This is a genomic window from Streptomyces changanensis (assembly GCF_024600715.1).
Lineage (GTDB): Bacteria > Actinomycetota > Actinomycetes > Streptomycetales > Streptomycetaceae > Streptomyces > Streptomyces changanensis.
This window is the reverse complement of the sequence record NZ_CP102332.1, coordinates 1,719,353-1,944,082: the sequence shown is the minus strand read 5'-3', so window position 1 is coordinate 1,944,082 and position 224,730 is coordinate 1,719,353. Positions and strand designations below refer to the sequence as shown.

Sequence of the window (224,730 nt, the reverse complement as noted above, 5' to 3'; positions counted from 1 at the left end):
GTCTCGACGCGTGCCCACCCGCCGTCCGCCGTGCGCACCAGCGTCCCGTCGAGGGAGAGGGCGGCGGCGCCCGACGGGTTGCCGATCCGGATGTCCCGGTCGAGCGTGAACGGGTCGAAACCGGTCATCAGCACCCGCTTGACGCCCCGGCCGGCCGGGAAGCGGACGGCGTCCTGGCCCCGTGAGGCCGACTCCAGCCGGTCGACGAGCCGTTCGCGCGCCCCGGCCGGCAGGGCCGTGGCGGGCTCCCAGGCGCGCAGGGCGCGGGTCATGCCCAACCGTGCCCAGTACAGCGGCCGGTCGTCGTCCCGGGCGAGGTCGCCGCCCACCGGTCCGCGCCCCTGCGCCCGGTCGACGGCCCGCCGCCACAGCTCCGTCCCGTGCCGTACGGCGATCCGCTCGGCCTGCGCGTACGTCCGCGCGCCGCGCAGCGCGTCGGCGAACCGGGGCGCCGCGGTGTCGAACCCGGAGCGCCGCAGGATCTCCCGCGGCACGGGCCGGTCCAGTCGTGCCTCCTCGACGGTGGGCCCGGCCGGGGCCCCGTCCGCACGCCCCTCGACGTCGCCGCCCGCGATCCCGCCCGCGCCCCCGCCCCCGGAGGCGGGTACGGGGACCGAGGCGGAGGATGAGACGAAGGGGGAGGCGGAGGCGGGCGCGGCGCCGAGGGTGAGGGCGGAGGCGGCGGCCGTGAGGGCGAGACCGAGGGCGGTGGTGCGTATCCGTGACACGGGAGTCCTTCCGTCGGGTGGCCGCAGTATCGCCGCCGCCCGCACCGGGCGCCACCACGCGTCTACTTCACCTCCTCCCACCCCACCAGCACCATGAAGTCCCGGAACGCCGCCGCCATGTCCACCGACTCCGGGTCGAGCAGCCACTGGTACTGCAGTCCGTCCAGTACCGCCGTGAGCAGGGGCGCGGCCCGCTCCGGGGTGAGACCGCAGGGCAGCCGCTCACCGAACTCGGTCCGCAGCAACTCCGCCATGTCCGCCCGCACCGCGGTGTACCGCCGGACGAAGAAGGCTCGCGCCGGATGACTGTCCGTCACGCTCTCCCCGAGCAGCGCGGAGAAGGTCTGCACCATGCCCGGCCGCATCGCGTTGTACTCGACGAGGGTCGCCAGCAGGTCCAGCCGCCACCCGGACCGGCCGCTCGCGCCGCCGCCGCCGGTGTCCCAACGGTCGCGCTCCTCCAACACCGCGACCAGCAGCGCCTCCTTGCCGGGGAAGTGGTGGAGCAGCCCCTGCTGCGTGAGCCCCGCCCGTTCCGCGACGGCGGCCAGCGACGCCCCCCGGTAGCCGCGTTCGGCGATGACCTCGAAGGCCGCGCGCAGGATGGCCTCGCGACGCTCCTCGCTCCTGGGCCTGGCAGCCGTCATGTCCGCGCTCCTCCCGTCGGTCCCGCAGCAGGACGGTACGGTAACCGGCCACGCTGGTATCACGAAGGGGTAACGACACCTACTGCCCGTCAGGTGGCCGGGTCACCATGGGTGCCGGCGACGCGGGACGGACGGACCGGAAGGGGCCACCATGACGGCGGACGAAGCGGTGGAGGCGGCGCTCGGGGCGCTCGACCTGGACATGAAGGCGCGCCTCCTGGCGGGCCGGGACATGTGGAGCCTCCCGGCCGTCCCGTCCGTCGGCCTGGCGTCGTTGGTCATGTCCGACGGCCCCGTCGGCGTCCGCGGCGTGCGGTGGACCGCCGACGACCCGTCCGTCACCCTGCCGTCCCCCACCGCGCTCGCCGCCACGTGGGACCCCCGGCTCGCCCGCCGCGCCGGGCGTCTGCTCGCCCAGGAGGCCCGCCGCAAGGGCGTCCACGTCCTGCTCGCCCCGACGGTGAACCTCCACCGCTCCCCGCTCGGCGGCCGCCACTTCGAGGCGTACAGCGAGGACCCGTACCTCACCGGCGAGATCGGCACGGCCTACGTGCGCGGCGTCCAGGACGGCGGGGTCGCCGCCACCGTCAAGCACTTCGTCGCCAACGACGCCGAGACCGACCGCTTCACCGTCGACAACACCGTCCCGCCCCGGGCGCTGCGCGAGCTGTACCTCGCTCCCTTCGAGGCGATCGTCCGCGGCCCCCGCCCCTGGGCGGTGATGGCCGCGTACAACGCCGTCAACGGCGTCACCATGACCGAGCACCGGCACCTCCAGATCGACGTGCTGCGCGACGAGTGGGGCTTCGACGGCGTCACCGTCTCCGACTGGCTGGCCGCCCGCTCCACGACCGGCGCCCTGCGCGGCGGCCTCGACGTCGCCATGCCCGGCCCCCACACCGTCTACGGCGAGGCCCTCGCCGCCGCCGTCCGGTCCGGGGAGGTCGACGAGGAGCTGGTGGACCGGGCGGTGCGCCGCGTGCTCCGCCTCGCCGCCCGCGTCGGCGCGCTGGAGGGCGCCCCACCGGCCGTCGCCGCACCCCCGCGGCACGTCGACGGCGAGGCGCTCGCCCGCGAGATCGCCCACCGCTCGTTCGTCCTGCTGCGCAACGCCGGCGGCGCCCTGCCCCTCGACCCGGCGCGCACCCGCCGGATCGCGCTCGTCGGGGCCGCCGCCCGCGACGCCCGCGTCCTCGGCGGCGGCTCCGCGCACGTCTTCCCCGCCCGGACCGTCTCGCCGCTCGACGGCCTCGCGGCGGCCCTGCCCGAGGGCGTCGGGCTCACGTACGCCGTCGGCGCCGACCCCGCCGACGAACCCGCCCCCGCCGGGACCGGCTTCACCCTGCGCGCCGTCTGCCGCGACGCCTCCGGGGCGGTGCTCGCCGAGACGCCGCTGCCCTCCGGCCAGATCCAGTGGATCGCCACCGACCTGCCCGCCGGGGTCACCCACGAGACGCTCCACAGCGTCGAGATCACCGGCACGTTCACCCCCCGCGAGAGCGGCGCCCACGGCTTCGGCACCCGCGGCCTCGGCGGCCTCGCGCTGACCGTGGCCGGACGGACCCTCTACGACGGGGTGCAGGCGGCGGGCGACGAGAGCGACCCGTTCGAGGCGTTCGCCGGCACGCCCGCCGAACGCGGCACGGTCACCCTCACCGAGGGCGTCCCCGTCGAGGTGTCCCTGCGCCACACCACGGGCGGCGGCCCCGGGTCGCCGCTGCCCGCCGTCGTCTTCGCGCTGCTGCACCGCCCGCCGCGGCGCGACCCCGACGCGCTGATCGCCGAGGCCGTCGAGGCCGCCCGCGCCGCCGACACCGCCGTCGTGGTCGTCGCCACCACCGAACGCGTCGAGTCCGAGGGGTTCGACCGCGCCGACCTGCGGCTGCCGGGCCGGCAAGACGACCTGGTCCGGGCCGTCGCCGCCGCCAACCCCCGCACCGTCGTCGTGGTCAACGCCGGCGCGCCCGTGGAAACGCCCTGGCGGGAGGAGGTGGCGGCCGTGCTCCTCACGTGGTTCCCCGGCCAGGAGGGCGGCGCCGCCCTCGCCGACGTCCTCCTCGGCGCGCAGGAGCCGGGCGGCCGCCTCCCGACCACGTGGCCGGCCGCGCTCGCCGACGCGCCCGTCACCGACGTCACCCCCGTCGACGGCGAACTGCGCTACACCGAGGGCCCGTACATCGGGTACCGGGCCTGGGACCGGGCGGGCGGGCCCGCGCCCGCCTACCCCTTCGGCCACGGCCTCGGCTACACCACCTGGGAGTACGAGTCCCTGGACGTCACCCCCACCACCGCCCGGGTCCGCGTCCGCAACACCGGCTCACGCCCCGGCCGCGAGGTCGTCCAGCTGTACGTCGCCCCCCGCGCCGACCGCGTCGAGCGCCCCGAGCGCTGGCTGATCGGCTTCGCGACGGTCGAGGCCGCTCCAGGCGCCGCCGCGGAGGCGGAGATCCGGCTGGCGCCCCGCCTCTTCGACGTGTGGGACGAGGAGACGCGCGCGTGGACCGCCGTACCGGGCCGGTACGAGATCCGCGCGGGCCGCTCCCTCACCGACGTGCGCCTGAGCGTCTGCCTGGAACTCGACTGAGCCCCGGCCGCCGGGCTCAGCGCACCCCGAAGCCGTACCGCGTCCGAGACGCGTACACCTCGCCCGGCCGCAGCACCGTGCTCGGGAACTCCGGCCGGTTCGGCGAGTCCGGGAAGGCCTGCGTCTCCAGGGCGACCCCGTCCAGGTGGTCCGGGGCGTACACCTGGAGCCCGGGCTCCGTCGTCCACACCGTCACCACCCGCCCCGTGGCGGGCGCGTACAGCTCGGCCACCGGCCCGTCCGGCTCGCCCGGGCCGGCGGCGACGGCCCCGCCCACGGCCCCGCCCGCAGGTCCGCCCGCAGCTCCGCCCAGGACTCCGCCCACGGCCACGCTCCCCGCCGTGCCCACGGCCCGGTCCAAGGCGAAGTTGTCGTCGAGACCGGTGCCCACGGGCCGCGGCGTGCGGAAGTCCAGCCGGGTCCCCGCCACCGGGGCCAGCTCCCCGGTCGGCACGCCCGTCGCGTCCGACGGCGTGTGGTGCGCGGCGGCGACCCACAGCTCGTGCGCCCCGCCGAGGTTCCAGTACGTGTGGTTGGTGAGGTTGACCACCGTCGGGGCGTCGGTCACCGCCCGGTACGCGACGCACAGGGCGCCGTCGCCGTCCAGGGTGTACGTCGCCGAGACCTCCAGCCGGCCGGGGAAGCCCTCCTCGCCGTCCGGACTCACCCGGGACAGCCGCACCCCGCAGTCGACCTCCGCCGCCTCCCACACGTGCTTGTCGAAGCCCCGCTCGCCGCCGTGCAGACTGTGCGGGCCGCCGTTGCGCGCGAGCCGGTGGGTCCGCCCGTCCAGACGGAAGACGCCGTCCCGGATGCGGTTGGCGTACCGCCCCACGAGAGCGCCGAAGTAAGGCTCCGGCCGCTCCTCGTACCCGGCGACGCCGTCGAAGCCCAGCACCACGTCCGCGACGGTCCCGTCCCGGTCCGGCCGCTCCACCGACTGCACGATCCCGCCGTACGTCAGGACCCGCGCGCGCGTCCCGGCCCGCTCCAGCGTCCAACGGTGCACCGCCGCGCCGTCGGAGAGCCGGCCCCACTCCTCGACCTGTGTGATCACGTCGGCCGAGCCTACGCGGGCGGCTCCGCGGCCGTGACGGCGCGGTAGGCGATCTTCGCCAGCCGTCCCTGCCCGTCCCGGCTGGGGTGGAAGACGTCCCACGGGCTCAACTGACCGCTGCCGAAACGGTAGTCGAAGACGGCGCCGCCGTCGTGGCGGCAGCGCGCGTCACGGGCGCACACGTCACGCAGCACGCCGTTGTACGCCACCACCCGCTCGCGCACGGCCGCGCGCCGCGCCGTGGCCGCCGCGCCGAGGTCGTTCGCGTCGGCGAGCATCGACCCGCACACGCCCATCGGCCACACCTGCCGGCCCACCGGGTGGTCACGGCCCGTCGACCACAGCCGGTGCAGGTCCGGCACGCTCGCCACGTACAACTGCGCCTCGGGCGCCGTCCGCCGCAGCGCCGCCACCGCCGACTCGAACGACGCCCGGAAGTCGGCCACGGGCGTCATCAGGTCCACGGACGGGCGGCAGGCGTCGTTCGCCCCGACCATGACCGCGACCAGGCCCGGCTTCCGTGCCGCGGCCAGCGCCATCTGCGCGGGCAGCTCCGCGACGCGGGCGCCCGACCGGGCCAGGTTCCAGCTGCGCGAGGGCAGGGCGGACGCGCCCAGCAGCCGCAGCGCGAGGCTGTCGACGCCGGCGTCGGAGCCGGTGGCCCACGACACCTCCGGGCAGTCCGCCAGCACGCCGCACGCGTCGAAACCGCGCGTGATGGAGTCGCCGACCGCGGCGACCGACGCCGGCCGGGTGTTCCACAGGGGCGGCGTGGGGGAGGGGCTCGGCCGCGCCGCGGTGGCCCGCTGCCGCGCCCCGTCCGCCCCGCCACGGTCCGGGGAGGCGACACACCCGGACAGCGCCGCACCGCAGAACAGCGCCGCCGCGGCCACGACGGCGGCGGCTCGGCACCCCCCGGACGGGCGTACGCGGGCGCGGTCCTGGCGAGTGAAAGCTTCGTGTCGAGGGGCCACGGGACCGACCGTACGTCATCCCAAGAGACCCGGCGCACGGTAGCTTTTCCCCGTCGAACCAGACGCGCCTGGCCGACCGGCTCCGGTAAATTACATCACGTCACAAGCTGTCCCTTTTGTGGAGTTTCGCTCCCGATGCTGTTTACTGAGGCCGCTGGGAAAAGGCGAACCTCGTCCCACCCTGGAGGTCCCGGTGACGACACGTGGAGTCCTGTACGTCCACTCCGCGCCGCGCGCGCTCTGTCCGCACGTCGAATGGGCGGTCGCGGGAGTGCTCGGCGCGAGGGTCCAGCTCGACTGGATCCGGCAGCCGGCCTCACCGGGCACCTGGAGATCCGAGTTCTCCTGGCGTGGTGAACCGGGCACCGCCTCCAAACTCGCCTCCGCGCTCCGCGGCTGGCAGATGCTCCGCTTCGAGGTGACAGCCGAACCCTGCCCCACCGCCGAGGGCGAGCGCTACAGCGCCACGCCCGTCCTGGGCATCTTCCACGCCGTCATCGGCATCCACGGCGACATCATGATCCCCGAGGACCGGCTGCGCGCCGCCCTCGCCCGCTCCGCCCAGGGCGAGACGCTCCTGGAGGCGGAGATCGCCAAGCTTCTCGGCAAGCCGTGGGACGACGAGCTGGAGCCCTTCCGGTACGCCGGTGAGGGTGCCCCCGTCCGCTGGCTGCACCAGGTCGTCTGACCGCCCGCCGGGCGCCCACCATCGCCGGCGCCCGTCACCGCGCGCGTGCCTCACGGGCCGTCGGCGCACGGCACGGAGGAAGGCCCCCGCCCAGCAGGGCGGGGGCCTTCCTCACGTACGGGCCGGGGTGTCCCGGGCGCGGACTTCAGACCGTCCGGAAGGCGAGGACCACGTTGTGGCCGCCGAAGCCGAACGAGTTGTTGATCGCCGCGATCGTGCCCTCGGGCAGCGGACGGGGCTCGCCGCGCACGATGTCCGCGTCGACCTCCTCGTCCAGGTCCTCGACGTTGATGGTCGGCGGGGCCGTGCGGTGGTGCAGCGCCAGGACCGTCGCGACGGTCTCGATGCCGCCGGCACCGCCCAGCAGATGACCCGTCATGGACTTCGTCGCGGAGATCGCGACGTGCTCCAGGTCGTCACCGAGGATCTTGCGCAGCGCCTTCACCTCGGCGACGTCGCCCTGCGGCGTCGACGTGGCGTGGGCGTTCAGGTGCACGATCTCCGACGGCTTCAGGTCCGTCGAGTCCAGCAGGTTCTGCAGCGCGGCGGCGATGCCGCGGCCGGTGGGCTCCGGCTGCGCGATGTGGTGGCTGTCGGCGGACAGGCCCTGGCCCAGCGCCTCGCAGTACACGCGGGCGCCGCGCGCCGCGGCGTGCTCGGCCGACTCCAGGACGACCACGCCCGCGCCCTCGCCCAGCACGAAGCCGTCACGGCCCTTGTCGTACGGGCGGGAGGCCTTCTCGGGCTCGTCGTTGTTCTTGGACATCGCCATCATGTTGGCGAACGCCGCGATGGGCAGCGGGTGGATGGCCGCCTCGGTGCCACCGGCGACGACCACGTCGGCGCGGCCGGTGCGGATCATCTCGATGGCGTAACCGATGGCCTCGGCGCCCGACGCGCACGCCGACACCGGGGTGTGGACGCCCGCCTGGGCGTTCACCTCCAGGCCCACGTTCGCGGCGGGGCTGTTCGGCATGAGCATGGGCACCGTGTGCGGGGAGACCCGACGGGAGCCCTTCTCCTTCAGCACGTCGTACTGGTCGAGCAGGGTCGTCACGCCGCCGATGCCGGAGGCGATGACGGAACCGAGGCGCTCCGGACTGACCTTCTCGTCCTCACCGGCGGGGCCGGAGAAACCGGCGTCCGCCCACGCCTCGCGCGCCGCGATGACGGCGAACTGGGCCGAGCGGTCCAGCTTGCGGGCCAGCGGCCGCGGCAGGACGTCCAGCGGGTCCACGGCCACGCGGGCCGCGATCTGCACGGGCAGTTCGGCGAAGCGCTCGCCTTCGAGGGGCCGGACGCCGGAACGCCCGGCGACCAGACCCTCCCAGGTCGAGGCGGAGTCGCCACCCAGCGGTGTGGTTGCGCCGATACCGGTGACGACCACGGTGCGATTGGTCGGGCTCACAGGAATTCTTTCTCCACGTGTATGAGGTATGCGTGAATGCGGCGCCACCGCCGGGTGGCGATCCGATCAGGCCTGGTGCTTGAGGATGTAGTCGGCAGCGTCGCGGACCGTCTTGAGGCCCTTGACGTCGTCGTCCGGGATCTTCACGTCGAAGCGCTCCTCGGCGGCGACGACGACCTCGACCATGGACAGCGAGTCCACGTCCAGGTCGTCCGTGAAGGACTTGTCCAGCTCGACGTCCTCGGTGGGGATGCCGGCGATCTCGTTGACGATCTCGGCGAGACCCTCGACGATCTCTTCCAGGGTGGCGGCCATGTTGGCGCTCCTTCGGTGTGTAGCTCTGTGCTTCTCAGAGGATGTGACGGCGTCCGTACCGGTCGGAGGACCGGAACGTGTGCCTAGGGGAGGGTAACGACCGTCGCGGCGTAGACGAGCCCCGCCCCGAAGCCGATGACGAGCGCGGTGTCCCCGCTCTTCGCCTGCCCGGTCGCCAGGAGCCGCTCCATCGCGAGCGGGATCGAGGCGGCCGAGGTGTTGCCGGTGGTCTCCACGTCGCGGGCGACCGTGACGTGCTCCGGCAGTTTCAGCGTCTTCACCATCGAGTCGATGATCCGCATGTTGGCCTGGTGCGGGATGAAGACGTCCAGGTCGGCCGCGGAGATCCCGGCGGCGTCCAGCGCCTGCTGGGCGACCTTGGCCATCTCGAAGACGGCCCAGCGGAACACCGCCTGGCCCTCCTGCGTGATCGCCGGGAACTTCTCGACCGTGCCGTCACGGTAGTCCGTCCACGGCACCGTCTGCTTGATGGTCTCGGACTTGTCGCCCTCGGAACCCCAGACGGTGGGGCCGATCTCCGGCTGCTGCGCCGGGCCGACGACGACGGCGCCCGCGCCGTCACCGAACAGGAAGGCCGTCGCGCGGTCCTCCAGGTCGGTCAGGTCGCTCAGCCGCTCCACGCCGATGACGAGGACGTACTCGGCGGAACCCTCGACCACCATGCCCTTCGCGAGCGTCAGGCCGTAGCCGAAGCCGGCGCAGCCCGCCGAGATGTCGAACGCGGCCGGCTTGCTCGACGTGATCCGGTCCGCGATCTCGGTGGCGACCGCCGGGGTCTGCTTGAAGTGCGAGACGGTGGAGACGATGACCCCACCGATCTGTTCGGGGCTGATCCCGGCCTCCGCGATGGCCTTGCCCGCGGCCTCGACCGACATCGCGGTCACGGTCTCCTCGGGCGAGGCCCAGTGGCGGGTCGCGATGCCGGAGCGCGAGCGGATCCACTCGTCCGACGAGTCGATCTTCTCGAGGATCACCTCGTTCGGCACGACACGGGTGGGCCGGTAACCGCCGACACCCATGATGCGCGCGTACGGGGCGCCCTTGCTGGGCTTGATCTTCGCCATGCTCTACGGCTCCTTGCTCCGGTTCAGGAGGCGGCGCCGGCGTGCTCGGCGATGAGCGCGCGTGCCGCGTCGAGGTCGTCGGGGGTCTTGAGCGCGAGCGTCTTGACACCGGGGAGGGCGCGCTTGGCGATACCGGTCAGCGTGCCGCCCGGGCACACCTCGACCAGCGCCGTCGCACCCAGCCGCTGGAACGTTTCCATGCAGAGGTCCCAGCGGACCGGGTTCGCGACCTGACCCACGAGACGGGTGACGACGTCGGCACCCGAGGCGACGGTCCGCCCGTCCTTGTTGGAGACGTAGGCGACCTTCGGGTCCGCCGGGGACAGGCCGCGGGCGGCCTCCTCCAGCTTCGCCACGGCGGGCGCCATGTGGTGCGTGTGGAACGCGCCGGCGACCTGGAGCGGGACCACGCGGCGGACGCCCTCGGGCTTGTCCGCCTCCAGCGCGGCCAGCTGCTCCATGGTGCCGGCGGCGACGATCTGGCCGGCGCCGTTCACGTTCGCCGGGGTCAGACCGAGCTTCTCCAGGTGCGGGACGGTGACCTCCGGGTCGCCGCCGAGCAGGGCCGACATACCGGTCCGGGTGACGGCGGCGGCCTCGGCCATCGCCACACCGCGGGACCGGACGAGCCGCAGCGCCGCCGTGTCCTCGAGGACACCCGCGAACGCGGCGGCGGTGATCTCACCGACGCTGTGGCCCGCGACGGCGCCCGGCACGACCTCGCCGAGCGCGGCGGCGGACAGCAGTCCGGCGGCCACCAGCAGCGGCTGGGCGACCGCCGTGTCGCGGATCGCCTCCGCGTCGGCCTTCGTGCCGTAGTGGGCCAGGTCCAGTCCGATGGCCTCCGACCACGCGCCGACACGGTCGGCGGCGCCCGGAAGATCGAGCCAGGGAGTCAGGAAGCCGGGCGTCTGAGCGCCTTGGCCGGGAGCGACGAGTACGAGCACCCTCACACTCTCTCTTGTGGACGGTCCTCTACGCCCGTGGGGACTAGGACGAAGAACCGTCGGGTGAATTGTTGGTCCCCCACAAAAGCCTTAGGACTGGGTCTCGCTGTCCGCCAGACGCCCCAGGATCAGCGCGATCCGCAGCGTGAACGCCGACCGTACATCGGACGGTGACCACCCGGTGACATCGGTCACACGACGGAGCCGGTAGCGCACGGTATTCGGATGGACGAAGAGCATCCGGGCCGCCCCCTCCAGGCTGCTCGCCTGCTCCAGGTAGACGCTCAGGGTCTCCAGGAGCGCCGAGCCGGCCTCCTCCAGCGGCCTGTAGATCTCCTCCACCAGCTGCTCCCGGGCGGCCGGGTCCGAGGCGATGGCCCGCTCCGGCAGGAGGTCGTCGGCGAGGACCGGACGCGGCGCGTCCGGCCACGCCGAGCACGCCTTCAGCCCCGCGGCCGCCGCCTGCGCCGACCGCGTCGCCGCCAGCAGGTCCGGCACCACGGGCCCGGCCACGACGGGCCCCGCCGCGTACGGGCCGATCAGCGCCTTCGCGACGGCCAGCGGGTTGTCGCTGCCACCCGCGATGACCACCAGTCGATCGCCGAGCACACCGGTCAGCACCTGCAGCTTGGCGTGGCGGGCCGCGCGGCGGATCGCCTCCACCGTCAGCTCGCTGTCCCCGTCCGGCGCGGTGCCCAGGATCACGCACACGTGCTCCGGGGAGTTCCAGCCGAGCGCGGCGGCCCTGCTGACCGCGCCCTCGTCCGCCTCGCCGGACAGCACCGCGTTGACGACGAGGGACTCCAGGCGCGCGTCCCACGCGCCGCGCGCCTCGGCGGCCTGCGCGTAGACCTGCGCCGTCGCGAAGGCGATCTCCCGGGCGTAGACCAGCAGTGCCTCGCGCAGCACCGACTCGTCACCAGGGGCGGCGACCTCCTCGATCGCCGACTCCATCACCTCGATCGTGGTCCGCACCATCTCGACGGTCTGGCGGAGCGTGATCGCCCGGGTCAGCTCGCGGGGAGCCGTGCCGAACACGTCGGTGGAGATCGCCTGCGGGGTCTCGGGGTGCCGGAACCACTCGGTGAACGCCGCGATGCCGGCCTGCGCGACGAGGCCGATCCAGGAGCGGTTCTCCGGGGGCATCGCCCGGTACCAGGGCAGCGCCTCGTCCATACGGGCGATGGCGTTGGCGGCGAGCCGTCCGGAGGACTGTTCGAGGCGTTTCAGGGTCGCTGGGTGCGGGTGGGCGTCGTTCGCTGCTGGTTGGGGCACGGGACAAGACTGCCTTATCGGGACGGCGGCCCGTCCAGCCGGTCTACCGTTGGTCCCGTGATGTCCATACACAGGGCCGCCGACCGGTACCCCGGAGGCGACGCCGCCGCCGGGATCGAGACCCGGCACGCCTTCTCGTTCGGCCCGCACTACGACCCGGACAACCTGCGCTTCGGGGCGCTCATCGCCTGCAACGAGGAGCGCCTCGCGCCGGGCGCGGGTTTCGACGAGCACCCGCACAGCCACACCGAGATCGTCACCTGGGTCGTCGAGGGCGAGCTGACGCACCGCGACTCCGCCGGGCACGCCACCGTCGTACGGCCCGGCGACGTCCAGCACCTGAGCGCCGCGGCCGGCGTCCGGCACGTCGAGCGCAACGACGGCGCCGCACCGCTGACCTTCGTGCAGATGTGGCTGGCACCGCTGGAGCCCGGCGGCGAACCGTCGTACGGCATCGTGCGGCGCCTCGCCGACGCCACCCCGTACGCCCTGCCGGCCGCGGGCGCGGTGCTCCACGTGCGCCGCCCCGCCGCGGGGGAGCGCACCGCCGTCCCGGACGGCGACCTCGTGTACGTGCACGTGGTGCGCGGCCGGGTCCGGGTGGCCGGCGACGGCGCGGCCGAGGAGCTGGGCGCGGGTGACGCGGTCCGCATCACCGGGGCGCGTGGCGTGGAGCTGACGGGGGTGCCCGGGGCCACGGGGGCGACGGCGGCCGAGGTGCTGGTGTGGGAGATGCGGGAGACGCCCTACCCGGCGCGCTGACGAGGCGGGCCGGGCCGGCCAGGCCGAGGGCTGATGGCTGATGGGGTTGCTGGGGTTGATGGCTGCCGGCTGATGAGGTGGATCGTGCGGATCGGACCGGCCGGGCCACCCAGGGCTGGGAGTCGGCCGGGGCGGGGCGTTCAGGCCGCTGGCGGCTGGAGAGCCGAGGGCCGGCCGGGCCGTCCGGCGCCGGAACCTCCTGGGCCCGGCGCCACGCGGACGCCCGGTTCCTCGTGGGCCCCGGCGCTTCGTGGGCCCGGCGCCAGGGAGGTCCGGGCCCCGGGGTCGCCGAGGCAGGGCGGGATGAGACGCGGGAGACCTGGGAGGTTCATGGGGTCCGGGAGGTCCGGGAGACCACCCGGGAGACCTGGGAGGTTCATGGGGTCCGGGAGGCCGGGGAGACCTCCCGGGAGACCCGGGAGGCCCATGGGGTCCGGGAGGCCGGGGCTCGGGGGGCCGGGCTGTGGTCCGGGGAGACCCGGAGGCGCGGGGTGCTCAGGCGCGGGTGGTGCCACCGGAGCGCAGCTCGGCGAGGACCGCGTCGGTGAACGGCGGCCACGCCTCGACCGCCCACGGTCCGAAGTCGCGGTCGGTGAGCGCCACGCACGCCGCCCCGGCGTCCGGGTCCACCCACAGGAACGTCCCGGACTGCCCGAAGTGCCCGAACGTCCGCGGCGACGACGAACCACCCGTCCAGTGCGGCGTCTTGCCGTCCCGGATCTCGAAGCCGAGCCCCCAGTCGTTGGGCCGCTGATGGCCGTAACCGGGAAGGATGCCGGTCAGGCCCGGGTGTACGACCGTCATGGCCTCCAGCACCGTGCGAGGGTCCAACAGCCGCGGCGCCTGTAGTTCCGCCGCGAACCGCACGAGGTCGTCCACGATCGACACGCCGTCCTTCGCGGCCGACCCGTCCAGGGTCGTCGCCGCCATCCCGAGCGGCTCCAGCACCGCCTGGCGCAGGTACTCCCCGAACGGGATGTCGGTCGCCTTCGCCACATGGTCCGCCAGCACCTCGAAACCGGTGTTGGAGTAGATCCGGCGCGTGCCCGGGGCGGCCATGACCCGGTCCTCGTCGAAGGCGAGACCGGAGGTGTGCGCCAGCAGGTGCCGGATCGTCGAGCCGTCGGGCCCGGCGGCCTCGTCCAGCTCGACCGCCCCCTCCTCGTAGGCGACGAGCACCGCGTACGCCGCCAGCGGCTTGGTCACCGAGGCGAGCGGAAACCGGTGCGCCGTGGGGCCGTGCGCCCCCACCACGGTGCCGTCGGCACGGACGACTGCGGCGGCCGCGTTCGGCACGGGCCAGTTCTCGATCATCGCCAGGCTCTGCATGCGGACGAGATTACTTGCTCGCCGCGGCACTTGCTTCGAGTGCACTCCAAGGTCCTAGCGTGGGGGCATGACGGTGATCGAGAGCACTCCGCCGGCCACCCCCACCACCAGCGACGTCTGCACCGCCCCACCACCCGCGCATCCCCGCCCCGACGGTCAGGACCGCTACACCATCAGCGAGGTCGCGGCGTGGACCGGCCTCAGCGCGCACACCCTGCGCTGGTACGAGCGCATCGGGCTGATGCCCCACGTCGACCGGTCGGCCACCGGCCAGCGCCGCTTCACCAACCGGGACCTGGACTGGCTCGTCCTGGTCGGCAAGCTGCGGCTGACAGGCATGTCCGTTGCGGCGATGGTGCGCTACGCGGAACTGGTCCGCGCCGGCCAGCACACCTTCGACGAGCGGCGCGCCCTGCTGGAGGCTACCCGCCGCGACGTGCTGACCCGCATCGCGGAACTCCAGGAGACCCTCGCCGTACTCGACATGAAGATCGACATCTATGCGGGCGCCCGACCGGCGCCGGAAAGGGCAGCACGATGACCTCAGGACAGACGATCCCCCAGGTACGGCTCGGAGCGACGGGGCCGGTGGTCGGCGTCCAGGGCCTCGGGGCCATGGGCATGAGCGAGTTCTACGGCGACACCGACGAGGCCGCCGCCCGCGACACCCTCGACGCGGCCCTCGAAGCCGGCGTCACCCTCATCGACACCGCCGACATCTACGGTCGCGGCGCCAACGAGGAGTTCCTCGCCCCCTTCGTCGCCGCCCACCGCGACGAGATCACCCTCGCCACCAAGTTCGCCGTCGTCCGCACGGACGACCCCGCCCACCGCGGCCTGCGCAACGACCCCGCGTACATCAGGTCCGCCGTCGAGGGCAGCCTGCGCCGCCTCGGCGTCGACGTCATCGACCTCTACTACATGCACCGCCGAGACCCCTCCGTGCCCCTCGCCGAGTCCATCGGTGCCATGGCCGACCTCGTGCGGGAGGGCAAGGTGAAGCACCTGGGCCTCAGCGAGGTGACCGGTGAGGAACTGCGCGAGGCCCACGCCGTGCACCCGATCGCCGCCCTGCAGTCCGAGTGGTCGCTGTTCTCCCGCGACGTCGAGCAGAGCGCCGTCCCCGCCGCCGCCGAACTCGGCGTCGCCCTCGTCCCCTACTCGCCGCTCGGCCGCGGCTTCCTCACCGGTGCCTTCACCGACGCCTCCAAGGAACTCTCCGAAACCGACTACCGCTACGCACACCCCCGCTTCTCCGGCGACAACGCCCGCCGCAACGCCACCCTCCTCGAACCCATCCGCTCCATCGCAGCCGCCCACGGAGCCACCCCCGCCCAGGTGGCCCTGGCGTGGGTCCACCAGCGGGCGGCCGTACACGGCCTGGCCGTCATCCCCATCCCCGGCACCCGCAAGCGCAGCCGCCTGCTGGAGAACACCGCCGCCACCCACCTCGTCCTCACGGACTCGGAACTCGACCTGCTGGAGCCCATCGCCGACCAGGTCGCCGGCAGCCGCTACGCGGACATGTCCAGCACCTCAGCCGCCCGCGAGAAGTAACCCGCCGACCGGCCCCCGCCCCACCGGAGGCCGACCCCCGCCCCACCGGCCGCACCACCTTGTCGCCCCACCGGCCGGACCCACGGCACACGGCACCATCACCCGACCGAACCGCCCCGTGCCCCACCGGCCGGACCCGCCACACACGGCACTCGACCGAACCGCCCCGTGCCCTGGGGACTGTCGGGCCATGCCGCGCCGCCCGAGGCGGGTGGGCGACACCCGTCCCGCCGGGCCGGGTTCGCCCGCGGCGGGCCCGCCAGGCCGGCCCCGCGCCGGGCCCACCGCCGCCCGCCAGGGCGGGCCCGGCCCGGCGGGGGCTGGGTGGGGTCCGGTCGCTGACGTCGTCGCCGACGGCGGCGGGCCCGGCACCGGCTTTGGCCGCCACCCCGTGGGGCGGCTCACGTCAGGCCGAGGGCGAAGGCCGTGAAGCCGGCCGCCAGGACGCCCGCCGCCGCCCGTCCGGCGCGGGTGGCCCGGGTCCAGGGGGATTCGAAGACCCGCGCGTAACGGGCTATGAGGACCAGCAACACGGCGAACAGCGGCATCCACGCCAGCCGCGCGAACATCCAACCGACGGTGTCCGGCGCGGTCGTCAGACCGGGCACCGCCCCGGCGGTCAGCGAGGCGGGCACGGCCGCGGCCAGCATCGCCGTCTGGTGCCAGCAAAGGATGGTCATCGCCGACAGGTTGACCACCACCACCGGCGCCCACAGCGCCGGCCGGCGCAGCAGCGCCCCCAGGCGGTCCTTCAGGAGGATCGCGGCGCCGCTCTGGGCCGCCGCCAGGGCCACGACGAGGAGCGAGGGCGGGTGGGAGTTGGTGCGGTCCTGCCCGGGGACGCCGACCATCGACGCCGGATAGTGGAAGACGGCGATCAGGGTCGCGAACAGCGCAACTCCGCCCAAGAGCAGCACCCACGCCTCCCGCCGGCCGATCCGGTGCTCCGCCCAGGACACCCCGAGCTGGTAGGCGAACAGCCAGCCCGGCAGGAGGTTGACCAGGCTCAGCCACGAGGGCACGGCGTCCCCGTACGGGCCGTACCGGAGGAGGTCCACCACGGCCACCGAGGCGAGCAGCGGCGCGGCGGCCCACGGACCCATGCGGCGGGCGGCCCACACGCAACAGGGCGTGAGTGCCGTGACGGCCGTGTACACGCCCACGAACCACAGCGGCTGGATCACCAGCGTGGCCCCGGTGCGCAGGGTGTCACCGGGCACGCCCAGGGCCGAACCGGCCGCTATCAGCGCCGCCCAGACCGCGGTGACCCCCAGCACGGGCCGCCCGAGCCGGGCGATCCTGCCGCGCAGCCACGCGCCGGTGCCGCCCGGGCGACGACGGTAGGAGAGCACGGACGCGTAGCCACCGACGAGGAAGAAGATGCCGAGCATCTGCAGGACCCAACTGGCGGGTGCGAGGAAGCCGAACGTCGACAGGGGGCTGGCGTTGTGGATCCCCCCGTCGCCGTCGAGGGTGAAACCGCCGAGCAGCCAGTGCCCGGTCGGCACGGCGAGCAGGGCCAGGGCCCGCAGGCCGTCCACGGCGCGGTCGCGGTGGGCGGGCGTGCGGAGCTCGATGCGGTCGACGAGCTTCATGACGCCTCCCCCTGGGCGATGGTGGCGAACGCACGGAGCGAGCTGGTGCCGGGTGCGAAGTAGCCGCTGTGTCCCCGGGCGTCCTCGGCGGGTATCCGTCGGGCGCCGAACGGCTCCGAGGCCGGGTCGTCACCGTGGCCCAGGCCCAGGAACTCGACGTGCGGCACCTTGGAGATCCAGTCGGTGGGGTCCTTGGCGACCCACACCCGCGCCGACGTGCGCAGGTCCCGGACGTTGGCGGCGCGCATCCCGGGCGAACCGAACGCCACCAGGTCCTTCGCCTTCAGCCGCGGTGCGGCCAGCCCGCACACGACGGAGCCGTAGCTGTGGCAGAACAGGGAAGGCGCGGCGGTCCCCGTGGCGGCCAGCCCGTCGGTGAGGCGTGTCAGCCGCTCGGCGCCCGCCTCGGCGAGGGCGCCCGTCGCGGCGTCGAGGCCGACACCGACCGGTGTGGTGTAACCGGCCCAGGCGATGACAGCCGTCCGGCCACCCGTCGCGGCGCGCAGCTGGCGGGCCATCCCGGCGGGGGTGCCGTAGGGGTCGTGGGCCCAGTCGTAGGACCCGGCGTCGATGTCGGAGCCGGGGACCACGACCGCGACGCGGCTGCTGCGCTCCAGGTCTCCGAAGACTTCGGCGACCAGGCCCCGGCCACGGGGGTCGAAGGAGAGTATCCGCCGGTCCGCCAGGTGCGCGTAGCGCGCGTCACGGCTCACCGAGAGGGCGTTGGCCTCGTACCGCAGGGTCGGCGGGACGCCGTCGAGATTGCCCACCACACCCGGGTGGCGTCGTACCAAACGCTGCCGTTCCTCCTCACCGAGGCCGTGGAAGAACGCGGCCACCTCCGCCGGCGCGGCCTGCACCGGATCGGGGAGCGGGCGCCCGAGCGAGGTGTCGGCCCGCCATGCCGAAATGCCGGGCGGCGGACCGGTCATGGGCTGCTGCGCCGACCCGGACGCCCATCCCGCGGTCCCGGCGACGACGGTCGTCGCCAGTGCCGCGGCCACCAGGGTCCTCTTGTAACGACGCATGCCGCCCCCTCGTCCTCTGCTCGTCGGTGTGACGTGAGGAAGGTAGGAAGACGGCACCCGGTCGATCGTCACTCCGCGGAGCCAACTGCGCGGTCATACCGGGGTAGGGGGTGTCCTACGACGCGCCCGCCCCACCGGCGCGTGGCGTGCCGGGGCGGCGAACCGTGCATGCCTCGGCGCGTGGGACCGGCGTCGTCGGACGTACGGCGCCGTCGCCGACGTGGCGGCGCGAGGAGGGGACGCCCCGTCGGAACCCGACGAGGCGCCCCGGTGGGCGACTGCGCTAGGCCGCGTCCCCGGGAGTGACGAGCGCCGACTCGTACGCGAACACGACGGCCTGGGCGCGGTCGCGCAGCCCGAGCTTGGCCAGGACCCGGCCGATGTGTGTCTTCACCGTCTGCTCCGCGAGGACCAGATGCGCCGCGATCTCCTGGTTCGACAGGCCGCGCGCGACGAGTTCGAGGACTTCCGTCTCCCGCGGCGTCAGCCCGTTCAGCCTGACCGACCGCTCCTTGCGCGGAGCGGGACGCTGGGCGGCGAAGTCCTCGATCAGCCGCCGGGTCACCGACGGGGCCAGCAGCGCCTCACCGGCTGCCACGACCCGTACCGCGGAGATCAGGTCCGCCGGCGGCGCGTCCTTCAGCAGGAAGCCGGAGGCGCCGGCGCGCAGCGCCTCGTACACGTAGTCGTCCACGTCGAAGGTGGTCAGCATGAGGACCTTCGGCCGGTGCGTCACCCCGGGCGGCGGGTTGAGCAGTTCGCGCGCCGCGGCGAGTCCGTCCATCTCCGGCATCCGCACGTCCATGAGCACCACGTCCGGGTGTGTGGAGCGGCCCACCGCGACACCGGCCCGACCGTCGGGCGCCTCGCCCACCACGTCGATGTCGGGCTGCGCCGACAGCAGCGCGGCGAACCCCGCCCGCACCATGGCCTGGTCGTCGACGATGATCACGCGGATGGTCACGGAGGTCCCTTCTGGCCGTTCAGGGCAGCGGTGCGACGAGCGGCAGCCGTGCCGCCACCCGGAATCCGCCGTCCGGCAGCGGCCCGGTGTCGAGCCGCCCGCCGGTCAACCGTACGCGCTCCCGCATGCCGACCAGGCCGTGCCCCGTGCCGGACGTCTCGAGGGGGGAAACCGGCTCCGTGGGCGGGCCGTTGACCACCAGCACGATCAACCATTCCAGGTTCGGGGACCGGGAGATCGACACTCGGGTCCGCGCACCCGGCGCGTGCCGCACCACGTTCGCCAGCGCCTCCTGCACTATCCGGTACGCCGACAGGTCCACGGCCTGCGGGACGGGTCCCACATCCGCGGCCAGCGTCAGCTCCACGGGCAGCCCGGTGCGTATCGTCGCCTCGATCAGCTGCTGCACCCGGTCGATGCCCGGCTGCGGAGCCCGCTCGCCCTCGGCGTTCTCGCTGCGCAGCACCGCCAGCAGCCGCCGCATCTCGGTCAGGGACTCCCGTGCGGACGCCGCGATCGAGGAGAACTCCTCCCGCGCCGCGTCCGGCAGCCCCTGGATCCGGTAGGGCGCGGAGTCCGCCTGCACGGTGATCACGGACATGTGGTGGGCCACGACGTCGTGCAGTTCCCGGGCGATGCGCGTCCGCTCCTCCAGCAGCGTCCTGCGGGAACGCTCCGCCTCACTGATGGTCTCCTGCTCCTCGAGCCGCCGCTGCGCCACCCCGTGCTCGCGAAGCATGCCGGTGATGAGCAGGACGGCGCCGCTGAGGACGAACATGATCAGGTGGATGACGTCACCGCGGTTCTCGGTGAACAGGGCGAAGCCGAAGCCGACCGCACCCGTCACGAGCCACACCCCGACCAGGGTCCGCCGCTGTTCGCGCAGGCCCACGGCGAGCATCAGCGCGAGATAGCCGACGACGACCATCGGTGTCCACGGCCACGGGCGGTTCGGCGGGAGCTCCGCGTGGAGCGTCGCGACGGCGGCCACCACGTCGGCGGCGAAGACGATCCACCACGCCTGGAGGGGGCGGGAGACCGCCATGAGCAGCGGCGCCGTCTGCGCGGTGGCCAGCAGGCCGGCGATGCCGCCGTTCACGTCGTAGTCGTTGATGAGGACGACGACCGTCACAGGCAGCAGCGCCGCGACGAAGGCGAGGGCGACGACGTACGGGACGAGCCGCACCCAACGCGACGAGGCCTGCCCAAGCAGCGGCGCCCCCGGCTCCGTGGGCGTCGCCAGGGCGGCGCCGAGCGCCCGTGACACTTCCCGTGAGAAGTCCCGCGCGCGGACCAGGGCCGATACGGGGCCGCCGGACGGCGGCCCGGCCGCGCGCCCGACGTGGGCGGGCCGCGGGCCCTGCGGCGGCGAGGGGGGTGGGGTGGAGGCGCTCATGGTCCTGCCAGCCTAGGCAGGGGCCGTTCGGCGGGGCGTCATACCAGGGAGCCAGTTCACGACCTCATACCCCGGTATGACATCACCGCCGATCCACCCGCCCTCCGGCTACAGCTCCGCCAGCAGTTCGGCCTTCTTCGCCGAGAACTCCTCGTCCGTCACGAGGCCTGCCTGATGCAGCTCGCCGAGGTGTCTGATGCGGTCCGCGATGTCCGCCGGGTCGCGCCGCCCGCCCACACGGACCGGCACCGGTACCGCGCCGTTCGTGGTCCGCACGGCCTGGAGGACGGCGGCGGCGAACGGCAGCGACTCGTGCACCAGCCCATACCCGAGGCCGAAGACGACCGCTGCCGGGTCTTGGTCGGCCTGCGCGGGGCGCGGCTCGTCACCGCGCCGGACGAGCCGCAGGCAGCCGTCGAGCCCGTCCGGCGACCGCCACTCCACACCGCTGAGGTCGCTGACGGCGAACGTCTGGTCGCCCGCTTTCCACTTGGCGGTCGAGGCGCCCGTCCAGAACCATCGGAACGACACGTTCCGGCCATCGAAGGACGCCTTGCCGTCGTACGCCTTGAAGTGCAGGGGCGGCTCGGGGACGGTCACCAGGAACCGCTCGGCCGGCTCGTCCCGCTCGCGGCCGAGACGGGCGCGCAGCTCGTGCGCGTAGTACTCGGCGAGCGTCTCGCGGTCGGCGGGCAACACCAACCGATAGGGGTCGCAGCCCTCTTTGAGCTGGCCACCGGCCACTTCCATCAACGGATCGGCGCCCACGCGCGGCACGGCGTGGAGCATGACCGTGCCCCGCCTGCCCGGGGCGAGCGTCACCGACGCCAGCGCCTCGTGCGGGATGCGTCTTTCGCGCAGCGTCTGGAAGAGCTTCGGCGCGCGGATCCCCCGTTCGAAGCGGATGAGCACGGCGTCGGGTTCGAACTCCCAGGTGGCATGATTTCCGGCCAGCACATCACCCATGCGCCTCATCGTATGCGGCGTGCGCCCGCGCGTCGCCCCTGGAAGAGAAGCGGAAACGGACTACCGTGTCCGACTTCTACGCGGGTGGGAGTCAGGCGGCGCCGGAGGATTCACTGCGGCAGGCGTCGTCCGCGCCGGCGCAGCTGACGCTTTCGTACGCGCCGACCCCGATCCGCGCGAAGTTGCGCAGGCTCTCCGTACCGGGCAGGAAGTACCCGCCGTGTCCCGCGGCACCGGTGGCGGACAGCAGCCTCGCGCCGAACTCGGGGGCCACCGGGTCGGTGCCGTGCCCCAGCCCGCCGACGTCCAGGTAAGGCACGTCGGCGATCCAGTCGTCGGCGTCCCGCATGGCCCACACCCGGGCCCCGGTGTCGAGCGCGGCGGCGGTCTCGGCCCGCATGCCCGGGCTGCCGGCGACCGCGATGTCGGTCACCCGGCCGGGCAGCCGGCGCGCGGCGAGGCCGCACACCACCGAGCCGTAGCTGTGGCAGAACAGCGAGACCCGCGACGAGCCGGGCAGGGCCTCGGCGAGCGCCACGAGCCGCAGGGCGCCGCTCGCCGCGAGTCGGCCGGTCGCCGCGTCCACGCCGACACCGCTGGGGGCGGTGTAGTCGGCCCACGCGATGACGGCGGTGCGGACGCCGGGCGCCGCCTCGCGTTCGGCGGCGTGGAGCGACTCGGCCATGCCGTACGGAGCCGTGTACCTGCGGGCCGTCCTCTGATACGTCAGCAGATTGGTGTCCACGCCCGGGACGACGACGGAGATCCGCTGCGCGCGCACGAGGTCGCCGAAGACCTCCGCGACCCGGCCCTGTCCCGACGGGTCGAACGCGAGGACCTGCCTGTCCCGGGACAGCAGCGCCTCGAACCGGTGTGCCCTGCGGACGGCCTCGAGGTGCCCTTCGGTCGAGAGGCCCCGGTCACCGACGCGGACGCGCTCGGTGGCGAGGGCGTGGTGGAGCGTGATCCGGTTGGCCCGATAGCGCAGGGCCACCGGCGCTCCGTCGAGGTTCCCCACGATGAGCGGGTGGGCGTCGGCGAGTCGCGTCCGCTGCGCGGGGCGCAGTGCGGCGAAGAACGCCGCGACCGCCGCCGGCGGGGCGGTCGGCTCCGGCAGGGCCCGACCGTCGAGCCGGTCGGTGCGCCACGCTGCCGTCGCGGCGGCCCAGGTGTCTCGGGGCGCGCCGCGCGGGCGCTTGCCGCTGGTCCAGCCGGTCGTCGTGAGGAGGACGAAGACCACCGAGAGGGCGAGGACGGTGCGCCAGCCGGTGAGTCGGTGGAAGGCGAGAGGAGGAGTCACTACGAGACACCCTAGGAGACGAGCAGTGGGGCTCGGAACCCGAGTGACGCAGATCATGGTTCGAAGCGGCGTTTCGGGGAAGGGCTCGTCCTGTTGCTGGTCCGCGTCACGCGGCGGGGGTCGGCCGCTCCGGCGCGGTCACCCGGCGTCCGTCCCCTCCGTGCCGGTGCGCGCCGCCTGTGCGGCGGTTTCACGCCAGTCTCCGGCGAGCGCCGGACCGATGTGGTCGAGGTAGTCCGCGGTCAGGGCGCGCATCGCCTCCAAGGTGGTCTCCCGGCCTTGCACCCACAGCTGTCCCGTCACGCGCATGACGCCGCTGAAGGCGGCGACGGCGACGCGCGGACGGGGGTCGGTGTCGACGTCCAGCCCCTCCCGCTCCGCGATGAGCCGGGCGATGTACTCCTCCATCTCGAAGGAGCGCCGCAGGTGGACGGCGAGCAGCGGCGGCGTCGACTCGATCACCTGGAGCATGCGCAGGTACACCTCGACCGGGACGACCTCCGTGATCGCCTCGCCGATGGTGTCCCACGCCTCGAGGACGGAGTTGCGCAGGGCGTCGAACGGGCCCTCCGTCGCCGGGCGGTCGCGCAGTGCCGCGACGAAGTGCCGCTCCACCATCTGCTGGACGGCGAAGGCGGCGTCCTCCTTGCTGGCGAAGTACCGGAAGAAGGTCCGCTGCGAGACCTCGACGGCGTCGGCGATCTCGTCGACGGTCGTCTGCTCGTACCCCTGGGTGGTGAAGAGTTCCAGTGCGGTGCGCAGCAGGGCGGCGTGGGTGCGCTGCTTCTTCCGCTCGCGCAACCCCGTGGCGGAGCCCGTCCCGGTCGGCTGCTCAACCGTCACTTCATGGTCCTCGTTTCGCCTCTCTCGCAGCTCAGCCTATCTGTGAGCGACGTGACAGTTACCGTCGCGCCAATTGCTTTGTCAATTGTCAGCGACTGACATTAGCCTCGCGGTATGACTGGTCAGACCACCATCCAGAAGTCTCCGCAGAACCCGGAACCCGTGCCCGAACCGGCCAGGGGCCTGCGGGGCCACCCGTGGCTCACGCTGTTCAGTGTCGCCGTCGGTGTGATGATGGTCGCGCTCGACGGCACCATCGTGGCCATCGCCAATCCGGCGATCCAGCGGGACCTCGGCGCGACGCTCGCCGACGTCCAGTGGATCACCAACGGCTATCTGCTCGCCCTCGCCGTGGCCCTGATCACGGCCGGCAAGCTCGGCGACCGCTTCGGCCACCGCCAGACCTTCCTCATAGGCATCGCCGGTTTCGCGGCGTCGTCCGCCGCGATCGGCCTCTCGGACTCGATCGCCCTGGTCATCGGCTTCCGCGTGCTCCAGGGCCTCTTCGGCGCCCTGCTGATGCCCGCCGCCCTCGGTCTGCTCCGCGCCACCTTCCCGGCCGAGAAGCTCAACATGGCCATCGGCATCTGGGGCATGGTCATCGGAGCCTCCACGGCGGGCGGCCCGATCGTCGGCGGTCTCCTCGTCGAGCACGTCAGCTGGCAGTCGGTCTTCTTCATCAACGTGCCGGTCGGTGTGGTCGCACTCGTCCTCGGCTTCGTGATTTTGAAGGACCACCGGGCGGCGAACGCCCCGCGCTCCTTCGACGTCGTGGGCATCGTGCTGCTCTCCGCCGCCATGGCCGCCCTGATCTGGGGCATCATCAAGGCCGGTGAGAGCTGGGGCTGGGGCAGCGGCAAGACGTGGGGCTTCCTGCTCGGCGCGGTGGTCCTCTTCGGGCTCTTCGCCCTCTGGCAGCAGAAGGTGCGCGAGCCGCTCGTTCCCCTCGGCATGTTCCGCTCCGTCCCGCTCTCCGCGGGCGTCGTCCTCATGGTCCTCATGGCCTTCGCCTTCATGGGCGGCCTGTTCTTCGTGACGTTCTACCTCCAGGGCGTCAAGGGCCTCAGCCCGGTCGACAGCGGCCTGCGCCTGCTGCCGCTCACGGCGATGATGATCGTTTCCTCGCCGCTGGCGGGCGCCCTCATCACCAAGTTCGGGCCGCGCATCCCGCTGGTCGGGGGCATGGTCTTCACCGCGGCCTCCATGTTCGGCATGCTCACGCTCACCCCGGACACGGGCACCCTGTCCACGTCCCTGTGGTTCGCCCTGCTCGGCCTCGGCCTCGCCCCGGTCATGGTGGGCGCGACGGAGGTCATCGTGGGCAACGCCCCGATGGAGCTCTCCGGTGTGGCCGGCGGCCTCCAGCAGGCCGCCATGCAGGTCGGCGGTGCCCTCGGCACGGCGGTGCTCGGCGCCGTGATGTCCTCCAAGGTCAACGCCGAGTTCGGGGAGAACTGGAAGGAGGCCGGCATCCCGGTCCCGCCCGCGCCGCAGCTTGAGCAGGCCGCGGAGTTCGGCACCGTCCCGGCCGAGCTCGCCAAGGCGCCGGGGATGACCCCGGACGTGCTGGCCGCGATCACCAAGGTCATCCAGGACACGTTCATGTCCGGCATGGGGCTGGCCTTCACCGTCGCCGGGGTCGTGGCGTTCGTCGCGGCGTTCGTCGCGACGTTGACCAAGCGCGGCGTCAACGCGGACGCCGGCGGGGGCGGCGTCCACATCTGAGGCGACACCGCCGCGCACGCCCCTCGCGTCGTCGGGCGGCAAAGCGATACGTGACGGCGGTGAGGCGTCCTGGGCCCCGGCACATCCGTGCCGGGGCCCACCGCGTGCACCTTCGGCCGTTCCGTCTCCTTCCTCACCGACATCGCCCAAGCGGTGGGGACGGCGCGATCCCCCGTCCGGGTGAATCCGACCGTCAGCCCTTCCCTACCGCCGTCACGCAGAGTCAAGCTATGGCGAGACCGAACACGGAGCGTTACTCGTATGGGGGTAGATCCACATGCGTATGTCCTCTCGGCAGTCCTCTCGACCCTTCTTCACCGTCGCGGCACTCGGGGTGAGCGCGGTGACCATCGCCGCGCTCACCACGTGCGCGCCGCCGGCGGACGCCGCGCCTCCCGCCCTCGGGCCCTGCGACAGCGGGCAGCTGTGCCTGTGGCCCAAGGAGCAGTTCAAGGGCGCGCGGCAGACGCACGAGCTGGCCTCGACCGACGTCGAGAGCTGCGTCGCGCTGCCGGCGGGCACTTCCGCCGGGGCGCTGGCCAACCGCACGGGGCGGCCCGTCACGACGTACCAGTCGGCCACCTGCGCGGAGACGGGCGAATTCGAGACCTATCCCGGCAGCGGTACGTGGGTGCCGCGGTCGCCCTACCAGGTGCGGGCCTTCAAGATCTGGGAGAACTGACTTCGGCGTCCGGGGCGGTCCCGACTCCGGCGTCCGGGACCGGCTCCGGCATGGGACCCGGGCCGCATGGGGTCGGGGCGGGGCCCGGACCGTCACCGTCCGGCCCGCCGGACGGTGAAGCGGGCACACCGGTCGAGAGGCGGGCGACCTCGGCGCGGAGCTCGCGCACCTCCAGGGCCAGCACCTCCAGGAGGGCGTTCCTGCGGCGCTCCTCGGCGTCGTCCCGATCGAAGCGCGAGATGAACCAGGCGGCGATGTTCGCCGTGACCACACCCAGCAGCGCGATGCCCGACAGCATCAGCCCCACCGCCAGCAGCCGGCCGAGCCCGGTGGTCGGGGCGAGGTCGCCGTAGCCCACGGTCGTCATCGTGGTGAACGACCACCACACCGCGTCGCCCAACGTCCGGATGTTCCCACCCGGCGCGTCCCGCTCGACCTGGAGCACCGCGAGAGAGCCGAACATCAGCAATCCGGCGACGGAGCCCGCCACGTACGTCGTCAGCGTGACCTGCGAGGACATCCGGGCCCGCCGGCCCACCAGCAGGAGCGTCGAGACCAGCCGCAGCAGCCGCAGCGGCTGGAGCAGCGGAAGCGCCACCGCCAGGAGGTCCAGCCAGTGATTGCGCACGAAGAGCCAACGCGACCGAGCGAGCCGGAGCCGCACGACGTAGTCGACGGCGAACGCCGCCCACACCACCCACTCCACGCCCATGCACACCGCGTTGACCCACGGCCCCGCGTCCGTGGCGACGATCGACACCGCGTACGCGACACCGAAGGCCACCGCCAGGGCGAGCAGGGGTCCCTGTGTGCGCTGCTCCCACCGGACCTGCGCCGTCGCTTCCTTCATGCCGCGCATAGTAGGCGGCGGCCGGCGGCCCCGGCGTCGTCGCGCCCGGCCCACCGGCCGCCGTACCGTCCGTACCGCCTGCTAGGCGTCGCCGCCCTCCGGGCCCGGGTCGGCCGCCGACACGTCGAGCAGCTGGTAGCGGTCCACCGCCTGCTTCAGCGCCGAGCGGTCCACCTTGCCCTGCCGCGCCAGCTCCGTGAGCACCGCCAGCACGATCGACTGCGCGTCGATGTGGAAGTAGCGGCGGGCCGCGCCACGGGTGTCGGCGAACCCGAAGCCGTCCGCCCCGAGCGAGTTGTACGGGCCGGGCACCCACCGGGAGATCTGGTCGGGGACCGACCGCATCCAGTCCGAGACGGCCACGAACGGCCCCTCGGCGCCCGAGAGCTTCCGCGTCACGAACGGGACGCGGGCCTCCTCCTCCGGGTGCAGGAGGTTGTACTCCTCCGCCTCCACCGCGTCGCGGCGCAGCTCGTTCCACGACGTCGCCGACCACACGTCCGCCCGGACGTTCCACTCCTCGGCGAGGATGCGCTGCGCCTCCACGGCCCACGGCACCGCCACGCCGGACGCCATGATCTGCGCCGGGACGTCCCCGGACTCCCCGGCGCGGAACCGGTGGATGCCCTTGAGGATGCCCTCCACGTCCACGTCGGCCGGCTCCGCCGGGTGCTGAATCGGCTCGTTGTACACGGTCAGGTAGTAGAAGACGTCCTCGCCGTGCGGGTGCTCCTTCGACGAGCCGTACATCCGCCGCAGACCGTCCCGGACGATGTGGGCGATCTCGAAGCCGAACGCCGGGTCGTACGCGACGCACGCCGGGTTCGTCGAGGCCAGGAGCTGGGAGTGACCGTCCGCGTGCTGCAGGCCCTCACCGGTCAGCGTCGTGCGGCCGGCGGTCGCACCGAGGACGAAACCGCGCGCCAGCTGGTCGGCCATCTGCCAGAACTGGTCACCGGTCCGCTGGAAACCGAACATCGAGTAGAAGACGTAGACCGGGATGAGCGGCTCGCCGTGCGTCGCGTAGGCGGAGCCGGCGGCGATCAGCGAGGCGGTGCACCCCGCCTCGGAGATGCCGTCGTGCAGCATCTGACCGGTCGGCGACTCCTTGTACGCGAGCAGCAGCTCCCGGTCGACCGCCTCGTACTGCTGGCCCAGCGGGTTGTAGATCTTGGCGCTCGGGAAGAACGAGTCCATGCCGAAGGTGCGGTACTCGTCCGGCGCGATCAGCACGAACCGCTTGCCGATCTCCTTGTCCCGCATCAGGTCCTTCAGCAGCCGTACGAACGCCATCGTCGTGGCGATGGACTGCTGACCGGACCCCTTCTTCACCGCCGCGTACGTCTTGTCGTCCGGCAGCGCCAACGGCCGCGACCGCACGACACGGGTCGGGACGTACCCGCCCAGCGCCTTGCGGCGGTCGTGCATGTACTGGATCTCCTCCGAGTCGCGCCCCGGGTGGAAGTACGGTGGGAGGCCGGAGTCCAGCCGACTGTCCGGGATCGGCAGGTGCAGCCGGTCGCGGAAGCGCTTGAGGTCGTCCACCGTCAGTTTCTTCATCTGGTGGGTGGCGTTGCGGCCCTCGAAGTTGGGGCCGAGGGTCCAGCCCTTGACCGTCTGCGCCAGGATCACCGTCGGCTGGCCCTTGTGGGCCTTGGCCGCCGCGTACGCCGCGTAGATCTTCCGGTGGTCGTGGCCGCCGCGCCCCAGGTGCAGCAGCTGCTGGTCGCTCATCCCCTCGACCATCGCGCGCAGCCGGTGGTCGTCGCCGAAGAAGTGCTCCCGGATGTAGCCGCCGGTCTCGGTGGCGTACGTCTGGAACTGCCCGTCGGGCGTCGTGTTCATCTTGTTGACCAGGGTCCCGTCCCGGTCCTGCGCCAGCAGCGGGTCCCAGGAGCGGTCCCAGATCAGCTTGATCACGTTCCATCCGGCGCCGCGGAAGACCGACTCCAGCTCCTGGATGATCTTCCCGTTGCCGCGGACCGGGCCGTCCAGGCGCTGCAGGTTGCAGTTGACGACGAAGGTGAGGTTGTCCAGCCCCTCGCGGGCGGCGATGGTGAGCTGGCCCAGCGACTCCGGCTCGTCCATCTCGCCGTCGCCGAGGAACGCCCACACGTGCGACCGCGACGTGTCGGCGATACCGCGCGCCTCCATGTAGCGGTTCATCCGCGCCTGGTAGATCGCGCCCAGCGGGCCGAGGCCCATCGAGACGGTCGGGAACTCCCAGAAGTCCGGCATCAGCCGGGGGTGCGGATACGACGACAGGCCGTTCGGGTACTTCGACCGCTCCTGGCGGAAGCCGTCCAGCTGCGGCTCGCTCAACCGGTCCAGCAGGAACGCCCGGGCGTAGATGCCGGGCGAGGCGTGCCCCTGGAAGAAGATCTGGTCGCCGCCGTCGCCCTCGTCCTTGCCCCGGAAGAAGTGGTTGAAGCCCACGTCGTACAGGGAGGCCGACGAGGCGAAGGTGGCGATGTGCCCGCCGACACCGATGCCGGGGCGCTGCGCGCGGGAGACCATGACGGCCGCGTTCCAGCGCGTGGCGTTGAGGATCCGGCGTTCGATCTCCTCGTTGCCGGGGAAGAACGGCTCGTCCTTGGTGGCGATCGTGTTGACGTAGTCCGAGCTGCGCATCTCGGGCACGGCCACGCGCTTCTCGCGGGCGCGCTCGATGAGGCGGAGCATGAGGTAGCGAGCCCGCTCGCGCCCCCGCTCGTCGACGGCGGCGTCGAGGGAGTCGAGCCATTCCTGGGTCTCTTCCGGATCGAAGTCCGGGACCTGGCTGGGAAGGCCGCCAATGATGATCGGGTTGCGATCGGATCCGGAAGCCACGCTGTTCCTTCGCTGTTCGAGGTGGTCACGGGAGGTGCCGTGAGGACTGGATTGCGGTCGGGATGTCGGCTCTGCGGTCGGCGTCGCCACCATCGTGTACCCCGTGGGCGCGCGCGTCATCTCTACCCTGGGGTAACCCGCGCCCTCCGGCCGCCCGCGCGCGCAGCCGGGTGCCGGCGCCGGTCCCGGTGCGCGCCCCCGAGGGGCACCCGCGTCATACAACCCCCTAAAGTGGGTCAAGAGGTGTGGTGTGTGTCAGAAGGCGGAGAGGGTGGGTACCCGGAGTTGCGGCAAGACGGCCCCAAAAGTCACCGTTTCGGCGGTCTAGGTCGCCGGGTACTTGCGCGATCCGTCCAGCACGTGTGGACTACGCCCAATGCCACGCGCACGCGCGCGGCCCGAGTACTTTCTCACCCATGATCAGGAGGCAAGCCGTGAGCGCGACCGCGGACCACGCGGAGGAGCGGACCAACCCAGCCGCAAGGCTGGGGTTCGAGCCCGGACAGGTGGTCCAGGAGATCGGCTACGACGACGATGTCGAGCAGGAGCTCCGTGAGGACATCGAGGCTGTCATCGGCCAGGAACTCGTCGACGAGGACTACGACGACGTCGCAGACGCCGTGGTGCTGTGGTTCCGCGACGACGACGGCGACCTCACGGACGCGCTGGTCGACGCCATCGGCCTGATCGAGGAGGGCGGTCAGATCTGGCTGATGACGCCCAAGACCGGTCGTGACGGCTACATCGAGCCCAGCGACATCAACGAGGCCGCGCAGACCGCGGGCCTGTCGCAGACCCGGAGCATCAACGCGGGCAAGGACTGGGTCGGCACTCGCCTGGTCAGCCCGAAGGCGGCGAAGTCGAAGCGCTGACCGCCGGCTCCCACAGCCGAGGGGCCCCCGCCGAGCGATCGGTGGGGGCCTTGTTGCGTAGGGTGGGTCCCCAGCGATCCGCCCACCGAAGGGATGCGTTCACATGGCAATCGAGGTCGGCACGAAGGCCCCGGACTTCGAACTGAAGGACAACCACGGGCGCACCGTGCGTCTCGGCGACTTCCGCGGCGAGAAGAACGTCGTGCTCCTCTTCTACCCGTTCGCCTTCACCGGGGTCTGCACGGGGGAACTGTGCGCGCTCCGTGACCAGCTGCCGCGCTTCGTCAACGAGGACACCCAGCTGCTGGCCGTCTCCAACGACTCCATCCACACCCTGCGCGTCTTCGCCGAGCAGGAGGGCCTGGAGTACCCGCTGCTGTCGGACTTCTGGCCGCACGGCGAGGTCTCCCGGGCGTACGGCGTCTTCGACGAGGAGAAGGGCTGCGCGGTCCGCGGCACCTTCATCATCGACAAGGACGGCGTCGTGCGCTGGACCGTCGTCAACGGCCTGCCGGACGCGCGGGACATCGACGACTACGTCAAGGCCCTCGGCGAGCTCTGAGGTCGATGAGGCCCGAGGGGCACCGGGTGACCACCGTGTCGGCCGGGGCCCCCGCGGCCGCATGATCGTCCGTGGGCGCGCCCACCACCGCCGATTCGTCGGTCCAAAGGCCTGCTCACGGCGGGAACCGGTCACTAGGATCCACTCGTTGATCCGATGCCAACGCACGACGGGGGCGCTGCCCCTGGAAACCAATGGAGGGACTCGTGGGAGTCAGCCTCAGCAAGGGCGGGAACGTCTCGCTGACCAAGGCCGCGCCCAACCTGACCGCGGTCACGGTCGGCCTCGGCTGGGACGTCCGCACCACCACCGGTACGGACTTCGACCTGGACGCGAGCGCTCTGCTGCTGAACGACCAGGGCAAGGTCGGCACCGACGGCAACTTCGTCTTCTTCAACAACCTGAAGAGCCCGGACGGCTCCGTCGAGCACACCGGCGACAACCTCACGGGCGAGGGCGAGGGCGACGACGAGCAGATCAAGGTCAACCTCGCGTCGGTGCCCGCCGACGTGGACAAGATCGTCTTCCCGGTCTCGATCTACGACGCCGAGAACCGCCAGCAGTCCTTCGGTCAGGTGCGCAACGCCTTCATCCGCGTGGTGAACCAGGCGAACAACGACGAGCTGGCCCGTTACGACCTGAGCGAGGACGCCTCGACGGAGACCGCCATGGTCTTCGGCGAGCTGTACCGCCACGGCGCGGAGTGGAAGTTCCGCGCCATCGGCCAGGGCTACGCCTCGGGTCTGCGCGGCATCGCGCAGGACTTCGGCGTGAACGTCTGAGCCGTACCGGAGCTCCGTCCGGCGCCGCACCACCGGGTGCGGCGCCGGACCTGCCCCTGCACACACCGCACGGCACACGGGCACCGCGCGGCACACGACGCACCACACGCAGTACGTCACCGGGGAGGATCATCGTCATGGGCGTCACGCTCGCCAAGGGAGGCAACGTCTCCCTCTCCAAGGCCGCACCCAATCTGACGCAGGTGCTGGTCGGACTCGGCTGGGACGCGCGCTCCACCACGGGAGCGCCCTTCGACCTCGACGCCAGCGCGCTGCTCTGTCAGTCCGGCAGGGTCCTCGGCGACGAGTGGTTCATCTTCTACAACAACCTCGTCAGCCCCGAGGGATCCGTACAGCACACCGGCGACAACCTCACCGGTGAGGGCGACGGAGACGACGAGTCCCTCATCGTCGACCTCAGCCAGGTACCGCTCCACTGCGACAAGATCGTCTTTCCGGTCTCGATCCACGAGGCGGACAACCGCGGCCAGACGTTCGGACAGGTCAGCAATGCCTTCATCCGGGTTGTCAATCAGGCGGACGGCCAGGAGCTCGCGCGCTACGACCTCAGCGAGGACGCCTCCACGGAGACCGCGATGATCTTCGGCGAGCTCTACCGCTACGGCGGGGAATGGAAGTTCCGGGCCGTGGGTCAGGGGTATGCGTCCGGCCTCCGGGGCATCGCTCTAGACTTCGGGGTCAATGTTTCCTAAAGCTCGTCTCAGGGTTCGTTCACGACCCGGCGCATTCGGTGTGGAGGAGCCCCTCCCGCAGGGTTCGCCCGGGGGGACCCCCAACACGATTGGGTAGTCAGTGGTTCTGAAAACCTTCGGCTGGTCGTTCGCCGTCACGGCGCTCGGCCTCGCTTTCGCCGCCTGGCAGTGGGGGTGGGAGGCGTTCGGGATCGTACTGATCCTGTCCATCCTCGAGATCTCGCTGTCCTTCGACAACGCGGTCGTCAACGCCGGAATCCTCAAGAAGATGAACGCCTTCTGGCAGAAGATCTTCCTGACGATCGGCATCCTGATCGCGGTGTTCGGCATGCGGCTGGTCTTCCCGGTCGTCATCGTCGCGATCAGCGCCAAGGTCGGCCCGATCGAGGCCGTTCAGCTGGCACTCGACCAGCCGAAGCAGTATGAAGCCCTCGTCACCGACGCCCACGCGGCCATCGCCGCCTTCGGCGGCATGTTCCTGCTGATGATCTTCCTCGACTTCATCTTCGAGGAGCGCGAGCACAAGTGGCTGGCGTGGCTGGAGCGCCCGCTCGCCAAGCTCGGCAAGGTCGACATGCTGTCCGTCTGCATCGCGCTGATCGTCCTTCTGCTCACCGCCATCACTTTCGCCACCGAGGCCCACACCAGCACCGGGCACGTCGACAAGTCGGCCACGGTGCTGCTCTCCGGTGTCGCCGGTCTGATCACGTACCTGGTCGTCGGCGGCCTCTCCGGCTACTTCGAGGACAAGCTGGAGGAAGAGGAGGAGCGCGAGCACGAGGAGGAGGAGCAGGCCAAGCGTGCCGGCAAGCCGGTGTCCGCGGTCGGTCTCGCCGGCAAGGCGGCCTTCTTCCTCTTCCTGTACCTGGAGGTCCTCGACGCGTCGTTCTCCTTCGACGGTGTCATCGGCGCCTTCGCCATCACGAACCACATCTTCTGGATGGCGCTCGGCCTCGGCATCGGCGCCATGTACGTCCGGTCGCTCACCGTCTACCTGGTCCGCCAGGGCACGCTGGACGACTACGTCTACCTGGAGCACGGCGCGCACTACGCCATCGGTGCCCTCGCCGTGATCCTGCTGATCACCATCCAGCACGAGATCCACGAGCTCATCACGGGCTTCATCGGCATCTTCCTCATCGCCGCCTCCTTCCTCTCCTCCGTCCGCCGCAACAAGCGGCTCACGGACGCGGAGGGGTCCGGGGAGAAGCCCGGGGTCCCGTCCGGAGTGTGACGACCACTGCATGAGACCGGGGTGTGACCACCCCGGTGATGCGGAACGCTTCTCAGCGGGGCGGCCGGGTGCTCCCGGTCGCCCCGCGCGCGCATCCGAACACCGTGGGGGTGGGGCATGGCCTTCTGGGACAACCTGGTACCGAACAGGACGGCGCAGTTCGACTCGGGCAGCGCCGTCACCAACGCGATCGACCTCACGCGGCGCCGCCCGTCGGTCTCGCTCACCAAACAGGGCGCCGCTACCGGCAACCTCCGCGTCAACCTCTCCTGGAAGATGCGGACGTCCGATCTCGACGGCCGGTCCCGGCGGAGCGGCCGGCTGCTGCGGCACCCGCTGCGGTTCTTCCAGCCCGAGCCCGTCCAGGCCCACACGCAGGGCGTGGCCACCGTCGACCTCGACATCGGGTGCCTGTACGAGCTGAGCAACGGCGCCAGGGGCGTCGTCCAGCCCCTCGGCGGCTTCTTCGGCGACCTCAACGACCCGCCGTACGTGAAGCTGAGCGGCGACGACCGGTTCGGTTCACCGTCCGGCGAGACGATCTTCGTCAACCTCGATCACCGCGACGACATCAAGCGCCTGCTGTTCTTCGTCTACATCTACGACCAGACCCCCGCCTTCGACCGCACGCACGCCACCATGACGCTCTACCCGAGCAACGGCCCGAGGATCGAGATCGAGCTCGACGAGCGCGCCCCCGAGGCCCGCTCCTGCGCCGTCTTCCTGTTGGAGAACGTCAAGGGCGAGCTCGTGGTGCGCCGGGAGGTCAAGTTCGTCTACGGCTTCCAGGGCGAGCTGGACAGGATGTACGGCTGGGGCATGCAGTGGGGCCGCGGTTTCAAGGCGGGCAAGGCGTGACGCCCCCGCCCGACCGGCCGGGGCGCCCCGGCCGTCAGGGGCGCTGGAACTGCGGCCCCATGGGCGGCAGCCGGAATTCGGGGTCAGGGACGGGCGGCGCGGCCCCCGCGCCAGGGTGGGCCGCCGCGCCCGCCGGGTGCGGATAGCCGTACGCCGGCTGCCCCGCGCCGCCGGGCTGCGGGTACCCGTACGACGGCTGGGCCGCGTCGGGCCGCGGGTACCCGTAGGACGGCTGCGGGTAGCCGTACGCGGGCGGCACGGGGGGCGGCGGCGGGACGACGCCCAGCGCGGGCGCCCCCGTGGCACCGGGGAACCCGGGCACCGCACCGCCCGGGGCCGGCGCGGCGGACCCGGGGGTACCGGAGGGCCGCGGCTGGGCCGGCATGGCCTGGGTGGCGTCGTCGGGGTTCGCGCGCGGCGCCGGCGGGAGATCCGAGGCGTCCGACGCCGGGCCGGTCGCGTCCGACGCCGGGCCGGTCGGGTCCGACGGCAGGTCGGGCGACGGCCCGTCCGACGGGCCCCCGGCACCCTCTGCCGCGTCCGCGTCCGCTCCGTCGCCTTCCTCCTCCTCGACGGAGATGCCGAACGCCGTGGCCAGCCCGATCAGGCCCGTCGGGTAGCCCTGTCCGACCGCGCGGAACTTCCACCCCTCGCCGCGGCGATACACCTCGCCGCAGATGATGGCCGTCTCCTCGCCCGTCTCCGGCCGCACGCGGAACGACGCCAGCGCCTCGGCGCCTTCGCCCGCGGCCGCGTCGAAGAGGAGGATCCGCAGGTCGGGGACGTGCTCGAACGAGGCGCCGTCCGAGGACGCCGCGATCACCACCTGGTCCACCGACGGGTCGAGCGTCGCCAGGTCCGCCTCGACCGTGTCGGTGAGCCCGTCCTCCACCCGCTTCTTCGGCAGGCGCCGGACCAGCCCCGACGGGTGCCGCGGCTGGTTGTAGAAGACGAAGTCCTCGTCGGAACGCACCCGCCCGTCCGGGCCGAGCAGCAGGGCGGAGGCGTCCACGTCGGGGACCCCCTGGCCAGGGGTCCAGCACAGTACGGCCCGTACGGCCGCGGCGTCGAGCGGGACGTTCGAGCCCTTCGGCATCTCGTGCGTCATGCCCGTCATCCTGCCTGGCCACCCGCCCGGGGGACAACGCGGGGGCCGTCCCCGGCATGGCGCGCCCCGCGCCACGGCACGGAGGAACCCGGTCCGCCGCGGCACGGGCACGCACCGGGCCGCGGCAGGGAGCGGCACCCGGAGGGCACCGCGACGTCACCCGGCGTTCACATCGACAGGGAACCGGCGACACTTGTCCTTACGTACTATTACCGGCCACATGTCATCGGCGCCGCGGGGCAGAACACCACGGCAGAACTCCACGCACAACACCACGGCAGTACGGGGAAACCGCATGCGTCATTTCGGGCACATCTCGCCTGCTGCTCGGGCCGGGCTGTTCCACCGGGAGCCCTGCGCCTTCGACAGCGGGTCGCCCGCCCGTGTCCTGGCGGCCGCCCTCGGCGCCACCCTCTACAGCCCCGCCACCCGACCCACGCTCGCCGACGACGTGAAGAAGCAGGTCGGACGGGGTGTCGTGTCGATGGTGGTCTGTCTGGAGGACTCCATCGCCGACGCCGACGTCAAGCGAGCCGAGGAGAACCTCGTCCGCCAGTTCACCGACCTGGCCGCGAGGCCCGGCGAGCCGCCGCTGCTCTTCGTCCGCGTCCGCGAGCCCGAGCAGATACCGGACCTCGCCCGCCGGCTCGGACCGGCGGTACGGCTGCTGTCCGGATTCGTACTGCCGAAGTTCACCGAGAAGCGCGGCACGCCCTTCCTGGAGGCCATCGCGGCGACCGAGAAGGAGCCCGGCACGGCGGACGCCCTCGGCGGCCGCCCCCTGTACGCGATGCCGGTCCTGGAGTCCCCGGACCTCCTCCACCTGGAGACCCGTGCCGACACCCTCGCCGGGATAGCCCGCTCGGTCACCGCCTACCGGGACCGCGTCCTCGCGCTCCGGCTCGGCGTGACCGACTTCTGCTCCGCGTACGGGCTGCGCCGCACCCCCGACATGACCGCGTACGACGTGCAGGTCGTCGCGCACGTCATCGCTGACGTCGTCAACGTCCTGGGCCGCGCGGACGGCTCCGGCTTCACCATCACCGGACCGGTCTGGGAGTACTTCCGGCTCCAGGAGCGGATGTTCAAACCGATGCTGCGGCGCAGCCCCTTCACCGAGGGCCGCGCCGACGCCCTGCGCACGGAGCTCATCGAGCACGACCTGGACGGTCTGCTGCGGGAGATCGAGCTCGACCGGGCCAACGGTCTGCTCGGCAAGACCTGCATCCACCCCTCCCACGTGCAGCCGGTGCACGCCCTGTCCGTGGTGAGCCACGAGGAGTACAGCGATGCCCGGGACATTCTGCGCCCGGAGCGCACCGGCGGCGGGGTGATGCGTTCCGCGTACACGAACAAGATGAACGAGGTGAAGCCGCACCGCGCCTGGGCGGAGCGGACCCTCCGGCGCGCCGAGGTGTTCGGCGTGGCGAAGGCGGACGTGGGGTTCGTCGAACTGCTCGCCGCGGGCCTGGCGGTACCGTGAGCGGCGCGCCGCCCCGGCCGACCAGCGCCCCCGAACCGACCAGCGGCCCCGAACCGGCCAGCGCCCCCGAACCGGCCATCGGCCACCGGTACCCGACAGAGAAGAGGCACGTCATTCACAGCGCGGTGTGGACCGGGACATGGGTCGCCGAGAGGCTCGGGGTCGAGCTCTCCGCACGGCGGGGCGATGACGGGGAACTGCGCGGCCTGCTGGGGCTCGCCCTGCGGGACAACCCCAAGCGGGCGCACCTCCTCGTCTCCTCGGTCCTCGGCAAGCACGTGCCGCAGAGCCCGGCGGTGGTCCGGGGCACCGGCCACGAGCTGGGGCGCCGCGTCCGCGCGCTGCTGGGCGACGCGGAGGCGCGGCGGGCGGTCGTCGTCGGGTACGCGGAGACCGCGACCGGCCTCGGCCACTGTGTCGCCGACGGGCTGGCGCACGCCCCGTACCTGCACTCCACGCGCCGCCCCGTGCCGGGGGTGGTCCGGGCGGCCGGCTTCGAGGAGTCGCACTCCCACCACACCTCGCACCTCCTCCTCCCCGAGGACCCCGAGCTGCTCGCCGGGGCGGGGCCGCTGGTGCTGGTGGACGACGAGTTCTCGACCGGCAACACCGTGCTCAACACCGTGCGGGCGCTGCACGAGCGGTACCCGCGTGACCGGTACGTCATCGTGGCGCTCGTCGACATGCGGTCGGACGAGGACCAGGGCCGGCTGGCGGAGTTCGCCGAGGAGATCGGCGCCCGCGTCGACCTGGTCGCGCTCGCCGCGGGAACGGTACGGCTGCCCGACGGCGTCCTGGAGAAGGGCCGCGCCCTCGTGGCCGCCCACACGGTGCCCGCGCCCGTCGTCTCCGGCGACACGGGCGCCGTACGGCGGGTGGACCTCGGCTGGCCGGCCGGGCTCCCCGACGGCGGCCGCCACGGCTTCACCCCCGCGCACCGCGCCCGTCTCGACGCGGCGCTCCCGGCGATGGCGGCCCGCCTGGCCGCGGCCCTCGACCTGCCCACGGCGCCGGCGCCCGTATCCGTACCCGGCGCGGAGGCGCTCCGGTCGGTGTCCGGTGCGGACGCGCCCCCATCCGCGAGCCGTACCGACGCCCCGGCGCCCGGGTCGGTCGCTCCCGCGCGGTCCGGGGGACGCCGCCCCCGCGTCCTCGTCCTGGGCAGCGAGGAGCTCATGTACGCCCCCCTCGCCCTGGCCGCCGCGCTGGAAGAACTCGCCCCCCACGCCGACGTGCGGTTCTCGACGACCACCCGCTCGCCGGTCCTCGCGGTGGACGACCCCGGCTACGCCATCCGCACCCGCCTGGTCTTCCCCGCCCACGACGACCCCGCCGACGGGCCGGGCGACCGCTACGCCTACAACGTCGCGGGCGCCGGGTTCGACGCCGTCGCCCTCGTCGTCGACTCGACCGGCGACACCCCGCCGCTCCACGCCCCGGACGGCCTGCCGGCGCAGCTCGCCGCGCACGTTCCGCGCGTCGTGCTCGCCGCCGTCCCCTCCTACGTACCGGAAGGAGCGGGCATGCTGCCCGACCCCCTGCGCGGACCCGCGTTCTCCTCCTACGCCCCCGAGGAGGTGGGCTGGCTCCTCCAGGATCTGTCGGACGTCGAGCTGGAGGCGCCGACCGAGGAGCGCGAGGAGGCCATCCAGAGCGGCGGCGCCCACTACGCGGAGTCCCTGCCCGTCGAGTACCAGCCCAGCGACCGGTACCAGAAGCTGTTCCACACCGCCCTCGACGGCTCCGCCGCCCGGATCGCCCACGCGGTGGGCGTGGTCACCGAGACCGTGCTCGCCGAACGGTCCCCGCGCCCCGTGCTCGTCTCCCTCGCCCGGGCCGGCACCCCCGTCGGCGTGCTGATGCGCCGCTGGGCGCACCACCGCCACGGGCTGGACGTGCCGCACTACGCCGTGTCCATCGTCCGGGGCCGCGGCATCGACACCAACGCGCTGCGCTGGCTGCGCGCCCACCACGACCCGCGGGACGTCGTCTTCGTCGACGGCTGGACCGGCAAGGGGGCGATCACCCGCGAGCTGGCGGCGGCCCTCGCCGACTTCCCGGACTTCGACCCGGAGATCGCCGTCCTGGCCGACCCCGGCTCGTGCGTCCGCACCTACGGCACCCGCGAGGACTTCCTGATCCCCTCCGCCTGCCTCAACTCCACCGTCTCCGGCCTCGTCTCGCGCACCGTCCTGCGCGCCGACCTCGTCGGCCCGCACGACTACCACGGGGCGAAGTACTACCGGGAGCTGGCGGGCACGGACGTCTCCGTCGCGTTCCTCGACGCGGTCGCGGACCGCTTCGACGAGGTCGCCGGGGCCGTCGCCGCGGACGCCGCCCGGCTCCTCGCCGCCGACCGCACCCCCACCTGGGAGGGATGGGCGGCCGTCGAGCGGATCAGCGAGGAGTACGGCATCCACGACGTCAACCTCGTCAAGCCCGGCGTCGGCGAGACCACCCGGGTCCTGCTGCGCCGCGTCCCGTGGAAGGTCCTCGCCCGGCGCGGCGCCGGCCCCGACCTGGACCACGTACGGCTGCTCGCCGAGCAGCGCGGCGTACCAGTGGAGGAGGTGGACGGCCTGCCGTACACCTGCGTCGGGCTGATCCACCCGCAGTACACGCGGGGCGCGACCGGCGCCGACGGCCGGGCGGCGGTGACCACGCCGTGACCACCGCCCGGCCCACGCTGGTCGCCAGCGACCTCGACCGCACGCTGATCTACTCGACGGCGGCGCTCGCCCTCACCGCCCCGGACGCGGAGGCCCCCCGCCTGCTCTGCGTCGAGGTGTACCAGGGCAAGCCGCTGTCGTACGTCACCGAGACGGCCGCCGAGCTGCTGGGCGAACTCGCCCGCTCCGCCACCTTCATGCCGGTGACCACCCGCACCCGCGAGCAGTACCGGCGCATCCGGCTGCCCTGCCCGGCCCCTCGGTACGCGATCTGCGCGAACGGCGGCCACCTGCTCGTCGACGGCGAGTCCGACCCGGACTGGCGGGCGACCGTCGCGGCCCGCCTCGCCGACGAGTGCGCCTCCCTGGCGGAGGTGCGGGCGCACCTGCTCGCCGTCGCCGACCCCGCCTGGTTGCTCAAGGAGCGGGTCGCGGAGGACCTCTTCGCGTACCTCGTCGTGGAGCGCGCCCTGCTGCCGGACGGCTGGCTCGCGGAGCTGGCCGCGTGGGCGGAGGGCCGCGGCTGGACGGTCTCCCTGCAGGGCCGGAAGGTGTACGCGGTGCCGAAGCCGCTGACGAAGAGCGCGGCGGTACGGGAGGTGGCCCGCCGTACCGGGGCCGCCACGGTCCTCGCTGCGGGCGACTCGCTCCTCGACGCGGACCTGCTTCTCGCCGCCGACCGCGCGTGGCGGCCGAGCCACGGCGAGCTGGCGGACACCGGCTGGCGCGCCGGGAACGTCGAGGTTCTCGCCGACCGGGGCGTCGTGGCGGGGGAGGAGATCCTGCGCCGGTTCCTGGCGGCGGCCCGCCCGGTCCGCGCGGCGGCCTGACGAGGCCGGCCCCAGCGCCATCACCGTCCCGGGCCGGTACCACGGTGTGAGGGCCGGCGCTGCGGCGTGGGGCCGGTGGTCACGGCGTGGCGCGGGGCCCGCGCCACGGCGTAGGGCGGTCGGTTCCGGCGGGAGCCCCGCCGGAACCGGTGGCCGGTCAGCCGCAGCAGCCGCCTCCGCAACACCCGCCACCGCCGCCGCCTGCGGGGCGGGCGGGTGCGGACGCCGCCGTACCGCCGACCGCGACCGTCGACAGCAGCTTGACCGTGTCGTCGTGCCCGGCGGGGCAGTCGGCGGGGGCGGAGGACTCCGCCATGGGGCGGCTCAGTTCGAAGGTGTCGCCGCAGGTGCGGCAGCGGTACTCATAGCGAGGCATGCGCACAGGTTATCGGCCGGGCCCCGCTCCCTGGCACGGCCGCGCGGCGACCCGGTACGGCTCCGCCGCCTGCCGCCCGGGACGCGGGGTAGCCACGGGCGGTAACGGCCCCGAGCAGCCGGACCTGGCCACCGGGACCCGGCAGCCGGGCCGGGCAGGCGGGGGCATCCGGGCCGGGCAGCCGCAGCCGGTGGCCGGCAGCCGGGGCAGCGGGACCCGGCCGGCCGGACCGCGCGGCCGGAGCCGAGCCGGGAGGCAGACCAGGCTGCGGTCGGGCCCGGGTCAGGCCCCGGTCCCGCATCGGGTCGGGCATCGGGTCGGACCCGGGCCGGTCTCGGTCGGGCATCGGGTCAGGCTCGAGTGGGCCCCGGCCCGGCCCCGGTCGGCCCCGGTCCGGCCCCGGTCAGGCGCCGCCCGCGCCCCCGCCCCGCTCCTCGCGGATCCGTTCCACGACCCGCCCGGCCGCCGCCCGTACCGCGTCCGTCTCGATCAGGAAGTGCCAGTAGTCGGGGTGCCGCTCCTCCAACCCCTCGACGGCCCGCTCCAGACGGGCGACCGCGTCGTCGAGCGGCCCGGCGTGCCGGGGATCCGGCGTGTGGCGCCCCTCCATCGCGAGCCGCTGCGCGTCGCGGATCGCGAACCGGGTGCGCTCGATCTCCCGCTGCGGGTCCTTCGACACGGCGTCGAGCCGCCGCAGCCGGTCGCCGGCGGCGGACACGGCCTCGTCGGTGGCGTTGAGCAGGGCCCGCACCGTACCGAGCAGGGCCGTCGCGTCGGGCCAGCGCTGCTCCTCCCGCGCCCGCGCCGCCTCGGCGAGCTTCGCCTGCGCCCGCCCCGCGCTCTCGGCGGCCTGCGCGGGCACCGTCTGGAGGTCCTGCCAGCACGCCGCGCTGTAACGGCGGCGCAGCTCGCTCAGTACCGGCTCCACCGAGGTGGCCCGGTGCGCCAGGGCCTCCGCCCGCGTCCGCAGCGACACCAGGCGCCGGTCCGTCTCGGCGGCCCGCTCCGGCAGCCGCTCGACCTCCGCCCGTACCGCCTCCGCCTCGCGCAGCACCCGGTCGGCGCGCTCCAGGGTCTCCGCGACGCCGTGCCTGCCGGCGCCCTCGTTGAGCCGGGTCAGCTCGGGCGCGAGGGCGGCGAGCCGGGCCGCCGCGTCGTCGGCGCGCAGACCCCGGCCGCGTACGCCGTCAAGGGCGTCACCGGCGGCGCGCAGCGCGGCACGCGCCCGCTCGACCGCCGGGGCCAGCCGCGCCAGCTGCGTCTCGGCCGTGTCGAGGAGCGGCGCGAGCCCCTGCTCGAACCGCTCCAGCTCGCCCTTGACCCGGACCAGCTCCTCCTTGGCCCGCGTCAGGTCGGCGCGGGCCCGCACGGCGACGGAACCCTCCAGGTCGACCCGGTCCAGGTCATAGCCGTCGACGGCCTGGATGTACGCGTGGCTCACCTCGTCGATGCGCCGCCCGAGCGCGGCGAACTCGTCGGCGACCCGGCGCGCGGCGGGCGAGGCGTCCACCGCGGCGATCGTCTCGACGGAGATCCGCAGGCCCCGCTGCGCGGTGTCCAGCTCGTAGAACGCGGCCGCCGCGTCGTCCTTCGCGGCCTGCGCGTCGGCCCGCTGGCTCTCGGCGCGCCCACCGCCGAACCAGCGCCGCGTGCCGCCCGCGCCGCCCCCGCCACCCCCGGCGAAGCTCGCCGCCGAGGTGGCGACCAGCAGCGACAGGGGCAGCAACACGAGGGCGAGCACATCGTTCGCGTACCGCCGCGTGCCTGTCCCCGTCACATTCGCTCCCCGTACCGCGCGTGTCCGAACCGACCCGGTTCATTCTCCCACCAGGTACGACGAACGGGAGAGCGGATCAGTTCGCCGTGCGGACCGTCACGTCGCCGTTCTCGCTGAGCGCGGTGACGGCGCGGGGGCTCGCCGGGTCCCGGGGCACGTCGGCGCGGACGTCACCGTTGCCGCTGCCGGCGTCCACGGCGTACGCCCCGGAGCCCGCCGGCAGCTCGACGACGACCTCACCGTTCTCGCTGCGCCCCTCGACCCGGTCCGGCACGGCGCGCAGACCGAGGTGGACGTCGCCGTTCTCGCTGCGTGCGGTGACGGCCTTCGACGCGGCGCCCTCGACGCGGAGGGTGCCGTTGTCGGTGTGCAGATCGAGCGGCCCTCGGGCGTCCCGTACGGCCAGGTCGCCGTTGTCGGTGCGCAGGGTGAGCGCCGCGGTGAAGCCGTCGGCGGTGACGGTTCCGTTGTCCCCCCGGAGCGTCACGGCCACGCCGCGCGGCACCTTCACCTCGTGACGGGCCCCGCAGTTCTCGACGAGCGCCTCGCACCGGACGCGCAGGGTGAGCGTCCCGTCCTCCATGCGCCAGGTCGCGTCGGGCCCGTTCCCGGCCACGACCCACCCGTCGACCTGCCGCGCCACCTCGACGTCCGCCACGTCGGCCGGCACCAGCTCCACGTCGGAGTCCCCGGCGTCCACGGTCAGCGTCGACCCGTCGAACGGGAACACCTGCCGCTCCACCGGCGCCCCCGCCACGTCCACACCCCCGCACCCGGCGACCCCGACCGCGAGACACCCCACCAGCAACGCGTGGACGGTACGACGACGAACACGATGTGCGACCACGACGACTCCCCCGGAAACGAACACCGACAACGCCCTCACGGTACGACCGGCCCCCACCCGCCCACGATCCTGCAACCCACCGCCCGGGGGTGGGGCCAGCCCCCGCAACGGTTTGCGAACCCCACCGGTGCGCCATGTACGCTGTTGCCTCACTCCACGGGTGCGTAGCTCAGGGGTAGAGCGCTGCTCTTACAAAGCAGATGTCGGCGGTTCGAAACCGTCCGCGCCCACCAGCGAAAAGGCCCCCCAGCCGGGGGGCCTTCAGCGTTGAATGGGAGCGAAACGGGAGATCAACTTCCCGAAGGGGGTTCCTCCACCCGCGCCGCGAGTTCGATCCCGCGCCGCCACCGCGCTTCCAACGCGTCCAGGCGGTGCTTCCGCATCGCAGGCGTCACGTGCTCGTACGTGCCCTCAATGTCTCCCCGCACAGCCCAGCCCATAGTCTCGAACCTCAAGGCGCGGTCGACGCGGTCCTCCTTCATCCACGTGTCGTGCGTGTGCCGGGCGCCTCGCATGGTGAACCCAGGCAGGATCGGCTTCCACTCCTCCCGGCCGGCGAAGCCCCGCTTACGCGGGATCGCGTCCCGCCCGTCCGCCGCGGCCCGCAGCCCCTTGCCGAAGTTCCCCCGCCGCCACCACTCCCCGCTCGGCGTGGAGAACGGGTAGGGGTGCGGCCACGTCTCCAGGTGGGCCCGCCACAACTCGACGAGGAACCGCGGCAGGTCAACGTCGCGGGCGCTGGTGCGGTTCTTCGGCGGCCCGAGGTACAACCGCACCTGGTGCTTGGGCTCCTTGCGCCGGTTGGCCTTCCAGCCCTTCTCCCGGCACGCTTCCAGCCGGGCGTCCTCGGCGCGGTGCCACTCGGCCAGTTCCTCGGGGGACAGCTCGAACTCCACCTCGTGCAGGGCGCCCACCCTGGGGTCGATGCGCAGGCACCACCGTTCCCACGGTTCGCCGTCGAGGAGTTCCGTCTTCGGGATGAGTGCGAGCTTCCGATGCAGCCCTGCCAGCTCACCCCAGCGCAGGCCCAGGTAGCAGTCCGACAGGACCATCAACCCCTGCACGCCGCCGAGCCGCTTGTACAGGCGGTATGCCTGGTCCGGCTGCGCCCAGGCTTCCTCATCCTCGTCGTCGTGCTGGACCTGTCCCTGCCGCTGCGTCGCGTCATGCACGGCGCGGTCCGCCGACTGGCGCCGCCGACCGTACATCGGGTTCGCGAGGAGGTACTCCGCATCTGCCGCAGCGGTGAGGATCATGCTCAGCAGGGTGAGGGCATGGCCTACGGTCACTGGTGAGCAGGTCTGTTTGTTGCCCCAGGCGCGTGCGGTGAACACGTTGATCTCGCACAGGGGGGTGTCACCGAAGGCGGGCAGCAGATGCCGGGTGAGCAGACGTTTGCGCTTGATCACCGTGGACGGCGCAACCTTCTGCGCCTCCATGAAGATCGGCACGAAGTCCTTGAGCAGGGTACGGGCCTTGTCGGGGTCGCGCCAGCGGCCGGCCCGGATGGCGGCCTCCTGGTCCTCGCCCCACTCCTCAGCTGCCCTCTTCGTACGGAAGCCCGGCTCGCTGCCGAGGCTGCCGTCAGGCTTCTTGTAGCGGGCTCGCCACGGGTTCTTGCCCGTGCCGCGCTTCTCTGCGTATGCCATGGCACCTCCTGCGATCAGGTGCGGGGCTGGTGCGGCGGCTCGTCTCCGAGCAGCGCTTCGAGTTCGCTTTGCAGTGCCCGGGCGCTGTCAGGAGGGACCCCCTCTTGCAGCCACAGCACAGGCGTACCACCTGCTTGGACATCGAAAATCGCGGATGCCCCGCCAGGCAGGCCGGGCACTCTGATGACGCGGACCAGCATGCGGCCCCCTCAACCCCTACGCGGTTAGCCCCCCTCGCAGGTGAGTGATCACTCTGTCACATAGCGGCACGGTCGCGAAAGACTTCGGACAGCCTTCAACTATCGGGAATCAGCGCGAGTTGCCCTCGGGAGGCGCGGCGATGTCCCGCATGGCGCGCTGGATGCGGGTCCACTCCTCAACTTGCCGCTGAAGCTCTGCCGGGTCCATGTCGGCAGCAGGGGAGTCCCGCTTGAACACCACGACGAGCCGAGAGCCGGAGCCAGGGACGCCCAGGTCCACCACTTCGGTGTCGACGACCTCGCCGTCCGACAGCTCGCGCCGCACCCTCGACGGCATCCCTTCGGCGTACCGCTCCGCAGCCTCGTCGGCTCCGGTCAGGATGCGCGATGCCTCGCCGGGCTCCCATTGCAGAGCCCTCTCGATGGCTGCCATCGCGGCCGGCATGCGCGAGCGGACCCTGCCGGCCTCAAGTGCCTGCACCGTCTGCCTGGTGACGCCTGCGGCGTCGGCGAGGGCTTGCTGGGTGGTCATGCCCAGCTGTTCTCGCCTCGCCTTGATGGCGCGCCCGAGCCGCGCCCAGTCCCGATTCATGGGCAACATCATGCCGCACAGTTAGGCAACCCTGCGCGTCAGGTTCAAGCCTTTCACCTGCGTTTAAGGTTGCGCGCCGCATCCGCATGGTTGCCCGTCGCGCCGTTTCGCGCCGTTTCGCGCCCGCCAAGTCAAGCGCAAGTCGATTGAAAGCAGCTCGCGGCCAAGAGGTGCTTGCGGAATGTCAATCGAATGTCTAACGTGAGTCGGGATGAAGCCCAACGGAGTTGCGATCCGGGCTCTGAGAACGGCCAACCGCTGTGGCCTGCGCGAACTGGAAGAGAAGACGGGCCTCAGCAGGGGCTACCTCTCTCGACTCGAACGCGGAGAGCGCGGCGCATCGCCGGACACGGTGCTCCTCATCGCCCACGTTCTCGACGTACCGCCCGAAGCCATAACTAGGGAGGACCTGTGACGACCGCCGTCGCCGACATCAGGCAGACGATCGACCTGCCCCCGCTGCGGGACGACTACCTGTACACGGCCGAGGAGACGTCGCTCTACACCAACGTCTCCGCGAACTGGCTGAAGCGCGCGGCCGCCGCCGACCGCATCCAGAACACCTACGTCGGTCGGTTCCCGCGCTGGAGCGCCCAGAACATCCGCGACATCGTCGCCGGCGCCCCGCACCGGCCGCGCCGCCGTGAGCGGCAGACGCACAAGAACGCCGCCTGATCCACGAAAGCGGGGCCGCAGGACCGGGCCTGGTCCGTGCGACCCCTCCGGCAGTACCTCCACCACTCGAATCGAGGTAACCACCGTGAGCATCACCCTACCCACCAACTTCCCCAGCGGGGACCGGCGCCCGACGCGCGTCGCGTTCACCCCGCCCCGGCCCTCGACGGTGCCCGGCGTGCTGCTGGCCGCCGCGCGGGTCATCCAGGCGAACGGCCTGTGGCACGGGGACTACGTGCCGGACCCGTTCGACCGGGAGATCAGCGCCGACGAGGTGCCGCACACGCGGCGGCCGATGTCGGTCGTGGCGGCGCTGAAGTGCGCGGCGACCGGCAGCCCGCACGGCGAGTCCCAGCTCGCGGACATGGCGATCGGCTTCGTGGCCTTGTCCATCGACGGCGGCCCCGCGTGGGGCGACATCTTCTCGCTGGAGCGGCACGTCGAGGACTGGGGCGACGCCCCGGGCCGGTCGGCGGACGACGCGGTGGCGCTGCTGGAGACGCTGGCGACGGCCCCGGAGCGTGCCGCGTGAACGCCCGGCGCGTGACGGCGGCGGCCGGCGTGGTGCACGCGGCGATGCAGTCCCGGCAGACGGCGGCGGGGATCGCCGCGGCGCTGGAGGCGGCGTGTCTGCTCCAGTCGCCGGAGACCGCGGCGGAGCAGCGGGAGACCGCGGCCGCGCTGCGGGACACCCTCGGCGCACTGCTGGAGACGCAGGTGGAGCGGGACGCCCTGCGGGCGCGGGTCGCCGAGCTGGAGACGGAGCGGCACTCGACGAACGAGGCCCTGTCCGACGCGGCCGAGGCGCTGCGGGCGAACCGCGACCGGATCGCCGAGCTGGAGGCGTTGAAGCCCGCCCGGTTCCAGGACTGCCCGGTCTGCGGTGCGGGCTACGAGTACGGACAGCCCTGCTCCCAGTGCGAGTTCCGGAGCCGCATGGCCGCTGCCGAGGCCCTCGCGGAGCGGTCCACGCCGCCGGTCGGCGACCAGTCCGGGCCGGTGTGCCAGTGCCGCACGGACCGCGACGGGGACGGCACCGGCTGGATCCGCTACCAGGGGCGCGACGGCGAGTTCGTCGAGCTGCGCTGCCGCAACCACGCCGCCCCGGGGGTGTCCGCGTGACGTGGCCCTGGCTGTGCGCCCTCACCTCCGCCCTCGGCCTGGCCCTCGTGTGGCTGGCCCTCCTCCTCGACTCCACCAGGAGCACCCGATGACCGACCCCACCCGCGTCGTGATCGACGTCGACCGCGACGGCTGGACCAAGCGGCTCCAGCTCAACATCTCCCAGCTCGACCAGGACGGCCACGGCTGGGGCTACCGGCTCGCCGGCCCCAAGTACAACGGCTCCAGCCAGCGCCTGCTGCGCTGCGAGCTGACCGCCCGAGACGCGGCGGAGATCCGCAAGGCCCTCGACGAGGCGTTCCCCGAGGGCGGTGCATCCGATGTATGACTCGCGGTGCGACTGCACCCATGACGAGGGCGTGGTCCACGACCCGGCGTGTGCGATCCACGGGCTGATCCCCGCCGAGGCGGCGGACATCCCGGACGCGGTCGCGGCGGAGGACGGTTACCCGCGGATGCGGGCCGCGATCCTCCACCCCACGCACGCCGCGACCCGCCGGCACTTCGCCGCCCGGCCGCTGCCGACGCAGCAGAACCGGAGGGCGTCGTGAGTGCCGCCCGGCTCGCCGTGCTCCGTACGGCCGTCCGTGCCGAGGCCGGCGAGTGGACCACGCACGACGTGCAGCGCCTGTACCGGGCCTGCGGCATCGACGCCCCGTTCCGGGCGACCGCGCGCCGCGACCTCGCCCGCGAGGGGCTCCTCGCCCTCGACGACAGCAACAGCGACCGGCGGGTGTTCCGCGCCTGCGGCCGCGCCCGTACCGGAGGTGCCGCGTGACGAGGACCGAGCCTGCCGGGCCTCAGTGTCCGGCGGCCCTGTACAGCCCCAGCACCGACACCCTGCGGCGCTGCGTGCTCGGCCCGCACGACTGGCGGGGCTGGCACGAGACGGCGAGCGGCATCCAGTGGCGCGACACCGACGCCGAACCGAAGGAGGGTCCCGAGTGGACGCCGCCGTTCTGACCGACCAGCAGCCGGCCGGTTTCGCGCCGGGCATCTACCCGGACATGCCGGCCGAGGCGTACCACGCCGACCCCCGCAGCCTGTCCTCGACCGGCGCCCGCCGCATCCTGAGCAGCTGCCCGGCCGTGTTCCGGTACGAGCAGACCCACCCCCAGCCCAGGAAGCAGGCGTTCGACTTCGGGACGGCCGCTCACCGGCTGGTCCTCGGCGACGGCCCGGAGCTGGTCTGCATCGACGCGGACGACTGGCGGACCAAGGCGGCCCGTGAGGAGCGGGACGCCGTGTACGCCGCCGGTGGGGTGCCGCTGCTGCCCGCCGAGTACGACCAGGTCCACGCCATGGCGGACGCCCTGCGCCAGCACCGGCTCGCCGCCGCGTGCTTCGCGCCGGGCACCGGCCGCCCCGAGGTGTCCCTCTTCTGGCAGGACGCCCCGACCGGGGTGATGCGGCGGGCCCGGCTGGACTGGCTGCGGCACCCCAGCGGCGGCCGGCTCGTCATCCCGGACTACAAGACCGCCCGGGACGGCTCGCCTGAGGGCATCGCCCGCGCGGTCGCAGAGCACGGCTACCACCAGCAGGCCGCCTGGTACCTCGACGGGGTCCGTGCGCTGGAGCTGGACGAGGCGCCGGCGTGGCTGCTGGTCGTGCAGGAGAAGACGCCGCCGTACGTCGTGACGGTCGTCGAGCTGGACGCGATCTCGCTGCGGATCGGCGCCGCGAAGAACCGGCGGGCCCTGGAGCGGTACGCCCGCTGCGTCGAGACCGGGCAGTGGCCCGGCTACGCCGACGACTCCACCCCCCTCTACCTCTCCCTGCCCCCGTGGGCCCAGATCCGCGACACCGAGGAGTACCTGTGACCTACCAGGACATCGAGCGCATCACCCCGGCCCCCGCGCCGGCGCGCCTCGGCCAGGGGACTGCCGTCGAGCAGTCCCGCGCGGTCGCCGAGGTCCAGGCCGCCATCGTCGTGGCCCAGCAGTGCCCCCGCGACATCAGCGCCGCCATCGCCGAGATGCGCCAGTCGTGCGCCCAGCCGTACCTCGCGGAGCGGGCGTTCTTCCGCTTCCCCCGCGCCGGGCAGACCGTGTCCGGCCCGTCCGTCCACCTGGCCCGGGAGTTGGCCCGCTGCTGGGGCAACGTCCAGTACGGCCTGGCCGAGCTGCGCCGCGACGACGAGTACGGCGAGTCGGAGATGCAGGCGTTCGCGTGGGACGTGCAGAAGAACTCCCGCACCTCGTCGACCTTCATCGTGCCGCACAAGCGGGACCAGAAGGGCGGCCCGAAGCAGCTGACGGACATGCGGGACATCTACGAGAACAACGCCAACAACGGCGCCCGCCGCGTCCGTGAGGCGATCTTCGCGATCCTCCCGCCCTGGTTCGTCGAGGAGGCCAAGGAACTGTGCGCCCGCACCATGCGGGACGGGGGCGGCAAGCCGCTCAACATCCGCATCGCGGACGCGGTGAAGGCGTTCGAGGGGATGGGCGTCACGGCCGACCGGATCGAGACCAAGCTGGGCCGGCCGACGGGGAAGTGGACCGAGCACGACGTGGCCCAGCTCCAGGTCATCTACCGGTCGGTGCAGCAGGGCGAGGTCAGCGTCGACGACGAGTTCCCCGCCCCGCGGGTGACCGCCGACGAGATCACCGGCACGGGCCCGGCCGGGGGTGAGGCGTGATGCGTCTCCTCGCCCGCCGCCTCAGCCGCGCCCGCGACATCATCACCGCGCAGGCCGCCCGCATTCGTGAGCTGGAGACCCAGCTCGACGAAACCCAGGACCGCGCCCGCCAGTACGCGGCCGAGGCCGCCGACCTGCGTGCCAGCCGGACGGACGACGCGCTCACCACCGACCTCCGCCGCCGCCTGCGCCTGTCGGAGCGGGCCCGCGCCAGCCTCGACGCGCAGATCCTCACCCTCCAGGCCGCGGCCGAGGCGACCGCCCGCACCGAGTACGACCGGCGGTGGGCCGCGTGACCACCACCACCACCCAGACCCCCGCGGCCGGGCTGACCACCCGCCCGGCCGCGGCCGGGGCCACCTACACCATCACCCTCAAGGCCGGCCTCGAACTCCTCAACAGCAACCAGCGACTCCACCACGCCCCCAAGGGCCGCCGCACCCGCGCGATCCGAGAAGCCGCCATGGTGGCCGTCAGCGAGAACGAGGCCCTCATGGCCGCCCTCGCCGCAGCCAAGCCCGGCCCCCTCTTCCAGCGCGCCCACATCTTCGGCATCTACCACCCCGCGACCTCGGGTCGCTGTGACCCGGCGAACTGGTACCCGTCCTTCAAGGCCGCGGTCGACGGGCTGGTCGACGCTGGCCTCCTGGACGACGACGACCACACCCGGGTCATCGGGCCCGACATGCGGCTCGGCTGCAAGGTCAAGGGTGGGCGGATCGCCCTCGTGGTCCGCGGGCTGGAGGCGGGGCAGGACTGGCCCGGCTTCGGGGCGGTGGCGGCATGAGCCTGCACTGGGCCACCCACTGGAACTACGCCCCCGACAGCGCCCGCCGCCCGGCGGACTGGCGGGAGTCGGCCGCCTGCCGCGACGAGGACCCGGAGCTGTTCTTCCCGGTCGGCACGAGCGGCCCGGCCGTCGCGCAGGAGCAGGAGGCCGCCGCCATCTGTCGGCGCCACTGCCCGGTCGTCCAGATCTGTGGGCAGTGGGCCCTGGCCACCCGGCAGGAGCACGGAGTGTGGGGCGGCATGACGGAAGCGCAGCGGCGCTCCATCCTCCGTCACCGGCGGAGGAGGACGTCGTGAGCGCCCTGGACCGGGCCCGCCGGCTCCTCGACGAGCCGCCGCCCCCGCAGGTTCCCGGACAGCTCGCCGCGGACCTCCCGGCCCTGCCCCGGCCCCACCCGCCGCTGGTGTGCGACGTACCCCAGCCCCGCCACGACGGACGGGTCCGGCCGTACCCGTGCGGCCCCCGTTGCGACCACCACGCCCCCCGGCCGCGACCGGCGGGCTGACCGCCCGGCCCGGGGCCGCGCGCCCCGGGCCCCACCCCGCACCGACCGAACGACCGGAGAGAAGGCCGCGTGAGCACGGAAGCAGTCACCTGGGCCATGGACGACGCGCCCATGCTGCTCACCGACAAGGGCAAGCCGGACACCACCGCACGGAACGTCCTCCAGGTCCTCGGCGAGCACGCCCACAAGGACGGCGGCGGCGCCCACCCCTCCGTGCTGCGCATCCAGTACCGCACCGGGTTCGACCGGCGGACCGTCCAGCGCGCGCTGAAGCGGCTGGAGGCCGGCGGGCTGATCACCGCCAGTGGGCAGGTGAACGGCCGCACGGTGTGGCGGCTGAGCCTGCACCTGAAGCGGCCGGCCTCGGACTGGTCGGACCTGGAGCGCGGCGAGGAGGAAGAGCGGCGGGCAGCGGCGGAGCGTCAGCGTCGGTCCCGAGCGAAGCGTGTCACGGACTCTGCGTCCGTGACGGTCACGCACTCAGACGACGTGACACAGGCCGATGTCACGCACTCCAACGACGTGAGTCACGCACTCAAAGTGCGTGACGTCACGCACTCTGCGTCCGCACGTCACGCACTCAACGCCGCCCTAACCACCAATCAACCGTCAGAACAACCACCAGCAACACCTGTGGCTGAGGTAGGTGGGGATAGCTACCCCTCCCAGGAGCAGGCGCTTCTCGCCCCCATCGACACGGACGGCTTCGCCCTCACCGACTCGATGCGCCGCTGGGCCCTCCAGACCTTCGGCCCCCACCTGAACGTCGACTACGAGACCGACCAGTTCCTCGACCACTTCCGCGCCAACGGCGCCCGCCGCAACAACTGGGCCGCCGAGTGGCAGAAGTGGATCCGCCGCTCCGCAAAGTTCGCGTCCGAGCGCGCCACCCGCCCGCCGCTCCGCGCCGTCCCCGGCGGCCGCGCCAACCAGACCGCCACCCTCCTCGCCGACGCCCTCGCCCGGCGCGCCGCACGACAGGAGTCCCGATGACCCCCGAACAGACCGCAGCCCTCCTCGCCTACGCCGTACGCCTCGACCCCCGCCTCGCCATCACCGACGAGGACGCCGCCGACGAACGCCTCGACCAGTGGTGCGACCTCCTCGCCGACGTCCCCGCCACCGCCCCCCACCCCGACGGCCACAACTGGGACGCCGCCCAAGCCGTCCGCCACCACATCGCCAGCAGCCCCTACCGCATCCAGCCGTCCGACATCTCCCGCCCCTGGCACACCTTCAAGGCCGACATCATCGGCCGGCACACCGGCACCTTCGAACCGACCGACCACCCCGAGATCAACCCCGACGACCCCACGGGTGACGCGTACGTGGCCGCGCTGCGCGCCGAACGCCGCGCCGTCGCGACCGGCCGCCGCATGCCGACCTCGGCCCGCGCCATCGCCCCCGCGGTGTCGCAGGCTGACGTGTCCGCCATGCGCCAGCAGAAGGACCTCGCCCGGTTCATCAAGGACACCGGCCGCCAGGCCGCCGCCCGCTGCGCCGCCCGCCGCGCCGCCGTCCTGCGCCACCCCGACCTCACCGAGCGGCTCCACGACCTCCTCGGCCCGGGCGAGTGGAACGGCTACCTGGCGCCCGAGGAGTGGGGCGGCCGGACGAACGACTCGCCGATCCGCAGGAAGCTCGCCGAGATCGTCGCCGAGGCCGAGGCCCGTGCCGAGGGGAGGACTGCCGCATGAACCCCACCCCGCCCGCGGCGATGGCCGTCATCACCGCCGCCCTCGACGACTACCGCCTCACCACACCACCCACCCAGCAGACCCCCGACGGCGCCGCCCACCGCATCGCCGAATACCTCCGCTCCAGCGGCTACGCCATCACCCCCCAGCCCACCCAGCACCGCCACCGGCCCGCCGCCTGACCGCATCCGGTTCCACAGCGCCGCGCGCGCACGAAGGAGCACCAACCGATGTACCGACACGACACCGACGCGCTGACCGTCATGGACTGGTTCTGCGGGGCCGGCGGCAGCAGCCAGGGCGTCCACGCCGTCCCCGACGTGACGGTCGAGCGGGCCGCGAACCACTGGAAGCTCGCCATCGAGTCGCACGCCGCGAACTTCCCCACCACCAGCCACTACCAGGGCGACATCCGCAAGGCCCCCGTGTGGGACTGGCCCGTCACCGACATCTTCTGGGCCAGCCCCGAGTGCACGAACTGGTCCGTGGCCAAGGGCCGGAAGCGGGACTTCGTCAGCGCCATGCAGGGCAGCCTGCTCGACCTCCTGGCCGCGGTCGACGAGGACGACGAGCCGTCAGCCGAGGAGGAGTCCCGCGCGCTGATGGAGGAGGTGCCGCTGTACCTGCGCGGGGTGCAGGAGCGCGGCGGCCTGGTCAAGGCTGGCATCGTCGAGAACGTCACCGACGTGCGGGCCTGGGATCAGTGGGACCGGTGGCTGGGCGAGATCCACAAGCTCGGCTACCGCACCAGGGTGATCGCCCTGAACTCGATGCACGCCAACCCGCGCAGCCTGCACGCTGCGCCGCAGTCGCGCGACCGGCTGTACGTCGGTTACTGGCACGAGAGCCTGGGCCGCACCCCGGACTGGGACAAGTGGCTGCGGCCGCGCGCCTGGTGTTCGGGCTGCGACGCCTTCGTGCAGGCGGTGCAGGTGTTCAAGGACCCGCGCCGGGACATGGGCCGCTACCGGCAGCAGTACGTCTACCGCTGCCCGAGCACCACGTGCCGCAACCAGGTCGTCGAGCCGGAGGCGCTCCCGGCCGCCGCGGCGATCGACTGGTCCATCCCCGGCCAGCGCATCGGCGACCGGGCCAAGCCCCTGGCGGCGAAGACCCTCGCCCGGATCCAGGCCGGGCTGGAGAAGTTCGCCCGGCCGATCACGCTGGAGGCTGCGGGGCACACCTTCGAGCGGCGTCCGGGTGTCCGGACGTGGCCGGTGGACGCGCCGCTGACCGCGCAGACCACGACCATGACGAAGGCGCTGGCCGTGCCGCCGCTGCTGGTCCCCGTCGAGGGCCGGGACGGCAAGAGCGCCGCGCCCGCGCACGCCCCGCTGCGCGCCATGACGACCCGCAACGAGACCGGTCTGGCGTGGCTGCCGTTCATCGCCGAGCTCCGCGGCGGCGGGTCGGTGGCCCGGCCGGTGTCTGAGTCCCTGGCGACCGTCACCGCGTCCGGCAACCACCACGGGCTCGTCATGCCCGCGATGGTGATGCGGAACAACGGGTCGAGGGGCGACGGGGGCGAGCACTGCACCTCGCCGACGGAGCCGTTCCGGACGATGACGACCGCCGGCCACCAGTCGCTCCTGACCTGGGAGCACATGCTGGTCCCGTACTACGGCAACGGCGCCCCGCGGTCCGTGGCCGACCCGATCGGCGCGCTCACCACCCGCGACCGGTACGCCCTGGTGCGCGGAGAGGTCGACATCGACGACGTGCTGTTCCGCATGTTGGAGCCCCACGAGATCGGCCGGGCCATGTCCTTCTCGGACGACTACGTGGTGCTGGGCTCCAAGCGGGACAAGGTCCGCCAGTACGGCAACGCCGTCACCCCGAACGCCGCCGAGGTCCTCGTGTGCGCGCTCGTCGAGGCCATCACCGGCGAGGACATCGACCGGTACGCCGCTCGCCCTTCGGGCGCCGCCCTGGCCGCATGACGCACGTGAAGGGCCGCCCCGCGGCTATCGGGGCGGCCCGGCACCCATCCCACCACACCACCCCGAGGAGACACCCCGTGACCGACCTCGCCCGCATCCTCGACACCGGCCTCGGCTGGCTCTACGACACCGTGCAGCCCGACGACGCCCACCAGCAGCACCACGGCATCCAACTGCACCTGCCGGAGGCGAACCGCTGGTACGGCTTCTGCCCGTCCGGCGCGCAGCACCGCCCCGTCGTCTCCGTGGACGTCATCAACGTCGAGTGGGTCGACAACGGCCCCAACACCCAGCAGACGCCCGCCAACCCGCTGGAGCCCGGCGAACTGCCCGCCCTCGTCAAGGAGCTGTACCGCCGTGGTTTCGAGTCCACCGGTACCTGGAACGGCCACCCGGGCGTCTCGGGCAGCGTCGGTCTCGTCCGGCCTGCGCACCCGACGCTCGTCGCTGCGGTCGACCGATACCGCCACGGCTGCCCCCTCCACCCGAACCGCTCGGTGTTCTGCGACTGCGAGCAGTGGACCGCCGGGTTCGGCCGCGTCGTCCGCCCGGACCTCCGCCCCACCCCGGCCGTCGCCCGGTCCGCCGAGGACGCCCACTGATGGCCGCCCGCATCCAGCGCCGCCGCACCAAGGGCTGGCGCGCCCCCGCAGGCGCCGTGTACGTCGGCCGCGGCAGCCGCTGGGGTAACGCCTACATCCTCAAGAACACCCAGGTCCGCATCCCCGGCACCGACGGCAGTGAGTGGCAGCAGGAGGGGCGCAGCGGTAAGGCGTCCGGTCAGCGCCACGCCTACAAGCACCCGGACGGCAGCGTGACGTGGCACCTGGTCCAGGACGCCACACCGGAGCAGATCGTCGAGCTGTACCGCCGCTGGATCGAGCAGCAGCCCGACCTGGTCGCGGCCGCACGCCGCGAGCTGGCAGGCCGGGACCTCCTCTGCTGGTGCCCGCTCGACCAGCCGTGCCACGCGGACGTGCTCCTTGAACTCGCCAACTACGAGCCCCCGCAGTGACCGACGTCCTGCACTTCGTCGGCGGCTGGCTGGCCCTCTCGGCCGCCACCGCCGGCGCCTACACCGCCCTCCGCCGCATCCACGACTGGAGACACCGACCGTGAGCCCCTTCACCCGCCCCGTGCACGACGTCGTTCCCGACCTGATGACCATCTGCCCCGGGCAGACCTACCGCGCCGTAGAGCCCCTGGCCGAGGGCCGACGCATCCGCATCGACCGTTACACGCCCGGCCACGCCCACGCGTGGGTCGTCGACGCGCAGACCGGCACGCGCGGTCGCTGGATCCTCGTCAGCTCCCTGCACCAGACCGCCGTCACCCGCACCGGCCAGCCGCGCCGCACCGGATACGTCCTGGAGACCCTGTGACCGCCACCGAGCCGCCCCCCCGCCCCCGGCTGGACGAGATGACCGACGACATGCTCGACGCCCTGTACGCCCGGCTGGACGCCGCCTTCGAGCGCGCCGACCGCCTCGCCACCGACCTGACGGCCGAGTGGGACGTGAGCCGCCGCCTCCTCGAATCCCGACAGGAGATGGCCGCCGAGCGATACGCGTGGCAGGAACGCGGCGACCGCGCCGAGGCCCGCGCCGCCGAGCTGGAGGCCGCCCTCGACCGCGTGCGCGCCACCGTGACCGATCTGTGCGACGAGCCCCACCCCGACCACGACCACCTCTGCCCGGACGACGTCCGCCGCTACGTCCTCGACGCCATCGACGGGCCCGCCCGGCCCGCCCCCGGCCCGGAGCCGGCCGTGCACATCGGCGGCAGCGGCAACGCCGAGGACTGTCCCGCCTGTGACCTGGACCGCCTGCCGTACCCGTGGATCTGCCCCGGCCAGCCCGACCCGCAGTCCTGACCCCCGCCGCGGCGCCGCCCCCACCAGCGCCCCGGCCCCGCACCGCGCCACCGCACCACCGCAAGGGAGCCCCGCAGTGACCACCACCGCCACCACCGCGCAGCACCTCCGCACCATCGCCACCGGCTGGGCCGACCTCCGCGCCGCGCTCGCCACCACCCCCACCACCTGGCCCCCCACCGGCCTCCGCGACTACCTCACCGCGCTGGAGCTGCACGACACGACGGCCGGGCAGCTGCGGGCGCTGGAGCGCGACCCGGGCCAGATCGGCCACACCGCGGCCCCGCTGTCCATCCCGATTCTCGACACGATGCGCGCCGTGGAGGCCGCGCTCGTCGAGCTGGCCGACCAGGCGGCCGCGGCGCTTCAGCGGCCGCCGATGAGCCGAGCCCCGGAGACGTGGCCGATCGCCGAGCGCGAGCGCCGCAACCGGCTCGCCGCCGAGGACGCGGCGGACCCCCGCCGGTGGGGCGCCCCGGGACGGCGCCGCACGGCCCCCCACGCCGCGCTGTGGCTCCTCGCGGTGGTGGAGGGCCGCCCCGGGCCCTGGACGCCCCTGGACGCCGCCCAGCGGGCCTGGATCCACCGCATCGCCGCCGAGGCCGCCCGGCGGATCGAGACCGCCCTCGACCTCCACGACGCGACCGCGGCCCTCACCCGGCCCTGCACCACGTGCGGCGGGCAGATCATCGTCCACGGCGGAGCCGGCGCCCGCCCCCTCGCCCGCTGCCGCGGGTGCGGCGCCACCTGGCACGCCCCCGAGCACGCGGCCGCGTAGGTCAGGGCGGCGGGGACGGGCCCCACACGGTCGCGTCCCCGCCGCGCCACTCGATCAGCGGCGACACTGCGGCGTCCTCGGGATCCATGTCCAGGCCGGCCCGGCGCAGGAACTCCACCAGGTCGCCCAGCCCGTACGCGAGGCCGAGGATTTCCCCGTCCGCTCGTACCCGGCGCCCGCCGGACGGGGATGGCGGGTGGACGACCACGGGAGGGTGCTCCATCCCCCCAGCCTCACCCCGGGCCCGCCCGGCCGCACCCGGACAGCACGAGGCCCCCACCCGTCTGGGTGGGGGCCTGTTGTTGCGCGGGGCTACGGCCGCCACTCGTCCTGGTAGTCCGGGTGGTCGGCGTACGGCAGGGCCAGCAGGCGGAGGAGCGGGAGGGCTGTGGGTTCGAAATTCCAGTCCGTCAGCCCGAACGTCTCATCGTTTTCCTTGTCTCTCTGGGTCAGGGACGTCACGAACTCGTCGAGGATGCGCCGCTGGGCGTCTACCGCGGCGAGGACACGCTCCGGGTCGTGACGGGCCATATGGACAGCCGCGCCCTCGCTCCGCACCCCTCCCGCACCGAGGCCAGGACCCGCGACCTCCTCGCGACGGGTCGTGATCTCCCGCGTGTCGGTCGCCGAGTTGAACCGCTCGTGCGTGCTGAACCCGCCCAGCACCCGCCACGTCCCCTCGTCGTCCCCGGGAGCCGCCTTCCATGGCCCGGCAGGCGCAGCCTCAGCGACCGCACGGTCCTCGTCGAGGCGGGCGCGCAGGAATTCGATCAGGCCCACGGTCACTCCTCGCCACCCTTCTTCGGCGGCCGGTCGGTCCAGCGCCCAGAGCCCCGCTCGATGTCCTGCACCGTCCCCAGCGACACCCCCAGCTCGGCGGCGATCTTCCTGTACGGCACCTTCTGCGCCCGCAGGTCCAACACCGTCTGGCGGCGCATTTCGTAGAACTGCTTGCTCCGGGCCGTCTGCTCCTTCAGCACGAGCCCGATGGCCCGTGCTCTCGCGACCGGATCCGGCATCTCCGCGATGCCGTCCAGGGCTGCCTTCACGCGCCGCACCTCCTCTGGAGTCGTGTCCTCGGCCATCCCGTCCCTACCTGTTCGGGTGAGCCGCTTGCCATCACTGTATGGGCGCCCATACAGTGGCGACAAGCGATCCACGCTGCCAACGCAGAAGCCCCGGTCGGGCTCTCACACACCGACCGGGGCCAGCCAGACACCTGACGACACCAGGAGCTGACCATGCCCCAGCGTAGCCACGCCTCCCAGCCGGACGAAGCCCTCCAGCGCGTCCGCGACCTCCAGGCGCAGGCCGCCGCCGACTACCAGGCCGCCCAGTCGCCCGCCACCCAGGCCGCCGCCCGCGACCAGCACGCCCTCGCCATCAGCCACGCGCAGGAGTCCGCCGGCGCCAACACCCGCCGCTGACCCCGCCGACCGGCCGGGCCCGCACCCACCACGCCAGCGGGCCCGGCCCCACACCCCGGAGCAGCACCATGGCCAAGACGCGCCCCCGCGTCCCGTCCATCCCGCCCATCCTCATCGGCGCCAGCCTCCTCGCCGCGCTCTCCCTCATCTGGTCCGCCTACGCCATCACCGACCTCATGCACGCCGGCCGGTTCGGCCTCTCCGTCGCCATCGCCGGAGACATCGGCTGGCTCACCATCCTCTGGGCCGAGTACCGACGCATCACCATCGCCGGACGCACCTGGGCCGCCCCCGCCGCCGGTTGGGCCATCGCCTTCGGCGTCGCCGTACTCCTCGCCCTCCACGGCGCCGAGGAGGACAGCTCGGGCCAGACGTTCGCCGGGCCGTTCATCGTCCTCGTCGGCAAGGTCGTGTGGATGATCGCCCTCGCGTCCCTGCGCGACCCGGCCGCGCTCACCGCCGACCAGGAAGCCGCCATCCACGAGGTGATGCGCGACTCGGAGTTCACCGCCCGGCTCAACCAGGCCGAGCGGGACCGGATCGACCGCACCGCCGACGCCGAGATCGCCCGCATCCGCGCCGAAGCCCGCATCACCCTCGCCCGCGACGACGCCGACTTCGAGGTCGCCCTCGAACGCCTGGAGAAGCGCGCCCAGATCGAGCGCCGCTCACCCCTCGCGCTCACCACCGGCTCACCCTGGACCGCCCCGGCTCAGCCCCTTGAGCCCGCTGAGCCCCCGGCTCACCGCCCGGCCGAGCCCGTGGCTCACCTCGCCGAGCCTGAGCCCGCACACCGGCTCTCCTCACAGGTCAGCCCGCCTGAGCCCCAGGCTCAGCCCGCTCACCCCTTCGGGTTCAGCGCCCAGCTCAACCCCCAGTCGGCTCAGCGCGCCGCCAGCGTCGAGCGCGTGGCTGAGCTCCTGGCTCAGGACCCCGGGCTCACCTCCGGCCAGATCGCCGAAGCGCTGAGCGTGAGCCCCGCCACCGCGAAGCGGTACCTGCGCGAAGCCCGGCGGGGGACCGCCTGATGGGCGCCGCGCTCTTCCCCCTCTGCGCGGTCGCCGCCGCACTCGGCCTCTACGCCTGTCGCACCCGGCCCGCCGCGCCCGCGCTCCTCCCCACCGTCCTCGTCGTCCTCGCCGTGCTCGGCGCGGCCCTCTTCCACTGAGGCACCCCATGCCCTACATGGCCATCAATCTCGGCGGCGTCACCCTCGGCGTCGCCATCGTCCTCGCCTTCGTCATGCGCTGGATCATGAAGGAGAAGCGCCGCCTGGCGGCCCTCGTCCCCTTCGTCCTGTCCCTGCTGTACGGCATGCTCGCCGCCCTCGCCGCCCTCGGCTCCTGGTCGGTCCTCGGCGCCACCACCTGGGTCGCCCTCTGGGCCGGCAACGTCGCCGGATACACCGGCCTCGTCTGGGGAATCGGCGGCACCGCCCCCGACGTCACCCGCGCCCAGCAGATCGCCCTTACCCCCGGCGGATACGCCATCGTCGCCCTGTTCACCGTCGCCCTGTTCGCCCTGCTCTGGTGGGGCCCGCAGCAGCACAAGGGGAAGCTGCTGTTCGGCGCGCTCGCCGGGATCCTCGTCGCCCTGTCCGGCACCGTCGCCGGGATCGCCGCCGTACCGCTCGGCTCCGGCGTCAACATGGCCGGCGCCGCGTTCACCGGGATGTTCGGATGAGCGCCGAAGTCGCTGTCGAGACACCGGTGGAGGCGGAGGGGCCGGGGGAGTCCGGCGGGATGAGCGAGCGCACCGCCCGCTACATCCTGCTCGGCGTCGGCGCGCTGGCCGCGTGGGGGCTCGTCGTCGCGTTCCCGTGGGTCGCGTACGTCATCGTCGGCGCCGGGCTCACCATCGGCTGCCAGCGCTGCCAAGCATGGCGCGCCGCCCGCCGTGAGGCCGCCGACGAGGCGCCGCAGGCCGCCGAGCAGACCACCGACGTACCCGGCCCGGACGTCGCGGGCGCGCTCCGCGAACTCGCCAAAGAGGGCGGCAGCGGCGTGCTCCTCACCCGGCTCCGCGACTACCTCGACGCGACCGACACCAAGACCGTCAAGGCTCTCCTGGACGAGGCGTCCATCCCCACCCGGGCGGGTGTGCGCACCCCCCACGGCAGTGGCCCCGGCGTACACCGGGACGACATCCCGCCCGCTCTCCCCGCCGACGAGGGCGCCCAGGAGGGGCGTTGTTCGTGCAGGTCAGAAGCCAACGCCAACGCCAACAACGCGCCGGAGAGCGACCCCCGAGAGGGGATACGTGTAGAGCCCATCGGAGACACCGGACACCTCATCGTCCGCCACCCCGCCGACGCCACCCGACACCACGCCATCCGCCGCTGAACATGCGTCGGGGCGGTCGCCCGCTCGCCAGCTGACCGACCGCCCCACACCCCATCCCGAGAAGAGACAGGACGACCATCATGGCACTCCGCAAGACCATCCCCACGTCCGAGCTGCGCGACCGCCTGGCGCCCGAGAAGCGCGAGCAGCACGCCACCGACTACCACGGCAGCCGCGGCGGATGGCTCCGCCCGAAGGACAAGCCCGTCCCCGGCACGCCGAAGAAGAGCTGACCGCCTGCCACACCGAGACCGGCTCCGCCGCGCGTCCCCCGACGCGGCGGGGCCGCTCTGCTGCCGCCCGGGCCCGCGCTTGACGAGACGAGACGGACCGTCCTACAGTCGGAGGCGTCTCCGGCGTGCCCAGACACAGACACCACGAAGGCCCCGACCATCCACCGGTCGGGGCTTTGTCGTTCCCCAGACACACCCACACCCCCTACGGCACCATGGGCGCCACACCAGCACCCACCCCCGGGGGGACACCCATGCGCACCCGCACCACCGCCGCCGCGGCCGTCGCCGCGGCCCTCCTGCTCGCCACGCTCACCGCGTGCGGCAAGTCCGTCGCCGAGCAGCGCGCCGACTGCCGCGCCGCACTCACCAAGGGATCCACCAAGACCAACCGACCCGAAGCCTGCGCGGACCTCAGCCAGCAGGACTACGACCGACTCCTCCTCGACTGGGTCGTCGAGAGTGCGGTCAAGGACATGCCCCAGGAGAGCCAGGACCGCCTCGACTACCACGACGACGGCGAGCTGAACGGCAGCATCCTCGACTGACGGGAGGCGCCCACGTGGCCGGCAACCCCCGCAACGGGCGCCCCTACCGACGGCTCGTCGCCCAGATCAAAGCCATGGGCGCACCGTGCTGCTACTGCGGCCACGACATCGACCCCACCCTCGACCCGCGCCACCCGCTCTCGTTCACGCTGGAACACCTCATCCCCCTGTCCAAGGGCGGCAGCCTCCTCGACCCGGCCAACGCCCGCAGCGCGCACCGCCGGTGCAACAGCGCCCGCGGCAACCGGTCAGCCCCGGCGCAGCAGCGAGCTTCACGGAGGTGGTGACACGGTGCTTATCGTCGTCACCGGACCGCCAGCAGCAGGCAAGAGCAGCTACATCAAGGCCCACGCCAAGCCCTCCGATGTGGTCATCGACCTGGACCTCATGGCTCTGGCCATGGCCGGACCAGGCGCCGACCACCACGCACACGACCCGATCCTCCTGCGCATCGTGCACCGCGCCCGGCAGGCCGCCATCCACGAGGCGGAGAGACACCTCGACCACACCGACGTCTACCTCATCCACACCATGCCGAGCCCCAAGGCGCGAGCCAGATACAAGCGGCTCGGCGCACGGATAGTGACCGTCGACCCCGGCGAACAGATCGTGCGACGCAGAGTGAGGGACATGCGGCAGCCGGAGATGGAGGCCGTCGTCACCCGCTGGTACCGCGACTACCGCAAGGGCGGCTCTCGGGCAGTCACCGCCCAGGCGTCCCGGGCATGGTGACGCAGCGACACGCGGCGTGATGACGGCGGCTGAACAGCGGCTCAGCGTCACGCGAGTGCAGCTTGACCGGGGAGAGCGGGTCAAAAGTTCAGCGGGCAGACGGGCGACCCAAACGCCCTTGTCGCCCTGTTTTTTGCGCGACCGCTAATTCAGTTGATCAAGGACCGAGTGAATTAGCGGGCGTCACACAGAGTCACGTCACTCACTGTGATGGGGGTGGTGATCTTGACCGAGGACGCCATCCGCGAGGAGATCGAACAGCTCGCTGTCAAGTCCGTCGCTCCCGGGCTCGTCGCCCTCGCGCTCGCGCTCGCCTCCGCCATCGACGCGGCCGACGGCCCGAGCGCCGTGGCCGTCGCCGCGCGGGAGCTGCGCGCCACCATGTCCGAGCTGCGGAAGCTGGCCCCGCCCGCTGTGAAGGGGGATGCCCTCGATGAGCTTGCTTCCCGCAGAGCGGACCGACGCGGCGCCTGAGCACATCCCTGACGCCCGGGGCGTCCAGCGCCCCCGGGTCTTCACCGCCCCTCCGTACGTCTCCAGCTCCGGCCAGGAAGCCGTCGAGCTGGCGGCCGTGGCCGGGCTCATGCTGGACGAGTGGCAGCAGTTCGCTCTGCACGTCGGCTTGGGCGAGACGGAGACCGGCTCATGGTCGGCGTTCGAGGTCGCGGTCAACGTGGCCCGGCAGAACGGCAAGGGCGGCATCATCGAGGCCCGCGAGCTGGCCGGCCTGTTCCTGCTGGGTGAGCGGCTCATCCTGCACAGCGCGCACGAGTTCAAGACGGCGAAAGAGGCGTTCCTCCGGATCGTCTCGCTGATCACGAACACGGACAGCCTGCGCAAGCGGGTCAAGGCCGTACGGCAGACGACCGGCGAGGAAGCTGTCGAACTGCTCACCGGGCAACGGCTACGGTTCCTGGCCCGCAGTGGCGGCAGCGGCCGGGGCTTCACCGGCAACTGCAACATCCTCGACGAGGACATGATCCTCGGCGATGACGCCATGGGCGCACTCATGCCGACCATGGCGGCCGTCAAGGACCCCCAGGTCTGGTACCTGGGGAGCGCCGGGATCGGTGCCCCTTCTGTGCAGCTCGCCCGGCTGCGGCGCCGGGCACTGGCAGCGATGGAGTCGGGCGAACCTGACCCGTCACTGGCGTACCTGGAGTGGTCCATCGACCCTCACCTGACCGAGTGCTCGCCGAACTGCACCGCACACGATGACCCGCTGTCGCCGCTCTCAGTGGCCAAGGCCAACCCGGCGCTGGGGTACCGGCTGACGCTGGAGCACACCGAGCGTGAGCGGCTGACCATGTCGCCGGAGATCTTCGCGCGGGAGCGGCTCGGTGTGGGCGACTACCCGAGCGATGAGGGCGACAACTGGAGGGTGATCGGTGAGGACGCGTGGCGGGCCGTCGCGGACGGTAAGAGCACGATGGCGGACCCGGTGGCGTTCGCCGTCGATACGACCCCTGAGCGGTCGCACAGCGCCATCTGCGCGGCCGGCCGGTCAGGGGAGGCCACGCATGTGGAGGTCGTCGACCACCGGCCCGGGACCGGGTGGGTGGCGGGCCGGGTCGTCGAGCTGGTGTCGCGGTGGCGTCCGTGCGCGCTCGTCATCGACGAGGGCGGCCCGGCCGGGTCGCTGATCCCCGCGATCCGCAAGGCGCTCGCGGCCGGCGACCCGGAGCAGAACATCGAGGGCCTGCCGGACGACGAGCTGGACGAGCTGCTGCTCATCCCAAAGGTCAGGCAGGTCGCGCAGGCGTGCGGCCAGTTCTACGACGGGGTGGCCGAGCACGGGATCGTGCACCTGGATCAGGCGCCGCTGACGACCGCGCTGGCGGGCGCGGACAAGCGGCCGGTGGGTGACGGATGGGCGTGGGCGCGGCGGGGCGTCAGCGTCGACATCAGCCCTCTGGTGGGTGCGACGTTCGCAGCGTGGGGGCACGCCGAGCGGGCGCACGTGGAGCCGGAAGGGGCGCCGAACCTGTGGTGAACGCGGCGTTGTTTGTGCTGGAGCTGCTGTTCGTGGCGGCGGTGCTCGCCGGGGTGGGCATGTGGTCGGTGCCGGCGGCGCTGGTGCTGGGCGGGGTGCTGGGCGTGCTCGCGGTGGAGCGGGCGCAGGCGGGCCGGAAGGGGGCGACGCGATGAGCCTGTTCGGGCTGTTCGAGCGTCGGTCCTCCCCGGAGAATCCGGCGGTGCCTCTGACCAGCGCGTCTCTGCTGGACTGGATGGGCGGTACTGCGTCGGACTCGGGTGTCACCGTGTCGGAGGCGTCGAGCCTGCACATGCCGGCGGTGTGGCGGTCGGTGGCGCTGATCGCCGGGGTGTCGGCGGCGCTGCCGCTGCACACGTACCGGCGCGGCACGAAGGACCGGGCAGACGAGGCGCTGCTGGACGACCCCCATCCGGAGATGACGCCGCTGGAGCTGTGGCGGTTGGCGTTCGTGCACCGGGTGCTGTGGGGCAACGCGTACGTGCAGAAGATCCGCAACGGCGGCGGGCAGATCGTGCAGCTGTGGCCCATCACGCCGGACCGGGTGCAGGTCGGCAGGGTGCGGCCCACAGCTGACCTACCGACGGGGAAGGTCTTCCAGGTCGCGGACGACTGGGGCGCCCGTCACACGCTGACGACGCGGGACATCCTGCACATCCCCGGGCTGGGGTACGACGGTCTGACGGGCGTCTCCCCGGTGCGGCTGGCCGCGCAGGGCATCGGCCTGGCGCAGGCCGCCGAGGCGACCGCGGGGGCGCTGTTCGGCCGCGGCAACCTCATGGGCGGGGTGCTCCAGACCGAGCAGCGGCTCAACGCGACGCAGGCGGAGCAGCTGAAGGCCGCGTGGCAGGCGAAGGTCGGCGGCTTGGCGAACGCGCAGCAGGTGGCGGTGCTGGACTCCGGCGCGCAGTACAAGCCGGTGACGATGCCGAACACCGACGCCCAGTTCCTGGAGTCGCGACAGTTCCAGGTCGTCGAGGTGGCCCGGATGTTCGGCGTGCCGCCGTTCCTCCTCATGTCCACGGAGAAGTCGACCAGCTGGGGCACGGGTCTGGAGCAGCAGGCGCAGGGCTGGGTGACGTTCGACCTCGCCCCGACGTGGCTGGCGCCCACCGAGCAGCGCATCACCAAGGAGCTGCTGCCCGCCGACCGATACGCGAAGTACGCGGTGCAGGGCCTGCTGCGCGGGGACAGCTCGGGGCGGGCGACGTTCTACCGGGCGATGCGCGACATCGGCGCGTTCTCCGCGAACGACATCCGCGCGCTGGAAGACCTGCCGCCGATCCCGGGCGACGAGGGCAACGGCTACTTGCAGCCGACGTTCATGGCCCCGCTGGGGTCCGATCCGCTCGACACCGACGACCCGAGCCCTGGAGGCGATGAGGATGAGGACTGAGGAGCGGCGCGACCTCACCCTGGCCACGGCCGGGCTACAGGTCCGCGCAGGCGAGGGGGCGACGCCCGGGTTCGCCGGCCACGCCGCCGTGTTCAACTCCCGGACCGCGATCGGCAACCCCCTGACCTGGGGATTCTACGAGGAGATCGCGGTCGGCGCGTTCACGAAGACCATCGCCGAGGGCGACGCCCGGATGCTGGTGGACCACGACACCCGCATGGTGGTGTCGCGGGTCTCGGCCGGGACGCTCCGCCTCGCGCAGGATCAGGTCGGGCTCGCCGTCGACGCCGACCTGGACCCGGAGCTGTCGTACGTCCGGGACCTGGTGACCAACCTCCGCAACGGCAACATCACCGGCATGTCGTTCGGCTTCCGCGTCATCAAGGACGACTGGGAGCCCGTCGAGATCGAGACCGTGGACGGCGACACGGCCGAGGCGGAGCTGCGCATCATCCGCGAGGTCCAGCTCTACGAGGTGTCCGCGGTGACGTTCCCCGCGTACGAGGACACCGACGCCGGCCTACGTTCCGTCGGGGTGGCCCTGGCCGCCCGCGGAGACGCGGCCGCGTTCGACCGCCGGGCCCAGTACCGGCCCGAACTCTTGAACTTCCGCCGCGAGCCGGCCACGGCCACTCGCGGTACCGACGTGACCCAGCCGGGAGAGACCACTGGGGGCCGTCAGGCGATGCGTATGAAGGCGCTCGCCGCCCGCTACCGCCTGGCGCGGTAGCAGCTCTCACCCATCCCCCAGCCCCGCGCCGCACCCGGTGCCGGGGCTCGTTGTGCTGGAGGCACACATGCCCACCCTTCAGACCCTGCTGGACCAGCGCGCGAGCGCGTGGGCCAAGGCGCAGGAGTTTCAGAACCGCGCCGCCACCGAGGCGGACATGCCCGCCGAGGACCGGTCCGCGTGGGACGCGGCGCTCGCCGACGTCGAGCGACTGTCCGCGGACATCGAGCGCGAGGAGCGGCACGTCCGCCTCTCCGCCGTCGACTACTCCCAGGTCGTCACGGCGTCCGCCGACACCGAGGACGCCGAGGAGGCCCGCGCCCGCCACGGCGGCGAGGACGGCGTCAAGGCGTACGAGAGCGCGTACCGGTCGTGGCTGCGCGAGGGCACCAGCGACCTGACCAGCGAGGAGCGCAGCGTGCTGCGCACCGGCTGGGTCGACGGCCGCGAGCTGCGCGCCCAGGGCGTCGCGACCGGCGCGGCCGGCGGCTACCTCGTCCCGCCGGCGTTCCGAGCTCGGCTCGTCGAGGCGCAGAAGTTCTACGGGGCGATGCGCGATGTGGCGGAGGTCATCACCACGGAGACCGGCGCGACGCTGCCGTGGCCGACCGCCGACGACACGGCGAACGTCGGCGCGATCCTGTCGGAGAACACGCAGGTCACCGAGCAGGACGTGACGATCGGGCAGGCCGACATCGGCGCCTACACCTACACGTCCAAGCTCGTGCGCGTCTCGCTCCAGCTGCTCCAGGACAACGCGTTCGACCTGGAGTCGTGGCTGGCCCGGAAGCTGGGCGAGCGGATCGGCCGTATCCAGAACACCCACTTCACCACCGGCACCGGCACCAGCCAGCCGGAGGGCGTGCAGACCAACGCCACCGTCGGCAAGACCGGCACCACCGGCCAGACGACCAGCGTCACGTACGACGACCTGATCGACCTGATCCACAGCATTGACCCCGCCTACCGCAACAGCGGTCGGCAGCGGTTCATGTTCAACGACGCCACCCTGGCGGCGGTCCGCAAGCTCAAGGACAGCCAGGGCCGGCCGCTGTGGGAGCCGTCCATCCAGGTCGGCGTTCCGGACGGGATCCTCGGCTACAGCTACACCGTCAACCAGGACATGCCCGTCATGGCGGCCAACGCCAAGAGCATCCTGTTCGGTGACTTCTTCGCCGGCTACCTGATCCGCGATGTCCGCGACGTGCAGCTGCTGCGACTGTCCGAGCGCTACGCGGACTACCTCCAGGTTGGCTTCCTGGCCTTCAGCCGCGCCGACGGGACCCCGCAGGACACCGCCGCCTACAAGGCGTACCGCAACTCCGCCACCTGATCGAGCCGAGGGAGAGCATCACCATGGCGAACACGCCTACGCCCAGGAAGGACAGCGCCCCGGACACCGGGGTGCTCCAGGAGACGCCGACCCCCCAGGCGGCCGAGCACGGCGACCACGACCGGATCGTCATGGCCTCGCGCCGCCCGGACGGCACGCCGGACCAGCTCAACCCGGAGTTCATCGGCGACAAGGAGACCGCCGTCCAGGCGGCCCGCGAGCAACTCGCGGTGCAGGCCGCGTCCGCGGTGGACATCGCAGCGCGCGGGGTGACCGCGGGCCCGGCCGAGGACGGCACCGGCGGGTCGGAGCCGGACGCCGAGATCAAGGCGCTGAAGGAGGCGCAGGACAAGGCCGTCGAGACAGCCGAGGCCCGCGCCGAGCGCGAGGTGAACGAGCGGCACCAGGGCCTGGGTGACTGATGGCCCGGATCCGCATGCTCGTCAGCGTGGCGGGCGCGGGGTTCTCGTGGCAGCCCGGCCAGGTCGTCGACCTGCCGGGCGCCGAGGCCGCGAAGTGGGCCGACGGCGTGCGCGCCGTGCTGATCCGCGACGAGCCGATGGAGACCCCGGAGCGGGCGGCCGGCGCCGAGACGGCGGCCCGGCCGCGGACCCGCCGCACCACACGGAAGGGGTGAGCTGGGGTGCCGTTCGATCTCGGCGCGACCGTGCGCCTGACCGCAGAGTGCCGGGACCCGGACGGCGCCCTCGCCACCGCTACGACGGCCACCGTCACCGTGACCCTGCCGGACGGGTCGACGGCCACCCCGGCCGCCAGCCCGACCGGCACGGGCACGTACAGCGCCGACTACCCCACGGCCCAGGCCGGGCGGCACACGGTGCGCTGGGTGTTCACCGGCCCGGCGCACGCCTACACCGACGCGTTCGATGTGGCCCCTGCGGCGGCGGAGGGCCTGTTCTCCCTGGCCGAAGCGAAACGCCACCTGAACCTGACCAGCACGCGACAGGACGACGAGGTGCGGACCTGGGTGGCCACGGCCACCGAGGCGGTCGAATGGTTCGTCGGCCCGGTCATCCCCCGCACGGTCGTCGAGGACCACACGTTCCGGCGCTCGTCCATGCTGGTGCTGCGCCAGACACCCGTGCTGGAGGTGACAACGCTGGCGCCGGTCCTGTCAGGCGGCACGTCGTACCTGCCGGCCGACCTCGCCCTGGACGGGGCGAGCGGCGTGGTGCAGCTGTCGAGCGGCGGGACACTGGCGGGCCCGCTGCGCATCACGTACACGGCCGGGCGGCGCATCGTGCCGCCGTCCGTCCGCTCTGCGGCGCTCATCATCCTCCAGCACCTGTGGCGCACCCAGCAGGGCCCGGCGCGGCCGCAGGTCGGGACCGGGGACTTCGACGTCACCGAGCCGATCCCGGGCCTGGGCTACGCGATCCCCCACCGGGCCGCGCAACTGCTCAGCCCGCACCAGCTCCCGCCGGGGGTGGCGTGATGGCCACCTCCGCGGTCCCGGCCGCGATCGACGCGCTGCTGGCCATCCTGCGTGCGGCGCCGGCGCTCGCCGACGTAGACATCATCGACGGGCCGCCGACGGGCGACATGTCGGCGGCGGACATCGTGGCGGTCGGCTGGCAGCCGGATGGCGAGGACGCCGTCTCGCTGGTGCAGGAGTTCGCGTATGCGGGCGCCAGGAGGAGGGACGAGGAGTTCGTCATCTCCTGCTGGTTGGAGTCCTGGACCGGCGACAGTGACGTGGCGTCCCGGCGGACCCGGGCGTTCGAGTTGCTGGCCGTGGTGGAGGACGCGCTGCGCGCGTCCGACGCGGCCCCGGAGGCGCCGACGCTGGGCGGCGCCGTGCTGTGGGCCCACCTCACCGCAGGGACCCTGCGACAGGTCAACACCGACCAGGGCGTGAGGGTCGGCGTCGCGTTCAGCGTCGCCTGCCGCGCCCGCATCTGACCCACCCCACCTACGAAGGAGTTCAGCGATGGCGCGTGTGCGCTTCATCGGCCCGGAGCCGGTCACCGTGCCGGAGCTTGGGGGCCGCAGTGTTCAGCCGGACGAGGTCGTCGAGGTACCGGATCACCGGTACGACGGCTACGTCTGCCAGTCGTCCACCTGGGAGCCGGTGGACGAGCCGAGGGAGCCGGAGCCGCTGGTGCGGAAGGCCGTGGCGGCGCGGGCCGCGAAGGAGCGTGAGGTCTGATGGCGATCGGATCGGGCCTTGGTGCCCAGCTCGGCGTCGCGGCGGAGTCGACGTACGGCACGTTCGTGGCGCCCACGCAGTTCTTGGAGTTCACGAGCGAGTCCCTCGTCCTGTCCAAGACGACCGCCCAGTCCAGCGGCATCGCGGCGGGCCGGCTGCTGGCGCTGTCGTCGCGGCGGGTGGTGACGCAGCGGCAGGTGTCCGGGTCGCTGAACCTGGAGGTCACGAACCGCGGGATGGGGCTTCTGCTCCAGGCCCTGATGGGCACGACGGTGACACCGGTCCAGCAGGAGGCAACGACGGCATACCTCCAGACTCACACCCTCGCGGACACGGCGGGCAAGAGCCTGTCGATCCAGAAGGGCGTGCCGCTGACCACCGGGGTCGTCACGGACAAGTCGCTGGTCGGCTGCAAGGTGACCAGCGCCGAGTTCTCGTGCGAGGGCGGCGGGATGCTCACGTCGTCCTTCGAGTTCGACGGGCGGGACTGCAGCGAGGCGCAGACGCTGGCGACCGCGTCGTACCCGTCCATGTCCCCCTTCCACTTCGGGCAGATGGCGCTGAAGACCGGCGCGTACGGCGCGGAGACGGCGCTCGACGGGGTCCGCAAGGTCACGGTGAAGATCGAGCGCCCGCAAGCGGTCGACAGGTTCTACGCGAACCAGTCCGCCCTCAAGGCGGAGCCCATCTCGAACGACCTGGTGAAGATCACCGGGTCGCTGGAGATGGACTACGTCGCCACGACGATCGACGACCTGCACACCAGCGACGGGGCGACCAGCCTCGTCTGGGAGTTCGTCGGCCCGGTCATCGAGGGCGCCCACGCCGAGACGTTCCGGATCGCCCTCCCCGCGATCAAGGTGGACGACGCTCCCCCGCAGGTCGAGGGGTTCGAGGTCGTGCGGCCCACGTTCAATTTCACCGGCCTGTATGACGGGACGAACCTCCCGGCTATCACGTACATGTCCACCGACAGCAGCCTGTGAGGTGACCCCGTGGCGCAGTCCGTCCGTATCACCGGGACCGGGCAGCTCCTGGAGCTGTCCCGGCGTCTGAGGGCCGCGGGCGGGCCGCGCCTCCGGGCGAACATGACCCGTCGCATTCGACGGGCCGCCGAACCGCTGCGCGCGGACCTCCAGCAGACCATCCGGACGCTGCCGATCCAGGCGCCGCCGCGGCGGGCCGGGAGCCGGGGCGGGTCCTCCCCGACGTCGCGTCCGCTGCGGGCGACGATCGCGGACGCCATCCGGATCTCCGTCCGGACCGGTGGGAACCCGGGCGCGCGGGTGTGGGTCGACAAGGGCGCGCTGCCGCCCGACCTGCGGAACATGCCCACCGTCATCAACTCGGGCCGGATCCGGCACCCGGTGTTCGGCAACCGGCGGCGGTGGGTGACGCAGACCGCGTCGCCGCTGTGGTGGGACCGGACGGTCCGCACGCACATGCCCCGCATGACCGCCGAAGTCGCCCGCATCGTCGACGACGTCCGCAACCAGATCACCTAGGAGCCCACGTTGATCATCGTGTACACGCCGGAGAGCGGCGAGCCGGAGCACTACGACGTCCGGTCGCTGCGGGTGTCGGAGGCGTCCATCGCGTCCCGGACCGCCGACATGAAGTGGGGCGAGTTGCGGGCGGGGCTGGAGAACGAGGATCTGGAGGCGATGCGCTCCATCGTCTGGGTCATCAAGAAGCGCAGCACGCCGAGTCTGCGGTACGGGGAGTTCGACCCGGGCGTGGAGGAGATGGTCGTCCGCCTCGACCGGGACGAGGTCACCCGGTGGGTGGAGACGTCCGCGCAGATCGCGGCGGCGGAGCCGGACCTCACGGCGGAGACGCTCGCCCAGATCCTCAACCACATCCCCCCGACGGCGCTCGACCGTGAGCACGCCGACGAGCAGGTGGCCCGAGCCGTCGCCGAGTTCGAGGAGGGCCGCCCAAAAGGGGCGGTGGCCGAGTCGAGCCCGGACGAGAGCCTGACCCCGACCTCGTCCGAGTCCGAGCCGAGTACCTCGGGCTCTTCGCCCACGTCCTGAGCATGCCGCCCGACGTCGTAGACCGGCAACTGGTCGACGACTTCGAGGCGCTCGTCCTGTGGCTCGACCACTACCAGGCCCAGCAACAGGCAGCCGGAGGTGACTGACCATGGCGGACTCCCGGCTGAACTTCCTGCTGACCGGCCGCGACCAGCTGTCGCGGGTCCTGAACAGTGCGGGCGACGCCGCGCAGCGGCTCCAGCGGCGCCTGGCCGACGCCCAGTCGGGCGGCTCGGACTCCCTGAACCGCCTTTCGCGCGACGCCGATGGGCGCCTGCGCGACATGCAGGGCCGGTTCACCCGGGCCGAGGGTGCCATCTCCCGCAGCATGGAGGCGGTGCAGGGCGCGCTGATGTCGCTGGCGCCGGCGGCGATCCCTGCGGCGGCCGGGGTGGTCGGCGCGCTGGCGCCGGTGGTGGCGCAGACCGCGGCGGCGGGTGCGGCGGCTGCGGCTTACGCGGTGGCGCTGGGCCCGCAGGTCGCCGCGATGGGCGAGGCCGCCGAGGCGCAGCAGGCGTACCGGGACGCGGTCGCCGAGTCGGGCGCCACGTCGGCGGAGGCTGTCGAGGCGCAGGTCGCGTACACCCGGCAGCTCGCCAAGATGCCGCCTGCGACGCAGAAGGCGTCCGTCGCGCTGTCGCAGTTCAAGGACGAGTACAAGGCGTGGTCGGACGCGTCGGCCGAGGACACTGTCACCCCGATCACCAAGGGGTTCGCGGTCCTCGGGGCCGCGCTGCCGAAGCTCACGCCGGCCGTGCGCGGTGTGGGCGCTGAGCTGGACCGCGTGGTCACCCTGGCCGGCGGGGCGGTCAGCACGCCGGGGTTCGACCGGATGATGAACCGGTTCGGCGAGTTCTCCACCGGGACGATTCGGCGGGCGAACGACGCGCTGGTCACGTTCATGATGCGTCTGGAGTCGGGCGAGTACGACAACGGGTCGCTGGCCCAGTTCATGGACTACGCCCGCGCGCAGGGCCCCACGGTGGGGGCTGCGCTGCGCGGCGTCGTCGAGGCGCTGGGGAATCTCCTTCAGGCCGGCAGCGAGGTCGGCGTCGGACTGCTCCAGGTCGTCAACGTCCTCGCGTCGATCGTGTCCGCCGTGCCTCCGGGGGCTATCGCGGTGATCCTCCAGATCGCCATCGCCATCAAGGCGGTCAAGCTGGCGGCGGCCGGGCTGGCGGCGGTCCGCGGCGCGCTCGGGGGCGTGGCCGCGGCGACGCTGGCGATGCAGGGCGCCGCAGCCGGGGCGACCGGCGGGATGGCCGCGTTCACGGCGGCGATGGCCACCATGTCCCGGGGCGCGAAGCTCGCGGTGGCGGGGACGGGTATCGGGCTGCTGCTGATCCTGATGAGCGAGCTGTCGCAGATGGGGCAGCGGACCCCGGCGGACATCGACAAGATGACCGTCAGCCTGGCGGAGTTCGCCGACTCCGGCCGGCTTACGGGCGAGGCGGCCCGCGTGCTGGGCCGCGACTTCGCAGCGTTCGACGAGGCGCTGCGGGGGCTGGCCCGTCCGGACCAGTGGGACCAGTTCCGTCAGGGCCTCAACGAGATCGTCGGCATGGACAGCGCGCCCGTCCGCGAGTGGAAGGGCACGCTGGAGGACGTCGACAAGGCGCTCGCCAACATGGTCTCCAGCGGCCACGGCCAGACGGCCGCGGCGACGTTCGACCTGCTGGCGGCGCGGGCCCGGTCGCAGGGCCTGACGACGGGCGAGCTGAAGGGGCAGCTGGACGGGTACACGACCGCGCTGAAGGCGCAGGCGTTCGAGCAGCAGATCGCCGCTCAGTCGATGGGCCTGTTCGGGCAGCAGGCGCAGACGGTGAAGGCACAGTTGGACGCGCAGAAGGCCAGCGCGGACGGTTTGCGGCAGTCCCTGCACGCCCTGAACGACACTTACCTCCAGGCGCGCGGCGACGTGCGCGCGATGGAGGCCGCCATCGACGCGGCGTCCGAGGCGGTCAAGCGCAACGGGCGCACCCTGAGCGAGAACACCGAGGCCGGCCGTGAGAACAACGCGGCGCTGGACGCGATCGTCTCCACCACGATGCGTGCCGCGGAGTCGGCACGGGCCAACGGCGCGAGCTGGTCGACCGTCAACGGGATCTACGAGCGTGGCCGGGCGGCGCTGCTGAAGACCGGCGCGCAGATGGAGACCACCAAGGGTCACGCGGCCGCGCTCGCGGCGCAGATCCTGCGGACCCCGAACAAGACCGCCCTGCTCAAGGGCGATATGAGTGATCTCCAGGCCAAGCTCACGCACGCGAAGAACCAGCTGGCCCGTGTCCCGGACAGCAGGCGGGCGGAGATCCGGGCCCGGATCGGGCAGCTCCAGGCGGCCATCGCGCAGGCCCGCGGGTACATCGTCGGCATCGACGGGATGACGGCGCACACGTACATCTACACCAACCACATCGTCACCAAGTCGACCGGCGAGGCCCGGAAGCGACGGGGCCGGACACCTGGAGGGCTGGCCACAGGTGGCATCGTCCGCGGGCCGGGCACGGGCACGTCGGACAGCGTCCCCATGATGCTGAGCAACGGCGAGTACGTGATCCGGGCCGCCGCGGTGAACCGCCTCGGCGTCAGCACGCTCGACGCACTCAACCAGGGACGGAACGCTCTGGGATTCGGCGCGGGCCTCACCGGGGCGGGCGTGGACGCCGGGCGCGGCCTGGCTGCGGGGCTGGCCGGGTCCTCGGCGGGCGTGTTCTCGTCGGCCCGGCACATGGCGGCCGCGGTCGAGGCTGGCGTGCGGGCGGAGCTACAGATCGCGTCCCCGTCGAAGAAGATGCAGGCCCTCGCGCGGGAGATCGGCAACGGCCTGATCGTCGGCATGACCGGGTCGCGGGAGAAGATCGCAGCCATGGCCAAGCGGCTCAGCGCGGCGATCACTGCCGCGTGGGCCGGGTCGCGGTCGAAGGTCGATGACCGGCTGCTGGCCATGGTCGCCAAGAACACCACGCGCCTTCAGACCCTGTCCGACCAGCGGATCGCCATCGTCAAGAAGATCGCCGAGGCGAAGGAGTACGCCAACCGGCTCGCCGACTCGGCGCGCGCCGGGGCGGGGCTTCAGCAGCTCGGCATGGACGAGGGGGAGGTGAGCGCGGAGGGCATCCGCGTGGGGCTCATCGCGAAGCTCGACCGGATCCAGAAGTTCGCCAAGCGCGTGGCCGAGTTGGGCCGCCGCGGCCTGCACAAGGGACTGCTGCGGCAGATCCTCGACATGGGCCCGGAGGCAGGGTACGAGTACGCCACCGCGCTCGCCTCGGCGGACGCCGCGACGTGGTCGCAGATCCAGGTGGCGCAGTCGCAGATCGACAAGGCGGCCAGCGGAATGGCGCTCACGGGCGCCGACGCGATGTACGACGCGGGGCGGCAGGCCGGGCGGGGGTTCCTCACCGGGCTGGCCGCGCAGCAGAAGGACATCGAGAACCTGATGCTGAGCATCGCGAAGGGGATGCAGGCCGCCATCAAGAAGGCGCTCGGCATTCGCTCGCCGTCGCGGGTGATGGCGGAGCTGGGCCGGTACTCCACGGAGGGTCTCGCCCTCGGCATGCGGGAGCAGATCCCGGTGCTGGACCGGGCGGTCGCGCAGGTGGCCGGGCGGGTGTCGGCGACGCAGCCGGTCCTCGGCCGGCCGGCGGTCGCCGCGGGTGGCGGCGCGCGGGAGATCCGTGCGGAGATCCACATCCATGGGGCGATGGACCCGGTCGCGGTCGGCCGGGAGGTGCAGCGGGTCCTGCTGACGCTGAAGCGCACGCAGGGGGTGCACATCGATTTGGGGGTGGCGTGATGACGCATCTGGTGGTGGAGGTGGGGTGGGGGTCGACGGTCTCCACCCCGGAGGGCAGCATCACCTGGACGGACATCACCAGCTACGTGGACGTGGCCGAGTCCGGCGTGTCGATCACGCGCGGCTCGTCGGACGAGGTCGCCGACATCCAGCCCAGCACCTGCACGCTCCTGCTGAACAACCAAGACGGGAGGTTCAGCCCCGGGCTGGCGTCCAGCCCGTACTACCCGTACGTGCGGAAGGGCACCCCCATCCGGGTGCGGGTCCTCACCGGCGGGATCGTCCTGCACACGCGGTTCTACGGCACGGTCAACGAGTGGCCCACCAGGTGGCGCGGCCTGTACGCGCGGGCGTACATCACCTGCACGGACATCCTGCGCACCCTCGGTCGACAGCCGGAGCTGCGCTCGTGTCTCGGCGAGGAGATCCTGCTCCTCAACCCGTCGGTGTACTACCCGCTGACGGAGCCGTCCGGGTCGGTGTCCGCGGGCGACCTGTCCGGCACCGGGGCGGGGGCGCTGGCGGTGCAGCAGGTGAGCACCGGCGGCACGGTGGCGTTCGGGGCGACGGAGGGCCCGGCGGCCACAGGGGAATCGATGGTGCAGCTGACCCCGGTCGGCACCAGCCAGGGAAAATTTCTCCAGGCGAACCTGGGCCCGGACTACGAGGCGCGATCGACGAACCGCTACAACCACATGGAGGCGTGGTTCCAGACATCGACTGCGGGCCGCGTCCTCTTCGCGCTGTCCTCGACGGACGGGCAGAACATCATCGTGTTCGCCCTGTCCGGGACCGGCACCCTCCAGGTCGAATCGACGAGCACGGGCGCGGCGCTTGCCACCGCCGCGGTCACCACCGGCAATCTCGCGGACGGCGCCTGGCACCACCTGGTCTACGACGAGCACGACAAGAAGATCTACGTGGACGGGGCGGTGGCGACATCCGGCACCGTGTCGACCATGTGGCGGCTGCGCACCCTGCGCGTGGGCGGCTACGCCGGCACGCGCCTGTGGTCGGGCAGCATCGCCCACCTCGCCCTGTACACGGTCGGCGCGGGTACCTACGGCACGACCCTGTCGCCGCACTACACCGCGGGCATGACCGCGTTCGCGGGTGAGGCGGCGGATCTGCGGATCAAGCGGCTCGCCCGGTACGCCGACCTGGCGTCGGTCACGGTGGAGGGTGTCACGCACGACTCCATGGCCGGGCAGGGCCCGGCTGGGGCAACGGCGCTTGCGCGGATGAAGGAGGTCGAGCAGACCGAGTCGGGACGGCTCTTCGCGGCGCGTGACACGTTCGGGCTCGTCTACCAGTCGCGTGACGTCCGGTACAACCCGGCGCCGTCCAGCGAGGCGTTCACCGTGGCGTACGCGGACACCGAGACGCCGGACGTGGAGATCCGCGACGACGACCAGAAGATGGTCAACACCGTCATCGCGTCCCGTCCGGGCGGGGCGACGCAGCGCGTCCTCAACGCGGCCTCCCGCGCGGCCTACGGGGTGTACCAGCAGGATCTGACCCTGCTGAAAACCTCGGACGGCAGCGTCATCGACGCGGCGCAGTGGCTCGTGTCCCGGTACGCCGACCCGCCGCCGGAGCTGCGCGAGGTGCCCATCGAGGCGTACACCCTGCCGAACTACACGGCCATCCTCAGTGCGGACATCTCCGACACCTTCTCGGTGACCGGCATGCCGGACCAGAGCTACGCGGCGACGATGCGGGTCACCGTCGAGGGCTACACCGAGATCATCCGGCACAACAGCCACCGCATCCAGTTCCACGTCAGCCGCAGCGACACCGACTCGGTATGGGTCCTCGGTGACGCCACATACAGCGTGCTCGGCTCGACGACCCGCCTCGCCTACTGACAGGAGCAGCCGATGCCGATCCTCAGGGCTGAGGAGTTCTACGCCCCCGCCCACCCGCTGGCGCCGGACGCCTGGGCGTCCCGGCCGCCGGCGGAGCGGGTGTTCGCGTGGGTGGAGATGCGGCTGTCCCGCCGCGTCGTCCCGCCGGAGGGCGTCATCCTCGGCGTCCGCGGTTACGCGCGGATCAACCACGGCCGCTGGATCGCCGACTGTCTGTCCTGCGGCTCGGCGCAGGTCGTCTCTCCTGACGACCCGCGTATCGCGTGCACGGAGTGCGGCTACGGCTGGGTGCCCCTCGTCTTCCCGGACGAGGTGGCCGTGGTCGAGGAGTCCCTCGCCGAGGCCTTGCCGGTGGAGCAGAACTGGTGGCACCCGGACGACCCCACGGCCCCGCCCCCGCCTGCCGAGCCTGAGCCCGAGGAGGCGTAGCCCATGGCGAATCTCGCTACCCCGCGGACGTGGGTGGTCGGTGAGACCGTGTCCGCCGCGATGATGAACGCGGAGATCCGCGACCAGATGAACGTGCTGATCGGCCGGGAGACGAAGACCGGGCATATCACGGTCAGCTTCACCGGCGTCGACTCGTACACCGCCCCGGCAGTGACCTTCTCCGGGGCCGCGTTCTCGACGACACCGATCGTGACGGTCACCATCCCGACCACCTCGGGCGCAACGTCCCGCTGGCAGGCCCGCGGAGCGAACCCCACCACGACCGGGTTCACCCCATTCTTCCAGTCCGGTGCTGCGGGCGCCACGGCCACCTGGTCGAACGTCACCTGCGGATGGACTGCGATCGTCTCCTGACCCGCCCCCACCTCTCCGCCCCGTACCGTCCGGCCGGGGCGTTTCTCATGCCCTGGAGGCTCTGTGTCCGACCCCGTACCGCTGACCGCGACGGGCCGCCCGATGATCGTGTACACCCCGCACCAGGACGACGAGACGTTGTGGGGCGGGATCGTCATCGCGCACCATGTCCTTGCCGGCAGGCAGGTGCACCTGGTGCTCGGCTCGGACGGGGCGACGTCCCGGATGCGCCACGCGCTGAACGGTGAGGCGGACAACGGGTGGTGGCTGTCGTACCACTACCCGGAGCGGGAGGGCATACCGGCGCCCCTGTCCGAGCAGCAGTTCGCCGAGGCGCGCGACCGGGAGCTGCTCCAGGCGGCGCGGCAGCTCGGCGTACCCCGGGACCGGGTCCACCTGCGGGTCGCGGAGCGCGGCCCGGCCCTGACGGTCGCCGACGCCGAGCGGCTGATCCTCGCCTACGAGGCGCAGTACCCGGGCGCCGGGCACTGGACGACGCACTGGACGGACCCGGACGCCACCCACGCAGCGCTGGGGACCGCCCTGCGGAACCTGCGCCTCGCCGGACATGTCACTGACGCCCGGTGGCTGGTGCGCCGCTCGCAGATCACCACGGTCGCCGGGGCGGTGCGGTACGACGCCGGGACCTATACGGCGACCGCGACGGACATGGCCCGGGCGGCGGCCCGCTGCTACGCCGCATGGTGCCCGCCCGAGAGCTACGCGATCGGCGCGCACTCGGTGCCGGCGGACGTCCAGGCGGTCATCGACGGCCACCCGAACTACATCGTGAAGAACCCCTGATCGGAGGCCCGCATGGCTTGGTACCCGGGCGCGTCCCGGATGGAGTTGCAGCCGGAGTCGGACGCGCAGCCGGCGATCCGGCCGACGCAGTTCATCCTGCACAGCATCGCCGCGCCGTGGACGGCTCGGCGGACGTATGAGTTCTGGCGGGACAGTTCCAGCTTGGAGAGTCATTTCGGGCTGGGTTTCGAGGGTGACCTCGCGCAGTACATCGGCACCGAGACCCGCGCCGACGCGAACTACCAGGCCAACCGGCGGCCGGACGGCACCGGGGCGGTGTCCATCGAGACGGCGTCGAACCTCAAGCACACCGACCCGTGGACGGATCGGCAGATGGAGCAGCTGGTCCGGCTCGGTGTGTGGCTGCACCAGCGGCACGGGATCCCGCTCAGGGTCTGCCGGACCGCGGCTGACCCCGGGTTCGGCTACCACTCCCTGCACGCGGCGTGGTCGGTGGGCGGCACCGCCTGCCCCGGCGCCGCGCGCATCCGGCAGTTCCGCACGGAGCTGTTCCCCGAGATCGAGCGCCGCGCCGGCGCGACCCCCGCCGAGGAGGACGACATGACCCCTGAGCAGGCCCGCATGCTCGCCGAGCTGCACCGGGACCGGAAGGTCGCGCCGTGGCAGTACGCCGGGCAGCTGGAGCGCGGTGACGCGTGGCAGGTGCTGCGGGACGCCGCGACCGGGGCCGCCGCGGCGGTCGCCGGGGTGCAGGAGCTGAAGGCCCGCATCGCCGAGGTCGGCGCGCCGGCGCTGACGGACGCCCACGTCGCGGCGCTGGCCGACAAGGTGGCCAGTTCGCCGTCCCTCGCCAATCGAATCGCCGAGCTGGTCGCGGAGAAGCTCGCCGCGCGCCTCGCCGAGTAGAAGGAGACCATCATGGCTGCACCCATCGAGAAGAAGGTCACCGCCGCCACCGCCGGGGCGTACGTCGCCAGCACCGGCCTGCTGGCCGCGCTGACCGCCGTCCAGGACAACCCCGGCCTGGTGGGCTGGCTGCCGGACGCCCTGGAGCCGTTCGTCCTCGCGCTCGTCCCGGCCACGCTCACGTTCGTCGGCGGCTGGGCGGCGCGCCACACCCCGCGCGGGCACACCACCCAGTAGCAACGGAGGAGCCCCGCATGCCCGACGAGCCGAGCGTGGGCGAGCTCGGGCGGACCGTGGAGGCCCTGCGCCACGAGATACAGGCCCTGGGCCAAGGCATCAACTCGCGACTCGACCGGGTGGTGTCGACCGAGGTCTACAGCCTCCAGTCTGCGTACACCGACCAGCGCATCACCGCACTGTCCCAGGAGCTACAGAAGGCCAGGGACGCGCATGACGCGCTGGATGCCGGCTTCGAGCAATACCAGCGAGACGAGCGCGACCGTCGCGAGCGGGAGCGGCAAGCCAGGCTCTACCAGCTGATCGTTCCAATGCTGCTGGCTTTGATGTCCACGGCAGTCGCGATATGGGCGGTGGTGTCATGACCGGGTCTCGGGCCAGGCGGCGCGCGCTGCGGCTGCCGAGGGCGGAGTGGCTCGCAGGCGTCACCGCGCTGGCCGCCGTGGCCTTCCTGGTCTGGCTGGCTGTGCAGGTGGTCACCCTCAGCCACGAGCTGCGGGCCGCGAATGGGGCGCGGGACGCCCTCGCGCGTCAGGTGCAGGATCTCGGCGGGACGCCGGTGGCCGGCGCGCCTGGGTCCCGCGGGGACATCGGCCCGTCGGGGCCGCCGGGCCCTCGCGGTGATCCGGGGCCAACCGGGCCTGCGGGCCAGGCCGGGCGTCCGGGACCGACCGGGGCGCCGGGGCCGTCGGGCGACCGGGGGCCGGTGGGCGCCGCCGGCACGGATGGGATCGGCCTGCCTGGCGCGCCCGGAGCCGAGGGCCGGCCGGGGCCGGCCGGCCCCCAGGGTGAGCCGGGGCCGCAGGGCGAGCCTGGCCCCGCTGGCCCTCGTGGTGAGCCGGGGCCGTCGGGGCCGGCGGGCGAGGACGGGCAGACCTGTCCCGACGGCTACTCTCTCCAGCCGCCCGGAGGTGACCCTGATGCCCTGATCTGCCGCCGCGACGGGGCACCGCCACCCGACGACTCCGGCAGCACCCCGCCGGTGGTGTTGACCGAGCGCCGCCGCACGTGAACGAAGCCCCCTTTCCTCCCCATACCGGGGAGGAAAGGGGGCGGCTTCGTCGTGTCCGGGTTCAGTCGGCGTCCGGGCCGGGCCAGTCCGGGTCTTCCTCGGCGGTCGGCAGCGTGCTGCTGCCCTCCGCCCAGTGGTTCACCCAGTTGCACACCCCGCACGCGTACCGGCCGTTCAGCCCGGCCACCTGCGTTCCGCAGCGGCGGCACGGCGTCGTCGTGATCTCGGGTGTCGGCAGCACGGGCCCGCTACTCGTCATGTGTCGAGCGTAGCCCGGCGGGCGGCGGTGCTGTGGATTGCCATCCGCACAGCTGGCTGCACACCCAGCCCGAGCCCTGCTGTAACGCGGCCGCCCCGCATCGCTGACAGGTCATAGTGCCCCCTCCCTCTCGGCCGGGGTGATGGCTACCCACCGGGCCCGCGCCCGATGCCGAGCCGGTCAGTCGTGCCGTATGCCGATCTCGTAGGCGATCTCCCACCGCACGTCGGCGACGGTGATGTCCGCAGTCTCGACGGGCCGCCCGTCGATGTCGTAGTACGTCCGCTCGATGTGCGTCACCAGGTCACCGACGCTGATGCCCAGTAGCATCGCCACGTCGTGTGTCGCGCGGGCCGGGCGCGGCACCTCGACCGCGGTCTCGATGATGACGCCGATGGACCGCATGCGCTCGACGACGCCGGCCCCGGCGTGCGGGCCCATCTCGGGCAGGACGATCGGCGTGCCGTCCGTGATGGCCATCGGCTCCCAGGACTCGGAGAGCTGGACGGGCTGCCCGTCGGCGAGGAACTCGTACCGGGTGTGCACGCAGGGGTCGCCGGGCTGGATGGCGAGCCGGTCGGCGATGTGGTCGGGCGCCGGGACGCGGGCGGTGCTGTGCGACTCCCACGTGCCGGCGCGGCCCTGCTCGCGCATGTCGGCGCGGAACGGGCTGCCGCCGCGGCGTTCGCGGTGTCGGGAGCGGACCATGCGGAGGCGCTCGCGCGGCCGGCGGACGTAGGTGCCGGATCCGGCGCGGCCTTCGAGGAGGCCCTCGATGATGAGGCGCTCCATGGCGCGCTGGGCGACGTTCACGCCGACGCCGTACTCGGCGGCGAGCCGGGCGCGGGACGGGAGCTTGTCACCTACGGACCATTCGCCGCTGGTGATGCGGGCGCGCAGGGCGTCGGCCACCTGGAGGTAGGTCGTTTCGCGTGGCATATGCGCAGCTCCGGGGGTCGTTCGCCGACATTGACAAGCTAATGCATCAGGTCGAAGCTGAATACTCAGCATCACGAGCTGTAACCTGGCGCACACAGGGGAGAGCTGTGCCCACCACCGAGACGCAGACGGCCGCCATCGTCGGCATGCTCACCGCCGCCACCGGCACCGAGCCCACCGTCGACCGCACACCGGACTGCATCCGCATCGAGGCACCCCTCCCGGACGACCTCGGCGCCGCCCAGCGGCAGGCCGTCCTCTTGGCCCTCGCCGAGTGCGACAGGTACGGCCACATCCGCACCGCCGACGGCGCCACCGTGTGGGCCGAGCTGGACAAGGAGGAGTGAATGGACCGCGACGAAGGCCAGTCCTCGTACTGCCGGGAGGGCGGGCACGAGTTCTGCCACCCGCAGGACGTGTACGTGCAGCTGCCCGGACGGCCGCGGTACGGCCCGGTGCTCACCCTCACGTGCACCTGCTGCTGCCACCGGGGCGAGCCCGGCCGAGTGCGGGGCGAGGGCTGGTGACCGGGCCTGAGCCGCGGATCTGCGCGCACTGCCACCGGATCATCGACGGGCCTGCGGACGTGTTCGTCCCGGACGCTCCGACCGGTGTCCAGCCGGCGCTGCATTTCCACCCGGGCTGCTACTCCCGGGACAGCTGGTGGGCGCCCGCGCGGGCCCGGTACCGGCGCTGAGACCGCCCCGGCCGGAGCCTCCCCCCGCGGGCCCCGGCCGGGGCTCACCCGGCCTGCGGATCTTCAACGGTGACGAGGTCGCTCACGTCGACACCGAGGGCGTGAGCGAGCAGGACGAGGTCGAGGTACCGGGGGTCTCGGGTGCCGGACTCCCACCTCATGATGCTGCGCCGGTCGACGTAGGCGGCTGCGGCGAGGGTGTCCTGCGACATGCCGGAGGCGCGGCGGAGGGCGGCGATCCGGCGGCCCAGTAGAGCGCGGCGGGCGAGGGCCCATTCGGGGTAGGGGTGGCGTCGGGTTGGCACTCGATTGACGCTGTGGCCGTGTCGATCATGTGTCAGTACCCAAACGGTCACATAATGAGGGGAGTGGGCCGGTGGCTACAGAGAGGGTCTGGCATATGCCAGACAGTTGCCTGTACTGTCCACAGGTCGAACGGATGTTCACTCGAAGGGGTGAGCCCCGGGGTGCCGGCGCTGAGCGCGGGCATGCGGGCAGCCCCACCATCAGACGTGCCGGGGGTCGGAGCGGCTAGCCCCCCTCGCTGGCCCCGGCACAGGCGCCCCCAGGGTTCAACCCTGGGGGCGCTACATTGCCCGTGACCTGCACTTACAGGAGGGTCCAGCGGGAGCGAAGTGGGAGTCAGTCCCGCGCAGCGGGCGGTCCTGGGTAAGCGTGAATCGACCTGAAGAGGCGTGAGCGGTTAGCCTGCATCGCAGGTCAGGGCACACTCACGCGTCTTACCTGCAACCCTCCAAGTCGAGAGGCTGCTCTTACAAAGCAGATGTCGGCGGTTCGAAACCGTCCGCGCCCACCACCACGAAGGCCCCCGGCCGATGACGGCCGGGGGCCTTCGTCATGCCGGTCGGCATGGCGAAGCGGCCGCTCGGCGGCCCGAGGACGACCGACGGGGACCGCTCGTCTCGTGCCGGGGCGACGCTCCGATCAGTACGGACCCAGACGGCGGTCGGGCGCCCGGGGGGCCGACCGGCAGGCCGTCGGGTCGTTCGACTCCTTGGAGGTGGACGGTGTCTGGATCGACCGGCAGCGTCCTGCTCGGCAGGCTCCGCGCGGTCTGGCCCTCTCGTCCCGGGGGGTATCGAGGAGCCTTCCCCGGGGGTGGGCGGGGTGGTCGGTCTGTGCCGTGGGGGTGGGCCCTCGGTGAGGAGCCGGGTGGGTGGGCAGGCTGCCGCGGCCCGTGGTCGAGCCGCACGCGGGGGTGCAGTCGTGGCACGATGCCTGGTATGCGGGGGTCAGGGGGCATACGTGGGAGGGGAGTTGGCGTGGGGGATGTGCCGGTGCCGTTGACGGGCGCCGAGGTCGACGCCGCGCTGCGGGAGGTGCCGGGGTGGCGGCGGGTGGGCCACGAGATCAGCCGGTCGTACGCCGTTCGGTACCACGGCGGTGTGGCGATGATCGTGCACGTGGCGGACGTCGAGCGGGCGGTCGGGCACCACGCCGACATCGACCTGCGGTGGGGGCGCGTCCGGTTCGGGATCACCACCCACGACGCCGGGCACCGGCTCACCGCGGCCGACTTCGACCTCGCCGCGCGGATCGACGCGGTCGCCCGGGCTCACGGCGCGGAACCCCTGGACGTCTGAGCCCGGGGCGGGGAGTGACGAGGGGCCCTCGCGGGACGCGGGACGCGGGTCGTGGGACGCCGGTCTTGGTCGTCGTCGCGGTTGCGGGGGTATGGGCGGGCGCTGATAGTGGGAAGGCGGCCGCGCCCTCATACGCGGCTCCTCGGCGGGCCGTTCGTGCGGCGCCGGGGTGTGGACCCGGCTGCCGGACGGTCGGCCACAGCGACAGGAGTCCTGGGCGAGGAGCCACTTCGCCGATCGGCGGAGCCGGGGCGGCGGTGCCGCTTCGCCACTCCACCGCTCCACATCCGCCGTAGGGCGGTACCGCCGGTGTCGCCGTCCCCACGGACGGGAACGACGGCCGCGTCAGCGCCCTGTCGGCACCCCAGCAGGATCCGAGAGGAGCACTCTCATGCGCATGTACACCCGGGCCCGCCGCCTCCTGACCGTTCCCATGGGTCTCGCGGTCGCGGGCGTCCTCGTCCTCCCCGCCCCCGTGGTCGCGCAGCCGGCCCCGGACAGCGCCGCACGGCTCGCGGGGAGCGGCGCCGTCCAGATGATCGACGTGCAGACGCGCAAGTGCGCCACCGTCGCCGGCGGCACGTCGACCGAGAACAACGTCCAGCTCGTGCAGTTCACCTGCGACACCCACCCCTCCCGACGCTGGCGCGTCGTCAACTGGAACGGCAGCTCCTACCAGGTCGTGAACGCGGGCACCCGCAAGTGCGCCACCGTCGCCGGCGGCACGTCGACCGACAACAACGTCCGGCTGGTGCAGTTCAGTTGTGACGACCACCCTTCCCGCCGCTGGACCCTCCGCATCGCGGGCTGACCCCCGGGTCCCCGCCGGGCACACCACGGACCCCCGGCCGTACGACACCGACGGCCGGGGGTCCGGCACTGGTCCGCTTCCGTGGCCCCGCGCACGTGGCAGGAGCCGCGCGGGGCGAAGGCGTGGCGCCCGGAGCCGCCGCCCGTCCGGAGCGGTACGGCCCCGACGTACGCGCGTGGGCTCAGGCCGTCGGCGGGAGGGCGGTGGCCGCCGCGCGGTGGTACGTGCGGCCGTCGCGCGTGCGGGACAGGTGACCCGCGACGACGAGGTAGCGGCGGAGCGCCGAGCAGTCGTCGTGGACCGTGCGCAGCGCCTCGTTCACCTCCGGCTCGCTGTACGGGCGGCCCTCCTCGAAGAGGGTTTCGGTGAGGTGGGCGAGCAGTTGTTCGCGGCGGGCCGGCCGGCGGGGGATGGCGGTGAGGCGGCCCGATCCGTCGAAGAGGGCGGACACGCTGAGCGACGAGGTCGTATGCGCGGACATGGCCGCAGCCTCGCGGCGGGTGCGCCCGCCCCGCAACGGGTTTACCGGCCCGCGGCGGCCGCGGACCGCCGCGGGTTCACAGCTTCCAGAACGGCCCCGACACCGCGCGGTGCAGCAGCCGTACGGGGCGGCTGTCGCGGGTCCTCGCGCGGACCATGAAGCGCAGGTGGCGGCCGGCCCCGACGTCCGCCGTGCACGCGAACTGGTGCCCGCCCGGACCGTATCCGCGGACCGGCAGGTGCAAGGAGCGGTCGCCGCCGTTCTTGTCGGTCGTGTAGAAGCAGCCCTCCACGACCGTGTCGGGCGCCGTGGCGTCGTCGAGGACGAGGTGCACGACGGTGTGCTGCCGGACCGGGCCGACGAGCAGGACGGCGGTGCGGAAGGAGAGCCCGGTCCAGTTCCCGGACGTGAGCTCCATGTCGGTGGCGTTCGACTCGTGCAGCATCTCCGGCACGGGATCCTCCTCGGGCGGTAAGGGTGAAGGCGACTGGCCGTTGGCGCGGTTGACGATCCCGGGGAAGACGACCTTGCGGAACTGGTTCACGCGGGCGTCGCCCGGGCAGGACGTCCCGCCCGACGACCACGCGGAGTGCAGCCGGTGGTAGCCGTAGCCGGGGTCGCTGTGGGAGCGGCAGATCCGCAGGGGCACGCCGTGCCGCTGGTGCAGCCACACCCCGAGCCGGATCAGCTGTTCGATCTGCCGGTCCGTCCACGGGTCGGTGTGCTTCAGGTTCGACGCCGTCTCGATGGAGACCGCGCCCGTGCCGTCCGGGCGGCGGTTCGCGGCGTAGTTGGAGTCGGCGCGGGTCTCGGTGCCGATGTACTGGGCCAGATCGCCCTCGTAGCCGAGCCCGAAGTGCGACTCGAGGTTCGTCGAGTCGCGCCAGTACTCGTACATGCGGCGGGCCGTCCACGGGGCCGCGACGCTGTGGAGGATGAACTGGGTCGGCCGGATGGCGGGTTGTCCGTCCGACTCGGGCTGTAGTTCCATACGCGTAGCCCCTGGATACCAGGCCATCCGTTCCTCCTTGGGGCGTGCGGTGGTGCTCGTGGCGGGGGGCGGGGCCCTTGCAGCGGGCGCCTGACTGTGAGTTGCCCTGCATGGGCGGTCGTCACGCGGCCCGGCGAGGAATTGCCACGGAGGAGTACGGCGCGGGGGGAACGACTGTTCACCGGTGGGCGGCGCGGCTGATCACCGGTGCGGGGTACGGGCATTCACCCGATGGCGGGCGCGGCGGATCACCGGTGCGTGGCGCGGCCCCCGGCCGGGGGGTGGTTCGGCGTCCGGCCGGGGGTGGTGCGGCGGCCCGGCCCCGGTGGTGCGACGGGCCCGCCGGGGTGGTGCGACGGGCCCGCCGAGGTGGCGCGGCGGTACTCCGGGGCGAGGGGCGGGCCGTGGTTCAGCGGGACCAGCGCGGTCTCGTGCGCGTACCCGCACCCGCACCCGCCCAGCACGGTCGGCGCCCCGCGGGGACATGCCGCAGGGCGCACGGTGGCCCGCGGGCTTTCGGCGGCCCGCCGGGCGCGCCGGGAGGGTGCCCGGCGGTCGTGACGGACGGATCCCGTGGCACGCACCGCACCGCACAGCCCAGCGCGCACGCGCGCGGCCGGCGGGACGCGGACGGGGAGAACCGCCGAGCGGGGCCTTCTCCTCGGTGGTGTGTCAGGGCCTGCGGTACGGCGACGCCGCCCTCGCCGGGGCGGCGCGCGAGGGGCGAAGGGACAGGCCGCGGCGGGTGGTGCGGTGGGTGACCGTGCGCTGCCGGCCCCGGTTCACCCGCGACCCGGTCGTCGCCCGGTGGGTGCCGCCTGAGAGGGCGCCGCCCGCCGGCGCCTCCGCGACGCACCGCGCCCGGTGGCACGGCGGACGGTCGGCGCGCCCGCCCGGACCCGCACGCCGCGGAGACGGTGGAGGTCCGTCCGGCTCACCACCGCCGTACCGCCCTCTGGCGCGACTGGCCCGTGGGGGAGGAGCGGCGGGGCGGAATGACCGGCGCGGGCGTGCCGGGTCGGGGGATACGCCCGTGCCCCGGCAAGGCGGCGCGCGGTGCGCCGCCGCGCCGTGCCGTGCGCCCGGCACCGGACCTGGGGCCCGCCCCCGTGATCACCGTCGCTCCGGAGCGCACCAGGTCACGCCCGGTGCGCCTTCCCCGGCCCGTCGCAACGGGCGGACCCTGCTGGCGGGTACGAGGGGGGACGAGGAGAGGCGGTACGGCATGGCGCGGACACAGGACAGGTGCGGGGCCGTCACCAAGCAGGGGTGGCGCTGCCGGCGGCTGGCGATGATCGGGGCCGCCCGGTGCCATCTGCACCGGGCGGACTGGGCGACGTACGCCATGGACCGGCTGCGGCAGGCTACTGAGCGGGCGGTGCGGCCGGGTGTCGGGCAGGCCACCGAGCGGGCGGTGCGGCCGGGCGTCGGGCAGGCCGCGGCGCGGGACTCCGGGCAGGTCGTCAGGCCGCGTGTCGAGCCGTCCGCCCAGCCCGCCACCGGAGCGGCCGCCGTGCGGACCGCCCACCCGGCCGAGGGGCAGGCCGCCCGCCAGGCCGCCCGCCCCGCCGCCGGGCCGTCCGCCGCGGAGGGCCGGGAGCGGCGCGCTGGTGCGGGGGCGAGCCCGCGAACCTAGACTGACGGGTGCCCGGAACACCCGGTTACGCCCCTTTGTGGGGCGGGAGGGAGGTACGCGATGTCGAAGCGAGGCAACAAGCGGCGCGCCCGCAAGGGCAAGAAGGCCAACCACGGCAAGCGTCCCAACACCTGAGCGGCTCCGCCCGGCGGCGTCAGACCGCCGGGCGTGCGGCCTCCACCGCGTCCAGGGCCGGACCCCACGCACACCGGTCCGGCCACTCGGGGCCGGGCACGTCCGTCGTGGGGCCGCCCTCGCCGTGGAGGACCACCACCCCCGCCGACCGCAGCGTCTCCAGCGCTCTGTCGAAGCGGGGGTGCCGTGCGTGCGCGGCGCTCACGCACGGTACGGCCACGGTCGGCAGGCCCCGGCCGGCGCACTCGGCGGCCACGCCGACCGCGAGCGTGCCGGTCAGGCCGAGCGCCCAGGCGTTGACGCTGTGGAAGGTCGCCGGGGCGAAGAGCAGCGCGTCCGCCGCGGGCCAGACCCCCGGTTCGCCGGGTCGGGGGTACGCGGCGCGCACCGGGTGGCCGGTGAGCGCGGCCAGGCCGTCCAGGCTCGGCTCCAGCCAGTCCGCGGCGGTGGGGGTCAGTCCGAGGCAGACGTCCCAGCCGCGCGCCTGGGCGTCCTCGATCACGCCCGCCACGTCGAACACGGGCAGGGCGGCGGAGCAGAACAGGTAGAGGGTCCTCGTCGTGATCATGGAGTTCATCTGATCACATGCCGGACGGGTGCATCCTGGAGTCGGGACCCCTTCCGGCCGCCTGGCCGCCCGACCGTCCCGCAGTCCGACCGCCTGACCGCCGACGGCCCCGCAGCCCGACGGCCCGACGGCCCGGCGGCTCGACCGCCCGCCCGCACCGCCCGCCCACTCACCGCCCGCCCGCTCCGAGGACCGAGGACCGGTATGTGCCGCAGCATCAAGACCCTCCGCCCGCCCGTGCTGCCCGAGGAGGCCACGGAGGACGACATCCACGCCGCCGCGCTCCAGTACGTGCGCAAGGTCTCCGGGTTCCGCGCGCCCGCCGCGCACAACCGGGAGGTGTTCGACCGGGCCGTCGCCGAGGTGGCCGGGGCGACGCGGCGGCTGCTCGACGACCTGGAGGTCCGGGGCGCCGCCCCTAGGAAGCCGGAGCCGGAGCCGGCACAGGCGTCGGGCGGCGCATGACGTACGCGGCGAGGCTGCCCGCCAGGAACAGCGCGACGACGGAGACCGCCGCGCTGAACCACGTCGCGCCCAGCCACTGGCCGCCGAAGTAACCGAGGCCGACGCTGTACGAGGCCCAGGCCACCCCGGCCAGGATCGACCACGGCACGAACTCGCGCGCCCTGCGCCGGGCCGCGCCCGCGCCGAGCGACACCACCGACCGTCCCGCGGGGGCGAACCGGGCGATGACGACGAGGGCGCCGCCGCCGCGGCCGAGGGCCGTGCCGAGACGTTCCTGCGCGGTCGTCAGCCGACGGGAGCGGGCGATGGCCCGGTCCAGGCGGGGGCCGCCGCGCCAGGCGAGGCGGTACGCGGCCAGGTCGCCGAGGACGGAGGCGGTGGCCGCGCACAGGGCGAGGGCGACGAGCGAGACGCCCCCGGGCGCTGCCGTCGCCGTGGCCGCGGTCGCCGCGGTCGCCGCCGTGATCACCAGGACGCCGCTGGGCAGGAGCGGGACGAACACGTCCAGCAGCACCGAGGCGGCCACCGCGGCATAGATCCACGGGCTCGCCGCCAGCCACCCCACGCTCTCCAGCACCTTTTCTCCCCGCTTCACCCCTGAGAACCGGAACAGCGTACGCCTCACGGCTCCCCCTGACGCACCGGAGGGCACGGGGTGGTGGCCCCGTGCCCTGCGCCGCCGCCCGGGTGGGGGCGGGTGTCCGGACGCGCGTCAGGCGGCGACCGTCGCGCGGGTCCGCCCGGCCTCCTGCTCGCGGGAGCGGAACAGGGCGTCCAGCGCCAGGGCGCCGGGGCCGGTGAAGACCAGCAGCAGCAGCGCCCAGCAGAACAGGGCCGCCGTCTCGCCGCCGTTCTGCAGCGGGAACAGCGCCGACGGCTGGTGCATCTTGAAGTACGCGTAGGCCATCGCGCCGGAGGAGACGAAGGCGGCGGTGCGGGTGCCCAGGCCCACCAGGATCAGCGCGCCGCCGACCAGCTCGATGACGGCCGCGTACCAGAACGGCCAGGTGCCGGACGGGACCGTGGCGCCGCTGCCGTTCGCCCCGCCGAGGACGCCGAAGAGCTTGGCGGCGCCGTGGCACAGGAAGAGCAGGCCGACGACGATCCGGAACAGTCCGAGCGCGTACGGCTGGGACTGCTGGAGGCGGCTGGTGATTCCGGACATGGGGGGCTCCTTCGGCGGGGGACGTGACCGACGAGCCACCACGTTAGGCGCGCCTAAGCAGTACTTGCAAGTTCAACATTCGGTCGTCTCCGGGACCGGGGCGGGAGCGCGGGCGCCGTCCGGGTCGCCGCGCGCAGGGCACCACGGGCCACCGCGTCCGCGTCCGACAGGGTCACCGAGTCCACGCCCGGCCGGGCGCCCGCGGCCGTCACCCAGTGCACGCCCTCCGTCGGCACCCCCAGCGCGAACCGCCGCGGGTGCGGGACGCCCCGGGCGTCGACCAGGTGGTACGGGCGCCCGGTCACGTCCAGCCCGCCGGTGTCGTAGCCGTCGACGACGTGGGTGCGGCAGCCGCCGCTCGCCAGCAGGTGCGCGAGGAGCGCGTCGTCCGCGCGCCGCAGGTCGGGGTGGGGCAGCCGCGCCTCGATCAGCGTCGTCGCCGCGACCGCCGAGCCCGGCACCCGGGGCGACACCCCGACGAAGGCGCCCGGCTCGGCGCGGACCTCCATGCCCGGGCCCACCACGTCCAGGACGCCCGCCTCGACCAGCGCGGCCATCTCCTCGACGCGGCGCCGGGGAGGGCCGATCGAGAGGAACGCGTTCAGCGGCGTGTACCGGCGGTCCAGGTGGTCGCGGCGGGACCCGCCCGACAGCCCGGCGTGGTCCACGACCGCCCGTACCTCGTTGCGGATGTCGCGCAGCACGTCCAGCGCGGCCTTCACGGGACCCGAGACGTTGCCGAGCGCCGCTTCCGCCGCGTCCGCGCGCAGCCGCTCCAGCAGCCAGGCCCGGTGGGCGGCCGGGGAGCGGAACGTTTCTCCCGCCGCCGGGTCCGCGACCCGCTCCCAGCACCAGCGGTCGGCGGGGTCGACGCCGTACGCGTCCAGGACGGCGTCGCGGGCGGCGCCGTCGCGGAAGGCGAGGAAACGGGAGCGGAAGCGGGACGTGTCCCGCTCGCCCCGCCGGCGCAGCAGGGCCTCGTAGTAGACGGTCTCCACCTCCAGCTCGACCAGTGGCCGGATCTCGCCGTCGAAGTCCGGTGGATCGCCGCCCTCGGCGCGCTTGCGGAACGCCTCGACGACGTCCGGGGTGAGCAGGAGCGGCCGGTGCCGCCGGGAGGCGCCCTTCTCGTTGTCCCCGCGCGCCTGGTACGGCACGCCGCGCCGGGACCCGGCGTACAGGCGCGGCTCGCGGCCGGAGGGGCGGTACGCCAGGGTCCCCGCGCCGTCGCGGACGAACCGGCCGCCGCGTCCCTCGGTGAGCAGCGCCATGTGGTCGAAGAAGGTGAGGCCGAGGCCGCGCAGGAGGACCGGTTCGCCGGGCGCGAGGGGGGAGAGGTCGAGGTCGGCCGGGTTGGCGGGCGGGAGGTGGCGCAGGCCGTGCCGGGCGGCGTGCGCGGCGAGCCGGGTCCGCTCCGCGTCGGGGGTCTCCGGCAGGTGCCCCTGGGCGAGGACCACGGCGCCCAGGCCGGTCAGCACGGTGCCGTCGTCGAGGGTCAGCCGCTGCCGCGGGGCGTCCTCCCCGCCCGCGCCGGGAGCGGGCGCCTCGTCCTCCAGGCGGACCGCGCGGGCCCGGTGGACGTGGACGGTCGTCCCCGGCGGCGCCCCGCGCAGGGTCCGGGCGAAGGCCCACGCCAGGTACCGGCCGTACAGCGCCCGGGGCGGGTAGTCGTCGGGGCCCAGGGGGTGGCCGTGGGCGACCGCCCACGCGTGGAGGCTCGGGCCGGGGCGTACCGGGCCCTCGCAGCTGACGCTGTCGTCGGTGAAGACCGTCACCTGGCAGGCGACCGTGTTCATCAGCAACGCGCCCGCCTGGTCGGTCCGCCACACGCGGCCCGGGCCGGCGGGTGAGGGGTCGACGACGTGGACGACCGGAGCGGCCCCCGGGGCCAGTTCCGGAACGGAGGCGCAGAGCCTCTCCAGGACCGACGTGCCGCGGGGACCGGCACCGACGAGGGCTATGGCAGGGGGGACGGAGGACAAGACGAAGACTCCCGGAGGGTGGGGCGGGAAGCGGATCGTGCGGGCCATCATGCACCTCCGGCGACCCCGCCCGAACCTCCGGGGTGAACGTTACCTTCCGTGAATCCGTGCGGACGCGACCCGTTCACCGGGCCGTTCGTCCACCCACGCCCGCTCGTGCACGGTCGTCAGGCCGCCGCCACGACGGGCGCGTTCCAGGCGCAACCGCGCGCTCCGCCCGTGCAGGGTCAGCGTCATCAGCTGGTTGCCGAACCACGGCCCGCCCGTCCTGGCCCAGCCGGTCTCCGCCGCGCCCACCCGGCCGTGCCGGGCCAGCGCCCGCCCCAGCCACCGGCCCGCCCGGCTCCAACCGAAGCGGAATCCGAGCCGCAGGACGTACGGGATGCGCTGGTGGACCGGCGAACAGGTCAGTTGCAGCACCCGCGCGCCGTCACCCGCGGCCGGCTCCCGCTCGGGCTCCGCCACGTACGCGTGGTGCACGTCCCCCGAGAGCACGGCCACCGTCGCCGGGGCGTCCGGGCCCAGCGCCGCGTCCGCGAGCAGCCGCGACAGCCACGCGAACGACGCGGGGAACGCCGCCCAGTGCTCCAGATCCGAGTGGCGGCGCGCCGACTCGCCCACGCGCGCCCAGCGTTCGCCGCGCTCGCCCCGGCACAGCGCGGCGTTCCACCGCTCGGCGTCGTGCACGAGCGGCGGCAGCAGCCACGGCAGCGCGCTGCCGACCAGTACGTGGTCGCGGTCCTCCCGGCCGGCCAGCACCTGCTCGTGGACCCAACGGGCGTCCTCCTCGCCGAGGATGGCCCGCTTCTGCTCGTCCAGCACCCGGCCCGCGCGCGTGTCCACCATCACCACCCGCGTGCGCCCCAGGTCGCGCCGGTAGCTCCAGCGGATCCGGGCCGGGTCGACGTCCGCCTCCTCGGCGAAGCGGCGCAGCGCCGCCGTCCCGTCACCGGCCGCGCACACCTGCGCGTAGAGCCGGTCGTCGGCCAGCTCCGCGGGGGAGAGGTTGCCCAGGTGCTGGTGGACCCAGTACGCCATCAGACCGCTCGTCAGGCGCTCCCGCCACCACGGGGTGCGGCGCATCTCCGACAGCCAGGAGGCGCTGGTGTTCCAGTCGTCGATCACGTCGTGGTCATCGAAGATCATCATGCTGGGCACGGTGGACAGCAGCCAGCGCACCTGCGGGTCGAGCCAGGACTCCCGGTAGAGGCGGGTGTACTCCTCGTAGTCGGCGACCTGCGCCCCCGGGGGCTCGGAGAGGTCGCGGCGGGCCGCCAGCCACCGCCGGGTGTCCTGCGACGGCCGGTCCGCGTACACCTGGTCGCCCAGCAGGAGCAGCACGTCGGGGCGGTCCGCCGCGGGGTCGGCGGTGAGCCGCGCGGCGAGCGCCCCGAGGGCGTCGGGCCCGGCGGGCCGTCTGCCGGCCGCCCCCGTCGCCGCCCAGCGGCACGAGCCGAAGGTGACGCGCAGCGGCTGGTGGGCGATGCCCGGCCCGGCGTCGGCGCCCGGGGTGCCGGGGACGGAGAGGGTGCTCGGCGGGAGGGGCGAGCCGGGGTGCGGCCAGACGCGGTGGCCGTCGAGCAGCACCTCGTACGCCGTGGTCGTGCCGGGCGCCAGGCCGGTGACCGGGACGAGCGCGTAGTGGTGGCCGGCGACCTGGAAGGTGCGGGCGCGGCCGCCCGCGCCGTCCGCGCAGCGCACCTCGGCGGTGCGAGGCCGGTCCGCCTCGATCCAGATCGTCGCGGTCGGCGCGTACGGCTCCCCGTCGGCCGCACCGGCGCCGTCCGGCCACTCCACGTACCTCAGCAGCGGTCCCAGCCGCAGTCCGGCCCCCATGGCCCGGCCCCCCTCCGTCACCCCGCCCGTACGGTACGGGACCCGTACGGTACGGGCCCGGGGCGCGGCGGGCCATCCGCGGTGGTGGGGGCGGGGGTTGGGGGCGTCGCGCCGTGTCAGGCGGCGTCGAGGTGTCCGCTCTTGACGCCCGCCACGAACGAGGCGAACGCACCGGTCGAGACGTCCAGGACCGGTCCGCTCGGGTCCTTGGAGTCACGGACGGGAACGACGCCGCGCGAGCGGGCGAGGTTGGCGGCGACCTCTATGCAGTTGCCGCCGTTGTTGCTGTACGAGGACGTGAACCACTGCGGGTGCTCGGTCGTCACGGGGTGCCCTTTCGCTGTGTCGCGCCGTGTCAGGCGGCGTCGAGGTGCCCGCTCTTGACGCCCGCCACGAACGAGGCGAACGCACCGGTGGAGACGTCCAGGACCGGTCCGCTCGGGTCCTTGGAGTCACGGACGGGGACGACGCCGCGCGAGCGGGCGAGGTTGGCGGCGACCTCGACGCACTGGCCGCCGTTGCCGCTGTAGGAGGACTTGTACCAACGAGGGGGTTCGGTCGTCGTCACGGAATGCCCTTTCGTACCTCACGGATCATGGCCACTGAGTCCGCTTGTGAGAGTGCTTCGGCCTGTAGCTGATGGTAGGCGGTGAGCATGGGCAGCACCCCAGTGCTTTCCCGCTCCAAGTGACCTCGCTGCGAGGACTCCGCGTACGACATGAGTGATCTGTCCGCCATGGTCAACACGGTGATGGGCAGACTGAACGGCCGCCGTTCCCCCATCGTGAACGGGGCGACCTGAAGCACTGTGTTCGGGAGCTCGGCGAATTGGAGAAGGCGGGCGCACTGGGCATCCATCACGGACGGTGGGCCCATCGGTCGATGGAGGCAACTCTCGTCCAGGACAGTGAAGATCAAGGGTGCGGGCGTGCGGTTGAGGCTGGCCTGTCGCTGCGCCACCAGCGCAACGCGTTCATCCGCCTGGTCTTGCGTGATCGCCGCGCGTCGGACGGCGTCCGCTTCCAGAGTCGCCGCGTAGTCCGGAGTCTGGAGCAAGCCAGGTATGACGCCTACTTCGTAGAGCCGGATCTCCACCGCTCGGGCCTCGTGGCCCAAGTACTCCGGGAACCCCTCCAGCAGCGCCCCGTGCCGCAGTTCACGCCACTCACGTTCGAACGAATCGGCGGTACCGGTGGTGCCGAAGGCCAGGTCCAAGGCCCGCGAGAACGGCAGAGTTGGCGGCTTGCGTGCAGTTTCCACTGCAGAAATATGCTTACTGGAATATGCCGTTCGTGCGGCTAAGTCCTCTTGGCTCCATACCCGGTCCTCGCGCGAGCTGCGCACACGGGCGCCGTATGCCGCTCCTGGGCTGCTTTCCGGGTGCAGTTGCTTGCGGTTGACCACAACTCTCCCTTCTGGCGTGACACGTTGAAGAGTCCCTGATCCTAGGTCACGCTGAGCCGCCCTGGTAGTGGAACGACTACGGAGAGGAGTGGCAGTGTCCGAAGGTTCCGAAGGTGGCGTGACCGCGGAGGGCCGCGAAGCGCCATACGCCCCGACCCCCGGCACGCTCGTGGTGGACACCGGCCGGGCCGACCGGCTGGGCGAGTTCCGGGGGGTCGCCGGCCCGTACTGGTCGCTGCGTCCGGTCGGGGGCGGGCCCGAGTGGGAGGCCGAGCCCGGGGCCGTCCGTCGGGCGACCCGCGCGGAGCGGCTGCACGCGGAACTCGAACGGTGGAACGCCCGGAGCCGGGGTGAGCGGCTGTGACGCGGACGTACCGGCTCGTGCGCCACCGGCTCGCGCCGCACCGGGACGAGGGCGCCCCACCGCTCACCCACCGGTTCCGCTGCACGGCGCTCGACGGCGACGGTACGAAGTGCGGCGCGGAGTCGGCCGCGTTCGGGAACGCCGGCGACGCTCAGCCGTGGACGTTCTCACATCTGCGCGACCACCCCGGCCACACCACGTTCCTCGAAGTGATCGAACGCCCGTGGGTGCTGCTGCGTGAGGGGCGGCCGTGAACGGCGGGACCGTCCCGGCGGGCTACCGGTCCGAAGTGCTCGCCGAGGGGCCCGTGTACGGCACGGGCCGGGTGGTGCGGTACGTCCTCGGCGCCTTCCGCACCATTTCCCCGGTCCTGGCGCTGCGATGGCTCCGCGGTGAGGCCCTGCGCATCGCGGACCGGCTCGACCCCGACCCGTACCGCTCGGCTTGGGTGCGCCCTGCCGTGCGCGTGGTGAGCGTGCCCGTGCCGGATTGCCCCGCGCGACTCCGGGCGTGGGCCACCGCCCCTGACCGGCAGCGCGCGGCGCGCGAGCACATCAAGAACGGGCATCCGCTGTCCGTCGAGGTCCCGGATGTGGACTGCGCGTACATCCTGTCGGCCTGGCCGGTCCGGCTGTCCGCCGACGAGTCGGCCGGGACGGCGCCCGAGCCCGCACCCCACCGAACCGGCGGGCCCCCGTGCCCCCTGCCGTGCTCGGGGGAAGGCGCGCGGAGGTAGCGCCGCCCCGCGCGGAGCGGCCTGCGCGACGACCGGGGCGAGCCCCGTCGGGAGCCGGGCGGCCGCACGCGCGCCGCGTTCGCCGGTGACGTTCCGCCAGCGCCTCCCGGCGCCTCGCCGGTCCCGGCTGCCCCCGGCCCCTGATCGCCGCCCCCACCACATAGGACCCCGGACCGGACAGCGCGGGGCCCGTGACTCGCTCTGTGGTGGGGGCGGGTTCCCATCCCGGGTGGTTGCCGGCCCCCGGGGCCGCGGGATCGCCGACGGCTGGCCCGTGACACGCCCGGCGCGGCGAGCGCCCCGCCCGGCGGGTCACCCGCCGTACCGGTACGGCACCCCGGCCGGGGCGGGAGCCGTACCGGTGCGGGGCGCATGACGGCAGCAGGGGGCGGGCCGAGGGCCGGGGTCGCGTGGTCAGCAGGCGTTGAGGGTGGACTGCAGGGCGGTCTTCTCCGCCGTGTCCACCGACAGGCCCCAGTGGTGCTTCACGTGCACCCACATGCGGGCGTACGTGCAGCGGTACGTCGTGCGCGAGGGCATCCACTCGGCGGGGTCCTGGTCGCCCTTGGCCTGGTTGACGTTGTCCGTGACGGCGATGAGCTGGGGGCGCGTCAGGTCGTTGGCGAAGGCCCGGCGGTCGGACGTGGTCCACGCGTTCGCACCCGAGCGCCACGCCTCGGCGAGCGGGACGACGTGGTCGATGTCCAGGTCGGAGGCGACGGTCCAGGTGGCGCCGTCGTACTCCGAGTACCAGCGCCCGGCGACGGCCGCGCAGCCGGCGTCCTGCTCGACACCGGTGCCGTCGCGGTGGAGGACGACCTCGCGGGTGTTGCAGGTGCCGTACTGGGTGATCCAGTGCGGGAAGGCCTCCCGGCTGTAGCCGGAGGAGGAACCTTCCGCCCGGACCGCGAGCTGGCCCAGGTACGTGCGGGCGGTGGAGGCGCTGACCGGGGTGGGCGGGGCCGCCTGGGCGGTGGGCGCGGTGACCAGCAGGCCGGTGGCGGCCAGGGCGGCGGCGAGCGTGGCGACGGCGGCGCGGCGGAGGGGTTGACGCGCGTAGACACGGGACATGCGTACTCCCAGCGGGGGTGAGGGCTCGACCGGGCCGCCCGGGAGGGCGGCTCGGCCATCGTGGTGGCGCCGGGTGTCGCGGGGGTGGGCGCCAGGTAACAGCGTGACGACATGCACACGTCACGACAAGGTCCTTGTCGACTTGATGACAACCCGCCAGGCGGGGGTGCGCGCCCTAGGGTTGGGGTGTGCTGCTGACCGTCGACCTCGCTTTCGGCGCCGTCCTCGCCGTCCTGCTCGGCGTCGCGGTGACCGTCGTCGCCGTCGCCCGTCTGCGCCCGCCCCGGGAGGTCGCCGTCGCGGGGGTGCGCGCCGCCGTGCAGCTGGCCGCCGTGTCGCTGGTCATCGGCTGGGTGGTCCGCGCCGTACCGCTCCTCCTGCTCTTCCTCCTCGTCATGTACGGGGTCGCCGTACGGACCGCCGGCCGGCGCCTCACCGCCAACCGCACGTGGCGCTGGGCCGCCCTGCCCATCGCCGCCGGGGTGGCGCCGGTCGTGGCGGCGCTGGTCCTCACCGGACTGGTGCCGGTCAGGGGGATCACGCTGGTCCCCGTCACCGGGATCCTCGTCGGCGGGGCGCTCACCGCGACCGTCCTCGGCGGGCGGCGCGCCCTGGACGACCTGGCCGCCCGCCACGGCGAGGTGGAGGCGGGGCTCGCGCTCGGCCTGGCGCCCCGCGACGCCCGGCTGGAGGTCGCGCGGGCGGGCGCCGCCGACGCGCTGCTGCCGGGGCTGGACCAGACCCGGACGGTGGGGCTCGTCACGCTGCCGGGCGCCTTCGTCGGCATGCTGCTGAGCGGGGCGTCACCCCTCCAGGCGGGCGCGGTCCAGCTGTTCGTGCTGGTCGCGCTGATGGCGGTGCAGGCCGTGGCGGTGGCCGTGGTGCTGGAACTCGTGGCGCGCGGCCGACTGCACCGGGCGGAGGAGACCACCGCCGGTTGAGGGAGGGGCGTCCGCGGGGGAGGTCGACGGTCGAGGGGGAAGGGCGTTCGCGGGAGGGGCCGACGGGTCGGAGGGGCGGGGTGTCCGCGGGAGAGGTCGACGGGCGAGGGGCGGGGTGGCCGCGGGGCCGGCCGGCCGAGGTGGCGGGCGAGGCGGGGCGGGCGCGGGCGCACGGGCGGCTGGGGGAGTCGGGTGGCCGGGGGCTGGCCCGGTGCGGGCGGGCGGGGCCTGGGCGGCTGGGGGCGCCGATCCGGGTCGCGTACCCTGGACGGAGCAGAAGGGGAGTAGCTCTTCGCCGGACCGTCGACATACTGCTGGGCCTCGTGCCCGGCCGGCGCCCGGAGGCGGACCTCGCGAGAGGCGCCGCCAGCGAGACCTTCGGCACCAGCGGAGTCATGTATCCATGGCCCCGTCGTGCCGAAGCGAGCCCGAAATCGCGCCAGCGACGGTCTCTCGGTACGGCGGAGCCCGACCGATTGAGGAACCCAGCCCGTGCTCAGCCTGACGATCATGACGATCACCTTCGGTGTCGTCTTCCTCGCCGAACTCCCCGACAAGACCGCGCTCGCCGGTCTGATGCTCGGCACCCGCTACCGCGCGTCCTACGTCTTCGCGGGCGTCGCCGCCGCCTTCGCCGTCCACGTGGCCCTCGCCGTCGCCGCGGGCAGCGTCCTCACGCTCCTCCCGCACCGGCTGGTGCAGGCGTTCGTCGGCGTGCTGTTCCTGGCGGGCGCGGCGGTGCTGCTGCTGAAGAAGGGCGACGACGAGGAGGAGGAGCTCAAGGCCCCCGCCGACCAGTCCTTCTGGAAGGTCTCCGGCGCGGGCTTCATGTTGATCCTCGTCGCCGAGTTCGGCGACCTGACGCAGATCATGACCGCGAACCTCGCCGCCCGCTACGACGACCCGCTCTCCGTCGGCCTCGGCGCGGTCCTCGCCCTGTGGGCGGTCGCCGCCCTGGGCATCCTGGGCGGCCGGACCCTCATGAAGTACGTTCCGCTGCGGCTGATCACCAAGGTGGCCGCCGGTCTGATGCTGGCGCTCGCGGGCTTCAGCTTCTACGAGGCGCTGGTCGGCTGACGCGGCCCGGCGGCCGGTGCCCCCCGGGGCGTCAGGCCGCCGGGGCGGTGACGTGGAGGTGGAGCACGCCGTCGGCGCCCGCCTCCACGCGCAGCCGCGTCAGGTCCGCCACGTGCACGTCCGGTGCGAACGCCGCGGCGCGCGGGCCGACGCCCACGACGCGCATGCCCGCCGCCCGGCCGGCGGCGACACCCGCCTCCGAGTCCTCGAACACCACGCACTCCGCCGGGGCGAAGCCCAGCTCCGCCGCGCCCTTCAGGAAGCCCTCCGGGTCGGGCTTGCTGGCGCTGACGCACTCGGCGGTCACCCGCACTTCCGGCATGCGCAGCCCGGCCGCGCCCATCCGCGCCCGCGCCAACGGGGCGTCGGCGGAGGTGACCAGGGCGTGCGGGAGGGCGGCGATCGACGCGAGGAAGTCCGGGGCGCCGGGTATCGGGGCGACGCCGTCGAGGTCGGCCGTCTCCTCGGCGAGCAGTTCGCGGTTCTCCGCGTGGTTGAGGTCCATGGGCCGGTCGGGCAGCAGGACGGCCATCGTGGCGTACCCCTGGCGGCCGTGCACGACCTTCAGCGCCTCCTGCGGGTCCAGCCCGTGCCGGAGCGCCCAGCGTCGCCAGACGCGCTCCACCACCGCGTCGGAGTTGACGAGCGTGCCGTCCATGTCGAGCAGCAGGGCCCGGGCGGTGAGGACGTCGGTCGTGGGGGTGGCCGTCATGGGGGGGGGTCTCCAGGGCGCGAGGGTGTACGCAGTGGGCCCGCCCGCCGGTCAGGGAGTACGGGCGGGACCACTTTGTTCCTGCACCATACAAAACGAGGGGCGTCCGGCGCCACCCCGGCCCCCTTCCCGCACTCGTGCGGGGGTGCGGGAAGGGGGCCGGGGTGCCGGGCGAAGGGGGGCGCGGGATCGGGGCGCGGGGCGGCGGCCGGCGGCGGGTCGCGCGCCAGGGGCGACGGGGCGACGGTGCGGTGGGGCGACGGTGCGGCGGTGTGCGGCGAGGCGGGCGGGCTGCCCGAACGGGCGGGGTGGCCCGGTCAGTGTCCCGAGGTCTCGGCTTCCAGGGCGGTGCGCGTGTCCGCGCCGTAGACGCCGCTCGGGTCGGTCGTGATGCCGCGACCGGACTGGTAGGCGGCGACCGCGCGCTCGACGTCCTTGTCGTAGCGGCCGTGCGGGGGGCCGTCGTACAGGCCCACCTGGCGCAGCCGGTGCTGGAGGTCGGAGACGGCCCGGCCACGGTCGCCGCGGCTGAGGACGGGCCCGCCGGTCGCCTGGGACGCGGAGGCGCCGGGCGAGGGCGGTGGCCGCTCGTCCACCGGCGCCGAGTGCCCCGGGGACGCGGCGGCCGCGGCGGGGGCGGCGGTCGCGTCCGGCGCCGTCGCCTCTCCGGAGCCCCCCGGGGCGCCGGAGCCGGACGGGCGCCCCGGCGCCGACGGCGGGGGCGCCGACGGCTCGGACGTCGACGGCCGCGCGCTCCCTGACGGCGCGCCGCTCGCCTCCGGCGTCGGCGTCCCGGTGACGGCCTCGGGCCACGGCGGCACGCTGGGCCGCGGGTCGGGCGCCACCCGGTCGGCCGAACCGTCCCCGTCGAACAGGCCGCCCGCGAAGGCCGCCACCCCCACCACCGCGACGACGGCCGCCAGCACCCCGGCGACCGGTCCCGGCGTACGGGAGCCCCGCCGTCCGCGCGCCTCCGCGCGCCGCCGCGCCCGCCCCGGGCCGGTCGGGCCGGCCACGTGCGGCGGGGTGACGTCGACGAGCCCGGCGTCGTGCACGGCCCCGGCACCGTCCGGGAGGGCGGCGTGCGGAGCGGTGGCGGGGGTGTGAGCGGTGGCGTCGGCGTGGCCCTGGGCCTGGGGGAGGGGCCCGGGGTGGGTCTGGGCCTGCGCCTGGGGGAGGGGCCCGGGGTGGGACCCGGGGTGGGGCCCGGCGTCCGGGTGCTCCCCGTACCCGCCGTGTCCGTCGTACCCGATCGGCCCCGTGGGCCCGCCGTGGTCCACGTACCCGGTGTCGCGGCCCGCGCCCCACGGAGCCGTACCGCCGCCCACGCCCGGGCCCGGTCCGGACCCGGGGCCGCCCGGGCCCGGGCCCGTACCCGCGGCGGACCCGACGTCCGCACCCGCACCGGCACCGGCACCCGCAACCGCGTCCGCGTCCGCGTCCGCGTCCGGGCCGGGCGCGGGGGAGGGGCGGAGCTGCACGTACGGCCGTATCCGCAGCGGTTCGAACGCGCCCGGCGCGGGGCCCGGGCCGTGGGCGGTGGCGCAGGCGCAGCCCGCCGTCCGCGCCGCCGCGGGCGCACCGCACCCAGGACAGACCTCTCCGGCCACTGCGGGTTCCTCCCCTGACGGTGCTGCTGGCTGAAACACGACCCCCGTGAACGCAGCGATTATGCAGGTACGACGTGACGTTCCCAACAGTCCGCGTCCCGCTCGGCAGGCCATAACCGGCCAGACCGCCCACGATGGATGGGGAGACAGCGAGGGAGGCGCCCATGACGCGGCCAGTCGGCACCCCGGCCACCAGCCCGGCCCCCGGCGCGGGCTACGACCGGCGGACGGTCCTGGTGCCCATCGGGGCCCTGCTCCTCGGCATGCTGCTCGCCGCGCTCGACCAGACCATCGTGTCGACGGCCCTGCCGACGATCGTCAGCGAGCTCGGCGGCATGGACCACCTCTCCTGGGTCGTCACCGCCTACATGCTCGCGGCCACCGCGGCCACCCCCCTGTGGGGCAAGCTGGGCGACCAGTACGGCCGCAAGCGGCTCTTCCAGACCGCGATCGTGATCTTCCTGCTGGGCTCGGTGCTCTGCGGCATCGCGCAGGACATGCCGCAGCTCATCGCCTACCGCGCCGTGCAGGGCCTGGGCGGCGGCGGTCTGATGGTGCTGTCCATGGCGATCGTCGGCGACCTCGTCGCCCCTCGCGACCGCGGCAGGTACCAGGGGGTCTTCGGCGCCGTCTTCGGCACGACCAGCGTCCTCGGCCCGCTCCTCGGCGGTGTCTTCACCGAGCACCTCTCCTGGCGCTGGGTCTTCTACATCAACGTGCCCGTCGGCGTCGTCGCGCTCTTCGTGATCGCGGCGGCCCTGCACATCCCGGCCCGCCGCACCCCCCACACCATCGACTACCTCGGCACCTTCCTCATCGCCTCCGTCGCCACCTGCCTCGTGCTCGTCGCCTCCCTCGGCGGCACCACCTGGCCCTGGGGCTCCGCCCGCGTCATCGGCCTCGCGGTGCTGGGCGTCGTCCTGCTCGTGGCGTTCGTGTTCGCCGAGCGGCGCGCGGCCGAGCCGGTGCTGCCGCTGAAGCTGTTCCGCATCCGCACCTTCACCCTCGTCTCCGTCATCAGCTTCGTCATCGGCTTCGCGATGTTCGGCGCCATGACGTACCTGCCGACGTTCCTCCAGGTCGTCCAGCGCGTCAGCCCCACCATGTCCGGCGTGCACATGCTGCCCATGGTGCTCGGCATGCTCCTCACCTCCACCGCGTCCGGCCAGCTCGTCAGCCGCACGGGCCGCTGGAAGGTCTTCCCGGTCGTGGGAACCGCCCTGACGACCGTGGGCCTGCTGCTGCTGCACCGGATGGAGCAGACGAGCCCCGTGTGGGAGATGAGCCTGTACTTCTTCGTCTTCGGCGCCGGCCTCGGCCTGGTCATGCAGGTCCTGGTCCTCGTCGCGCAGAACTCCGTCGGTTACGAGGACCTCGGCGTCGCCACCTCCGGCGCCACCTTCTTCCGCTCCATCGGCGCGTCCTTCGGTGTCGCCGTCTTCGGCACGATCTTCACGAGCCGCCTCACCGGCAAGCTCACCGACGCCCTCGCCGGGCAGGACGTCCCGCCGGGCGTCGACGCGCGGGCCATCTCCGCGGACCCGCGCGCCATCGCCGAGCTGCCGCCCGCCCTGCGCCCGGCCGCGCTCGACGCGTACGCGACCTCCATCACGGACGTCTTCCTCTACGCGTCGCCCGTCGTCCTGCTGGCCTTCGTGATCGCCTGGTTCCTGCGCGAGGACCGGCTGCGCGGCTCGGTCACCGCGCCCGACCCCAGCGAGACGCTCGCCTCGAACCCGGTCCACCGCTCCTCGTACGACGAGTGCGCCCGCGCCCTGTCCGTGCTCGGCTCCCGCGAGGGCCGCAGGGCCGTCTACGTCCGGATCACCGAGCGGGCGGGGCTCGACCTGCTGCCCGCCGCCAGCTGGCTGCTGCTGCGCATCCGGCGCCACGGGACGGTCGAGCCCGCGCGGCTCGCCGAGGTCACCCCCGTGCCCATCCGGATCATCACGGAGGCGTCCCGGCAGGTGGAGGAGCGGGGGCTGGCCCGGCGCGAGGGCCTGCAGCTGTTCCTCACCGAGCGGGGCCTGGAGGTGGCGACCCGGCTCGCGCACGCCCGTGAGGAGTCCCTCGCCGAGCTGCTCGGCGACTGGTGGGGGCCCGACCGGCCGACCGACCTGATCAAGCTGGTGGAGGAGCTGACCGCCGAACTGAACGGCTCGACCCGGGAGCACCCCAGGGGCGAGCCGCCACCCGACCACCGCCTGTAGGGGCGGCGGGGCGTCAGGGCCGCTCCAGCTCCTTGCCGTACCAGACGTCCATGTACGGGCCCTCGCAGTAGGCGGGTATCTCCGCGTAGCCGTGCCGGGCGTACAGGGCGCGGGCCTCCACCAGGTCCAGGCGGGTGTTCAGGACCATGCGCCGGGCGCCGAGGTCCAGGGCCGCCGCCTCCAGCGCCGCCAGCAGCAGTCCGGCGCCGCCGGTGCCGCGGAAGGCGGGGCGCACGAAGACGCGGGTCAGCTCCGCCCGCTCGGCGTCCAGCATCAGCACGCCGCCGCAGGCCGCCGGCTTCCCCCCGTACCGGCCCACCAGGAACGCTCCGGTCGGTGCTGCCAGGGCCTCCACGCCGTCGCCGGCCAGTCCCTCGTCCACCTCCGCGGCGGTGGCGGGGCGCCGCCAGTACCGGCTGGCGACCTCGTCGTAGTAGTCGCGGCGCAGCGCCTCGGCGTCGGGCGTGGCGTGGTGCTCGGGGCGTATCTCCCAGCCGGCGCCGCGGTCGACGCCGCGGTCGGTGCGGGTCGTCGTCACGGCCTCAGGACACCACCCGGGCGACGAGCATGCCGTCGTACCCCTTGGTGCCGACGGTCTGGAAGGCCGTGGCGTCCAGCCGCGGGTCGCGCGCGACCAGGTCGAACATGTCGCGCGTGCCGCGCGTGGCCTCGTCGGCCGTGCCGGTGTCGAGGACGGTGCCGCCGCGCACCACGTTGTCGACGACGATCACGCTGCCCGGCCGGGTCAGCCGCAGCGCCCACTCCACGTAGTGCGGGTTGTTCTTCTTGTCCGCGTCGACGAAGACCAGGTCGAAGGGGCCCGCCCCCTCCGCCTCCAGCTCCGGCAGGGTGTCGAGGGCCGCGCCCGTGCGGACCTCCGCCACCGCGTCGAGACCCGCGCGGGCCAGGTTGCGCCGGGCGACCTCGGCGTGCGCGGGGGAGTACTCCAGCGTGACGAGCCGGCCGCCCTCGGGCAGCGCCCGGGCCAGCCAGATGGAGCTGTACCCGCCGAGGGTGCCGATCTCGAGGATCGTCCGGGCGCCCTGGATCCGGGCGAGGAGGTGCAGCAGCTTGCCCTGGTTGGCCGCCACGGCGATCTGCGGCAGGCCGGCCTCGTCGCTCGCGGCGAGGGCGGCGGTCAGGGCCTCGTCGGCGGGGCAGAGCAGGTCGGTGACGTACGCGTCGACGGCGTTCCAGCGGTCCTGGTCGTGCGGTTCCTGAGTCATGGTCAGGAAACTAACCGACGACCGCCGCCGCCGGGGCGGCGGCCCGCCTCCCGCTTCCGGACCGCGCCCGCACGCCGCGCACGCCGCGAGCCCGCGCACGCCGCGAGCCCCCGCGCACGCCAGGAGCCCGCGCGCGCCGCAGGCCCCCGGCGAACGGAGTCGCCGGGGGCCTGCGTCAAGCGGGTGCCGGTGGGGCGCCGCCGGAGCGGCCGCCGATCAGTACCAGTGGTTGTCCTGCCAGAACTTCCACGCGCCACAGGGGCTGCCGTAGCGGTCGTTCATGTAGTCCAGGCCCCACTCGATCTGGGTGGCCGGGTTGGTCTTCCAGTCCGAGCCGGCCGACGACATCTTCGACGCGGGCAGGGCCTGGACCAGGCCGTAGGCGCCGGACGAGGCGTTGGTGGCGGTGTGGTCCCAGCCGGACTCGTGCTGGACGATCTTGCTGAAGCACTGGTACTGGCCGGCCGGGACCATCTTCTTGGCGATCGTCTGCGCGGAGTTCGGCGCGGCCGACGCCGGGGCCGTCACCGCCATCACGGCGCCCGACGCGCCCAGCAGCACGGCTGCGGTGGCGACGGCGGACTTGCTGCGGGCGGTGGCACGGCTGGAGATGGAGCGGAACACGTGGATGACCTCACGTCGGGGACGGGACTGTCGCAGGCATGCCGGAACCAAGGTCCCGGTGCGCCCGGGGTCTCGGGGAGGCTCGCCATGAGGCACTTCGGCAGGACCGCGAGGCGGTCGCGCTGCCGTCGGTGCCCGGCGACGTCATCCACGAAAGCAGGCCGGGAGGGGCCTGGCAACGCCCCCCGTGTACGAGGCGGGGCCGGAGACGGCCCCCGCGCCCCCGGCCGGCGCCGGGGCGATCAGTGCAGGTCGCCGCGGGAAGACCGGCCCTCCGCCGACCCCTCCCCGAGCCCACTAAGGGGGGTCGTATGTGACGTGGGTCCTGTGGGTGGCCTCACCCGGAACGACCCCGGATGGGGCTTTTCGTCACCTTCGAATGTGACCTGGGCCTCGAAAGCGGCCCGTCGAGTCGCACGCCGGAGCGCCTTCAGGACCGTGGAACCGATGGTCACCGTCAGGACCACGGTCAGCGCCGCGCGCCCCAAATCCCACCCCATCGACGTCGCCAGGCAGTACGCCCCGAACCGCACCAGGTTCACCTGCAGCGGCTCACCGGGGTGGAAGGCGATCCCGCTGGAACCGGCCGGCAGGGCCAGCACCCACCCCTGGAGGTTCATGGCCGTCCCGTACGCGAAGGCGGCCGTCGCGCCGTACGCCGCCAGCAGCCCCAGCTCCCCGCGCCCGCGCAGCCCGTCGCGCCCCGGCAGCAGCCCGGCGCCCATGGTGAACCACGCCATCGACAGCATCTGGTACGGCATCCAGGGCCCGACCCCGCCGGTGAGCAGCGCCGACGCGAACATCGTCACCGCGCCCAGCACGAAGCCGAACCCCGGCCCCAGCACTCGGCCGCTCAGGACCATCAGGAAGAACATCGGTTCCAGGCCCGCCGTGCCCGCGCCCAGCGGCCGCAGCGCCGCTCCCACCGCCGCCAGCACGCCGAGCATGGCCACCGCCTTGGCGTCCATGCCCGAGTCGGCGATCGTCGCCACGACCACCCCGACGAGCAGCGGCAGCAGCACCGCGAACAGCCACGGCGCGACCCCGGCGTGCGCCGCCGCCAGGCCCGACGCGTCGTCCGCCAGCAGCGGCCAGCCGAACGCGGCCACCCCGACCGCGCTGACCAGCACCAGCGCGGCCACCGAGCGCGGACCGAGCCGCACGGGCCGGGCCGTCACAGCGCCGCCTCCACCTGGGCGACGGTCAGCCACGGCAGCGGCGCCAGCACCTTCGCGACCTGCGGGGCGAACGCCGGCGACGACACGACGACCTCGTGCGTCGGCCCGTCCGCGACGACCTCCCCGTCGGCGAGGATCACCACCCGGTGCGCCAGCTCGGCCGCCAGCTCCACGTCGTGCGTGGCCAGCACGATCGCGTGGCCCCGCGCCGCCAGTCCGCGCAGCACCTCCACCAGGCGGGCCTTCGCGGCGTAGTCCAGGCCCCGGGTCGGCTCGTCGAGCAGCAGCACCCGGGGCCGGCCGGTCAGCACCACCGCCAGCGCCAGGGCCAGCCGCTGCCCCTCGGAGAGGTCCCGGGGGTGCGTGCCGTCCGGCACGCCGGGCAGCAGCGCGGCCACCAACTCCCGGCAGGCGCCGGGAGCGGCCCCCGCGTCGGTGTCCGCGGCCGCGCACTCGGCGGCCACCGTGTCCGCGTACAGCAGGTCGCGCGGCTCCTGCGGGACCAGGCCGACCTCCCGCACCAGCTCGCCCGGCGCGGTACGGCCCGGGACCAGGCCGCCCACGACGACCCGGCCGGACGCGGGCGCCACCATCCCCACCAGAGCGCCCAGCAGCGTCGACTTCCCCGCGCCGTTGCGGCCCATGAGCGCCACGGTCTCGCCCGGCCGCACCTGGAGGTCCACGCCCCGCAGGGCCTCCACCCGCCCCCGGCGCACGGCGAGCCCCCGCACGTCGACCACGGCGACGGAGGCGTCGCCACCGACGGCCCCCGCCGAGACCGCGGTGGTCCCCGACCCGGCGGTCCCCGCCCCGGGGGCCTGCACCGCCGCGGCCGTCCCGACGGCCGGCCCGCGGCCCGCGCCCCGGCGCCGGAACGGCCGGCGCGAACGCCACCCCTCCGGTACCGGTACGGCGGCGGCGGACGCGGCCACGCCGGGCGCGGACACGGGCGCCGACACGGGCCCGGCCACGGAGGAGGGGGCGGGCGCGGCCACGGACGGGGGGACGGGCGCGGGCGTGGCGCCCGCCAGGCGTGCCCGCAGCGGAGCCGCCCGCCGGCGCGCGTCGCGCACGGTGAGGGCCGGCGGGTTCCAGCCCGCCAGCCGCGACAGGCCGACCACCGGCGGGTGCACGGGGGAGACCCGCATCACCTCGGCCGGCGGGCCGACCAGGACGGGGGTGCCGGGCCCGCGCAGCAGCGCCACCCGGTCCGCGTACTGCACCACCCGCTCCAGCCGGTGCTCCGCCATCAGGACCGTCGTCCCCAGGTCGTGCACCAGGCGCTGGAGCACCGCGAGGACCTCCTCCGCGGCGGCCGGGTCGAGCGCCGACGTCGGCTCGTCCAGGACGAGGACCTTCGGGTGCGTGGTGAGGACGGAGCCGATGGCGACGCGCTGCCGCTGCCCGCCCGACAGGGACGCGATCGGCCGGTCCCGCAGGTCCGCCAGGCCCAACAGGTCGAGCGTCTCCTCGACCCGGCGCCGCATCACCTCCGGCGGCAGGCCCAGCGACTCCATGCCGTACGCGAGCTCGTCCTCGACCACGTCCGTGACGAAGTGCGCCGACGGGTCCTGCCCGACCGTGCCCACCACGTCGGCCAGTTCGCGCGGCCGGTGCGTGCGCGTGTCCCGCCCGTCGACCGTGACCCGCCCGCGCAGCGTGCCGCCCGTGAAGTGCGGCACGAGCCCCGACACGGCGCCCAGCAGGGTCGACTTGCCGGTCCCCGACGGGCCGACCAGCAGCACCAGCTCGCCCTCGGGGACCGTCAGGTCCACGTCGCGCACGGCGGGCGCGGCGGCGTCCTCGTAGGTCACCGTGACGTTCTCGAAGCGGATCACCAGGACTCCTCAGCGGTCTTTCGGGACGGGCGCGACGAACGCGGGCAGCAGGCCCACCAGCACGGACAGCGCGGGCCACAGCGGCAGTCCGGGCGCCACCAGCGGCGTGACCCCCGGCCGCAGCGCCTCCGCGTCCGGCCCGGCCGCCGCCACCGCCACGAGCACGGCCACCGCGGCGCCCGACGCGGCCACCAGCCACGTCCGCACGCCCCACCGGTCGGGCCGGTACCGGGTGCGGGGCGTGCGCCGCCCGCCCAGCCACAGCCCCGCCAGCGCGGCTGCCGCACCGGCCGCCAGCAGCGGCACGCCGTACCCGGCGCCCTCCACCGCGAGCAGCCCGTACGTGCCGGCGCACACCCCGAGCAGTCCGCCCAGCGTCAGCACGGTCGTCGTGTGCCGCACCGCCGCCGGGACCGCCGCCGTGCGCCCGTACCCCCGCGCGTCCATCGACGCCGCCACCGCCACCGACCGCTCCAGCGCGCCCTCCAGCACGGGCAGCCCGATCGCCAGCACCGCCCGGACCCCGCCGGCCGGCCGGCCCCGCAGGCGCCGGGCGGTCCGCAGCCGCGCCACGTCGGCCACCAGGTTCGGCGCGAACGTCATGGCGACGACCACGGCCACCCCGGCCTCGTACAGCGCGCCCGGCAGCGACTTGAGCAGCCGCGCGGGGCTGGCGAGGGCGTTCGCGGCGCCCACGCACACCAGCATCGCGGCCAGCTTCGCCCCGTCGTACACGGCGAACACCAGCTGCTCGGCGGTGACGCGGCCGCCGATCCGCACGCCCTGCGCCCACCGCGGCAACGGCACCTCGGGCAGCGTGAGCAGCACGTGCGTGCCGGGGATGGGGGAGCCGAGCGCCACGGAGAACACGACGCGGATGACGATCACCGCCAACCCCAGCTTGAGGAAGGCGCCGTAGGAGCGGGCCCAGGGCGCGTCCGTGCGGCGCGCGGCCACCACGTACCCGGCGACCGCCACGAGCAGCCCCAGCAGCAACGGGTTGGTGGTGCGGGACGCGGCGGTGGCGAGGCCGAGCGCCCACAGCCACCAGGCGCCCGCGTGGACGGCGTTGGAGCGGTGCGCCTCGGGAGCGCGCAGCCTCATGGGCGCCCGCGGCGACGGGCGCGTACGAGGGCGGCCGTGCCGAGCGCGACGACGGCGGCCGCCCCGGCGAGGAGGCCCACCGACGGGCCCCCGCGCCCGTTCCCGTCCTCCCCCTCGGCGGCGGTCCGCCCGGCGGGGGAGGGGGCGGTGGTGCCCGGTGCCCGGGACGGCGCGGGCGTCGCGGGCTGCGCCACCTGCTCGCCGCAGCCCTGCCGCGGGTAGCCGGCGATGGCGCACAGCAGTGCCTGCCCGTTGTAGCGCAGCGGCGCCGCGACGGCCGCGAGGGCCTCCGCGCCGGTCGCGTCGGGCCGTACCCGCGCGCACGCGGTGCGTGCCGCTGGCGGGGACTCGCCGCGCGGCGCGTCGGCGGCGGTGCCGAAGTCGACGACGACCGCGACGCGCTTGCTGCCCTCGGCGGCGGGCGTGCCCGCGCAGACCGTCGCGAAGTCGGGCGCGCGACGGGGCCGGTCGGCGTCCTGGCTGTCGGTGCTCACGGCGAAGCGGTACCCCTGGACGGCGCCGTCGGCCGGGCGGGTGGTGGCCGGCCCCTGGGTGGCGTACGCCCACGAGCCGCCCGTGCCGCCCTCCCAGAACGACCAGTAGCGGTACCCCGCGGCCTGGGCCGTGCCGGCCGCGCCGAGCACCGCCGGCACGGCGAGGAGCGCGGCGGCGGCGGACGCGGCGAGCGGTCGGCGCGCGCGGCCCGGGAGCGTACGGGTCACGGCTTGCGCTTCCCGCCGCGGCCGCTGAGCAGGAAGCCGACGCCGATGCCGGCGACGAGGAAGACCGCGACGAGCAGCCAGAAGGGGAAGCCGGACTCCTCTTCCCTCTTCGCCGTCTCCTCCTTCTCGGCCTCGCCCCGCTCGCGGGTGTCGGGCGTCGACGCGGGCTTCGGCCCGGTGGCGTTGAGCTGCGCGACGAGGTCGGCGCCGCCGAAGGCGCGCGGGTCGGCGCCCGCCGTGTGCGCGGCCAGGACGAGCTGCGCGTACGCGGCCGGTCCGCCCTCCTTCGCCCAGGCGGCGGAGTTCCCCTCCAGCCACGTGACGGCGCGCGTGGCCGCCTCGCGGTGGCCCGCGGCGGCCAGGGAGAGGGCGGCGTCGGCGGTGTTGCCCACGTCGGGCTGGGCGGCGGTCGTGGTGGCGCCGGGCATCGGCGGCAGGTCGAGGTGGCCGCTCTTCGCGACGGCGGCGGCCAGGTGCGCGGCGCCGTTGCGGGCGGCCCGCTCGGCGGTCGGCTTCGCGGCGTCCACGCAGGTGGGCTCCTGGTCCGGGGTGACGCCCCGCACGAGGGCGTGCTTGCCGAGGCCGGCGAGGACCGCGGCGGCGGTCGCGTCGTCGTTGGCGCGGAGCGTGCCGTCCTTCTCGGGCTGGTAGGCGAAGGCGCCGCCGCCGGGCTTCGCCGAGCAGGGCAGCGCGAAGGTGAGCAGCGCGTCGTACGGGCTCTTCCCGCCGGCCGCCCGCACCGAGCCGGGCTTCTCGCCCACGGCGGCGAGCGCGCTGACGACGAGCGCGGTGGAGTTGGCGTCGCTGGGGGAGCCGGGGTTGTAGCCCCAGCCGCCGTCGTGGTTCTGCACGAGCTTCAGCCACGCCGTGGCGTCCTCGCGGGCCCGCCGCGTCCGGTCCTCGTGGCTGTCGACACCCTTCAGCGCCTGGAGGGCGACGGCGGTGGCGTTGGTGTCCAGGGGCTTCCCGGCCGGGCAGTCCCCGGCGGTGTCGGCGCGGAAGGAGGGGAAACCGCCGTTGTCGCACTGCTGTCCGAGCAGCCAGGCGACGGCCTGTTCGGCGGGCTCGACACCGGTCGCCTGCTGGGCCATGAAGGCCAGCGACTGCCGCCACACGCCGTCGTACGTGGGGTCCTTGGCGCCGTACAGGCCGGCCGGGACGGCGGGGGTCGAGGGGGACGGCGCGGGCGACGGCGCGGCGTGCGCGGCGGGGGCGACCGCTCCGGCGCCACCCGCCAGCAGGACGGCGGTGGCGGCGAGCGCCGTGGCGCCGCGGCGAACGGTGGTCATGGCGGGGTGCCTCTCCTCCGGGGGCCGGGCGCCGGGGCACTCGGGCACCGGGCTCGGCTCCGTACTTCCTCGACGGTGCCGGTCACCGGGCGGGTCCCGGGACGCGAGCCGGTCACGACCCGGTACCGAGCCGGCTCGGCGGAGCGGCTCGCCGTGCGGGCCCCCCGTTCGGCGGAGCCGGGAGCACGGAGGAGGGACGTCGCCGGAATTGCACCGGCTTCCCCCCGTACGGGCATGAAGCGACGGCCACACTTTACCCGTGGGTCACCTGGCGCCCCCGGGCCCACCCGGTGCCGCGGCGCCCCGGGCCGTGTCCGCCCTGTCCGTGGTGTCCGTCATGGCCGGGGCCCGCCGTACCCGGCGCGCCCGACCGCCCCGCTCCGTCGTACCCGTCACCCGCCGGATCCGCCGCTGCCGCGCCGTCGCGTCCCGGGCGCGCGGGCCCTGCGGTCGGGCGCCGTCCCGCTGCGCCGTGCCCACCCGTCCCGCCCCTGGCGGGACGCGTGCCCACGGCAGGGGTGGCGGCTGCCCCGGCTGGGCGGGGTATCCCGGCGGGGCGACCGGACGGTCAGGCGGCCAAGCGACCCGGCCCCGTGACCGGCGGCCAGGCGACCGGGCGGTCAAGCGGTCGGGTGACCGGGCCGTCAGGTGAGCGGTGGTCAGGCGGTCAGGCGGTCTGGCGACCGGGCGGTCAGGCGATCAGGCGGCAGGCCGTTTCGATGTCCGTCCGGACCTGGGCGATCGACGCCCGTCCGGAGAGCCAGGTGATCAGGGCCGAGTGCCAGGTGTGTTCGATGACGCGCACGGCCGCCAGCTGCTCCGGCGTCGGACGCTCCTGCCCCATGGCGTCCAGGATGATCGCCGTGGTCTGCCGGGAGACGGCCTCGACCTCCGCGCTCACCCCCCGGTCGGCGAAGATCAGCGCCCGCACCATGGCGTCGGCGAGCTGCGGCTCGCGCTGGAGGGAGCGGAACGCCCGCATCAGCGTCTCCGCCACGCGCTCGGCCGCGGTGTCCCCGGCCGGTGGGCGCCGGCGGAGCGTCGAGTGCAGGCCGTCGAGCTGGTCCTGCATCGTCGCCACCAGGAGGTGGACCTTGGACGGGAAGTACCGGTACAGCGTGCCCAGCGCGACCTCCGCCGCCTCCGCGACCTCCCGCATCTGCACCGCGTCGAAGCCGCCCCGGCCCGCCAGTCGCGCGCTGGCCTGGAGGATGCGGCGGCGGCGCGCCTCCTGCCGCGCGGTCAGGTGTGGCGGTGCCTGCCTGCCTTCCGCTGTCATGGGTCCCCGTCGCTCCGTGCCGTGCCGTGCCGTCGGACGTGTCCGCGCCGTCGTGTTCCGTGCGGTGGTGCGCGCCAGTATGGCCGGGCCCCGGTGGTGGCGCGAATCACCTGTTCCGGCCCTCACAGTGCCGCTACCTGCCGGTAGATTCGATGCTCCTCCGAGCGATCTGGAACGCCCGACTCTGAAACTTGTTCTAGATTAGCGCGACCGGTTACGCTCCGCCGAAACGCAGGGATGGAAGGGGCCGCGAGTGACCGCTGAGGCCATAGCGTCAGGCCCGCGTGCGGGCGCAGCCGCCGACGGAGACCACCCGCTGCGCATCGCCCTCCTCACGTACAAGGGGAACCCGTTCTGCGGCGGCCAGGGCGTCTACGTCCGCCACCTCTCGCGCGAGCTCGCCCGGCTGGGCCACCGCGTCGAGGTGATCGGCTCCCAGCCCTACCCGGTCCTCGACGCCGTCGGCGAGGGCGTCACCCTCACCGAGCTGCCGAGCCTCGACCTCTACCGCCAGCCGGACCCCTTCCGCACGCCCGCGCGCGGGGAGTTCCGCGACTGGATCGACGCGCTGGAGGTCGCCACCATGTGGACGGGCGGCTTCCCCGAGCCGCTCACGTTCTCCCTGCGCGCCCGCCGCCTGCTCGCCGCCCGCCGCGGCGACTTCGACGTCGTCCACGACAACCAGACCCTCGGCTACGGCCTCCTGGCCCCGCTAGGCGCCCCGCTCGTCACGACGATCCACCACCCGATCACCGTCGACCGGCGCCTGGAGCTGGCCGCCGCCCCGAACGCCAAGCGCCGTCTGTCCGTGCGCCGCTGGTACGCCTTCACCCGCATGCAGAAGCGCGTCGCCCGGCGGCTGCCGTCCGTCCTCACCGTCTCCGGCTCCTCCCGCCGGGAGATCGTCGACGACCTCGGCGTGCGCCCCGAGCGGATCCACGTCGTCCACATCGGCGCCGACACCTCCCTGTGGTCCCCCGACCCGTCGGTCGCCGAGGTGCCCGGCAGGATCGTCACCACCTCCAGCGCCGACGTGCCGCTCAAGGGGCTCGTGCACCTCGTCGAGGCGCTCGCCAAGCTGCGCACCGAGGTCCCCGAAGCGCACCTCGTCGTCGTCGGCCGCCGCGCAGAGGACGGCCCGGTCGCCCGGGCCATCGAGCGGTACGGACTGGACGGCGCCGTCCGCTTCGTCAAGGGCGTCAGCGACACCGAGCTCGTCGACCTCGTGCGCAGCGCCCAGGTCGCCTGCGTTCCCTCCCTCTACGAGGGGTTCTCCCTGCCCGCCGCCGAGGCCATGGCCACCGGCACACCGCTCGTCGCCACGACCGGCGGCGCCATCCCGGAGGTCGCGGGCCCGGACGGCGAGACCTGCCTGGCCGTCCCGCCCGGCGACGCCGGCGCCCTCGCCGCGGCCCTCGGCCGCCTGCTCGGACCCGGCGGCGCCGCATTGCGCGCCCGTCTCGGGGCGGCCGGCCGCGCCCGGGTCCTGGACCGCTTCACCTGGGCCCGCGCCGCCCAGGGCACGGTGGAGCGCTACCGCGAGGCCGTCGCCGCGCACGGAGCGCGCCGATGACGACCACCCCCCTCGCACCCCCGTCCCCCCTCACGGACCGTGAAAGCAGGCCCCGCACGTGCTGACCGTCGACTTCACCCGCTTCCCGCTCGCCCCCGGCGACCGCGTGCTCGACCTGGGCTGCGGCGCGGGACGGCACGCCTTCGAGTGCTACCGGCGCGGGGCCCGGGTCGTCGCCCTCGACCGGAACGCCGAGGAGATCCGCGAGGTCGCCAAGTGGTTCGCCGCCATGGAGGAGGCCGGCGAGGCCCCGGCCGGGGCGACGGCCACCGCCATGGAGGGCGACGCCCTCAACCTGCCCTTCCCCGACGCGTCGTTCGACGTCGTCATCATCTCCGAGGTGATGGAGCACATCCCCGACGACAAGGGCGTCCTCGCCGAGATGGTCCGCGTCCTCAAGCCGGGCGGCCGCATCGCCGTCACCGTGCCCCGCTACGGCCCCGAGAAGGTCTGCTGGGCGCTGTCCGACGCGTACCACGAGGTCGAGGGCGGCCACATCCGGATCTACAAGGCCGACGAGCTCCTCGGCCGGATCCGCGAGGCCGGCCTGCGCCCCTACGGCAGCCACCACGCGCACGCCCTGCACTCCCCGTACTGGTGGCTGAAGTGCGCGTTCGGCGTCGACAACGACAAGGCGCTGCCCGTCCGCGCGTACCACAAGCTGCTGGTCTGGGACATCATGAAGAAGCCCCTGGCCACGCGGCTCGCCGAGCGGGCACTCAACCCCGTCCTCGGCAAGAGCTTCGTGGTGTACGCGACGAAGCCCCACCTCCCGGCGGGCACCGCGCTGTGACGTCGCCCGAGCGGACCGAACTCCTCACCCTGCCCGGGGTGCTGACGGCCGAACAGGCCGCCGAGACCGTCGCGGGCATCCTCGCCGCGCAGCGCGACAGCGGCGCCATCCCCTGGTTCCGGGGCCACCACCTCGACCCGTGGGACCACACCGAGGCCGCCATGGCCCTGGACGCCGCCGGCGAGCACGACGCCGCCGCCCGCGCCTACGCGTGGCTGGCCCGCCACCAGAACGCCGACGGCTCCTGGTACGCGGCCTACCACGACGGCGAGGCGGACCGGCCGACGGACCCGGCCCGCGAGACCAACTTCTGCGCCTACATCGCCGTCGGCGTCTGGCACCACTACCTGAGCACCGGCGACGAGGCGTTCCTCGACCGCATGTGGCCCGCCGTGTACGCCGCCGTCGAGTTCGTCCTGCGGCTCCAGCAGCCGGGCGGGCAGATCGGCTGGAAGCGGGAGGCCGACGGCACCCCGGTGACGGACGCCCTGCTCACGGGCAGCTCCTCCATCCACCAGGCGCTGCGCTGCGCGCTCGCCATCGCCGAGACGCGCGAGGAGCCGCAACCGGACTGGGAGCTGGCGACGGGCGCCCTGGCGCACGCCGTGGCCCACCACCCCGAGCGCTTCCTCGACAAGGGCCGCTACTCGATGGACTGGTACTACCCGGTGCTCGGCGGGGCCGTGACCGGCGCCGCGGCCCGGGAGCGCATCGACGCCCGCTGGGACGACTTCGTCGTGCCGGGCCTCGGCGTGCGGTGCGTCGTCCCCAACCCGTGGGTGACGGGCGGCGAGAGCTGCGAACTGGCCCTGGCGCTGTGGGCGATCGGCGAGTCCGACCGGGCCGTGGACGTGCTCCGCTCCATCGGCCACCTGCGCGCCGAGGGCGGCATGTACTGGACCGGGTACGTCTTCGAGGGCGAGCGGGCGTTCTGGCCCGAGGAGCTGACGACCTGGACGGCCGGGTCGCTGCTGCTGGCCGTGGCGGCGCTCGGCGGCGACGAGGCCACGACGGCGGTGTTCGGCGGCGAGCGGCTGCCGCGCGGCCTGGCCCCCGACTGCTGCTGAACCCGGGCCGGCCCCGGACGTGACGACGGGGGCCGCCCCGCCTCCGGCGCACCGGCGGCCGGCCCCGGACGTGACGAGGGCCCGTCCCCGGCACCTCGGTGCGGGGACGGGCCCTGGCGTCGTACGGGGCGGGGGTCAGCCGCGCTGGATGCCCGTGGTGTCCTGCAGGACGCCACGGCGGCCGTCCTGCGTCTGCGCCACCAGGGCGGCGCCGCGCTGCTCGACCGCCAGGTACCAGGTGCCCGGCGCCAGTTCGGCGATCGGCGTCGGGGAGCCGTCCTCGGCGTACAGCGGACGCGCGACGGGCACGGCGAACCAGAACGGGGCGAAGTCCCCGGCCGGCGCGGCCTGCTGCGCGGCGGCGGGCGCGGCGGACTGCTGGTCCGGCTGGTGCGGGGCGTCCGGCTGGCCGGGCTGGCCCGGCTGCGGGGCAGCGCCCGGGTAGCCGTAGCCACCGGTGCCGCCCTGCGGCGCGCCGTACGGCTGGCCGGCGCCCGGGTAGCCGTAGCCGGCGCCGCCCGTCACGCCCGGCTGGGCGCCGTACGGCTGCGGGGCCTGCGGCCGCGGGGCGCCCATCAGCGGCGCCTTGAGCACGCCGACGAGCGGCGAGGCCACGGCGCCGGCGGCGAGCACGATCGTCGCCAGCAGGCCCAGGATCATCCCGGCGCCCGCGGAGCTCATGTCGATGATGGTCCAGAACGCCGTCCACAGCGCGAAGACGGCCAGGGCGACACCGAACTGCCCGAGGTCCAGACCGGCCACCTTGCGGCCCGGCAGGGCCCGCGCGACGACGATCAGGGCCGCGGCGATGACGCCGGCGAGGAACATGCTCATCAGCAGGCCGAGCGTGTCCCAGGCGTTGGTCTCGTAGCGCCCGCAGTCGACTCCGGTAGGACAGTCGATGCTGGCCAGGTTGAGGAACGAGGCGATGAACAGCACCACCGCTGCTCCGATCACCACGCCATCGCCTCGAGTGAGGGAGCGGATGTTCACGTGAGAAGTCCTTCGTCGGTTCGTGTCGTCGTCAGGGGTGGCGCGAAGCACGCGGGGGCGGCCCCATCGTACGGACGAATGTATCGTCCGCCCGACCTACCCGAGCAGGTAGGTGCTGATGCCGTCCGCGATTCCCTGGGCGGCTTTCTGCCGCCACGTCGCATCGGCGAGCAATGCGGCGTCGTCCGGGTCACGCATGTTGCCGCATTCGACGAACACCTTGGGCACGGTTGACAGATTCAGTCCGCCGAGGTCGTCGCGGACGTCCAATCCCGTGCCCCCGCCGAGGTAGTTGGCCGGGGCGGATCCGGTCGCCCGGGCGAACGCGGCCTGGATGCGCTCGCCGAGCGTACGCGACGGGCCGACGATCGGCGCCGTGTCGGCCGCACCCGCCTTGACCAGGGCGGGGAGGATCACGTGGTGGCCGCGGTTGCCGGCCGCCGAACCGTCGGCGTGCACGGAGACGACGGCGTCGGCCCCCTCGCCGCCGCCCGCCGCGTTGCCGATCCGGGCGCGCTCGTCGACGCACGGCCCGAAGGGCCGGTCGGCGTCGTGGGTGAATTCGACGGTGGCGCCCTTCCCTTGGAGGACGACGCGCAGACGACGTGAGACATCGAGGGTGAATGCGGCCTCGGTGTAACCGGCGTTGGTGGAGGTGCCGGTGGTGTCGCATTCCTTGCGGTGGGTCCCGACATCCACCGTTTCATTGATCTCTGCGGTGTGCTGAAAATTCCCCGGATTGTGACCTGGGTCGATCACCACGACCTTGCCGGCGAGCGGCGCCGCGCCGGACCGGGCCGACGTGGACGGCCCCGGTCCGGTCGCGGCGGGCGTCCCCGGCGCGGCGGGGGCGGGCGAGGCGCCCCGGCCCCGGCCGCCACCCGGCCCGCCGTCCGCCGGGCCGCCGGAGAACATCCCGGTGAGCGGCCCGGCGAGCGCGGCGGCCGCGGCGAGGGGGACGGCGGCCAGGAGGACGGCCTTGGTCAGGCGGCGGCGCTTGCGCGTGTCATCGTCGTACACGCGGGCGAGCCTAAGCGGTGGCGGCAGTTCCGGCCCGGTCCCCTGCGGCCGTTCGGCGCAGTACCCGCAGCGAGTCCGTCACCGACACCTCGGTGAAGCGGCCGGACTCCAGCGCCCGCAGGTAGATCCGGTACGGGGCCTGGCCGCCGTCCGCCGGGTCGGGGAACACGTCGTGGATGACGAGCAGCCCGCCCTCGGCGACCTTCGGCGCCCACCCCTCGTAGTCGGCGGTCGCGTGCTCGTCGGTGTGGCCGCCGTCGACGAATACCAGCCCGACCTCCCCGGCCCACACCCGGGCGACCTGCGGCGACCGTCCCACGACGGCCACCACGTGCTCCTCCAGGCCCGCCGCGTGCAGCGTCCGCCGGAAGGTCGGCAGCGTGTCCATCAGCCCGACCTCGGGGTCCACGACGGTCGGGTCGTGGTACTCCCACCCGGGCTGCTGCTCCTCGCTGCCCCGGTGGTGGTCGACGGTGACGGCGACGGTCCCGGCCCCGCGGGCCGCCTCGGCCAGCAGCAGGGTCGAGCGCCCGCAGTAGGTGCCGACCTCCAGCAGCGGCAGCCCCAGCCGGCCGGCCTCGACGGCCGCCGCGTACAGGGCGAGGCCCTCGCGGACGGGCATGAACCCCTTCGCGGCCTCGAACGCGGCGAGCGTGCGCGGCGTGGGCCGCGGGGTGGGAGCGACGCTCATGGGCGGGGCCTTTCAGGTGGTGCGTACGGACGGGGCCCATCGTGCCCCACGCCCGGCGGCGCCCCGACGCCGCCCCGGGCCACGGCGGGGGCGCGCGGCAGGGGAACGGCGCGCTGTCCGGATCATGCTTGACTGCTCACCCGCGCCCCATGCGCCCGCGGGTGAGGACATCGACGGAGGAGCAAGCATGCTGAAGCGAATACGGCTCGCCATGGCGGCGCTGCTCGCCGCCGCCGGCGCCGTCGTGGCGCCTGCCGCGTCGTCGGCCGCCGACACGGCGGTGCCGGCGTCGTCGGCCGCCGACACGGCGGTGCCGGCGTCGTCCGCCGGGCAGAGGTGGGCGCTGAAGGTCAACGGTCACTACGTGACCGTGTCCGCCGGGCCGGACGGTGACACGAAGCTCAGGGCCAATCCGCGGGCCACCACGGCCAGGGGGTGGGAGCTGTTCACCCTGCACACCGACTACGTCGAGGACGTGAAGAAGTACGGGACCACGGTCAGCTTCCGCTCCGAGGCCACGGGCGGCTACGTCACGACGGAGAGCGCTGCCGGCGGATCCGCGCTGCGCGCCCGCGGGACGACCACCGGTTCCTGGGAGCGCTTCAGGCTGAAGCCCCTGGCCGGAGGCACCTTCGGCCTGTTGGCCCACAACGACCGGTACGTGGCGGCGGAACTCGGCAGCTACCCCGACCACGGGCTGCTGCGCGCGCGTACGTCCGTCTCCCACCCCGACGAACTCGGTTCCTGGGAACGCTTCACCCTGGAGAAGGTCGGCCCGCAGGGCGCCCACAGCGCGAACATGCCCGCGCCCACCACCCGAGCCCCCAAGGCGCGCGACGTCGTCTCGTGGAACATCTGCGCCAACAGCAACCCCAGCCTCGAATGCGCTCTCAGGTACGCCCGGCCCGCGATCGTCGCGGACCGGGTCTCGGCCGCTCTCCACGCCGCCATGGGCAGCAGGCGGCCTGACGCCGTCTTCTTCCAGGAGATCTGCGAGAAGTCCGCCGAACCCCTGGAGCTGAAGCTCGAGGGCTGGGCCGGCCCCCTGCACGTCCGGTTCATGCCGACGTACTACCAGGTGGCCACCGCGACCGACGGCACGGTCGTCCAGGCGCAGAAGAACTGCTCGGACGGCACCGACTCCGCCGACCGGGGGGCCTTCGGCATCGCCCTCGCCGTGCCCGAAGGCAACACCTGGTACCAGGGCACCGTCCTGCCGTCACCGACCGGCACGGAGCAGCGCCCCATGCTCTGCGCCGTCGTTCCGGCCGAGGGTTCCGCTTACTGCAACGCCCACTTCAGCACCGGTCGCCACATCGACTCCAACGGCGACCCGCAGGGTGACGACATCGATCCCGAGCACCCCTTCCGTCCCCTGCAGGCAGCGACGATGCGTGAGAACGTCGACGCGTTCACCGCCGGCGGTTACGCCGTCTACCACGGCGGCGACCTCAACACCACCACGCGGGACGTCGTCCACCTCAGCAGCCTCTACACCGGGCGGCAGGAGTGCGGGCAGCCGACTCCGACCTCACCGCGCGCCGGTGAGGCCACGGCCGGCGGCAGCAAGATCGACTATCTGTTCGGCCCCCAGGGTGCCTCGTACGCCTGCCGTGTCGTCGACGGCGGACTGTCCGACCACAGGATGATCAACCTGACGACCTCCTGAACCGCCTCCGGTGCCGGGCCCGGACGGGACCGGAGGCGGACAGGCGGCGGATCACGTGCCGGGTCCCCGGGCCCGTACCCCGAAGTCGGGATGTACGGGGCGCTGCCCAGCTGCGACCATGACACCCATGGCCCAGCCCCGCACGGACACCGACGCCACCTCCACCGCCGCCGATCCCGCCCCGCTCCCCGCCCGCCCCTGGGCGGTGATCCTCGCCGCCTGCGCCGGGACGTTCCTCGTCGTCCTCGACGTGTCCGTCGTCAACGTCGCCCTGCCCTCGATGCGCGCGGACCTCGGCCTGTCGGCGCCCGCCCTGCAGTGGGTGGTGAACGCCTACGCCATCGCCTTCTCCGGCTTCATGCTGCTCGGTGGGCGGGCCTCCGACCTGTTCGGGCGGAAGCGTATGTTCCTGTTGGGCCTGGGCGTGTTCACGATCGCGTCGGTGGCGGGCGGCCTCGCGCAGGAGGGCTGGCAGCTGCTCGCCGCGCGGGCGGCCCAGGGGCTGGGCGCGGCGGTGCTGTCGCCGGCGACGCTGACCATCGTGACGAGCGCCGTGCCGGAGGGCCCGGCGCGGACGCGGGCCATCGGCACCTGGGCGGCGGTCGGCGCGGGCGGCGGCGCGGCCGGCGGTCTCGTCGGCGGGCTCCTCACCGACCTGCTCGACTGGCGCTGGGTCCTGCTGATCAACGTGCCCGTCGGCGCCCTCGTCCTCGTCGCGGGCGCCGTGTGGATCCGGGAGGCCCGTACAGGCGCGGGGCGCCGCCTGGACCTGCCGGGCGCGCTCCTCGCCACCGGCGGGCTCGCGGCCTTCGCGTACGGCGTCGTGCAGACCGAGCAGGCCGGCTGGACCACGCCGCGGACGCTGCTGCCGCTGCTCGGCGGCCTGGCGCTGCTCGGCGCGTTCCTGGTGGTGGAGGACCGGACGGCGGAACCGCTCGTCCCGCTGGGGGTGTTCCGGGTGAGGGCGGTGTCGGCGGCGAACGCCGCGCTGTTCGTGGTCGGCTCCGCGACGTTCTCGTCCTGGTTCTTCATGACGGTCTACGCCCAGAACGTCCTCGGCTACGACCCCCTCCACGCGGGCCTCGCGCTCATGCCCAGTTCCCTCGGTGTGGTCCTCGGCTCGAAGGTGGCGCCCCGTCTCATGCCGCTGTTCGGCGCGCGCCGGCTCGCCGTGGGCGGCGCGCTGACCACGGCGGCGGGCTTCGCCTGGCAGTCGCTGCTGGACGTCGACGGGCCGTACCTGACGACCATCATGGGGCCGGGCGTGACGATGATGGTCGGCGTGGGGCTCGTCCTCACCCCGCTGGCCGCGATGGCCACCTCCGGTGCCGCCCCCGGCGACGCCGGGCTCGTCTCGGGCCTGGTGAACACCTCCCGCACGATGGGCGGCGCGGTCGGCCTCGCCGTCCTGTCCACGGTCGCCGCCGCCGGCGCCGCCGGGTCAGCCACCCCGGAGGCCCTCACCGCCGGCTACGCCCTCGCCTTCCGCACCGGAGCCGGGATCCTCCTCGTGGCCGCCGCCCTGATGCTCCTGTGGCTCCCGCGCCCCGCGGTTCCCCTCCCCACGCAGAGCCGCACCCCGGCCGCCGTCCAGGCCCCCGGCCCGGCCCCCGTCCCGGTCCAGGCGCAGCCGCCGACCCGGGCCAGGGGCGCGAAGCGGACCCGGTGACGGTCCCGGCCGGGGCCGTCGGGCTGACCTCGCGACGGCTCGGCCGGCCCGGTCGAAAACGGCGTTGCGGACCGCCCGCCGGCCGTGCGAGGCTCGGTGCCGCGGCCCCGCACGGGGGCCGACCCGACTCCCACCCCGAGGGATTGAAGCCCATGATTGCGGCGTCCACCAGCGGCCGCCGTCGGCGCTGACCGTTCGACACGGCGGCCCCACGTCCGCGGTGCCCGCGCCCCGGCGGCGCGCACCGCTCGCTCCCGCGCGCCCGCCCCCGCCCGCGTGCCGTCCGGTGACGGCGCACGGACCCCGGGCGGCGTGCTTCCCGAGACACCCAACGTGAGGTCACACCACCGTGGACAACCACGTCCAGAGCTTCGCCGTAGCCAACCTCCGCCGCCGGCCCGTGGTCGTCGAGACCGGGGGCTTCGTCATCGGCGTCGATCCCACCAGCACCAGCCCGTACCTCAACTACGCCACGCCCCTGCCCGGCTCGCGGCCGACCGCCGAGGACGTCGCCGCGCTGATCGGGGCGTTTTGCGAGCGGGGGCTCAAGCCCCGCCTGGAGTTCGCGCCCGACGCCGCCCCCGAGGTGGAACCGGCCCTGCGCGCCGCGGGGTTCACCACCGAGGCGTCGCACACCTACCTCGTCTGCACACCGGACACCTTCGCCCCGCCCGTCTCCGCCGTCCCGGTGGAGACTCCGGCCACGGACGAGGAGTACGCGGCGGTCGACGCGGCGCTCTGCGAGGCGTACGACCACGCCTTCCCCGCCTCTCCGGAGGGCGCGGCCCGGCTGCGCCGCATCCAGGAGCGGGGCGGCGCCGTCCGCTTCGTCCGCGCGCCCGACGGCGGTTGCGCGGCCGCCGCCACCTGCTCGGCCCCGGCCGAGGGCACCGCCGAGGCGGCCGGCGTGGGCACCCGCCCCGCGTTCCGCGGCCGCGGCCACGCCGGCGCGGTCACCGCCGGCGTCACCGGGGCGCTGTTCGAGCGGGGCGCCGCCTCGGTGTGGCTGGAGTACGGGGGCGAGGGCTCCCGGCGCGTGTACGAGCGCCTGGGCTTCCGCCCCCGGGGCACCCGCCTCTACCTCGCCCTGGAGGACTGACCCACCGCCGGGAGGCCCCGCGCGCACCCCGCGCGGGGCCCTCCGGCCCGGGGCCGCGCGGCCTCCTTCCCACGGGGGGCGCCGGACGCTATACAGGAGACCGCCATCCGGCCGCCGGATCGTCGGGCCGCCGCACCCCGCGACCGCCGGCCCCGCGACCGCCGTACCGGGCGACCGCCGTACCCGGCGGCGGCGCCACCGCCGTACCGCCGTGCCGCCGGGCGATCCCGCCACCGCCGGACCGCCGGGCGACCGTCCCACCGCAGAGCCGCCGCACAGTCGTGTCACCGGGAACGGAGCGCCCCGCATGCCCATCGACGTCCGGCGGGCCCTCACCGCCGCGCCCCGCTCGGCCGCCGTCACCTGGGACGCCACGGACGTCCAGCTCTACCACCTCGGCATCGGCGCCGGCGTCCCCGCCACCGACCCCGCCGAACTGCGCTACACCCTCGAATCCCGGCTGCACGCGCTGCCCGCCTTCGCCACCGTCGCCGGGGCGCGGTCGGGCGTCATCTCCGCGCTCTCCGCGCCGGGTGTCGACGTCGACCTCGCCGCCGTCCTCCACGGCGGGCAGCGCCTCGACCTGCACCGGCCCGTCCCGGTGAGCGGCCGCGCCGTCACCACGTCCCGGGTGACCGCCGTGTATGACAAGGGCCGGGCCGCCCTGGTCGTCCTGCGGTCCGAGACCGCCGACGGCGACGGGCCGCTGTGGACGAGCGAGGCGGAGGTGTACGTCCGCGGCGAGGGCGGGTTCGGCGGTGAACGCGGCCCCGCCCGCCCGACCGCGGCACCGGACCGCGCGCCCGACCGGACCGTGGAGCGGCCCGTACGGGAGGACCAGGCGCTCCTGTACCGGCTCTCCGGCGACCGCAACCCGCTGCACGCCGACCCGGAGTTCGCCCGGCGCGCCGGCTTCGACCGGCCCGTCCTGCACGGGTTGTGCACCTACGGCATGACGCTGAAGGCGGTCGTCGACACGGTGCTCGGCGGGGACGTCACCCGCGTCCGCGCCTACCACGCCCGCTTCACCGGCGTCGTGTACCCCGGGGAGACCCTGCGCGTCCGGATCTGGGACGCCACCGACCGCCCGGACCGCGCCGCCACCGACCGCCCGGACCGCACCGGCACCGGCACCGGCACCGGGGCCGGGATCCGGGTCGCCGTGACCGTCGCCGAGCGCGGCGACGCGCCCGTCCTGTCCGGCACGGTGGGGGAGCCGGACGGACCGGCCACGACGTGACGAGGGCCGCCCCGGACACCCGGGACGGCCCCACATGTGCGGCCGACGACATTCCGCCGGCCACCAAGACACGAACCTAGGCCGCGGTGGCTCCGCGGCCGGACTCCCTGCGGTGGCGGCCGTGCGGCTGCGCCGTCGTGTCCTCCGACGGCGCGGGGCCCCCGCGGTGCTTTCCGGAGCCGCCGGCGTCCCCGTGCGGTCGCAGCGCGTGGGTCGTGTCGGTGCTGGCTTCAGACATGTGGTGAAGTCACCCCGTAATGATCGCTGTTGACATGCGGCCCGTGAGTCTAACCGGGCTCCGCGCGCCCGGAGAGAGGTGCCTGCTGCAGCGGCACCGGCCTGCACACCACAGGAGTCCCGGAGCGGCCGGACGGTTCCCCACCTGCGGGTTCCGCTTGTGCGGGGGGCGTGTCGGCAACCGGTACGAGCGCCTCCGCCGCGCCCTCGACGCGGGCCAGGCCGCACGGCGCCGACGCGTGCGCGTACGGCAGCAGCAGCACCCCGTCCCGCGTCCACAGCCCCGCCCCGGCCAGCCAGCCGTCGGGCGCCGGCAGGTGCAGCAGCCGACGTGCCGCCGGCCGCCACACCCCCACCCAGCTGCCCGCCGCCGCGTCGACCCGGAACGCCACCGCGCAGGTCTCCGGCGTGAGCACCTGCCCCGGCTGCACCGCGAACGGGGTCAGTGCGCCGTCCGCCGACCGCAGGCACTCGGGGAAGCGCACCGGCCGCGCACTGCCCAGCACCCCCCACCCCAGCCGCTCACGGCCCGGTGACGGGGCGTCCGAACCGATCAGCAGCAGTCCGCTGTCCAGGTCGGCGAGGAGCAGCCGGTCGCGGCTGTCCTGCGCGATCTGGAGCAGCGGGGTGACCTCGCCGCGGCGCGCCAGGTCGACGGCGACGGTCTTGACCGGCCCGCCGTCCGCCTCCCGGTCCAGCGCCAGCAGCCGGCCCTGCCGGTCCAGCCACACCCCGCCCGAGCAGCGCCCCCGGACCTCCGCGACGTGCTCGGGGCCGCCCGAGCCGCCCGCCACCCGCCAGACGGCCGTCGAGCGCGCGCCGACCGCCAGGGCGTACGCGCCCGTCCCGTCGGGGGCGGGCGGCAGCAGCCGCACCGACTCCGCCTCGACCTCGCCGAGCGGGAGCTCGCCCGTCGCCGGGCCCGTGGGGTAGAGGAGTGAGAAGGTGTGCCGTCCGGCGACGCGGCGCGCGATGAGCACCCGGCCGTCCACGAGCGGCAGAAGTTGGGCGTCGGGGTCCTCGGGTTGGCCGAGGGGCAGGGGGACGGCGTACGGCTCCGGTCCGTCGAGGGTCCAGCGCTCGGGGAACAGCGCCTCGCCCCGGCCGGCGAGCCGGGCCGCGTAGGAGCCGTCCGCCGCGACCGCGAACCGGGTCCCGCCGGCCGCGGCGCCGTCCTGCGCGGCGGTTTCGATGGCACAGGCAGTCATGGCTCGTCACCTCCGGCCCCGAAGCTAGTTTTCGTACTCCCTGCCGAACCGTGCGAACCCGCCCGCTTCACACATAAGGGTGGCAGTCGAGGGGTTCGCCTGAGCGGGAGGGCGCCGATGTGCTCACCGTCGCCGCTGGTGGGCGGCGCGGCGGTACCGAGCGGAACGGGCAAGTCCGGTCCAGGGGCGCCACCCGGGCCCCGGGGAGCACGGGGCGCCCCGTGCGAACGGCACCGGACCCTCACCCGAACGGCCGTAGCCGTACCCCGGGGCCGCGGCGGGCCGGTGGGGGCGGCCAGGACCGTGCCCGGGGCGTCGCGCGGGCCGGCGGGGGCGGCCGGGGCGGTGCCTCCGCCGGTCGCGCTGGGCCGGCCGGGGTGGCCGGGGCGGTGCCCGCGGGGCCCGTGTGGGGAGGGGATCCGTCCCTCCTGGCCTTGCGGGTAGCCTTGCCTCGTGCCACGTCTCACCGAAGTCCTCGCCGAGCTCGACGCCCTCTGGCCCCCCGAGCGGGCCGAACAGTGGGACGCCGTCGGCACCGTCTGCGGCGACCCGGACGCCGAGGTCGACCGCGTCCTCTTCGCCGTGGACCCCGTCCAGGAGGTCGCCGACGAGGCCATCGCCCTCGGCGCGCAGCTCCTGGTCACCCACCACCCGCTCTACCTGCGCGGCACCACGACCGTCGCGGCCTCCCACTTCAAGGGCCGCGTCGTGCACACCCTCATCAAGCACGACGTCGCCCTGCACGTGGCGCACACCAACGCCGACACCGCCGACCCCGGCGTCTCCGACGCCCTCGCCGGCGCCCTCGACCTGCGGGTCGTCGGCCCCCTCGTACCGGAGAACGGCCTCGGCCGGATCTGCGAGCTCGACCCCCCGGAGACCCTGCGCGCGTTCGCGGCCCGCGCCGCCAGGCGGCTGCCCGCCACCGCGCAGGGCATCCGCGTCGCGGGCGACCTCGACGCGCCCGTGCGCCGGGTCGCCGTCAGCGGCGGCTCCGGCGACAGCCTGTTCGACGCCGTGCGCGCGGCGGGCGTCGACGCCTTCCTCACCGCCGACCTGCGCCACCACCCGGCGTCGGAGGCCACCCAGCACACCCCGCTCGGCCTCGTCGACGCGGCCCACTGGGCCACCGAGTGGCCCTGGTGCGAACTGGCCGCCGCCCAGCTCGACGAGATCTCCGACCGCCGCGGCTGGAACCTGCGGGTGCACGTCTCCAAGACGGTCACCGACCCGTGGGCCGCCCACCACACGTCCCCCGTCGCTCATCACACCTCCCCAGGAGCCCCCAACTGAACGCCGCGCCCGCCGACCAGATCCGCCTCCTCGACGTCCAGGCCCTCGACACGCGCCTGTCGCAGCTCGCCCACAAGCGCAGGACCCTGCCCGAGCACGCCGAGATCGAGGCGCTGACCAAGGACCTCACCCAGCTGCGCGACCTGCTCGTCGCCGCGCAGACGGAGGAGGGCGACTGCGCGCGCGAGCAGACGAAGGCCGAGCAGGACGTGGACCAGGTCCGCCAGCGCTCCGCCCGCGACCAGCAGCGCCTCGACTCGGGCGCCGTCTCCTCCCCGAAGGACCTGGAGAGCCTCCAGCGGGAGATCGTCTCCCTCGCCAAGCGCCAGGGCGACCTGGAGGACGTGGTCCTGGAGGTCATGGAGCGCCGCGAGTCCGCGCAGGCGCGTGTCGAGGAGCTGACCGCGCGCGCCGCCGCCGTCCAGACCAAGGTCGACGACGCCACCGGCCGCCGTGACCGCGCCCAGCAGGAGCTGGACGCCGAGACCGCCTCCGTCACCAAGGAGCGCGAGCTGGTCGCCGGCTCGGTGCCGGCGGACCTGATGAAGCTGTACGAGAAGATCCGCGGGCAGCAGGGCGGTGTCGGCGCGGCCCGCCTGTACCAGCGCCGCTGCGAGGGCTGCCACATCGAGCTGAACATCACCGAGGTGAACGAGGTCCGCGCCGCCGCGGCCGACTCGGTCCTGCGGTGCGAGAACTGCCGACGCATCCTGATCCGCACCTCGGAGTCCGGGCTGTAATGAGCGGTGGGGAGCGGCTGTCCGAGCTGATCGTCGAGGCCGACGGCGGCTCCCGGGGCAACCCCGGCCCGGCCGGGTACGGCGCGGTCGTCCTCGACCCGGTGTCGGGGGAGGCGCTCGCCGAGGCGGCGGAGTTCATCGGCGTGGCCACGAACAACGTCGCCGAGTACAAGGGCCTGCTGGCCGGGTTGCGCGCCGCGCGCGAGCTCGCGCCGGACGCGTCGGTCCGGGTGCGGATGGACTCCAAGCTGGTCGTCGAGCAGATGTCCGGCCGCTGGAGGATCAAGCACCCGGACATGAAGCCGCTCGCCGCGGAGGCCGCGCGGATCTACCCGCCCGGGCAGGTCACGTACGAGTGGATCCCGCGCGAGCGCAACAAGCACGCCGACCGGCTCGCCAACGAGGCCATGGACGCGGGCCGCGCGGGACGGCAGTGGCAGCCGTCCGCGTCGCGCGCCGCGCTGGACGCCGGCGCGGCACGCGTGGTCGGCGACGCGACGGCGGGCGCGGCGAAGGCCCGCGCGGCGCTCGCGCACGCCACGGCACCACCGGTGGGCGGCCCCGTGACCGGCCCGGGCACCGGCCCCTCCGGTACGGGGGCCTTGTCCGGCCCCGCGGCCTCGTCCGCCCCTACGGCCCCGGGGGGCGCCACGGCCCCGGCCGGTCCCGTGGCTCCGGCGGGCTCCGCGGTCTCGGCCGCCCCGGCGGCCCCCGCCGGGGCGGAGCCCGCGCCCGCCACGGCCGAGCCCGTGCCCGCCGCCGGGGCGTCGCCCGCGACGCCGCCCGTCGGCTGGGCCGCGCCCGCCGACCTCGGGGCGCCCGCCACCTTCGTCCTGCTGCGGCACGGCGAGACGGCGCTCACCCCGCAGAAGCGGTTCTCCGGCAGCGGCGGCACCGACCCGGAACTGTCCCCGGCCGGGCTGCACCAGGCGCGGGCCGTCGCCGCGGCGCTCGCCGCGCGCGGCACCGTCCAGGAGATCGTCTCGTCGCCGCTGCTGCGCTGCCGCCAGACCGCCGCGACCGTCGCGGAGAGCCTCGGGCTCGACGTGCGCGTCGACGACGGCTTGCGCGAGACGGACTTCGGGGCGTGGGAGGGCCTGACGTTCGCCGAGGTGCGCGAGCGGTACCCGGACGACCTCGACGCCTGGCTGGCCTCGCCGAAGGCCGCGCCCACGGGCGGTGGCGAGTCGTTCGCGGCGGTCGCGCGCCGGGTCGCCGCCACCCGCGACCGGCTGACGGAGCGCCACGCGGGGCGCACGCTCCTGCTCGTCACGCACGTGACGCCGATCAAGACCCTCGTCCGCCTCGCCCTGGGCGCCCCGCCCGAGGCGCTGTTCCGGATGGAGCTGTCCGCCGCGTCCGTCTCGGCCGTCGCCTACTACCGCGACGGCAACGCCTCGGTCCGACTGCTCAACGACACGTCCCACCTGCGCTGACCCACCCGGAGAACCGCATCCGGCGTTCGCCCCGCGCCATCGGGCCACGCCCCGGGAGCAGCGACCCGCCCGCGCCCCCGGGCGCGGCGTCTCACCGCCCCCGCCCTACCGGGTCGCGCCGCCGGGCGCCGCGCCCGGCCCCGCCGCGAGGGCCGCCGCCCCGCGTGCCAGGGACTCGACCCGCGCCCAGTCCCCGGCCGCGAGCGCGGCGGGTGGTGCCACCCAGGTACCGCCCACGCAGGGAACGTTCGGCAGCGCCAGGTAGCCGCGCGCCGACCCCGCCGTGATCCCTCCCGTCGGGCAGAACCGCGCCGTCGGCAGCGGTCCGGCCAGCGCGGCCAGGTACGCGCTGCCGCCCGCCGCCTCGGCAGGGAAGAACTTCATGTCGCGCACGCCGCGCTCCAGCAGGGCCACGACCTCCGAGACGGTCGAGACCCCCGGCAGGTACGGCACCCCCGACGCCTCCATCGCGGCGAGCAGCCCGCCCGTCCAGCCGGGGCTCACGAGGAACCGCGCGCCCGCGGCGACCGCCTCCTCGACGGCGCGTGGCGACACCACCGTGCCCGCGCCGACCAGTGCCCCCGGCACCTCGGCGGTGATCGCCCGGATCGCGTCGAGCGCCGCGGGCGTCCGCAGGGTCACCTCGACCGCCGGCAGACCACCCGCCACCAGGGCGCGTGCCAGGGGGACCGCCCCGGCGGCGTCCTCGACGACCACCACGGGCAGCACGGGCCCGCCCAGCGCGGGCAGCAGTTCCGGCGTCATCACGCCCGGCATCCTGCCCGCGCCCGCCCCACCCCGCAACGAACGTTGCACGCCGTGCAACAGGCGGCACGAGCGGCACGACCGGCACAGCATCACGGGCGCCACGACCGGCACAGCACCACGGGCGGCACGACCGGCACAGCACCACGGGCGCCACGACCGGCACAGCACCACGAGCGGCACGACCGGCACAGCACCACGAGCGGCACGGCCAGCACAGCACCACGAGCGGCACGACCGGCACAGCACCACGGGCGGCACGGCCAGCACAGCGGCACAGGCGGCGCAGGCGGCCGGCAGCAGCGCAGCCGCCGGGGGCGCGGCTCAGTGCACCTCGTCCACCAGCACGTCCAGCGACCACGCCTTCCCGGCCCTCTCCGGCGCGGCGCACTCCACGACGTACCCGAGGTCGCGCAGCGCCTCCAGCAGCTCGGCCGGCCCCGCCGGCGCGGCGCCCGCCTCCAGCAGGCTCCGCACGATCCGGCCCTTGGTCGCCTTGTTGAAGTGGCTGACCACCTTCCGGGTCGGCGCGTGCAGCACCCGCACCGTCGCCGTGCGCCCCGCGACCTCGCCCTTCGGCCGCCACGCCGCCGCGTACGCCGCCGACCGCAGGTCCAGCACCAGCCCGTCCCCGGCCGCCGCCGGCATGACCGCCGCCATCGGGCCGCGCCAGTACGCACCCAGCGCGCCGAGTCCCGGCAGGCGCACACCCATGGAGCAGCGGTACGACGGGATCCGGTCGTCGACCCGTACCGCGCCCCACAGGCCCGAGAAGACGAGCAGCGACGACCGGGCCCGCTTCCGCGCGGCCGCGTCCAGCGTCGCGAGGCCCAGCGCGTCGTACAGGACGCCCGTGTAGACCTCGCCCGCCGGACGGGCACCGGCCTGGAGCAGCCCGGCGTTCTTGACGACCTCGCCCCGCAGCCCCTCGCTCAGCCCCAGCACCTCACGCGCCTTCTCCTCGTCCGCCGCGCACAGCTCGACCAGCTCCGCGAGCACGGCCGCCCGCGCTCCGGCCAGCCCCGGCAGCGACAGCGACTCCGGCCGCAGCGGCGCGCCGCGCCCCGAGGCGGCCTTGCCCTCCGACGGCGGCAACAGCACGAGCACGGTGGTTCTCCTCACGTACGGGTGGACCGGGGGTGCGGCCCCGGCCGCCCAGCGTACAAAGTGCCGCACCCGGCCGGGCGCCCTACGCTCGGCGTATGCCCCGCCGCCAGGTGCACGTGACCGGCACCGCCGAGGCCGCGCCCCTGCGGGCGGCCCTCGGCGCGCTGCGCACCGCCCTCGGCGTCCCGAGCGGTTTCCCGCCGGACGTCCTCGCCGAGGCGGAGGCCGCCGCCCGCTCCCCGCACCCGCCGGGACGCCCGCCGGACGGCCGCGCCGACGCCACCGGCCTGCCGCTGTTCACCGTCGACCCGCCGGGCTCCACCGACCTGGACCAGGCCATGCACCTGGAGCGCCGGCCCGGCGGCGGCTACCGCGTCCACTACGCCATCGCCGACGTCGCCGCGTTCGTCACCCCGGGCGGGGCCGTCGACGCGGAGGCGCACCGCCGCGTGCAGACCCTGTACTTCCCCGACGGCCGCGTCCCCCTGCACCCGCCCGTCCTCTCCGAAGGCGCCGCCAGCCTCCTGCCCGACCGGACGGTGCCCGCGCTGCTGTGGCGCATCGACCTGGACGCGCACGGCCGGAACGTCGCCACCGACGTGCGCCGCGCCCTCGTCCGCAGCCGCGCCCGCCTCGACTACGCGACGGTCCAGCGGCTGATCGACACCGGCACCGCCGAGGAGCCCCTCGCGCTGCTGCGCGAGGTCGGCCGCCTCCGGGAGGAGCAGGAGGTGGCACGCGGCGGCGTCTCCCTGCCCGTCCCCGAACAGGAGGTCAGCGAGAGCGACGGCGGATACCTCCTGGAGTACCGCCCCCCGCGCCCCGCCGACGCCTGGAACGCCCAGATCTCCCTCCTCACCGGTATGGCCGCCGCCGACCTGATGACCGCGGCGGGCACCGGCGTCCTGCGCACCCTGCCCGCGCCCTCCACCGACGGGGCGGTGGCCCGGCTGCGCCGCTCCGCCGAGGCCCTCGGCGTCCCCTGGCCGCACCACGTGTCGTACGCCGCGCTCGTCCGCGGCCTGGACCCGGCCGAGCCCCGGAACGCCGCGTTCCTCCAGGACTGCACCACCCTGCTGCGCGGCGCCGCGTACACCGTCTTCACCGACGGGCGGGTGCCGTCGCCGGCGGTGCACGCCGCCGTCGCCGACGAGTACACCCACTGCACCGCCCCGCTGCGCCGCCTCGTCGACCGGTACGCCGGGGAGCTGTGCGTCGCGGCGGTCGCGGGCCGGGAGCCGCCCGAGTGGGTGCGGGCCGCGCTGCCGGCGCTCCCGGACCGGATGGCGGAGGGCGCCCGCCTCGCCAACCGGGTCGAGCGGGAGTCCGTGGACGTGGTCGAGGCCGCCCTCCTCATGGACCGGGTGGGCGAGGTGTTCACCGGGACGGTCGTCGACGTCCGCGACGGCGACCCGAGGACGGGCACCGTCCACCTGGGCGCGCCGGCGGTCGTGGCCCGCCTGGAGAGCCCGGACGCGCCGCTGCCGCTGGGGGAGCGGATCGAGGTCCGCCTCACGCGGGCGTACCCGGGGCGGGAGAAGGCGCTGTTCGTGCCCGCGTGAGCGCCGCCAGCAGGGCGCGCGGCTCGTCGGCGTGGCACCGCACCACCCGTACCTCCCGCCGCCGGCCCAGCAGGCCGACGGCCGTCACGGGCGAGGACAGCTCCAGCGTGAGCGACGTCTGCCCCCCGACGACGAGGTCCAGCTCCCCGTCGGCACGCGGGTGCGTGAACACCGGCTCGTACCGGACCGAGGCCACCGTGTCGAGCGGCACCGCGAGGTCCACGTGGCACCCCTGCCGCAGCCGCAGCACCCGACCGTCCAGCAGGTGCGGCCGGGTGACCGCCGCCGCGTGGAGACCCAGTACGAAGAGCACCGTGTACACGTCCAGCACCAAGAACACCTCGTGCACCACGGGTACGTCCCGCAGCAGCCAGGACATGCCGACCGTCTCGACGACGCAGACGAACGCGAACCCGTACATCAGCGGTGCCTGGTCCCGCGCGTGCCCGAACCCCTCGACCCCCGCCCGCACCCCGTGGCGCCCGCGCCGCACCCACCGCACGAGGGAGGCCAGCAGCCCCAGCTCGTGCCCGATCAGCCGGACGGCCGGCTCCGGGACGACCTCGTACAGCGCCGCACGCGCGGCCAGCCCCCGGCGCCGGGCCCGCCGGTACAACACCGCGCCCAGCAGCAGCGCCACGACCGCGAGCACCTCCACGGCGTGCAGCACGACCGCCGGTACTCGCACCCCGGCCGCCAGACAGCAGACGAGCACCAGCTCACCGGGGAGCACCGCCCAGCCCAGGCCCCGCACCAGCCGTCTCACCGCTCGCCCCCGCACCGCTCGCCCCCGGTCGCCCGCTCCACCGCGAGGCGCATCGCCCGGCGGACCACCTCGACCTGGGCCGGCGAGAACTCCGCGAACAGCGCCCCCTCGAAGACCCCCGCCCCCGCCTCCGGACCCAGGTCGCCGACCGCCGCCGCCACCTCGTCCGGCAGCAGCTCGGTGAGGAGCCGCGCGACCGCGGGCACCCGCGGGTCCCCGGCCCCCGCACCGGCCAGCTCGTCCAGCCGCGCGTACAGCTCGTACGCCCGCCGCATCGCCTCCGGCTCCGCCACCGCCTCCCGCATGGCTGCCATCAACCGCGCCCCCTCCTCACCGGTGGCCATGGTGTCCATCAGCGTGAACAGCTCCCGGTCCACGCGGGCCATCCGCGGCTCCGGCCCCGGCAGCCCCGCGCTGGTCCGGGCCATGTCGGCGAAGAGCGCGGCCAGCTCGGGCGACACCGGCCCCTCGGCGGGCAGCCGCCCCTCGCGGGCCTGCGCCAGCAGGACGGCCAGCCGCCCCCGACGCTCCCGCACCTCCGCCTCCTGCCGAGCCAGGTCCGCGTCGAGCTCCTCCAGTACCTCGGCCAGCTCCCGCCCCGAGTCGTCGGCGAGCACGTCGCGCACCTCGTCCAGGGACAGCCCCAGCTCCGCCAGCCGCCGCACCCGCGCCAGCAGCACGGCGTCCCGCAGCGTGTACGCGCGGTACCCGTTGGCCCGCCGCGGCGGCTCGGGCAGCAGCCCGATCCGGTGGTAGTGGCGCACGGCCCGCGTGCTCACGCCGACGAGCCCGGCGATCTCTCCGATCCTCATGCGCCCAGTACAGACGTTGACGCCGCGACAAGGTCAAGCGACACCGCCGCGGCGGGTACCATGGTCGGCACGGCAGACGAGCCGGGCGGGCGGCCGCGTGGGGATCGAAGGATCCCCCCGAGGAACGTCCGGGCTCCACAGGGCAGGGTGGTGGGTAACGCCCACCCGGGGTGACCCGCGGGACAGTGCCACAGAAAGCAGACCGCCGGGGGCCTCGGCCCTCGGTAAGGGTGAAACGGTGGTGTAAGAGACCACCAGTGCCCAGGGTGACCTGGGCAGCTCGGTAAACCCCACCCGGAGCAAGGTCAAGAGGGGACACCCCGGTGTCCCTGCGCGGACGTTCGAGGGCTGCCCGCCCGAGTCCGCGGGTAGACCGCACGAGGCCGGCGGCAACGCCGGCCCTAGATGGATGGCCGTCACCCCGACGACCGCGAGGTCCCGGGGAACAGAACCCGGCGTACAGCCCGACTCGTCTGCCCCTTTGGTTTCCTGCTCAGCGAAGACGCAGGTCAGCGCCTCCGTGAGGTTCGCGGCGAAACCGTAGGCCCCACACGTGCGTGGTACGCCGCTGGGTCGCACGCGATGCGACCGTCACCCGGCGCCTCGCACAAGGAGCGTCCCCGTGCGCTTGCCGGCCGGCGGTGCGATGACTTCGGCCGTCACGTTCGTGAACCCCGCCCGGCCGGCTTCCCGGCGTACCGCCCGACTCGTCCGCCCCTCCCTGTTTCCGCGGTCAGCGGCCATGCTGCGAAGCCAGACACGACCTCGGGGTCGAATCCGGGGCGAGACCACCGGCCTCCGAGTACTGTGCCGCCACGAGGACCTGGCCCGCTCCAGTGCGGAAGTAGAGGACCGAGCGGCCTGCGCGCCGCCGCTGGGCCAGGTGGGCTTCCCGGAGGATTCGCAGATGCCGGCCCACCGAACCCAGAGGCAAACCAGTGAGCGCCACCAGCTGGGTGGTGGTCTTCGGGGTGTCGAGCAGGGTGAGTAATTCGGCCCGGCCGGAGCCGAGCAGCGCGGTCAGGGCCTTCGGCGCTCGGCGGCGCTCGTCGTCGGTCAGAACCCCTGAACAGGGATAGACGACCGCGTATCGTCGGACAGGGTACGAGTTCCGGCCGCCAGTGGGAGGGACATCCCAACAAACCCAGGTCTGGCTGAGGGTGACCGGGACGAACATCAGCTGCACCCCGGAGAGCTCAATCGGCGGGCTGTCGCAGACGGTGATCTGCAGGCGGTCGTCCCCGAGCGGTCCACGGAGGACTACCTCGCCCTGTCCTGACGCCTCCGACAGGCCGCTCCCTCCCGGCGGTTCCGCCGGGGTGTCCTCCCCGGTGTGCGTCGCGCCCTCGAGGCCTCGACCGCCTTCCCCGTGTCGCCCATGGGGGTGAGGCTCCCCCGTGGCACCCGGCGGAATGCGGCGGCCGGGGTGTATCCGGTGGGGCGCACATCCGTTTTCGTCCCACCGGAGGTCCCGTGCCCATCCCCGTCGACAAGCTCACCGACCCGGCCGTCCGCGCCTTCGTCACCGCGCTCAACTCCCATGACCGGGCGGCCTTCCGCGCCGCGCTCACCGCGGACGCCACGATGGCCGACGACGGGGCGGACCGGGACCTGGAGGAGTGGACGGACCGGGAGATCTTCGCCACGCGCGGGCACCTGGACGTCGAGGCGCAGAAGGGTGGCGGGCGGGACCTGGTCGCCCGCTACCGCAACGACACCTGGGGTGAGATGCGCACCCAGTGGCACTTCGTCGTCGAGGACGGGAAGGTCGCCCGGTTCGAGACCGGCCAGGCGTGACCGTCGGCCGTACCGGGAGGCGGGGCGGGGAGGCGGGGGAGCGGAGCCGGGGACCAGCCCGTGCCCGGGCCGCCCACGTACGGGGCCTCACCCGTGCTCGGGGCCCCGCCCACGTGCGGGGTCCGGCCCGTGCTCGGGGCTCGGCTCACGTGCGGGCTCCGGCCGCGGGCCCGGGGTCAGATGCGGGTGCCCGTGCCCGAGACCCGTACCCGGCGGTCGCCGGCGCGCAGCTCGACCGTCAACTCGCCCGGCCTGCCCAGGTCCTCGCCCTGGTGCAGGGTGAGGACCGCCGCCTCCGGTACGAGGCCCAGCTCGCGGGCGTACGCGCCGAAGGCGGCCGCCGCCGCGCCCGTCGCCGGGTCCTCGACGACGCCGCCCACCGGGAACGGGTCGCGCACGTGGAACACCGTCGGCGACTCCCGCCACACCAACTGCACGGTCGTCAGGTCCAGCCGCAGCATCAGCGCGGCGAGCCGGTCGAAGTCGTACGCCAGGCGCGCCAGCCGCTCGCGGGTGGCCGCCGCCAGGACCAGGTGCCGGGCGCCCGCGAAGGCGACGCGCGGCGGCAGGGCGGGGTCCAGGTCCCCGGCCGGCCAGTCCAGCGCCGCCAGCGCCTCCGTGACGTCCTCGGCGGCCACGTCCTCGACGCGCGGTTCCACACTGGTGAGGGTGGCGCGCAGCGCGCCGTCCCGCTCGGTCACCGTGACGGGCACCGGCCCGACCGGCGTGGCGAACACCAGGGCGCCCGGCCCGATCCGCTCGCCCAGCGCGACGGCCGCCGCCACGGTGGCGTGCCCGCAGAACGGCACCTCGGCGCGCGGGCTGAAGTAGCGGATGGTGAACGCCCGTCCCGGCTCGCCGGGCAGCCCCTCGGGGGGCGGGGTGAGGAAGGCGCTCTCGCTGTACCCGAGCCGGGCGGCCACGGCGAGCATCGCGGCGTCGTCGAGCCCCGAGGCGTCCAGGACGACCCCGGCGGGGTTGCCGCCCCCGGGGTCGGCGGAGAACGCGGTGTAGTGCAGGACCTCGGGGGATGCCGAGGATGCCGGGGATGCCGTGGGTGTCGTGCCTTCGCTGGTCGTCATGCCGGTACCAACCGGCGTACGCCCGCTCGTTGTTCCCGTACCGGCCCGCCGCCGGGGCGCCTGCGTACCGGCCCGCCGTCCCCGCCCGGTCCGGCGGCGGTGGCGGGTCAGCCCCGGCCGAGGTACGGCATCGCGGTCGCCATGACCGTCACGAACGGGATGTTCGCCTCGAGCGGCAGCGACGCCATGTGGACCACGGTCCGCGCCACGTCCGCCGCGTCCATCACGGGCTCGGCGGCCGTCGTGCCGTCGGCCTGGAGGATGCCCGCCTCCATACGGCGGGTCATGTCGGTCGCGGCGTTACCGATGTCGATCTGCCCGCACGCGATCCGGTACGGGCGGCCGTCCAGCGCCAGCGACCTCGTCAGCCCCGTGACGGCGTGCTTCGTCGCCGTGTACGCCACCGAGTGCGGGCGCGGCACGTGCGCCGAGACGGAGCCGTTGTTGATGATGCGGCCGCCCTGCGGGGACTGCTCCCGCATCTGCCGGTATGCCGCCTGGGCGCACAGGAACGCGCCGGTGAGGTTCACGTCCACCACCTGCCGCCAGGTCGCCGCGTCCAGCTCCTCGACGGGCGTGCCACCCCCGGCGAACGTACCGGCGTTGTTGAACAGCAGGTCGACCCGGCCGAACCGCTCGCGCACCGCCGCGAACAGCGCCGCCACCCCGTCCGGTGACGTGACGTCCGTGGGCACGCACAGGGCCCCGCCGCCCGCCAGCTCCGCCGTCTCCGCCAGGGGCCCGGGCCGCCGCCCGGCCAGGGCGAGCGACCAGCCGTCCTGCGCCAGGGCCACCGCCACGCTCCGGCCGATGCCCGAGCCGGCCCCGGTCACCACCGCGATCCTCCGCTCAGCGTCCATGGGGGCGCAGCGTACGGCAGTGTCCGGCACCCGGACCTCATATGACCGCCATGTGGATGTTGTGTCCCGGACAATCGGAGGGGGTGCACTGGGGCGATGACGTCCGACGACACCCTGTTCCGCGCGGCCGCCCGACACCTCGGTCGGCGGGGCTTCCTCACCGGCACGGGCGCCGCCGCCGCGCTCGCCTTCGCCGTCGGCCTCCCCGCCGCCGGCGCCGCCCAGGCCGCCGAACTCGACGCCCGGAAGATCACCGAGGACCCGTTCACGCTCGGCGTCGCCTCGGGTGACCCGCTGCCGGACGCCGCCCTGCTGTGGACCCGCCTCGCGCCCCGCCCGTACGAGCCCGGCGGCGGGCTGCCCGCCGCGCGGGTGGCCGTCCGGTGGGAGCTCGCCCACGACGAGCGCTTCACCCGCGTCGTCCGGCGCGGCCTCGCCACCGCCCACCCCGAGCTGAACCACACCGTCCACGTCGAGGTGCCGCACCTCGAACCGGGCCGCGCCTACCACTACCGCTTCCGCGCCGGCGGCTGGACCAGCCCGCCCGGCCGCACCCGCACCGCCCCCCACCCCGGCGCCCGGCCCGCCTCGCTGCGCGTCGCCGCCGTCTCCTGCCAGGCGTACCACGACGGGTACTTCACCGCGTACCGCCACCTCGCCGACGAGCCGGACCTGGCCGCCGTCGTCCACCTCGGCGACTACCTCTACGAGTACGCGGTCGACGCCACCGGCGGCGCCCGCGCCTACACCGACCGCCGCCTGCCGGCCCACTTCGCCCGCGAGACGGTCACCCTGGAGGACTACCGGCTGCGCTACGCCCTGTACAAGACCGACCCGGACCTGCGGGCCGCGCACGCCGCGCACCCCTTCGTCGTCACGTGGGACGACCACGAGACGGAGAACAACTACGCCGGCGACCGCCCCGAGAACGACGTGCCGCCCGAGGAGTTCCTGCTGCGCCGCGCCGCCGCGTACCGCGCGTACTGGGAGAACCAGCCGCTGCGCCGGCCCCAGCGGCCGTCCGGCCCGGGCATGCGCCTGCACCGCAGGCTGCGCTTCGGGCGGCTGGCGCAGTTCGACGTGCTCGACACCCGGCAGTACCGCTCCGACCAGGCGTACGGCGACGGCTGGCGCGTCCCGGGGCCCGAGTCGGAGGACCCCTCGCGCACCATGCTCGGGGCCGAGCAGGAGCGCTGGCTGCTCGACGGGTGGCGGACCTCGGACGCCCTGTGGAACGTGGTGCCGCAGCAGGTCGTCCTGGCGCGGCGGCGGAACGTGCCGGGCCCCGGATACAAGCTCTCCATGGACGCCTGGGACGGCTACCCGGCGGCCCGCCGCCGCTTCCTCGACGGCGCGCGCACGGCCGGCGCCGACAACCTCGTCGTCCTCACCGGGGACGTCCACGTCGGGTACGCCCTGGACCTGAAGGCCGACTTCGACGACCCCTCCTCGCGCACCGTCGGCACCGAACTGGTCGCCACCTCGATCACGAGCGGCCGGGACGGCACCGCGCGTCCCGCGAACTGGGGCGACCTCACGGCGGCCAACCCGCACCTGCGGTTCTACGACGGCCGGCGCGGCTATCTGCGCGTCACCTTCGACGAGCGGCTGGCCCGCGCCGACTTCCGGACGGTGAGCGCCGTCACCACACCCGGCGCGCCCGTCACGACGGCCGCGTCGTTCGTGACGGAGGCGGGCGCGCCCGGCCTGCGGCCCGCGTAGGGCAGCGGTGCGGTGCGGGCGTCGCGCGCGGGCGGTACGGGCGTTGCGCGCGGGCGGTACGGGCGTCCCGCGCGGGCGGTACGGCGTCGCGCGCGGGCGGTACGGCGTCGCGCGCGGGCGGTACGGGCGTCCCGGGCGGGCGCACCGGACGGGCGGGCGGCCACCCGCCCCGTGCTCCGTGCCGCGCGGCTACTCGCCGGGGTAGCGGACGCCGACGCGTTCCCGTACCGCGTCGAGCGTCCGCATCACCGCGAGCGTGCCGTCCAGCGGCACCAGCGGCGACTCGGTCGCGCCGGCCCGCAGGCAGCGCATCACCTCCGCCGCCTGGTGACGCATCGAGTCCCGCCGCCCCGCCGCCCGGAACTCCTCCGGCTCCCGGCCGTCGCGCAGCAGCGTGAACGCCTCCGGGTGGAAGAAGCCGCGCGGGAACTCGATCCGGCCCGCCGTCCCCGTCACCGACGCCGTCTGCGGAGTGTCCGCCACGACGGAGCACGACAGCAGCGCCGTCGCCCCGGAGTCCCAGCCCAGCAGCACGCCCGTGTTCAGGTCGACGCCCTCCGGGGAGAGCAGCGCCTGCGCCGCCACCCGGTCCGGCTCGCCGAGCAGCAGCTGCGCGAAGGCCACCGGGTAGACGCCCAGGTCCAGCAGCGCCCCGCCGCCCGCGGCCGGGTCGCGCAACCGGTGCCCCGGGTCGTCGGGGCCGACCAGGCCGAAGTCCGCGTGGACCGTGCGCACCTCGCCGATCGCCCCGTCCCGCACCAGCTCCACCAGCCGCCGCACGAGGGGGTTGTAGTACGTCCACATGGCCTCCATCAGGAACACCCGGCGCCGCCGCGCGAGGGCCACCAGCTCGGCGCCCTCGCGGGCGTTCAGCGTGAACGGCTTCTCGCAGAGCACCGCCCGGCCCGCCTCCAGGCACAGCCCCGCCGCTGCCCGGTGCGCGGCGTGCGGTGTCGCCACGTACACGACGTCGACGTCCTCGTCCGCCGCGAGCGCCGCCCACGACCCGTGGGCACGGGGTATCCCGAACCGCTCGGCGAAGGCGTCCGCCGAGGCGGTCGACCGGGACGCCACGGCGACGACCTCCGCCTCGTCGCCCATCTCCAGCAGGTCGCGGGTGAACCTCGCCGCGATCCCGCCCGTCGCCAGCACACCCCAGCGCACTTTCCCCGACGCTCGCGGCACTCCCGGCCCCCATCTCGATTGAGGTTTAAACCACTGTGATCGAGCTGAGAGCATAGGGGGCGCCCCCCAGGACAGGAGATGAGATGCCGGAGCCCGGCCCGAGCACCCGAGGACACATACCGACCACCCACCCCACCGGCACCGAGGCCCTGACCGGCGCCGGAGCGGAGACCCCGACCGGCACGGGGAGGACCCCGGCCGGCGCCGAGAAGCCCCCGGCCGGAGCCCAGGCCGCTCCCGCCGGCACCGCGGCCCGCCGCGTGGGACTCCTCGTCACCCTCGTACTCGGCGGGCTGACCGCGCTGCCGCCGCTGTCCATGGACATGTACCTCCCGGCCCTGCCGCAGGTCACCGGATCCCTGAGGTCGCCCGCCGCCACCGTCCAGCTCACCCTCACCGCCTGTCTCGCCGGCATGGCGCTGGGCCAGCTGGTCGTCGGGCCGATGAGCGACCGGTGGGGGCGCCGCCGGCCGCTCCTGGTCGGCATGGTGGTGTACGTCCTCGCCACCGCCGCCTGCGCCCTCGCGCCGAACGTCGCCCTGCTCGTCTCCTTCCGCCTCGCCCAGGGGCTCGCCGGCGCGGCCGGCATCGTCATCGCCCGCGCCGTGGTCCGCGACCTGTACGACGGCGTGGAGATGGCCCGCTTCTTCTCCACGCTCATGCTGATCTCCGGCGTCGCCCCGGTCATCGCCCCGCTCATCGGCGGCCAGATCCTGCGGATCACCGACTGGCGCGGCGTCTTCCACGTGCTGACCGTCGTCGGCCTGCTGCTCACCCTCGTCGTGTGGCGGTGGCTGCACGAGACGCTGCCGCCCGAGCGGCGGCACGGTGGCGGCGTCGGCTCCGCGCTGCGCACCATGCGCGGGCTCCTCGCCGACCGGGTCTTCACCGGCTACATGCTCTCCGGCGGTCTCGCCTTCGCCGCGCTCTTCGCGTACATCTCCGCCTCGCCGTTCGTCGTGCAGGAGATCTACGGCGCGTCGCCCCAGACGTTCAGCCTCCTCTTCGGCCTCAACTCGATCGGCCTGGTCGCCGTCGGCCAGATCAACGGCAAGCTGCTCGTCGGCCGGGTCAGTCTCGACAAGGCGCTCGGCGCCGGCCTCGCCGTGATCACCCTCGCCGCCCTCGCCCTGCTGCTGATGACCAGTGGCGTCTTCGGCAGGCCCGGGCTGGTGCCGATCGCGGCGGGCCTCTTCGTGCTCATGTCCGCGATGGGCCTGGCGATGCCGAACACCAACGCCCAGGCGCTGATGCGCACCCCGCACGCCGCCGGCTCGGCGTCGGCGCTGCTGGGGACGTGCTCGTTCCTCATCGGCGCGGTCGCGTCGCCGCTCGTCGGCATCGCGGGCGAGCACACGGCCGTCCCGATGGCCGTGGTGCAGCTGGTGTGCGCGCTCGGCGCGCTCGCCTGCTTCCTCGGGCTGTGCCGCCCGTGGCAGACCGCCCGCACCCGATGACCCGTACCGCACCCGGCCGGGGCCGGGCGGCCGGGCCCGGCGTGCGACCTCCGGGTCCTGGTGACCACCGGATACGGCGTGCCCACCGCGCCGGGCCCGGTCGCCCCACCCGGGTACGGCCACGGCCCCGGGTGCGCCCCGGGCACCGGGTACGCCACGGCCTGGGCGTGACCACTGGGTCCGGCGTGAGCACCGGATACGGCGTCGCGCCGGGCCCGGTCGCCCCACCCGGGTACGGCCACGGCCCCGGGTGCGCCCCGGGCACCGGGTACGGACTCCGCGCCGGGCATGCCCCCCGGGGGCCGCGCCCCGCGACCGGTGACCATGGTCCGTGGACCGGCGGGTGTCGTGGCCGGTCACGGGCGCGGCAGCCCATGACCGGTGGCCCGCAGCTCCACGACGGGCTTGCTCCTGGCGGGCGACCGGTGAGGTGTTCACAACCGCTGACCGCTGACCGCTGACCGCTGACCCGTGGCCGGCGGCCGGTGACCGGCGACCTGGACTGGCCGGGTGGCCGGTGGCCGGTGGCAGTCCGCCCGTGGCGGTGGCCGGTGGCCGCACCGGGCCGGACCGTCCCGCCCGGCGCGCCTACGATGGGTCGGTGAACGCCTCCCCCCGCACCCCGGACGCCCTGCGCGCCGCCCTCGCCGGGCTGCTCGACGGGCTGCCGCCGACCAAGGCGGCCCAGGCCGTCGACCGGCTCATCGCCAACTACCGCGGCACGACCCCCACCGACGCGCCCGTCCTGCGGGACCGCGCGGATGTCGCCGCGTACGCCGCGTACCGGATGCCCGCCACGTTCGAGGCCGTCCGCTCCGCGCTCGCCGCGCTGCGCGACGCCGCCCCCGACTGGACGCCCGCCACGCACACCGACGTCGGTGGCGGTACCGGCGCGGCCGCCTGGGCCGTCGCCGAGGCGTGGGAGGAGACGGGCGACGACCGCGCCCCGCGCACCACGGTGCTCGACTGGGCGGAGCCCGCCCTCGGGCTCGGCCGCGAACTGGCCGACGCGTCCGGGCTGCCCGCGCTGCGCGCCGCAGAATGGCGCCGGGCGAGGATCGGTTCGGCCCTGCGGCTGGACGCCGCGGACCTCGTCACCGTCTCGTACGTGCTCAAGGAGCTCACCCCCGCCGACCGCGACGCCCTCGTCGACGAGGCCGCCAGGACCGCCAGCGCCGTGGTGGTCGTCGAGCCGGGGACGCCCGACGGGTACGAGCGGATCATCGCCGCCCGCGACCGGCTCGTCGCCGCCGGGCTGCGGGTGGCGGCGCCCTGCCCCCACAGCGGGGCCTGCCCGATCGAGCCGGGCAGCGACTGGTGCCACTTCTCCGCCCGCGTCAGCCGCTCGTCGCTGCACCGCCAGGTGAAGGGCGGCTCCCTGGCGTACGAGGACGAGAAGTTCGCCTACGTGGCGGCGACGCGGTTCCCGGCCGAGCCGGTGGCCGCCCGTGTGGTCCGCAGGCCGCAGATCCGCAAGGGGCAGGTCCTGCTCGACCTGTGCACCACCGACGAGGGGCTGCGCCGCGACACCGTGACCAAGCGGCACGGCACGCGGTACAAGGAGGCCAGGGACGTGGAGTGGGGCGACGCCTGGCCACCCGCCTGACGGGTGACGGGCACCTGCCGACCGGGTGGGTCGGGCGGCGCGCCCGCTGTCCCGGTCCGCCCCGGGAGGCTGGGGTGGGGAACATGACACGCCTCGTTGGACGCGGACTGGCGGCGCCGCTCGTGGCAGCCGCCCTCCTGACCGCCCCCGCCACCGCCCACGCCACCGCGCCCGCGCCGAAGGAGGCGACCCGGACCATCGAATGGGTCGCCGTCCTCAAGAGCCACACCAAGCCCGCGAGGGTGCGCGAGGGCGCCGACTGGACCACCTACGCCCACCTCCACCTGAAGGCCCGCGACGGCCGGCCCGGCAAGAAGATCGGCGACACCACCGCCCACTGCGCCGCGATCCTGGTGAACCAGCGCGGCCACGTCACACAGTGCTCGCGCGTGCTGCGCACGGACGCCGGGCACCTCAGCCTCACCGAGACGATGGACCGCTACGGCAAGGGCCCGCACTCCGCGCCCGCGGCCGTCACCGGCGGCACCGGCGCCTACGCGGACGCGGAGGGCGAGGCCACCGTCGTCCTGCACGGTGACATCGCCACGTTCCGCATCGTCCTCGACGACTGAGAGGCCCGGACACCCCGGGCACCCCGGACACCCCGGGCACCCCGGTTGTCCAGGGCCCCCGGACGTCTCGGGCCCCCGATGTCTGGACGCCCGGACGCCCGGACGCCCCGGACACCCGGACGCCTCGGGCGGTCCCGGGGCGGTGGTGGCGCACCGCCCCGGGACCGGCCGCGATCCGCGTCCCGCGCCCCGCGACGCGCGGACGGCGGTCCGCGGCGCGCCGTCCGGCGGGTCAGGCGGCGCCGGGCGGCGTCCCCCGCAGCTCCTGCGTGCAGCACTTCACGCTGCCGCCGCCCTTCAGCAGTTCGCCCAGGTCCATCCCGACCGGCTCGAAACCGCGCCGCCGCAGCTGCTCGAAGAGCCCCACGGCCGCCTGCGGCAGCACCACGTGCCGGCCGTCGCTCACGGCGTTCAGCCCCAGCGCCGCCGCGTCCGCCTCCTCGGCGATCAGCGCGTCGGGGAAGAGCCGCGCCAGGACCGCGCGGCTGCCGGGGGAGAAGGCGCCCGGGTAGTACATGATCTCGTCGGCCGCGTCGTCCAGGACGCACAGGGCCGTGTCCAGGTGGTAGTAGCGCGGGTCCACCAGGTCCAGGCCGATCACCGGCCGGCCGAAGAACTCCTGCGCCTCGTCACCCGCGAGGGAGGTCGAGCGGAAGCCCCGCCCGGCCAGCAGGTACGAGGCCGTGACCGCGAAGTCCCCCTCGCCCTCGTTGACGTGCTCGGGCTCGTGGACGTCCGTGAAGCCGTGGGCGCGGAACCAGTCACGGTGGGCCTGCGCCTCGGCCGTCCGCTCGGGGTAGAGGAAGCGCGCCCCCAGCACCCGCCCGTCGACGACGGTGGCGCCGTTCGCGGCGAACACCATGTCGGGCAGGTCCGGGCGCGGCTCCAGCAGGTCGACGGTGTGACCGAGGGCGCGGTAGCGGTCCCGCAGGTCCTCCCACTGGGCCAGGGCGAGCGGCAGGTCGACCGGTTTCGCCGGGTCCATCCACGGGTTGATGGAGTACGTCACCTTGAAGTGCGCGGGTGGGCACATGAGGTAACGGCGAGGTGATGCGTCACGAGGCAAAGAAGGCTCCTCACGAACGGCCGGCGCACGCGGTGTGCGCGCACCGCCATGGTGCGCCGTCCGGAGCCTCCCGCGCATCGGACCGTACGGGTGGTTGCCCGGAAAAGCCTCCGTCCCGCGGGACGGACCGGGCCGCTCCGCGCCGTTGGTACATTCCTGCCATGGCCGAGACCACGGCGGCGTCCGGGAGGACGCCCGACTCCACGCGCCGCAGCGAGCGCTCCCGCCGCGCCATCTTCGACGCGGCCCTCGCCCTCGTCGGCGAGGTGGGTTTCGCCCGGACGACCGTCGAGGGCATCGCCGCCCGCGCCGGGGTCGGCAAGCAGACCATCTACCGCTGGTGGCCCTCCAAGGCCGCCGTCCTGCTCGACGCCTACCTGGACCTGGCGGCCGGGGCGGCCGAGGACGGCGAGGCCGCCCTGCCGGACACCGGCGACCTCGCGGCGGACCTCCGCACGGTCCTGCGCGCCACGGTCGACGAGCTGAACGACCCCCGCTACGAAGCCCCGACCCGCGCCCTCACCGCCGAGGGCGTCGTCGACCCGGTCCTCGGCGCCCGGTTCGTCGAGCGGCTGCTCGAACCGCAGCTGGAGCTGTACGCGCGGCGGCTGCGCGCCGCCCAGGACGCCGGGGACGTGCGCCCCGACGTGGACCCGCGCGTCGCCCTGGAGCTCTTCGTCGGCCCGCTGACCCACCGCTGGCTGCTGCGCACCCGGCCCCTCACCCACGCCTACGCCGACGAGCTCGTCGGTTACGCCCTCCACGGCATCGCCGCACGCCCCTGAGCGCCCCCACCCGACGCGTGGACCTCCTCACGGTGAACGCCGGACGAACGGCGGGCATACCCCGACAAAACCCGGCAACCCGAATGGTCCGGCGGTCCTTCCGCCCACGGTGCCCGCCCCAGGTTGGGAGGACCTGTCACCTGCGGCGCGCGATGGTGGGACCATGGCAGGGACCACAGGGGCTCGTATCAGGTGTGAGGGGATAGATGGGCGACGGTATCGGCCGCTACCGCGGCACGGAGAGCAAAATCGCGCAGTGGCTGCGCCGCCGCCCGAGGAAGCCCGCTGCCGACGTCCCGAGCCGGGAGGAACTCCTCCAGGCCTCGGCGGCCGCCGGACTGCCGCTCGCCCCCGCCGCGCATCCGGTCGGCTACCGCTGTTCCTGTGAGCGCATCGGCTGTCCGACGCCCGCCCGCCATCCCCTCTCCTTCGCCTGGCAGACGCAGTCGACCACCGACCCCGCGCAGATCGAACGGTGGGCGGAGGGCCAGCCGCAGGCCAACTTCATCACCGCGACCGGCATGGTCCACGACGTCCTCGACGTTCCGCTGGAGGCCGGTCGCGCCGCGTTGGAGCGGCTCCTCGCGGAGGGCGTCGAGGTGGGCCCCGTGGCGGAGTCCGGGGACGCGCTGGGCGGCGGCCGGGCGCTCTTCTTCACGGCCACGCGCGGCACGCCCGAGGACGAGGACGAGTGGTGGCCGTGCGAGCTGGACTGCCACCCCGAGACCATGGACGAGCACCCCGGCCTGCGCTGGCACTGCCGCGGCAGCTACGTCCTCGTCCCGCCGGCCCGGCTGCCCGGTGACCGTGCCGTGCAGTGGGTCCGCGGGCCCGAGCACCCGCTGCCGGACCCGCTGACGCTGCTGGAGGCGCTCACCGACGCCTGCGCCCGCCACGCCGACCGGTACGACGAACACAGCGAGCACCACGCGGTGGCCTGGCCGCTGACCCGCTGACCCGCTGGGGCCGTCACCCACCGGCCCGCCGCCCGCCGGCCCCTGCCGAGGGGCGCGCGACCGACTGCTCCGCTGACCGCCGAGACCGCGGCGGGCTGATCCGCCCAGGCGGCGCCCTGGCACCCCGGCGGCCCGGCGGCCCGGCGGCCCGGCGGTCCGCCGGTCCGGCGAGGTTCGCCCCGGCCGGTGGTGCGCGGGGCCGGGCGGGTGCGGGGCGGGGTCAGGAACCCTTCAGGGCCGTGACGCCCTGCATGCGGTTGACCACCCGTACTCGGTCGCCCTCGGCCCCGGCCGGCGCGACCCGCGCCGTGAGGCCCGCCACCCACTCCTTGGTCAGGGTGTTGCGCACGTCCCCGCTGAGCAGCGGCTTCTCCGCCGGGGTCACCTTCGGCCGGTACCCCTGCGCGGCCGTGCGCCGCTCGAAGAAGCGGGACGAGAAGAAGACCAGGGCCCCGCCGTCCTCGGTGACGAGGCCCACCGGCGCGAACGGGCCCGAGTCCAGGGCCTGGTCGGCGAACTGCAGCGCCAGCCCCGGCCGGTTGGCGATCCTCGTCCGGTTCTCCCGCAGCCCGGACGTGTGCGGGCCCGCGGCGAACACCTTCGGCTCCCCGGTCTTCAGGTACGCCGCGTACTCCCGGCTCAGGTCGGCGGGGGCCGCCGCGAGGGAGGCGCCGTCGGCCGGCGCGGCCTCGGCCCAGCCGTCCGCGTCCCGGCGGAAGGCGGGGACGTCGCCGGGGGCGAGGACGGCCAGGTGCGCCGCCTCCCACATCCGGTCGGAGCCCTCGCGCACGAACAGCAGCACCCAGCGGTTGTCGCCGGCGCCCCGGTCGGTGTCCAGGTTGGAGTCCGCGTCCGCGACGAACCAGCGCGGCCAGCCGGCCTTCTTCGGGATGGCCCACCGGACGTCGGACAGCTCCAGCGGCCTGTGGTCCGGGTTGCCGTCCGGGTGCGTCACCGAACGGGCCTTCAGTCCGGCCTGGTTTATCGCCCCGAGCGAGCCGGTCACCCGGTGCGCGTCGAGGGACGGGTCGTACGCCCAGTCCGCGGCGTTGTACGCGGTGGTGAACTCCGCGAGCGCCCGTTCCGCCTCATCCGTCGTGGCCGTCGGTACCACCGCCCGCTCGCCGTGCACCGTCACGCACCCGCTCGCCGCCAGGGTCAGCGCCGCCACCGCCGCCACCGCGGCGAGCCGCCTGCGGCCCCGCGCCCGGCCCAGCCCCTCCACCAGCCCTCGCATCGGTTCTCTTCTGCTCCTCGACCCCGACCGGCAACGACCGACCGAACCCTACCGGGGCCGGTGCGAGGACGAACGCCGGGACCAGGAAGAGCACCCACACCGCGACCTGGAGCACGGACGGGTCCGGCCGCACCCCGAACGCACCCTCCAACAGCGCCCCCGGCCAGCGCTCCGGCGACACGGCGCCGCCCAGGTCGAACGCCCGGCCCGCCCAGCCGCCGCCCGGCGCCACCACGTCCTCCCACTCCCGCACGCCCTGCGCCAGTACCCCGGCCGCCACCACCAGCAGCGCACCGCCCGCCCAGGCGGCCGAACGGCGCGGCGACAGGCGCCGTACGCCGGCGTGGACCGCCCAGCCCAGCAGTGCCGCGACCGCGAGGCCCAGCAGCACCATCCCCAGCGGGCCCGCCGACCCGGCTCCGTCACGGGCGGCCGACACCGTCGCCCACACGAACACGGCCGTCGCCAGGCCCTCCCGCGCCACCACGAGGAAGGCCGTGGCCGCCGCGAACCCGGGGCGCACCCCACTCGGCCGCAGCACCGCCAGGGCGACGCACACGGCGGCCGCGACGGACGGGACGCCGCCGAGGACCCGCCACGCCGTGGGCGTCAACTCCCGCGGACCGAACTCCAGCACGGCGCCCAAGGCCAGGACCGCGCCCGCCCCGGCGACCGCCCCGCGCCACAGCGCCCGCGACCGGTCGCCCCGCCCGTCGCGTACGAGCCAGACGGCGAGCAGGCCGAGGAGGAGGGCGGTCTCCAAGCCGCCGCGCAGCCCTGCCAGATGGGAGCCGAGCACAGGAGGCGCCTTTCGGGTCGTCGGCCGGCCACCGCGGTCACGCGGTCCGGTGGTCGTCGGTGGGGCGGTCGGGGTGGTCGTCGGTCGGGCGGTCGTCGGTCGGTGGGCAGCCGTCGGCCGGTCACCGTGGTCACGCGATCCGGCGGTCGGGCGGTCGGCGGGGCCGTCGGGCGGTCGGGCGTCGTGCTGCCCGGCAGGCGGGGCGGCCGACCGCCCGACCGCCCGGTCATCGGCCGCCGGCCGGAGCCCGCGCGCGTCCCGGATGGCGTACGGGCCGAACACCCGTCACCCGCACGCCCCCGCGCGGTGGTTCGCGATGCGGGCGGTGTGCCGGAGCGGGCGGCGGTCCGTCCGCACACGGTAGCGAGCGGCCGCCGCCCCGCCGCCCGGCGGGGTCCCGGGGCCGGCGTCCCGGGTACCGGCCGGGAGCCCGGGTGCCGTGTTTGAATGCCCCGGTGAACACGGCACACGACGTCCTGGCGGTCTTCTGCGGCCCCGACGGGCGGCACGGCAACCGGCTCGGCGTCGTACGGGAGGGCCGCGACCACCCCGACGCGGGGTCCCGGCAGGCCCTCGCCAAGGAACTGGGCCACCCCGGCACGGTCTTCGTCGACGACCCGGAGCGGGGCGTCCTCGACATCCACGCGCCCGGCGCCCGGCTGCCCTTCGACGCCCATCCGGTCCTCGGCGCCGCCTGGCTGCTGGACCTGGAGGTGCTCGACCTGCCCGTCGGCGAGGTGTGGGCCCGCCACGACGGGGAGTTCACCTGGATCGAGGCCCGTCCCGAGTGGGCGCCGCCCTGCGCGCTCGTCCGGTACGCGTCGGCGGCGGAGGTCGACGCGCTCGACGTGCCGCCGCCGGGGGCGCCCGGGGGCGCCGGAGTCCTCCCGGGCGGGCCCGGGGAGACGGTCTACGCCTGGGCGTGGGAGGAGGAGGCCGCGGGCCGCGTGCGCGCCCGCGCCTTCCCCGGGCGCGGCGAGGGCGCGGGCGAGGACGGGGCGACGGGCGCGGGGGCGCTGCGCCTCACCGCCCTGCTCGGCCGCGCCCTCAACATCGTCCAGGGCGCGGGCTCGCAGATCCTGACCGCCCCGGGCCCCGACGGCGTGGTCGAACTGGGCGGCCGGGTCCGCCGGATCGGCGCGTGAGCACCGCGCTCACGCGCTGAGCGGGAACTCCCCGGCCAGCTCGCGGAAGACGGCGGTGTTGTGGGCGAAGGCCCGCTTGCACTCGTCCACGATCCGCTGGCGCTCCAGGTCGTCGGCGTTCACCCGGTCCAGCAGGTCGCGGTAGTCGCGCTTGAAGGCCGCGGGGTTGCCGATGCCCTCGAAGACATAGAAGCGGACGCCGTCGCCCTTGCGCGCGAAGCCCCAGGCGCGCTCCGCCCGGTCGCGGATGACCTGCCCGCCGGAGAGGTCCCCCAGGTAGCGCGTGTAGTGGTGGGCGACGTACCCCGCGGGCCAGGTGCGGGCGCACTCCTCGACGCGGGCGGCGTACGCGGCGGTGGCCGGCAGGGCCGAGACGCGGTCCCGCCAGCCGGGGCCGAGGAGGTGGGCGAGGTCCCGCTCCAGCGCCGGCGCCCGGAACAGCTCGCGCCGTACGAACGGGCCGGCGACCGGGTCGTCCGCGAGGCGGTCCGCGCCCTCCTCCAGCGCCCGGTACACGAACCAGAGCTGCTCGGTGTAGCGGGCGAAGGCGTCCACCCCCAGGCGGCCGCCGAGCATGTCGCCCATGAAGGAGGAGGTCTCCGCCTCCGTGTGCGCCGCGTGGGACGCGGTGCGGATCAGGGTCGAGAACGGGGTGGCGGGTGCGGTGGCGCTGGCGTCCAAGGCGGGCCTCCGGGACCGAGGGGTGCGTCGGCGTGACGGACGAGCGGGGTGGCGACCACCGGACGCGCGCCGTGCGCGCGGCCCGCCGCCACCGCCCCGATCCTCCTGCTCAGGGCTTACCCGAGTCAACGCTTTCCGACGTCCTGTCGGTAAAACGGTACCCCTCTACGGCGTCAGGGCAACGTGAGGATGTCGGCCCCGGTGTCCGTCACCACGAGCGTGTGCTCGAACTGCGCGGTCCGCTTGCGGTCCTTCGTCACGACGGTCCAGCCGTCGTCCCACATGTCGTACTCGTGGGTGCCGAGGGTGAGCATCGGCTCGATCGTGAAGGTCATGCCCGGCTGCATCACGGTCGTCGCGTGCGGCGAGTCGTAGTGCGGGACGATGAGGCCGGAGTGGAACGAGGTGCTGATGCCGTGCCCGGTGAAGTCCCGCACGACGCCGTAGCCGAAGCGCTTGGCGTACGACTCGATGACCCGGCCGATGACGTTGATCTGCCGGCCCGGCCGGACCGCCTTGATCGCGCGGTTCAGCGACTCGCGGGTCCGCTCGACGAGCAGCCGCGACTCCTCGTCGACGTCCCCGCAGAGGTAGGTGGCGTTGTTGTCGCCGTGGACGCCGTGGATGTACGCGGTGACGTCGAGGTTCACGATGTCGCCGTCGCGCAGGACGGTCGAGTCGGGGATGCCGTGGCAGATGACCTCGTTGATCGAGGCGCACAGGGACTTGGGGAAGCCCCGGTAGCCGAGGGTCGACGGGTAGGCGCCGTGGTCGCACATGTACTCGTGCGCGACGCGGTCGAGCTCGTCGGTGGTGACGCCCGGCGCGATGTGCTTCGCGGCCTCCTCCATCGCGCGCGCGGCGAGGGAGCCGGCGAGGCGCATCCGCTCGATGGTGTCGGAGTCCTGGACCTCGGGACCGTCGTACGGCGCCGGCGCCGGCTTCCCGACGTACTCGGGGCGGCGGATGGATCCGGGGACGGAACGGATGGGGGAGAGCTCCCCTGGGGCGAGCAGCGACTGGCCAGACATGCCAGCGAGTCTAACCAGGGCCCGCGGGGGCACCATGGCGACAGAGGAAGGAGCGGGACATGGCCCTGTTCAAGAAGCGCACGGCGGGCAAGCCGGGCGAGTGGTACTACTGCCTCCAGCACGGCAAGGTCGAGGAGGGCCCCGAGTGCCCGGCGAAGGACCGGTTCGGTCCGTACCCGAGCCGGCAGGAGGCCGACCACGCGATGGAGACCGCCCGTGAGCGCAACCTCCAGTGGGAGAACGACCCCCGCTGGCACGACGGCGGTACGGGGGCGTCCACCCCGGACCGGGAGGGCTGACCGTCCGGCGCGCCGCACGGAAGGCCCGGCCGTCCGCCGTGGCGCGCCCGTCCGCCGTGGCGCGTCCGTCAGCCGCCCGTCGGCGGGACCCGGCGCGGGGCCGCCCGGCGGGGGAGACGGGCCGACTACGCGGCGGCCTCGCGGCGGCGGCGGGCGTCCTCGTCGGTCGTCGCGTCGTACGTGACCAGCTTCGGCAGCGCCGCCGCCAGCAGCGCCACCGCCGCCACGCACGCCACGCCGCCGCCCCAGACGGCGGGCCGCGTCCCGGTCCACCCGGCCATCGCCCCCGCCCGGACCTGGCCCAGCTGCGGGCCCACGCTGTACGACAGCACCTCGATGCCCGCCAGCCGCCCCCGCAGCTCGTCCGGGATCGTCTGGTTCCAGATCGTCGACCGACCCAGACCGCTCAGCATGTCGCCCGCGCCCGCGAACGCCAGCGCCAGCAGGACCAGCCACACGTTCTCCAGCCACCCCGCGGCGGCCACGGCCAGCCCCCACCCGCCGGCGCCCACCACCACCATCAGCCCGTGCCGCCGCACCCGCGACGTCCACCCGCTCGTCAGGCTGAGCAGCACCGACCCGACCGACCCCGCCGCGTACATCAGCCCCAGCGACCACTCCGCGTCCAGCTCGTCCGCGAGGAACGGGAACAGCGTGTGCGGGAAGGCGAGCAGCATCGCGGCCAGGTCGACGGCGTACGTGCCGAGCAGCACCGGCCGCGACCAGGCGTACCGCGCCCCCTCCGCGATCCCCCGCAGGGACGGCTTCGCCGAGCCCCGCGCGGGCGGGGCGGGCGACAGGCGCAGGCACAGCAGCACCGAGACGGCGAAGCAGCACACGGTCGTGGCGTACGCCGCCCCGTGACCCGCGTACGCCACGACGAGCCCGGCGAGGGCCGGGCCGGCGATGGCGCCGAGCTGCCAGCGCAGCGCGTTCAGCGCGGCGGACGCGGGGAGCTGGTCGTGCGGCACGATCCTCGCGATGAGCGAGTCCAGCGCGGGCCGCTGCAGCCCGGCCATGGCGGAGACGCCCGCCGCGACCACGTACAGCGGACACAGCATCGGCCGGGGCGCGAGCGCGTTGAGCAGCAGCACCAGGGCCAGCAGACCGAGGACCGCCTCGGTCGCCAGGATCACCCGGCGCCGGTCCACCGCGTCCGCCAGCGCGCCTCCGTACAGACCGCACACCACCAGCGGAACCAGCTCGACCGCGCCCATCGCGCCGACCGCCAGCGGCGAGTCCGTGAGGTCCTTGATCTGCAACGGCAGCGCGACCATCGCGGTGAAGCTGCCGAAGTACGCGACGAGGCCCTGCACCCACAGGAGGCGGAAGTCCCGGGAGGAGCGCCACGGGGACAGGTCGGGCAGCACGGCGGACAGCTTCGAGGTCACGGGGCGCCATGCTGCGCCCCGCTCACTGCCGCCTGCAAGCTGTTTTCACCAGCGCTCGGGCGGCGGGGACGTCAGGTGGTCGGCGAGGCGGGAGAGCCGGTCGCGGAACCGGGTGCGCCGGCCCCGGGGCGCGGGCAGGCCGTTCTCGCCGGCCGCCGCGCTCACCAGGTGCTGCACCGTGTCCAGGTCCACCCCGCCCGAGCGCTCCGGGTCGACCGTGAGGCACTCGTGCGCCAGACCCTGCACCTCCGGGACCCCGCCGTCCAGGGACAGCACGGTCGCGCCCGCCCGCCGCGCGTCGTGGACCCGCTCCAGCAGGGCGTCGTCCGGCCGGTCCGGCGCCACGAGCAGCAGCGTCGCCCCCCGGCCCGCCGCCTCCAGCCGCCCCGGCCCGACCGACAGGTGCGCCGGGTCGGCCGGGCCCACCCGGTGCCGCACGAGGGTGGGCGCCAGCTCCGGGCGTCCCGACCACATCGCCTCGTCCACCAGGTGCGCGGCCAGGTGCCACGGCTCGTACGCGGCCGTGCCCACCAGCAGCAGTCCGCCGCCCTGCGGCACGACCGACGACCGCAGCGCCCCGGCGAACCCGCGCGCCGCGGCCGGCCACGCGGTCCCGGCCAGCACTTCGCGGAGCAGGGCGACCCGTACGGCATCCATGGCGCCGCATCCTGCCCCGGCGGACGGCCCGGCGCGCGGCCACCGCGGACCTGTCACCCGTACGGGCGCGGTGGCACGTAGTGTCACCTCCATGACTGAGACGGAGACCAAGAAGGCCCGCGACCCCTGGGAGCTGCCCGACGTGTCGGGCCTCGTCGTCGGCGTCCTCGGCGGCACCGGCGACCAGGGCCGCGGCCTCGCCTACCGGCTGGCCCGCGCCGGGCAGAAGGTGATCCTCGGCTCGCGCGCCGCCGACCGCGCCCGCGAGGCCGCCGCCGCGCTCGGCCTCGGCGTCGAGGGCGCCGACAACGCCGAGTGCGCCCGCCGCAGCGACGTCGTGATCGTCGCGGTGCCGTGGGACGGCCACGCGGCGACCCTGCGCGAGCTGCGCGAGGAGCTGCGCGGCAAGCTCGTCGTCGACTGCGTCAACCCGCTCGGCTTCGACAAGCAGGGCGCCTACGCCCTCACACCCGCGGAGGGCAGCGCCGCCCAGCAGGCCGCGGAGCTGCTGCCGGAGTCGCGCGTGACGGCGGCGTTCCAACACCTGTCGGCCGTGCTGCTGCGCGACGAGACGATCGAGGAGATCGACACCGACGTGATGGTCCTCGGCGACAAGCGCGCCGACACCGACCTCGTGCAGGCGCTCGCCGCCCGCATCCCCGGCATGCGGGGTGTCTACGCCGGCCGGCTGCGCAACGCCCACCAGGTGGAGTCGCTCGTCGCGAACCTGATCTCCGTCAACCGCCGCTACAAGGCCCACGCGGGGCTGCGCGTCACCGACGTCGACGGCGCGGGCGCGCCCGGCGCCTGAGCCACGCACGACACGGCCGCCCGGGGCGCCCCGTCGCGGGCCGCGCCGTCGTGGGGCTCGCGCCGGTCGGCTCGCGGCCGGCGCGGGACGCGGCCGCCGCTCCGCGCCCGGTCGGCCTGCGGCCGGTCGACCGCCGCCGGCCGGGCGTTCGTCGGCGGGGCCGCGTGGGGCCGCCGCGTGCCGGCCGCGTGTGCCGACCGTCCGGGCGTCGGCGCCCGGCCGGCCGGCGGGCCGCCGTCCGGTCGCGTGCCGGGTGTCCGTGCGCCCGCGCGGAGGGCACCGGCGGGGATGGGGGACACTGGTCGGGCACCGTTCACCCCCCCACCGGACAGGAGCCGACCCCCATGCCCCGCCTCGCCCTCTACACGCTCGTCGTGTGCGTCCTCGCCGCCGCGGCCGCCGTGGTCTCGTTCGTCCAGGGCAGCTGGCTCGGCATCGTGTGGGTGCTGCTGGCCGGCGTCTCCTCCAACATGAGCTGGTACTACTGGCGCCGCTCCCGCCAGGTCACCGGCTGACCCCCGGCACGGCCCCGCAGACCGCGCCCGGCTCCTGCCAGAAGCGGTAGAGGTCCAGCCCGCACCACGTCTCCTGCGCGCCCACGCCGAGCGCGCCGAGCACCCCGTGGACGAGGCCGAAGAACGCCTGGTTCACCTCCGGCGAGAACAACAGCACGAACACCGCGAGCAGCCCGTACGGCGCGAACGGCTCGACCGCCCGCCGCGCCCGTTCCGACAGCCACGGCTCCAGCACCCCGTACCCGTCCAGGCCCGGTACCGGCAGGAGGTTCAAGGCCGCCGCCGTCACCTGGAGCAGCGCGACGAACGCGAGGGCGGCGCGGAAGGGGCCCGGGACCCCGTCGAGGGCGCCCAGCCAGAACGGCGCGGTGCACACGGCCGCGAACAGGACGTTCGCCAGTGGCCCCGCCGCCGACACGAGACTGTGCCGGATCCGCCCGGGGATGCGGTGGCGTTCGACGTAGACGGCGCCACCCGGCAGGCCGATGCCGCCCATCACCAGGAACAGCACCGGCAGCAGCACGCTGAGCACCGGGTGCGCGTACCGCAGCGGGTCGAGCGTCAGGTAGCCCTTGGCCGCGACGGACGCGTCCCCCGCGTGCAGCGCGGTCCGGGCGTGCGCGTACTCGTGGAGGCAGAGGGAGACCACCCACGCGCCGGTGACGGCGAGGAACACGGCCACGCCCCGCCCCACGCCCCCGGACGCGGGCCCGGCCTCCGACCACACCACCCAGCCGGCGGCGGCCGTCACGCCGGCGACGGCGAGGAACACGGGGCTGACGGCGCGGTCGCCACCGCGGCGGCGCTGGACGGCGGTTGCCATGCGGACCCTCCTCGGCCGGGGCGTCGACCGTACCCCGCGTCGCGCAGAATGGGCCCGTGCAGATCTCCGTACTCGGCCCGACGCAGGTCCACCGCGCGGACGGTACCCCCGTCCCGGTCGGCGGGGCACGGCTGCGCGCGCTGCTCACCGTCCTCGCGCTGCGCCCCGGGCGGGCCGTGCCGGTCGGGCTGCTCGTCGACGAGGTCTGGCACGGCGACGAGCAGCCCGCCGACGCCGTGGCCGCCCTGCAGGCGCTGGTCGGCCGACTGCGCCGGGCCCTCGGCGCCGGCGCGGTGGTGTCGGCGTCCGGCGGGTACCGGCTGGACGCCGCCGCGGACGACGTGGACGCGCACCGGTTCGAGCGGCTCGTCGCGGACGGCGTCCGCTTCCTGGACGCCGGCGACCCGGCCGAGGCGTTGCACGCGCTGGACGAGGCGCTCGGCCTGTGGCGGGACCCGGTCCTGGCGGACCTGCCCGGCCGGGCGGGGGAGACGGCGCGCTGGGCCGCCCGGCGCGGCACCGCCGTCCGCAGCCGCCTCACGGCACTGGCGGCCCTGGGCCGCGCCGAGGAGGCGCTGCCGGAACTGGCCGCCCTGTGCGCCGCCGCCCCGCTCGACGAGCCCCTGCACGCGCTGCGCATCCGCACACTGCGGGACACGGGTCGTCCGGCCGCGGCCCTCGCCGCGTACGAGGCGGTCCGCCGTGACCTGGCCGGCCGCCTGGGCACCGACCCGGGCCCGGAGCTGCGCGCCCTCCACGCGGAACTGCTGGCCCCGGCCCCAGGCCTGGCCCCGGCCCCAGGCCTGGCCCCGGCCCCAGGCCTGGCCCCGGGCCTGGCCCCGGCGCCAGGCCCGGCGGCCTCGGTTTCGGCCCCGGGGATGGCAGCGGGCCCGGCGGCCCCGGCTTGGGCCTCGGCCCGTGGCCCGGCCCCGGGCCTCCCGTCGGGCCCTGGGCCGACCCCCGCGGCGGGTCCGCGCCCGGCCCCCGCCCCGGGTGTGGCCGGGGTACCCGGACTGAGCGGCGCGCCCGAGGAGGACGGTGTGCCCGGTGGGCCGGGCGCGGCGCCCGGAGCGTCCGGCGGGAGGGGCGAGCGCGGTGCGCCCGGGGCCGCCCGGCCGGTGCCCGGCCCGGACGCGCCGGCGCCCCCGGCGGGGCCGGACGTCTTCGACGTGTCCGCCGAGGGGCCGCCCGGCGCGGCGCCGCACGGCCCGGTTGCGCGCGCCGCGGGGGCGGCCCCCGTGGACCCGACCACCGAACGGTCGCCCGGCGCGAGGCCGCCCGGCACGGGGACGTACGGCACGGGAGCGTACGGCGCCGAGCTGCACCCCGCGGGGACGGCCGACGAGGACGCGTCCCCCTCGGCGACGCCCGGTGCGGCGACGGCAGGCGCGGCCATGCCCGGTGCGGCGGCGCCCGGTGCGGCGACGCCCCGCCCGGACGCCGCCTGTCCGGCGGCGGCGCCCGTCGCCACCCGCCCCGAGCCCCGCCACGCCCCCGACCCCGAGCCCCGCGACCACCCGGGCGCCGAGCCCGGCCGCGGCCCGGTTCCCGGGCCCCCGCCCGGGAACCTGCGGGCGCGGCTGACCAGCTTCGTCGGGCGGGACGAGGACATCGGCGCCCTCCTCGGGGACCTCGACCGGGCGCGGCTCGTGACGCTGCTCGGGCCCGGCGGAGCCGGCAAGACCCGGCTGTCCCAGGAGGCCGCCGAGCGCGGCGCCGACCGGTGGCCCGACGGGGTGTGGGTGGCCGAACTGGCCCCGGTCGCCGACCCCGACGCCGTACCCGAGGCCGTGCTGACCGCGCTCGGCGCGCGGGAGACCGTGCTGCGCGGCGCGGGGGCGGAGGAACTGCGCGCCGCCGAACCCCGAGGCAACGACCCCCTCGTCCGGCTCGCCGAGCACTGCGGCTCACGCCGCCTGCTGCTCCTGCTCGACAACTGCGAGCACGTGGTCGGCGCCGCCGCCCGCCTCGCGCACCACCTGCTGGAGCGCTGCCCCGGCCTGACCGTCCTCGCCACCAGCCGCGAGCCCCTCGCCGTCGGCGGGGAGGTCGTGCGCCCGGTCGAGCCGCTGCCCGCCCCCGCGGCCCTGCGCCTGCTCGGCGAGCGCGGGGCCGCCGCCCGGCCGGGGTTCGCCACCGGGAGCGACCCCGAGGCGTGCGCCGAGATCTGCCGGCGCCTGGACGGCCTGCCGCTCGCCATCGAACTGGCCGCCGCCCGCCTCCGCGTCCTGACGCCGCGCCAGATCGCGGACCGGCTCGACGACCGCTTCCGCCTCCTCACCGGCGGCAGCCGCACCGTCCTGCCCCGCCAGCAGACGCTGCGGGCCGTCGTCGACTGGTCCTGGGACCTGCTGGACGGACCCGAGCGCGCCGTGCTGCGCCGCCTGGCCGTCTTCTCCGGCGGCTGTGCCCTCGACGCCGCCGAGGCGGTGTGCGCCGCCCCCAACACCCTCGACCTGCTCGGCTCCCTCGTCGACAAGTCCCTCGTCGTCGCCTCGCCGGGCGACGACGGCGAGATGCGCTACCGCCTCCTGGAGACCGTCGCCGAGTACGCCGCCGAGCGCCTCGACGAGGCCGCCGAGCGCCCCGCCACCGAACGCCGCCACCTCGTCCACTACCGCGAACTCGCCCGCACCACCGATCCGTTGCTGCGCGGCGCGGGTCAGCGTGCCGCCCTGGCCCGGCTCCAGCGCGAGTACGGCAACCTCCGCGCCGCCCTGCGCCGCGCCGTCGCCGCCCGCGACGAGCAGGAGAGCCTCTGCCTCGTGCTGTCCCTCGCCTGGTACTGGCAGATGCGCGACCTGCGCTCCGACGCCCGGCAGTGGTCCGAGGCCGCGGCCGCGCTCGGCCCCGACCCGTTCGCCCCGCCCGTCGCCCCCGTCCCGCCGATCGCCGAGCGCTGCACCGACGCGCCACCCCCCATGGGCCGCGAACTCCTCACGGAGGCGCGCCGGCAGGTCCGGCTCGTGCAGATGGTCAACATGGACCACGAGCAGGGCGCCTGGGCCACCACCGGCCGCGCCCTGCTGGAGCGGGCCGCGCGGGCGTACCGACCGGGGCTGCCCCAGGGGTGCCGGATGCCCGGCTTCCTGTGGATCCTCGCCGTCCTCCTCTCGGGCGACGGCTCCCGGCTGCACGCGCTCCTCGACTCGACCGTCGACACCGCCCGCGCCCTCGGTTACGACTGGGACCTCGCCCACGCCCTGCAGTGGCGCGCCAACGTCCTCGCCAACCGCAGCTCCCTGGCGGCCGAGGCGTGCCGGGACGCCGACGAGGCGCTGGAGATCTTCCTCCGCCTCGGCGACTCCTGGGGCGCCGCCGAGGCGCTCGCCGCCCGCGGCGAGGCCCGCGAGAACCGCGGCGAGTCCGCGGGCGCCGCCGCCGACTACCAGGCCGCCGTCGGCCACGCCGAACGGCTCGCGGCCCAGGCTCAGGTGCTGCTGCTGCGCACCCGGTACGCCGCCGTCCTCCCCGAACTGGGCCGTGCCGAGGAGTCGGAGGCCATCCTGCGCGACGTCCTCGCCACGGGGCGGGGCGCCGGCCGGGAGGCGGGCCCCGCGGCCCGGCTCCACCTCTCCGTGCACCTCGGCCGCACCGGCCGCACGGCCGAGGCGCGCGAGCTGCTCGGCGCCCTGCGCGAGGAGTTCGGCACGCCGACGCTCTCGCTCTTCGACGGCTTCACCCTCGGCTGCCTCGCCTGGCTGGACACGCTGGAGGGCCGGCACGCCGAGGCGCTGGACCTCGCCGCGCGGGCGCTGCGCAGAAGCCGCGAGCCGCTGACCATGATGGTCGCGCCGCAGATGGCCGCGGGCCACCTGGTCACCGCCGCGCGGGCGCTCGCGGGCCTGGGCGGCGGCCGCGCCCGTACGGCGGCGGTCCTGCTCGGAGCCCACCCGGGTCTGCTGCCGCGGGGCCACGTGGCGTCGTCGATGGAGCGCGACGCCCTGGCCGCGGCCGAGGCCGCCGCCCGCGCGGTCCTCGGCGGGGCCGCCTTCGACGCCGCGTACGCCGAGGGCGGCGGCCTCGGCTTCGACGAGGCCGCCGCCCTGCTCGAAGGGGCGTGACGCGCTCACGTGTGCCGGCGGAACCGCGCGACCGCCAGCGGGGCCGTGACCAGCGTGATGGCCGCCGCCCAGCCGAGGGTCATCCACACCGCTCCGGCGACCGGGCCGCCGTTCACGAGGTTCCGCGCCGCGTCGGCCAGGGCGGAGAGCGGGTTGTAGTCGGTGAAGGCGCGCAGCCAGTCGGGCATCGACTCCGGCGGCGCGAAGATCGACGACCCGAACTGCAGCGGCATCAGCACGAGCATGGCCACTCCCTGGACCGTCTGGGCGGTCTGGAGGCTCAGCCCCAGGAGGATGAAGATCCACATGAGGGAGGTGCCGAAGAGCACCGACAGGCCCACCGCCGCCAGCAGGTGCAGCGGCGAGGTCGCGACCTCGAAGCCCAGCACGAACCCCATGGCGAGCAGGATCGCGGTGGCGACCACCATCCGGCCTGCCTCCACGATGATCCTCGCGACGAGGACGGACGACCGGGCGATCGGCATGGTCCGGAACCGGTCCATGACGCCCTTCTTGACGTCGTCGTTGATGCCGGTGCCCATGCCCATGGCGATGTTGAGGCCCATCATCGCCATCAGGCCGGGGATCAGGTAGTTCACGTAGTCCTGCTGGTTGCCCTTGCCGGAGATCGCGCCGCCGAAGACGTGCACGAACAGCAGCGTGAGGACGACCGGCATGAGCAGGACGTCGAACATCGCCTCCGGGTTCTGCTTGATCTGCAGGACGTTGCGGCGGGTCAGCGCGCCGATGTGCCGCAGGTGGGCGCGTGCCCCGATGCGGCCCTCGCCGGTGGGCCGCGCCGGGGCGGAGCGGCGCGGCGGCGCGGGGGCGGCCTGCGTCGCCGCTGGCGCGGGCGTCGCGGGCGTCGTGGACGGTGTCGGTGTCGCGGTGTTCGTGCCGGTGCTCATGCGGCCACCTCCTGGGGGCGCTCGTCGGACTGCGGGGTGGCGCGTTCGCCGGTGATCGCGAGGAACACCTCGTCCAGGCTGGGCAGGTGCGTCCCGATGTGGGCGATGCCGTGGCCGCCCGCGGCCAGCAGCCCGACCACGGCGGTGAGTTGACCGTCGCTGAGGACGGGCACGTACAGCCGGCCCTCGTCGTGGACGACCGTGGCGCCCGCGGGGCCGGCCAGACCCGACTCGGCGAGCGACCGCGCCATGGCGGGCAGGTCGCCCGGGTCGACGGGCCGGACCTGGAGGGTGCGACCGCCGACCTTCGCCTTCAGCTCGTCCACGCCGCCCCGGGCGATCACCCGGCCGCGGTCGACGACCGTCAGCTCGCTCGCCAGCTGCTCGGCCTCCTCCATGTACTGGGTGGTGAGCAGCACGGTGCTGCCCTCCTCGACCATGCGCCGCACCTCGTCCCAGACCTCGTTGCGGGTGCGCGGGTCGAGGCCGGTGGTCGGCTCGTCCAGGTAGAGCACCGCGGGCCGGCCGATCATGGAGGCGGCCAGGTCAAGGCGGCGCCGCATGCCGCCCGAGTACTGCGCGGCGGGCCGGCGGGCCGCTTCGGTGAGCGAGAACCGCTCCAGCATCTCGTCGGCGCGCGCCCGGGCGTCCCGGCGGGACAGGTCGAGCAGTCGGCCGATCATGTAGAGGTTCTCCCAGCCGGAGAGCTTCTCGTCCACGGAGGCGTACTGGCCGGTCAGCCCGATGGCGCGGCGCAGTGCCCGCGGCTGGCGCAGCACGTCGCAGCCGGCGACGGTCGCGGTGCCGGCGTCGGGGACGACCAGGGTGGACAGGCAGCGGACGAGTGTGGTCTTGCCGGCGCCGTTGGGCCCCAGCACGCCGAGGACGGTGCCCTCGCGCACGTCGAGGTCCACCCCGTCCAGCGCCTTCGTCGCGCCGTAGTGCTTGACGAGGCCGCGTACCTCGACGGCGTTGGTGTCGGATCGTGTCATGCCCCCAGGGGACCAGGGCGCGCCGACAGGCCCCCGACAGATCACCGACAGACCACCGACAGCCCCCGGCAGCCACCGACAGGCCCACCGACGGGCCGCCGAGAGGTGCCCGGTAGACCCACCGGCGGGCCGCCGAGAGGCCACCCGCGGGCCACCGGGCGGGCCACCGGGCGGGCCACCGGGCGGGCCACCGAACGGACCGCCCGCGGGACGCCGACGGCGGGGCGGACCGGGCCCGGACGCCCGACAGCCCGCCGATGGGGGAAGTCGGCGGGCTGTCGTCCGTACCGCGGTGGCCGGAGGGGAACGGTTCCCCTGGAGGAACGGTTCCGCTAGTGGAAGCTGTGCTCCTCGGCGGGGAACGCCCCGCCGGCGACGTCGTCCGCGAACGCCTGCGCCGCGTCGCCCAGCGTGCGGCGCAGGTCGGCGTACTGCTTGGTGAACCGCGGCACCTTGCCGCCGGTCAGTCCGGCCATGTCCGTCCAGACCAGCACCTGCGCGTCGGTGCCCGCGCCGGCGCCGATGCCGATGGTCGGGACGTGCAGCGACCGCGTGACCTCCGCGGCCAGCTCCGCCGGCACCAGTTCCAGCACCACGGCGAACGCCCCCGCGTCCTGGGCGGCCTTGGCGTCCCGCAGCAGGCGGTGCGCGTCCTCGTCGGCGCGGCCCTGCACGCGGTACCCCATGGTGTTCACGGACTGCGGGGTCAGGCCCAGGTGCGACATCACGGGGATGCCGGCCTGCACCAGCGTCTCCGTCTGCGGCAGCGACCGTTCGCCGCCCTCCAGCTTCACCGCGCCCACGCCGGCCTCCTTGACCAGCCGCGTCGCCGACCGCAGGGCCTGTACCGGACCCTCCTGGTACGAGCCGAACGGCAGGTCGCCCACGATGAGCGCGCGCCGTGTGCCGCGTACGACGGCAGCCGACAGGATGGCCATCTCGTCCAGCGTGACCGGCACGGTCGTGTCGTAGCCGAGGTGGCAGTTGCCCATCGAGTCGCCGACCAGCAGGACCGGGATGCCGGCCTCGTCGAAGACGGACGCGGTCATCGCGTCGTACGCCGTGAGCATGGGCCACTTCTCGCCGCGCTGCTTGGCGGCGGCGATGTCGTGGACGGTGACGCGGCGCGTGCCCGTGCCGCCGTACAGCGCCTTGGGGTGCTTGCCCCCGGCGTCCCCGCCACTGTCCCCGGACGGTTTCGGGGCAGGCTGAAGCGTCATGTGGATCGGCTCCTTCGTCATCTCGAGGCGCCCTGACGGCGTCCCCGGACCACGTCCATGGTGGCACTTCGTGCCGCACCGGGGGAAGTGGGGGGAGTAATACGAGACGGCGACGTATCGGAATCCGGCCTACGGTGGATCCATGGACCGGCCCCCGCGCCCCCCGCGCGACCCCCGCCCCCTCCACCCGGCCGTCCCGGCGGACGTCCACCGCCGCCGCTGGGTGATCCTCGCGGTGCTCATGCTCAGCCTCCTCTTCGTCGTGCTGGACAACTCGATCCTCAACGTCGCCGTCAAGACCATCGCGAGCCCGCCGCCCACCGGGCTGGGCGCCACCCAGAGCCAGCTGGAGTGGGCGATCAACGCCTACGCGCTGGTCTTCGCCGGGCTGCTGTTCACCGCGGGCCTCGTGGGCGACCGACTCGGCCGCCGCCGGACGCTGCTGTTCGGCACCGTCGTCTTCGGCGTCTCCTCGGCGCTGGCCGCCCTCGCCGACTCGCCCGTCGAGCTGGTGGCCTACCGCGCGGTGATGGGCTTCGGCGCGGCCTTCGTCATGCCGGCCACGCTCGCCATCCTCATGAACGTCTTCGAACGGGACGAGCAGCCGAAGGCCATCGGCGTGTGGGTCGGCGCGGTCGGCGTGGCCATCGCCGTCGGGCCGGTCACCGGCGGACTGCTCCTGGAGCACTTCTGGTGGGGCTCGATCTTCCTGGTCAACGTGCCCGTGGTGATCGTCTCGCTGATCGCCGTCGCCGCCGTGGTGCCGGAGTCGCGCGACCCCGCGCCCGGCCGGACGGACCCCGGCGGGGTGGTGCTGTCGATCGTCGGCCTGGTGCTGCTGGTGTTCGGCATCATCCGCGGCGGTGAGCTGGCCGACCTGACCGACTGGACGGTGGTGCTGCCCGTCGCGGGCGGGGCCCTCGTCCTCGCCGCGTTCGTCGCGCACGAGCGGCGCACCGCCCACCCGGCGCTGGACATGACGTACTTCCGGCAGCCGGTCTTCTCGGCGGCCGTCGGCGGGATCGCGCTCGTGTTCTTCGCCCTGATGGGCGTCACCTTCGTCTCCGTCTTCTACCTGCAGAGCGTGCGCGGCTTCAGCCCGCTCCAGGCCGGGCTGCTCCTGCTGCCCCTCGCCGTGACGCAGCTGCTGTTCGCCCCGCGCTCCCGGCTGGCGGTGCGGCGCTTCGGGGCGCGTGCGGTGTGCGCGTCCGGGCTGCTGCTCGTCGCCGCCTGCCTGGCCGCGTTCGCCGGCTTCGACACCGGTACGCCGGTGTGGGTCGTCGAACTCGTCCTCTTCGCGCAGGGCGCGGGCATGGCGCACGTCATGCCGCCCGTGACGGTGGCCGTCATGCAGGCCCTGCCCCGTGAGAAGGCCGGGTCCGGCTCGGCGGTCAACAACACCTTCCGGCAGATCGGCGGGGCCCTCGGCGTCGCCGTGCTGGGCTCGCTGCTGTCCGGGGTGTACCGGGACGGCATCGAGGGGCACCTCGCCCCCCTGCCGGCGGCCGACCGCGCCGGCGCGGGCGAGTCCGTCGAGGCGACCCTGGCCGCCGCCCGGCAGCTCGGCGCGGCGGGGGAGGCGCTCGTGGAGCCCGCGCAGACGGCGTTCCTGCACGCCATGCACGTCACCTCCCTGTGCGCGGCCGCCGTCGCCGTCCTCGGCGCCTGCGTGGTGGGCGCCTTCCTGCCCGGCCGGGGCGCGGCGCCCGGCGACCACGGGCGCGTGACGGGGGGCGGCGCACGGGAATCCGTCCCCCGCTGACGCGGCCCGGCGGTCGGGGCGGGCGCCCGCCCCGACCACCGGCGCCACCCCGACCCGTCCGTACGTCCGTCCAGGCTGGAGGCGACACCCGTGCCCCCGCGACCACCCCGGCGTCCGCGCGCCCCCCACGACGCCGACGCGCCCACCGCGGCCCCGGCCCCGGCCCCGGCCCCGGCCCCACCGGCCCCGACCGGGCCGGGCCCGGCCCCGGTCGACGCGCCCGCCCCGGCGGCTCCGGCCTCACCCGCCCCCGCCGCACCCGTCACCCCCGCCGCACTCGCCACTCCGGCGGCGCCGGCCGCCCCGGCGTCCGCCGCCCCGCCCGTCCGGCGGGGGCGGCCGCGGAGCGAGGCGGCGGCGCGGGCCATCCTCGACGCCGCCGTACGGCTGCTGGAGGACGGCGTCCCGCTCGCCGAGCTGTCCATGGAGCGGATCGCCCGCACCGCCGGCGTCGGCAAGGCCACCGTCTACCGCCGCTGGCCGGGCAAGGAGGAACTGCTCGTCGACCTCATCCGGTCCGCCGAGCCCACGCAGCCCGAGCTGCCCGGGACCTCCGTGCGCGACGACCTCGTCGCGCTCCTGGAAGCGGTGCGCCGGCGCGGCGCCGCCAAACGCTCCTCCGCCGTCCTGCACACCGTCTTCGCCCAGCTCCGCGGCTACCCCCGGCTCTGGGACGCCTATCGCCGGGCCGTGCTCCAACCGCACCGCCGCGCCACTCTCGACGTACTGCGGCGGGGCGTCGGGACCGGCGAGATCCGCCCCGACGCGGACGTCGAGCTGCTCGGCGACCTGTTCGTGGGCCCCGTCCTGCTCCGCGCCTTCGTCGCCCCGGACACCCCGCTCGACGAGGACCTGCCCGCCCGGGTCGTCGACGCCGTCCTCGCCGGCGCGGCGGCGGACCCGCCCGCCACGGGCCCGTGAGGACCACCCCGCCGGCCGGTGGCACCACCCGCGGACCCGCGCGTACCGCCCCGTACCCCCGGCCGGCCCGCACCGGCCCCGGGTCGGAAGTGTGCGCGTTTCGTCACAACCGGCGCATCGACCGCAACCCCAGGAACCCCACACGGTGGCGGGTTCGTCCCTGACTCAGTACGGCCGTTCCGTGATCGCCTAGGGTCGTGGTCCGGTACGGCGGAACCAGCAGCACGTGAGGACGAGGGAATGGCGCAGGCGGACGACATGACGGAGACGGGGAACGGCACCGCGGAAGAGCGGCGCGCCGGATCCCGGGTCCGCTCGGTGGTCGACCGCTGGCGGCGCGACCCGGGGATCTGGCGGCGCGGCACGGTGGTCTCGGTGTCGGCGCTGCTGCTCGCGCTCCTGATGGTGCTGCACCGCCACATCCCCAACGACATCGGCAACACGGGCAGCCTCATCGAGACGTTCCTGCCCTGGTTCGGCCTCTTCGTCCCGGTCCTCGCGGGCCTGGCCCTGCTGCGCCGCTCCGCCACCGCCCTCATCGCGGTCCTCGTCCCGGCGATCGTGTGGGCGAACCTCTTCGGCGGCCTCGTCACCGACAAGAACGGCCCCGGCGGGGACCTCACGGTCGTCACCCACAATGTCAACGCCGACAACCCCGACCCCGAGGGCACGGCCCGCGCCGTCGCCGGGTCCGGGGCGGACGTGCTGGCCCTGGTGGAGCTCAAGCCCGGCATGGTCCCGGTGTACGAGGCGGCGCTCGCCGACGCCTACCCGCACCACTCCGTGCGCGGCACGGTCGGTGTGTGGAGCCGGTACCCCCTGGGCGACAGCCGGCCGGTCGACATCCGCATGGGCTGGACCCGCGCGATGCGCACCACCGTCGCCGCCCCGGACGGACCGGTCGCCGTGTACGTCGCCCACCTGCCGTCCGTGCGGGTCAAGCTGAAGGCCGGCTTCACCGCCAACCAGCGCGACCGCAGCGCCGACCAGCTCGGCCAGGCCATCGCCCAGGAGCCCGAGCGCCGCGTCATCCTCCTCGGCGACCTCAACGGCACCATGAACGACCGCTCGCTCAACGCGGTCACCTCGCAGCTGCGCTCCACCCAGGGGGCGGCCGGCGACGGCATGGGCTTCAGCTGGCCGGCGGCGTTCCCGATGGCCCGCATCGACCAGATCCTCGTCCGCGGCGTCGAACCGGTCGCCTCCTGGTCCCTGCCCCGCACGGACAGCGACCACCTGCCCATCGCCGCCCGGGTCACCTTCTGACGCCCGGGCGTGGGGAGCGCGGCACGCGGGGAGCGGCGGAGCGCCCCCGGCCCGGGGACGGCGGTGGCCCCCGGCCGGCGGACGGCGGCGGCTCCCGGCGCGGGGACGGCGGCGGACCCCCTCCCTCGAACCCGGCGGGCACCCCCCTTGCGGGGCGTGCGGGCCGCGCCGATCATGGATCCATGACGCCGCCGCGCCCCCGCCGGACCGCCCGGCTCCGGTGCGTGGCCGTCCTCCTCGTCCTCGGGGCCCTGACCTACAGCGCCTGGCTCGCCGAACTTCCGCTGCACACGGGCCTGGACCCGGTGCAGTCGTACGTCAGCGAACTCGCCGCCACCGACCAGCCCCTGGGCACCGTCTTCCGCACCACCGACCTGGTCGCCGGCGTGCTGCTGCTCGCCGCCGCGCTGCTGGCCCTGACGGCGGTCGAGCGCCGCTTCTGGGCGGTGGCAGGCTGGGCGGCCCTCGCGGTGTTCGGGGCCGCCACCGCCGCCGACTCGCGGCTGCCGCTCAGCTGCGCGCCCACTGTCGACGCCGCGTGCGTCGCCCGCGAGGACGCCGGCCTGGTCCCGGCCACGCACACCGCGCACGCCGTGAGTTCCACGCTCGCCATGGCCGGCGCCGTCACGGCGGTCGTCGCGCTCACCGTCGCGGCCCGCCGCTACGGCTGGTGGCCGCTCCTCGCCCGTACCGGCCCGCTCCTCGTCCCCCTCGTACTCGCCGCGACGGCCTGGACGCTCGCGGCGGTCGCGGCGTTCGAGGCCGAGCGGGGCCACTGGGCGCTGGGCGCCGGCCAGCGGCTGCAGCTGCTGCTGCTCGCCGTCTGGCTGCTCCTGCTGGCCCGGGCCCTGCCGTGGCGGCCCACCGCCGACCGGGAGCGGCCCGGCCGGGCGGAGGGGGCCGGCGACCGGGAGCGGCCCGGGCAGGCGGACGGGGCCGGCGGGGCCCGACCCACCCACCGGGACGAGGTGGCGGAGCGAGGGCGGCGGGTCGAGCCCCCCGAGCGGCGGGCGGAGCGCGCGGGATGAGCGGAGCCCCGCCGGGGAGCCGCTTCGTCCGCGTCGGCGGAGTGCCCCACCACGTGACCGTCACCGGCAGCGGACCGGTGTGCGTGCTGAGCGCCGGGCTCGCGCTGTGCTGGTTCGACTGGGACCCGGTGGTGCCGCTGCTCGCCCCGCACCGCACGGTCGTCCGGTTCGACCGGCCGGGGCACGGGCTGAGCGGCCCCGCCGCGGCGGCCCCCACCGCTCGCGGCGAGGCCGCGCGGATCGCCGCCCTCCTGGACGCGCTCGGCCTGGCCGGGGAGCCCGCCACCGTCGTCGGCCACTCCCTCGCCGGCTTCCACACCGAGGCGTTCGCCCGGCTGCACCCGGCGCGGACGGCGGGGCTGGTCCTGGTCGACTCGTCCGTCGAGGAGGCCCCCCGACCCCCGCGCGCCCCGGCGCTGCGCACCGCCGCGGCGCTCGCCGCCGGTACGGCCCTGGCCGCCGTGGGCGTACCGGCCGCGCTCGGCCCGGCCGCCCGCCGCGCGGCGGTCCGCCTCTCCCGCGCCGGCCACGCGCCGGACCCGGCACCCGCCGAGCCGGTACGCCGCTGCTACCGCACCCGCCGGGTGCTGCGCGGCGCGCTGCTGGAGAACGCGCACTACACGGCGGTCGCCGCCGAACTGGCGGCGGTGCGCGCGCGGTGCCCGCTGCCCGCCGCGCTGCCCGTCGCGGTACTCGCCGCGCCCGGTTCGCCGCGGGCGGACGACCGCTGGACGGCCCGTCAGCGCGGCCTCGCCCGCGCCCTGGACACCCGCCTCACCGTCGTCCGGGACGCGGGCCACCTGATGATGCTGGACCGCCCCGACGCGGTCGCCGCGGCGGTCCTGCACCGCTGAGGGTCGCGTCCCGCCGAGCCGTCGTCCCGTACCGCCGAGCCGTCCCGTACCGCCGCGGCGCGAGCGGGGGCACCTCGGAGGAGGCGGCGCGGCCGGCCGCGGCCGCCCTGCGGGTGCGCGCCCGCCCCGCCCCACCGCCCTGAGCGCGGGCGGTGGGGCGGGGCGAGCGGGCTCGGGGTCAGGCGCGGGCGTACACGCCCTGGGCGAACTCCGCGACCTTGTCGTCGGGCAGGTGCCGGGCGAGGTCCGCCTCGCTGATGATGCCGACGAGCCGCTTGTTCTCGATGACCGGCAGCCGCTTGATCCGGTGGCCCTGCATCTCGCGCAGCACCTCGTCCACGTCCGCCCGCGCGTCGATCCAGCGCGGCGTGCCCTCCGCGACGTCGCCGCACGTGACACGCGACGGGTCGTGGCCCGCCGCCACGCACTTGAGGACGATGTCGCGGTCCGTGACGATGCCGCAGAGCCGCTCGTTCTCGTCCGCGATGGGCAGCGCGCCGACGTCGTGCTCGCGCATCAGCTGCGCGGCGCGGTCGAGGGTCTCGTGGGAGGGGATCCAGTGGGCCCCGGGGTGCATGATGTCTCGGGCGGTGGTCATGAGGGTGCGTACCTCCGTGGAACGGCGTGCGTCGTCTCCCCGAGCACCTCCATTCTGGACGCGGCCCCCCGGCCCCGCGACCGGGCGCGGGCCGCACGGGGCCTCACTCGCCGCGCGTCACCCGCAGCGCGAGCAGCGCCACGTCGTCGGCGACCCGGCCCGTGTACGACGACAGGTCGCGCCACACCGCGCGCACCAGTGCCACCGGGTCGAGGTCCGGCACGATCCGTTCCGCCAGCGGGTAGAACACCCCGTCCGCGTCCCGCGCCTCCGTCACCCCGTCCGTGTGCGCGAGCAGCACGCACGACGGGTCCAGCGGTACCGTCGCCGTCCCCGGCGCCCGGAAGTCGGCCAGGCCCAGGCCGAGCGGCGGGCCCGACTCCATCGCCACCTCCCGCACGCCGCCCTCCGTCACCAGCAGCGGCGGCGGATGGCCGCAGCTCAGCACCCGCGCCGCGACCTCCCCGCCCTCCCCGTCCCCGCCGGGGCAGCCGCCGTCGCCCGGCAGCTCGACCAGGACGGCCGTCGCGAACAGCTCCGACTTCTCCTGCCGCGCCGAGTCCACCACCAGCCGGCGGTCCAGCCGGGCGGCCACCCCCGACAGCTCCGGCTCGTCCAGCACCGCCTCGCGGAAGGTGCCGAGCAGCGCCGCGACCGTGGCGACCGCCGACAACCCGTGCCCCTGCACGTCCGCCACCACCGCCCGCACCCCGTACGGCCCGCTCTGCACGTCGTACAGGTCGCCGCCCACCAGCGCGGTGCGCTCCGCGGCCCGGTACAGCGCACCGCACCGCACCCGCCCGACCCGTGGCGGCAGCGGCGGAAGCACCGCGAACTGCGCGGCCTCCGCGACCGTCCGCACCGACACCAGCTGCGCGTCGCGCCGGGCCCGCACCCACGCCAGGAACGCGCTCACCGCCCCGATCAGCGCGAACGCCAGCACGTCACCGCTCGTCACGTGCGCGGCCCGCACCTCCGGCACCAACAGCAGCCCCGTCATCACCGCCGACACCAGGGACGTCCCCCACACCCCGTACACCAGCGACGTCAGCGGCGCCACGACGGCGAAGGCGAACCCCATCTGCACCGTCTCCGGCGTGGCCAGCTGGGCCAACAGCACCGCCGCCAGCAGCAGCCACGGCATCAGGCGCAGCCAGCCGGGAGGCCGGGCGCCGGGCAGTACGGCAGCGGCACGGTCCATGGCCCCAGTCTGCGCGCACCCGCCGCCACCCGCCTCCACGCCACCTGACGTTACGCACGCCACACCGGGCCAGGCACTATGGGTTCGCAACGCGCACGAAACCGTGTGGTGGCATGCTGGCCCTGATCAGCGAGGATGGGTGTGGAAATGGACAAGCAGCAGGAATTCGTGCTCCGAACGCTCGAGGAGCGCGACATCCGCTTCGTGCGCCTGTGGTTCACCGACGTGCTCGGCTTCCTCAAGTCGGTCGCGGTGGCCCCCGCCGAACTGGAGCAGGCCTTCGACGAGGGCATCGGCTTCGACGGATCCGCCATCGAGGGCTTCGCGCGCGTCTACGAGTCCGACATGATCGCCAAGCCGGACCCGGGCACCTTCCAGATCCTGCCGTGGCGGGCCGAGGCCCCCGGCACGGCCCGGATGTTCTGCGACATCCTCATGCCCGACGGCTCCCCGTCGTTCGCCGACCCCCGCTACGTCCTCAAGCGCATCCTCGCCAAGACCTCCGACCTGGGCTTCACCTTCTACACCCACCCGGAGATCGAGTTCTTCCTGCTGAAGGACAAGCCCGTCGACGGCACCCGCCCGACCCCCGCCGACAGCTCCGGCTACTTCGACCACACCCCGCAGAACGTCGGCATGGACTTCCGCCGCCAGGCCATCACCATGCTGGAGTCGATGGGCATCTCGGTGGAGTTCTCCCACCACGAGGGCGCCCCCGGCCAGCAGGAGATCGACCTGCGCTACGCCGACGCCCTGTCCACCGCCGACAACATCATGACGTTCCGCCTGGTCATGAAGCAGGTGGCGCTGGAGCAGGGCGTGCAGGCGACGTTCATGCCCAAGCCGTTCTCGGAGTACCCCGGCTCCGGCATGCACACCCACCTCTCCCTCTTCGAGGGCGACCGCAACGCCTTCTACGAGTCCGGCGCCGAGTACCAGCTCTCCAAGGTCGGCCGCTCCTTCATCGCCGGCCTGCTGCGCCACGCGGCGGAGATCTCCGCCGTCACCAACCAGTGGGTCAACTCCTACAAGCGCATCTGGGGCGGCTCCACCCGCACCGCCGGCTCCGGCGGCGAGGCGCCCTCGTACATCTGCTGGGGCCACAACAACCGCTCCGCGCTGATCCGCGTCCCCATGTACAAGCCCGGAAAGACCGGCTCCTCCCGGGTGGAGGTCCGCTCGATCGACTCCGGCGCCAACCCGTACCTCACCTACGCCGTCCTCCTCGCCGCGGGCCTGAAGGGCATCGAGGAGGGCTACGAGCTCCCGGCCGGCGCCGACGACGACGTGTGGGCCCTGTCCGACGCCGAACGCCGCGCGATGGGCATCGAACCCCTCCCGCAGAACCTCGGCGAGGCCATCTCCCTGATGGAGCGCAGCGAACTGGTCGCGGAGACCCTCGGCGAGCACGTCTTCGACTTCTTCCTGCGCAACAAGAAGCAGGAGTGGGAGGAGTACCGCTCCGAGGTCACCGCCTTCGAGCTCCGCAAGAACCTGCCGGTGCTGTAAGCGGACGGTACGCGCCTCCGTCCCGGTACGCGCCCCGTCCGGTACGCGCCCCGTCCGGTACGCGCCCCGCCCGGTACGCGCCGCCGTCCGGTGCGGGCGCGTACCGGACGGACGGCCCCGGCGGTTACCGGTCGGCGAGTTCCGAGGGGACCTCCTGGACCGCCCAGCCGTTGCCGTCCGGGTCGTGGAAGAAGAGCCACGCGTTCCACGTGCCGCCCTTGCCCTCCGACCAGCCGCCCGGGCCCAGGTGTTGTACGGCGCTGACCTCTACGCCCCGGGACACGAGCTGTTCGCGGGCCGCCTCGATGTCGACCACGCACAGCTGCAGGCCGTGCACCGTGCCCGGGGCCGGGCGGTGCTGCTCGGGGGCCGGGGGCATGCCGCTGTGGAGGGCGATCGAGCAGCGTGAGCCCGGCGGGGTCAGCTGGATGACGCGCACCCCCGGGGCGACCTCCGTGTCCACGTCGACGTGGAAGCCGCACCGGTCGGCGTAGAACTCCTTGGCCCGGTCGAGGTCCGAGACGGGCAGGTTGACCACTTCCAATGTCCAGTTCATGGACCGATTCTGGTCGGCCCGCCCGTGGCCGTCCACAGCAGCCGGCCGTCGAGCCCCACGACCGCCACCCCGTCGGCCACCCCCGCCGGGGCGCCGGCGAAGAGCGGCCCCGCAGTGCGCCACGCCCCGCCCCGGGCGTTCGGGGCCGTGGCCAGGCCGCCCGCGCGGCCGCGTGCGGCGAGCCGCCCGCCCTCGGCGCTGACCGCCCCGTACCCGCCGGAGCCCGGTACGTCCCGGACCGCCGACGGCCGGCCGGAGCCCGCCGCGAAGCGGGCCACGCGCACGTCGCCGGAGTCGGGCCTGCGGAACCACAGCCCCACCCCCTCGCCGTCCGGCGCGGCGCCCAGCGCGACCGTCGTCGCCGGCAGCCCCGTCGCCACCGGCCCGGTGGGCGTCCCGCCCAGGGCGCCCCGCGTCCAGGCCAGCACCGAGTCGGCCGTGGCGGCGAAGACGTACCCGCGGCCGGCGGCGTCCGCCACCGCCACGGGGTCGCCGTGCACCCCGCTCCCGCCGGCGACCGCCCACCCCGACCAGTCGCCGCCCGCCGTACCGGAGGTCACCGCCAGCCGGTGGCGCGCGTCCCGCACGAACACCGACAGGGCGCCGGCGCGGTCCACGAGCACGGCCGGGCGGCTGATGTCGGACGTGCCCGCCGCGTCGTCGGGCTCGGGCGTGCCCAGCGACCGCCACGGCCCGAACGGCCCGCCCGGCGCGCCCTGGACGACGTACCCGACCTCACGGCGGTACGGGTCGAGCCGGGTGCGCGTGCCGAAGGCGGCGACGCGGCCGTCGGGCAGCGCCACCGTCGTCACGGACCCGTCGAGCCCGCCGTCCGGCAGCAGCAGGGGCCCCGTCCAGGCGGCGCCGACGGGCTTGCGCCACACCGCCAGCCGCCCGTCCAGCACGCCGAACGCGTACAGCGTGCCGTCGCCGCCGCGCCGCAGCCAGGAGGTGGACTCGCCGCGCGTGTACCGGATCGACTGCGCCCAGTCGCGCCCGGCCGGCCGGGCCGCCACCTTGCGGTCGCCGCACCCCGCCGGGTCCCCGCAGTGGTCCTCCAGGTCCAGCCAGGCGTAGGTCTCCAGCGACCGCAGCTTCTCCCGCGCCGTCGCCGGGTCGAGGCTGTGCGGCAGACCGCCCGTCGCGTACCCCAGGTACGTCTGCACGCCGGTCGCCGGATGCCCCGGCGTGCGCGCGTACCGCTCCAGCGCTGCCTGGGCGAACCGCGCGCCGTACATGTGGTCCTGGTGGTCGGAGAGCGCGCCGTCCCCGTCCCGGACGCCCGGCGTCGGGTCCAGGGTCCGTACGAACGTCGGCCGGAACCGCTCCAGCAGCCCCGCCACCGTCGCGACGACCTCGTCCTTCGTGTACGCGAAGCCGTCACGCACCGGCGAACCGGCCGCGAGCTGCGACCCGAGCTCCGGTACGCGCCCGTCCCACAGTCCGCGCAGGCTCTCCGGGCGGTCGCCCGCGACGCTGCCCGCCTCACGCAGCTGCACCCACACCAGGCTGACGCCCGGCCGCGCGCGCAGCGTGTCCAGCTCGGCGCGGGCCCCGCCCGCGGTGGTGATCGAGGTGCGGTCCCAGGGGCTGGTGCGGTTGCCGGTGGCCATCTCCGCGTACGCCGCGCGGATGCCGTTCTGCCGGGCCTCCGCGTACGCCGCCTTGTCGGCGGGCGGCTGCGGGTCCTGGCGACGGGCGTTGCGGCCGTCGGACTCGCCGGCGGTCAGGTACACGGAGGTGAGGCTGCGGCTGGCGGCGATGGTGCGGGCGGTGTCGGGGTTCATGAAGAACAGGTCGTCGTCGGGGTGGGACACGATCTGCATCACCGCGCCGCCGTCCGTCCGGACCGGCTTGACCGCCACCTCCTCCGGTACGCCCCGGCTCGGGACGTCCGACGCGGTCGAGGCGCCGCCCGCCAGCAGCAGCGCCCCGGACGTGACCCCGGCCAGGACGGCCAGGGAGCCGGCGGCCAGGGCGGCCCGGCGGGGGAGGAGGCGGACGGGACGCGACACGCTGGTGCCTTTCGGGAGGTCGAGGAGGGAACCGGGGGAGAAGAGGGGGAATGCGGGCAAGCGGTTCATCCCGGCCGGTGTGCGCTGCCTCACGCCCGCGCCCACCGGCCACGGCCCCCGGCGGGCGCTCCCGGGCGCCCCCTGCGGCCCGCCGTCCCCGGCGGTCCCCCTCGCGGACCGCCGCCCGCCGCCCTCACCGCCCGCGACCCCCGCGGCCCGCGGCTCACGGACCGGGGCCCACCGCCCCGCCGCCCACCACCCCGGCCCACCGCCCCGCTCCGCCGCTCACGACCTCGGCCCGCCGCCCCGCGTCCCGCCCCCACCACCCCGGCGTACCGCCGTCCACGTAGCGCGCGTGACGTGGGCCGATAGGCTCGACCGGAGCGTGGTGCGAGCGGAGGGAGTGGCCGACATGACGACGGCGCCGGGGCGTAGGAGCAGTACCTTCACGCGGCTGCTGCGGCACGGCTTCATCGACGCGTCCGCCGCCGAGCGGCTGCTCGACGTGCCGGCCCTGGCCCCGGTCCGCTCCGACCCGGTCCTCCTGGACGCCCTCGGCGCGACCGCCGACCCCGACCTGGCCCTGCGCGGGCTGGTCCGGCTCGCCGAGGCGCAGCCGGGCGGGGCGCAGGAGCTGCTGTCCACACTGGTCGCCGCGAAGCCGCTGCGGGACCGGCTGCTCCGGGTGCTCGGCGCATCCGAGGCGCTCGGCGACCACCTGGCGCGCCACCCCCTGGACTGGCGGGCCCTCGTCACGTACGAGCCGGCCGACCTCCACCCGGGCGTCGCCGAGTTCGAGCGGGACCTGGCGGACGCCACCGACCCGGTGTCGCTGCGCGTCGCGTACCGACGCTGCCTGCTGGCCATAGCGGCACGTGACGTGTGCGGCACCACGGACGTCGCCGAGACCGCCGCCGAGCTGGCCGACCTGGCGACGGCGACCCTCCGCGCGGCGCTGGGCATCGCGCGGGCGGCGGCGCCCGACGACGCCGCGCGGTGCCGCCTCGCCGTCATCGCCATGGGCAAGTGCGGCGGCCACGAGCTGAACTACGTCTCCGACGTGGACGTGATCTTCGTGGGGGAGGCCGCCGAGGGCGGCGACGAGCGGGAGGCGCTCCAGGCGGCCACGCGCCTCGCCTCCCACCTGATGCGGATCTGCTCGGAGACCACCGTCGAGGGCGCGATCTGGCCCGTCGACGCCAACCTCCGACCCGAGGGCCGCAACGGCCCCCTCGTGCGGACGCTCTCCAGCCACGTCGCCTACTACCAGCGGTGGGCGAAGACGTGGGAGTTCCAGGCGCTGCTCAAGGCCCGCCCGGTCGCCGGCGACGCGGAGCTGGGCGCCGCCTACCTGGAGGCGCTGTCACCGATGGTGTGGCAGGCCGCCGAGCGGGAGAACTTCGTCGCCGACGTGCAGAAGATGCGCCGCCGCGTCGTGGACAACATCCCGCCGGCCCAGATCGACCGCGAGCTGAAGCTCGGGCCGGGCGGCCTGCGCGACGTCGAGTTCGCCGTGCAGCTCCTCCAGCTCGTCCACGGCCGCAGCGACGCCACGCTCCGCAGCGGCAAGACCCTCGACGCGCTCGCGGCCCTTGCCGCCGGCGGGTACGTGGGACGGGTGGACGCCGCGCAGCTCGACGACGCGTACCGCTTCCTGCGCACCATGGAGCACCGCATCCAGCTGTACCGGCTGCGCCGCACGCACCTGGTGCCGGAGGGCGACGAGGACTTGCGCCGGCTGGGCCGCTCACTGGGCCTGCGCACGGACCCGATCGCGGAGCTGAACCGCGAGTGGCGGCGGCACGCGTCCGTCGTGCGCCGCCTGCACGAGAAGCTGTTCTACCGGCCGCTGCTGGACGCCGTCGCGCAGCTCGCCCCGGGGGAGATCCGGCTGCGCCCCGAGGCGGCGGGCGAACGCCTGGAGGCGCTCGGCTACGCCGACCCGGCGGCCGCCCTGCGCCACCTGGAGGCCCTGTCGTCCGGCGTGACCCGCAAGGCCGCCATCCAGCGCACCCTGCTGCCCGTCCTCCTCGGCTGGTTCGCCGACTCGGCCGACCCCGACGCGGGCCTCCTCGGCTTCCGCAAGGTGTCGGACGCGCTCGGCAAGACCCCCTGGTACCTGCGGCTGCTGCGGGACGAGGGAGCGGCGGCGGAGAACCTGGCCCGTGTCCTGTCCGCCGGCCGCCTCGCCCCTGACCTGCTGCTGCGCGCGCCGGAAGCGGTGGCGATCCTGGGCGCCCCCGAGGGGCTGGAACCGCGCGGCCGCGGCCACCTGGAGCCGGAGGTCCTCGCGGCGGTCGGTCGGGCGGACGGCGCCGAGCAGGCCGTCGCGGCCGCCCGCGGGGTGCGCCGCAGGGAGCTGTTCCGTACCGCAGCCGCCGACATCGTCGCCTCGTACGGCACCGAGGAGGTCCCGGCCGACGCGGACGCCGGCGCGCTGGTCGACCGGGTCGGGCAGGCCCTCACCGACCTCACCGCCGTGACCATCGCGGGCGCGGTGCGCGCCGCCGTGCGCGCCGAGTGGGGCGACGAGCTGCCGACGCGTTTCGCGGTGATCGGCATGGGCCGGTTCGGCGGCCACGAGCTGGGCTACGGCTCCGACGCCGACGTGCTGTTCGTGCACGAGCCGCGCGAGGGCGTCGACGAGCAGGAGGCGGCCCGCGCCGCGAACCGGGTCGTCGCCGAGATGCGCCGGCTGCTGCAACTGCCCACCGCCGACCCGCCCCTGCTCATCGACGCGGACCTGCGGCCGGAGGGCCGCAGCGGGCCGATGGTGCGCACCCTGAAGTCCTACGAGGCGTACTACCGGCGCTGGTCGCTGGGGTGGGAGAGCCAGGCGCTGCTGCGGGCCGAGCCGATGGCCGGCGACGCCGACCTGGGGCGCCGCTTCGTCGAGCTCGTCGATCCGCTGAGGTACCCGGCGAAGGGCCTGGACGAGGCGGCGGTACGGGAGATCCGCCGGCTGAAGGCGCGGATGGAGAACGAGCGCCTGCCCCGGGGCGCCGACCGCACCCTCCACACCAAGCTGGGCCGCGGCGGCCTGTCGGACGTGGAGTGGACGGTGCAGCTGCTGCAGATGCGGCACGCCCACGAGGTCCCCGGCCTGCGCACGACCCGGACGCGCCCCGCGCTCGCCGCGGCCCGCGAGGCGGGGCTGATCAGCGAGCGGTACGCGGCGACGCTGGAGGAGGCGTGGGTGCTGGCGACCCGCGTGCGCAACGGCGTGATGCTGGTGCGCGGCCGGGCCGGCGACACCTTCCCCTCGGACGCGCGGGAGCTGGGGGCCGTCGCCCGGTACCTGGGCTACGGACCGGGGCACGTCGGCGAGATGGTCGACGACTACCGGCGGACGACGCGCCGGGCCCGGGCCGTGGTGGACGAGTTGTTCTACGGGGCGTGAGCCGCGCCGACGGCCGGGGCGGGCCCCGGGTCCACGACGGTCGCTCCCGGGGCCGTGGCCGCCCCCGCGGCGGCGTCGGGAGCCACGGCGGCGTCCGGGGCCGCCACGGCGCCGAGAGCGGTCACGGGGACGCCCGCGGCGTGGACCCCCACGGTCGGCTCGGACACGACGGGCCCGGACACGACGGGCTCGGCCGCGACCGGCCCGGACGCGGCCGGCTCGGGTACGCCGTCGGCCGGGGCGGGCACACCGGCTCCGCGCCCGGGGCGGGGGCCGGCGTACCGGGGCAGCCGGTGCGGCAGCGCCCCGTACCAGGCGGAGACCACGGCCAGGCCGAAGCCGACGCACAGCAGGCCGCCCACGGCGTCCATCCAGAAGTGGTTGGCGGTCGCGACGATGACGACGAGCGTGGCCGTCGGGTACAGCAGGCCCAGGATCCGCGCCCAGGGCGCCTTGGCGAGGGCGAAGATCGCCAGCCCGCACCAGAGGGACCAGCCGATGTGCATCGACGGCATCGCCGCGTACTGGTTCGACATGTTCTTCAGGTCACCCGAGGCCATCGAGCCCCAGGTGTGGTGGACGAGCACCGTGTCGATGAAGTTCTCGCCCTCCATCAGCCGCGGCGGCGCGAGCGGGTACAGGTAGTAACCGAGCAGGGCGACGGCGGTGGTGGAGAACAGCACCATGCGGATCGCCGCGTAACGGCCCGGGTGCCGGCGGTAGAGCCAGACCAGCACACCGATGGTCACGGCGAAGTGGAGCGTCGCGTAGTAGTAGTTCATCGAGACGATCAGCCAGTCGACCGAGTCCGCCGCGTGGTTGACCGTCTTCTCGAAGGCCAGGCCCAGGCTGTGCTCGACGCGCCAGATCCAGTCGGCGTTGCGCAGGGCCTGCGCTTTCTGCTCCGGTACCGCGTTGCGAATGAGCGAGTACACACCGTAACTGACCGCGATGAGCAGGATTTCGAACCAGATGCGAGGGTGCCGCGGGGACCGCAGCCGCTGCCACGCGGCCCGGCCCTCCGCCGAACGGCCTGGCATCGTGGTCAAAGTCCTGTCAGTCATGGGCCATGAGTCTGCCAGAAAGGTCCTTCAGGTCGATCATCCTTCAATCGGATTCTCGACGCCATCCGTCCGTCTTTCGGAGGACCTCTGGCCCTGGGGGCCGGAGGCCGTGGATCCCCGCACGACCAGTTCCGGCATGAAGACGAACTCGCTGTGCGGCGCCGGCGTCCCGCCGACCTCCTCCAGCAGCGCCCGCACCGCCGCCTGTCCCATCGCCTGCACCGGCTGGCGGATGGTGGTCAGGGGCGGGTCGGTGAAGGCTATGAGCGGGGAGTCGTCGAAGCCGACGACGGAGACGTCCCGGGGGACGTGCAGGCCCCGCCCGCGCGCGGCGCGGATGGCGCCCAGCGCCATCATGTCGCTGGCGCAGACCACGGCCGTGCAGCCCCGCTCGATGAGGGCGCCGGCCGCCGCCTGTCCGCCTTCGAGCGTGTACAGGGAGTGCTGCACCAGCTCCTCGGCCTGCTCGGCGGAGAGGCCGAGCCGTTCGCGCAGCCCGTCGCGGAAGCCCTCGATCTTGCGGAGCACGGGGACGAACCGCTTCGGGCCGACGGCCAGACCGATCCTGGTGTGCCCGAGGGAGACGAGGTGCGTGACGGCCAGCTTCATCGCGGCGCGGTCGTCGGGCGAGACGAACGGCGCCTGGATCTGCGGCGAGAAGCCGTTGATCAGCACGAACGGGACGCCCTTGCCGCGCAGCTGGTCGTAGCGCTGGGTGTCGGCGGTGGTGTCGGCGTGCAGGCCGGAGACGAAGATGATCCCGGCGACGCCCCGCTCGACGAGCATCTCGGTCAGCTCGTCCTCGGTGGAGCCGCCGGGTGTCTGCGTGGCCAGGACGGGGGTGTACCCCTGCCGGGTCAGGGCCTGCCCGATGACCTGGGCCAGCGCCGGGAAGATCGGGTTGTCCAGCTCCGGCGTGATCAATCCGACCAGCCCCGCGCTGCGCTGCCGCAGTCGCACCGGGCGTTCGTAGCCGAGGACGTCCAGGGCGGCCAGGACGGACTGGCGGGTGGCCGCGGCCACACCGGGCTTGCCGTTGAGCACGCGGCTGACTGTGGCTTCGCTGACCCCCGCCTGGGCTGCGATGTCGGCTAGCCGCGCGGTCATGTGCTGCGACTGTACCGGGCGCACGTCAGATTGCCCACCACGAGCAGGAGTCGGGAGCGACCACGACGGCCGCCTCCCCGGCCGTGGTCCCGGCCTCTCCGGCGCCCGCCCCCGCCTCCCCGGCCGCGGTCCCGCCGGGCGCCCCCGGGCCCGTCGCGGCGGGGGCGCTGGAGAGCAGCAGCCGGCCCTCCGGCCCGCCGGGGCGGGGGATCTCCACCGCGCGGTCCGTGGTGTTGGCGACGCACACCACCCCGCCGCCGTCCGCCGCGCGGCGCCGGAACGCCAGCAACCCCGGCGGCACGGGCAGCCAGTCGAGTCCGCCGTCGTCACCGCCCGCGCCGAGCGCCGGGTGCGCGCGGCGCGTGGCGAGGGCGGCGCGGTACAGCTCCAGCGTCGACGCCGGGTCGCCGGTCTGCGCCTCGACCGACAGCCCGCCCCACTCCGCGGGCTGCGGCAGCCAGCTGCCGCCGGGGCCGAAGCCGTACGACGGACCGCGCGCGCTCCAGGGGATCGGCACCCGGCAGCCGTCGCGCAGGCCGTCCTGGCCCTCGGTGCGGTGGAACGCCGGGTCCTGGCGCACCTCGTCGGGCAGGTCCGTCACCTCGGGCAGACCCAGCTCCTCACCCTGGTACAGGTAGGCGGAGCCGGGCAGCGCCAGCATGAGCAGCGCCGCCGCGCGGGCCCGGCGCAGGCTGCCGTAGCGGGTGGTGTGGCGGACGACGTCGTGGTTGGAGAGGACCCATGTCGTGGGGGCGCCGACCGACGTGGTCGCCCGGAGCGAGTCCTCGATCACGCGCCGCAGTGCCCCGGCGTCCCAGGGGGCCTGGAGGTACGCGAAGTTGAACGCCTGGTGCAGCTCGTCGGGGCGCACGTACAGGGCGAGCCGCTCCGCCGAGGGCGCCCACGCCTCGGCGACCGCGATGCGCCGGCCGTCGTAGGAGTCGAGGAGGCGCCGCCAGCCGCGGTGGATCTCGTGCACGCCGTCCTGGTCGAAGAAGGGCAGCCGCTGCGAGCCGATCAGCCGGGCCTGCTCGCGCCGGCCGATGTCGGGCAGCCCGGCGGCCTTCACCATGCCGTGGGCCACGTCGACGCGGAACCCGTCGACGCCGAGGTCGAGCCAGAACCGCAGCACCGAGTCGAACTCCGCGCGCACCGCGTCGTTCTCCCAGTTCAGGTCGGGCTGCTGCGGGGCGAAGAGGTGCAGGTACCACTGGCCGTCCGCGACCCGTGTCCAGGCGGGCCCGCCGAAGACGGACTCCCAGTCGTTGGGCGGCAGGGAGCCGTCCGGACCCCGGCCGGGGTGGAAGTGGTAGCGGTCGCGGCCGTCGCCGGCGAGGGCCTCCCGGAACCAGGGGTGCCGGTCGGAGGTGTGGTTCGGCACGATGTCGACGATCACCCGCAGGCCCAGCTCGTGGGCGGCGCGCACGAGGTCGTCGGCGTCCGACAGGTCGCCGAAGAGGGGATCGACGGCGCGGTAGTCGGCGACGTCGTAGCCGCCGTCGGCCTGGGGCGAGGCGTAGAAGGGGGTGAGCCACACGGCGTCCGCGCCGAGCCGGGCGAGGTGCGGCAGCCGCTCCCGCACTCCGCGCAGGTCCCCGACGCCGTCGCCGTCGCTGTCGGCGAAGGAGCGGACGTACACCTCGTAGATGACGGCGTCGCACCACCAGCCCGGGCGGGCGGGCGGCACGGGGCGCCGCTCCCGGGGGGCCCGGGACGCCGACGGCTCCGGGGGCGTCGACGGCTCCGGGGGCGCGAAGGGCGCGGGAGGCTCGGGAGACGGGAGGGGCAGGGAGGACTCCGGGGCCTCCCGTGACCGCCGGGGCTCCGGCGCCGGGTGGGCGGTGCGGTGGGTGAGCTCGTGGGCCATGTGCGCGGGCTGCCTCTCGGTCGTACGGCGCGGGCCGGGTGCGGCGGGCGGTTCCAGGCCGGAATGCAAGGGTCCTGCAAGGCTTTACGGAAAGGCTTGCAGGAGCCTTCGTGACGCCGCAAGCCCCGGCCGGGGGCCTGCGGGAGCGCATCGGGGGCGCCCGCGGCAGGCGTGTCAAGCGATGCGTCGGCAACTGTCGGGACACGTCGATGTAACGATCCCTCCGCCTTGCAGAAAGTTGCCGCAAGGTCTTTCGGCTCGTTTTCATCCCTGTTACGTTCCTGGCAACCCGGCGCGCCGCGAAGGAGCGGTCGGCAGGTGGCAAGTCTTCGCAAGGTCTTCCGCCTCGGTCTTCCCGGGATCAGTTGAAGGAGTTCACATGCGGCGTGGCATAGCGGCCACCGCGCTGGTCGCGAGCCTGGCCCTCGCGGCGACGGCCTGCGGCGGCGACAGTGGGGACAAGGCGAGCGGCGGCCCGGTCACCATCACCTGGTGGGACACCTCGGACGCGACGAACGAGGCGCCGACCTACAAGAAGCTGATCGAGAAGTTCGAGGCGGCCCACAAGGACGTCAAGGTCAAGTACCAGAACGTCCCGTTCGCCGAGGCGGAGCAGAAGTACAAGACCGCCGCCCAGGCCGGCAACGCCCCCGACGTCCTGCGCGCCGACGTCGGCTGGACGGCCGGCCTCGCCCGAAACCAGTACCTCGCCCCCCTCGACGGCACCCCGGCCGCCAAGGAGATCGCCTCCTTCAACCAGGGCCTGGTCGACGGCGCCAAGGTCGACGGCAAGCTCTACGGCGTCCCGCAGGTCACCGACGCCCTCGCGCTCCTCTACAACAAGGAGGTCTTCGCGAAGGCCGGCGTCCAGCCGCCGAAGACGTGGGCCGAGCTGTCCACCGCCGCGAAGACCATCAAGCAGAAGACCGGCGTCGACGGCATCTACCTCAACCCGGACAGCTACTTCGCCCTGCCGTTCCTGTACGGCGAGGGCGGCGCGATGGTCGACACCGCCACCAAGAAGATCACCGTCGACGACGAGCCCGGCAAGAAGGCCGTCCGGACGGTCGTCGACATGATCAAGAGCGGTGTCGCGGTCAAGCCGGACTACACCGACGGCTACAACAACATGCAGGCCGCCTTCAAGGACGGCAAGGTCGCCATGGTCATCAACGGCCCGTGGTCCACGGCCGACGACCTGACCGGCAAGGCGTTCAAGAACAAGGACAACCTCGGCGTCTCCCCGGTCCCGTCCGGCTCCGCCGGCAAGGCCGGCACGCCCACCGGCGGCCACAACCTCGTCGTCTACAACGGCGCCGACGCCCCGCACAAGGAGGCCGCCCAGAAGTTCGTGGCGTTCATGACCTCCGCCCCGTCGCAGGAGTTCGCCGCCACCGAGACCGGCGTGCTGCCGACCCGCGACGACGCGTACACCATCAAGGTCGTCGCCGACCCGATCCGCGCGGCCTTCAAGAACGTGCTCGCCGACTCCACCGCCCGCCCGGCCGTCGCCGGCGTCAGCGACATGTTCGCCGAGTGGACCAAGCAGTACATCGAGACCCTCAAGGGCAACACCACCGTCGAGAAGGGTCTCGACACCACCGCCGACAAGTGGAAGACCAACATCAGCTCCCTCAAGGAGTACTCGGTCGACTGAGCCCCCTCGGCCCGGACCGGCAGCCGACAGGGCGCCGGTCCGGGCCGGACCCGTACGCACTGAGGGAAAAGACTTCCATGAAGACAGCCACCGCAGATCCCGCCACGGCCGTGCGGCCTGCCAGGGCCGGGCTGCTCACCCGCATGAAGCGCTCCTACGACCGGCACTGGTACGCCTGGGCCATGGTCCTGCCGGTGGTGCTGGTCATCGGCGTGCTCGTCGCCTATCCGCTGGGCCGCGGCGTCTACCTGTCGTTCACCGACGCCAACGAGCTCAACGTCGCCAAACAGCTCGGCGCGACCGAGATCCCCGCCACGTACCGCTTCGTCGGCCTCGACAACTACTGGCGGGTGCTGTCCGGCGCCGACGGCGAGTTCTACCCGAAGCTCCTGTGGACCGTGGCGTGGACCGCGTCCTGCGTCTTCTTCCACTACACCATCGGCCTCGGCCTCGCCCTGCTGCTCAACCGCAAGGTCAGGGGCCGTTCGCTCTACCGCGTGCTGCTCATCCTGCCCTGGGCGGTGCCGGCGTTCGTCGCCACCTACATCTGGCGCATGATGTACAACTCCGAGTCCGGCATCTTCAACGCGATCCTCGGGCAGCTCGGCCTCGGCCCCGTCGACTGGCTCGGCGACACCTTCATGCAGAAGGTCGCCGTCATCGGCGTCAACGTCTGGCTCGGCGTGCCGTTCATGATGGTCGCCATCCTCGGCGGCCTCCAGTCCATCTCCGGCGAGCAGTACGAGGCCGCCGAGATGGACGGCGCCAGCCCCTGGCAGCGCTTCCGCCACGTCACCCTGCCCGGCCTGCGCCCGGTCAGCGCCACGGTGATCATGCTCGGCACGATCTGGACGTTCAACATGTTCCCGATCATCTACCTGATGCTCGGCGAGGCGAACGCCCTGCACAGCGAGATCCTCGTGACGTACGCCTACCGCCTGGCCTTCGGCTCGGTGCGCGACTACGCGGCCGCCGCGACCTACGGCATCCTCATCCTCTCCATGCTCGCCGTCTTCGCCGTCTTCTACCGCCGGCTGCTCAACCGCCAGGAGGCCGCCCGATGAGCACGGTGACCGAACCCCGGAAGAACACCGTGACCGCACACGCGCCCGGCACGGCGGACACCGCCGGCGCCGGCTCCGGCTCCGCAGGCCGGCCCCGCAGGGTCCGCGGCCGCGAGGAGCGCTCCCCGCTCGCCTCGGCCGGACTGCACGCCGCGCTGGTCGTCGCCAGCCTCGTCGCCGTCTTCCCGATCGCGTACATGGTCTTCATCTCGCTGCGCGGCCGGTCCGGCTGGACCAGGCCGACCAGCGCCGAGGGCGGTCTGGAGATCAGCAACTACGCGTACGTCCTCACCGAGACCGAGTTCCCGCGCTGGTTCGCCAACTCGGTGATCGTGGCCGCCGGCACCACCGTCGTCGGCGTCTTCGTCGCCGCGTCCACCGGCTACGCCATCTCCCGGATGCGCTTCCCCGGCCACCGGTCGCTGATGTGGGTGCTGCTCCTCACGCAGATGTTCCCGGTCGCGGTGCTGATCGTCGCGCTCTACAACATCCTCGGCGGCATGGGCCTGCTCGACTCCCACCTCGGGCTGATCCTCACCTACTGCTCGGTGTCGGTGCCGTTCTGCGCCTGGATGATGAAGGGCTACTTCGACACCATCCCGCACGAGATCGACGAGGCCGGCCGCGTCGACGGGCTCACCCCCTTCGGCACCTTCTACCGGCTGATCCTGCCGCTGGCGAAGCCCGGCCTCGCCGTCACCGCGTTCTACTCCTTCATCACCGCGTGGGGGGAGGTCGCCTTCGCCCGCGCCTTCCTCTCCACCGACTCGATGCTCACCCTCTCCGTCGGCCTGCAGAGCTTCATCGGCCAGCACAAGGCCGAGTGGGGCTACCTCACGGCCTCCGCGGTGATCATCTCGGTTCCGGCGGGCCTGGTGTTCCTCCTGGTCCAGCGGAACCTCGTCGCCGGTCTCACGGCGGGCGGCACCAAGGGCTGAGCCCGCCCGGACCCGTCCGGCACCACGCGCCCAGACGGCGGTGCCGGTCCGGCTCGACGCCCAGTCGCCGGACCAGGCGCCGCCCCCACCCACTCCACCCAGGGAAGACATGACCCAGCACCTCGCCGCCCCCGCCGCCCCGACCACCGGCACGGACTCCGGCTGGTGGAGAGAAGCGGTGATCTACCAGGTCTACCCGCGCAGCTTCGCCGACGGCAACGGTGACGGCATGGGCGACCTCCAGGGCATCCGCAGCCGGCTGCCGTACCTGAGGGAGCTCGGCGTCGACGCCGTCTGGCTGAGCCCCTTCTACGCCTCCCCGCAGGCCGACGCCGGGTACGACGTCGCCGACTACCGGGCCATCGACCCCATGTTCGGCACCCTGCTCGACGCCGACGCGCTCGTCCGCGAGGCCCACGAGCTCGGCCTGCGCATCATCGTCGACCTCGTCCCCAACCACTCCTCCGACCAGCACGAGTGGTTCCAGCGCGCCCTGCGCGAGGGGCCCGGCTCCCCGCTGCGCGAGCGCTACCACTTCCGCCCCGGCAAGGGCGCGAACGGCGAACTGCCGCCCAACGACTGGGAGTCCATCTTCGGCGGCCCCGCCTGGACCCGCGTCGAGGACGGCGAGTGGTACCTCCACCTGTTCGCCCCCGAGCAGCCCGACTTCAACTGGGACCACCCGGCCGTCCGCGACGAGTTCCGCTCCATCCTGCGCTTCTGGCTCGACATGGGCGTCGACGGCTTCCGCGTCGACGTCGCCCACGGCCTCGTCAAGGCGCCCGGCCTGCCCGACATCGGCGCCCACGACCAGCTGAAGCTGCTCGGCAACGACGTGATGCCCTTCTTCGACCAGGACGGCGTCCACGAGATCTACCGCAGCTGGCGCGCGGTCCTGGAGGAGTACGACGGCGAGCGCGTCCTCGTCGCCGAGGCGTGGACGCCCACCGTCGAGCGCACCGCCGACTACGTGCGCCCCGACGAGATGCACCAGGCGTTCAACTTCCAGTACCTGGGCACCCACTGGGACGCCGCCGAGCTCCGCTCCGTCATCGACGCCTCGCTCGCCGCGATGCGTCCGGTCGGCGCCCCCGCCACCTGGGTGCTCTCCAACCACGACGTCACCCGCCACGCCACCCGCTTCGCCAACCCGCCCGGCCTCGGCACCCAGCTGCGCGAGCCCGGCGACCGCGAGCTCGGCCTGCGCCGCGCCCGCGCCGCGACGCTCCTGATGCTGGCGCTGCCCGGCTCGGCCTACGTCTACCAGGGCGAGGAGCTCGGCCTGCCGGACGTCACCGACCTGCCGGACGAGGTCCGCCAGGACCCGTCGTTCTTCCGCGCCACCGGCCAGGACGGCTTCCGCGACGGCTGCCGCGTGCCGATCCCGTGGACGGTCGGGGGCGCCTCGTACGGCTTCGGCTCCGGCGGCAGCTGGCTGCCGCAGCCCGCCACCTGGGGGGCGCTGAGCGTCGAGGCCCAGACCGGCGTGGCCGGTTCCACCCTGGAGCTGTACCGCAGCGCCCTGCGCGTCCGGCGCGAGCAGCCGGGGCTGGGCGCGGGCGAGGAGCTGCAGTGGCTGGACGCGCCCGAGGGCGTCCTGGCGTTCGGCCGCGAGGGGTTCGTGTGCACCGCGAACACCACCGGCGCGCCGGTCTCCATCGACGTCCCCGGCCGGATGCTCCTCGCCAACGAGCCGGTCCGCACCAGCGTCACCGGCACCGTGGAGCTGCCCGCGGACACGACGGTCTGGTGGGCGGTGTGACCCTCCCGCTGTCGCGGGGCGCCGGCGAACTGACCGCCGGCGCCCCGCGGCTCGCGGACATCGCGGCGCAGGCCGGGGTGAGCGAGGCGACCGTCAGCCGCGTCCTCAACGGCAAGGCGGGCGTGGCCGCGCCGACCCGCCACCGGGTGCTCGCCGCGCTCGACGTCCTCGGCTACGAGCGGCCCGTGCGGCTCAGGCAGCGCAGCGCGGGCCTCGTCGGCCTGCTCGTCCCCGAGCTGACCAACCCGATCTTCCCGGCGTTCGCCCAGGTCATCGAGCAGGTCCTCGCCGGGTACGGGTACACGCCGGTGCTGTGCACACAACTGCCCGGGGGCGCGACCGAGGACGAGCTGGTCGAGCAGTTGGAGGAGCGCGGCGTCACCGGCATCGTGTTCCTGTCCGGTCTGCACGCCGACACCAGCGCCGATCCCTCCCGCTACGAGCGGCTGGCGGCCCGCGGCGTGCCGTTCGTCCTCATCAACGGCTACAACGAACGCGTCGACGCCCACTTCGTCTCGCCCGACGACCGGGCGGCGGCGCGCATGGCCGTCCGTCACCTGGTGGAGCTGGGCCACGAGCGCATCGGCCTCGCCATCGGCCCCACCCGCTACGTCCCGGCCCGCCGCAAGGCCGAGGGGTTCGTCTCCGCGCTGCACCGGATGCTGGGCGTGGAGCCCGAGCGGGCCCGGACGTTCGTCCGGCCGACGCTGTTCGGCGTCGAGGGCGGGCACGCGGCGGCCGACGTGCTGCTGGACCAGGGGTGCACGGGCATCGTGTGCGGCAGCGACCTGATGGCCCTGGGCGCGATCCGCGCCGTACGCGCCCGGGGGCTGGACGTGCCGTCGGACGTGTCGGTGGTCGGCTTCGACGACTCGCCGCTCATCGCGTTCACGGACCCGCCGTTGACGACGGTCCGGCAGCCGGTCCGGGCGATGGCGACGGCCGCGGTCGACGCGCTGCTGGAGGAGATCGAGGGGAACCCGGTGCAGCGAACGGAGTTCGTCTTCCAACCGGAGCTGGTCGTCCGCGGCTCCACGTCGTCCCCACCGCCGCGTTGCTGACCCGCGGGAGGCCGTCCCCGCCACCGCGCGGAGGGGGCGGACGGCGACAGCCCCGGGTGCCTCGGGACGTGGGTGTCCGAGGAGGCCCGGGGCTTCGCCCTGTGCTGGGCGGCGGGGTCTTCTTCGAGCCCCGGGCCTCCCGGTCCGACCGGCCCGGCCGGCCGGGCGCGTGGGGCCGACCGGATCGGCCGCCCCCCGGCCGGCCGGACCGGAGTCGTCGTTGAACGTAACACCACTGCAATACCTTGCGAAAGGGTTTGCAGCCGGGGAACGCAGGAGGTTTCCGTGCTGTGATCCCGAAGTGAGCGGAGTGTGTCCCAGGGGTTGACCTGGTGCCGGGGGGCTCGTACGGTCACGTCCGAAAACCGTTGCTGCCGTCTTGCAGCAAGAAGATTCAACCGGCCTTGCGGGCATGGCGCGTTGCCGTACGAGGCTGCCCCCACAGCATCCGCACCTCCCTTCCCCAGGAGGAGACATGGCCAGAAGAACCGTGGCCGCCGCCCTCGCCCTCGTGGCGGGAGCCGCAGCCGGCGTCACGGCGCCGAGCCAGGCCCAGGCCGCCGCACCCGGAGACAAGGACGTCACCGCGGTGATGTTCGAGTGGAAGTTCGCGTCGGTCGCCAAGGCCTGCACGGACACGCTCGGCCCCGCCGGGTACGGCTACGTACAGGTCTCGCCCCCGCAGGAGCGCATCCAGGGCTCCGCGTGGTGGACCGCCTACCAGCCCGTCAGCTACCGGATAGCGGGCCCCCTCGGGGACCGCGCCGCGTTCAGGAACATGGTCGACACCTGCCACGCCGCGGGCGTCAAGGTCGTCGCCGACTCCGTGATCAACCACATGTCGGCCGGCAGCGGCACGGGCACCGGAGGGTCCTCGTACACCAAGTACGGCTACCCGGGCGTCTACTCCGCCCCGGACTTCGACAACTGCACGGCGGAGATCACCAACTACCAGGACCGCTTCAACGTCCAGCAGTGCGAACTGGTCGGTCTCGCCGACCTCGACACCGGCGAGGAGTACGTCCGGGGCCGGATCGCCGCGTACCTCAACGACCTCCTGTCGCTCGGCGTCGACGGCTTCCGCATCGACGCGGCGAAGCACATGCCCGCCGCGGACCTGGCGGACATCAAGTCGCGGCTGACCGACCCGAACGCCTACTGGAAGCAGGAGGCCATCTTCGGCGCCGGCGAGGCCGTCTCGCCGAGCGAGTACCTCGGCACCGGCGACGTCCAGGAGTTCCGCTACGCCCGGGACCTCAAGCGCGTCTTCACCGGCGAGCAGCTCGCCCACCTGAAGACCTTCGGGGAGAGCTGGGGGTACATGCCCTCCGGCCAGTCCGGCGTCTTCGTCGACAACCACGACACCGAGCGCAACGGCGAGACGCTCACCTACAAGTCCGGCGCGAGCTACACCCTCGCGAGCGTCTTCATGCTCGCCTGGCCCTACGGCTCCCCGGACGTCCACTCCGGCTACGAGTGGTCGAACAAGGACGCCGGCGCCCCGGGCGGCGGCCAGGTCGACGCCTGCTACAGCGGCGGCTGGAAGTGCCAGCACGACTGGCGCGAGATCAAGTCGATGGTCGCCTTCCGGAACGTGGCCCGCGGTCAGGGCGTCACGAACTGGTGGGACAACGGCAACGACGCCATCGCGTTCGGCCGCGGCACCAAGGCGTACGTCGCGATCAACCAGGAGGCCGGCCCACTCACCCGCACCTTCCAGACGTCGCTGCCCGCCGGCACGTACTGCGACGTCCAGCGGAACGCGCCGGTCACCGTCGACGGCTCCGGCCGGTTCACCGCCACGCTCGGCGCGAACACCGCCCTCGCCCTGCACGCCGGCGCCCGGGTCTGCGGCGGCGACCCCACCACCGACCCGGACCCGGTCACCACCGGCGCCGCGTTCCAGGTGAACGCCACCACGGCGATGGGCGAGAACATCCACGTCACCGGCGACCACCCCGCCCTCGGGAACTGGAACCCCGCCGGCGCCCCCAAGCTCGACCCGGCCGCCTACCCGGTGTGGAAGCGCACCGTGAGCCTGCCGCCCGGCACCGCCTTCTCGTACAAGTACGTCCGCAAGGACGCCGCCGGGAACGTCACCTGGGAGAGCGGCGCCAACCGCGTCGCGACCGTCCCGTCCAGCGGGACCGTGACCCTCTCCGACACCTGGCGGAACTGACCCGCACCACCCCCGCCCCGCACCCGCTCCGGGTGCGGGGCCTCTTCTCCGCACACCTCACCGAGGAGAACCCGCCTTGATACGCCCCCGCCCCCCGGCGCGCCACCGGCGGCGACGCCCGACGCGCGGAACGGTGGCCGCCCTCGTGGCGGCGACGCTCACCGCGCTCGCCGTCCCGGCCGCCGTACCGGCGAACGCCGCGCCCAAGCCGCCCGCGCCGCCCTCCGACCGGCGGCTGGCCGCCGAGCCGGCCCGGCACGACCTGACGCGCGAGCAGTTCTACTTCGTCCTGCCCGACCGCTTCGCCAACGGCGACCGGCGCAACGACCGCGGCGGGCTGACCGGCTCGCGGCTCTCCCACGGCTTCGACCCGACCGACAAGGGCTTCTACCAGGGCGGCGACCTCAAGGGCCTCACCGAGCGGCTGGACTACGTCAAGGGCCTCGGCACCACCGCGATCTGGCTCGCCCCGATCTTCGAGAACCAGCCCGTGCAGGGCGAGGGCGAGAACGCGTCCGCCGGTTACCACGGCTACTGGATCACCGACTTCACCCAGGTCGACCCGCACTTCGGTACCAACGACGACCTGCGCACGCTCATCGACCGCGCCCACGCCAAGGGCATGAAGGTCTTCTTCGACGTCATCACCAACCACACCGCCGACGTCGTGGACTACGAGGAGAAGACCTACGGGTACCTCTCCAAGGGCGCCTTCCCGTACCTGGCGCGGGACGGCCGGCCCTTCGACGACACCGCGTACGCCGACGGTACGCGCCGCTTCCCAAGGACCGGCCCCGGCACCTTCCCCCGCACCCCCGTCGTCCCCGCCGCCAAGAAGGACCTGAAGGTCCCGGCCTGGCTCAACGACCCGACGATGTACCACAATCGGGGCGACTCCACCTTCGTCGGCGAGTCCTCCACCCACGGCGACTTCGCCGGCCTGGACGACCTGTGGACCGAGCGCCCCGAGGTCGTCGAGGGCATGGAGAGGATCTACCAGCGCTGGGTGCGCGACTTCGGCATCGACGGCTTCCGCATCGACACGGTCAAGCACGTCGACACCGGCTTCTGGACGCAGTGGGCCACCGCCCTCGACGCGTACGCCGCCGAGCGCGGCCGTGACGACTTCTTCATGTTCGGCGAGGTGTACTCGGCCGACACCTCCGTCACCTCGCACTACGTCCGCGAGGGCCGGCTCGACGCGACGCTGGACTTCCCCTTCCAGGAGGCCGTCCGGCAGTACGCCTCCCAGGGCGCCCCGGCGACGGAGCTGCGCTCGCTCTTCGCGGACGACCACAAGTACACGACCGACAAGGCCAACGCCTACGAGTCGGTCAACTTCCTCGGCAACCACGACATGGGGCGCTTCGGCACGTTCCTCCGGCAGGACAACGCCGGCGCCGACGACGCCGAGCTCCTGCGGCGCTACCGCCTCGCCAACGAGCTGATGTTCCTCGGCCGCGGCAACCCGGTCGTCTACTACGGCGACGAGCAGGGCTACACCGGGCCCGGCGGCGACAAGGACGCCCGCCAGACCCTCTTCGCGTCGAAGACCGCCGACTACCTCGACGACGACCAGCTCGGCACCGACCGCACCCACGCGGCCGACGCGTACGACCCGACGCACCCGCTGTACCGGCAGATCGCCGCGCTCGCCGAGCTCCGCAAGGCCCACCCGGCCCTCGCGGACGGCGTGCAGATCGAGCGCCACGCCGACACGGGCGCGGGCGTCTACGCCTTCTCCCGCTTCGACACCGGCGCGCGGCACCGCACCGAGTACGTCGTCGCGGTGAACAACGCGACCACCGCCAAGACCGTCGAGCTGACCACCGAGTCGGCGGGCACCCCCTTCCGCACCGTCCACGGCGGCACCGCCACGGCGACCAGCGGCACCGACCGGAAGATCACCGTCACCGTCCCGGCGCTCGCCTCCGTCGTCCTGAAGGCCGACCGGCCCCTCGCCGCCCCGGCCACCACCCCCACCGTCGACCTCACGGCCCCCGCCGCCGGCGCCTCCGGCACGGTCCGGGTCACCGCCGACGTAGACGGCGGGCAGCTGAACCGGGTCGTCTTCGCCGCCCAGCAGGGCAACGGGGCGTGGCAGGTGCTCGGCTCCGCCGACCACGCGCCGTACACGGTCACCCACCGCATCACCGCCCCGGCCGGCACCCCCGTCCGCTACAAGGCCGTCGTCGTCGACACCAGGGGGCGCACGGCGAGCGACCTGGCCACCACCACCGCCGGCCAGGCGCCGAAGCCGGACAGGCCCAGCGCCGTCGACCGCGACCACGCCGTCGTCCACTACCAGCGGCCCGACGGCGACTACGACGGCTGGCAGCTGCGGACGGGGTCCACGACCGCCGCCTTCACCGGCCGCGACGCGTACGGCGCCTTCGCCTGGGTCAAGCTGGAGGACGGCGCGACATCCGTCCCGTACACCGTCGAGAAGAACGGCACCACCGACGGCCCGCAGCGCACCCTCGACCTCGCCGCCACCGGCGAGGTGTGGATCAAACAGGGGTCCGACGGGCAGGCGGACAAGGCCCCCGACGGCGCCTACCCGCCGCAGGACCAGGGCAAGGCCGTCATCCACTACCACCGGCCCGACGGTGACTACGACGGCTGGGGCCTGCACACCTGGACCGGTGCCGCCACCCCCACCGACTGGTCCAAGCCGCTCCAGCCGGTGCGGAAGGACGCGTTCGGCGCCACCTTCGAGGTACCGCTCGCCGCCGGAGCCACATCCCTGAGCTACATCGTCCACAAGGGCGACGAGAAGGACATCCCCGCCGACCGGGCGCTGGACTTCGCCACCCACGGCAAGGAGGTCTGGCTCCTCACCGGGGACACCGGCTACCTGCTGCCCACCACGGGCGCCGCGCCGGCCCTCGACCTCACCAAGGCCGAGGCCCAGTGGATCGACGCCGACACCGTCGTCTGGAAGGTCAAGGCCGCGCCCGGCACCAGCACCCAGCTCGTGTACGACCGGAACGGCTCGATCACCGCCGCCGACGGCGCCCTCTCCGACGAGGGCCGTTGGCTGCGCCTGAACCCCACGGCCCTCACCGACGCGCAGAAGGCGAAGCACCCGCACCTGAAGGAGTACCCCGCCTTCACGCTCGACCCGCGCGACCGCGACCGGGTGCGCGAGGCCCTGCGGGGCCAGCTGATCGCCACCCACCGCGCGGCCAACGGCGCCCTCCTCGCCGCCACCGGCGTCCAGATCCCGGGCGTCCTGGACGACCTGTACGGCACGAAGGCGCGGCGGGCCGCCCTCGGGCCCGTGTTCCGCACGGGCACGCCGACCCTGTCCCTCTGGGCGCCCACCGCCCAGGGCGTCGCCCTCGAACTCGACGGCCGGCGCGTGCCGATGAAGCGGGACGCGGCCACCGGCGTCTGGTCGGTCACCGGCAACAGGAGCTGGAAGGACAAGCCGTACCGGTACGCGGTGAAGGTCTGGGCGCCCACCGTCGGCAAGATCGTCACCAACAAGGTCACCGACCCCTACGCCACCGCCCTCACCGCCGACTCCGCCCGCAGCCTGGTCACCGACCTCGCCGACCCGAAGCTCGCCCCCAAGGGCTGGACGACGCTCAGGAAGCCCACCGCCACCCCGCTGCGGGACGCGCAGATCCAGGAGCTGCACGTCCGCGACTTCTCCATCACCGACCGCACCTCCCGGCATCCGGGCGGCTACCTCGCCTTCACCGACACCACGTCGGACGGCATGAAGCACCTGAAGAAGCTGGCCGGCAGCGGCACCTCGTACGTGCACCTGCTGCCCGTCTTCGACATCGGCACCATCCCCGAGAAGAAGTCAGGCCAGGCCACGCCCGACTGCGACCTGAAGGCGTACGCCCCCGACTCCGACGCGCAGCAGGCGTGCGTGTCCGAGGCGGCCGCCAAGGACGCGTTCAACTGGGGCTACGACCCGCTGCACTACACCGTCCCCGAAGGCTCCTACGCCTCAGACCCGGACGGCACGCGCCGCACGGTCGAGTTCCGGCAGATGGTCCAGGGCCTCAACGGGGCCGGGCTGCGCACCGTCATGGACGTGGTCTACAACCACACCGTGGCGAGCGGCCAATCGGACAAGTCGGTCCTCGACCGGATCGTCCCCGGCTACTACCAGCGGCTCCTCGCCGACGGCTCCGTCGCCACCTCCACGTGCTGCGCCAACACCGCGCCCGAGCACACCATGATGGGCAAGCTCGTCGTGGACTCGATCGTCACGTGGGCCAAGCAGTACAAGGTCGACGGCTTCCGCTTCGACCTGATGGGCCACCACCCGAAGGCGAACATGCTGGAGGTCCGCGAGGCCCTCGACGGGCTGACCGTCGCGAAGGACGGCGTCGACGGCAAGAAGATCATCCTGTACGGCGAGGGCTGGAACTTCGGCGAGGTCGCCGACGACGCCCGCTTCGTCCAGGCCACCCAGAAGAACATGGCCGGCACCGGCATCGCGACCTTCTCCGACCGCGCGCGCGACGCCGTGCGCGGTGGCGGTCCGTTCGACGCCGACCCCGGCGTCCAGGGCTTCGCCTCCGGCCTGTACACCGACCCCAACACGTCGGCGGCCAACGGCACCCCGGCCGAGCAGAAGGCCCGCCTCCTGCACTACCAGGACCTCATCAAGGTCGGGCTCTCCGGGAACCTCGCCGGCTACACCTTCACCGATACCTCGGGCCGGAAGGTCAAGGGCTCCGAGGTCGACTACAACGGCGCCCCCGCCGGCTACGCCGCCGCCCCCGGCGACGCCCTCGCCTACGCGGACGCCCACGACAACGAGACCCTGTACGACGCGCTGGCGTTCAAGCTCCCCGCCGGCACGTCCCCCGACGACCGGGCGCGGATGCAGGTCCTCGCCATGGCGACCGCCGCGCTCTCCCAGGGCTCCGCCCTGTCCCAGGCCGGCACGGACCTGCTGCGCTCCAAGTCGCTGGACCGCAACTCCTACGACAGCGGCGACTGGTTCAACGTCCTGAACTGGGACTGCCGGGCCGGCAACGGCTTCGGGCGCGGCCTGCCGCCCGCCGCCGACAACCAGGACAAGTGGCCGTACGCCCGGCCGCTGCTGGCCTCGCCGTCCCTGAAGGCCGGCTGCGCGCAGATCGAGGGAGCCTCGGCCGCCTACCGGGACCTGCTGAGGCTGCGCACGACGGAGAAGGCGTTCAGCCTGTCCACGGCCGACGCGGTGCAGAGCGCGCTGTCCTTCCCGCTCTCCGGCCAGGACGAGACCCCGGGCGTGATCACCATGCGTCTCGGTGACCTCGTCGTGGTCTTCAACGCCACGCCGGAGCGGCAGGACCAGCGGGTCACGGCGCTCGCCGGCCGGGACCACGCCCTGCACCCGGTGCAGGCGGGCGGCGCGGACGCCGTCGTCAAGGCGTCCCGGTACGACGCGGCGACGGGCACCTTCACCGTCCCGGCCCGCACGGTCGCGGTCTTCACCGCCCGCTGACCGCCCGCTGACCGGCCGCTGACCGGTCCTCCCCGGACGACGGCGCCCCGCTCCCCCGGAGCGGGGCGCCGTCGTCGTACGGGCGGGGCGGCGCCGTCCCGGCATCCGGGCACCGCTTGTGCGCGCGCCCGGCGGGGCGCGAGGGTAGGGCCATGCCGCAGATCACCGTCGACTACTCCGCCGCCCTCGACGACGCCTTCGACCGCCGGGGCTACGCCCGCGCCCTGCACCCGGTGGTCGTCGCGACGGTCGCCGCCCGCACCGAGGCGTGCAAGACCCGCACGCGCCGCACCGAGGACCTCACCGTCGGGGACGGCACGGGCCGCGACGCCGTCGTCCACGTGGAGGTCGCCCTGCTCGCCGGCCGCACGGAGGAGGCGAAGGCGCGCCTGTCACAGGCCGCGGCCGCGCTCGTACGGGACTTCCTGAAGCCGGTCGAGGGGCTCACCGTGCACGTCTCCGCGGAGGTCAGGGACCTCGACGCGTCCTACCGCAAGGCCTGACCCGCCGGCGTCCCACCGACCGCGGCCGGTACGGGGGCACCCGCCGTCGCCGCGGTCCCCGCCGTGGCCTTGGCCGTCGCCGTCGCCGTCGCCGTCGCCGTCGCGAGGAGCGTGGCGAGCCGTCCCACCAGGTCGCCGAACGGCCCGTCGGCCGGCTCGTCGGCGAGCATGCGGGTGACGAGGGCGGCCATGTCGGCGTCGTACGCGGCGCTCACCGCCGCCAGCGCCGCGAAGTCGTGCACCAGCTGCACCTCCAGCTCGCCGCGCGGCACCCGGCGCCCGTCCAGCCAGATCAGCGCCGTCGACTCGGCCAGCGCCACCCACGACCGCACCACCAGGTCCAGCCGGGCGGGCGGGGTGCCGCGCACGCCGAGGTGGTCCAGGATCTGCTCCCGCGCGGCCCGCCGCACCCCGTCGATCATCGCGTACGCGGCGGGCACCGCGCCGTCCGCGCGGGCCCCGGCCGCGAAACCGGCGGGCCCGCCGCGCATCAGCGCGGAGAAGCCCGGCCCGTGCTCCTCGACGAAGTCGAAGAACCGCCCCATCACGCGCACCAACCGCGCGCCGAGCGGCCCGTCGTGCGGTTCGGCGAACCGGCTCGCCAGGTCGTCCGCGGCCCGCCGCAGCGCCGCCTCGTACAGGCTCTGCTTGCCGGGGAAGTAGTGGTACACCAGCGGCCGCGAGATGCCCGCGGCGGCGGCGATCTCGTCGATCGACACCTCGTCGGGGGAACGGTGGCTGAACAGCTCCAGCGCGACCCCGATCAACTGCTGTCGGCGCTCCTCGACGCCCATGCGTCTGCGCACCCCGGTCGTCATGCGGACAGCCTAACCGCCGGGCTTCGAACAGAGGTCGCGGCACGGTCCGTTACGCTCCCGGCATGACCACATCGGACCAGGACGGAACGGGTGCGGTGGACGCCCCGGGCACCCCGTCCCCGGACACCCCGCGCACCCCTCCGATACCGGCGCCGGAACCCGCCGACGACGACGCCCCGGAGGAGGCCCGCGACGGGCTGACCCCGCGCCAGGCGCGCCGCCTGCGGGTCGCCGTGGCGACGGTCGTCCTGGTGACCCTCGCGGTGGTCCTGGCGCTGCGCCTGGCGAGCCGTACGTCCGTCCTGGTCGTCGGCGTCTACGGACTGGCCATGATCCTGTGCGGCGTGGTGATCGAGCTGAGCCGCCACGGCCGCACCCGGCTGGGCACCTGGCTCCTCGGCACGGGCCTGCTCGCCGCCCTCGCCGCCGACTGGCTCCTGCTGCCGTAACGCCGCCGCACCCTCCGGGCCCGCTGCCGGCACGTGCCGCGAAAGCCCTGTTCGCGCCGGTGCCAAGTGTGCGGCACCCCGGCGCGCGCGGCGGGCGGCACCGACCGGCCCGCCGCGGGACGGCCCGGCCGGGCCCGGTCGAAAAGCGTCACGGCCGGGGCACCGCCGCCGCGGTGACGCCACCCCGGCCCGGCCGGACGGGGCCGGTCGCCGGCGGTCAGCGCAGGGCGTCGATCCGGGTCCCGTCCTCCAGCGTCCCGGAGAGCTCGGCCCGCGCCCCCCGCTCCGCCTCGACGGCCAGCAACCGCCCCTCGGAACGGCCGTCCACGCCGCCCGACGTCGCCAGCGACGCCACCCGCGCACTGCCCGCCGCGAGCACGTACCACCGGTCGTCGGGGTCCTTCCACACCACGCCGGCCAGCACGTCCGGCCGGCGCGTGCCGCAGGCCGGGGAGTCCTGGGCCCGCGCCGCGACGGCGCCCGCCGTGACCGGCGCCCCCGGCGCGGCCTTCGGCGCGGGCGGCTGGAACTGGGCCAGCACCCGGCTGCCCGGGCCGCGCCAGGTCTCCGCGCGGGTGCACAGCCACGCCGCAGTACCGGTGCCCGAGCCGGGCAGCTCCTGCTCGGCGAAGCGCCACGAGTTCACCGACCGCACGCCCAGCGCCCGCATCGACGGCAGCAGGCACGCCGTACGCGCCCACTCGAGGCGGGCCCGGCCGCCCGCCACGTCCACCGGGGACGCCGGCGGGCCGGACGTGAGCCGCGCCGGGGCCAGCTCGCCCAGGTCGGTCAGGACCCGCGTCGACACCCCGTCCCGCACCTCCAGCACGTCCCACGAGCGGCAGTCGCTCGCCGCGGCCGGGCTCTGCATCGGCGCCGTCACGCCGTCCGCGTCCCGCTCCAGCGGCCGGGCCGCGTCGTTTGGCACCAGCAGGTCCCGCACGGCCGTGCCGCGCACCCACGGCGCCGTCAGATAGCGGACGTTGGCGTGCGTACGCCCCACGACCAGAGCCGCGGAGGACGCCGTGTCCGCCCCGTCCGTCCGGGCGAAGTCCAGCGCCGCCACGTCCGTGCCGTCCTGCGGCTCCGCGTACCGCACCGCCCGCAGCCCGTCGTGGAAGAGCACCACACGGGCGTTGTCCACCTCACCCGCGAACAAGAGCTGCGGCGGGCCCATCGGCGGGCCGGGCACCGTCCCGGGCGTCGCCGACGCCTGCACCTTCGGCCCGGGCCGCGCCCACACCGCCAGCGCCCGCCGCAGCAGCGCCTCGTCGTGGACCAGCCCGCCGCGCGCCGGCCACACCGTGAAGTCCGTGCGCGAGGAGCTCTGCCAGGCCGCGGGCGCGGCCCGGAGCAGCTTCGCCGGGTCGAGCGCCGCCTCCGCGGCCGGGTTGAGCGCGTACGGCGGGGCCGCCGCGCCGTCGGGTCCCCAGCCGTCGCCCGGCAGCGCCAGCAGCGCCCCGCACACCACCGCGGCCGCCAGCGCCGCCAGCGCCGCCCGGGTGTGCTGCCGGCGCCGCATCAGGTCGGTGGGCCTGGCCTGGAGCGAGCACGGGTCGAACTCGGGCGACTCCAGCAGTGTGCCGCCGCCCGCCCCGCCCGGCGTCTCCACGCCGTCGGCCTCCGCCAGTGCCGCCTTCGGGTCCGCGACCCCGGCCGCGGCCAGCACGCGCCGTACCTCCGCGTCGCCCTGCCGTTCCAGGCCCCGCAGCACGTACGCCGCCCGGCCGGGCCCCGACAGGGCCGCCAGCCGCTGGTCCAGGGCCAGTTCGTCGGCGCCGCCGGACCGGGGGAACAGCCGCAGCCCCCACACCTGCGGCAGCAGCGGCGGCAGCTGCGCCCGCTTCGGCCACCCGCCGCGACCGAGCGGCAGCCCGGCCTCCAGGGCCTGCCGCAGCACCCGCCCCCGCACGTACGCGTACCCGGGGTCGACGGCGTCCTCCGGGCGCCGCTGCACGGGCATCGCCGCCCCCTCGCCCGCCGCGGCGCGGCGCCGGGGCAGCGACCGCTGGACCAGCGCGTGCGCGGTGAGGACGCGCCGGTTGCGGCCGAGGGCGGGCGGCAGCACCAGATAGGCGATACGGACGAGCCGCGGATAGTGCTCGACGAGCGCCGCCTCGGCCTGCTCCACGTCGACGGGGGCGTGGGTGGCGGCCGCGGCGCCCGGATCGGCGGCCTGACGACTGTGCTGGGCTTCCTGGGTGCTCACGTTCAGCAGAACGAGCGACGGTGGGGATGGTCACCTCCCGCCCCTCATGTCGTTGTCGGCCCCGTGGGCCCCGGATCGCCGCGCGGAGGGGGACATTCGCGGTGGTTCGGGCAGGCGGCGGGCGTTACCCCGGGTTCGCCCACGGGACAGGGGTGCGAAAAGGCAGCATGGGCGGATGCGTACGGAGCGAACTCGTATGGCCGTGTCCACCGCGACCCTGCTGGCCGTCGCCGCCCTGGCGTCCTGCACCTCGGGCGGAGGGTCGGGCGGGGGAGCCGGCCACGGCGGCGGGGGCGGGCACGCCGCGCCGTCGGCGGCGAGCGGCACCCTGGAGCAGCTGGCGGAGCGTGCCGGGTGCACGCCGGACGTCCAGACGGACGCCGAGGAACTGCGGCAGGCCGACTGCAGGACGAAGTACGGGCGGTACGTCCTCGCCACCTTCTCCACCGACCGCGGGCAGCGCGAGTGGATCAACACCGCGAAGGACTACGGCGGCAGCTATCTCGTCGGGCGCAAGTGGGTGGCGGTCGCGGAGCCGGCGGTCATCACGGAGCTGCGCGGCCGGCTCGGTGGTGAGGTCGAGACCGCCGTCCCGCACCAGACGGGGGGCGGGGAGGGGACCTCGGACCACCACGGGAGCTGACCGCGCAGCGAGGGTGTGGGGGGTGTCGGGGTGGGAGGGGTGGACGGGAGAGGCGGGGTGTGGGGGGTCCGCGGGGGGAGTCCTCTCCGGCGCCGGTCAGGCGCAGCGGCGTCCGGTGTTGATGCAGCCCACCATCCGCGTCATCAGACGGCTGTCGAAGACGTTGATGAAGTCACCGTGGTCGGTGACCGGCTTGTGGAGCTGCTCGGGGAACGAGTCCACGGCGAAGACGCTCCCCGGCGGCACGTCGTAGACGACCCGCTGCACCAGCTGGGGGATGGCGCGGAAGCCGTTCGGACAGCGCCCGTCGTCGTCGGCGAAGGCCACGTGCGTCCGGTGGTTGGCGCTGTCGGTGTTGCGGCCGTCCCAACAGCTCTGGAACCGGAACGTCCGCACCACGTCGCTGCCCTGGGGACACAGCGGGTACTTGTCGGTCAGCTCCCGGTCCTCCAGCCCGGTGCAGCTCCATGACGCGTTGGCGTTCGTGAGGCCGTTGGTGAACGCCTTGGCGTCGCCCGTGATGATCCGCAGGAACCTGGGCATGGCGGTGACCTTGGACACCGGGCTGCCCACGAAGTCGAGGGTCACCTCGGTCGGGGTGAGGATCCGCCCGACGTTGCGGTCCTTGCCGCCGCCGTCCTCGCCGGCGTCGGCCTCGTCCCGCCCGTCCTGCACGCGCAGCACGGGCCAGTAGTACGTGGACCGGTCGCCCTGGTTGCGGCAGCTGGTCCGGCCGTTGGCCAGGGTCCTGTTGTCGGAGAACGCGTCCGTGGCCTGGTTGCCGACGTAGTCGTGCATGTGGTGGGCGCCGTTGCGGACGCCGGGCGCGACGATGACGTTGTCCGGGTTGAACTTCTTGTTCTCGTTGCGTCCGCACGAGGTGGTGAAGGTGCCCGTGGAGGCGCCGCGCCGCTGCCGCGGCGCCCGGACGTTGGGCTGGACGGAGGCGATGTCGGCGAAGTCGCCCACGACGGGGCCGTTCCCGGCCTGGCCGCCCTGGCCGCCCTGGCCGTCGCCCTGGTCCTGGCCGCCCTGGCCGTCGCCCGGGTCCTGGCCCTGGTCGCCACCCTGGCCCTGGTCCTGGCCGTCGTCCTGACCCTGGCCGTCCTGGCCGTCGCCCGGGTCCTGGCCCTGGGTGTCGTCGCCGCGCAGGGTGCAGGGGGCCAGGCCCTCCATGCCCTGCGGCCGCTCGGCGACCCGGCCGATCGCCACCGCGATGCGCTCGATGCTCGCCAGCCGCTCCTGTCGCAGCGGGCCGAGGATGGCGTTCTCCGCGAACGCGGGGTCCTGCTGGATCCGTTCGCGGGACTGGGCGAGCCGCTGGTACGCGTCGGTGACGCGGTTGTCGATCCGGGCCAGCTCCAGGTCCACCTCCCCGCGTGCCCGGTCGGGCAGGTCCTCGGGCAGTCCGTCGGCGACCTCGGGACAGTCGATGGTCGACACCTGCTGTCCCGCGTTCCTCACCTCCGGCCGTGACCGCTGCTGGTCGGAGGGGCCCGAACGGCCCTCTCCCGCCGACGCGTAGACGTTCACCGCCAGCAACCCGCCCCCGCCCAGGACCAGGGCGGCGGTCGCGGCGACGGCCCGGTTGGCCACCGTCGAGCGTTTTCGTGTGCGTCCCATGGAACTCCAATCCCGGCAGGGGAACAGCTCCGTTCCATACGGACGGGACGCCCGCCGCGTTCAACGCCCGCGGGAACGCGGCCCACGGGCGTGGGACGCCGGCCGGCTACAGCCCCAGGACCTCCGCCTCCCGCTCGGGGTCCAGGCCCACCGGGTCCCGGTCCGGCCGTCGTGGCGCCCGCCCGCCGAGCCCGCACAGCCACGCCCAGGTGTCGGCGACGGTCTCCTCCACCGGCCGGCAGCGCAGGCCCGCCGCGAGCGCCTTGCTCACGTCGGCCCCGTGCATCGCGTCGTGCAGTTCGCCCGGCGGGGTCCACACCGGCAGGTCGGACCACGGCTCGACCCCCGCGGCGAGGATCGTGCCGGGGTCCGTCCAGCGCAGCTCGGCATCGGAACCGGTCGCCCGAAGACACGCCTCCAGCAGCGCCTCCATCGTCGCGTGCCCCGGCCGGCTCACCAGGTCGTACGGCCCGGCCGACCCGCCCTCCACCGCGTCGAGCAGCCAACCCGCCAGGTCGCGGGCGTCGACGTACTGCAACGGCAGGTCGCGCGGCCCCGGCGCCAGGACCGGCCCACCGCGCGCCACCCGGTTGAGCCACCACGGCAGCCGGCCGATGTTCTCGCCGGGCCCGAGGATCAGCCCGGCGCGCACCAGCAGCGTCCGCTCGGGGCCGAACGCCCCCACCGCCGCCAGCTCGCCGCCCCGCTTGGCGCGCGGGTACGGCACCTCGTCACCGTCGTCGGGCGACGCCTCCACGACCGGCTTGTCCTCCCGCAGCTCCGCCACGAGCGGCCATTCGTACACCGAGCAGCTGGACACGTACGCGTAGCGGCCCACGCGGTCCGCCAGCAGCCGCGCCGCGTCGCGGACCGCGCGCGGAGCGCCCGACCACGTGTCGACGACCGCGTCCCACGTCCCCTCGCGGAGCGCCGCGAGCCCCGCGCCGTCCGGCGCCGCCCGGTCCCCGTGCAACACCGCGGTCCCCGGGGGCGGGGCGTGCCGCCCCCGGTGGAACACCGTCACATCCCAGTCCCGGGCGACGGCCTCCTCCGCCACCGCCCGACCCACGAACTCCGTACCGCCCAGAATCAAGAGCCTCATGATCACGACTCTGCCCGCGCGAACCCGCGACGCCCACCGCTTCCGCTACCGGAGGAACAGCCGGAAGCGTGGCTTCCGCCCCGGGATGGGAGCATGTTTCGGCCATGACCTCCACCCGCTCGCCGCTCCGTGCCCTGCGTGCCGCGCTCTTCGCCGCGGTGTGCGTGGCGCTGTCCGCGACGGGGCACGCCGTCCAGTCCGAGCACCGGGTGCCGGTGGGGGCGCTCCTCGTGGCCTCCGCCCTGACCTGGTCGCTCGCCTGGACGGCCGCCGGGCGCCGACGCGGGGCGCCGTTGATCGGAACGGGGCTCGTCTCCGTACAGACGGTCATGCACCTGATGTTCACGCTGGCCCAGCACCGCCACGTCCCGTCCGCTCACCATGGCCATTTCGGCCATCAGGAACAGGCGGTATCGCTTCTGCCTTCCGGTGGCATGTTCGCCGCGCACCTCGGTGCGGCGGCCGTCTGCGCCGTCTGGCTGGCCCACGGCGAGAGGGCCCTGTTCCGCCTCGCGCGCACCGCCTTCGTGCCGCTGCGCCCGACGCTGACCCCGGTACGCCTCCCGTCCGCGCCGCCCCCGCCGCGCGCCCGGGCCCGTACCGGCGACCGCCGCCGCGCCGGCGCCGTCCTCGCGCACGCCCTGTCCCGGCGCGGCCCGCCCCTCGCGCCCGCCTCCCGCACCACGGCCCCCGCGGCGTCGCACGCCTGACCCGGGGGGCCGGTCAGCCCTGCCCCCGTACGCGGTCACCGCGCCGACACCGAGGACGCCCATGCGCACGCAGTCCCCCTCGCCACGACCCACCCCCCACTCGCCCGGCCCCCGCACCGCCGACACGACCGACGAGGTCCCGTCACCCGCCCCGCAGGCACCCGCCCCGCGGACATCCGCCCCGCAGGCACCCGCTCCGCGGACACCCGACCGGCAGTCGCCCGCCCACGCCCGGGGCGGCACCTGGAGCGCCCTGCGCCCCCTGGTCCTGCGCCTCCACTTCCACGCGGGGCTGCTCATAGCCCCGTTCCTGCTCGTCGCCGCCGCCAGCGGGCTGCTGTACGCGCTCTCCTTCCAGGCGGAGAAGGTCGTCTACCGCAACGAGCTGGAGGCCCCGGTCGGCGAGCGGGTCCTCCCCCTCGCCGAGCAGGTCGACGCCGCCCGCCGCGCCCACCCGGACGCCACCGTGACCGCGGTGTGGCCCGCCCCCGAGGAGGGCGCCACGACCCGGGTGCTCATGACGGGTCCCCAGGTCGAGGAGGGCACGTCCCTCGCCGTCTTCGTCGACCCGTACACCGCCCGGGTACGCGGCGCCCTGCCCGGCTACGGCAGCTCCGGCGCGCTCCCGCTGCGGACCTGGCTGGGCGAGTTCCACCGCGACCTCCACCTGGGCGAACCCGGCCGCCTCTACAGCGAGCTGGCCGCCGGCTGGCTGTGGGTCGTCACGCTCGGCGGGCTGCTGCTGTGGATCGGCCGCAGACGCACCGCCCGCCGCGCCAAGGCGCTGCTCCTGCCGGAGGGCGGCCCCCGCTCCCGCCGCCGCACCCTGTCCTGGCACGGTTCGGTCGGCCTCTGGGCCTCGGCCGGCCTGCTCGGCCTCTCGGCCACCGGCCTGACCTGGTCCACGTACGCGGGCGAGAACATCGCCTCCGTACGGGAGCGACTGGGCGGCGCCACGCCCACCGTCTCCGCCGCCCTCGGCGCCACCCCGGCCGGCGGCGACGCCCACGAGGGTCACGGCGCCCACCACGACCCCGCCGCGCCGGCCGCGGGCGGTACGGACGTCGGCGTGGACCGGGCGGTGGAGGCGGCCCGCGCGGTGGGCGTCGACGGCCGGATCGCCGTCACGCTGCCCACCGACGGCAAGGGGTACGTCGTCAAGGAGACCGACACGCAGTTCCCCGTCCACCTCGACCAGGCCGCGGTCGACCCGGCGACCGGCGAGGTCCTCGACACGCTGCGCTTCGCCGACCACCCGCTCCTCGCCAAGCTGACCCGCTTCGGCATCGACGCGCACACCGGCGTCCTCTTCGGCCTCGCCAACCAGCTGGCCCTCGCCGCGCTCGCGCTCGCCCTGGTCCTGCTCGTGCTGTGGGGGTACCGCATGTGGTGGCTGCGCCGCCCCGGCCGCCCGGTGGCGCCCGGCACCTGGCGCCGCGTCCCCGTACCGCTCCTGCTGCCGCTCGCGGCGGGCACGGCCCTGGTCGGCTGGTTCCTGCCGCTGCTCGGCCTCAGCCTGCTGGCGTTCCTGGCGGTGGACGCCACGCGGTCGGCCGTCTCCCGCCGCCGACGGCGCATCGCCGGGACCGCCTGAACCGGCGGACCCCGCCGGGGCGGAGGGAGAAGGAGCGCCCCCACCGGACGGTTCCGGTGGGGGCGCTCCCCGCGTACGGACGGACCCCGGGGTCCGCGTGCCGTCAGACCTGGCCGGCCTTCTCCAGCGCCTCGCAGCAGGTCTCCACCAGCAGGCGGGTCACCGTGTACGGGTCGACGTTGGCGTTCGGGCGGCGGTCCTCGATGTAGCCCTTGCCGTCCTTCTCGACCTGCCACGGGATGCGGACCGACGCGCCGCGGTCCGAGACGCCGTAGCTGTACTCGTTCCACGGGGCCGTCTCGTGCAGACCGGTCAGGCGGTCGTCGATGCCCGCGCCGTAGTTCTTGACGTGGTCCATCGGCTTGGAGCCCTCACCGAGCGCCTCGCACGCGGTGATGATCGCGTCGTAGCCCTCGCGCATCGCCTTGGTGGAGAAGTTGGTGTGCGCGCCGGCGCCGTTCCAGTCGCCCTTGACCGGCTTGGGGTCGAGGGTGGCGGAGACGTCGAAGTCCTCGGCGGTGCGGTAGAGCAGCCAGCGGGCGACCCACAGCTGGTCCGAGACCTCCAGCGGCGCCAGCGGGCCGACCTGGAACTCCCACTGGCCGGGCATGACCTCGGCGTTGATGCCGGAGATGCCCAGGCCCGCCTTCAGGCAGTTCTCCAGGTGCGCCTCGACGACGTCACGGCCGAAGATCTCGTCGGAGCCGACACCGCAGTAGTAGCCGCCCTGCGCGGCCGGGAAGCCGCCCTCGGGGAAGCCGAGCGGGCGGGAGCCCTTGAAGAAGGTGTACTCCTGCTCGATGCCGAAGATCGGCTCCTGCGCGGCGAACCTCTCCGCGACCTCGGCCAGCGCGGCACGCGTGTTGGACGCGTGCGGCGTCATGTCCGTGTTGAGGACCTCGCACAGGACGAGGATGTCGTCACCGCCGCGGATCGGGTCGGGGCAGGAGAAGACCGGCTTCAGGACGCGGTCGGAGGCGTGGCCCTCGGCCTGGTTGGTGCTGGACCCGTCGAACCCCCAGATCGGCAGGTCGGCGACGTCGGTGGGGGCGGAGCCGATCAGTATCTTCGTCTTCGAGCGGAGCTTGGCGGTCGGCTCGGTGCCGTCGATCCAGATGTACTCAGCCTTGATGGTGGTCACGGGGGCCTCATCCTTCGCGGGTGCAGCGGTATGCCGCGCAGCTTCGCAACAGGGGGTTTCCCGGTGGTTGCCCGTGTGTGAACCACGTGTTACCCGGCTTTCCGGCCCGGTCGGCCCGCCGAGTGCGCGCCCGCGACGGCCCCGCGCCCCCCCACCGCGCCCGGCCGCGTTGCCGGCCCGGGCCGCCCGGCCCACCCCGGCTCGGCCCGCCCCGACTCGGCCCGGGCCGGGCGGACACGGCCGGCGCGGGCCGAGTCGGGGCGGGCGGGCCCGGAGCCGGCGGACATGGCGCGGCGCGGGCGGCGGCGCGCCGCGCACCGGTCCGGGCCCCGGTCCGGTGCGGTCCGCGGGGTGCGGGCAGACTGGCGGGCATGGACAAGGTACGCATCGGACTCCTCGGTACCGGCCCCTGGGCCACCCGCACCCACGCCCCCGCCCTGGCGGCGCACCCCGGAGTGGAGTTCGCCGGCGTGTGGGGGCGGCGCCCCGACGCGGCCGCCGAGCTGGCCGCCGCGTACGGCACGCGGGCCCACGAGGACGTCGACGCCCTGTTCGCCGCGAGCGACGCCGTGGCGTGCGCGCTGCCGCCCGACGTCCAGGCGCCGCTCGCCGCGCGGGCCGCGGCGGCCGGCTGCCACCTGCTGCTCGACAAGCCGGTCGCCACCACCGTCGCGGCCGCCCGCGAGGTCGCGCTGGCCGCCGAGAAGGCCCAGGTCGCCTCCGTGGTCTTCTGCACGCTGCGGTTCGCCGGGGACACCGCGCCGTGGATCGACGAACAGGTGGCGGCCGGCGGCTGGTTCCTCGCCCGGGGGCACTGGCTCGGCGCGCTCTTCTCGCCCGGCTCCACCAGCGCGTACGCCGCCTCCCCGTGGCGGCGGGAGAAGGGCGCGCTGTGGGACGTCGGCCCGCACCTGCTGTCGGTGCTGCTGCCGGTCCTCGGCGACGTGACGGGGATCGCGGTCGCCACGGGCCCGCGCGACACCCGCCACCTCACCCTGAGCCACGCCTCCGGGGCGGACAGCGCCCTCACCGTGACGCTGAGCGCCCCGGAGGCGGCGGCGGAGGCGGGCCTCACGCTCTTCGGCGAGCGCGGGCGCGTGACGATGCCCCGCTGGGGCGACGCGGTCGCGTCGTACACGACGGCCGTGGACGCGCTGCTCACCGCGGCCCGCACCGGGGAGCCGCACGCGTGCGACGCGCGGTTCGGGCTGCGGATGACGGAGGTCCTGGCGGAGGCCGAGGCCCTCGCGACGGGCCGGCCCTCCTAGCCGACGCGCTCGACGCGGGCCTTGCGGACGAGGAACTTGCCGGGTTCCCGCACCTGCTCGAAGGCCGCGGCGTTGAGGAGGACGCAACTCCCGGAGGTGGAGGTGACCTCGACGGTGGTGGACCTGCCGTTGTCGAGGTTGGTGACCTTCAGGCGCGTACCGGCGGGGAAGCGGTCGCTGGACGCGGCGGGGGCGCCGGCCTCGCCGGAGAGCGTGACGGTCGACCCGGCGCACACCACCTCACCGCCCGCGCCGCCGTCGCCGCCCTCCGCGGGCGGCTGCTGTCCGGCGGGCGGCTGCTGTCCGGCGGGCGGCCGGACGCCACCGCCGGCACCGGCCCCGGCACCGCCCGCCTGGGCGCCGCCGGCGTCGCACCCGCCGGCCGCCTGCTTGCGCCGGATCTCCTCGATCACCGCGAGCCGGTTGGCGATCCGCGCCTGCGACTGCGCGTCCGGCCGGGCCCGCTGACCGGCGATGAACTGCTCGTTGTTCCGCAGGGCGGTGGCCAGCCCGTCACAGGCCACGGACGCCTGGCTGGTACCGGTCAAGACGACCGCCGTACCACCCGCCAGCACCGCCGTACCGACGAGGAGGGCCAGCTTCCTGTTGCGGCTGAGGGTCTTCTTGCGTGACACGAGGGGCTCCTGTTCCCCGGCCGCCCGGGGATGGGGCGGCCGGATCGACGGTTGCGCGTTGCCCCTACGTACGGGTGGCGCCCCGGGCCCGCTCAGCCCCGTCCCAAGGCGGCCTCAAGCCCGCCTCAACGCCGCCTCGAGCGCGGATCCCGGGGCCGCCCCTCCCACGTCGGGACTACGACCGGGACAGGGCGTCCCGGACTGCCTCCTCCGAGCGCCCCACGACCGCCGTACCGTCGTCGGCCGTGATGATCGGCCGCTGGATGAGCTTCGGATGCGCGACGAGGGCCTCGATCCAGCGCTCCCGTGACGCCTCGTCACGGTCCCAACCCCGCACGCCCAGCTCCTTCGCGGCGGCCTCCCCGGTGCGGGTGATGTCCCACGGCTCCAGGCCGAGCCGGTGCAGCACGTCACGGATCTCGGCGGCGGACGGCACGTCCTCCAGGTACCGGCGGACCGTGTAGTCGGCGCCCTCCTCGTCGAGCAACCGAAGGGCGCCACGGCACTTGGAACAGGCGGGATTGATCCAGATCTCCATACCGCACACGGTACCGGCGCCGGCCCCGCAAAGCCCGTCTGGCCAGGGCCGATTGTCAGTGCCCGCCGGTAGACTGGAGCCAGTCAGTGAGGGTCCGGGGGAGGCCCCTCACGCCGCGTACCAGGAGGTCGCCGATGGCCGTCGCCACCGTCACGCCACTGCCCCTCGAACCCTGGAAGCCCCTGCAGAAGAAGCCGCTCCCGGCCGGTCGGCCGCGCGAGTGGTACGTGTGCCACAACCGCCGTCTCAAGGCCATGCGCCTGGCGATCGCCCTGCTCGACTCGGGCGTGTACATCGCCTCGAAGGCCGACGACCGGACCATACGGAACACGGCGCAGCACCTCGGGGTGCACCCGCCGTCGGACGCGACGTGCCGGATGGTGCGCTCGCTGATCCGCTCGGGCCGCTAGGACGCCCACCCGCCCGCCCGGCGCGGTCCACGGGGCGGTACGGCCCCCGCGGCCGTACCGCCCCACGGCCCCGCCGCCAAGACCGCCCGCCGCCCGCCCCGGACTCCGGGGCCCACCAGCCCCACCATCCACACCAGTTCACCCCTTACCACGGCGGGCGGCCCACCGAGCGGCTACGGTCGTCCCATGGCTCCCGCCCGTCCCCGCGTCACCGACGACCAGCGCCGCGCCCGCCTCGCGGTCCGCCACCACCTGGCACCGTCCGCCCGCGCGGCGACGGTCGAGGAGGTCGCGGCGTCCCTCACGGCCCTGCACGGCACCGACCCCGCCACCGTCCACCTGGCGGCCGGCGCCCGGCTCACCGCCGAGGCCGCTCCGCACGGCCCCGTACCGGCCATGGAGCGGGCCCTGTACGAGGACCGCACCCTGGTCCGCATGCACGGCATGCGCCACACCGTCTTCGTCGTCCCCACCGCCCTCGCCCCGGTGGTCCAGTCGTCCACCACGCACGCCGTGGCCGCGCGCGAACGCGCCTCGTTCCTCAAGCAGGTGACCGCGGGCAGTGACCTCACCGTCGACTGGCTGGCGGAGGTGGAGGACGCCACCCTCGCCGCCCTGGAGCGCCTCGGCGAGGCGACGGCCACCGAACTGGCCGGCGAGGAGCCGCGCCTGCGGGAGCGGTTCACGTACGGCCCGGGCACCCCCTACGCCCAGCAGCAGGCCGTCTCGTCACGCCTGCTGCGGGTCCTCGGCACCGAGGGGCGGGTGGTACGCGGCAGGCCGCTCGGCGGGTGGACGTCCAGCCGGTTCCGCTGGGCCGTCGCCCCACCGCTGCCCGACCTCCCGCCGGCCGAGGCGCGGGCGACGCTGACCCGCCACTGGCTGGCCACGCACGGCCCGGCCACGGAGGCCGACCTCACGTGGTGGACGGGCTGGCGCGTCACCGACGCCCGCAAGGCCCTGGCGGCCGTCTCGGCGCAGGAGGTCACCCTCGACGACACCACGACCGCCTACGTCCTCCCGGACGACGCGGACGCCCCGGACGCCCCGGCCCACGCCCCGGACGCCCCCGGGGCCCCGGCCGCCGCCGGACCCTGGGCGGCGCTGCTCCCCGCCCTGGACCCGACGGCCATGGGCTGGCGCGAGCGCGACTGGTACCTCGACCCGGACCACCGCCCGGCCCTCTTCGACCGCAGCGGCAACATCGGCCCCACCGTCTGGTGGAACGGCCGGATCGTCGGCGGCTGGGCGCAGCGCCCGGACGGCGAACCGGTCTGGCGCCTGCTGACCGACCCCGGCGCCGAGGCCCGGGCCGCCGTCGAGGCGGAGGCCGCCCGCCTGCACACGTGGCTGCACGGCACCCGCGTCACCCCCCGCTTCCGCACCCCACTGGAACGCGAGCTCTCCGCCTGACCGCGTCCCGCCCCCTTCGCCCACGGGGGCACGACGCACGACGACGCCGGCCCCGGCCCGCCGCCCCGCCCGCGGGACACGACGCGCGAACGCCGCCGGCCGCGCCCTCCCCCGAGGGGGACGGCGCGGCCGGCGGCGCAGGCGAGCGGGGCGCGGCCGAAGGCGGCCGGGCCCGGGGCGCTCTAGAGGTCGAAGTAGAGCTCGAACTCGTGCGGGTGCGGGCGCAGCTGGATCGGGGCGATCTCGTTCGTGCGCTTGTAGTCGATCCACGTCTCGATCAGGTCGGACGTGAAGACGCCACCCGCCTGCAGGTACTCGTTGTCCGCCTCCAGGGCCTCCAGGACCGCGGGGAGGGACGTCGGGACCTGGGCGACGCCCGCGTGCTCCTCGGGGGCGAGCTCGTAGAGGTCCTTGTCGATCGGCTCGGCCGGCTCGATCTTGTTCTTGATGCCGTCGAGGCCGGCGAGGAGCAGTGCCGAGAACGCCAGGTACGGGTTCGAGGACGGGTCCGGGGCGCGGAACTCGACGCGCTTGGCCTTCGGGTTCGAGCCGGTGATCGGGATGCGCATCGCGGCGGAGCGGTTGCGCTGCGAGTACACGAGGTTGACCGGGGCCTCGAAGCCGGGGACCAGGCGGTGGTACGAGTTCACCGTCGGGTTGGTGAAGGCCAGCAGCGACGGGGCGTGCTTGAGGATGCCGCCGATGTAGTAGCGGGCGGTGTCCGACAGGCCGGCGTAGCCCTGCTCGTCGTAGAAGAGCGGCTCGCCACCGGCCCACAGGGACTGGTGGACGTGCATGCCCGAGCCGTTGTCACCGAAGATCGGCTTCGGCATGAAGGTCGCGGTCTTGCCGTTGCGCCAGGCGACGTTCTTCACGATGTACTTGAAGAGCATCAGGTCGTCGGCGGCGGCGAGGAGCGTGTTGAACTTGTAGTTGATCTCCGCCTGGCCGGCGGTGCCGACCTCGTGGTGCTGGCGCTCGACCTGGAGGCCGGCCTTCTCCAACTCCAGGGAGATCTCGGCGCGCAGGTCGGCGAAGTGGTCGACCGGCGGGGCCGGGAAGTAGCCGCCCTTGTAGCGGACCTTGTAGCCGCGGTTGTCCTCGACCGCACCGGTGTTCCAGGCGCCGGCCTCGGAGTCGATGTGGTAGAAGCCCTCGTTCGCCGAGGTGGCGAAGCGGACGCTGTCGAAGACGTAGAACTCGGCCTCGGGGCCGAAGAACGCGGTGTCGGCGATGCCGGTGGAGGCGAGGTACGCCTCGGCCTTCTTCGCGATGTTGCGCGGGTCGCGGCTGTACTGCTCGCCCGTGATCGGGTCGTGGATGAAGAAGTTGATGTTCAGCGTCTTGTCCCGGCGGAACGGGTCGAGACGCGCCGTCGACAGGTCCGCGCGCAGCGCCATGTCGGACTCGTGGATGGCCTGGAAGCCGCGGATCGACGAACCGTCGAAGGCGAGCTCCTCGGACGGGTCGAACGCCGTCGCCGGGATCGTGAAGTGCTGCATCACTCCCGGGAGGTCACAGAACCGGACGTCGACCATCTTGACGTCGTTGTCCTTGATGAACTTCTTGGCCTCGTCGGCGTTCTGGAACATCCAACTCCTCCTACTCCCACCCGGGGGAGGGCGGGGTTGCAGCTCGATCGTGCGGCCAGTGCGGTGGCACACGGTGGACCCGACCATAGGGACGCGTGATTTCTCAAGCATGACCCATTTGTTTCGCCCAAGTTAACCGGCGCGGCCCCCACCGGTGGCCGCGGCCGGGGGGAACGGCGGCCCGTGGCGACCCGGACCCTGTCGATCGGGGAGGGGCGCAGTACCGTGTACGGGTGGACAACAGGCAAGCAATCGGATCGTGGCTCTCGGGACCGCGTGCGGCGGCCGAGGAGATGGGCGCCGACTTCGGCTACCGGGGCGAGCGGCTCGGGCTGCCGGAGGAGGGGCCCGGCTCCGTCGCCCCACTCGGACGCCGGTTCGGGGCGCTCTTCATCGACTGGTCCCTGTGCATGCTCATCGCATACGGGCTGATCACCGGAGGTGACTGGAGCGCGTCGGGCAACTGGGCCCTCGGTGTGCTCTTCGTCCTCGGTGTCCTGACCGTCGGGACCGTCGGCGCCACCCCCGGCAAGCGGCTGCTGGGCCTGCGCGTCATCGCCGAGGACGGCCGGCGGCTCGGCTTCGGGCGCGTCGTCGTCCGTACGGCGCTGCTGTGCCTCGCCGTCCCCGCCCTGGTCTGGGACCGCGACGGCCGCGGCCTCCACGACCGGCTCGCCCGCGCCGTGCAGGTGCGCGCGCACTGACGGCAAACGCCGGTACCGGACGGAATGCGCTGACGGGACCCGGCCGGTGCCGGACGCAGGCACCGACGGAACCCGGGCGGGACGTCCCGCCCGGGCCGTGGTGGGCCGGTCAGCGGGACTTCCCGCCGCGCGGCATCCGCATGCCCTTGGGCATGGGGCCCTTCGGCAGCGGCATGTTGCTCATGAGGTCGCCCATGGCGCGCAGCCGGTCGTTCGCCACGGTCACCTGGGCGGCCGTGAGCACCCGCGGCAGCTTCAGCATCGTCGTGCGGACCTTCTTCAGCGGCACCTGGCCCTCGCCGTCACCGACGACGATGTCGTGCACCGGCACGTCGACCACGATCCGGGCCATGCGCTTCTTCTCGGCCGCCAGCAGGCTCTTCAGCCGGTTCGGGTTGCCCTCGGCCACGAGGACGATGCCGGCCCGGCCGACCGCGCGGTGCACGACGTCCTGGCTGCGGTTCATCGCCACCGCCGGGGTGGACGTCCAGCCGCGTCCCACGTTCTGCAGGACCGCCGCGGCGGCGCCCGGCTGGCCCTCCATCTGCCCGAAGGCCGCCTGCTCGGCCCGCCGCCCGAAGACGATCGCCATCGCGAGGAAGGCCAGCAGGAAGCCGAGGATGCCCAGGTAGACCGGGTGCCCGATCAGGAAGCCGATCGCGAGGAGGACGCCGAAGACGACGATCCCCACGCCCGCGATGACAAGCCCGACCTTCGGGTCCGACCGCCGGGTCATCTTGTACGTGAGGGCGATCTGCTTCAGTCGCCCGGGGTTCGCAGCAGCGTCACTGCTGTCTGAGTGTGACTTCCTCGCCATGCTCAGAAGTTTACGTGGCCGACGACGTCCGGCTCGCCGCGGCCTCCAGTACGTGCTCCGCCTCGACCCGCGCCCGGGCGCGGCGGCGGTCCTCCAGCACGGACGTCCAGGCGTTGCGCCGGGCGGTGCGCTGGCCTCCGGCCAGCAGGAGCGCCTCGACGGCGCGCAGGGCACCGGAGACGGACGGGAGGGCGTGGGCGCGTACCTGCTGCTGCTGCCTCGCGGCCTGCATGTCGGTTGTCCCCCTCGGAGAGTGGGCGGATGGGGTGGAGCGGGAGCGCCCGGGGGTGCCGCGGAGGCGCGGCGGACCCTGGCGGTGCGTGACTCCATCGTCACCCACTGGTGTTACCAGCGCGTGTCCGGCCGGTCAAACGGCGGCGACGTCCGGGCGCCGCCCGTGCGCCACCGCCACCGGCGTCCACCTGCGGCGGGGCGTACGGGCCGGCGCCCCGGCCGTGCCGGACGTCACACCGCGGGGGCCGCCGGGGCCGCCTGTGCGGCGGTGGGCCGCGCCGCCGCGCCGCGGGCCTCCATGGCCTGCTGGAACAGCCGGCCGGCGCGGTACGACGAACGGACCAGCGGGCCCGACATGACCCCGGAGTAGCCGATCTCGTCGGCCTCCTCCTTCAGCTCCACGAACTCCTGCGGCTTGACCCAGCGCTCCACGGGGTGGTGGCGGACCGACGGCCGCAGGTACTGCGTGATGGTGATCAGCTCGCAGCCCGCCTCGTGCAGGTCGCGCAGGGCCTCGCTGACCTCCTCGCGGGTCTCGCCCATGCCGAGGATGAGGTTCGACTTCGTGACGAGGCCGGCCTCGCGGGCCTTGGTGATGACCTCCAGCGACCGCTCGTAGCGGAAGCCGGGGCGGATGCGCTTGAAGATCCGCGGCACGGTCTCGACGTTGTGCGCCAGCACCTCGGGGCGGGACGAGAAGACCTCGGCCAGCTGCTCGGGGACGGCGTTGAAGTCGGGGATGAGCAGCTCGACCTTGGTGTGGCCGCCCTCGCGCCCCGCCGTCATGGCGTGGATCTGCCGCACCGTCTCCGCGTACAGCCAGGCGCCGCCGTCCTCCAGGTCGTCGCGGGCGACGCCGGTGATCGTGGCGTAGTTCAGGTCCATCGTGACGACGGACTCGCCGACGCGGCGGGGTTCGTCCCGGTCGAGGGCCTGCGGCTTGCCGGTGTCGATCTGGCAGAAGTCGCAGCGCCGCGTGCACTGGTCGCCACCGATGAGGAACGTCGCCTCCCGGTCCTCCCAGCACTCGAAGATGTTCGGGCAGCCCGCCTCCTGGCAGACCGTGTGCAGGCCCTCGCTCTTGACGAGCTTCTGCAGCTGGTTGTACTCGGGGCCCATCTTCGCCCGGGTCTTGATCCACTCGGGCTTGCGCTCGATGGGGGTCTGGCTGTTCCGGACCTCCAGGCGCAGCATCTTGCGTCCGTCGGGTGCGACTGCGGACACGGCTGGCTCCTACGGCTTCGATTCTTCGGCGAACACCAGGGTACGCCCGTCAAAAGTGCGGCCTTACGTCTGGCCAACCTCGGGCCAGTGGGTCGCATTCCCCCCAGGTGGGAGGTGGTCAGACGCTCGCCGCCCCCTCGGCCGCCGGTACCGACGCGGCCCTTCCGGCCGCGTAGTCGGCCGCGTCGCCGACCGCGCGCGGCCGGAGCTCGGCGTTCTCCAGCACGTCCCGCAGGTGCCGCTCCACGACGGGCAGGACCTCCGCGATGGTGAGGTCGCGGCCCAGCTCGGCGGAGAGGGACGTCACCCCCGCGTCGCGGATGCCGCACGGCACGATCCGGTCGAACCAGGTGTTGTCCGGGTTCACGTTCAGTGCGAAGCCGTGCATGGTGACGCCCTTCGCGACGCGGATCCCGATGGCCGCGAGCTTGCGGTCCTCGCGCCGCTGGCCGGCGTTGGAGGGGGCGTACTCGGGCCCGTTCAGCCGCGGGTCGAACTCGTCGTCCTGGAGCCGGGGGTCGAGGTCCAGCGACAGCCCGCCGAGCGCGGGCCGCTCCTCGACCGGGTCGCCCAGTACCCAGACCCCGCTGCGCCCCTCGACGCGGGTGGTCTCCACGCCGAACTCCGCCGCCGTGCGGATCAGCGCCTCCTCCAGGCGGCGCACGTGCGCGACCACGTCCACCGGGCGGGGCAGCTTCAGGATCGGGTACCCCACCAGCTGGCCGGGGCCGTGCCAGGTGATCTTGCCGCCGCGGTCCACGTCCACGACCGGGGTGCCGTCCAGGGGGCGCTCGCTCTCCTCCGTGCGCCGCCCCGCCGTGTACACGGGCTGGTGTTCCAGCAGCAGGCAGGTGTCCGGCGCCTCGTCCGCGAAGCGGGCGGCGTGGACCTCGCGCTGCCGCTCCCACGCCTCCTGGTACTCCACGGCGTCCCCGCCGAACCCCAGATGGACGAATCGCAGCTCACTCACGGCACCGTCTCCCTAGAAAAGCGCGTCCCACGCCCCTGCCACTGTACGGGCGGGGCCGGGAGGCCGACCGGGCAGGGTTGGGGCGCCGGAACGGGCCCGTCCGGCACCCCCGGGGGACCGCCCGCCGCGGCGCCGCCCTGCCCGTCAGCGCCACCCCCAATCCTCACACGATCGGATGAATGTGGGGCGAAGGTGGCGGTATCGGCGTCGGCGACGGTTAAATTCGCGCCGTTCCAAGGGGGCTGCACCCCGGCCCGGAAGGCAGGAGACCGCACAGCTGATGACGGATCGACCCCCGCAGCGCAACCCCAACCGCCAGCTCGCCGCACTGATCGCGGAAGCCGGGTTCTCCAACGCAGGTCTTGCCAGACGGGTGGATCAGCTCGGACTCGAGCACGGACTCGACCTCCGCTACGACAAGACCTCGGTCACCCGCTGGCTGCGCGGTCAGCAGCCGCGCGGCACCACCCCCGCCCTGATCGCCGAGGTGTTCACCCGCCGCCTGGGGCGGCGGCTGTCCGCCCAGGACCTCGGGCTCGACGCCTGCGCGCCGGTCTACGCCGGCCTGGAGTTCGCCGCCACGCCCGAAGAGGCGGTCGACATCGTCAGCGGGCTGTGGCGCAAGGACTCCGGCAGCCACGCCGAGCTGCGGAAGATCGCCTTCACCCCGGCGGGGCTGGTCGTCCCCAGCCGGGACTGGCTGATCGGCCGCGCCGACGAGCGCGTCGGCCGCGGCGAGTCCGGCCCCCGCGCGCCCCACCCGGCCGGCGGTCCACCGGGCGGGCAGGCCGCACCGGGCGCCCCACCCGCGGGCGGCCGGGTACCCCCGCAGGGCCGCCCGCCCGCGGCGCGCGGCGCGGCACCCCCGGCACCCCCGCGGGCACCGGAGCGCCCGCGGCACCCGTCGGCCCCGGTGGACCGGGCGGTCCGGGGGGCACCGGTGGTCCACCGGGCCGGGGCCCGCAGGGCGGTCCCGGGGGCCCCGGCCCCGGGGGCGCGCCCGGCAGACCCGGCGCGCCCGGGCCCGCCGGCCCCGCCGTGGCCTGCGTGCCCCGCCAGCGCGGCACCGAGCGCGGCCCCGGCCAGCGGGTCACCGGCGGGGACATCGCCGCCCTCCGCTCGGTGGCCGAGCTGTTCCGCACGCTCGACCACGCGTACGGCGGTGGCCACGCCCGGCAGGCCCTCGTCCGGTACCTGGAGCACGAGGCCGAACCCATGCTGCGCGGCAGCTACGGCGAGACCACCGGGCGACGGCTCTTCGGCGCGGCCGCGGACCTGACGCGGCTGGCCGGGTGGACGTCGTACGACATCGCCGCGCACGGCCTCGCCCAGCGGTACTTCGTGCAGTCCCTGCGGCTCTCCCAGGCGGCCGGCGACCGCGCGTACGGCTCGTACGTCCTGGTCACCATGAGCCGCCAGGCCGTCTACCTCGGCCACGGCCGTGAGGCCGTGCAGCTGGCGCGCGTCGCCCAGCAGGGCGTCGGCGCGTCGGCGCCGCCCGCCGTCCAGGCGCTGCTGCACGCCGTCGAGGCGCGCGGCCACGCCGTGCTCGGCGAGGTACGGGCCTGCACCGCCTCGCTCGTGCGCGCCGAGCGGGCCCTGGAGGGCGCCCGCCCCGGCGAGGACGTGCCGCACTGGGCGCGCCCCTTCGACGAGGCGCAGCTCGCGGACGAGTTCGCGCACTGCCACCGGGACCTCCAGCAGTTCCGGGCCGCCGCGCAGCACGCGGAGCGCGCGCTCCAGCTGTACCCCACCGGGTACGCGCGCAGCCGGGCCTTCTGCCGGGTCGTCCTCGCGGGCGCCCGGCTCGGCCTCGGCGAGCTCGACCAGGCGTGTGCGCTGGGCGCGGAGGCCGCCCAGCAGGCGTCCGAGATGCGCTCGGCCCGCGCGGTGGAGTACGTGCGCGACTTCGAGCGGCGGCTGGAGCCGTACCGGGAGGCGGCGGCCGTCCGGACCTACCGGGACCGGGTGGCCGCCATCGGGTAGCCGCCGGCGGTGCCCGGCACCCGCGACGCACACCGCGCCGGGCGGGCGGACGGGCCGGACGGCCGGACGGGAGGGCGGGCCGGACGGGAGGGCGGGCCGGACGGGAGGGCGGGCCGGACGGGAGGGCGGGGGAGGAGCCGCGGCACGCGCGGTCGCCGACAGCGGCCGGCAGGGCCCGTGCCCCGGAAGACCGGGGCACGGGCCCTGCCCGTACGGCGGGCTGGCACGGGCCCTGCCCGTACGGCGGGCTGGCACGGGCCCTGCCCGTACGGCGGGCTGGCACGGGCCCTGCCCGTACGGCGGGCCGAGCCACGGTGGTCCCGCGCGGCCCCGGGACCGGTGGTGACCCCGGGCCCGGTGGTCGGGCGGCGCTCGGTGGTTCGGGCGTGGGCGTCAGGCGGCCGCCGCCTCCAGCCGGCCGGACAGCTTGGCCGGCGGCATGCCGAGGTCCCGGAGGATCGCCTGGGCCGCGCGGTGGCCCGAGTGGAGGGCGCCCTGCGGGGTGCTCACGTCGCGGTGGTCGCCGCACACGTACAGGCCCGCCAGCAGCCGCACCGGCCGGCGCAGGTCGTGCGGGGCCGGCATGGCCGGGACGGCCTCCGGGTCGTGGCGGACGGCCAGCAGCTCCCAGTCGCCGGTCCCCGTGCCGTACAGCCCCGCCAGGTGCCGCCTGGTCCGGGCGTCCAGGTCGTCCGGGGGAGTGCCCAGGACCGTGGAGGTGACCAGCACCCGGCCGGCCGGCGCGCGCGACGGGTCGACCTCGCTCATCACCGCCGTGTGCGACACGGGCCCCGACCGGTCGGCGTCCAGGACGAGCGCCGGGGCGGCCAGCGGCGTCACCGGGGCCGTGTGGTGCAGCACCGTCACCGGGTGGAACTCCGGCACGCGCAGTCCGGGCAGCAGTTCGGCGGCGGCCCGGGCACCGGTCGCCACGACCAGGGAGCGGCAGGCGAACTCGCCGTGCTCGGCCGTGAGGACGCGGCTGATGGAGGCGTCCTTCACCCGCACGCCCGTCCGTACCGTCCCGGGCGGCAGCGTGGCCGCCATCCGTTCCGGCAGCTCGGCCGCCCCGCCGGCCGGGACGCACAGCCGCCCGCGGGCGAAGGAGCGCAGCGTGAGGTCGGCGCACCGGCTCGATGTGGTGAGGTCCGGGTCGCAGAGCAGGGCGGTCAGCAGCGGGCGCAGGAACGTGGTGACCGTCCGCGGCGGCAGCCCGCGGGCCGCCAGGGCCTCCAGCGCGGACCGCTCGCGGCGGGCGAGCAGCCGCTCGGTCGGCGTCCCGGCGAGCCGGGCGAGCGAGGCGCCGAGACGCGCCTGGTCCAGCGGGCGCGGGCCGCCCGCCAGGGCCCGGGCGCGGGTCAGCGCGGACCGGGCGCCGCCCCGCACCTCACCGGTGCGGTGCAGCCGGCCGGCGCTGTGCACCAGCACCCCCGGCTGGAAGCGGCGCAGGTCACCGGTGTCCATGCCCGCCGCGCGGTGCGGCTCCAGGTAGGAGGTGTTGAGCAACTGTGCGACGTGGTCCAGACGGAACCCGTCGACGTGGTCGGTGGCCATTCGCCCGCCGACGTGCGGGGCGGCCTCCAGCACCCGGACCTCGAGTCCGGCGCTGGTCAGGTGGTGGGCCGCGGCGAGACCCGCGAGCCCGGCTCCGACGATGACGACGTCCGCGTGATCTGCGGTACTGAGCACGTGACCCTCCCCGGGTGACGGTTCGGTGCGTGGGTGGCTCATGCCCTGGACAGGCCCCCGGAATGCCCGAGTTCGGGACAACGGCGTCCCGAGCGGCACCCGAGCGTAGGGCGCTCCTGCGGCGGGGGGCAGTCGCGCGCACGGGGGGACACCGAAGCACGGAGGTCGCACACACGTACTGCCCCGTGGGCGGCGCCGCACGAGCCCTTCCCGCGCGGCGGCCGGAAGCGGGCGGACCGCGCGGACGGACGTCCCCGGCGCCGGGTCCTCCTACCGATTGTCCCTCCGGCCGCCCGGCAGGCCCGCGTCACCGGGGCCCGCCCACGGACGGCGGCCGGGGCGTACCGGGGTGGACGGCCCCGCGGCGGGCTCCTCCGCCCCGTTTGACCCGGCGGGCG

223 protein-coding genes, 2 tRNA genes, 1 other RNA gene and 3 pseudogenes (1 of these 229 running past the window's edge) are annotated in these 224,730 nt (G+C 74.5%); 133 read left to right on the top strand and 96 right to left on the bottom strand.

Features of this window, described 5'->3' with window-relative positions:
• Positions 1–728: the 5' portion of a pyroglutamyl peptidase gene (locus tag NRO40_RS08715; RefSeq protein WP_107115090.1), read on the bottom strand. Its footprint begins 670 nt before the window's first position; only the first 728 of its 1,398 coding nucleotides appear in the window; its start codon is at positions 726–728; its stop codon lies off the left edge, out of view.
• A 62-nt stretch (positions 729–790) separates the two neighbouring features.
• Positions 791–1,375 carry a TetR/AcrR family transcriptional regulator gene (locus NRO40_RS08710; protein WP_058942243.1) on the bottom strand — a complete coding sequence of 195 codons (585 nt, stop codon included), beginning with the start codon at positions 1,373–1,375 and terminating at the stop codon, positions 791–793.
• 151 nt (positions 1,376–1,526) lie between these two features.
• Here NRO40_RS08710 and NRO40_RS08705 point away from each other — a divergent pair, with 151 nt between their 5' ends.
• Entirely contained in the window at positions 1,527–3,959 is a 2,433-nt protein-coding gene (locus tag NRO40_RS08705) for a beta-glucosidase family protein (protein WP_058942244.1), read from the top strand.
• A gap of 16 nt (positions 3,960–3,975) precedes the next feature.
• Here NRO40_RS08705 and NRO40_RS08700 read toward each other — a convergent pair whose 3' ends face one another.
• Positions 3,976–5,016 (bottom strand): aldose epimerase family protein, encoded by a 1,041-nt coding sequence (locus tag NRO40_RS08700; protein WP_232791066.1) that lies wholly within the window; start codon positions 5,014–5,016, stop codon positions 3,976–3,978.
• A gap of 11 nt (positions 5,017–5,027) precedes the next feature.
• The gene (locus NRO40_RS08695; protein WP_408057080.1) at positions 5,028–5,909 is read right to left on the bottom strand and encodes an SGNH/GDSL hydrolase family protein; all 882 of its coding nucleotides are present in this window, start codon (positions 5,907–5,909) and stop codon (positions 5,028–5,030) included.
• 274 nt (positions 5,910–6,183) lie between these two features.
• Between NRO40_RS08695 and NRO40_RS08690 the strand changes: the two genes are divergently transcribed.
• Positions 6,184–6,678, top strand: a complete 495-nt coding sequence (locus tag NRO40_RS08690; protein WP_058942246.1) for a DUF3145 domain-containing protein — start codon at positions 6,184–6,186, stop codon at positions 6,676–6,678.
• A gap of 145 nt (positions 6,679–6,823) precedes the next feature.
• On the opposite strand, the gene fabF is transcribed toward NRO40_RS08690, so the two are convergent.
• The 5 genes from fabF to NRO40_RS08665 form a co-directional block, all read right to left on the bottom strand.
• Positions 6,824–8,086, bottom strand: a complete 1,263-nt coding sequence (gene fabF / locus NRO40_RS08685) for a beta-ketoacyl-ACP synthase II (RefSeq protein WP_058942247.1) — start codon at positions 8,084–8,086, stop codon at positions 6,824–6,826.
• A gap of 66 nt (positions 8,087–8,152) precedes the next feature.
• A complete protein-coding gene (locus tag NRO40_RS08680; protein WP_058942248.1) occupies positions 8,153–8,401 on the bottom strand; it encodes an acyl carrier protein in 249 nt (82 codons plus the stop codon).
• A gap of 83 nt (positions 8,402–8,484) precedes the next feature.
• Positions 8,485–9,486 (bottom strand): ketoacyl-ACP synthase III, encoded by a 1,002-nt coding sequence (locus tag NRO40_RS08675; protein ID WP_058942249.1) that lies wholly within the window; start codon positions 9,484–9,486, stop codon positions 8,485–8,487.
• Between the two features lie 23 nt (positions 9,487–9,509).
• Positions 9,510–10,433, bottom strand: coding sequence for an ACP S-malonyltransferase (locus NRO40_RS08670; protein WP_058942250.1), 924 nt, complete (start codon positions 10,431–10,433; stop codon positions 9,510–9,512).
• Positions 10,434–10,523: 90 nt separating this feature from the next.
• A complete protein-coding gene (locus NRO40_RS08665; protein ID WP_058942251.1) occupies positions 10,524–11,708 on the bottom strand; it encodes a PucR family transcriptional regulator in 1,185 nt (394 codons plus the stop codon).
• Positions 11,709–11,765: 57 nt separating this feature from the next.
• Here NRO40_RS08665 and NRO40_RS08660 point away from each other — a divergent pair, with 57 nt between their 5' ends.
• Complete coding sequence (locus NRO40_RS08660) at positions 11,766–12,470, top strand: pirin family protein (RefSeq protein WP_058942252.1); 705 nt, start codon at positions 11,766–11,768, stop codon at positions 12,468–12,470.
• Between the two features lie 495 nt (positions 12,471–12,965).
• On the opposite strand, the gene NRO40_RS08650 is transcribed toward NRO40_RS08660, so the two are convergent.
• Positions 12,966–13,799, bottom strand: a complete 834-nt coding sequence (locus tag NRO40_RS08650) for a serine hydrolase domain-containing protein (RefSeq protein WP_058942253.1) — start codon at positions 13,797–13,799, stop codon at positions 12,966–12,968.
• Between the two features lie 67 nt (positions 13,800–13,866).
• Here NRO40_RS08650 and NRO40_RS08645 point away from each other — a divergent pair, with 67 nt between their 5' ends.
• Both NRO40_RS08645 and NRO40_RS08640 read left to right on the top strand, forming a co-directional pair.
• Positions 13,867–14,340 carry a MerR family transcriptional regulator gene (locus tag NRO40_RS08645; RefSeq protein ID WP_058942254.1) on the top strand — a complete coding sequence of 158 codons (474 nt, stop codon included), beginning with the start codon at positions 13,867–13,869 and terminating at the stop codon, positions 14,338–14,340.
• Positions 14,337–15,356, top strand: a complete 1,020-nt coding sequence (locus NRO40_RS08640) for an aldo/keto reductase (RefSeq protein WP_058942255.1) — start codon at positions 14,337–14,339, stop codon at positions 15,354–15,356. The genes NRO40_RS08645 and NRO40_RS08640 overlap by 4 nt, the downstream gene beginning before the upstream one ends.
• Positions 15,357–15,757: 401 nt before the next feature.
• Here NRO40_RS08640 and NRO40_RS08635 read toward each other — a convergent pair whose 3' ends face one another.
• From NRO40_RS08635 to NRO40_RS08605, 7 genes are all read right to left on the bottom strand, one after another.
• Complete coding sequence (locus NRO40_RS08635; RefSeq protein ID WP_058942256.1) at positions 15,758–16,951, bottom strand: acyltransferase family protein; 1,194 nt, start codon at positions 16,949–16,951, stop codon at positions 15,758–15,760.
• Positions 16,948–17,979, bottom strand: a complete 1,032-nt coding sequence (locus NRO40_RS08630; protein WP_058942257.1) for an alpha/beta hydrolase — start codon at positions 17,977–17,979, stop codon at positions 16,948–16,950. Before NRO40_RS08630 ends, NRO40_RS08635 begins: the two co-directional genes overlap by 4 nt.
• A gap of 283 nt (positions 17,980–18,262) precedes the next feature.
• A complete protein-coding gene (locus NRO40_RS08625; protein WP_058942258.1) occupies positions 18,263–18,943 on the bottom strand; it encodes a response regulator in 681 nt (226 codons plus the stop codon).
• A 19-nt stretch (positions 18,944–18,962) separates the two neighbouring features.
• On the bottom strand, positions 18,963–20,339 hold the full coding sequence (locus tag NRO40_RS08620) for a sensor histidine kinase (RefSeq protein ID WP_079047061.1): 1,377 nt from the start codon (positions 20,337–20,339) through the stop codon (positions 18,963–18,965).
• A 108-nt stretch (positions 20,340–20,447) separates the two neighbouring features.
• Positions 20,448–21,305: a DUF4429 domain-containing protein gene (locus tag NRO40_RS08615; RefSeq protein ID WP_058942259.1), complete on the bottom strand. Its 858-nt coding sequence runs from the start codon at positions 21,303–21,305 to the stop codon at positions 20,448–20,450.
• A gap of 91 nt (positions 21,306–21,396) precedes the next feature.
• Positions 21,397–22,605 (bottom strand): alpha/beta hydrolase, encoded by a 1,209-nt coding sequence (locus NRO40_RS08610; RefSeq protein WP_232791067.1) that lies wholly within the window; start codon positions 22,603–22,605, stop codon positions 21,397–21,399.
• Positions 22,606–22,743: 138 nt separating this feature from the next.
• Positions 22,744–23,448, bottom strand: a complete 705-nt coding sequence (locus tag NRO40_RS08605) for a TetR/AcrR family transcriptional regulator (RefSeq protein WP_058942260.1) — start codon at positions 23,446–23,448, stop codon at positions 22,744–22,746.
• 114 nt (positions 23,449–23,562) lie between these two features.
• Between NRO40_RS08605 and NRO40_RS08600 the strand changes: the two genes are divergently transcribed.
• Both NRO40_RS08600 and NRO40_RS08595 read left to right on the top strand, forming a co-directional pair.
• Entirely contained in the window at positions 23,563–25,173 is a 1,611-nt protein-coding gene (locus NRO40_RS08600; protein WP_058942261.1) for an MFS transporter, read from the top strand.
• 283 nt (positions 25,174–25,456) lie between these two features.
• The gene (locus NRO40_RS08595; RefSeq protein WP_257375363.1) at positions 25,457–25,855 is read left to right on the top strand and encodes a peptidase inhibitor family I36 protein; all 399 of its coding nucleotides are present in this window, start codon (positions 25,457–25,459) and stop codon (positions 25,853–25,855) included.
• Here the strand turns inward: NRO40_RS08595 and NRO40_RS08590 are convergent.
• Both NRO40_RS08590 and aceE read right to left on the bottom strand, forming a co-directional pair.
• Positions 25,836–26,705, bottom strand: coding sequence for a potassium channel family protein (locus NRO40_RS08590; RefSeq protein WP_079047476.1), 870 nt, complete (start codon positions 26,703–26,705; stop codon positions 25,836–25,838). The two genes, NRO40_RS08595 and NRO40_RS08590, sit on opposite strands and share 20 nt — an antisense overlap.
• 81 nt (positions 26,706–26,786) lie before the next feature.
• Complete coding sequence (gene aceE, locus NRO40_RS08585; protein WP_058944893.1) at positions 26,787–29,534, bottom strand: pyruvate dehydrogenase (acetyl-transferring), homodimeric type; 2,748 nt, start codon at positions 29,532–29,534, stop codon at positions 26,787–26,789.
• A 434-nt stretch (positions 29,535–29,968) separates the two neighbouring features.
• On the opposite strand from aceE, the gene NRO40_RS08580 reads away from it, so the two are divergent.
• The 6 genes from NRO40_RS08580 to NRO40_RS08555 all read left to right on the top strand — a co-directional run bounded on the left by NRO40_RS08580 (position 29,969) and on the right by NRO40_RS08555 (position 34,555).
• Entirely contained in the window at positions 29,969–30,406 is a 438-nt protein-coding gene (locus NRO40_RS08580; RefSeq protein WP_058944894.1) for a DUF3052 domain-containing protein, read from the top strand.
• 103 nt (positions 30,407–30,509) lie between these two features.
• The gene (locus tag NRO40_RS08575; protein ID WP_058944895.1) at positions 30,510–30,968 is read left to right on the top strand and encodes a peroxiredoxin; all 459 of its coding nucleotides are present in this window, start codon (positions 30,510–30,512) and stop codon (positions 30,966–30,968) included.
• Between the two features lie 206 nt (positions 30,969–31,174).
• A complete protein-coding gene (locus NRO40_RS08570; protein ID WP_058944906.1) occupies positions 31,175–31,750 on the top strand; it encodes a TerD family protein in 576 nt (191 codons plus the stop codon).
• 137 nt (positions 31,751–31,887) lie between these two features.
• Entirely contained in the window at positions 31,888–32,463 is a 576-nt protein-coding gene (locus NRO40_RS08565; RefSeq protein WP_058944896.1) for a TerD family protein, read from the top strand.
• Positions 32,464–32,563: 100 nt separating this feature from the next.
• A complete protein-coding gene (locus NRO40_RS08560) occupies positions 32,564–33,697 on the top strand; it encodes a DUF475 domain-containing protein (RefSeq protein WP_058944897.1) in 1,134 nt (377 codons plus the stop codon).
• Between the two features lie 117 nt (positions 33,698–33,814).
• Positions 33,815–34,555: a TerD family protein gene (locus tag NRO40_RS08555; RefSeq protein WP_058944898.1), complete on the top strand. Its 741-nt coding sequence runs from the start codon at positions 33,815–33,817 to the stop codon at positions 34,553–34,555.
• A gap of 34 nt (positions 34,556–34,589) precedes the next feature.
• Here the strand turns inward: NRO40_RS08555 and NRO40_RS08550 are convergent, their stop codons facing one another.
• Positions 34,590–35,663, bottom strand: a complete 1,074-nt coding sequence (locus NRO40_RS08550) for a TerD family protein (RefSeq protein WP_058944899.1) — start codon at positions 35,661–35,663, stop codon at positions 34,590–34,592.
• A 295-nt stretch (positions 35,664–35,958) separates the two neighbouring features.
• On the opposite strand from NRO40_RS08550, the gene NRO40_RS08545 reads away from it, so the two are divergent.
• The 3 genes from NRO40_RS08545 (at position 35,959) to NRO40_RS08535 (ending at position 40,645) form a co-directional block, all read left to right on the top strand.
• Positions 35,959–37,146, top strand: coding sequence for an HpcH/HpaI aldolase/citrate lyase family protein (locus NRO40_RS08545; protein ID WP_058944900.1), 1,188 nt, complete (start codon positions 35,959–35,961; stop codon positions 37,144–37,146).
• Between the two features lie 125 nt (positions 37,147–37,271).
• The gene (locus NRO40_RS08540) at positions 37,272–39,815 is read left to right on the top strand and encodes a phosphoribosyltransferase (RefSeq protein WP_107115240.1); all 2,544 of its coding nucleotides are present in this window, start codon (positions 37,272–37,274) and stop codon (positions 39,813–39,815) included.
• Complete coding sequence (locus NRO40_RS08535; RefSeq protein WP_058944901.1) at positions 39,812–40,645, top strand: HAD family hydrolase; 834 nt, start codon at positions 39,812–39,814, stop codon at positions 40,643–40,645. Before NRO40_RS08540 ends, NRO40_RS08535 begins: the two co-directional genes overlap by 4 nt.
• Before the next feature lie 157 nt (positions 40,646–40,802).
• Here the strand turns inward: NRO40_RS08535 and NRO40_RS08530 are convergent, their stop codons facing one another.
• The 3 genes from NRO40_RS08530 to NRO40_RS08520 form a co-directional block, all read right to left on the bottom strand.
• The gene (locus NRO40_RS08530; protein WP_058944902.1) at positions 40,803–41,021 is read right to left on the bottom strand and encodes an FmdB family zinc ribbon protein; all 219 of its coding nucleotides are present in this window, start codon (positions 41,019–41,021) and stop codon (positions 40,803–40,805) included.
• A 403-nt stretch (positions 41,022–41,424) separates the two neighbouring features.
• Complete coding sequence (locus NRO40_RS08525; RefSeq protein ID WP_058944903.1) at positions 41,425–42,798, bottom strand: hypothetical protein; 1,374 nt, start codon at positions 42,796–42,798, stop codon at positions 41,425–41,427.
• A gap of 76 nt (positions 42,799–42,874) precedes the next feature.
• Positions 42,875–43,645, bottom strand: coding sequence for a DUF4097 family beta strand repeat-containing protein (locus tag NRO40_RS08520; protein ID WP_058944904.1), 771 nt, complete (start codon positions 43,643–43,645; stop codon positions 42,875–42,877).
• Positions 43,646–43,803: 158 nt separating this feature from the next.
• Here NRO40_RS08520 and NRO40_RS08515 point away from each other — a divergent pair.
• A tRNA-Val gene (locus tag NRO40_RS08515) sits at positions 43,804–43,878 on the top strand.
• A gap of 57 nt (positions 43,879–43,935) precedes the next feature.
• Here the strand turns inward: NRO40_RS08515 and NRO40_RS08510 are convergent.
• A complete protein-coding gene (locus NRO40_RS08510; protein ID WP_257375362.1) occupies positions 43,936–45,294 on the bottom strand; it encodes an N-terminal phage integrase SAM-like domain-containing protein in 1,359 nt (452 codons plus the stop codon).
• Between the two features lie 309 nt (positions 45,295–45,603).
• Positions 45,604–46,086: a helix-turn-helix transcriptional regulator gene (locus NRO40_RS08505; protein ID WP_157901856.1), complete on the bottom strand. Its 483-nt coding sequence runs from the start codon at positions 46,084–46,086 to the stop codon at positions 45,604–45,606.
• 211 nt (positions 46,087–46,297) lie between these two features.
• Between NRO40_RS08505 and NRO40_RS08500 the strand changes: the two genes are divergently transcribed.
• From NRO40_RS08500 to NRO40_RS08385, 23 genes are all read left to right on the top strand, one after another.
• Positions 46,298–46,501 carry a helix-turn-helix domain-containing protein gene (locus tag NRO40_RS08500; RefSeq protein ID WP_079047076.1) on the top strand — a complete coding sequence of 68 codons (204 nt, stop codon included), beginning with the start codon at positions 46,298–46,300 and terminating at the stop codon, positions 46,499–46,501.
• On the top strand, positions 46,498–46,761 hold the full coding sequence (locus tag NRO40_RS08495; protein WP_058942401.1) for a hypothetical protein: 264 nt from the start codon (positions 46,498–46,500) through the stop codon (positions 46,759–46,761). The genes NRO40_RS08500 and NRO40_RS08495 overlap by 4 nt, the downstream gene beginning before the upstream one ends.
• An 85-nt stretch (positions 46,762–46,846) precedes the next feature.
• The gene (locus NRO40_RS08490) at positions 46,847–47,293 is read left to right on the top strand and encodes a DUF6197 family protein (protein WP_058942400.1); all 447 of its coding nucleotides are present in this window, start codon (positions 46,847–46,849) and stop codon (positions 47,291–47,293) included.
• Entirely contained in the window at positions 47,290–47,883 is a 594-nt protein-coding gene (locus tag NRO40_RS08485) for a hypothetical protein (protein WP_058942399.1), read from the top strand. Before NRO40_RS08490 ends, NRO40_RS08485 begins: the two co-directional genes overlap by 4 nt.
• Before the next feature lie 88 nt (positions 47,884–47,971).
• Positions 47,972–48,211 carry a hypothetical protein gene (locus NRO40_RS08480; RefSeq protein ID WP_058942398.1) on the top strand — a complete coding sequence of 80 codons (240 nt, stop codon included), beginning with the start codon at positions 47,972–47,974 and terminating at the stop codon, positions 48,209–48,211.
• The gene (locus NRO40_RS08475) at positions 48,204–48,434 is read left to right on the top strand and encodes a hypothetical protein (protein WP_157901855.1); all 231 of its coding nucleotides are present in this window, start codon (positions 48,204–48,206) and stop codon (positions 48,432–48,434) included. Before NRO40_RS08480 ends, NRO40_RS08475 begins: the two co-directional genes overlap by 8 nt.
• Entirely contained in the window at positions 48,431–48,661 is a 231-nt protein-coding gene (locus tag NRO40_RS08470; protein ID WP_058942396.1) for a hypothetical protein, read from the top strand. The genes NRO40_RS08475 and NRO40_RS08470 overlap by 4 nt, the downstream gene beginning before the upstream one ends.
• On the top strand, positions 48,658–48,846 hold the full coding sequence (locus NRO40_RS08465; RefSeq protein ID WP_058942395.1) for a hypothetical protein: 189 nt from the start codon (positions 48,658–48,660) through the stop codon (positions 48,844–48,846). Before NRO40_RS08470 ends, NRO40_RS08465 begins: the two co-directional genes overlap by 4 nt.
• The gene (locus tag NRO40_RS08460) at positions 48,828–49,703 is read left to right on the top strand and encodes a PD-(D/E)XK nuclease-like domain-containing protein (RefSeq protein ID WP_232791077.1); all 876 of its coding nucleotides are present in this window, start codon (positions 48,828–48,830) and stop codon (positions 49,701–49,703) included. Before NRO40_RS08465 ends, NRO40_RS08460 begins: the two co-directional genes overlap by 19 nt.
• Entirely contained in the window at positions 49,700–50,524 is an 825-nt protein-coding gene (locus NRO40_RS08455; RefSeq protein ID WP_058942394.1) for a type 2 periplasmic-binding domain-containing protein, read from the top strand. The genes NRO40_RS08460 and NRO40_RS08455 overlap by 4 nt, the downstream gene beginning before the upstream one ends.
• Positions 50,524–50,820 carry a hypothetical protein gene (locus NRO40_RS08450; RefSeq protein ID WP_157901854.1) on the top strand — a complete coding sequence of 99 codons (297 nt, stop codon included), beginning with the start codon at positions 50,524–50,526 and terminating at the stop codon, positions 50,818–50,820. The genes NRO40_RS08455 and NRO40_RS08450 overlap by 1 nt, the downstream gene beginning before the upstream one ends.
• Entirely contained in the window at positions 50,817–51,311 is a 495-nt protein-coding gene (locus NRO40_RS08445) for a hypothetical protein (protein WP_157901853.1), read from the top strand. The genes NRO40_RS08450 and NRO40_RS08445 overlap by 4 nt, the downstream gene beginning before the upstream one ends.
• Positions 51,308–51,610 carry a WhiB family transcriptional regulator gene (locus tag NRO40_RS08440; protein ID WP_058942391.1) on the top strand — a complete coding sequence of 101 codons (303 nt, stop codon included), beginning with the start codon at positions 51,308–51,310 and terminating at the stop codon, positions 51,608–51,610. The genes NRO40_RS08445 and NRO40_RS08440 overlap by 4 nt, the downstream gene beginning before the upstream one ends.
• Complete coding sequence (locus NRO40_RS08435) at positions 51,607–51,819, top strand: aromatic ring-opening dioxygenase LigA (protein WP_157901852.1); 213 nt, start codon at positions 51,607–51,609, stop codon at positions 51,817–51,819. Before NRO40_RS08440 ends, NRO40_RS08435 begins: the two co-directional genes overlap by 4 nt.
• 69 nt (positions 51,820–51,888) lie before the next feature.
• Positions 51,889–52,812 (top strand): helix-turn-helix domain-containing protein, encoded by a 924-nt coding sequence (locus NRO40_RS08430; protein ID WP_157901851.1) that lies wholly within the window; start codon positions 51,889–51,891, stop codon positions 52,810–52,812.
• Positions 52,809–53,516: a hypothetical protein gene (locus tag NRO40_RS08425; RefSeq protein WP_058942389.1), complete on the top strand. Its 708-nt coding sequence runs from the start codon at positions 52,809–52,811 to the stop codon at positions 53,514–53,516. The genes NRO40_RS08430 and NRO40_RS08425 overlap by 4 nt, the downstream gene beginning before the upstream one ends.
• A complete protein-coding gene (locus NRO40_RS08420) occupies positions 53,513–53,698 on the top strand; it encodes a hypothetical protein (RefSeq protein ID WP_058942388.1) in 186 nt (61 codons plus the stop codon). Before NRO40_RS08425 ends, NRO40_RS08420 begins: the two co-directional genes overlap by 4 nt.
• A 48-nt stretch (positions 53,699–53,746) precedes the next feature.
• Positions 53,747–55,456, top strand: coding sequence for a DNA cytosine methyltransferase (locus NRO40_RS08415; protein WP_058942387.1), 1,710 nt, complete (start codon positions 53,747–53,749; stop codon positions 55,454–55,456).
• A 77-nt stretch (positions 55,457–55,533) separates the two neighbouring features.
• Entirely contained in the window at positions 55,534–56,058 is a 525-nt protein-coding gene (locus NRO40_RS08410) for a hypothetical protein (protein WP_058942386.1), read from the top strand.
• Positions 56,058–56,471 carry a DUF4326 domain-containing protein gene (locus NRO40_RS08405; protein ID WP_058942385.1) on the top strand — a complete coding sequence of 138 codons (414 nt, stop codon included), beginning with the start codon at positions 56,058–56,060 and terminating at the stop codon, positions 56,469–56,471. Before NRO40_RS08410 ends, NRO40_RS08405 begins: the two co-directional genes overlap by 1 nt.
• 100 nt (positions 56,472–56,571) lie before the next feature.
• Positions 56,572–56,838 (top strand): hypothetical protein, encoded by a 267-nt coding sequence (locus NRO40_RS08400; RefSeq protein ID WP_058942384.1) that lies wholly within the window; start codon positions 56,572–56,574, stop codon positions 56,836–56,838.
• Positions 56,835–57,329, top strand: a complete 495-nt coding sequence (locus NRO40_RS08395) for a hypothetical protein (protein ID WP_058942383.1) — start codon at positions 56,835–56,837, stop codon at positions 57,327–57,329. The genes NRO40_RS08400 and NRO40_RS08395 overlap by 4 nt, the downstream gene beginning before the upstream one ends.
• Before the next feature lie 76 nt (positions 57,330–57,405).
• Entirely contained in the window at positions 57,406–58,107 is a 702-nt protein-coding gene (locus tag NRO40_RS08385; RefSeq protein WP_058942382.1) for a hypothetical protein, read from the top strand.
• 1 nt (position 58,108) lies between these two features.
• Here the strand turns inward: NRO40_RS08385 and NRO40_RS08380 are convergent, their stop codons facing one another.
• The 3 genes from NRO40_RS08380 to NRO40_RS08370 form a co-directional block, all read right to left on the bottom strand.
• Positions 58,109–58,330, bottom strand: a complete 222-nt coding sequence (locus NRO40_RS08380; RefSeq protein WP_058942381.1) for a hypothetical protein — start codon at positions 58,328–58,330, stop codon at positions 58,109–58,111.
• An 89-nt stretch (positions 58,331–58,419) separates the two neighbouring features.
• Entirely contained in the window at positions 58,420–58,887 is a 468-nt protein-coding gene (locus NRO40_RS08375) for a DUF6221 family protein (RefSeq protein ID WP_058942380.1), read from the bottom strand.
• Between the two features lie 2 nt (positions 58,888–58,889).
• A complete protein-coding gene (locus tag NRO40_RS08370) occupies positions 58,890–59,156 on the bottom strand; it encodes a helix-turn-helix domain-containing protein (protein WP_232791076.1) in 267 nt (88 codons plus the stop codon).
• Between the two features lie 192 nt (positions 59,157–59,348).
• Here NRO40_RS08370 and NRO40_RS08365 point away from each other — a divergent pair, with 192 nt between their 5' ends.
• The 31 genes from NRO40_RS08365 to NRO40_RS08215 all read left to right on the top strand — a co-directional run bounded on the left by NRO40_RS08365 (position 59,349) and on the right by NRO40_RS08215 (position 81,788).
• Positions 59,349–59,534: a hypothetical protein gene (locus NRO40_RS08365; protein WP_058942378.1), complete on the top strand. Its 186-nt coding sequence runs from the start codon at positions 59,349–59,351 to the stop codon at positions 59,532–59,534.
• 68 nt (positions 59,535–59,602) lie between these two features.
• Positions 59,603–60,562, top strand: a complete 960-nt coding sequence (locus NRO40_RS08360) for a winged helix-turn-helix transcriptional regulator (RefSeq protein WP_058942377.1) — start codon at positions 59,603–59,605, stop codon at positions 60,560–60,562.
• Complete coding sequence (locus NRO40_RS08355; protein ID WP_157901850.1) at positions 60,562–60,702, top strand: hypothetical protein; 141 nt, start codon at positions 60,562–60,564, stop codon at positions 60,700–60,702. The genes NRO40_RS08360 and NRO40_RS08355 overlap by 1 nt, the downstream gene beginning before the upstream one ends.
• 17 nt (positions 60,703–60,719) lie before the next feature.
• Complete coding sequence (locus tag NRO40_RS08350) at positions 60,720–61,217, top strand: hypothetical protein (RefSeq protein ID WP_157901849.1); 498 nt, start codon at positions 60,720–60,722, stop codon at positions 61,215–61,217.
• Positions 61,214–61,876 carry a hypothetical protein gene (locus tag NRO40_RS08345; RefSeq protein WP_058942375.1) on the top strand — a complete coding sequence of 221 codons (663 nt, stop codon included), beginning with the start codon at positions 61,214–61,216 and terminating at the stop codon, positions 61,874–61,876. The genes NRO40_RS08350 and NRO40_RS08345 overlap by 4 nt, the downstream gene beginning before the upstream one ends.
• 80 nt (positions 61,877–61,956) lie before the next feature.
• On the top strand, positions 61,957–62,109 hold the full coding sequence (locus NRO40_RS08340; protein WP_157901848.1) for a hypothetical protein: 153 nt from the start codon (positions 61,957–61,959) through the stop codon (positions 62,107–62,109).
• A 254-nt stretch (positions 62,110–62,363) separates the two neighbouring features.
• Positions 62,364–62,657 carry a hypothetical protein gene (locus NRO40_RS08335; protein ID WP_058942374.1) on the top strand — a complete coding sequence of 98 codons (294 nt, stop codon included), beginning with the start codon at positions 62,364–62,366 and terminating at the stop codon, positions 62,655–62,657.
• Positions 62,658–62,671: 14 nt separating this feature from the next.
• Positions 62,672–62,944, top strand: a complete 273-nt coding sequence (locus NRO40_RS08330; protein ID WP_058942373.1) for an HNH endonuclease — start codon at positions 62,672–62,674, stop codon at positions 62,942–62,944.
• A 4-nt stretch (positions 62,945–62,948) separates the two neighbouring features.
• Entirely contained in the window at positions 62,949–63,389 is a 441-nt protein-coding gene (locus NRO40_RS08325; protein WP_058942372.1) for an AAA family ATPase, read from the top strand.
• Positions 63,390–63,608: 219 nt separating this feature from the next.
• On the top strand, positions 63,609–63,863 hold the full coding sequence (locus NRO40_RS08320; protein ID WP_232791075.1) for a hypothetical protein: 255 nt from the start codon (positions 63,609–63,611) through the stop codon (positions 63,861–63,863).
• Entirely contained in the window at positions 63,823–65,382 is a 1,560-nt protein-coding gene (locus NRO40_RS08315; protein WP_058942370.1) for a terminase, read from the top strand. Before NRO40_RS08320 ends, NRO40_RS08315 begins: the two co-directional genes overlap by 41 nt.
• 8 nt (positions 65,383–65,390) lie before the next feature.
• A complete protein-coding gene (locus NRO40_RS08310) occupies positions 65,391–65,537 on the top strand; it encodes a hypothetical protein (protein WP_157901847.1) in 147 nt (48 codons plus the stop codon).
• 47 nt (positions 65,538–65,584) lie between these two features.
• The gene (locus NRO40_RS08305) at positions 65,585–66,778 is read left to right on the top strand and encodes a phage portal protein (protein WP_232791074.1); all 1,194 of its coding nucleotides are present in this window, start codon (positions 65,585–65,587) and stop codon (positions 66,776–66,778) included.
• A complete protein-coding gene (locus NRO40_RS08300) occupies positions 66,768–67,508 on the top strand; it encodes an HK97 family phage prohead protease (protein WP_198549342.1) in 741 nt (246 codons plus the stop codon). The genes NRO40_RS08305 and NRO40_RS08300 overlap by 11 nt, the downstream gene beginning before the upstream one ends.
• Before the next feature lie 67 nt (positions 67,509–67,575).
• A complete protein-coding gene (locus NRO40_RS08295) occupies positions 67,576–68,841 on the top strand; it encodes a phage major capsid protein (protein WP_058942367.1) in 1,266 nt (421 codons plus the stop codon).
• Positions 68,842–68,864: 23 nt separating this feature from the next.
• The gene (locus NRO40_RS08290) at positions 68,865–69,263 is read left to right on the top strand and encodes a hypothetical protein (RefSeq protein WP_058942366.1); all 399 of its coding nucleotides are present in this window, start codon (positions 68,865–68,867) and stop codon (positions 69,261–69,263) included.
• Entirely contained in the window at positions 69,263–69,478 is a 216-nt protein-coding gene (locus NRO40_RS08285) for a hypothetical protein (RefSeq protein WP_058942365.1), read from the top strand. Before NRO40_RS08290 ends, NRO40_RS08285 begins: the two co-directional genes overlap by 1 nt.
• 6 nt (positions 69,479–69,484) lie before the next feature.
• Positions 69,485–70,297, top strand: a complete 813-nt coding sequence (locus tag NRO40_RS08280; RefSeq protein ID WP_058942364.1) for a head-tail connector protein — start codon at positions 69,485–69,487, stop codon at positions 70,295–70,297.
• Complete coding sequence (locus tag NRO40_RS08275) at positions 70,297–70,764, top strand: hypothetical protein (RefSeq protein ID WP_058942363.1); 468 nt, start codon at positions 70,297–70,299, stop codon at positions 70,762–70,764. Before NRO40_RS08280 ends, NRO40_RS08275 begins: the two co-directional genes overlap by 1 nt.
• Before the next feature lie 28 nt (positions 70,765–70,792).
• Positions 70,793–71,011 (top strand): hypothetical protein, encoded by a 219-nt coding sequence (locus NRO40_RS08270; RefSeq protein WP_058942362.1) that lies wholly within the window; start codon positions 70,793–70,795, stop codon positions 71,009–71,011.
• The gene (locus tag NRO40_RS08265) at positions 71,011–71,997 is read left to right on the top strand and encodes a phage tail tube protein (RefSeq protein ID WP_058942361.1); all 987 of its coding nucleotides are present in this window, start codon (positions 71,011–71,013) and stop codon (positions 71,995–71,997) included. Before NRO40_RS08270 ends, NRO40_RS08265 begins: the two co-directional genes overlap by 1 nt.
• 9 nt (positions 71,998–72,006) lie before the next feature.
• Positions 72,007–72,516: a hypothetical protein gene (locus NRO40_RS08260; RefSeq protein WP_058942360.1), complete on the top strand. Its 510-nt coding sequence runs from the start codon at positions 72,007–72,009 to the stop codon at positions 72,514–72,516.
• A gap of 9 nt (positions 72,517–72,525) precedes the next feature.
• Positions 72,526–73,047, top strand: a complete 522-nt coding sequence (locus NRO40_RS08255; protein WP_058942359.1) for a hypothetical protein — start codon at positions 72,526–72,528, stop codon at positions 73,045–73,047.
• A 109-nt stretch (positions 73,048–73,156) separates the two neighbouring features.
• Positions 73,157–76,843 carry a cytochrome P450 family protein gene (locus tag NRO40_RS08250; RefSeq protein WP_058942358.1) on the top strand — a complete coding sequence of 1,229 codons (3,687 nt, stop codon included), beginning with the start codon at positions 73,157–73,159 and terminating at the stop codon, positions 76,841–76,843.
• Complete coding sequence (locus NRO40_RS08245; RefSeq protein WP_058942357.1) at positions 76,843–78,711, top strand: LamG-like jellyroll fold domain-containing protein; 1,869 nt, start codon at positions 76,843–76,845, stop codon at positions 78,709–78,711. Before NRO40_RS08250 ends, NRO40_RS08245 begins: the two co-directional genes overlap by 1 nt.
• Positions 78,712–78,723: 12 nt before the next feature.
• Complete coding sequence (locus NRO40_RS08240) at positions 78,724–79,140, top strand: hypothetical protein (protein ID WP_058942356.1); 417 nt, start codon at positions 78,724–78,726, stop codon at positions 79,138–79,140.
• A gap of 3 nt (positions 79,141–79,143) precedes the next feature.
• Complete coding sequence (locus NRO40_RS08235) at positions 79,144–79,515, top strand: hypothetical protein (protein ID WP_058942355.1); 372 nt, start codon at positions 79,144–79,146, stop codon at positions 79,513–79,515.
• Positions 79,516–79,578: 63 nt separating this feature from the next.
• Entirely contained in the window at positions 79,579–80,319 is a 741-nt protein-coding gene (locus NRO40_RS08230) for a PIG-L deacetylase family protein (protein WP_058942354.1), read from the top strand.
• A 12-nt stretch (positions 80,320–80,331) separates the two neighbouring features.
• Complete coding sequence (locus tag NRO40_RS08225; protein ID WP_232791073.1) at positions 80,332–81,186, top strand: peptidoglycan recognition protein family protein; 855 nt, start codon at positions 80,332–80,334, stop codon at positions 81,184–81,186.
• A 12-nt stretch (positions 81,187–81,198) separates the two neighbouring features.
• The gene (locus tag NRO40_RS08220) at positions 81,199–81,423 is read left to right on the top strand and encodes a hypothetical protein (protein ID WP_058942353.1); all 225 of its coding nucleotides are present in this window, start codon (positions 81,199–81,201) and stop codon (positions 81,421–81,423) included.
• 17 nt (positions 81,424–81,440) lie between these two features.
• Positions 81,441–81,788 (top strand): hypothetical protein, encoded by a 348-nt coding sequence (locus NRO40_RS08215; RefSeq protein WP_058942352.1) that lies wholly within the window; start codon positions 81,441–81,443, stop codon positions 81,786–81,788.
• Between the two features lie 708 nt (positions 81,789–82,496).
• Here the strand turns inward: NRO40_RS08215 and NRO40_RS08210 are convergent.
• Together NRO40_RS08210 and NRO40_RS08205 are read right to left on the bottom strand one after the other, a co-directional pair.
• Positions 82,497–82,694 (bottom strand): hypothetical protein, encoded by a 198-nt coding sequence (locus NRO40_RS08210; protein WP_058942350.1) that lies wholly within the window; start codon positions 82,692–82,694, stop codon positions 82,497–82,499.
• 180 nt (positions 82,695–82,874) lie between these two features.
• Positions 82,875–83,633 (bottom strand): GntR family transcriptional regulator, encoded by a 759-nt coding sequence (locus NRO40_RS08205; RefSeq protein WP_058942349.1) that lies wholly within the window; start codon positions 83,631–83,633, stop codon positions 82,875–82,877.
• A gap of 107 nt (positions 83,634–83,740) precedes the next feature.
• Between NRO40_RS08205 and NRO40_RS08200 the strand changes: the two genes are divergently transcribed.
• Both NRO40_RS08200 and NRO40_RS08195 read left to right on the top strand, forming a co-directional pair.
• Positions 83,741–83,980, top strand: coding sequence for a hypothetical protein (locus tag NRO40_RS08200; RefSeq protein WP_058942348.1), 240 nt, complete (start codon positions 83,741–83,743; stop codon positions 83,978–83,980).
• A complete protein-coding gene (locus NRO40_RS08195) occupies positions 83,981–84,160 on the top strand; it encodes a hypothetical protein (RefSeq protein WP_058942347.1) in 180 nt (59 codons plus the stop codon). It abuts the gene before it with no gap.
• 214 nt (positions 84,161–84,374) lie between these two features.
• On the opposite strand, the gene NRO40_RS08190 is transcribed toward NRO40_RS08195, so the two are convergent.
• Complete coding sequence (locus tag NRO40_RS08190) at positions 84,375–84,635, bottom strand: helix-turn-helix domain-containing protein (protein ID WP_058942346.1); 261 nt, start codon at positions 84,633–84,635, stop codon at positions 84,375–84,377.
• A gap of 418 nt (positions 84,636–85,053) precedes the next feature.
• On the opposite strand from NRO40_RS08190, the gene NRO40_RS08185 reads away from it, so the two are divergent.
• The 3 genes from NRO40_RS08185 to NRO40_RS08175 all read left to right on the top strand — a co-directional run bounded on the left by NRO40_RS08185 (position 85,054) and on the right by NRO40_RS08175 (position 86,745).
• Positions 85,054–85,147, top strand: a tRNA-Val gene (locus tag NRO40_RS08185).
• A 466-nt stretch (positions 85,148–85,613) separates the two neighbouring features.
• Positions 85,614–85,934, top strand: a complete 321-nt coding sequence (locus NRO40_RS08180; protein WP_232791072.1) for a 4a-hydroxytetrahydrobiopterin dehydratase — start codon at positions 85,614–85,616, stop codon at positions 85,932–85,934.
• Between the two features lie 391 nt (positions 85,935–86,325).
• Positions 86,326–86,745 (top strand): RICIN domain-containing protein, encoded by a 420-nt coding sequence (locus tag NRO40_RS08175; protein WP_058942344.1) that lies wholly within the window; start codon positions 86,326–86,328, stop codon positions 86,743–86,745.
• A 181-nt stretch (positions 86,746–86,926) separates the two neighbouring features.
• Here NRO40_RS08175 and NRO40_RS08170 read toward each other — a convergent pair whose 3' ends face one another.
• Both NRO40_RS08170 and NRO40_RS08165 read right to left on the bottom strand, forming a co-directional pair.
• Positions 86,927–87,226: a DUF2087 domain-containing protein gene (locus tag NRO40_RS08170; protein ID WP_058942343.1), complete on the bottom strand. Its 300-nt coding sequence runs from the start codon at positions 87,224–87,226 to the stop codon at positions 86,927–86,929.
• A 76-nt stretch (positions 87,227–87,302) separates the two neighbouring features.
• Positions 87,303–88,217 carry a peptidoglycan recognition protein family protein gene (locus tag NRO40_RS08165; protein ID WP_232791071.1) on the bottom strand — a complete coding sequence of 305 codons (915 nt, stop codon included), beginning with the start codon at positions 88,215–88,217 and terminating at the stop codon, positions 87,303–87,305.
• A 1,225-nt stretch (positions 88,218–89,442) separates the two neighbouring features.
• On the opposite strand from NRO40_RS08165, the gene NRO40_RS08160 reads away from it, so the two are divergent.
• Positions 89,443–89,853 (top strand): hypothetical protein, encoded by a 411-nt coding sequence (locus NRO40_RS08160; protein ID WP_058942340.1) that lies wholly within the window; start codon positions 89,443–89,445, stop codon positions 89,851–89,853.
• Between the two features lie 60 nt (positions 89,854–89,913).
• Positions 89,914–89,988, top strand: coding sequence for a 50S ribosomal protein bL37 (locus NRO40_RS30745; RefSeq protein ID WP_391953216.1), 75 nt, complete (start codon positions 89,914–89,916; stop codon positions 89,986–89,988).
• A gap of 19 nt (positions 89,989–90,007) precedes the next feature.
• Here the strand turns inward: NRO40_RS30745 and NRO40_RS08155 are convergent, their stop codons facing one another.
• Positions 90,008–90,556 (bottom strand): flavoprotein, encoded by a 549-nt coding sequence (locus NRO40_RS08155; RefSeq protein WP_058942406.1) that lies wholly within the window; start codon positions 90,554–90,556, stop codon positions 90,008–90,010.
• Between the two features lie 204 nt (positions 90,557–90,760).
• Between NRO40_RS08155 and NRO40_RS08150 the strand changes: the two genes are divergently transcribed.
• On the top strand, positions 90,761–91,021 hold the full coding sequence (locus NRO40_RS08150; protein ID WP_058942339.1) for a DUF2277 domain-containing protein: 261 nt from the start codon (positions 90,761–90,763) through the stop codon (positions 91,019–91,021).
• On the opposite strand, the gene NRO40_RS08145 is transcribed toward NRO40_RS08150, so the two are convergent.
• The 7 genes from NRO40_RS08145 to NRO40_RS08115 form a co-directional block, all read right to left on the bottom strand.
• Positions 90,975–91,598 (bottom strand): DedA family protein, encoded by a 624-nt coding sequence (locus NRO40_RS08145; RefSeq protein ID WP_058942338.1) that lies wholly within the window; start codon positions 91,596–91,598, stop codon positions 90,975–90,977. The two genes, NRO40_RS08150 and NRO40_RS08145, sit on opposite strands and share 47 nt — an antisense overlap.
• A 135-nt stretch (positions 91,599–91,733) precedes the next feature.
• On the bottom strand, positions 91,734–92,177 hold the full coding sequence (locus tag NRO40_RS08140) for a DoxX family protein (protein ID WP_058942405.1): 444 nt from the start codon (positions 92,175–92,177) through the stop codon (positions 91,734–91,736).
• Positions 92,178–92,239: 62 nt separating this feature from the next.
• A complete protein-coding gene (locus NRO40_RS08135) occupies positions 92,240–94,219 on the bottom strand; it encodes an FAD/NAD(P)-binding protein (RefSeq protein ID WP_408056984.1) in 1,980 nt (659 codons plus the stop codon).
• Between the two features lie 39 nt (positions 94,220–94,258).
• Positions 94,259–96,004, bottom strand: a complete 1,746-nt coding sequence (locus tag NRO40_RS08130; RefSeq protein ID WP_058942337.1) for an alkaline phosphatase D family protein — start codon at positions 96,002–96,004, stop codon at positions 94,259–94,261.
• A gap of 116 nt (positions 96,005–96,120) precedes the next feature.
• Positions 96,121–96,330, bottom strand: a complete 210-nt coding sequence (locus tag NRO40_RS08125) for a DUF397 domain-containing protein (protein WP_058942336.1) — start codon at positions 96,328–96,330, stop codon at positions 96,121–96,123.
• A 29-nt stretch (positions 96,331–96,359) separates the two neighbouring features.
• Positions 96,360–96,572: a DUF397 domain-containing protein gene (locus NRO40_RS08120; RefSeq protein WP_058942335.1), complete on the bottom strand. Its 213-nt coding sequence runs from the start codon at positions 96,570–96,572 to the stop codon at positions 96,360–96,362.
• Entirely contained in the window at positions 96,569–97,408 is an 840-nt protein-coding gene (locus tag NRO40_RS08115; protein WP_058942334.1) for a helix-turn-helix domain-containing protein, read from the bottom strand. The genes NRO40_RS08120 and NRO40_RS08115 overlap by 4 nt, the downstream gene beginning before the upstream one ends.
• A gap of 94 nt (positions 97,409–97,502) precedes the next feature.
• Here NRO40_RS08115 and NRO40_RS08110 point away from each other — a divergent pair, with 94 nt between their 5' ends.
• From NRO40_RS08110 to NRO40_RS08100, 3 genes are read left to right on the top strand one after another with little or no spacing between them, the layout of a single operon-like run.
• Positions 97,503–97,772 (top strand): hypothetical protein, encoded by a 270-nt coding sequence (locus tag NRO40_RS08110; RefSeq protein WP_408056983.1) that lies wholly within the window; start codon positions 97,503–97,505, stop codon positions 97,770–97,772.
• On the top strand, positions 97,769–98,026 hold the full coding sequence (locus tag NRO40_RS08105) for a DUF7848 domain-containing protein (protein ID WP_058942332.1): 258 nt from the start codon (positions 97,769–97,771) through the stop codon (positions 98,024–98,026). The genes NRO40_RS08110 and NRO40_RS08105 overlap by 4 nt, the downstream gene beginning before the upstream one ends.
• Positions 98,023–98,508, top strand: coding sequence for a hypothetical protein (locus NRO40_RS08100; RefSeq protein ID WP_058942331.1), 486 nt, complete (start codon positions 98,023–98,025; stop codon positions 98,506–98,508). The genes NRO40_RS08105 and NRO40_RS08100 overlap by 4 nt, the downstream gene beginning before the upstream one ends.
• Before the next feature lie 414 nt (positions 98,509–98,922).
• On the opposite strand, the gene NRO40_RS08095 is transcribed toward NRO40_RS08100, so the two are convergent.
• A complete protein-coding gene (locus NRO40_RS08095; RefSeq protein WP_058942330.1) occupies positions 98,923–99,579 on the bottom strand; it encodes an HNH endonuclease family protein in 657 nt (218 codons plus the stop codon).
• Between the two features lie 188 nt (positions 99,580–99,767).
• On the opposite strand from NRO40_RS08095, the gene NRO40_RS08090 reads away from it, so the two are divergent.
• Both NRO40_RS08090 and NRO40_RS08085 read left to right on the top strand, forming a co-directional pair.
• Positions 99,768–100,520 (top strand): ABC transporter permease, encoded by a 753-nt coding sequence (locus NRO40_RS08090; protein WP_058942329.1) that lies wholly within the window; start codon positions 99,768–99,770, stop codon positions 100,518–100,520.
• Between the two features lie 492 nt (positions 100,521–101,012).
• The gene (locus NRO40_RS08085) at positions 101,013–101,597 is read left to right on the top strand and encodes a TMEM165/GDT1 family protein (protein WP_058942328.1); all 585 of its coding nucleotides are present in this window, start codon (positions 101,013–101,015) and stop codon (positions 101,595–101,597) included.
• 31 nt (positions 101,598–101,628) lie between these two features.
• Here the strand turns inward: NRO40_RS08085 and NRO40_RS08080 are convergent, their stop codons facing one another.
• Complete coding sequence (locus NRO40_RS08080) at positions 101,629–102,309, bottom strand: HAD-IA family hydrolase (protein ID WP_058942327.1); 681 nt, start codon at positions 102,307–102,309, stop codon at positions 101,629–101,631.
• A gap of 317 nt (positions 102,310–102,626) precedes the next feature.
• Positions 102,627–103,919, bottom strand: coding sequence for a peptidoglycan-binding domain-containing protein (locus tag NRO40_RS08075; protein WP_257375361.1), 1,293 nt, complete (start codon positions 103,917–103,919; stop codon positions 102,627–102,629).
• A 164-nt stretch (positions 103,920–104,083) separates the two neighbouring features.
• On the opposite strand from NRO40_RS08075, the gene NRO40_RS08070 reads away from it, so the two are divergent.
• Positions 104,084–106,129, top strand: a complete 2,046-nt coding sequence (locus NRO40_RS08070; protein WP_058942325.1) for an MDR family MFS transporter — start codon at positions 104,084–104,086, stop codon at positions 106,127–106,129.
• A 13-nt stretch (positions 106,130–106,142) separates the two neighbouring features.
• On the opposite strand, the gene NRO40_RS08065 is transcribed toward NRO40_RS08070, so the two are convergent.
• The 9 genes from NRO40_RS08065 to NRO40_RS08025 form a co-directional block, all read right to left on the bottom strand.
• On the bottom strand, positions 106,143–106,667 hold the full coding sequence (locus tag NRO40_RS08065; RefSeq protein WP_408056982.1) for a GNAT family N-acetyltransferase: 525 nt from the start codon (positions 106,665–106,667) through the stop codon (positions 106,143–106,145).
• A gap of 4 nt (positions 106,668–106,671) precedes the next feature.
• A complete protein-coding gene (locus NRO40_RS08060) occupies positions 106,672–107,355 on the bottom strand; it encodes an O-methyltransferase (protein WP_058942324.1) in 684 nt (227 codons plus the stop codon).
• 216 nt (positions 107,356–107,571) lie between these two features.
• Positions 107,572–107,979, bottom strand: a complete 408-nt coding sequence (locus NRO40_RS08055) for an aggregation-promoting factor C-terminal-like domain-containing protein (RefSeq protein WP_058942323.1) — start codon at positions 107,977–107,979, stop codon at positions 107,572–107,574.
• Between the two features lie 242 nt (positions 107,980–108,221).
• Complete coding sequence (locus NRO40_RS08050) at positions 108,222–109,190, bottom strand: ECF transporter S component (RefSeq protein ID WP_198549341.1); 969 nt, start codon at positions 109,188–109,190, stop codon at positions 108,222–108,224.
• Positions 109,154–110,995 carry an ABC transporter ATP-binding protein gene (locus NRO40_RS08045; RefSeq protein ID WP_058942322.1) on the bottom strand — a complete coding sequence of 614 codons (1,842 nt, stop codon included), beginning with the start codon at positions 110,993–110,995 and terminating at the stop codon, positions 109,154–109,156. The genes NRO40_RS08050 and NRO40_RS08045 overlap by 37 nt, the downstream gene beginning before the upstream one ends.
• Before the next feature lie 9 nt (positions 110,996–111,004).
• Positions 111,005–112,099 (bottom strand): energy-coupling factor transporter transmembrane protein EcfT, encoded by a 1,095-nt coding sequence (locus NRO40_RS08040; RefSeq protein ID WP_257375360.1) that lies wholly within the window; start codon positions 112,097–112,099, stop codon positions 111,005–111,007.
• Positions 112,096–112,821 carry an SCO2322 family protein gene (locus tag NRO40_RS08035; RefSeq protein WP_058943490.1) on the bottom strand — a complete coding sequence of 242 codons (726 nt, stop codon included), beginning with the start codon at positions 112,819–112,821 and terminating at the stop codon, positions 112,096–112,098. The genes NRO40_RS08040 and NRO40_RS08035 overlap by 4 nt, the downstream gene beginning before the upstream one ends.
• On the bottom strand, positions 112,818–114,110 hold the full coding sequence (locus NRO40_RS08030; RefSeq protein ID WP_058943491.1) for a prenyltransferase/squalene oxidase repeat-containing protein: 1,293 nt from the start codon (positions 114,108–114,110) through the stop codon (positions 112,818–112,820). The genes NRO40_RS08035 and NRO40_RS08030 overlap by 4 nt, the downstream gene beginning before the upstream one ends.
• A 691-nt stretch (positions 114,111–114,801) precedes the next feature.
• Complete coding sequence (locus tag NRO40_RS08025; RefSeq protein WP_058943492.1) at positions 114,802–115,389, bottom strand: TetR family transcriptional regulator; 588 nt, start codon at positions 115,387–115,389, stop codon at positions 114,802–114,804.
• A gap of 253 nt (positions 115,390–115,642) precedes the next feature.
• On the opposite strand from NRO40_RS08025, the gene NRO40_RS08020 reads away from it, so the two are divergent.
• From NRO40_RS08020 to NRO40_RS08010, 3 genes are read left to right on the top strand one after another with little or no spacing between them, the layout of a single operon-like run.
• Positions 115,643–116,962: a glycosyltransferase family 4 protein gene (locus NRO40_RS08020; RefSeq protein WP_058943493.1), complete on the top strand. Its 1,320-nt coding sequence runs from the start codon at positions 115,643–115,645 to the stop codon at positions 116,960–116,962.
• A 58-nt stretch (positions 116,963–117,020) separates the two neighbouring features.
• Positions 117,021–117,755 (top strand): class I SAM-dependent methyltransferase, encoded by a 735-nt coding sequence (locus NRO40_RS08015; RefSeq protein ID WP_058943494.1) that lies wholly within the window; start codon positions 117,021–117,023, stop codon positions 117,753–117,755.
• A complete protein-coding gene (locus NRO40_RS08010; RefSeq protein WP_058943495.1) occupies positions 117,752–118,822 on the top strand; it encodes a prenyltransferase/squalene oxidase repeat-containing protein in 1,071 nt (356 codons plus the stop codon). Before NRO40_RS08015 ends, NRO40_RS08010 begins: the two co-directional genes overlap by 4 nt.
• 135 nt (positions 118,823–118,957) lie before the next feature.
• Here NRO40_RS08010 and NRO40_RS08005 read toward each other — a convergent pair whose 3' ends face one another.
• From NRO40_RS08005 to NRO40_RS07995, 3 genes are all read right to left on the bottom strand, one after another.
• Positions 118,958–119,815, bottom strand: coding sequence for a DUF5336 domain-containing protein (locus NRO40_RS08005; RefSeq protein ID WP_079047261.1), 858 nt, complete (start codon positions 119,813–119,815; stop codon positions 118,958–118,960).
• Between the two features lie 96 nt (positions 119,816–119,911).
• Complete coding sequence (locus NRO40_RS08000) at positions 119,912–120,835, bottom strand: N-acetylmuramoyl-L-alanine amidase family protein (protein WP_058943497.1); 924 nt, start codon at positions 120,833–120,835, stop codon at positions 119,912–119,914.
• A gap of 10 nt (positions 120,836–120,845) precedes the next feature.
• Positions 120,846–121,526 (bottom strand): class I SAM-dependent methyltransferase, encoded by a 681-nt coding sequence (locus NRO40_RS07995; RefSeq protein WP_058943498.1) that lies wholly within the window; start codon positions 121,524–121,526, stop codon positions 120,846–120,848.
• Between the two features lie 187 nt (positions 121,527–121,713).
• Between NRO40_RS07995 and NRO40_RS07990 the strand changes: the two genes are divergently transcribed.
• The 4 genes from NRO40_RS07990 (at position 121,714) to NRO40_RS07975 (ending at position 127,203) form a co-directional block, all read left to right on the top strand.
• The gene (locus tag NRO40_RS07990) at positions 121,714–123,195 is read left to right on the top strand and encodes a fascin domain-containing protein (RefSeq protein ID WP_157901901.1); all 1,482 of its coding nucleotides are present in this window, start codon (positions 121,714–121,716) and stop codon (positions 123,193–123,195) included.
• A gap of 118 nt (positions 123,196–123,313) precedes the next feature.
• A complete protein-coding gene (locus tag NRO40_RS07985) occupies positions 123,314–124,864 on the top strand; it encodes an MFS transporter (RefSeq protein WP_079047262.1) in 1,551 nt (516 codons plus the stop codon).
• A gap of 349 nt (positions 124,865–125,213) precedes the next feature.
• Positions 125,214–125,963 carry a GNAT family N-acetyltransferase gene (locus tag NRO40_RS07980; RefSeq protein ID WP_058943500.1) on the top strand — a complete coding sequence of 250 codons (750 nt, stop codon included), beginning with the start codon at positions 125,214–125,216 and terminating at the stop codon, positions 125,961–125,963.
• Positions 125,964–126,270: 307 nt separating this feature from the next.
• Positions 126,271–127,203, top strand: coding sequence for a MaoC/PaaZ C-terminal domain-containing protein (locus tag NRO40_RS07975; protein WP_058943501.1), 933 nt, complete (start codon positions 126,271–126,273; stop codon positions 127,201–127,203).
• A 287-nt stretch (positions 127,204–127,490) separates the two neighbouring features.
• Here NRO40_RS07975 and NRO40_RS07970 read toward each other — a convergent pair whose 3' ends face one another.
• Positions 127,491–128,648, bottom strand: coding sequence for a hypothetical protein (locus NRO40_RS07970; protein WP_058943502.1), 1,158 nt, complete (start codon positions 128,646–128,648; stop codon positions 127,491–127,493).
• Positions 128,649–129,101: 453 nt separating this feature from the next.
• On the opposite strand from NRO40_RS07970, the gene NRO40_RS07965 reads away from it, so the two are divergent.
• Genes NRO40_RS07965 through NRO40_RS07955 form a run of 3 tightly spaced genes read left to right on the top strand, consistent with a single transcriptional unit; the run spans position 129,102 to position 132,117 of the window.
• Positions 129,102–129,941 carry a Nif3-like dinuclear metal center hexameric protein gene (locus NRO40_RS07965; RefSeq protein ID WP_058943503.1) on the top strand — a complete coding sequence of 280 codons (840 nt, stop codon included), beginning with the start codon at positions 129,102–129,104 and terminating at the stop codon, positions 129,939–129,941.
• Positions 129,938–130,681, top strand: coding sequence for a zinc ribbon domain-containing protein (locus NRO40_RS07960; protein ID WP_058943531.1), 744 nt, complete (start codon positions 129,938–129,940; stop codon positions 130,679–130,681). The genes NRO40_RS07965 and NRO40_RS07960 overlap by 4 nt, the downstream gene beginning before the upstream one ends.
• A 17-nt stretch (positions 130,682–130,698) precedes the next feature.
• Complete coding sequence (locus tag NRO40_RS07955) at positions 130,699–132,117, top strand: bifunctional RNase H/acid phosphatase (protein WP_107115155.1); 1,419 nt, start codon at positions 130,699–130,701, stop codon at positions 132,115–132,117.
• 105 nt (positions 132,118–132,222) lie between these two features.
• Here the strand turns inward: NRO40_RS07955 and eda are convergent, their stop codons facing one another.
• Positions 132,223–132,882: a bifunctional 4-hydroxy-2-oxoglutarate aldolase/2-dehydro-3-deoxy-phosphogluconate aldolase gene (gene eda / locus NRO40_RS07950; RefSeq protein ID WP_058943505.1), complete on the bottom strand. Its 660-nt coding sequence runs from the start codon at positions 132,880–132,882 to the stop codon at positions 132,223–132,225.
• 324 nt (positions 132,883–133,206) lie between these two features.
• A complete protein-coding gene (gene yaaA / locus NRO40_RS07945; RefSeq protein ID WP_058943506.1) occupies positions 133,207–133,989 on the bottom strand; it encodes a peroxide stress protein YaaA in 783 nt (260 codons plus the stop codon).
• A 95-nt stretch (positions 133,990–134,084) separates the two neighbouring features.
• Between yaaA and NRO40_RS07940 the strand changes: the two genes are divergently transcribed.
• Positions 134,085–135,551, top strand: coding sequence for an RNB domain-containing ribonuclease (locus tag NRO40_RS07940; protein ID WP_058943507.1), 1,467 nt, complete (start codon positions 134,085–134,087; stop codon positions 135,549–135,551).
• On the opposite strand, the gene NRO40_RS07935 is transcribed toward NRO40_RS07940, so the two are convergent.
• Both NRO40_RS07935 and NRO40_RS07930 read right to left on the bottom strand, forming a co-directional pair.
• A complete protein-coding gene (locus NRO40_RS07935; RefSeq protein ID WP_232791163.1) occupies positions 135,502–136,317 on the bottom strand; it encodes a hypothetical protein in 816 nt (271 codons plus the stop codon). The two genes, NRO40_RS07940 and NRO40_RS07935, sit on opposite strands and share 50 nt — an antisense overlap.
• Positions 136,314–137,129, bottom strand: coding sequence for a MerR family transcriptional regulator (locus tag NRO40_RS07930; protein WP_058943509.1), 816 nt, complete (start codon positions 137,127–137,129; stop codon positions 136,314–136,316). The genes NRO40_RS07935 and NRO40_RS07930 overlap by 4 nt, the downstream gene beginning before the upstream one ends.
• Positions 137,130–137,206: 77 nt before the next feature.
• Between NRO40_RS07930 and rnpB the strand changes: the two genes are divergently transcribed.
• Positions 137,207–137,605: RNase P RNA component class A (gene rnpB, locus NRO40_RS07925), an RNA gene on the top strand.
• 257 nt (positions 137,606–137,862) lie between these two features.
• Here rnpB and NRO40_RS07920 read toward each other — a convergent pair.
• Positions 137,863–138,375, bottom strand: a pseudogene (locus NRO40_RS07920) (ArsR/SmtB family transcription factor); the annotation flags it as partial.
• 227 nt (positions 138,376–138,602) lie between these two features.
• Here NRO40_RS07920 and NRO40_RS07915 point away from each other — a divergent pair.
• On the top strand, positions 138,603–138,926 hold the full coding sequence (locus NRO40_RS07915) for a hypothetical protein (RefSeq protein ID WP_058943511.1): 324 nt from the start codon (positions 138,603–138,605) through the stop codon (positions 138,924–138,926).
• A 176-nt stretch (positions 138,927–139,102) separates the two neighbouring features.
• On the opposite strand, the gene NRO40_RS07910 is transcribed toward NRO40_RS07915, so the two are convergent.
• Together NRO40_RS07910 and NRO40_RS07905 are read right to left on the bottom strand one after the other, a co-directional pair.
• A complete protein-coding gene (locus NRO40_RS07910) occupies positions 139,103–140,008 on the bottom strand; it encodes a PhzF family phenazine biosynthesis protein (protein ID WP_058943512.1) in 906 nt (301 codons plus the stop codon).
• A gap of 107 nt (positions 140,009–140,115) precedes the next feature.
• On the bottom strand, positions 140,116–140,868 hold the full coding sequence (locus NRO40_RS07905; RefSeq protein WP_058943513.1) for an SDR family oxidoreductase: 753 nt from the start codon (positions 140,866–140,868) through the stop codon (positions 140,116–140,118).
• A 96-nt stretch (positions 140,869–140,964) separates the two neighbouring features.
• Between NRO40_RS07905 and NRO40_RS07900 the strand changes: the two genes are divergently transcribed.
• Positions 140,965–142,590, top strand: a complete 1,626-nt coding sequence (locus NRO40_RS07900) for an alkaline phosphatase D family protein (protein ID WP_058943514.1) — start codon at positions 140,965–140,967, stop codon at positions 142,588–142,590.
• A 189-nt stretch (positions 142,591–142,779) separates the two neighbouring features.
• Here NRO40_RS07900 and NRO40_RS07895 read toward each other — a convergent pair whose 3' ends face one another.
• Positions 142,780–143,754, bottom strand: a complete 975-nt coding sequence (locus NRO40_RS07895) for a Gfo/Idh/MocA family protein (protein ID WP_058943515.1) — start codon at positions 143,752–143,754, stop codon at positions 142,780–142,782.
• Positions 143,755–143,858: 104 nt separating this feature from the next.
• Between NRO40_RS07895 and NRO40_RS07890 the strand changes: the two genes are divergently transcribed.
• The 3 genes from NRO40_RS07890 (at position 143,859) to NRO40_RS07880 (ending at position 147,410) form a co-directional block, all read left to right on the top strand.
• The gene (locus NRO40_RS07890; protein ID WP_058943516.1) at positions 143,859–145,232 is read left to right on the top strand and encodes a multidrug effflux MFS transporter; all 1,374 of its coding nucleotides are present in this window, start codon (positions 143,859–143,861) and stop codon (positions 145,230–145,232) included.
• A gap of 601 nt (positions 145,233–145,833) precedes the next feature.
• Positions 145,834–146,838, top strand: a complete 1,005-nt coding sequence (locus NRO40_RS07885) for a small ribosomal subunit Rsm22 family protein (protein ID WP_058943532.1) — start codon at positions 145,834–145,836, stop codon at positions 146,836–146,838.
• Positions 146,839–146,921: 83 nt separating this feature from the next.
• Positions 146,922–147,410 (top strand): hypothetical protein, encoded by a 489-nt coding sequence (locus NRO40_RS07880; RefSeq protein WP_157901902.1) that lies wholly within the window; start codon positions 146,922–146,924, stop codon positions 147,408–147,410.
• A 232-nt stretch (positions 147,411–147,642) separates the two neighbouring features.
• On the opposite strand, the gene ddaH is transcribed toward NRO40_RS07880, so the two are convergent.
• Positions 147,643–148,554, bottom strand: a complete 912-nt coding sequence (gene ddaH, locus NRO40_RS07875) for a dimethylargininase (protein WP_408056981.1) — start codon at positions 148,552–148,554, stop codon at positions 147,643–147,645.
• Between the two features lie 83 nt (positions 148,555–148,637).
• On the opposite strand from ddaH, the gene NRO40_RS07870 reads away from it, so the two are divergent.
• Together NRO40_RS07870 and NRO40_RS07865 are read left to right on the top strand one after the other, a co-directional pair.
• Positions 148,638–149,261 (top strand): TetR/AcrR family transcriptional regulator, encoded by a 624-nt coding sequence (locus NRO40_RS07870; protein WP_058943519.1) that lies wholly within the window; start codon positions 148,638–148,640, stop codon positions 149,259–149,261.
• 206 nt (positions 149,262–149,467) lie between these two features.
• A complete protein-coding gene (locus NRO40_RS07865; protein WP_058943520.1) occupies positions 149,468–150,217 on the top strand; it encodes a bifunctional DNA primase/polymerase in 750 nt (249 codons plus the stop codon).
• A gap of 220 nt (positions 150,218–150,437) precedes the next feature.
• On the opposite strand, the gene NRO40_RS07860 is transcribed toward NRO40_RS07865, so the two are convergent.
• The gene (locus NRO40_RS07860) at positions 150,438–151,388 is read right to left on the bottom strand and encodes a hypothetical protein (RefSeq protein ID WP_079047269.1); all 951 of its coding nucleotides are present in this window, start codon (positions 151,386–151,388) and stop codon (positions 150,438–150,440) included.
• The gene (locus tag NRO40_RS07855) at positions 151,306–152,253 is read right to left on the bottom strand and encodes an FTR1 family protein (RefSeq protein WP_079047268.1); all 948 of its coding nucleotides are present in this window, start codon (positions 152,251–152,253) and stop codon (positions 151,306–151,308) included. Before NRO40_RS07855 ends, NRO40_RS07860 begins: the two co-directional genes overlap by 83 nt.
• A gap of 455 nt (positions 152,254–152,708) precedes the next feature.
• Here NRO40_RS07855 and NRO40_RS07850 point away from each other — a divergent pair, with 455 nt between their 5' ends.
• On the top strand, positions 152,709–153,398 hold the full coding sequence (locus NRO40_RS07850; protein ID WP_232791166.1) for a PhzF family phenazine biosynthesis protein: 690 nt from the start codon (positions 152,709–152,711) through the stop codon (positions 153,396–153,398).
• A gap of 9 nt (positions 153,399–153,407) precedes the next feature.
• Here the strand turns inward: NRO40_RS07850 and NRO40_RS07845 are convergent, their stop codons facing one another.
• Both NRO40_RS07845 and map read right to left on the bottom strand, forming a co-directional pair.
• The gene (locus tag NRO40_RS07845; protein WP_058943523.1) at positions 153,408–154,079 is read right to left on the bottom strand and encodes a biliverdin-producing heme oxygenase; all 672 of its coding nucleotides are present in this window, start codon (positions 154,077–154,079) and stop codon (positions 153,408–153,410) included.
• 173 nt (positions 154,080–154,252) lie between these two features.
• Positions 154,253–155,110 carry a type I methionyl aminopeptidase gene (gene map, locus NRO40_RS07840; RefSeq protein WP_058943524.1) on the bottom strand — a complete coding sequence of 286 codons (858 nt, stop codon included), beginning with the start codon at positions 155,108–155,110 and terminating at the stop codon, positions 154,253–154,255.
• 59 nt (positions 155,111–155,169) lie between these two features.
• Here map and NRO40_RS07835 point away from each other — a divergent pair, with 59 nt between their 5' ends.
• Entirely contained in the window at positions 155,170–155,409 is a 240-nt protein-coding gene (locus tag NRO40_RS07835) for a hypothetical protein (protein ID WP_058943525.1), read from the top strand.
• A 125-nt stretch (positions 155,410–155,534) separates the two neighbouring features.
• Here the strand turns inward: NRO40_RS07835 and NRO40_RS07830 are convergent, their stop codons facing one another.
• Positions 155,535–156,800, bottom strand: coding sequence for an MFS transporter (locus tag NRO40_RS07830; protein ID WP_058943526.1), 1,266 nt, complete (start codon positions 156,798–156,800; stop codon positions 155,535–155,537).
• A gap of 45 nt (positions 156,801–156,845) precedes the next feature.
• Positions 156,846–157,457: a hypothetical protein gene (locus NRO40_RS07825; protein WP_058943527.1), complete on the bottom strand. Its 612-nt coding sequence runs from the start codon at positions 157,455–157,457 to the stop codon at positions 156,846–156,848.
• 91 nt (positions 157,458–157,548) lie between these two features.
• Between NRO40_RS07825 and npdG the strand changes: the two genes are divergently transcribed.
• Both npdG and NRO40_RS07815 read left to right on the top strand, forming a co-directional pair.
• Complete coding sequence (gene npdG / locus NRO40_RS07820) at positions 157,549–158,268, top strand: NADPH-dependent F420 reductase (protein ID WP_058943528.1); 720 nt, start codon at positions 157,549–157,551, stop codon at positions 158,266–158,268.
• 288 nt (positions 158,269–158,556) lie between these two features.
• A pseudogene (locus NRO40_RS07815) lies at positions 158,557–158,783 on the top strand (hypothetical protein).
• Here NRO40_RS07815 and NRO40_RS07810 read toward each other — a convergent pair.
• Entirely contained in the window at positions 158,773–159,606 is an 834-nt protein-coding gene (locus NRO40_RS07810; RefSeq protein WP_058943529.1) for a site-2 protease family protein, read from the bottom strand. The pseudogene NRO40_RS07815 and the gene NRO40_RS07810 overlap by 11 nt on opposite strands.
• 56 nt (positions 159,607–159,662) lie before the next feature.
• Between NRO40_RS07810 and NRO40_RS07805 the strand changes: the two genes are divergently transcribed.
• Positions 159,663–163,670, top strand: coding sequence for an AfsR/SARP family transcriptional regulator (locus NRO40_RS07805; protein ID WP_257375359.1), 4,008 nt, complete (start codon positions 159,663–159,665; stop codon positions 163,668–163,670).
• Positions 163,671–163,675: 5 nt separating this feature from the next.
• Here NRO40_RS07805 and NRO40_RS07800 read toward each other — a convergent pair whose 3' ends face one another.
• The 3 genes from NRO40_RS07800 to panB all read right to left on the bottom strand — a co-directional run bounded on the left by NRO40_RS07800 (position 163,676) and on the right by panB (position 166,790).
• Positions 163,676–164,578: an ABC transporter permease gene (locus NRO40_RS07800; RefSeq protein WP_058944454.1), complete on the bottom strand. Its 903-nt coding sequence runs from the start codon at positions 164,576–164,578 to the stop codon at positions 163,676–163,678.
• Entirely contained in the window at positions 164,575–165,570 is a 996-nt protein-coding gene (locus tag NRO40_RS07795; protein ID WP_058944455.1) for an ATP-binding cassette domain-containing protein, read from the bottom strand. Before NRO40_RS07795 ends, NRO40_RS07800 begins: the two co-directional genes overlap by 4 nt.
• Before the next feature lie 332 nt (positions 165,571–165,902).
• On the bottom strand, positions 165,903–166,790 hold the full coding sequence (panB, locus tag NRO40_RS07790; RefSeq protein WP_058944465.1) for a 3-methyl-2-oxobutanoate hydroxymethyltransferase: 888 nt from the start codon (positions 166,788–166,790) through the stop codon (positions 165,903–165,905).
• Between the two features lie 142 nt (positions 166,791–166,932).
• Here panB and NRO40_RS07785 point away from each other — a divergent pair, with 142 nt between their 5' ends.
• The 5 genes from NRO40_RS07785 (at position 166,933) to NRO40_RS07765 (ending at position 172,621) form a co-directional block, all read left to right on the top strand.
• Positions 166,933–168,552, top strand: coding sequence for a DHA2 family efflux MFS transporter permease subunit (locus NRO40_RS07785; RefSeq protein ID WP_058944456.1), 1,620 nt, complete (start codon positions 166,933–166,935; stop codon positions 168,550–168,552).
• A 90-nt stretch (positions 168,553–168,642) separates the two neighbouring features.
• On the top strand, positions 168,643–169,473 hold the full coding sequence (locus tag NRO40_RS07780) for a TetR/AcrR family transcriptional regulator (RefSeq protein WP_306674857.1): 831 nt from the start codon (positions 168,643–168,645) through the stop codon (positions 169,471–169,473).
• 318 nt (positions 169,474–169,791) lie between these two features.
• Positions 169,792–170,739, top strand: a complete 948-nt coding sequence (locus NRO40_RS07775) for an endonuclease/exonuclease/phosphatase family protein (protein WP_408057079.1) — start codon at positions 169,792–169,794, stop codon at positions 170,737–170,739.
• Between the two features lie 182 nt (positions 170,740–170,921).
• Positions 170,922–171,767, top strand: coding sequence for a DUF998 domain-containing protein (locus NRO40_RS07770; RefSeq protein ID WP_107115212.1), 846 nt, complete (start codon positions 170,922–170,924; stop codon positions 171,765–171,767).
• The gene (locus tag NRO40_RS07765) at positions 171,764–172,621 is read left to right on the top strand and encodes an alpha/beta fold hydrolase (RefSeq protein WP_058944458.1); all 858 of its coding nucleotides are present in this window, start codon (positions 171,764–171,766) and stop codon (positions 172,619–172,621) included. The genes NRO40_RS07770 and NRO40_RS07765 overlap by 4 nt, the downstream gene beginning before the upstream one ends.
• A 178-nt stretch (positions 172,622–172,799) precedes the next feature.
• Here the strand turns inward: NRO40_RS07765 and NRO40_RS07760 are convergent, their stop codons facing one another.
• The gene (locus NRO40_RS07760; RefSeq protein ID WP_058944459.1) at positions 172,800–173,219 is read right to left on the bottom strand and encodes a CBS domain-containing protein; all 420 of its coding nucleotides are present in this window, start codon (positions 173,217–173,219) and stop codon (positions 172,800–172,802) included.
• A gap of 103 nt (positions 173,220–173,322) precedes the next feature.
• Positions 173,323–174,420: a PP2C family protein-serine/threonine phosphatase gene (locus NRO40_RS07755; RefSeq protein WP_058944460.1), complete on the bottom strand. Its 1,098-nt coding sequence runs from the start codon at positions 174,418–174,420 to the stop codon at positions 173,323–173,325.
• 147 nt (positions 174,421–174,567) lie between these two features.
• Between NRO40_RS07755 and NRO40_RS07750 the strand changes: the two genes are divergently transcribed.
• Positions 174,568–175,929 carry a glutamine synthetase family protein gene (locus NRO40_RS07750; RefSeq protein ID WP_058944461.1) on the top strand — a complete coding sequence of 454 codons (1,362 nt, stop codon included), beginning with the start codon at positions 174,568–174,570 and terminating at the stop codon, positions 175,927–175,929.
• Positions 175,930–176,053: 124 nt separating this feature from the next.
• Here the strand turns inward: NRO40_RS07750 and NRO40_RS07745 are convergent, their stop codons facing one another.
• The gene (locus NRO40_RS07745; RefSeq protein WP_058944462.1) at positions 176,054–176,485 is read right to left on the bottom strand and encodes a VOC family protein; all 432 of its coding nucleotides are present in this window, start codon (positions 176,483–176,485) and stop codon (positions 176,054–176,056) included.
• Positions 176,482–178,560: a PIG-L family deacetylase gene (locus NRO40_RS07740; protein WP_257375358.1), complete on the bottom strand. Its 2,079-nt coding sequence runs from the start codon at positions 178,558–178,560 to the stop codon at positions 176,482–176,484. Before NRO40_RS07740 ends, NRO40_RS07745 begins: the two co-directional genes overlap by 4 nt.
• 352 nt (positions 178,561–178,912) lie before the next feature.
• Between NRO40_RS07740 and NRO40_RS07735 the strand changes: the two genes are divergently transcribed.
• Positions 178,913–181,900 (top strand): bifunctional [glutamine synthetase] adenylyltransferase/[glutamine synthetase]-adenylyl-L-tyrosine phosphorylase, encoded by a 2,988-nt coding sequence (locus NRO40_RS07735; protein ID WP_058944466.1) that lies wholly within the window; start codon positions 178,913–178,915, stop codon positions 181,898–181,900.
• Here the strand turns inward: NRO40_RS07735 and NRO40_RS07730 are convergent.
• From NRO40_RS07730 to NRO40_RS07720, 3 genes are read right to left on the bottom strand one after another with little or no spacing between them, the layout of a single operon-like run.
• Positions 181,888–182,940 (bottom strand): phosphatase PAP2 family protein, encoded by a 1,053-nt coding sequence (locus NRO40_RS07730; protein WP_107115213.1) that lies wholly within the window; start codon positions 182,938–182,940, stop codon positions 181,888–181,890. The genes NRO40_RS07735 and NRO40_RS07730 overlap by 13 nt on opposite strands.
• A 60-nt stretch (positions 182,941–183,000) precedes the next feature.
• Entirely contained in the window at positions 183,001–184,071 is a 1,071-nt protein-coding gene (locus tag NRO40_RS07725; RefSeq protein ID WP_058944467.1) for a LacI family DNA-binding transcriptional regulator, read from the bottom strand.
• A 25-nt stretch (positions 184,072–184,096) separates the two neighbouring features.
• Positions 184,097–185,938: a glycoside hydrolase family 13 protein gene (locus tag NRO40_RS07720; protein ID WP_257375357.1), complete on the bottom strand. Its 1,842-nt coding sequence runs from the start codon at positions 185,936–185,938 to the stop codon at positions 184,097–184,099.
• 379 nt (positions 185,939–186,317) lie between these two features.
• On the opposite strand from NRO40_RS07720, the gene NRO40_RS07715 reads away from it, so the two are divergent.
• The 8 genes from NRO40_RS07715 (at position 186,318) to NRO40_RS07680 (ending at position 200,563) form a co-directional block, all read left to right on the top strand.
• Positions 186,318–187,595 carry an extracellular solute-binding protein gene (locus tag NRO40_RS07715; protein WP_257375356.1) on the top strand — a complete coding sequence of 426 codons (1,278 nt, stop codon included), beginning with the start codon at positions 186,318–186,320 and terminating at the stop codon, positions 187,593–187,595.
• 77 nt (positions 187,596–187,672) lie between these two features.
• Entirely contained in the window at positions 187,673–188,659 is a 987-nt protein-coding gene (locus NRO40_RS07710; RefSeq protein ID WP_198549444.1) for a carbohydrate ABC transporter permease, read from the top strand.
• Positions 188,656–189,597, top strand: a complete 942-nt coding sequence (locus NRO40_RS07705; RefSeq protein WP_079047420.1) for a sugar ABC transporter permease — start codon at positions 188,656–188,658, stop codon at positions 189,595–189,597. Before NRO40_RS07710 ends, NRO40_RS07705 begins: the two co-directional genes overlap by 4 nt.
• Before the next feature lie 109 nt (positions 189,598–189,706).
• Positions 189,707–191,359 carry a glycoside hydrolase family 13 protein gene (locus NRO40_RS07700; protein WP_058944531.1) on the top strand — a complete coding sequence of 551 codons (1,653 nt, stop codon included), beginning with the start codon at positions 189,707–189,709 and terminating at the stop codon, positions 191,357–191,359.
• The gene (locus NRO40_RS07695; RefSeq protein WP_058944530.1) at positions 191,347–192,420 is read left to right on the top strand and encodes a LacI family DNA-binding transcriptional regulator; all 1,074 of its coding nucleotides are present in this window, start codon (positions 191,347–191,349) and stop codon (positions 192,418–192,420) included. The genes NRO40_RS07700 and NRO40_RS07695 overlap by 13 nt, the downstream gene beginning before the upstream one ends.
• A 475-nt stretch (positions 192,421–192,895) precedes the next feature.
• The gene (locus NRO40_RS07690) at positions 192,896–194,599 is read left to right on the top strand and encodes a carbohydrate-binding module family 20 domain-containing protein (protein WP_058944529.1); all 1,704 of its coding nucleotides are present in this window, start codon (positions 192,896–192,898) and stop codon (positions 194,597–194,599) included.
• 133 nt (positions 194,600–194,732) lie between these two features.
• Entirely contained in the window at positions 194,733–200,060 is a 5,328-nt protein-coding gene (gene pulA, locus NRO40_RS07685) for a pullulanase-type alpha-1,6-glucosidase (RefSeq protein ID WP_079047419.1), read from the top strand.
• Between the two features lie 152 nt (positions 200,061–200,212).
• Positions 200,213–200,563: a 5-carboxymethyl-2-hydroxymuconate Delta-isomerase gene (locus tag NRO40_RS07680; protein ID WP_058944528.1), complete on the top strand. Its 351-nt coding sequence runs from the start codon at positions 200,213–200,215 to the stop codon at positions 200,561–200,563.
• Here the strand turns inward: NRO40_RS07680 and NRO40_RS07675 are convergent.
• The gene (locus NRO40_RS07675) at positions 200,548–201,381 is read right to left on the bottom strand and encodes a TetR/AcrR family transcriptional regulator (protein WP_079047418.1); all 834 of its coding nucleotides are present in this window, start codon (positions 201,379–201,381) and stop codon (positions 200,548–200,550) included. The genes NRO40_RS07680 and NRO40_RS07675 overlap by 16 nt on opposite strands.
• 62 nt (positions 201,382–201,443) lie before the next feature.
• On the opposite strand from NRO40_RS07675, the gene NRO40_RS07670 reads away from it, so the two are divergent.
• The gene (locus tag NRO40_RS07670) at positions 201,444–201,830 is read left to right on the top strand and encodes a hypothetical protein (RefSeq protein WP_107115217.1); all 387 of its coding nucleotides are present in this window, start codon (positions 201,444–201,446) and stop codon (positions 201,828–201,830) included.
• Between the two features lie 217 nt (positions 201,831–202,047).
• On the opposite strand, the gene NRO40_RS07665 is transcribed toward NRO40_RS07670, so the two are convergent.
• On the bottom strand, positions 202,048–204,048 hold the full coding sequence (locus NRO40_RS07665; protein ID WP_408057078.1) for a hypothetical protein: 2,001 nt from the start codon (positions 204,046–204,048) through the stop codon (positions 202,048–202,050).
• 187 nt (positions 204,049–204,235) lie between these two features.
• Between NRO40_RS07665 and NRO40_RS07660 the strand changes: the two genes are divergently transcribed.
• Positions 204,236–204,682 carry a hypothetical protein gene (locus tag NRO40_RS07660; protein ID WP_058944527.1) on the top strand — a complete coding sequence of 149 codons (447 nt, stop codon included), beginning with the start codon at positions 204,236–204,238 and terminating at the stop codon, positions 204,680–204,682.
• A 96-nt stretch (positions 204,683–204,778) separates the two neighbouring features.
• Here the strand turns inward: NRO40_RS07660 and NRO40_RS07655 are convergent, their stop codons facing one another.
• Together NRO40_RS07655 and NRO40_RS07650 are read right to left on the bottom strand one after the other, a co-directional pair.
• Positions 204,779–206,305, bottom strand: a complete 1,527-nt coding sequence (locus NRO40_RS07655) for a DUF1996 domain-containing protein (RefSeq protein WP_058944526.1) — start codon at positions 206,303–206,305, stop codon at positions 204,779–204,781.
• Positions 206,306–206,411: 106 nt separating this feature from the next.
• Complete coding sequence (locus NRO40_RS07650; RefSeq protein ID WP_058944533.1) at positions 206,412–207,407, bottom strand: NAD-dependent epimerase/dehydratase family protein; 996 nt, start codon at positions 207,405–207,407, stop codon at positions 206,412–206,414.
• Positions 207,408–207,511: 104 nt separating this feature from the next.
• Between NRO40_RS07650 and NRO40_RS07645 the strand changes: the two genes are divergently transcribed.
• Both NRO40_RS07645 and NRO40_RS07640 read left to right on the top strand, forming a co-directional pair.
• Positions 207,512–208,117, top strand: a complete 606-nt coding sequence (locus NRO40_RS07645) for a hypothetical protein (RefSeq protein ID WP_058944525.1) — start codon at positions 207,512–207,514, stop codon at positions 208,115–208,117.
• A gap of 61 nt (positions 208,118–208,178) precedes the next feature.
• Positions 208,179–209,711 carry a PepSY-associated TM helix domain-containing protein gene (locus NRO40_RS07640; protein ID WP_079047416.1) on the top strand — a complete coding sequence of 511 codons (1,533 nt, stop codon included), beginning with the start codon at positions 208,179–208,181 and terminating at the stop codon, positions 209,709–209,711.
• Positions 209,712–209,814: 103 nt separating this feature from the next.
• On the opposite strand, the gene glnII is transcribed toward NRO40_RS07640, so the two are convergent.
• Positions 209,815–210,852: a glutamine synthetase gene (gene glnII / locus NRO40_RS07635; protein ID WP_058944524.1), complete on the bottom strand. Its 1,038-nt coding sequence runs from the start codon at positions 210,850–210,852 to the stop codon at positions 209,815–209,817.
• A gap of 371 nt (positions 210,853–211,223) precedes the next feature.
• Here glnII and NRO40_RS07630 point away from each other — a divergent pair, with 371 nt between their 5' ends.
• The gene (locus NRO40_RS07630; protein WP_058945349.1) at positions 211,224–212,120 is read left to right on the top strand and encodes a Gfo/Idh/MocA family protein; all 897 of its coding nucleotides are present in this window, start codon (positions 211,224–211,226) and stop codon (positions 212,118–212,120) included.
• On the opposite strand, the gene NRO40_RS07625 is transcribed toward NRO40_RS07630, so the two are convergent.
• Together NRO40_RS07625 and NRO40_RS07620 are read right to left on the bottom strand one after the other, a co-directional pair.
• Entirely contained in the window at positions 212,117–212,755 is a 639-nt protein-coding gene (locus NRO40_RS07625) for an RlpA-like double-psi beta-barrel domain-containing protein (protein ID WP_058945350.1), read from the bottom strand. The two genes, NRO40_RS07630 and NRO40_RS07625, sit on opposite strands and share 4 nt — an antisense overlap.
• Positions 212,756–212,930: 175 nt before the next feature.
• Positions 212,931–213,293, bottom strand: a complete 363-nt coding sequence (locus NRO40_RS07620) for an arsenate reductase family protein (RefSeq protein ID WP_058945351.1) — start codon at positions 213,291–213,293, stop codon at positions 212,931–212,933.
• A gap of 134 nt (positions 213,294–213,427) precedes the next feature.
• On the opposite strand from NRO40_RS07620, the gene NRO40_RS07615 reads away from it, so the two are divergent.
• Together NRO40_RS07615 and NRO40_RS07605 are read left to right on the top strand one after the other, a co-directional pair.
• The gene (locus tag NRO40_RS07615; RefSeq protein WP_058945352.1) at positions 213,428–213,703 is read left to right on the top strand and encodes a hypothetical protein; all 276 of its coding nucleotides are present in this window, start codon (positions 213,428–213,430) and stop codon (positions 213,701–213,703) included.
• 186 nt (positions 213,704–213,889) lie between these two features.
• Positions 213,890–215,116, top strand: coding sequence for a winged helix DNA-binding domain-containing protein (locus NRO40_RS07605; RefSeq protein WP_058945353.1), 1,227 nt, complete (start codon positions 213,890–213,892; stop codon positions 215,114–215,116).
• Between the two features lie 182 nt (positions 215,117–215,298).
• Here the strand turns inward: NRO40_RS07605 and glnA are convergent, their stop codons facing one another.
• Entirely contained in the window at positions 215,299–216,708 is a 1,410-nt protein-coding gene (gene glnA, locus NRO40_RS07600; protein ID WP_058945354.1) for a type I glutamate--ammonia ligase, read from the bottom strand.
• A 233-nt stretch (positions 216,709–216,941) separates the two neighbouring features.
• Between glnA and NRO40_RS07595 the strand changes: the two genes are divergently transcribed.
• On the top strand, positions 216,942–217,412 hold the full coding sequence (locus NRO40_RS07595) for an RDD family protein (protein WP_079047544.1): 471 nt from the start codon (positions 216,942–216,944) through the stop codon (positions 217,410–217,412).
• A 109-nt stretch (positions 217,413–217,521) separates the two neighbouring features.
• On the opposite strand, the gene NRO40_RS07590 is transcribed toward NRO40_RS07595, so the two are convergent.
• The 4 genes from NRO40_RS07590 to lipB form a co-directional block, all read right to left on the bottom strand.
• Positions 217,522–218,229, bottom strand: a complete 708-nt coding sequence (locus NRO40_RS07590) for a DUF4191 domain-containing protein (protein ID WP_058945356.1) — start codon at positions 218,227–218,229, stop codon at positions 217,522–217,524.
• A gap of 10 nt (positions 218,230–218,239) precedes the next feature.
• The gene (locus NRO40_RS07585) at positions 218,240–218,461 is read right to left on the bottom strand and encodes an SCO2195 family GlnR-regulated protein (protein ID WP_058945357.1); all 222 of its coding nucleotides are present in this window, start codon (positions 218,459–218,461) and stop codon (positions 218,240–218,242) included.
• Between the two features lie 233 nt (positions 218,462–218,694).
• Positions 218,695–219,687, bottom strand: coding sequence for a lipoyl synthase (gene lipA / locus NRO40_RS07580; RefSeq protein ID WP_058945358.1), 993 nt, complete (start codon positions 219,685–219,687; stop codon positions 218,695–218,697).
• Between the two features lie 118 nt (positions 219,688–219,805).
• Positions 219,806–220,657 (bottom strand): lipoyl(octanoyl) transferase LipB, encoded by an 852-nt coding sequence (lipB, locus tag NRO40_RS07575; protein WP_058945359.1) that lies wholly within the window; start codon positions 220,655–220,657, stop codon positions 219,806–219,808.
• A gap of 280 nt (positions 220,658–220,937) precedes the next feature.
• Between lipB and NRO40_RS07570 the strand changes: the two are divergent.
• Positions 220,938–222,643: pseudogene (locus NRO40_RS07570) on the top strand (regulator).
• A gap of 393 nt (positions 222,644–223,036) precedes the next feature.
• On the opposite strand, the gene NRO40_RS07565 reads toward NRO40_RS07570, so the two are convergent.
• Positions 223,037–224,332: an NAD(P)/FAD-dependent oxidoreductase gene (locus NRO40_RS07565; RefSeq protein ID WP_058945255.1), complete on the bottom strand. Its 1,296-nt coding sequence runs from the start codon at positions 224,330–224,332 to the stop codon at positions 223,037–223,039.
• Positions 224,333–224,730 lie beyond the last annotated feature (398 nt).

What these genes read in the sequence shown, in the direction of transcription:
- NRO40_RS08710 (WP_058942243.1), bottom strand. Translation starts at nt 1,375, where the DNA reads ATGACGGCTGCCAGGCCCAGGAGCGAGGAGCGTCGCGAGGCCATCCTG.
- NRO40_RS08705 (WP_058942244.1), top strand. Translation starts at nt 1,527, where the DNA reads ATGACGGCGGACGAAGCGGTGGAGGCGGCGCTCGGGGCGCTCGACCTG.
- NRO40_RS08680 (WP_058942248.1), bottom strand. Translation starts at nt 8,401, where the DNA reads ATGGCCGCCACCCTGGAAGAGATCGTCGAGGGTCTCGCCGAGATCGTC.
- NRO40_RS08675 (WP_058942249.1), bottom strand. Translation starts at nt 9,486, where the DNA reads ATGGCGAAGATCAAGCCCAGCAAGGGCGCCCCGTACGCGCGCATCATG.
- NRO40_RS08650 (WP_058942253.1), bottom strand. Translation starts at nt 13,799, where the DNA reads ATGCAGAGCCTGGCGATGATCGAGAACTGGCCCGTGCCGAACGCGGCC.
- NRO40_RS08645 (WP_058942254.1), top strand. Translation starts at nt 13,867, where the DNA reads ATGACGGTGATCGAGAGCACTCCGCCGGCCACCCCCACCACCAGCGAC.
- NRO40_RS08640 (WP_058942255.1), top strand. Translation starts at nt 14,337, where the DNA reads ATGACCTCAGGACAGACGATCCCCCAGGTACGGCTCGGAGCGACGGGG.
- NRO40_RS08635 (WP_058942256.1), bottom strand. Translation starts at nt 16,951, where the DNA reads ATGAAGCTCGTCGACCGCATCGAGCTCCGCACGCCCGCCCACCGCGAC.
- NRO40_RS08630 (WP_058942257.1), bottom strand. Translation starts at nt 17,979, where the DNA reads ATGCGTCGTTACAAGAGGACCCTGGTGGCCGCGGCACTGGCGACGACC.
- NRO40_RS08620 (WP_079047061.1), bottom strand. Translation starts at nt 20,339, where the DNA reads ATGAGCGCCTCCACCCCACCCCCCTCGCCGCCGCAGGGCCCGCGGCCC.
- NRO40_RS08615 (WP_058942259.1), bottom strand. Translation starts at nt 21,305, where the DNA reads ATGGGTGATGTGCTGGCCGGAAATCATGCCACCTGGGAGTTCGAACCC.
- NRO40_RS08600 (WP_058942261.1), top strand. Translation starts at nt 23,563, where the DNA reads ATGACTGGTCAGACCACCATCCAGAAGTCTCCGCAGAACCCGGAACCC.
- NRO40_RS08595 (WP_257375363.1), top strand. Translation starts at nt 25,457, where the DNA reads ATGTCCTCTCGGCAGTCCTCTCGACCCTTCTTCACCGTCGCGGCACTC.
- NRO40_RS08590 (WP_079047476.1), bottom strand. Translation starts at nt 26,705, where the DNA reads ATGAAGGAAGCGACGGCGCAGGTCCGGTGGGAGCAGCGCACACAGGGA.
- NRO40_RS08575 (WP_058944895.1), top strand. Translation starts at nt 30,510, where the DNA reads ATGGCAATCGAGGTCGGCACGAAGGCCCCGGACTTCGAACTGAAGGAC.
- NRO40_RS08565 (WP_058944896.1), top strand. Translation starts at nt 31,888, where the DNA reads ATGGGCGTCACGCTCGCCAAGGGAGGCAACGTCTCCCTCTCCAAGGCC.
- NRO40_RS08555 (WP_058944898.1), top strand. Translation starts at nt 33,815, where the DNA reads ATGGCCTTCTGGGACAACCTGGTACCGAACAGGACGGCGCAGTTCGAC.
- NRO40_RS08550 (WP_058944899.1), bottom strand. Translation starts at nt 35,663, where the DNA reads ATGACGCACGAGATGCCGAAGGGCTCGAACGTCCCGCTCGACGCCGCG.
- NRO40_RS08545 (WP_058944900.1), top strand. Translation starts at nt 35,959, where the DNA reads ATGCGTCATTTCGGGCACATCTCGCCTGCTGCTCGGGCCGGGCTGTTC.
- NRO40_RS08530 (WP_058944902.1), bottom strand. Translation starts at nt 41,021, where the DNA reads ATGCCTCGCTATGAGTACCGCTGCCGCACCTGCGGCGACACCTTCGAA.
- NRO40_RS08510 (WP_257375362.1), bottom strand. Translation starts at nt 45,294, where the DNA reads ATGGCATACGCAGAGAAGCGCGGCACGGGCAAGAACCCGTGGCGAGCC.
- NRO40_RS08505 (WP_157901856.1), bottom strand. Translation starts at nt 46,086, where the DNA reads ATGAATCGGGACTGGGCGCGGCTCGGGCGCGCCATCAAGGCGAGGCGA.
- NRO40_RS08500 (WP_079047076.1), top strand. Translation starts at nt 46,298, where the DNA reads ATGAAGCCCAACGGAGTTGCGATCCGGGCTCTGAGAACGGCCAACCGC.
- NRO40_RS08480 (WP_058942398.1), top strand. Translation starts at nt 47,972, where the DNA reads ATGACCGACCCCACCCGCGTCGTGATCGACGTCGACCGCGACGGCTGG.
- NRO40_RS08475 (WP_157901855.1), top strand. Translation starts at nt 48,204, where the DNA reads ATGTATGACTCGCGGTGCGACTGCACCCATGACGAGGGCGTGGTCCAC.
- NRO40_RS08450 (WP_157901854.1), top strand. Translation starts at nt 50,524, where the DNA reads ATGCGTCTCCTCGCCCGCCGCCTCAGCCGCGCCCGCGACATCATCACC.
- NRO40_RS08440 (WP_058942391.1), top strand. Translation starts at nt 51,308, where the DNA reads ATGAGCCTGCACTGGGCCACCCACTGGAACTACGCCCCCGACAGCGCC.
- NRO40_RS08425 (WP_058942389.1), top strand. Translation starts at nt 52,809, where the DNA reads ATGACCCCCGAACAGACCGCAGCCCTCCTCGCCTACGCCGTACGCCTC.
- NRO40_RS08420 (WP_058942388.1), top strand. Translation starts at nt 53,513, where the DNA reads ATGAACCCCACCCCGCCCGCGGCGATGGCCGTCATCACCGCCGCCCTC.
- NRO40_RS08415 (WP_058942387.1), top strand. Translation starts at nt 53,747, where the DNA reads ATGTACCGACACGACACCGACGCGCTGACCGTCATGGACTGGTTCTGC.
- NRO40_RS08405 (WP_058942385.1), top strand. Translation starts at nt 56,058, where the DNA reads ATGGCCGCCCGCATCCAGCGCCGCCGCACCAAGGGCTGGCGCGCCCCC.
- NRO40_RS08380 (WP_058942381.1), bottom strand. Translation starts at nt 58,330, where the DNA reads ATGGAGCACCCTCCCGTGGTCGTCCACCCGCCATCCCCGTCCGGCGGG.
- NRO40_RS08365 (WP_058942378.1), top strand. Translation starts at nt 59,349, where the DNA reads ATGCCCCAGCGTAGCCACGCCTCCCAGCCGGACGAAGCCCTCCAGCGC.
- NRO40_RS08360 (WP_058942377.1), top strand. Translation starts at nt 59,603, where the DNA reads ATGGCCAAGACGCGCCCCCGCGTCCCGTCCATCCCGCCCATCCTCATC.
- NRO40_RS08355 (WP_157901850.1), top strand. Translation starts at nt 60,562, where the DNA reads ATGGGCGCCGCGCTCTTCCCCCTCTGCGCGGTCGCCGCCGCACTCGGC.
- NRO40_RS08350 (WP_157901849.1), top strand. Translation starts at nt 60,720, where the DNA reads ATGGCCATCAATCTCGGCGGCGTCACCCTCGGCGTCGCCATCGTCCTC.
- NRO40_RS08345 (WP_058942375.1), top strand. Translation starts at nt 61,214, where the DNA reads ATGAGCGCCGAAGTCGCTGTCGAGACACCGGTGGAGGCGGAGGGGCCG.
- NRO40_RS08340 (WP_157901848.1), top strand. Translation starts at nt 61,957, where the DNA reads ATGGCACTCCGCAAGACCATCCCCACGTCCGAGCTGCGCGACCGCCTG.
- NRO40_RS08335 (WP_058942374.1), top strand. Translation starts at nt 62,364, where the DNA reads ATGCGCACCCGCACCACCGCCGCCGCGGCCGTCGCCGCGGCCCTCCTG.
- NRO40_RS08315 (WP_058942370.1), top strand. Translation starts at nt 63,823, where the DNA reads ATGAGCTTGCTTCCCGCAGAGCGGACCGACGCGGCGCCTGAGCACATC.
- NRO40_RS08300 (WP_198549342.1), top strand. Translation starts at nt 66,768, where the DNA reads ATGAGGACTGAGGAGCGGCGCGACCTCACCCTGGCCACGGCCGGGCTA.
- NRO40_RS08295 (WP_058942367.1), top strand. Translation starts at nt 67,576, where the DNA reads ATGCCCACCCTTCAGACCCTGCTGGACCAGCGCGCGAGCGCGTGGGCC.
- NRO40_RS08290 (WP_058942366.1), top strand. Translation starts at nt 68,865, where the DNA reads ATGGCGAACACGCCTACGCCCAGGAAGGACAGCGCCCCGGACACCGGG.
- NRO40_RS08285 (WP_058942365.1), top strand. Translation starts at nt 69,263, where the DNA reads ATGGCCCGGATCCGCATGCTCGTCAGCGTGGCGGGCGCGGGGTTCTCG.
- NRO40_RS08275 (WP_058942363.1), top strand. Translation starts at nt 70,297, where the DNA reads ATGGCCACCTCCGCGGTCCCGGCCGCGATCGACGCGCTGCTGGCCATC.
- NRO40_RS08270 (WP_058942362.1), top strand. Translation starts at nt 70,793, where the DNA reads ATGGCGCGTGTGCGCTTCATCGGCCCGGAGCCGGTCACCGTGCCGGAG.
- NRO40_RS08265 (WP_058942361.1), top strand. Translation starts at nt 71,011, where the DNA reads ATGGCGATCGGATCGGGCCTTGGTGCCCAGCTCGGCGTCGCGGCGGAG.
- NRO40_RS08250 (WP_058942358.1), top strand. Translation starts at nt 73,157, where the DNA reads ATGGCGGACTCCCGGCTGAACTTCCTGCTGACCGGCCGCGACCAGCTG.
- NRO40_RS08245 (WP_058942357.1), top strand. Translation starts at nt 76,843, where the DNA reads ATGACGCATCTGGTGGTGGAGGTGGGGTGGGGGTCGACGGTCTCCACC.
- NRO40_RS08240 (WP_058942356.1), top strand. Translation starts at nt 78,724, where the DNA reads ATGCCGATCCTCAGGGCTGAGGAGTTCTACGCCCCCGCCCACCCGCTG.
- NRO40_RS08235 (WP_058942355.1), top strand. Translation starts at nt 79,144, where the DNA reads ATGGCGAATCTCGCTACCCCGCGGACGTGGGTGGTCGGTGAGACCGTG.
- NRO40_RS08225 (WP_232791073.1), top strand. Translation starts at nt 80,332, where the DNA reads ATGGCTTGGTACCCGGGCGCGTCCCGGATGGAGTTGCAGCCGGAGTCG.
- NRO40_RS08220 (WP_058942353.1), top strand. Translation starts at nt 81,199, where the DNA reads ATGGCTGCACCCATCGAGAAGAAGGTCACCGCCGCCACCGCCGGGGCG.
- NRO40_RS08215 (WP_058942352.1), top strand. Translation starts at nt 81,441, where the DNA reads ATGCCCGACGAGCCGAGCGTGGGCGAGCTCGGGCGGACCGTGGAGGCC.
- NRO40_RS08210 (WP_058942350.1), bottom strand. Translation starts at nt 82,694, where the DNA reads ATGACGAGTAGCGGGCCCGTGCTGCCGACACCCGAGATCACGACGACG.
- NRO40_RS08205 (WP_058942349.1), bottom strand. Translation starts at nt 83,633, where the DNA reads ATGCCACGCGAAACGACCTACCTCCAGGTGGCCGACGCCCTGCGCGCC.
- NRO40_RS08195 (WP_058942347.1), top strand. Translation starts at nt 83,981, where the DNA reads ATGGACCGCGACGAAGGCCAGTCCTCGTACTGCCGGGAGGGCGGGCAC.
- NRO40_RS08175 (WP_058942344.1), top strand. Translation starts at nt 86,326, where the DNA reads ATGCGCATGTACACCCGGGCCCGCCGCCTCCTGACCGTTCCCATGGGT.
- NRO40_RS08170 (WP_058942343.1), bottom strand. Translation starts at nt 87,226, where the DNA reads ATGTCCGCGCATACGACCTCGTCGCTCAGCGTGTCCGCCCTCTTCGAC.
- NRO40_RS08165 (WP_232791071.1), bottom strand. Translation starts at nt 88,217, where the DNA reads ATGGAACTACAGCCCGAGTCGGACGGACAACCCGCCATCCGGCCGACC.
- NRO40_RS08160 (WP_058942340.1), top strand. Translation starts at nt 89,443, where the DNA reads ATGGCGCGGACACAGGACAGGTGCGGGGCCGTCACCAAGCAGGGGTGG.
- NRO40_RS08155 (WP_058942406.1), bottom strand. Translation starts at nt 90,556, where the DNA reads ATGATCACGACGAGGACCCTCTACCTGTTCTGCTCCGCCGCCCTGCCC.
- NRO40_RS08150 (WP_058942339.1), top strand. Translation starts at nt 90,761, where the DNA reads ATGTGCCGCAGCATCAAGACCCTCCGCCCGCCCGTGCTGCCCGAGGAG.
- NRO40_RS08135 (WP_408056984.1), bottom strand. Translation starts at nt 94,219, where the DNA reads ATGATGGCCCGCACGATCCGCTTCCCGCCCCACCCTCCGGGAGTCTTC.
- NRO40_RS08130 (WP_058942337.1), bottom strand. Translation starts at nt 96,004, where the DNA reads ATGGGGGCCGGACTGCGGCTGGGACCGCTGCTGAGGTACGTGGAGTGG.
- NRO40_RS08095 (WP_058942330.1), bottom strand. Translation starts at nt 99,579, where the DNA reads ATGTCCCGTGTCTACGCGCGTCAACCCCTCCGCCGCGCCGCCGTCGCC.
- NRO40_RS08080 (WP_058942327.1), bottom strand. Translation starts at nt 102,309, where the DNA reads ATGACGGCCACCCCCACGACCGACGTCCTCACCGCCCGGGCCCTGCTG.
- NRO40_RS08070 (WP_058942325.1), top strand. Translation starts at nt 104,084, where the DNA reads ATGACGCGGCCAGTCGGCACCCCGGCCACCAGCCCGGCCCCCGGCGCG.
- NRO40_RS08060 (WP_058942324.1), bottom strand. Translation starts at nt 107,355, where the DNA reads ATGACTCAGGAACCGCACGACCAGGACCGCTGGAACGCCGTCGACGCG.
- NRO40_RS08040 (WP_257375360.1), bottom strand. Translation starts at nt 112,099, where the DNA reads ATGAGGCTGCGCGCTCCCGAGGCGCACCGCTCCAACGCCGTCCACGCG.
- NRO40_RS08030 (WP_058943491.1), bottom strand. Translation starts at nt 114,110, where the DNA reads ATGACCACCGTTCGCCGCGGCGCCACGGCGCTCGCCGCCACCGCCGTC.
- NRO40_RS08025 (WP_058943492.1), bottom strand. Translation starts at nt 115,389, where the DNA reads ATGACAGCGGAAGGCAGGCAGGCACCGCCACACCTGACCGCGCGGCAG.
- NRO40_RS07995 (WP_058943498.1), bottom strand. Translation starts at nt 121,526, where the DNA reads ATGAGCGTCGCTCCCACCCCGCGGCCCACGCCGCGCACGCTCGCCGCG.
- NRO40_RS07990 (WP_157901901.1), top strand. Translation starts at nt 121,714, where the DNA reads ATGCTGAAGCGAATACGGCTCGCCATGGCGGCGCTGCTCGCCGCCGCC.
- NRO40_RS07985 (WP_079047262.1), top strand. Translation starts at nt 123,314, where the DNA reads ATGACACCCATGGCCCAGCCCCGCACGGACACCGACGCCACCTCCACC.
- NRO40_RS07975 (WP_058943501.1), top strand. Translation starts at nt 126,271, where the DNA reads ATGCCCATCGACGTCCGGCGGGCCCTCACCGCCGCGCCCCGCTCGGCC.
- NRO40_RS07970 (WP_058943502.1), bottom strand. Translation starts at nt 128,648, where the DNA reads ATGACTGCCTGTGCCATCGAAACCGCCGCGCAGGACGGCGCCGCGGCC.
- eda (WP_058943505.1), bottom strand. Translation starts at nt 132,882, where the DNA reads ATGACGCCGGAACTGCTGCCCGCGCTGGGCGGGCCCGTGCTGCCCGTG.
- NRO40_RS07940 (WP_058943507.1), top strand. Translation starts at nt 134,085, where the DNA reads ATGCCCCGCCGCCAGGTGCACGTGACCGGCACCGCCGAGGCCGCGCCC.
- NRO40_RS07930 (WP_058943509.1), bottom strand. Translation starts at nt 137,129, where the DNA reads ATGAGGATCGGAGAGATCGCCGGGCTCGTCGGCGTGAGCACGCGGGCC.
- NRO40_RS07910 (WP_058943512.1), bottom strand. Translation starts at nt 140,008, where the DNA reads ATGACGACCAGCGAAGGCACGACACCCACGGCATCCCCGGCATCCTCG.
- NRO40_RS07905 (WP_058943513.1), bottom strand. Translation starts at nt 140,868, where the DNA reads ATGGACGCTGAGCGGAGGATCGCGGTGGTGACCGGGGCCGGCTCGGGC.
- NRO40_RS07900 (WP_058943514.1), top strand. Translation starts at nt 140,965, where the DNA reads ATGACGTCCGACGACACCCTGTTCCGCGCGGCCGCCCGACACCTCGGT.
- NRO40_RS07890 (WP_058943516.1), top strand. Translation starts at nt 143,859, where the DNA reads ATGCCGGAGCCCGGCCCGAGCACCCGAGGACACATACCGACCACCCAC.
- NRO40_RS07880 (WP_157901902.1), top strand. Translation starts at nt 146,922, where the DNA reads ATGACACGCCTCGTTGGACGCGGACTGGCGGCGCCGCTCGTGGCAGCC.
- ddaH (WP_408056981.1), bottom strand. Translation starts at nt 148,554, where the DNA reads ATGCGCGGGAGGCTCCGGACGGCGCACCATGGCGGTGCGCGCACACCG.
- NRO40_RS07870 (WP_058943519.1), top strand. Translation starts at nt 148,638, where the DNA reads ATGGCCGAGACCACGGCGGCGTCCGGGAGGACGCCCGACTCCACGCGC.
- NRO40_RS07865 (WP_058943520.1), top strand. Translation starts at nt 149,468, where the DNA reads ATGGGCGACGGTATCGGCCGCTACCGCGGCACGGAGAGCAAAATCGCG.
- map (WP_058943524.1), bottom strand. Translation starts at nt 155,110, where the DNA reads ATGTCTGGCCAGTCGCTGCTCGCCCCAGGGGAGCTCTCCCCCATCCGT.
- NRO40_RS07835 (WP_058943525.1), top strand. Translation starts at nt 155,170, where the DNA reads ATGGCCCTGTTCAAGAAGCGCACGGCGGGCAAGCCGGGCGAGTGGTAC.
- NRO40_RS07825 (WP_058943527.1), bottom strand. Translation starts at nt 157,457, where the DNA reads ATGGATGCCGTACGGGTCGCCCTGCTCCGCGAAGTGCTGGCCGGGACC.
- npdG (WP_058943528.1), top strand. Translation starts at nt 157,549, where the DNA reads ATGACTGAGACGGAGACCAAGAAGGCCCGCGACCCCTGGGAGCTGCCC.
- NRO40_RS07810 (WP_058943529.1), bottom strand. Translation starts at nt 159,606, where the DNA reads ATGGCAACCGCCGTCCAGCGCCGCCGCGGTGGCGACCGCGCCGTCAGC.
- NRO40_RS07800 (WP_058944454.1), bottom strand. Translation starts at nt 164,578, where the DNA reads ATGAGCACCGGCACGAACACCGCGACACCGACACCGTCCACGACGCCC.
- NRO40_RS07795 (WP_058944455.1), bottom strand. Translation starts at nt 165,570, where the DNA reads ATGACACGATCCGACACCAACGCCGTCGAGGTACGCGGCCTCGTCAAG.
- panB (WP_058944465.1), bottom strand. Translation starts at nt 166,790, where the DNA reads ATGACGCTTCAGCCTGCCCCGAAACCGTCCGGGGACAGTGGCGGGGAC.
- NRO40_RS07785 (WP_058944456.1), top strand. Translation starts at nt 166,933, where the DNA reads ATGGACCGGCCCCCGCGCCCCCCGCGCGACCCCCGCCCCCTCCACCCG.
- NRO40_RS07770 (WP_107115212.1), top strand. Translation starts at nt 170,922, where the DNA reads ATGACGCCGCCGCGCCCCCGCCGGACCGCCCGGCTCCGGTGCGTGGCC.
- NRO40_RS07765 (WP_058944458.1), top strand. Translation starts at nt 171,764, where the DNA reads ATGAGCGGAGCCCCGCCGGGGAGCCGCTTCGTCCGCGTCGGCGGAGTG.
- NRO40_RS07760 (WP_058944459.1), bottom strand. Translation starts at nt 173,219, where the DNA reads ATGACCACCGCCCGAGACATCATGCACCCCGGGGCCCACTGGATCCCC.
- NRO40_RS07755 (WP_058944460.1), bottom strand. Translation starts at nt 174,420, where the DNA reads ATGGACCGTGCCGCTGCCGTACTGCCCGGCGCCCGGCCTCCCGGCTGG.
- NRO40_RS07750 (WP_058944461.1), top strand. Translation starts at nt 174,568, where the DNA reads ATGGACAAGCAGCAGGAATTCGTGCTCCGAACGCTCGAGGAGCGCGAC.
- NRO40_RS07745 (WP_058944462.1), bottom strand. Translation starts at nt 176,485, where the DNA reads ATGAACTGGACATTGGAAGTGGTCAACCTGCCCGTCTCGGACCTCGAC.
- NRO40_RS07735 (WP_058944466.1), top strand. Translation starts at nt 178,913, where the DNA reads ATGACGACGGCGCCGGGGCGTAGGAGCAGTACCTTCACGCGGCTGCTG.
- NRO40_RS07730 (WP_107115213.1), bottom strand. Translation starts at nt 182,940, where the DNA reads ATGCCAGGCCGTTCGGCGGAGGGCCGGGCCGCGTGGCAGCGGCTGCGG.
- NRO40_RS07725 (WP_058944467.1), bottom strand. Translation starts at nt 184,071, where the DNA reads ATGACCGCGCGGCTAGCCGACATCGCAGCCCAGGCGGGGGTCAGCGAA.
- NRO40_RS07720 (WP_257375357.1), bottom strand. Translation starts at nt 185,938, where the DNA reads ATGGCCCACGAGCTCACCCACCGCACCGCCCACCCGGCGCCGGAGCCC.
- NRO40_RS07715 (WP_257375356.1), top strand. Translation starts at nt 186,318, where the DNA reads ATGCGGCGTGGCATAGCGGCCACCGCGCTGGTCGCGAGCCTGGCCCTC.
- NRO40_RS07710 (WP_198549444.1), top strand. Translation starts at nt 187,673, where the DNA reads ATGAAGACAGCCACCGCAGATCCCGCCACGGCCGTGCGGCCTGCCAGG.
- NRO40_RS07705 (WP_079047420.1), top strand. Translation starts at nt 188,656, where the DNA reads ATGAGCACGGTGACCGAACCCCGGAAGAACACCGTGACCGCACACGCG.
- NRO40_RS07700 (WP_058944531.1), top strand. Translation starts at nt 189,707, where the DNA reads ATGACCCAGCACCTCGCCGCCCCCGCCGCCCCGACCACCGGCACGGAC.
- NRO40_RS07690 (WP_058944529.1), top strand. Translation starts at nt 192,896, where the DNA reads ATGGCCAGAAGAACCGTGGCCGCCGCCCTCGCCCTCGTGGCGGGAGCC.
- NRO40_RS07680 (WP_058944528.1), top strand. Translation starts at nt 200,213, where the DNA reads ATGCCGCAGATCACCGTCGACTACTCCGCCGCCCTCGACGACGCCTTC.
- NRO40_RS07675 (WP_079047418.1), bottom strand. Translation starts at nt 201,381, where the DNA reads ATGACGACCGGGGTGCGCAGACGCATGGGCGTCGAGGAGCGCCGACAG.
- NRO40_RS07670 (WP_107115217.1), top strand. Translation starts at nt 201,444, where the DNA reads ATGACCACATCGGACCAGGACGGAACGGGTGCGGTGGACGCCCCGGGC.
- NRO40_RS07660 (WP_058944527.1), top strand. Translation starts at nt 204,236, where the DNA reads ATGGCCGTGTCCACCGCGACCCTGCTGGCCGTCGCCGCCCTGGCGTCC.
- NRO40_RS07655 (WP_058944526.1), bottom strand. Translation starts at nt 206,305, where the DNA reads ATGGGACGCACACGAAAACGCTCGACGGTGGCCAACCGGGCCGTCGCC.
- NRO40_RS07650 (WP_058944533.1), bottom strand. Translation starts at nt 207,407, where the DNA reads ATGAGGCTCTTGATTCTGGGCGGTACGGAGTTCGTGGGTCGGGCGGTG.
- NRO40_RS07645 (WP_058944525.1), top strand. Translation starts at nt 207,512, where the DNA reads ATGACCTCCACCCGCTCGCCGCTCCGTGCCCTGCGTGCCGCGCTCTTC.
- NRO40_RS07640 (WP_079047416.1), top strand. Translation starts at nt 208,179, where the DNA reads ATGCGCACGCAGTCCCCCTCGCCACGACCCACCCCCCACTCGCCCGGC.
- NRO40_RS07630 (WP_058945349.1), top strand. Translation starts at nt 211,224, where the DNA reads ATGGACAAGGTACGCATCGGACTCCTCGGTACCGGCCCCTGGGCCACC.
- NRO40_RS07620 (WP_058945351.1), bottom strand. Translation starts at nt 213,293, where the DNA reads ATGGAGATCTGGATCAATCCCGCCTGTTCCAAGTGCCGTGGCGCCCTT.
- NRO40_RS07615 (WP_058945352.1), top strand. Translation starts at nt 213,428, where the DNA reads ATGGCCGTCGCCACCGTCACGCCACTGCCCCTCGAACCCTGGAAGCCC.
- NRO40_RS07605 (WP_058945353.1), top strand. Translation starts at nt 213,890, where the DNA reads ATGGCTCCCGCCCGTCCCCGCGTCACCGACGACCAGCGCCGCGCCCGC.
- glnA (WP_058945354.1), bottom strand. Translation starts at nt 216,708, where the DNA reads ATGTTCCAGAACGCCGACGAGGCCAAGAAGTTCATCAAGGACAACGAC.
- NRO40_RS07590 (WP_058945356.1), bottom strand. Translation starts at nt 218,229, where the DNA reads ATGGCGAGGAAGTCACACTCAGACAGCAGTGACGCTGCTGCGAACCCC.
- NRO40_RS07585 (WP_058945357.1), bottom strand. Translation starts at nt 218,461, where the DNA reads ATGCAGGCCGCGAGGCAGCAGCAGCAGGTACGCGCCCACGCCCTCCCG.